We start from the raw sequence: 166664 nt of genomic DNA, 5'->3' as shown, positions 1-166664 counted from the left end.
TCAAGGGCTGCGTATACTACGCTACACCTTTTTATTCGTCAAGATCTTTTTTTTAAAAATTTGATCTTGTTCACCAACTTCATTACCGTCTGCTTTCGCTGACGCCGTGTCAGTGGATGCGCATTATAGAGCCTTAGAAAAATCATGCAAGCGATTATTGCAAATTTATTTCCGTTTGTGTTTTTTTTACACATAACGCTGTGAAAATAAACTAATTCTATACAAATTTTACAAACTTTCTTTAATTTACTATTGATTATATAATTGCTTTTTTTCTATTTCAGTCTAACTTTTTAAGTGGATTTTTTATGCCTTTCACTTTTGCACATCCAGCAATTGTTTTACCTTTTTACAAAAAGCCTAAATTTTTTTCCATGACAACCTTAATTATAGGTAGTATGTCACCTGACTTTGAATATTTTCTTAGAATGAAAATAAAAAGTGATATGAGCCATACTTTATTGGGTATCTTTTATTTTGATCTACCAATAACATTAATGGTTGCTTTTATCTTTCACTTTATTATTCGTAATGAATTGATCAAGAATTTGCCCCATTTTCTTTATAAACGGTTTGCTCATTATCTAAATTTTAATTGGCGTGAATATAGCTACCATCACTGGTTTATTGTCATAACTTCTGCATTAATTGGCGCACTATCCCATTTAGGTTGGGATAGTTTTACCCACTTAACGGGCTTTTTTGTACAACACCTACCTTTTTTACAACAGACAATTTCATTAAAAAATACTAATATTCCTATCTACCAATTACTCCAACATGGAAGTACTTTGATAGGATTTAGTTTAATATGTCTCTTTATTTTCAGATTACCGATCTTGGTTGATAAGACAAATAAAATTAGCTTTCTATATTGGGGGACAGTGTTTTTGATTTTTTTAAGTTGTTTTTCTCTCTTTTTCGCCAATACTATTCATACCTTTGGTCAAAGTGTGGTGAACTTTATTAATGCACTATTTTTGGGGTTAATATTATCACCTCTTATCGTGAAAATTATACGGCATTAATTTTAAATGCCGTATAACAATAGTATTTTTAGAAAATTATGACTCTGCTTTTATTTTATTGGGTAAATCCACCAAGCTGTCAATTACCCAATCAGCTTGCACTAATGCTTCTTCAGTAATGGCATCACCGGTTTTCACCAAAACCGTTTTTTTAACTCCGGCCTTTTTCCCCGACAATAAATCAGACACTCGGTCACCGACCATATAAGAGTTGGCAATATCAATTTTTAACTCTTTCGCTGCTGTTTGTATCATACCGGGATTTGGTTTTCGACATTCACAGTCATCAACCAGAGGATCATGTGGGCAATAATAAACACCATCAATATCAACACCTCGGTCTTGTAGTGACCAATCCATCCATTCTGTTAAGGTATTGAATTGCTCGTCAGTAAATATGTTTCTCGCAATACCAGATTGGTTAGTTGTAATAACAAGTAAAAAACCCATTTCTTTGAGTTCTCGCATTGCATCAATTACACCATCAATAAAGTGGAATTTATCAATAGTGTGTACATAATTGTAATCTATATTAATTGTACCATCTCGATCTAAAAATATAGCAGGCTTCATGTTTAATCATCTTCCTTTTATAGAGGTGTCTATCTAGCTTTATATAGGATATTATCGATTGACATAGATGTCTAGACGTCTTAATATTTATCCATTCCTTTTTATTAGTATATATCATGATAAAACTTGAACACATCTCAAAAAATTTTGAGCACAATAAAACCACTATCCATGCTTTAAAGGACATTTCATTAAATGTTCCTCAAGGTAAAATTTATGGTGTTATTGGCAAGTCAGGCGCAGGTAAAAGCACATTAATACGTTGTGTCAATCTATTAGAAAAACCAACCAGTGGAAAAATATTTTTTGACAACCAAGATATCACCCATTTATCTAATCGAAAATTAATTGAAGTACGCCGAAAGATTAGCATGATTTTTCAGCATTTTAATTTGTTATCATCTAGAACTGTATTCGATAACATTGCTTTTCCACTTGAACTAAATAAAACACCTAAAAAGGTAATCAAGCAAAAAGTAAATGAGCTTATTGAACTTGTAGGTTTAAGTGAAAAGGCTGATGTCTATCCAGCTAATTTATCGGGTGGACAAAAACAACGCGTCGCTATTGCTAGAGCGTTAGCAAGTGATCCTAAAGTATTATTATGTGATGAAGCAACCAGTGCCCTTGACCCTGAAACAACACGTTCTATTTTAGCATTATTAAAAGATATCAACCAAAAACTAGGTTTAACCATTTTATTAATCACTCATGAAATGGATGTTGTTAAACAGATTTGCGACCAAGTAGCAGTTATTAGTAACGGAGAATTAGTTGAACAATCTTCAGTCGGTGAAATGTTTTCGCATGCTAAAACAGATATTGCAAGGCAATTCATTCAATCAACATTACACCTTATTATTCCAGATGATTATTTAGCTAGACTAACACCAGTACATAAAGAAGGACTTAATCCACTTGTTCGTTTGGAATTTTCTGGTGTATCGGTAGATTTACCTTTACTGTCTCAAATAGCTAAAGAATTCGAAGTTGATAGTAATATTATCAGCGCTCAGATGGATTATGCGGGTGGCGTTAAATTTGGTTTGATGTTAACTGAAATGAAAGGAAAACAGAAAAGTACTGCATCAGCAATTGCGTTTCTAGAAAAAAATAATACTAAAGTTGAGGTTTTAGGCTATGTTTGATTTTATTCCTTCATTTAAACCATTTGAATCGATTTTTCGCTATTTAGCTCAACATGGTTTCTGGGAAGATTTTGTTACATTTTGTTCTTCATTTAATGGTTTTAGTGAAGCAATGCTATTCAAAATGGCACAAGCAACCGATGATACTATTTATATGGTGTTGTTATCAGGTTTTTATGGAACGTTAATTGGATTACCATTAGGTATATTGTTGTATGTCACCCGAAAAGGTAACATACTTGAAAATGACATTGTAAATTTTACATTCTCTTTTCTCACAAATATATTTCGAGCAATTCCTTTTATTATATTAATTTTATGGATAAAACCTTTCACAGTAGAAGTAATGGACATTATAACCGGCCAAGCCACCTTTTTAGGTAGACAAGGTGTTATTGTTCCGCTTAGTGTAGGTGTTGCGCCTTTAATTGCAAAAATGATTGAAAATGCTTTACTGGATATTCCTAAAGGTTTAATTGAAGCTGCTCGTTCAATGGGAGCCACACCATTACAGATTATATATAAAGTTCTTATTCCCGAATCTCTACCTATTATTATTAATAGCATGACAATAACACTGATAACATTAACAGGCTATATTGCACTCAGTGGAGCTGTTGGAGCTGGAGGCTTAGGGCAATTGGCTATTCAATATGGCTATAATAGTTACAAACCCGCTATAATGAATACAGTTGTTATTTTATTAGTTATATTAGTATTCCTAATCCAAGCTATTGGCAATAGGATTGTAAGGTATGTTACTCATCATTAATTTTGGAGAAAATTATGTCAATTAAACAGCTAGCACTAGCCACTACTTTGGTAAGTGCATTTTTTTTAACAGGTTGTGATAATAAACAATCATCTGTAACTGATAACAAACCAGCAGAACCAGCAAAAGTAAGTACTATCAAAGTTGGTGTAATTTCAGGTCCTGAACAAGAAGTAGCAGAAGTAGCCAAACAACAAGCTAAAAGCCTTTATAATCTTGATGTTGAACTTGTGATTTTTAATGATTACGTTACTCCAAATCAAGCATTAAATGATGGATTAATTGATATTAACGCTTTTCAACATAAACCATATTTAGATGAACAAATCAAAGAAAGAGGTTATAAATTAACTGTTGTTGGTAACTCATTTGTTTACCCTATTGCAAGTTACTCACACAAATTAAAACCGATTGAGAATAACAGTGAAATTGGGGAAGGTGTAAAAGTAACCTCACCTCGAGGCGAAACGTTCTTTATTCCAGCTAAATCAACAATTGCCATTCCTAATGACCCTACAAATTTAGGTCGTGCATTACTTTTATTACAACATGAAGGTTTAATTACTGTTGATAAGACAAAAGGTTTATTGCCAACTGTACTTGATATCACAAGTAACCCATATGAATATAAAATTATCGAACTAGAAGCTCCGATGCTACCTCGTTCGCTAGATGATTCGCAAGTCGATCTTGCTATTATTAACAATGCATTTGCTGGACAAGCAAATTTAACACCAAGCAAAGATGGTATTTTTGTTGAAGATAAAGAGTCTCCATATGTTAACATTATCGTATCGCGTGAAGCGGATAAAGATAATGAAAATGTAAAAAACTTTGTTAAAGCTTACCAAACTGATGCAGTAGCGCAAAAAGCTGACCAAATTTTTAATGGTGGCGCAATTCGTGGTTGGTAAATTAGCAAGCTATAATTTATTATATTCCGTCGGCATTCGTCGACGGAAATCATTAAAATAATTAAATAAAGAATCAACAATGACATATCAATTTGAACCAATTGGTATCATCCAGTCACCTTATGTTGAAAAATTTGCAGTGCCTCGTCAACCCAATCTGGTCAAAGCTGCTCAAGGTGAACTACATTTACTTACACCATATAACAATCCTATCAGTGTCAAAGGATTAGAACAGTTTTCTCATCTATGGCTTTTATTTCATTTCCACCATATTGAGCCAACCAAGAGGAGATTAACGGTACGTCCACCTCGTTTAGGTGGAAACAAAAGTTTAGGCGTATTTGCAACAAGATCTCCATATAGACCTAATAATATTGGTCTTTCAGTTGTTGAATTAATAGATATTATTGTTGAAAAAAATCAGGTGATTTTAAAGTTAGGGGGATTAGATCTCGTAGATGGCACACCTATAATTGATATAAAACCCTACTTACCTTACTGTGATAGCCATCCTGATGCAAAAGCGGGTTACGCTCAAATGCTTCCAGAACAGAAACTTGAAGTTTCATTCTCAGCTAACGCTAAATTATTTATTGAATCCCAACAAGATTATCCACAACTAACCGAATTAATTGAACAAGTAATATCTCAAGATCCAAGACCAGCTTATAAACAAAAAAACAACCATGAGCAAACTTATGCAATCTCACTATATCATTTTAATATTAAATGGAAGGTGATAGGCTGCTTAGCCGTTATTGAAAATATACATATTATTGAACGGTAATGTTAATTTATTTAAACGATAAATTTACAAAACAATGAGATATGTAATTAAATATTTTTTTTGTAAAAATTCTTTACAAAAGAATTACATAATACCGATAATATAGGTTGGTAAGAGAGCTTAATTCTGCTAAATTAAATGAGGGTTTAATTCCCTATATTTCACTTTGCCACTAAAGTTTTAATAATTTTAGTGGCACCTTTTATTTGCATCAATGATAATTGTTATTTTTCTTATTTCTCAATTCAGCAATATCTATCGCATCAAACAGATAATGTTTTCCACAATAATCACAATGAATGTCAATTTTGCCATCGTCTTCATTAAGAATCTCATCAATTTCCTTGGCTGGTAATGTCATTAAACTATCTTCACAACGTTGTCGTGAACAACCACATTTAAATACAATTTGTTGAGTTTCAAATAAGCGAACTTCTTCTTGATTATAAAGACGATATAAAATTTCATCAGTAGGAAGTTGAAACAACTCTTGGCTAGTGATGGTTTCAGTTAATGTGCTTAGAAGCTCAAATGACTCTTGAGTATTTTCATTTGCAGGTAACACTTGCAATAAAATCCCTGCAGCCATCGGTGTGTTATTATGCACTCCAGTTTTAACGAATAAACGAGTTGGCAGTTGTTCAGACTGCATAAAATAATTTTCAATACAGCCAATTAGCGTTTCTTTTTCTAATCCAACGATGCCTTGATAACGTTCGCCTTTTTTAGGCGTTATGGTAATTACAATGTAACCGTTGCCAACCATCTCCTTAAGAGAAGCATTATCGGCAATTTCACCATTTACTCGCGCAACACCACGTAATTCTTGTAGGTTATTGCCATTTACCACTGCTAATGTTAATGGCCCATCCCCCTGTAATTGCACAGCAATATCACCATCGAATTTCAATGTAGCGGTTAATAAACTGGTGGCTACTAATAATTCACCTAATAAATTCTGTACTGGAATAGGATAATTATGGTTTTCTAAAATAGATTGGTATGTTTTTTCAAGTCGAGTGATTTCCCCTCGAACAGGATGATTATCAAATAAAAACCGATTTAAAGTATCCATATTAATTGCCTTGTTGTCTTTCATATTTAAATTTAATTAATGTGCGCCGCTCTTTTTTATCAGGTCGTCGGTCCGGATGCGGCATGGCTAATGCATTAAGTTTTCTTGCCTGAGCAATATTTTCACGTTTTTCAATGCTCTCTGGGGTTTCTTGGTAAAGATATTCCACTTCTCTTGCGGCTCTACGCTGGTCATTAATGGCTAAAACTCGAATTGTCTTTTGCTCATTACCTTGCCTAAGCACTATCATCGCCCCAACTTCAACTATTTTGCTTGGCTTTGCTCGTTGGCCATTATAATGAACTTTTCCACCTTCAATCATTTCACGAGCAATGGAACGCGTTTTATAAAACCGCGCGGCCCATAACCATTTATCTAATCTGACGAGATGCATTGTTTCCTCGTTTAAGACTTAATACATTTATAACTAATATAAGTATCGTTTTATTAAAATCAATGTTGTGGATGAATTGAATAATCATTGCCACCTGTCGAAAAAATTCCAGATAAACTAAATGGAGCTATCTTACCGCGCAAATCAGCTCGATAATTTAACGACTCTGGAGGATTCTGTACTAACTTCCATCGATTAAGCAGCTCACTTGTGGTACCTTTGCTAATGAGGTGAAATGATTCAAATTCAGAATGCAAAGGATTAATTATTGCAGTTGAGTCAATTATTCCGCCATTAACTAATGCATTAAAACTTAATAATGTGCGATGCTGAAGATCAATATCTACCGACACACTAGGATATTTAATACTTACTTTATTAACTGAAGCATTATTAGCTTTAAGAAATAGTGAGCCCGAATATAACCCAAATTTGTTATCTTCAACTAAGCTCACATTTTTCCCCGAAACATCAAAGTTTGCAATGTTAAAAGGATAATCAGATTTAATACTGGTTAACATACTTTGCAATATGATTAACTGATCAACGTCAACACGATTAAATATATCTGGTAATAACGGTTGTTTTGCTTCATCAGATAATTCATAACTGATGCCTGTCAACAATAACTTATTCAAATGTAATGAATTATTTTTCCAACTACCATCTAAATGAACATCACCGTTATGCCATCGAGCAACTGCTTTTTTGATATCTATTTCATTATCTTTAAAAGACAATTGAAGCAATAAAGAAGAATATATTTGATCAAACCAAACCACATTATCTGCATTAAAAATAAAGGAAGTTTCATTCAGATTCCACTGATTATCATAGCTAATATTGGTTATTTCAAAATTTCCCTTAGCAATAATTAAATTAGGTAATTGAATATTACTGTCTAAAATTAAAAGTTCTTCTAACCTAAACTTTGGAAATTTAGGCAAATACTTATTTAATTCAGTATAATCATCTGGTTGAAAACGGATATTATTTAATCTTAATTGGGCTATATCTAAGCTACCATCGGCTAATACTTTTAATTTACTAACAAAAAAACCATTATCCATATTACCGCCTAAATTGGTGATTGCTGTAACCCCATCACGATAATATCCTTGTAACAATATTTTGTTTATCGGTATCTGATTAAATGATGCTTTTTGTGAAGTGAAATCAAATTGATATGGCTGTTTACTACTTAAATCAAAAGGTTTAATACGGCCATCAACGCCTTTTAAAGAAAGAGAATCTTGCTCATCATTAAACGAAAAATTTATTGTAGAATTATAAAACTTTAATACATTAGCCGAAAAACTAGTAATATCAACACCATTAAATTCACCATCAATCACATTAATATAATTAAAATGATGAAGTTGCCATAAATTTTTCTTATCAAAACCAATAGTTAACTTTCCAATTTTAGTCACTTCTTGCTTATCATTTATTACCAATAAATTATCAATACTTAACTCATAAAAATTAGCTAATGAATGATTTATCTTACCAATTGAAATAGTGTATGTTCCAAGCTTTGATAATTGTTGACTCAGTATTTTTGCTCCATAATTGGTTTGCAAGGCAAAATAACTAACTACAATTAACAACCAGATAATCGAAAAGAGCAAAATTAAACAAGATCGTAACCGTCTCATAAATAAGCAGTATAGTAATAAAAATGGATTAAAATTTATATAACAATACCTGATTTTGGGTAAAATAGCACTTGATTTTAATATAAATGATTTGTTGTTAAACTAGTTTTAACGTTAATATATAGCCAATTATGACTTTAGAATAACATATTCACGGAATTAATCTTCATCCTTTGATTAGGGAGAAAAATTCTTTTTTATTGACCATATAAACAGGAAAAAATCGAGATGAAACAGATCCCAATGACAGTAAGGGGAGCCGAATTATTACGAGCAGAACTTGAAGAACTTAAAAATATAAAAAGACCTCAAATTACTGCTGCTATTGCAGAAGCCAGAGCGCACGGAGATTTAAAAGAAAACGCGGAATATCATGCAGCAAGAGAACAACAAGGTTTTTGTGAAGGTCGTATTCAAGAAATCGAAGGCAAATTATCTCAAGCACAAATTATTGATATTACCAAGGTAAAAAATACTGGACGCATAATTTTTGGTGCCACAGTGACTGTAATTAATATCGATACCGATGAAGAAACAACTTATCGAATTGTTGGCGATGATGAAGCAGATTATAAACAAAATTTAATTTCGGTTAACTCACCTATCGCTCGAGGTCTTATTGGTAAAGAAGATGGTGATACAGTCCAAATCAAAACACCAGGCGGTAATGTAGAATTTGACATTGTTAAAGTTGAGTATATCTAATAAAACTCAACTGCAATAAAAAAACAGGGCTATTGCCCTGTTTTTTATTTGGGTAAAGTAATTTTCTTATCTTCGCTAGGTCTAAATACCGTAAAAATAGATCCGACTTGTTGAACGGGTAATGCATTTGTTTCGCGGATAATAGCTTCACAAATTAATTTTTTCGTTTCACGATCTTCGGCAGCGATTTTAATTTTAATTAACTCATGGAAATTTAGTGCATTTTCGATTTCGGCAAGAACGCCTTCGGTAAATCCATTAGCACCAATCATCACTATCGGTTTTAAATGATGAGCTTCACTTTTTAAGTACTGTTTTTGTTTATTCGATAAATTCATTAATTTTTTATCACATTAAGTTGCAATTTTGCTATTCTACCCTTATATATATTTGTAATCAATTGAAGTAACCTCTATACACTAAGGATTTATTCGCTGTGAGTAACAAAAAACGCTCAGCAAGTTCTACTCGTTGGCTAAATGAACATTTTAAAGATCGCTTTGTACAACAAGCACAAAAAAAAGGCCTACGTTCTAGAGCATGGTTTAAATTAGAAGAAATACAAAAAAGTGACAAACTATTCAAACCAGGAATTACTGTCGTGGATTTAGGGGCAGCACCGGGCGGATGGTCACAATATGTTGCATCACTCATCGGTAATAAGGGACGAATTATTGCTTGTGATTTATTACCGATGGATCCAATAGTTGGCGTTGATTTCTTGCAAGGTGACTTTAGGGATGAAGCCGTATTAAATACCTTACTTGAGCGCGTTGGTGAAGAGAAAGTACAAGTTGTTATGTCAGATATGGCTCCGAATATGAGTGGACAGCCTGCAGTTGATATACCAAGAGCTATGTATTTAGTTGAACTTGCATTAGATATGTGTAAAGACGTTCTTGCACCTAATGGAAGTTTTATTGTAAAAGTATTCCAGGGCGAAGGCTTTGAAGAATATCTAAAAACAGTTAGATCGCTGTTTAAAACAGTCAAAATTCGAAAGCCTGAAGCTTCGCGCGCACGATCTCGAGAAGTATATATTGTAGCAATGGGGATGAAGTAGCCAGCCGTACAATTTTGTAGTACCATACTTGGTTAATTTTAGTCGTAACTGTTAATTTTATGAGAGGTTTTTCTTTTGAACGACATGGTAAAGAATTTACTGATCTGGGGCGTTATCGCGGTAGTATTGTTTGCTGTATTCAACCAATTCAGCGCGTTATCCAATAGCGGTCCTCAAGTCGATTATACCAAATTTAATTCGGATGTAACGAGCGGCAAACTCAAAGAAGTACATATTAATGGTCGCGAAATTGTTGCTACAACTAAAAGTAGTAGTAATTATGTTACTTATATCCCTTACCTTGATGAAAAACTAGTCGATAACTTGGTGCTTAATGATATTGCTGTTTACGGCAGTCCAGATGAAAAACCAAGCTTATTAGTTAGTATCTTGATTTCTTGGTTTCCAATTATCTTATTACTTGGTTTTTGGTTCTTTGTTATGCGCCAAATGCAAGGCGGGGGTAAAGGTGGCCCAATGTCGGTAGGCAAAAGTAAAGCCAAAATGTTAACGCCTGACCAAGTTAAGACTAAATTTACAGATGTAGCAGGCAGTGAAGAAGCTAAACAAGAAGTAACAGAAGTCGTCGATTTTTTACGTGATCCTGGCAAATACCAAAAATTAGGCGGTCGTATTCCTAAGGGGATTTTAATGGTAGGACCTCCGGGTACGGGTAAAACATTATTAGCTAGAGCCATTGCGGGTGAAGCAAACGTGCCTTTCTTTAGTATTTCAGGTTCAGATTTTGTTGAAATGTTTGTCGGCGTTGGCGCATCACGTGTACGTGACCTCTTTGAACAAGCCCGTAAACATTCACCATGTATTATCTTTATTGATGAAATTGATGCTGTTGGTCGAAAACGTGGTGCCGGCTCAATGGGCGGACATGATGAACGCGAACAAACTCTAAACCAAATGTTAGTTGAAATGGATGGCTTTGAAGCTAACAGTGGTATTATCATTATTGCAGCAACAAACCGTGCGGACATTCTCGATCCTGCATTACTTCGTCCGGGTCGTTTTGACCGTCAAGTTCAAATTGATTTACCTGACTTAAAAAGCCGTGAACAAATTCTGGCAGTACATGTACGTAAAGTACCTTTAGGTTCTGATGTTAATCTAGCAGTATTAGCTCGCGGAACACCAAATTATTCCGGTGCTCAATTAGCTAATTTAGTTAACGAAGCTGCGCTATTTGCCGCGCGTCGTAATAAACGTTTAGTCACGATGGATGAGTTTGAAGAAGCCAAAGATAAAATCGATATGGGTACTCAACGTCGTTCGTTATCCATGACAAAAGAGCAATTAACCAATACGGCTTATCATGAAGCGGGACATGCAATCGTAGGTTATTTAATGCCAGATCATGATCCGCTTCATAAAGTAACTATTATTCCTCGAGGAGGGGCATTAGGTGTAGCCTTCTTCTTACCAGAAGGCGATCAAATTAGTCAAAGTCGTACTCAGTTAGAGTCTAAAATATCTACAGCTTATGCGGGAAGAATTGCCGAAGGCCTAATTTATGGTGAAGATAAAATTACCTCAGGTGCATCTAGTGATATACGATACGCTTCTAACATAGCCAGAGCAATGGTTACACAGTGGGGTTTCTCAGATCGTTTACCACCTGCATTATTTGAATATGAAGAATCTTCTTATGGAATCATGAAAAAAATATCTGATGGTACAGCAAAAATTATTGATGAAGAAGTTGATGCAATCCTACAACGAAACTATCAACGAGCTAAAACAACACTAACTGAAAATATTGATATTCTTCATGCAATGAAAGATGCTTTACTGAAATATGAAACAATTGATAAACAACAGATTGATGAACTGATGAATCGCCAGCCAGTCACACCACCAGAAGGCTGGACAGCCAGTGATGAAATAGCAGCTCAAGAAGTTCCGAATGAAGGTACACCACCTGAATCTGATGATTAATCTGTTTTAATTTTTATAACGCGCTACGGCGCGTTTTTTATCGGATAATTTAAATAAATCTAAAATAAAAGTGATTTTCAAAACAGGTAATAAACTTGAATGATTTTGCTATCGTTTAGCTTATAACAAAGCTTAGCGATAACAAAAAGCAGATGACTCAAATAAGGCATAATCATGGAAATTCGTTTCAACAATCAAATTATGGATCTCTCTTTTCCACAGGTAATGGGTATCGTAAACATGACGCCAGATTCTTTTTCTGATGGCGGTAATTATAACAATCTTGATGATGCCATGCGTCGAGTTGATAATATGATACAAGCAGGCGCAACATTTATTGATATAGGGGGCGAATCAACTCGTCCTGGTGCAGCCTTCGTCTCAGTTGAAGAAGAATTAGATAGAGTTGTGCCTTTAGTTGAAAAAGTGGCTCGCTATTTTGATGTTTGGATTTCGGTTGATACCTCTAAGCCTCAAGTTATGACTGAATCAGCAAAAGCAGGAGCACATTTAATTAATGATATCCGAGCATTAACAGAATCTGGAGCAGTCGAAGCCGCAGCTCAAACAGGATTACCGGTTTGCATTATGCATATGCAAGGCGATCCCCAAACTATGCAAAATGCTCCGCATTATCAACAAGACATCTATCAAGAAGTTGATCAATTTTTTGCTCATCATATCAATCGTTGCATAAACGCAGGAATTGAACGAGAAAAAATTATTCTTGATCCGGGTTTTGGGTTTGGTAAAACATTGGCACACAATTATCGATTACTAGCAACACTTGAAAAATTTCATCACTTTCATTTACCGCTATTAGTTGGCATGTCTCGCAAATCCATGATTGGACAAGTATTAAATGTTTCGCCTAAAGAACGTATGTTAGGTAGCGTTTCTTGTGCAGTAATTGCAGCCATGAAAGGTGCGCAGATTATTCGAGTTCATGACGTAAAAGAAACCTTTGATGCACTGCGAATTGTGCAAGCCACTTTAGCTGAACAGGAATAAACGGGGTTTAACTTTAACAAAATAAGCCATTATTTTATTAAAAAGGGAATTTTTAGACAAATACTATAAAAATCCCTTTTTGTTTTATGCTTGAGAATTTTCAATTTTTGGCATCACTGTTTCAAATAATTTTTAAACAATAAAAATACTTAGAAACATCATAAAACCAACATAATTATTATTTTGAAAAGCTTTAAAGCATCGAGTTCTATCACGATCATTGATTAACCATTGTTGATAAATAAACAGTAACGACACAACCAATAATCCACAATAATAAATAAAAGATAAATGATTATTGAGACCAATAATTATCAAGCAAATCAATGTTATTATCTGTAGAATGCCTATCCACAATTTATCATAGTAACCAAACAAAACAGCCGTCGATTTAATGCCAATTTTGATATCATCATTTCGATCAACCATGGCATATTCGGTATCATAAGCAACTGTCCAACAAATATTTGCCAAACACAATAACCAACAGGTTAACGGAAACTGTTCAATTGTGGCCGCATAGACCATTGGAATGCTCCAACTAAATGCAATTCCCAACACTATTTGTGGAAAATAAGTATAACGTTTCATAAACGGATAAATCATCGCAGTTAACAATGCAAAGCCAGCAATCAACCACGACAAAGCGTTTAAAAATAATAGTAGACAAGCGGCCATTAATAATAATATCAATAATGTCCATTTAGCATTCTTTGCTGTTAATTCACCCTGCACTAACGGACGACTTTGAGTTCGCTCTACATGCGCATCAAAATGGCGATCAGCATAATCATTCACAACACAACCGGCGGATCGCATAACAATGACACCTAGCGTAAATATCAAAACCAGTTTTTCAGTTGGATAGGGATCAGCAAGCCATATTGCTGACAAAGTCGGCCAAAGTAGCAGTAAAATGCCGATTGGTTTATCTAACCGCATCAGTTTTATATAAGCTAACATATATCTATCCTCAATTATAATGGGCGGATTATACCTGATCTTGTTAAAGCTGCAATGCGGATAAATACCGTTTTTATTTGATGCTGCTACATGTGTAATCAATCAAGTCAATTTACCTAATATCGTGTCATATCCAAAACGGTTAATCTAACTAAATTGATTAATTGTGGTAATAAAGCGTTACAACAAAAGTAAATACTGCTCTGCCATCACGGCTAATGCCCGATAAAATTGGCTAACTTGATTATGTTTTAATTGATCTAGATAAGCTGATGACCAAGTCATTAAGTGTTCATCAATCAGTTGATTCGCCGCTTGCGTTTTTTGTTTTTCCAGCAATATCGCATAAGCCATTAACATTAAACCAAACTGATCTTCCGGCTCATTCATACCGGTATTAAGCGTTAAACCATGCTGCTGTAAAAATTGACGATAGCGCTCTTGCGATTCCCCCATTAATAGTTTTTCTTGATCTAAATAGACAGATCCCCAAGGCGGGGCCGGCATTTTGCCTTGCCCTTCAAACAATAACGAGAATTGATAATCCAGATCGGCATGGCTGATTTGCGTTGCCAATATCTGGCATTGCTGGCTAATGAGCTCTGGATTTTGCCAATCTGCCAGTTGGTCAATATGCAATAGAGCCTCAAGCAACGGTTCAACGGTTTGACTATTAGGCGGATAATAAAAAAAAGCACCCAGTACTTTTGCTAGGGTAGCACAAGTGAGATTATCAAATTTTTTCTCTTTATTCATTGACGTTACTTGTTGTCGGTCAGTTATATTGTTAATTATAGCGGTATCATCCATAAATTATAAAAGGCAATACGGCCGCAAACTTCAGCAATAAACACGCAAGCAAAGGCAGTAAGATAACTTATTGCATTATGTTTGGAACGGTAAATGTTAAAAGCAACCAATAGTAGTGCCACTATGATTAAAATGCACTCGGCAATCATCCAATTTGCTTGCGCACAAGCCAGCTCCGGGCTTATGGTCATCATTAAATTATAATAGGGAATTTTTAATAATATAATCAATACGCTACCAATGATAAAAGCTGCATTGCCTAAACGATATAACCCAAGCATTGCGCTAGCAATTCCACCCAACGCCAGCATCGCTGTATACATTTGAATTGCGGTATAGTTGGTATCCCATGTTTTCACTGTTGGTAGCATGTAAGTTAAAACAATCGTCCACACAAAAATTAAACTCAATAGGATTAAGATGATGGCTATCAGCTGGTTGATATAGGGAAGGCGATTAATCTTTAAACAAAGCGGTTTAATCAATTTCAGTTTTTGGCTATCCGGATTGAGAGAAAAGTAGTGGATTAATACTGAGGCGAATGTAACGCCAAATACCACACCAAAAGTGAAAATCTCATTACTCATCGGCGAACGTCCAATCCCATAGATCACATTTAACGCCCGCAAAGGATGCCCTAAATGGAATGAGGCAAGCAGCATACCAACAGCCATAAAAACCAGCGCTAACAGATTAATTTTTTGACGAATAATGGGATTAGCTTGTGAACAATTCATTAAGCAAGATAAGCTGCTTAACAGCACCATTCCGGCAGATAATTGCCCAAATACCGTAAAAAAAACCAATGGTAATTCATGCATATTATACCTCCTCCGGATTGAGCACTTTTCCTTGTGTATCGCCTGAGCTTCTAGCCAAAGCATGTGGTTTGATAACAATATTCGGTTTAGTCAACTCTGTATTAGGCAAAGGGGCAATATTACGTTCATCACCATGACGCTCACGTAATTTCCCTATCTCGTCAAAATCTAAAGCACGTTGCGGACAAGATTCGACGCACACAGGCTTTAAGCCTTCGGCTACACGCTCATAACAACCATCGCATTTTGACATAACCCGCTTTTGTTGATCAAACTGTGGCGCACCATATGGACAGCGCATTTCACAATAGCGGCAACCAATACACACATCTTGATTGACAACCACTAAGCCGTCTTGTTGGCGTTTATGCATCGCACCAGTTGGACAACCTTGCACGCAAGTTGGTTGCTCACAATGATTACATGAGATTGACAAATAATAAGTAAAAGTATCATTTTGCCAAATCCCGTCCACTTGTTGCCACGATCCACCACCATACTCATAAACTCGGCGAAAATGCACGCCCAGCGCATTATCTTTTTCGTCTTTACAGCTCAATTGACAGGTTTTACACCCGGTACATTTGGAAGAATCAATAAAGAATCCATATTGCATTTTAATCATCTCCCTTTTTAATTATGATGCCGCTGGCATAGTTGATAATGGTTTGATTTCAACCAAATTAGTATGCTGCGAATTTGACTTCGCTAACACTGACGGGCGCAATGAGGTTAAACGATTAATACAACCACCAATATCAACGCCAGCAGCATTAGTTTTTGCCCATAGCCCTTGAGGTATAGCGATCACGCCCGGTAATATACGAGGCGTTACTTTAGCCGGAATATAAAGCCGACCACGATCATTAAATACTTCAACTAATTGCCCATGCTTAATTTGTCTTTGTTCAGCATCAATTGGGTTAATCCAAACGCTACTGGCAACAGCTTCTCGTAGTTGGGGAAGATTACTATAAGAGGAGTGACAATGCCCTTTAATATGAAATCCAATCATTTGCAGCGGATATTTATCGCGTTTTTGTTGATCTTCGCTCCCTTCAATAGCAGGCAAATAAGCAGGAATTGGGTAGAGTTTATCGTCCGGCTCAATATCCCATTCACCCGCTATTTTTGCCAGCGCTTCTGAATAAATTTCAATTTTGCCAGACGGGGTATTTAATGGCTGATTAATCGGATCATCCCGGAATGCTTTTAAGGCAATTTGCGCATCGCTATCCGCTAACTTACGATCGACAATACCCTTACTGTCAGTGTCAACAAAAGGCGGTAAATCAGGATTTTGCTTGCGCATTCTTTCATAGCTATACGCTATCCACTCATCTTGCGTTCGCCCTTCAGTAAATTTATCTTTAACGCCCATTTTTTCTGATAACTCAGTTAACACATCATAAGACGATCGATTTTCCCAAAGTGGCTTAATAGCCCGTTGCATACGAATAACATAATGGTAAGCGCCGGATGCATAAGAATTATTAATTAAATCGTTACTTTCCACAGATGACACATCCGGTAATAACAGATCGGCATACCGTGCTGATGCGGTCATATGAGTATCCCACACTAAGATAAATTCGCATTGAGATTCATCTTGTAAAATTTGGTGCGTTCGATTGAGATCGGCATGCTGATTACCAATTACATTACTGGCGTAACTCCAGATAAACTTGATACCGACATCCAATTTATCTTTACCAAGTATATAAGCATTTTTTGCGGTCATGCTTTGCGGGGATTCGATTGCTTTAGTCCATAAAAAAAATGGAATACTGGTTTTTATCGGATTTAATAAATTCAGACCCGGAACCGGATAAGTCACGCTTCCGCCCCAAGTACCAATATTGGTGCCCGGTTTACCAAATTGACCAGTGATAATAGGCAATATCATAATTGCTCTTGTAGTATGCTCACCATTTTGCCAACGTTGCGCTCCCCAGCCTTGCGAAATCCATGCTGCTTTAGCGTTAACAATATCTAAGGCAAGTTTACGAATTTGTTTAGCGGGAATACCGGTTTTTTTTGCAGCCCACTCCGGCGTTTTCGGTGTTCTATCATCACCTAAACCTAAAATATAAGATTTATAATCACTAAAAGGGGGTGCGCTATCCGGCAATGAGTCAGCATTCCAACCCACACAATATTGATTAAGCATTGCCTCATCAATTTTATCTTCTTCCAGTAAAGCATAGCCAATTGCAGCAACTAACGCCGCATCGGTACCGGGAATAATCGGGACCCACTCGGCATTATAGCCAACTACACTTTCGCTACGCCTAGGATCGATAATAATCACTCTGGCTTTACTTTGTGCTAACGCATGAAACAGTTCCGTTACTTGCCCACCGCCTGACATTCGCGTTTCAGCAACATTATGTCCAAACATAACAACCAAATCTGAATGTTTAATTTGATCAATGAGCGACTCTTTAGCATTGCCATAAATATAAGGCTTAATAGCAGTTATCTGTCCACTTGAGTAATCGCCATGATAATTTAGATAACCACCGATAGTACTTAAAAACCGTCTACAAGCACTGCGCCCGGCGATATTTGCGCCGGTGGTACCTGTTCCATATTGACAATAAATAGCTTCATTGCCATAACGATTAATGGTGTATTTAAGTTTATCTGCCAATAAAGTTATTGCTTCATCCCAGCTAATACGTTTAAATTTACCTTCACCACGCTTACCTATTCGCACCATAGGGTATTTTAAACGCTCCGGATCGTAAGTTCGCCAGCGTACTGCTCGCCCCCGCAAACATGGGCGAATTTGATGTTGACCGAAGATAGGATCATTAATACCGTCTTCGGATGAGATTTTAGTAATAATATCGTTTTTAACATGGACTTTTAGTGGGCAGCGACTACCGCAATTCACTAAACAGGCGCTGTAGAAAATCTTTTCATCATTAGTGGGATTAGGTATCAATGCTTTATCGTGATTTGTTTCAGATGTTGCATAAGCAAAAGGTAATTGCAAATTATTTGCTAGTGCTGCCACACCACCAATTGCTAGTGATTTTTGCAAAAAATCACGCCGAGTTATTTTGTTTTCTGACTTGCTCATCCTATTCCCTTATTTTTTATTTGGGATGTATTTATCATAATACTATAGATAAGATTATAAAACAGAAAAAAGGCTAAAATCGAAATTAACTTAAAATAAATTAATAAAATAAGAATTATTATCAATTAAAAATTTAATTTGATTTTCATTATCAATTTAATTTCATGCATCTTAAAGAAAGATTGGTATAATATGCCCATTTATTCGAATAAATAGAAAACTTATGTCACAATCCACTTATAATGCTGTTGATATTGAAGTCCTAAAAGGACTCGATCCTGTCCGCCATCGACCAGGCATGTATACTGATACTGCTCGCCCAAATCATTTGGGACAAGAGGTTATTGATAATAGTGTAGATGAAGCTATTGCAGGACATGCCCGCCAAGTTAAAGTTACACTCTATGAAGATAATTCACTTGAGGTTATTGATGACGGGCGAGGTATGCCGGTTGATATTCATCCTGAAGAAGGTGTACCAGCTATTGAACTTTTACTTTGCCGTTTACATGCTGGAGGTAAGTTTTCCAACAAAAATTATCAATTTTCAGGCGGTTTGCATGGTGTGGGTATCTCCGTTGTTAATGCATTATCAAAGCGTGTAGAAGTTACTGTAAATCGTGATGGGCAAGTTTATCAAATCGCTTTTGAAAATGGTGATAAAGTTGAGGATTTACATGTAATAGGTACATGTGGTCGTCGAAATACCGGTACAAAAGTACGTTTTTGGCCTGATGAAAAGTATTTTGATTCACCACGATTTTCTGTACCCCGCTTAACTCATTTACTTAAAGCAAAAGCGGTACTCTGCCCAGGGTTAGAAATCATTTTCAAAGATAAAATTAACAATACTGAACAACGCTGGTGTTATCAGGACGGTCTAAAAGATTATTTAATGGAATCTGTTAGTGGTTATACACTATTACCTGAAGAGCCATTTACTGGTAGTCATACTGGCGAAACAGAAGCAGTCGAATGGGCTTTACTCTGGTTACCAGAAGGTGGGGAACTTTTAACTGAAAGTTACGTTAACTTGATTCCAACTGTACAAGGTGGTACTCATGTTAATGGTTTACGTCAAGGTTTACTTGATGCTATGCGCGAATTTTGCGAGTTCCGTAATTTACTTCCTCGAGGCCTAAAGCTGACCGCCGATGATATTTGGGAACGCTGCGCATATGTGTTATCCGTAAAAATGCAGGAACCTCAATTTGCTGGTCAAACCAAAGAACGCCTTTCATCAAGACAAAGCGCCGCATTCGTTTCGGCAATTGTTAAAGATGCATTCAGTCTTTGGTTAAATCAAAATGTGCAAATTGCAGAATTATTGGCTGAAATGGTCATTTCAAGTGCGCAAAAACGCCTACGAGCATCTAAAAAAGTTATTCGTAAAAAGCTCACAAGTGGTCCTGCTTTACCTGGTAAATTGGCCGATTGTTCTTCACAGGATTTAAGTCGTACTGAACTATTTTTGGTAGAAGGTGATTCTGCAGGTGGTTCAGCCAAACAGGCACGAGATAGAGAATATCAAGCCATAATGCCATTAAAAGGTAAAATTTTAAATACTTGGGAAGTATCATCAGACGAGGTATTAGGCTCACAAGAAATCCACGATATCTCGGTTGCCATAGGTATTGACCCTGATAGTGATGATTTAAGTCAATTGCGCTACGGTAAAATCTGTATTTTAGCTGATGCAGACTCAGATGGATTACATATTGCCACTTTGCTTTGTGCGTTATTCGTTCGTCATTTTCGGGCGATGGTTGAACATGGGCATATCTTTGTTGCTATGCCTCCGCTTTATCGTATTGATTTAGGTAAAGAAGTGCATTATGCCCTTGATGAAGAAGAAAAAGAAGGGATTTTAGATCAACTTAAACGTAAAAAGGGTAAACCGAATGTACAACGTTTTAAAGGTTTAGGAGAAATGAATCCATTACAACTCCGTGAAACAACGATGGATCCTAATACTCGTAGATTAGTTCAGTTATCACTAGATAATGCAGAGGAAACCATGGCATTAATGGATATGCTGCTGGCTAAGAAACGAGCAGAAGATCGCCGAGAATGGTTACAAGAAAAAGGTGACCAAGTTGAACTTGATGTCTAATATACAGAATAATTTAGAGGAACAATAATGAGTGAGATAACTCATGACGGAGTAGAAGTTCAGTCGCTACGTACTTTTACAGAGAGCGCATATTTAAACTACTCAATGTATGTCATTATGGATCGTGCACTGCCGTTTATTGGTGACGGTTTAAAACCTGTGCAACGCCGTATTGTTTATGCCATGTCAGAATTAGGGCTTAATGCTCAGGCTAAATTTAAAAAATCAGCTCGTACTGTAGGTGACGTGTTAGGTAAATACCATCCTCATGGCGATAGTGCCTGTTATGAAGCAATGGTGTTAATGGCACAACCATTCTCTTACCGTTACCCATTAGTAGATGGTCAAGGAAACTGGGGAGCTCCAGATGATCCTAAATCATTTGCGGCTATGCGTTATACCGAATCTCGTCTATCAAAATATGCAGAATTATTATTAGGCGAATTAGGGCAAGGCACTGTTGACTATACGCCAAATTTCGATGGTACCTTACAAGAACCTAAAATGTTGCCAGCTAGATTACCCAATATTTTATTGAATGGTACAACCGGCATTGCTGTTGGTATGGCAACTGATATTCCACCACATAATATTCGTGAAGTAGCAAATGCTGCTATTATGTTAGCAGATAACCCAAAAGCAACACTTAGTGAAGTGATGGCTCACATACAAGGCCCTGACTTTCCAACAGAAGCCGAGATTATTACTGCGCCAGAAGATATTGCTAAAATTTATCAAACTGGACGAGGATCAATCCGCATGCGTGCAGTTTGGAAAAAAGAAGAGGGTGATATTGTTATTACTGATCTTCCTCATCAAGTTTCAGGTGCTAAAATCTTAGAGCAAATTGCTTCGCAAATGCGGGCGAAAAAATTACCATTAATTGAAGATTTACGCGATGAGTCAGACCATGAAAATCCAACCCGTTTAGTAATTGTCCCAAGATCTAATAGAGTGGATTTAGAGCAAGTTATGAATCATCTATTTGCTACCACGGATCTTGAAAAAAGCTATCGCGTCAATATGAATATGATTGGACTTGATAATCGTCCATCAGTTAAAGGATTAGTTGAAATATTAACTGAATGGTTAGAATATCGACGTTTGACGGTAACACGTCGATTAAATTATCGTTTAGATAAAATCCTAAAAAGATTACATATTTTAGATGGCTTATTAATTGCGTTTCTAAATATTGATGAAGTTATTGAAATAATTCGTCATGAAGATGAACCAAAAGAAGAATTAATTAAGCGATTTGCCTTAAGTGAAATACAAGCAGAAGCTATTTTAGAGTTAAAACTTCGTCATTTAGCTAAATTGGAAGAGATGCGTATTAAAGGCGAACAAGCTGATCTTGCTAAAGAACGGGATCAACTACAAGCTCTACTTGCTTCACCAAGAAAACTCAGTAATTTAATCAAAAAAGAATTGCAAGAAGACGCTGAAAAGTATGGCGATGAACGCCGTTCGCCAATCGTTGAGCGAAGTGAAGCTAAAGCGATCACTGAACAAGAATTAACACCTTCTGAACCCGTCACAATTGTATTATCTGAAATGGGATGGGTAAGAGCGGCTAAAGGTCATGACATTGACCCCGTCGGATTAAGTTATAAAGCAGGCGATAGCTTTAAAGCTGCTGCAAAAGGTAAAAGTAACCAGCCAGTTGTCTTTATCGATTCAACTGGGCGAAGTTATGCTATTGAGCCAAATACTTTACCATCAGCTCGAGGACAAGGCGAGCCAATTACCGGTAAATTAGCATTACCAGCAGGTGCAACTATTGAACATGTTTTAATGTCAAACGATGAAGAACAAAAATTCTTACTTGCTTCTAGTGCCGGATACGGTTTTATTTGTCAATTTAGCGATTTAATTGCGCGTAATCGTAACGGTAAAGCAGTAATTAATCTATCTAATAATTCAAATGTACTTGCACCGATTGAGATAGTATCAGAGGAAAGCTTGCTTTTATCAATTAGTCAAGCGGGTAGAATGCTTATCTTCCCGGTGAAAGATTTACCAGAGTTATCTAAAGGTAAAGGAAATAAAATTATCTCATTATCTGCCAGCGATGATAGCCTAGCTTATATGATGCTAATAACGCCTGAAACCTCACTGACGTTGTATGTTGGTAAACGCAAACTTACGCTTTCTTCTACTGATTTACAAAAATTTAGAGCAGAGCGTGCTCGTAAAGGAACATCACTACCGCGTGGATTACAAAAAATCGATCGAATTGAGGTAAACGAATAATATGTCTTTTATCTGGTCCATTATTCTCGGGTTAATACTGAGCTCAGTTTTCAAATCCGGATGGGGATTTATACTTGGTCTATTAATAGGTCCAATGTTGTATCAAGCATTTGGCAATAGATTAAATGAAAAAAGGACACAATCAAACCCAACTTTGTACTTAATTGTTGCTTTTGAAGTATTGGGGCATCTGAGTAAAGCTAAAGGTGTTGTTACCCAAGATGATATTAATCTTGCTCAGCAATTTATGGATCGGCTACAACTTGATGCAGCCGGTCGCCAATTAGCCCAAGAGTCATTTAATCGTGGTAAAGCAAGTGATTACCCACTTCGATCGCGTTTACGAGAACTCTACTTTCAATATCGTTTTAGAAGAAATGTTTTAAATATATTTTGTGAACAATTAATTCAAGCGGCTTTAGTTGATGGTAATTTAGATGAAAAAGAGTCACAAATTTTGTTTATTGTTGCTGAAGAATTCCATATTCCTCGCCAACAAATGGTTATATATATTCAGATGATGATGGGAAGCTTTCATTTCCGTCAAGAATATTATAATAATCAACAAAATAGTCAATATCAACAAAGCAATAATTATGGCAATTATCAAAACAGTTCTCACCAATCAGATTTGCAAAATGCTTATAGAATTTTAGGGATAGATTCATCTGCTGATATTCCTGAAATCAAAAAAGCTTATCGCAGGTTAATGAATGAACATCATCCAGATAAATTAGCATCAAAAGGCTTACCAAAAGAGATGTTAGAGGCAACCAAAAAGCGAGCACAAGAAATTCAAGCTGCTTACGATCTTATAAAAGCATCTCGTGGATTCAAATAGAGATTATTACTATGATGCATTGGCGCTCAATTATAAGAATTATCGGTTTATTAATATCATTATTGTCGATATTTATGTTAATACCGGCACTAGTCGCATTAATATACCGTGATGGTGCTGGTGCAATTTTTGTCCGTTCTTTCTTCGCTGCATTAATTTTAGGAGTATTGTTGTGGTTCCCTAATCGAAATCAGCGTCATGAGTTGAGTACTCGGGAAGGTTTTTTCATTGTTGTATTATTCTGGGTAGTTTTAGGTACTATTGGTGCATTTCCATTTCTTTTTGATAATCATATCAATCTTAATTTAACCACTGCTTTTTTTGAATCTTTTTCTGGGTTAACAACAACAGGCGCTACAACTATTGTTAATTTAGATCATTTACCTAAGGCCCTTTTATTTTATCGTCAATTGCTACAATGGCTTGGGGGAATGGGAATTATCGTACTTGCAGTTGCTATTTTACCATTATTAGGTGTTGGTGGAATGCAGCTCTATCGAGCTGAAATCCCAGGTCCTCAAAAAGATAGTAAAATGCGTCCCCGCATTGCTGAAACGGCAAAAACATTGTGGTCTATTTATATTTTACTTACCACGTTATGCGCAATAAGTTTGTGGTTTGCTGGAATGAATATCTTCGATGCTATTTCGCATAGTTTTTCGACGATATCGATGGGAGGATTCTCAACTCATGACAGCAATTTAGCTTATTTTAATAGTCCAGCAATTAACTATATTGTTACTATTTTCCTAATTTTATCTGGTTGTAATTTTGCACTCCATTTTGCCGCATTAAATGGTATTTCACTTAAAGTTTATTGGCGCGATCAAGAGTTCAGAACGTTTATCTTTATCCTTCTTATTTTAATTGTTATTTGTGCCTTTGTTATCTATTTTTATCAACCACAACGAAATCTTGGTATTGATAAAATCGTGTTACAAGTCGTGTCGGTTTCTGCAACTGTCGGTTTTACCGTCGATGATATTAATACTTGGCCATCCTCATTACCAATCTTTTTATTATGTGCTTCATTTATTGGGGGCTGTGCTGGTTCTACTGGAGGAGGGTTAAAAGTTGTTCGCGTTCTACTATTATTTATGCAAGGTTCACGTGAATTAAAACGTCTTATACACCCGAATGCAATATATACCTTAAAATTGAATAATCGAGTTGTACCGGAACGAATTATTGAGGCAGTATGGGGATTCTTTTCTGCCTATGCATTAGTTTTTTTAATTAGTCTATTTATCATTATGGCGTCTGGAATTGATGCAACTGACTCATTTTATATTGTTGCCTCATCATTGAACAATTTGGGGGTTGGTCTTGGCAGTGTGAGTGATAATTTTGCGCATGTAAGTGATATGGTTAAATGGGTAATGGTTGTGGACATGTTATTTGGACGACTTGAAATATTTACCTTATTGGTTTTATTTACACCAACCTTCTGGCGAAGCTAATTTTCACTTAACAATTTAGTGTTAAACTTGGATTTTTTAGAAAAATGGCTAAAAATATAAATATTTTATTGATTATTTAGTCAATTGCAGACAGAATTACTAAGCAGCATGTGCTGTGTTCATTAGAGGTAATCACCTGACATATGGAATGGATCATGGATCCTACAATTTGGATTGGTTTATCCACTCTAGTTGTACTTGAAATCGTCCTTGGCATTGATAACATTGTTTTTATTGCCATTCTTGCCGAGAAACTTCCGCCACAAGAACGAGATAAAGCACGCATTACTGGTCTTGCTTTTGCATTAATTACACGAATATTGTTATTAATGTTTACTGGTTGGTTAGTTACACTCACTACCCCTCTATTTTCTATATCCGGAATCAGTTTCAATGCTAGGCAATTGATAATGTTGCTTGGTGGTATATTTTTGCTTTTCAAAGCCACAATGGAACTCAATGAACGCTTAGAAGGCGCTTCACATGAAGATGGTAAACCCAAAAAGACTTCACATTTTTGGACTGTTGTCGCTCAAATCGTTGTACTTGATGCCGTATTTTCACTCGACTCAGTAATTACTGCAGTGGGTATGGTTGAACATATTCCAGTAATGATTATTGCTGTTTGTATTGCTATTTGTATCATGATGGTAGCAAGTAAACCATTGGCCTATTTTGTTAACTCCCATCCAACGATTGTTATTTTATGTTTAAGTTTTTTACTTATGATTGGTTTTAGTTTGGTTGCCGAAGGTTTTGGGTTTATTATTCCAAAAGGCTACCTATATGCAGCTATTGGTTTCTCAATTATGATTGAGTTTTTTAATCAATTAGCTATATTCAATCGCCGAAAAGCATTAAACAAAAAACCATTACGTGAACGCACCGCTGAAGCGATTTTACATTTACTCAAAGGCGATGCAGAAGAAGATCCCGAAACTCACAATATTGATGTTGTTTCTGATAATAATAAGAAAACATCAGTATTTAATCATCAAGAATTAAACATGGTCGAGCGAGTGTTAGGATTGGCTCAACGTTCAGTTAGTAGCATCATGACCTCACGATTAAATGTTGATATGGTCAATATAAATGATGATCGTGAGGTGATATTAAAAGAGATATTTGATAATCCTCATTCACGTTTAGTCGTAACGGATAATGCTTCAATTGATGAACCATTAGGCATTATTCAAGTTAATGATCTATTGAAAGATGTTTTACAAGATAAACAGCATATTGATATTAACTCTTTAATAAAGCAGCCATTAATTTTCCCTGAAACGGTATCTTTACTTGTTGCACTGGAACAATTCAAAAAAGCGAAAACCCATTTTGCGTTTGTGGTTGATGAATTTGGTTCAATGCAAGGAGTTGTGTCTGTTACTGACATTATTGAAACCATTGCTGGTGATTTCCCAACTGAAGAAGAGGAAATTGATGCCAAACACGATATTCAATGTATTGATGATAACAGTTGGATTGCTAATGGTTACATCCCTGTAGAAGAATTAGTAAGGTATGTCCCTATACCTATAGATGATAAGCGAGAATACCATACTCTTGCTGGATTGTTGATGGAAAAAGCTCAACATTTACTTAATGTCGGTGAAACAATACAAATTGGCGATTATTTATTTGAAGTTGCCGAAATTGAAAGTCACCGTATTTTAAAAGTGAAAATCACTAAGAATAAATTAGATATATTAAAGAACTAGGTTAGTGATATTCTACCCATTGTTTAGCTCATCTCAGATGAGCTAAACAACTATTTTAGAGGTAAGTTATAAAAATTATCTATCAATTACTAAACGATATTCTTAATATGAATAACGCTTGACCAAAATAAATTACAGGCAATAATAGCGCTGTGTTTTTTCATTTTTTGAGATATGAAGTGATAACTTTGTATCTTTTTTATTTTTACTACAAATCAACTTAGGTAAAAATAAAGGTTATATCGATTACTATCAAACTAAATTGGGCTTTAACTTATGAATTCACTATTCGAAAAAATTTTTCAACTGAAAGAGAAGAAAACCACTATCAGTACAGAGGTTATAGCAGGCTGTACAACTTTTCTAACCATGGTTTATATTATCTTTGTTAACCCTTCTATCTTATCTGTAACTGGCATGGACAAATCAGCAGTTTTTGTTCTAACGTGCGTAGTAACGGCTTTTGCAACTATTTTAATGGGGCTGTTTGCCAATCTACCGATTGCTTTAGCTCCAGCTATGGGACTCAATGTTTTCTTTGCCTATGGAATATGCGGTGCTATGGGCTATTCTTGGCAAGTGGGTATGGGGGCAATATTTTGGGGCTCATTAATCTTTTTTGCATTATCATTATTTAAAGTTCGCCATTGGTTAATTGAACATATTCCGCAATGTTTGCGAGCAGGTATAAGTGCTGGTATTGGACTATTTATTGCTTTTATGGGATTTCAAAATATGGGAATTGTGGTCGCATCACCAGAAACATTACTAACCTTAGGCAATATCTTATCACTTAAAGTATTATTAGGTTCACTAGGATTTTTTATTATAATAATTCTAGCAACTCGTAATTTCCATGCGGCTGTACTAGTTTCAATTCTTGTTGTTACCTTACTTGCACTTTGGCTTGATCCTAATATTAGTTATCAAGGAATTGCATCAGTTCCACCAAGTGTTAGCAGTGTTGTTGGTCATGTCGATCTAGCTGGTTCACTTAATGTGGGTATTATGGGTGTTATTTTTTCAGTTATGATTGTAAGCCTATTTGATTCTTCCGGTACAATTTTAGCTTTAACCGACAAAGCAGGAATTTCTGACGAAAAAGGGCGTTTCCCTAAAATGCGTCAAGCTTTATTAATCGATAGTTTTAGTTCTTCACTTGGTGGTTTATTTGGAACTTCATCAGTACTAACTTATATTGAAAGTTCTGCTGGTATTTCAGTTGGTGGGCGTACAGGTTTAACTGCAGTTGTAGTTGGATTATTATTTTTATTAATGACCTTTTTATCGCCTTTAGCCCATTTAGTTCCACCTTATGCGACATCTGGTGCTTTAATATTTGTTGGAATCTTAATGGTTTCAAGTTTAATGAAAGTTAATTGGTCTGATTTAACTGATGCAACACCAGCATTTATTACCGCATTAATGATGCCTTTCGCTTTTGCTATTACCGAAGGTGTAGCACTTGGTTTTATCTCTTACGTTGTGTTAAAAACATTAACTGGTAAATTTAAAGAATTAAATCTTTGCGTCATTATTTTTGCCCTTCTATTTGCATTAAAATTTATCTTTATCGACCATCATTAATTTTTTTCCCATCGGTTAGTTCCGGTGGGAAAATTTAACTGAAAAATATTATTATTAATTTATTAGTAATAATAAGGTTAAAAATAGCAATTCATAATATTAGATTCTTCCTTAACTAAAGCAAAAACTTGACATTATATCTATTGAGGTCTAGAATCTTGCGACCCAAAACTTATATACATAGGCTTTGGGCTACAGTTATTAATTACGTATCTAAAAAGCAATTTTTAAATTTATTTTAATTAATCAGGAGCTTATTAATGGCAACAATTAATCAGCTGGTACGCAAACCAAGAGCGCTAAAGGAAGCGAAAAGTAACGTTCCTGCCCTTGAAGCATGCCCGCAAAAACGTGGTGTTTGTACACGTGTTTACACCACTACACCTAAAAAACCAAACTCAGCATTACGTAAAGTATGCCGTGTACGTTTAACCAACGGTTTTGAAGTGACTTCTTATATCGGTGGTGAAGGTCATAACTTGCAAGAACATAGCGTGATTTTAATCCGTGGTGGTCGTGTTAAAGATTTACCTGGTGTTCGTTATCACACTGTTCGTGGTGCATTAGACTGCGCAGGTGTTAAGGATCGCAAACAAAGCCGTTCTAAATACGGTGTAAAACGACCTAAAGCTTAATGGAACTCCGTTAAGTAAGGCCAAACTATAATAATTCCATTTAACTCATTTGAGTTTTGGGTAAACCTGAAAATTTATAACATATAAACGGAGTATTCCAATGCCACGTCGTCATGTTGTCGGTCAAAGAAAAATTTTACCTGATCCGAAATTCGGTTCAGATTTGCTGGCGAAATTTGTAAATATTTTAATGATAGATGGTAAAAAATCTATCGCAGAATCAATCGTATATTCAGCTCTTGATAAATTAGCTGAGCGTAGTGGAAAAGACCACTTAGCAGCTTTTGAAGTTGCATTAGATAACGTAAGACCAACTGTAGAAGTTAAGTCTCGTCGCGTTGGTGGTTCTACATACCAAGTTCCTGTTGAAGTGCGTCCAGTTCGTCGTAATGCACTTGCAATGCGTTGGATTGTAGATGCTGCACGTAAACGTGGCGATAAATCAATGGCGTTACGCCTAGCGAATGAACTTATGGATGCTTTTGAAAACAAAGGCACTGCTGTGAAAAAACGCGAAGATGTTCATCGTATGGCTGAAGCTAATAGAGCGTTTGCACACTATCGTTGGTAATCTTTCCACTGATATTAAGTGGCTTGAAATTAGACTGACAGCACATATCTACTGTCAGTCAACCTAAATGATATTTTATTAAGCAAACGATTCTAAATAGAGGATTAATATGGCTCGTACAACCCCTATAGCACGCTACCGTAATATCGGTATCAGTGCACATATTGACGCAGGTAAAACAACAACTACCGAACGTATTTTGTTTTATACTGGTGTAAGTCACAAAATTGGTGAGGTTCATGATGGCGCAGCTACCATGGACTGGATGGAACAAGAACAAGAACGTGGTATTACTATCACTTCAGCAGCGACAACTGCATTCTGGTCAGGTATGGGACAACAATTTGAACCACACCGTATCAATATTATCGACACCCCGGGACACGTTGACTTCACAATCGAAGTTGAACGTTCTATGCGTGTTCTTGATGGTGCAGTAATGGTTTACTGTGCGGTTGGTGGTGTTCAACCTCAATCAGAAACAGTATGGCGCCAAGCTAACAAATATAAAGTTCCTCGTATCGCATTTGTAAACAAAATGGACCGTATGGGTGCTAACTTCTTACGTGTGGTTGAACAAATCAAAACACGTTTAGCGGCAGTGCCTGTTCCATTAGTATTACCAATCGGTGCTGAAGAAGGCTTTACTGGTGTTGTTGATTTACTTAAACGTAAAGCAATTAACTGGAATGATGCTGACCAAGGTACAACCTTTACTTATGAAGATGTGCCAGCTGACATGGTTGAGCAAGTTGAAGAATGGCGTGCAAACTTAATCGAAGCTGCAGCAGAAGCTAACGAAGAGTTAATGGAAAAATACCTAGGTGGTGATGAGTTAACTGAAGAAGAAGTTAAAAAAGCACTACGTGAACGCGTACTTGCTAACGAAATCATCTTGGTAACATGTGGTAGTGCATTTAAAAATAAAGGCGTTCAATTCATGCTTGACGCAGTTATTGAGTATCTACCTGCTCCAACTGATGTCCCTGCGATTAAAGGTGAATTACAAAATGGTGAACCAGCAGAACGTCATTCAAGTGATGATGAACCATTTGCTGCACTTGCATTTAAAATTGCAACTGACCCATTTGTTGGTAACTTAACCTTCTTCCGCGTTTACTCTGGTGTAGTTAACTCTGGTGACTCGGTTCTTAACTCAGTTAAAGATCGTAAAGAACGCTTTGGTCGTATCGTACAGATGCATGCGAACAAACGTGAAGAAATCAAAGAAGTTCGTGCAGGTGACATTGCAGCAGCAATCGGTCTTAAAGATGTCACAACTGGTGATACGCTTTGTGCTGAAAATTCACCAATTATTCTTGAAAGAATGGAATTCCCTGAGCCGGTTATCTCGGTTGCAGTAGAACCTAAAACTAAAGCTGACCAAGAAAAAATGGGTATTGCTTTAGGTCGTTTGGCAAAAGAAGATCCATCATTCCGTGTATGGACTGATGAAGAATCAAACCAAACTATCATTGCTGGTATGGGTGAATTACATCTTGAAATCATCGTAGACCGTATGAAACGTGAATTTAACGTTGAAGCGAATGTCGGTAAACCACAAGTTGCTTACCGTGAAACAATTCGTACAACAGTTAAAGATATCGAAGGTAAACATGCAAAACAATCTGGTGGTCGTGGTCAATACGGTCATGTTGTTATCGACTTGTATCCATTAGAAGCGGGTGGTGCTGGTTACGAATTTGTTAACGAAATCAAAGGTGGGGTAATTCCTGGTGAATTTATTCCAGCTGTTGATAAAGGTATCCAAGAGCAATTGAAATCAGGTCCTTTAGCTGGCTATCCGGTAGTGGATCTTGGTGTGCGTTTACATTTTGGTTCTTACCATGATGTCGACTCATCCGAAATTGCCTTTAAACTTGCCGCATCAATGGCATTTAAAGAAGGCTTCATGAAAGCTAAACCTGTGCTTTTAGAACCAATTATGAAAGTAGAAGTTGAAACCCCTGAAGATTATATGGGTGACGTTATCGGTGACTTAAACCGTCGTCGTGGTATGATCGAAGGTATGGAAGATACTGCAACTGGTAAAACAGTTAAAGCACAAGTTCCACTTTCTGAAATGTTTGGTTATGCGACAGACCTTCGTTCACAAACACAAGGTCGTGCTTCTTACTCTATGGAGTTCTTGAAGTATAACGAAGCACCTTCAAACATCGTAACAGCAATTATTGAAGCTCGTAAAGCGAAATAATTATTTATATAAATAAAGTAACACTTCCCTACAAAATTAGGGAAGTGATTTAATAAAGGAACATTAAGATGTCTAAAGAAAAATTTGAACGTACAAAACCCCACGTTAACGTTGGTACAATCGGCCACGTTGACCATGGTAAAACAACTTTAACAGCAGCTATTACTTCTGTACTTTCTAAAAAATACGGCGGTCAAGCTCGCGCATTCGATCAAATCGATAATGCACCAGAAGAAAAAGCACGTGGTATCACCATCAACACTTCACACGTTGAATACGATACACCAACTCGTCACTACGCACACGTAGACTGCCCAGGCCATGCTGACTATGTTAAAAACATGATCACTGGTGCGGCACAAATGGACGGTGCTATTTTAGTAGTAGCAGCAACTGATGGTCCTATGCCACAAACTCGTGAGCACATCCTTTTAGGTCGTCAAGTAGGTGTTCCTTACATCATCGTATTCTTAAATAAATGCGATATGGTTGATGATGAAGAATTATTAGAATTAGTTGAAATGGAAGTACGTGAACTTCTATCTCAATACGATTTCCCAGGTGATGACACTCCAGTAATTCGTGGTTCAGCGTTAAAAGCGTTAGAAGGCGATGCAGCATGGGAAGAAAAAATTGTTGAATTAGCTGAAGCTTTAGACAGCTATATTCCGGAACCAGAGCGTGATATCGATAAACCATTCCTACTTCCAATTGAAGACGTGTTCTCAATTTCAGGACGTGGTACAGTGGTAACAGGTCGTGTAGAACGTGGTGTAATCAAAGTTGGTGAAGAAGTTGAAATCGTTGGTATCAAACCAACAACAAAAACAACTTGTACTGGCGTTGAAATGTTCCGTAAATTACTAGACGAAGGTCGTGCTGGTGAGAACGTAGGTGTATTACTACGTGGTACAAAACGTGAAGAAATCGAACGTGGTCAAGTATTAGCAAAACCAGGTTCAATCACACCACATACAGATTTTGAATCAGAAGTATATATCCTAAGCAAAGATGAAGGTGGTCGTCATACTCCATTCTTCAAAGGCTACCGTCCACAGTTCTACTTCCGTACAACTGACGTAACTGGTACTATTGAATTACCAGAAGGCGTAGAAATGGTAATGCCAGGTGATAACATCAAAATGACAGTATCATTAATTCACCCAATCGCAATGGCAGACGGCTTACGTTTCGCTATCCGTGAAGGTGGTCGTACTGTTGGTGCTGGTGTTGTTGCTAAAGTTATTAAATAATTTAAGCTTAATCAGCTCAAGAAAAGAAGGTGCCCTATGTGCACCTTTTTTTATTGTTCTCAGTATTAATTAAATAAGTTATAGTCGTTGACCACTTTTTATCCAAACTGCATTTTATTTATTTTTGTCATATTATCGGCATAGATATGGATAAAAATACACTAAAAAAAGCCAAACAAAATGCTATAAAAAATGACCTCAATTATATTGCAGTGTGCAATTGAAAAAATAATAAATTTGGTATAACCACCTCTTAAAAAGAGAATACAATGACTAAACAGCCTTTTTTTGCTATAGTAATCACTATTTTATTTAACGTGGAATAATGAAAAGCTATGGAATCGATACCTAATTGCCCTGTTTGCCAATCAGAACATACTTACAATGATGGCACATTTTATGTTTGCCCTGAATGTGCACATGAATGGGATCCAAATCAAGAAACCTCAACCAATGATGAATTACAAGTTAAAGATAGTAATGGCAATACACTTGTTGATGGTGATGATATTATTTTAATAAAAGATCTAAAATTAAAAGGTTCATCAACTGTTCTCAAAAAAGGGGCTAAAGCTAAAGGCATTCGTCTTGTAGACGGCGATCACGAAATCGATTGTAAGGTTGATGGAATGAAAGTAATGCTGAAAGCTTGTTTTGTTAAAAAAGCGTAATTGTATTAATCAATATTCAACTTTTTATATAAATTAATGAAAAAACATCTTTAGTTAAACCTTTGTTAAAACCATTTAATAACAGAAAATTATTTAATGGTTTTACAATATAAATCAATTCACACACAAATAAAAACATCTACGTTCGTTTAATACTTTTTGAGTATCTTTTAGTAGACAAAATACCTTATATATAATTTACACAATAATGTTGAGTTTTATCTTGATCGAAAATTTTAGCTTGTTTATTACTTATAGCTTTTAACGAAATAGATGATTAATATTTTTCAATCACTTTGAGGAATAGAAAAGTTTTACGATGGGAAGCTGTATAAACATTTACCATATGTAAAGCATTAAAATGCTGCGTAGCAACATTTGAATTGTCCATACTTGACACCTATTTTACATTAGGTGATAAATCATTTTTTGAAGTTTATTTATTATTTCCTCTACAGGTGAAAACGATATATCTAATTCATCAATAAGAACAACAATTGCCTTATTGATAATCTTTAAAACCACTCAACACGGTTATTGATTTTAAAAGTTTTTATTCTTCACTAACATTATTTTTTTCTAAAAAATATGCATTATTCTTTTTCCGTAAGAAAAAACTAGCAAATCTCTCTTAAATATGGTATAAAACGCGCGCAGCTTTTCACATTCATTTTTCAAAAATAATTGTGAAATAAAGCACAAATTTTAAAACTTAATTAACGTTATAACACACACATATCATTACTCTTTTCCGGGGTGCCTTTTACTTTGTGTATAAAGGTCGGATAAAGCGGATATGTGGAGGCATAACCCCAACGTCAAAATGAGGAAATCATGACTACAGTATCAATGCGCGATATGTTACAAGCAGGTGTACACTTTGGACACCAAACTCGTTATTGGAACCCAAAAATGAAACCATTTATTTTTGGTGCACGCAACAAAGTACACATCATCAATCTTGAAAAAACAGTACCTATGTTCAATGAAGCATTAGCTGAATTAAACAAGATTGCTGCGCGTAAAGGTAAAATTTTATTTGTTGGTACAAAACGTGCTGCAAGTGAAGCAATTAAACAAGCAGCTGAAAGCTGTGGACAATATTACGTTAATCACCGCTGGTTAGGTGGTATGTTGACTAACTGGAAAACAGTACGTCAATCAATCAAACGTCTTAAAGATTTAGAAACACAAGCTAATGATGGTACATTTGATAAATTAACCAAAAAAGAAGCACTTATGCGTGCTCGTGAAATGGCTAAATTAGAAAATAGCTTGGGTGGAATTAAAAATATGGGTGGCTTACCCGATGTGATTTTTGTAATTGGTGCAGACCATGAACATATCGCAATCAAAGAAGCTAACAATTTAGGTATTCCAGTCATTGCTGTTGTTGATACTAATTCAGATCCAGATGGTATTGATTACATCGTTCCTGGTAATGATGATGCGATCCGTGCAATACAATTATATGCAAATGCGGTTGCTGAAGCAGTTCGTTCTGGTCGTGAACAAAATCAATCTCCAGTATCTGAAGAAAGCTTTGTTGAAGAAGCTCCAGCAGCAGAGTAATAAACTCAAATATTTTCAGGGTCGATAATATCATCGACCCATTCTAATGAAAATCATCAAAATGGTTAAATAGAGGATTTAAAAATGGCTGAAGTTACCGCTTCTATGGTAAAAGAACTGCGTGAAAGAACTGGCGCAGGTATGATGGAATGTAAGAAAGCATTAGTTGAAGCAAATGGTGATATCGATCTTGCTATCGACAACATGCGTAAATCTGGTCAAGCAAAAGCAGCTAAAAAAGCTGGTCGTGTTGCAGCTGAAGGTGTAATCATTTCAAAAATTTCTGCTGATAAAAAAGTAGGTGTTATTTTAGAAATCAACTGTGAAACTGACTTCGTAGCTAAAGATGCTGGATTCTTAGCATTTAGTGAAAAAGTAGCAACAGCAGCTTTAAATGATCGAATCACTGATCTTGCAACGCTACAAGCAAAATTTGAAGAAGAACGTACTGCACTAGTAGCTAAAATTGGTGAGAATATTGGCATCCGTCGCATTAAAGAAATTGCTGGTGATGTAGTTGGTAGTTATCAACACGGCGCGCGCATTGGCGTTTTAGTTGCAGCTAATAGTGGTTGTGATGAGGAATTAGTTAAACACATTGCAATGCACATTGCAGCAAGCAAACCAGAATATGTTGACCCAAGTGATGTGCCTGCTGATGTAGTTGAACATGAACGTAATATTCAAATCGATATTGCAATGCAATCAGGTAAACCTCGTGAAATCGCAGAAAAAATGGTTGAAGGCCGTATGCGTAAATTCACAGGTGAAGTATCACTTACTGGTCAACCATTTGTAATGGATCCAAGTAAAACAGTTGGTGATTTACTTGCTGAGAAAAAAGCAACAATTGCAACATTTATCCGCTTCGAAGTGGGTGAAGGTATCGAAAAAGTCGAAGTTGACTTTGCCGCCGAGGTTGCTGCGATATCAAAACAATCTTAATTGTTTTTATCGAAACCGCCGTAATGGCGGTTTTGTTTATCTGCAAAATATTTTAAAATGATTGCCAGCTAGTTATTCTAGATTTTTAAGTAATAAAATATAGTGAGATTTCATATGGTAACCCCTTTCTATAAACGTATCCTTCTTAAACTCAGTGGTGAAGCATTACAAGGTGATGAAGGTTTTGGTATTGATCCAACCGTTCTTGATCGTATGGCACAAGAAATTAAAGAACTTATCGACATGGAAGTTCAGGTTGCTGTTGTTATCGGAGGTGGTAACCTATTTCGTGGTGCAGGACTTGCTAAAGCGGGTATGAACCGTGTTGTTGGTGACCATATGGGGATGCTAGCAACAGTTATGAATGGCCTTGCCATGCGTGATGCTTTGCACCGAATTGAAGTTAATGCACGTTTGATGTCGGCAATCCCATTAAACGGAGTTTGCGACGATTATCGCTGGACTGAAGCAATTAGCTTGCTTAAACATGGCAAAGTCGTTATTCTTTCTGCAGGAACAGGCAACCCATTTTTCACAACTGACTCTGCGGCTTGTTTACGTGGTATTGAAATTGAAGCAGATGTCGTTTTAAAAGCAACCAAAGTTGATGGTGTTTATTCTGCCGATCCAGTAAAAAATCCCAATGCTACACTATATAAAACACTTAACTATGAGAAAGTGTTGGACGATGAATTAAAAGTCATGGATTTAGCCGCATTTACATTAGCACGAGATCATAATCTACCAATTTGTGTTTTTAATATGAATAAACCTGGTGCATTACGTCGTGTCATTTTAGGCGAGCAAGAGGGAACATTAATCAATAATCAGACTACAGTGAGCTGTTAGTCTTAATTATTTAAAAAGGTTTTTATTATGCTAAATGAGATTCAAAAAGAAGCGCAAACGCGCATGGAAAAAAGTATTGAAGCATTTCAAAATCATATTTCTAAAGTCAGAACTGGACGTGCTTCACCAAGCTTATTAGACGGTATTATGGTTGAATACTACGGTAGCCCAACACCACTACGTCAATTAGCTAATGTTGTTGCTGAAGATGCAAGAACGCTGGCTATTACGGTATTTGATAAATCATTAACACCAATGATTGAAAAGGCAGTTTTAACCTCTGATTTAGGACTTAATCCTGCTTCAGCAGGGACAGTTATTCGAGTACCTCTACCACCGTTAACTGAAGAACGTCGTCGTGATTTAACTAAAATAGTACGTAATGAAGCAGAACAAGGTCGTGTGTCAATTCGAAATATTCGTCGTGATGCTAACGATCAAATCAAAGCTTTGTTAAAAGATAAAGAAATCTCAGAAGATGATGAACGTAAATCACAAGATTTAATTCAAAAAGCAACAGATGCAGCTATCAAAAAATTAGATGCAGTGCTTGCAGATAAAGAAAAAGAGTTAATGGAATTTTAATCTCTTGGCTAAAAAGCCTAGTTGATACAACTAGGTTTTTTTGGTTTTTACCAATCAACTATCAATCATTTAATAACCGCTGAAAAACACAAAATATTAGTTTTATCAGTAAGCGAATAGATCAAAAATAAAAAATCACTCAATAAAATAAACAGCTATCCTTCTATTTAAGCGATATAAAGTCTAACTGAGTTTATCTACAGTTGCACAATGAAGATAATGCGCTTATGCAAAATTAAAAGGTAAACAATGTATCCGTATTAGCGCATCATTAGCCACTAAAAATAATCAAGTTTGTCAAAATCATGGTTTCCAGTCTGATTTGATTCAATTGTTTAAGTTTATTAAATAGTTTAGTTTTTAATTATCAAAATTTAAGTATATAATGTTACGGAAATAACATTATAGGGCTATATATGTTATTTTTATAACATCATTTACTTAATACTAAAATCATTTACTAGACATTACTAACAAAAATTAAAGGACATCATTATGGATTATGCAAAGTATATTGATCATACTTTACTGGCGATGAATGCCACAGAAGATCAAATACGTAAACTTTGTGAAGAAGCAAAGCAGTATCATTTCTATTCTGTATGTGTTAATTCAGGCTATGTGCCTTTAGTCGCTAGCTTGCTTAAAGGTAGCGATGTAAAGGTTTGTTCAGTCGTTGGCTTTCCTTTAGGTGCTATGCTGACTTCTGCTAAAGCATTTGAGACTGAAATGGCAGTCAAAGCTGGTGCAGAAGAGATCGATATGGTTATCAATGTCGGCTGGCTAAAAAGCAATGATTTAACGGCGGTTAAAGAAGATATTCAAGCAGTATTTAATGCTTGTGGTTCAGTGCCGTTAAAAGTTATTTTAGAAACTTGCTTATTAACTAAAGAAGAAATCGTTACAGTTTGTACAATTTGTAAAGAAATTGGCGTTGCTTTTGTTAAAACTTCAACTGGTTTTAGCTTATCAGGGGCAACAGTTGAAGATGTTAAATTGATGCGCGAAACAGTCGGTGATAAAATGGGTGTCAAAGCATCAGGTGGCATTAGAGATCGTCAAACTGCTGAAAAAATGGTTCAAGCTGGTGCAACACGGTTAGGCGCTAGTGCTGGTATTGCAATTGTATCAGGCGATAAAGCATCATCTAGCGGCTATTAATTCATCCTTTTATAAGCTACTGTATAGTAGCTTATTGCTATTTATGGAATGGCAATGGAAACGCAACCGCAAAAAAGAGTTAATGCACTTATTGAGCAATTAAAAACTACCGATAAAATTCATTTAAAGCAAGCAGCGCAAATGCTTGCTGTTTCTGAAATGACGATTCGTCGAGATCTTAGTAATCAATCTTCATGTTTAGCTGTTTTAGGCGGTTATGTTGTTAACCAAGCACGCCATACCATATCGCAATATTTTGTTTCAGATCAAAAAGATAAACATGTAGATGAAAAGCGTTATATCGGCAAACTAGTTAGCCAATTTGTTGATGAGAACGACACCATTTTTTTTGATTGTGGTACAACCATGCAATTTATCATTGATGAAATTAGTGATGATATTGCCTTTACTGCAATCTGCTATTCACTCAATGCCTTTCTAGCGTTACAAAACAAACCAAAATGTAAAATCATTTTATGTGGTGGGCAATATCAGCTTAATAATGCAATTTTTACCGGCATTAGTTCCCAAAATCCGCTCGATTTTATCTGTCCAAATAAAGCTTTTATTTCGGCAGCGGGTATTGATCTCACTCAAGGTGCAACTTGTTACCATTTTGATGAACTGAATATGAAGCATCAGGCGATGAAAAAATCTAATCAAAATATTTTAATTGCCGATCATACTAAGTTTAATCAAATTAAACCGGCTTTTATTTGTAACCTTGATCAGTTTAATTTGGTGATGACCGATAGAGCGCCGGATTTAGGCTACGTCGCTTACTTTGAAGAAAATAACATTGGTTTAATTTATTAACTATGAAAAATATCGCAATTTTAGGTTCAACAGGATCGATCGGCTGTAGCACGTTAGCCGTCATTCGGCAAAATCCAACTTTATACAAAGCTTATGTGCTAGTAGGTGGCGCTAATGTTGCAAAAATGACAGAGCAGTGTCAGGAGTTTAAACCAAAATATGTTGCTATGGCGAGCAAACAAGCAGCGCAGCAGCTTAAAGCAAGTTTAGCTAACCTAAAATTGAATATAGAAGTACTGAGTGGTGAGCAAGCTATGTGTGATTTAGCACAGCTTCCCGAAGTTAACCAAGTTATGGCTGCAATTGTTGGTGCTGCGGGATTAAGGCCGACTCTTGCTGCAATTAAAAAAGGTAAACGCATTTTACTAGCTAATAAAGAGTCATTAGTCACTTGTGGGCATTTATTTATGCAAGCGGTGAAGCAATATGGCGCCGAGCTACTGCCGGTCGATAGTGAACATAATGCGATCTTTCAAAGTTTACCTACCGCAGTGCAGCATGATCTTGGATTTGCTAATCTGACTGATCATGGTATCGCCAAAATTGTGTTAACCGGATCTGGCGGACCTTTTCGGGAGCTACAGTTAAATCAATTAACTTCAGTCACGCCTGCGCAAGCGACTTTACATCCTAACTGGTCAATGGGTAAAAAGATTTCTGTTGATTCGGCAACGATGATGAATAAAGGCTTGGAATATATTGAAGCTCGTTGGTTGTTTAATGCTAGTTCTGAGCAAATGGAGATTATTGTACATCCTCAATCGATTATTCACTCAATGGTTCGTTATCTAGATGGCAGTATTATTGCAGAATTAGGCGTGCCAGATATGTGTACGCCAATTGCTTATTCAATGTCTTATCCATTACGTATTTCATCCGGTGTACCTGCTTTAGATTTTACTCAAATCTCATCATTAACCTTCAATCAACCCGATTTTATTCGCTATCCATGCTTAAAATTAGCCATTGAGGCTTGTGGTGAAGGGCAAGCGGCAACAACAGCGCTTAACGCTGCCAATGAAGTGGCAGTTGAAGCATTTTTACAGCATAAAATTGGTTTTATGGATATTGCCAAACAGGTTGCAATCACGTTAGATCAACTTAATTTTCCGGAACCTGCCTCTATTGATGATGTGTTCACTATTGATGCATGGGCTAGAGCACAATGTAGCAAACAGATAGTTTAAATGGCATTAAAGTGTTTTATACACTCGGCATGGCGTACCCATGGCAACGACATTTGAAGGGATATCTCGATCTACAATACTGCCTGCTGCAATAACCGTATTATCGCCGATAGTCACATTGGGTAGTACAATTACGTTACCACCAATCCAAACGTTATTACCGATCGTAATCGGTTTGGCAAACTCAAGCCCACTGTTGCGTATTTGGCTATCAAGTGGGTGACCTGAGGTATAAAAACCGCAATTGGGTGCGACAAGGACATTATCTCCGAATGTAATTTTGGCCGCATCAAGCATGATGCAGTTAAAATTAGCAAAAAAATTCTCTCCAATTTCAATATTGTAGCCATAATCACATTGAAAACCGGGCATAATTGTAAATTGCTTCGGTGTTTTACCTAATAGCTTTCTAAAAAGTTGTTGTCGTTTATCCACTGCTGAAGGTGATAGTTGGTTTAACTGAAAGCAGAGATCTTGTGCATAAATTCGCTCTTTTTCAAGCTCATTAATACAAGGATTATAAAGTAAACCTGTTAACATTTTCTCCTTTTCAGTCATTTTACTATCCCATCTGTTTCGCTATTAGTGCAGGATTATCACTAATAAATGATTGTAAAAAACCACTGTCTGGTAATGCCGTTAATGCACCTTTTTTGGTGGTAGCTAGTGCTCCGCATGCGCTGGCTATAGTCATCATACTTTCTAACATTAATTTATCCTCTGGCATACCTGATAAAGCAATACTGCTAAGTAATCCTGCAACAAATGCATCTCCAGCTCCAGTTGTATCAATGCTATTGACATGAAATGAGTCAAAAGTAAAAGTTTTACCTTGCCATAACACAATACTACCATCTCTACCTTTGGTAACTAACTTAAGTGGTGCATTATAATGTTGTTGCAATTTATCGAGTGCTACATGCCAATCTTGGCTCTCAGTTAACCAAAACAACTCTTCATCAGAGAGTTTAAGAATGTCAGCATCATGACAGAATTGAGTGATAATTGTGCGCATTTCATTTTTATCTTGCCACATTTGTTCACGTAAATTGATATCAAAACTAACTAAACCATTTTTATCACTGAGTTTCTCAATAGCTTGTTTGAGCGTTTGTCGACAAGTTGTTCCAACTAATGCTAAAGAACAAAAATGAAGAATATCTTGGTTAAAATCAGGAAGTGCTTGTTCTGACAAAAATTGATCGGCCGAAGGTGAAACAAGAAAGGTAAAACTTCGTTCACCATTTTCACCTAAATCAACAACAACAGTGCTTGTTCTATGCTCCTCATCCTTTTCAAGACTTTGGCAATCAACATGATGCTCACAAAAAGTCTTTTCCATGAAGTAACCAAATGGATCATTACCAACTCTACCAATAAAACCAGAGGGCAGTCCTAACTTAGCAATACCAATAGCTACATTTGCAGGAGCACCTCCAGCACAGGCTCGGTAGTTCATTTCACCAAATGGTAATAAATCAATAACAGCATCACCAAGAGACCATACTTTTGTATTATTCATTTTGTCACTCATATTATTAATAGGTTAAATTTTTGTGTCATTACTATCTCAGCATACTCAAATTAATTCATTAAGCATTGATTAGCTGATGTGTTGATAATCAATATTAACTATAAACTAAATCATTTATAAAAAAAATCATTGTTAACGTTAAAAATATGTGACTATCATCACATATTTTAACGTTTATTTCACTATAAGTTAACGTTAACAAAAAAATTAATGTAGTATGTAATCGTATTAATCTAACTCATGATAAAAGAAGGGAATGTTATGACAAATGCAATTGATAAAGCTAACCAAGCTATAAAAAAATTAGAAAAAGAAATGAATAAGCAATATTATCCTCATTTCCATTTATCACCTCAAGCTGGTTGGATGAATGATCCAAATGGCTTAGTCTATTATAAAGGACAATATCATGCTTTCTATCAACACCATCCTTATAATGAGAATTGGGGACCAATGCACTGGGGACATGCAGTAAGTGATGATCTTATTACATGGCGGAGATTACCAATTGCAATTGCGCCAGATCATGATTATGACAAGAGTGGGTGTTTTTCAGGTTCAGCTGTAGATAATAATGGCGAATTGAGCTTAATTTACACAGGCCATATATGGTTAAATGGTCAAGGTAATGATGAACATATCCGAGAAACTCAATGTCTTGCCACAAGTAAAGATGGTATTAATTTTAAAAAACATGGAACTATACTTACACCAAAAGAAGGGATTATGCATTTTCGTGATCCTAGAGTGTTTAAACAAAATGGTAAATGGTGGATGGTAGTTGGTCAGCGAGAAACCAATGATGTTGGTCAAGTGTTACTTTATCGTTCAACTGATTTAAAAGATTGGAAGTTTGAACAAGTTCTTATCAGTGATATCGATCCGAATGTTTATATGCTTGAATGTCCAGACTTTTTCCCATTAGGAGATAAATGGGTATTAATGTTCTCACCACAAGGTATGCAAGCAAAGGGTTATCAATATCGAAATCGATTCCAATCTGGTTATATCGTTGGAGATTGGCAGCCAGGTAAACCATTTTCAATAATCAAATCATTCCAAGAGATGGACTTTGGTCACGATTTTTATGCGCCACAATCATTCCTCGCAGCAGATGGTCGTCGTATTATGTTTGGTTGGATGGATATGTGGGAATCAAAAATGCCAAGTAAACATGATAAATGGATGGGAGCATTTACTTTACCACGCGAATTAATCCTAGATCGACAAAATAGAGTTCGTAATCGACCAATTAAAGAACTTGTGGCACTTCGCGAAAAACCACAATCATTAACTAATATTGAATTAAATAGTGAATTAAAAAATACCAAAATTGAATCAATTAGTTGTGAAATTAATGTTGAAATTGATTTAGTCAATAGTAATGCTGAACGTTTTGGATTACAACTTGCTGCGACACCAGATGGTAAGCAAGCAACCTTATTGTACATTGATCGGCAAGCTAACCGCATCATTCTAGACCGAAGTCTTTCTGGAATTGACTTAAAAGGTTATCGAAGTGTGCCATTACCAAAAACCAAAAAACTAACATTACATATTTTTGTTGATGCATCATCAGTCGAAGTTTTCATAAATAAAGATTTATATAGCCTCTCAAGCCGTATTTATCCTAAATTACCAGCAAAAAGGTTAATTAACTTATTTGCCGAAAATGGACAAGCAAAAATTACCAAATTAGATAGCTGGCAATTAAAATCAATTTATGAATAATTTATAAAAAAACCACCAACTAAGGTGGTTTTTTCGTTATAAAGATTCTCGTTCTAAATATGGTGATGGTATGTGAGTGATAGTTTTTTTACTTTCACTATTGATTATATGCAGAGCTGCTTTTTGACCTATTTCATAATGTGGTAATTGTACAGTAGTCAGTGAAGGATAAAAAAGTTCACCAGTACCAACCATATTGTCATAACCAAGAACCGCAACATCGTTGGGAATATGAAATCCTTTACCAAGTAAAAATTGATAAGCAACAAAAGCAATTCTATCGTTACCACAAATTAATACATCAAAATCTGGTTTTTTAACACAATGTTTTGCCAAAATTTCTATCGTCATCATATATTCTAGGGAAAGGTTTGCAGGTGACATTAAAGTATGATAACTCTTGATATCGTTTAAATCGTTGCCAGCATCTAACCATGCTTGCTCAGCAGCTTTACGCCTAATTTTACCCGCTAAAGTATTTTCTGATAAATAGATACATAATGGTTTTTTATATCCCTTATTTATTACATTCTGCATCGCTTGATATTGACCAGAATAATCATCAGGGATGTAACAAGCAAGCTGCTCAGAATCACTAATGCAGTTTGCTAATACCACATTTTTACCGAGCAATTTATCTGGCAGTTGAACTTTTCTTAACCCCATTGTTGTATAAATAATACCATTAGGTCGATAAGATAAAAGAGTATTAATCGCATGATCAGCATCTTTATCATCAAATAAATTAACAATAAACGTATTCCAACCATGTTGTTGAGCTGTTTTTTCTATTGCTTGAAGTAATTCAACTGAGAATGGCGTTGTCGCCGTTTCTAATGCCAGCACACCAATAGCATAAGGGCCAGAATTATCTCCTCGAATCTTTCGTGCAGATAAATCCGGCACATAATTAAGCTCCTCAATAGCTTTCTTCACTTTTTTATATGTTTCTTTATTGAGTTTGTCAGGATTATTGATTGCTCGAGAAACCGTCATCAATGAAACTGATGCCAATCTAGCAACATCCTTGAGTGAAGCCATAGTTGAATCCTTTTGCTCACATTAAAAATAATAATAAATTTTAGCTTTGTATGATGATACCACAAATAAAAATGATAAAAAGTGTGAGGAAAGTAACATTTATGATAATTGGTTGTTTCTATTTTATTCCAATTATGACAATAATGTTAACATTAACATGTTAACGTTAAACTTCAACATAAAAAGAGAATGAAAATGAATATAGATATAATACAAAATAGAAATTATTGGTTCTCGTCAGGCTATCTTGTTACCTTTTATGCATCATGGTCACTTTGGTGGTCTTTTTATGCCATTTGGCTCAAAAGCCAAATTGGTTTATCTGGTGAACAATTAGGGGTTGTTTATTCTGCTAACTCTGCTGCAGCCATGTTTTTTATGATTTTTTATGGCATTATCCAAGATAAATTGCAGATAGGTAAAGCGGTAATTACCTTCCAAAGTATTATCATGTTACTTATTGGCCCGTTTTTAATTTATGTCTATGAGCCTTTACTTCGAAATGATTTTATTTTGGGTGTCTGTATTGGTGCCCCAGTCTTAAGTGCTGGTTTTATTTCTGGATGTGCTTTGATTGACTCTTTTATCGAGCGAATTAGTCGTCTATTTGGTTTTGAATTTGGGCCAGCAAGATTCTGGGGATCATTTGGTTATGCTGCTGCAACTTTTGTTGCTGGTATTTTATTTGGCATTAACCCTCACATTAACTTCTGGATGGCATCTGGCGTTGCAGCTATCTATTTCACCATCAATTTAGTTTTTAAACCTAAACAAGAGTCTTTGGCAAACGGTAAAACACAAGCCGTCATGGAAAAACCATCTATCCCTACCATGAGTGAAATTTTTTCACTATTTGGTATGAAAAAGTTTTGGTTATTTGTCTTTTTTATAATCGGTACTAATAGCTTTTATACTATATATGATCAGCAACTATTCCCAAATTTCTATACTAGCTTCTTTGATAAACCAGAAAGTGGCTATCAAGTTTATGGATATTTAAATTCTTTCCAAGTTTTTTTAGAAGCAGCTTGTATGATTTTAGTACCCTATTTTATTAATAAAATTGGTGCAAAAAAAGCTTTACTAGCAGCAGCGTTGGTAATGGTATGCCGAATCTCATTATCTGCAACGTTAGATAATGTTTATCTAATTTCATTAGTTAAACTTTTCCACGCAATTGAAACACCGCTATTTATTCTAGCAGTATTTAAATACGCTGTAGCCAACTTTGATGCGAGACTATCATCCACACTATACTTAGTTGGATTTAACATCTCATCAAATGTAGGTGTTATTGTATTGTCATGGATTGTAGGTAAGTTATTTGATAAAACAGGATATTCAACTACTTTCTATGTACTAGCAGCAATAGTATTTGTCATTTTATTTATTGCAACATTTACTTTAAGTGACAATAAACAAAAAACAGAAAAATAACCATCATTCTTAAATGTTGTAAAAATGGGAACAAATTGTTCCCATTTTATAATATCTATAGAGAAAGCTTGCTTCTATTCTTAGTTTGCGAAACAATATAAATTGTTGAGACTGACGTTTAAATCTATATAGGTACTTGGTGTGAATACAAGCAAAAAAGTGGTTAAACCGGACATGTTATGGCAGACAATCCGAGAAGAAGCATCAAAGCTCGTTGAAAGTGAGCCAATGTTAGCAAGCTATTTCCATGCAACTTTACTTAATCATGAAAATTTAGGTAGTGCATTAAGTTATATTTTAGCTAACAAGCTTGCAACCCAAGTTGTACCGGCAATTGAGATTCGAGAAATTGCTAGACAAGCTTATCAAGCAGATAACAACATAATCAATGCAGCGATTACCGATATACTTGCTGTTTACATTCGAGATCCAGCAACCAATTACTATTCCACACCGCTACTTTATTATAAAGGTTTTCTTTCACTACAAGCTTATCGAATTGCACACTGGCTTTGGAAACAAAACCGTAAATCACTAGCAACTTTTTTACAGAGTCAAATTGCTATTGTATTTGGCGTTGATATCCATCCAGCAGCTAAAATTGGCTGTGGTGTTATGTTTGACCATGCAACAGGGATAGTCATTGGTGAAACCGTAGTTATTGAAAATGATGTTTCTATTTTACAATCAGTGACATTAGGTGGAACCGGAAAAGAAAATGGCGATCGTCATCCTAAAATTCGTGAAGGAGTAATGATTGGTGCGCACTCAACGATTTTAGGAAATATAGAAATAGGTAAAGGAGCAAAAATTGGAGCTGGTTCAGTCGTTTTAGAGCCTGTTCCTGAACATACAACAGTAGCTGGTGTTCCTGCTAAAATTGTTGGTTGTCCTGATTGTGATAAACCAGCTTTAAACATGGATCAAGATATCTAATTTTTGAAAAATGATTCCGTTGTTCAATGACAACGGAATACATAATGTAGTTGAAAATTACGACGGAGAACTAAGATTTACATCCATAGTTGGGTAAGGAATATTAATGCCATTTTCAGTTAGCCCATTTTTAATATTCTCAAGTAATACAGCTTTTACTGGTCCATAATTAGCATTTAACGTCCAGACTAAAACATTAAAATTCATGGATGAAGCATCCAGCAAATCCAAACGTATAATCGGTTCTTTACTCGTTAAAATATTATCAGTTTTATTTACAGCTTCTCTTAATACTTTATAAACTTTCTGAATATCAGAATCATATCCCACATTAACAACTATATCTAAACGTCTTTCTGGCAAACGAGTATAGTTAATAATATTTGCACTAACCACTTGTCCATTTGGAATGACGACCATTTCATTCGTTGGCGTGACAATAGTTGTTGAAAAAATTTGAATCGAATCAATAACACCTTGCTGATTATTAATAATGACTGTTTCACCAACTCTAAATGGGCGAAAGATAATTAAAATGACACCAGCTGCAAAATTAGACAACGAACCTTGCAGAGCTAAACCTACGGCTAAGCCGGCGGCACCAATTACCGCAACAATTGATGCGGTTTGCACACCAAGTTGACCTAACACGGCAACTAGCGTCATAACAATAATGGCATAATAAGATAAAGAACTAACAAATTTAACTACAGTCGGATCGACATGGCGATTAGTTAAAATTCTTCTTAATTGACGAGCAACAAATTTAGCAATTGTTCGACCAATTAAAAAAATAAGAATGGCAAAACAAAAATGAGCAATATAACTGATTACTACGCCATCATATTTCTCAATAAACAACCAAATCTGGTTTACTATATTTTCAAAACTCATGAAATTATCCTCTGTAAAAATAACAGAAATAGTTAATTGAATAATTGCGATTAAATTGGTTTAAACTAACTGTTTTGCTAATAAAGCCCAACGGGTTTCAAAGTTTGTTGTTGGTAGATATTTAAAACCAGAACGGGAATAACGAGCCATCATTCCTTCGCAAAAAGCAAGTAACTGACTAGATAAAATACGTTCATCAGTGGTAAAGGCCACACCTTCACGGATTTTTCTTTCTCGTATAACTTGCTTTATCTGCGTTTCGATACGTTCAAATAATTGACTGATTCGTTCTTGCAATTGGTCTTGCTCAAACATTAACGCATGGCCAGTCATAATCCGAGTCAACCCAGGATTCTTTTCAGAAAAACCAAGGATTAAAGCCAAAATAAGTTGAAGCCGCGTAAATGTTTTTGGTTCATCTTGCAAAATCACATTGATGCGAGAAAGCAAAATGTCTTCAATATAAACGATCAAACTTTCAAACATTTTAGTTTTACTTGGAAAATGCCTATACAATGCCGCTTCAGAAACACCAACAGTTGCAGCTAATTTAGCAGTAGTTATTCGTTGTGTTCCCTCATTGGATTCAAGCATTGTTGCTAATGCTTGAAGTATATCTTCTTTACGATTTTTATTTTTGCTACTCACGATTATTTCTTACCTGAATGCCCAAATCCACCTTCGCCACGCGCTGATTCGATAAAATCATCAACAATATTAAATTCTGCTTGCACGACTGGCACAATAATTAATTGAGCAATACGATCACCTGGCTCAATAACAAATGGGTTTTGACTTCGGTTCCAAAGGGGAACAAACAACTGTCCTTGATAATCGGAATCAATTAAACCGACTAAATTACCAAGGACAATACCATTTTTTGAACCAAGGCCTGAACGAGGTAATACTAATGCAGCTAAACTAGGGTCAGCAATATGCATTGATAATCCGGTTGGGGTTAAGATTGTTTCGCCTGCTTTGATTTCGGTTGTTTTATCAAACATCGCTCTTAAATCAATACCTGCGGAACCTTCAGTTGCGTAAGTTGGCAGTGGAAACTCGTTACCTAAACGTTTATCTAATACTTTTATATCAATTTTTCTTTTCATCATGACTCGCTTTATATCGTGTTATAACTGCTTGAAGTAATTCTTTTGCTAATTCTTGCTTATTGCTTAATGGTAACGTTTGTTCACCATTTTGCCAATAAAGGGTTAATGCGTTTTGATCAGAATTAAAGCCTATTTTCTTGTCAGACACATCATTAGCACAAATCAAATCTAAGTTCTTAGTGGTTAATTTTTTAAGGGCATAAGCCTTTATGTTATTGGTTTCAGCGGCAAAGCCTACAACAAACGGACGTCCTTTCTTTAATGAAGCAATGTTGGCAACAATATCAGGATTTTTAACTAATTTAATAACAAGTTCATCACTATCATCGGTTTTTTTAATTTTTTTCGTGGCAATAGTTTCAGCTCTATAATCAGCAACAGCAGCACAAGAAATAAAAATTGATGATTTTTTAGCAAACTTTAATGCCACATCATACATCTCATTAGCACTTTTTACATTAATGCGATTCACATTATTTGGTGTTGCTAAATTAACTGGACCACTAATTAAGTTTACTGTTGCTCCAATTTCAGCAGCTGCCTGAGCAATAGCATAACCCATTTTACCTGAACTGTAATTACTGATATAGCGTACTGGATCAAGCTCTTCAATGGTTGGGCCCGCAGTAATAGTAATCTCGGTTCCAGCAAGTGTTGACGTTGCTGAAAAATACTTCTCAACATGCTTAACAATAGTTGCAGGTTCAACCATTCGCCCTGGGCCAAAATCACCACAAGCTTGAAAACCATCATCAGGACCCCAAATTAAGGTATTTCGCGAAGCTAATGTCGCTAAGTTCTGTTGAGTTGCAGCAGCTTTATACATCTGTTGGTTCATAGCTGGCGCTATGGCAATTTCAGCTGGTGTTGCAAGACACACTGTTGATAAAAGATCATCAGCAATACCATTTGCCATTTTCGCAATGATATTCGCCGTAGCGGGAGCGATTAATACCAAATCAGCCCATTTAGCTAATTCAATATGACTCATCGATAGTTCAGCAGAAGGGTCAAATAAATCACTTGATACCGTATTACCAGACAATGCTTGCAATGTCATTGGCGTAACAAAATGGCTCGCTGACTCAGTTAATACCACATGTACCTGCGCACCTGCTTTTTTTAGATGGCGGACAAGATCAGGGCATTTGTAAGCAGCAATGCCACCAGTTATCCCTAATAAAATATGTTTACCAGATAGACTCATGATCTCGTTATTCTCCGATCCCAATTAAAGGCGATATATTACCATAATTAAATTAGATAATAAGTAACTCTTTCGCATTGGCAAGCGTTGCATCTGTAATTTTATCCCCACCTAACAACCGAGCAAGTTCATTTAAACGTCCGTTTTCATCTAATCTTTGCATATCTGTCGATGTTTGTTTACCATTCGTTTGCTTACTGACAAAATAGTGCTGATTAGCTTGACCCGCTACCTGTGGTAAATGCGTTACCGTAATGACTTGTGTTGACTCACCAAGTTGCCTTAACAGTTGCCCAACCTTAGCCGCTGTTGGTCCACTAATACCGACATCAATTTCATCAAAAATCAACGCTGGGGTATCCATTTTTTGCGCGGTCAAAACCTGTATGGCTAGTGCGATACGAGACAATTCACCACCAGATGCAACTTTGGCTAATGGCTGCACGACTTGCCCAGCATTAGTACTCACTAAAAAAGAAACTTGGTCTGCGCCATCTTCACTTAATCGATTTTCATCAAATATAACATCTATACTGAATTGACCGTTTGGCATAGATAAATCGTGCATAATAGCCATTACTTTTTTAGCCAACGTTTTACTCACTGTTAATCGTTTTTGATGCAATTTTGCAGCCAGTTCTATCGCAATTTGTTGATACTTTTTGATCTCTTCTTTTAACTGTTCACCTTGTTCATCTTGTTGATTAATATGCTTAAATTCATTAAGTAAATTTTGATGTAACTCAGGTAATGCTTCAGGAGAAACATGATGTTTTCGCGCTAAAGCAATTTGTTTAGACAAGCGTTGTTCAAGTTGCATCACTCTTGCCGGATCGAGCTCTAAGCTCTCACTATAATGGCGTAATTCATAGCTAGCTTCTTTAATTTGAATAGCGGCATCTTCTAACATAGCTAAAACATCATTCAGTGAAGGATCTAATGCGACCAACTCATGAATACTTTGTTTAACACTATTAAGCATGTTGCTGACATTATATTCGTCTGCTTCATCTAATAGCATGATAGATTGTTGGCTAAGATTAATTAGCTGTTCGCTATTGGATAATTTTTTATATTCTTCATCGATTTGTTGATATTCACCTTCAATTGGTGAAAATTCATTTAACTCTTTTAATTGATATTGTAATAACTGAACATGAGCATCACGCTCTTGTTTGGAAGAAAGATATTGTTGATAAGCTTGGCTTGCAGATTTCCATTGTTTATAAGCTTGTTGCATATTCGACAATAGTGTCGGCTCATTCATATAATGATTAAGTAAAATTTGTTGATAATCACTTCGTAATAAACGCTGATGTTCATGTTGGCCATGAATTTGTATTAACATTTGTCCTAAATCTTTTAATTGTGAGATAGGAACAGCACGCCCATTAATAAATGCTTTCGAACGCCCATCTTGATTGATAACTCTTCTTAAAATACATTCATTACCTTCATCAAGTTGATTTTCGGTTAACCAGGAGTATGCTGCTGGAGTATCATCAAGAACAAAACTGGCTGAAATATCAACCCGATCAGCTCCATTACGAATAGCTGAAGCATCAGAACGATTTCCTAAACAAAGCCCTAATGCATCGATCGCAATCGATTTACCTGCGCCTGTTTCACCCGTAATTGCGGTCATCCCTGTTGTAAAATCAACTAACAACTGATCGACGATAGCAAAATTATTAATAGTCAATTGCGTTATCATAATAAATTAATACATAAGGTTGGTTACCATATTGGCAGTATAACAGCAAAAACACTGTAAATAAATACAGTTAATTATTTTTATAAGCATTAATTTTTAAAAAGATAATAATTAATTTACGCTAATGGGAAATAAACATCAGTGATCATCTCTTGTGGTTGAATGTTTAAACCGACATTTACATAATGGAAAATTGGAGGAAAGTTCCCTATCCGCTCGCCACTTTGTGGAAGCCATGTTTCAAGTAAGTAAATAATGGCTTGATTATTTTCTCTAGAGCCAATATCCCTTGCCTTGGCACAACGAAGTTGTGGTATTTTTTTATTGATGATTCCGTAATCATTTGGGGGAATTGTGCAATTTATCGATATTGCAAAATCGACATGATGCTCACTGAGAGGCGTCGTGTTGGGATTGGTATAATGAATACCATAACTTTGATACTTTTGACTATCTAAAAATTGTTTTCTTGTCGCTATTTAATAAATTTTTTAGAGTGTTATTCTCTAATAAAGGGGAATAATAATGTTCAATGACGGCTAATGCAGGAGATTGTACAATTTCTACATTCATAACCTAAATCCATGGAAAACTTATTCGCACTTTTAAGCTATGCTAAAAAAAGGCACTTAATAAATAATTTTTACCAATTATAACAATAACTTTTGTACTCGATTAATTCGGCTTATTGTTCTTTATTCTAAAATTTCTTACGGATATAATTTACAAACTTTTAAACTATAAAGGTATTTTTAAATGTTTGGAAATAAAATAAATCGTCAAATTATTGTTTGGACTACTCTGATTGGTGGATTCATTAGCGCACTGGTTAAATGGGGTTCTGAAGTTAATATGCCTCCTCGTGTTCCTGGGGAAATTTCACCACCTGCGGCACACATTGATGCATGGCTTGGTTGGTTAGGCATTAATTCTCATTCACTTGATTATGTTTACCAAACGGCAATCGTTTCCGGCGCAGTAACACTTTATCACTGGTTATTTAGTTTTGCCTTTGCCTTCGTTTATGTATTTATTGCCTACTTTTGGAATAATATTCGATTATGGTATGGTGCATTTTATGGCATTATCATTACCGTTATGATGCACGGTTTTTTAATTCCGCTATTAGGTTTTCGTCATCCCGCTTATGATCCGGAAGGCACCGTTGGTTGGTTATGGAACCTAAATGGTTATGAACTTTGGAGTGAAATTTTAGGGCATATCTATTGGGGCGTATCAATCGAAATCTGTATGATCGCTGTGCTTGCTCATTTTTCAAGACCAATCCGTGGCGAATGGCGCCAGTAGTTAGTTTATTAATTTTCATCTGTTTCAATCCTTCTGTTGAAAAACAGAGGGATTTTTTTATATCTTTTGATATAGTTAAAAACTATATCTTTTGATAAAAAACTAGAATTATTCAATAACATTTTTTTTTGCTATCTTTTTAACCACTAAAGAAAAGTGCTAAATGCTAAATAAGGAAAAGAAAATGAATACTGCAGTTATTGGATATCCTCGTGTTGGTAAACTTCGTGAGCTTAAATTTGCAACCGAAGCTTATTTTAAAGGTAACAAAACCCAAGCTGAATTATTAAATGAAGCAAAAGCCCTACGTGCTGAACATCTACAACAACAAGCATCACATAAAATTGCTTTAATCTCATCTAATGACTTTTCATTTTATGATGCAGTATTAGATACGGCCTGTTTACTGAATGTTATCCCTAAACGTTATCAAGATTTAGGCTTACCTGAACTCGATCGTTATTTTGCCATGGCGCGTGGTTATCAAGGTGAAAAAGGTGATGTGCGAGCGCTGGCAATGAAAAAATGGTTTAACACTAATTACCACTACTTAGTGCCAGAAATTGAAGATTCACTACAAATAAAACTAGCCAGTACCAAACCTTTTGACGAATATCAAGAAGCCAAAGCATTAGGTATTCAAACCAAACCGGTTGTGATTGGCGCATTAACCTTTTTCAAATTAGCACAGTATTTAGGTAATAAACAGCTAGTTGATTTTAAAGCCGATATTATTAAAGCCTATCAAGAAATTATTCAGAAATTTACTGCACTTGGTGCGCAGTGGATACAAATTGATGAGCCAATTTTAGTGACGGATTTAACTCATGAAGATATCGCTTTATTCAATGAGCTTTATCAGTCAATTTTATCCGTTAAAGGTACAACCAAAGTGGTTTTACAAACTTACTTTGGCGATGTGCGTGATTGTTACCAACAATTAGTGGCGTTACCATTTGACGGTATCGGACTTGATTTTGTTGAAGGTAAACAATCCTTAGCATTACTTGAAAGTCATGGTTTCCCGGCTGATAAAGTGTTATTTGCTGGTGTGGTAAATGGTAAAAATATTTGGAAAAATAATTATAAAAAAACATTGGAATTAGTCGCAAAAATTAAGCAAAAAGCGGCAAACATTGTGATTAATACTTCCTGTTCGTTACTGCATGTACCTTATACATTACAAAACGAAACTAAATTGACGATTCAACAACGAGCTTATTTTGCTTTTGCCCAAGAAAAACTACAAGAGTTAGCTGAACTTGGTGAATTAGTCAAAGACTCGAATTTTGAAAATAGTCCGGCTTACAAAGCAAATCAAACCCTATTTACGCGTGAGCGTGAAGGAGCAAATCAAACGGTACGTCAAAAAGTTTCGGCTTTAAAAGCGTCTGATTTTACCCGTCTACCAGAATTTTCAGTACGTGAAGCAGCACAGAAAAAAGCCTTTAATTTGCCATTATTACCTACAACAACGATTGGTTCATTTCCGCAAACACCTGATGTACGTTTAAACCGTGCAAAATTCAAGAAAGGTGAAATTTGTTTAAATGAATATACCGAGTTTAACAAACAAAAAATTGCAGAATGCATCAAGCTTCAAGAACAGATTGGTATTGATGTGTTAGTTCACGGCGAATTTGAACGTAATGACATGGTTGAGTATTTTGGTGAAAGCTTAAATGGTTTTGTCTTTACTGAAAAAGCATGGGTGCAATCATATGGTACTCGTTGTGTTAAGCCACCAATTGTATGGGGTGATATTTCACGCTCTAAACCAATTACCGTTGAATATTCACAATATGCACAAAGCCTAACTGACAAACCCGTTAAAGGCATGTTAACTGGCCCAGTGACGATCCTTAACTGGTCGTTCCCTCGTGAAGATATTTCACAAAAAGAGTCAGTATTCCAAATTGGTTTAGCAATCAGTGATGAAGTGTTAGATCTTGAAGCGGCCGGCATTAAAGTCATCCAAATTGATGAAGCAGCGTTAAAAGAGAAATTACCATTACGTAAAGCTGATTGGAATAGTGAATATCTTGATTGGGCTATTCCGGCATTTAGATTAGTGCACAGCAAAGTACAAGCTGATACACAAATTCATACACATATGTGTTATAGCGAATTTGCTGACATTATCAAAGATATCGATGCCATGGATGCTGATGTGATTTCATTTGAAGCATCACGTTCTAATCTACAATTGATTGATGTACTTAAAGCCAATAACTTTAAAACTGAAGTTGGACCGGGTGTTTATGATATCCATTCACCACGTGTGCCACCGGTTGCTGAAATCAAAGCAACAATTGAGAAGTTACTGGCAAAAATTGACAAGCAAAAACTTTGGATTAATCCAGATTGTGGTTTAAAAACTCGTGGTGAGAAAGAAGTTGTTGCAAGTTTAGAACATTTAGTTCAAGCAACATTAGAAGTTCGAAAAACGCTTAATTAACAGCGTTAATTAATTTGCTTTACCTTAATTTCCGCCGCCGATTTTGGCGGCGGAAATGTCAGTAAGGATAATAGTAATCACACCAATGGATGATACAGATGAAAACAAATTTACTCTTTAATAAAAAAACCGTGTTCTCTTTTGAAGTTTTTCCCCCTAAAAAAACGTCACCTTTAGAGACAATCTATAGCACATTGCGTGAACTTGGTTACTTCAAACCTGATTTTATCAGTGTTACTTATGGCGCAGGTGGTAGTTTGAATGGTCAAACGACAATTGATATCGCCCACGCTGTCAAACATACTTATGGCATTGAAAGTGTTGCTCATTTGCCAGGAATTAATTTTGATAAAGCAGAAATGCAAAAAATTCTTCATGATCTTAAATGTGCCGGTATCGATAATGTGCTTGCTTTGCGAGGCGATATTAGCCCAACAGTTACACCTAAAGATGATTTTCGCTATGCCAGCGAGCTGGTTTCATTTATTAAAGAAAATGGTGATTTTAATGTGATTGGGGCCTGTTATCCTGAAGGACATCTTGAAGCATCAACGCTAAAACAAGATTTAATACATTTAAAAGAAAAGGTGAGTGCAGGAACAGATCAACTCATATCACAGCTATTTTTTGATAATGACTATTTTTATACTTTCTTAGACAAAGCCCGTGATATGGGAATTAATGTACCAATTGAAGCAGGGATTATGCCGGTAACGAACAAAAACCAAATTGAACGTATGGTATCGATGTGTGGCGTAAATCTACCGAAGAAATTCAAACAGATGATGGAGAAATACGAGCATCACCCTGATGCGTTCCGTGACGCCGGTATTGCTTATGCTATCGATCAGATTGTTGATTTAGTTTCACAAAATGTTGACGGTATCCATTTGTACACCATGAATAATAGCTATATTGCTAGAAGAATTAGTGAAGCTGTATCAACGCTACTGGCTGTACCGAAATCAGAATAGTTTATTATTAAGAATAATTTAGAATAGATTTTTGAGGAATTGGTTGCGGGGGCTGGATTTGAACCAACGACCTTCGGGTTATGAGCCCGACGAGCTACCAAGCTGCTCCACCCCGCGTCAAAGAGGTGGCTATATTATAGTAATAAAATAATAAAGCAATACCTTTTTGCTTAAGCGAGCTAATTTTAAACATTTTTAAACAAATAAATACGGTTTTTTTACTAAAACGTAGGGTGTTTCTGAAACTTCTTGACAAGATTTGCTTGTTTTTTAGTTATAATGATTTAGGTTTGAGTAAAAATTATTCATTTCATTCAAAAAGGAGTATTTATGTCAACTGAGTATCATGGGACATGTTTATGTGGCAAAGTTAAGTTGGTTGTCCCTTTCAAAAACTTACATTTAAGTGCCTGTCACTGTGAAACCTGTCGGAAGTGGAGTGCCGGACCTTTTATGTCATTAATGTATAACGGTGAGCTTACCGTAGAAGGTCAAGACAATATACATCATTATCCTTCATCACAATGGGCTGAAAGAGCATTTTGTCAGCAGTGCGGATCTCACCTTTATTATCATTTAACCGGCACACAAAATTATTATCTTGCTGCCTGGATTTTTAATGATATTAAGAATTTGGATTTTACATCAGAGGTCTTTATTGACAAAAAACCAACTTGTTACGCTTTTGCTAATCCGACGCAGAAACTGACAGAGGCCGATATTTTAGCTATAGTCAATCAAAATTCTAAATAAATACAATTAATTAAATCGTCGACAATTTAAATAAAAATTTACTTATAATTTGGATATAGCAAATAAATAAGATGCAACATTAGTCAATGGCAAGTGATTAAGGTTTATTTAGCGTAAAGTTAATACAAGTGCGAAAAGCCTGCAAATTATCACCATTTTTAAATCAACCTTAGTACTATATTTTAATCGTACTAAGGTTCTTGTTTTGCGCAAATCTGTCAGCCGCTATGTATTTTACAGGCTTACTTTTTAGCCAATATTTATGTATAAAGTGTTTGCAATGAAACAACATATTGTGCTGGATCGCAGTCTAAAGCGGCAGTTGTGGCATAAGCCGCATTCATCGTGGTATCGTAATGAACTTTATATTGAATAGCACTACGGCGTAGGATTTTCGATGCCTCAATAGCAGCCCGTCCAGATGTGGTATTGAGAATATAGCTATATTCGCCATTTTTAATATGGTCATGAATATTGGGGCGCCCTTCATTCTCTTTTTTAACCATTTGGCAGGGTATGCCAGCTTGTTGTAATGCCTTAGCAGTACCAAAAGTAGCATCAATACTAAAGCCATGTGCAATTAATCGTTTAGCGATCGCTAACAAGCGAGTTTTGTCTTGATCACGAACAGATAGCAAAGCTTTTCCTGATTTTTTCATACTTGATAAGCTACCAAGTTGTGCTTTGGCAAAGGCTTCGGCAAAAGTTTTACCAATTCCCATCACTTCACCGGTTGAACGCATTTCAGGCCCCAAAATTGGGTCAACGCCACTAAATTTATTAAACGGTAATACCACCTCTTTTACTGAGTAATAAGGCGGTATGACTTCTTCGGTGATATTTTGTTTAGCAAGTGATTTCCCGGTCATAACTCGTGCAGCGATTTTCGCTAGTGGCAAACCGGTAGCTTTCGACACAAATGGCACGGTGCGAGCGGCTCGAGGGTTGATTTCAATCAAATAAATTTGGTTATCTTTGACGGCAAATTGTCCATTCATAAGCCCTTTTACATTAAGCTCTAACGCTAACTGTTTAGCTTGCTTGCGCAATTGGTCTAAAATTTCCGGGCTTAAAGTATATGTTGGTAATGAACAAGCAGAATCACCCGAGTGAATACCCGCTTGTTCAATATGCTCCATAATACCGCCAATGACGATTTGCTCGCCGTCGGCAATCACATCAATATCAACTTCAATAGCATCATCTAAAAAGTGATCAAGTAGTACTGGAGCATTATTCGATTCACTGACTGCGGTTTTAAAATAACGCCTTAAATCTTGCTCGTTATACACAATTTCCATTGCTCGACCACCAAGCACATAAGACGGTCTGACCACTAATGGATAGCCAATTTGTTCGGCTTTAATCACCGCATCTTCAATATCGGTAACCGTTGCATTAACTGGCTGTTTTAACTTTAACTTATCGACAATCGACTGAAAACGTTTGCGATCTTCAGCTTGATCTATCGCATCTGGCGAGGTACCAATAATCGGTAGCCCAGCGACTTCAAGCGCTCTGGCTAATTTTAATGGTGTTTGCCCGCCGTATTGTACGATTACGCCATTTGGTTTTTCGACGTGAGCAATTTCAAGCACATCTTCCAGTGTGACTGGCTCAAAGTAGAGTCGATCTGAGGTATCATAATCGGTAGATACCGTTTCCGGATTACAGTTAACCATAATTGTTTCATAACCGTCTTCACGGAGCGCCAGCGCTGCATGTACACAACAGTAATCAAACTCAATACCTTGTCCAATTCGATTAGGTCCACCGCCTAATATCATAATCTTAGGGCGAATGAATTGTGGTTTAGCTTCGCACTCTTGTTCATAGGTTGAGTAAAGATAAGCTGTATCGGTCGAGAATTCCGCCGCGCAGGTATCAACTCGTTTATATACAGGATGAATATCGTATTGGTTTCGTCGATCACGAACGTCTTGTTCTTCAACATTCAACAGTTTAGCAATACGTAAATCTGAAAAACCTTTACGCTTAAGTTGCCATAATGATTCTGAATTAAGGCGAGCGAATGATTGCGATTTTAGTTGGTTTTCAAGGCTGATAAGTTCTTCAATTTGCACTAAAAACCAGCGATCGATATTCGTTAATGTGAAAATTTCATCTAAACTAAAGCCGGCTCGAAAAGCGTCAGCAATATACCAAATTCGTTCAGCGCCCGCTTCTTGCAGTTCATAACGTATTTTGCTGAGATTTTTTTCATCATCATAATTGTCAATTTTCGGATCAAAACCACACGCACCGACTTCAAGCCCTCGTAGCGCTTTTTGTAATGATTCTTGAAAAGTCCGCCCAATAGCCATCACTTCACCCACTGATTTCATTTGGGTTGTTAGACGATCATTACACCCGGCAAACTTTTCGAAATTAAAGCGGGGTATTTTTGTCACCACATAGTCGATTGAAGGCTCAAATGACGCTGGCGTTTTACCTCCGGTAATATCATTAGATAGCTCATCAAGGGTATAGCCAACCGCAAGTTTGGCTGCAATTTTTGCGATTGGAAAACCGGTTGCTTTAGATGCTAATGCTGATGAGCGTGATACCCTTGGATTCATTTCAATTACAATCAAGCGTCCGGTTTTAGGATCAACCGAAAATTGTACATTCGAACCACCTGTTTCAACGCCAATTTCACGAAGTACCGCTATCGATGCGTTACGCATGATTTGATACTCTTTATCCGTTAGTGTTTGAGCTGGCGCAACGGTAATGGAATCCCCGGTATGAATGCCCATAGGGTCAACATTTTCAATCGAACAGACAATGATGCAGTTATCATTTTTATCTCGTACCACTTCCATTTCGTACTCTTTCCAACCAATTAATGACTCATCAATGAGGAGTTCATTGGTCGGTGACAGATCAAGTCCTCGGGTACAAATTTCATCAAATTCTTGAGTGTTATAAGCAATCCCGCCACCGGTTCCCCCCATAGTAAAAGAAGGGCGGATAATGCAAGGAAAGCCAACTTGTTCAAGTACGGCATAAGCCTCTTTTAATGAGTGAGCAATGCCGGAACGGGCAGTATCAAGACCAATTTTTTTCATGGCTTGATCAAAACGTTTGCGATCTTCAGCTTTATCAATTGCATCAGCGGTAGCGCCGATCATCTCGACATTAAATTGTTTTAAAATGCCTCTTTTATCCAGTTCTAACGCACAATTGAGCGCTGTTTGTCCGCCCATGGTGGGCAAAATGGCATCGGGTCTTTCTTGTTCAATAATTTTACTCACCGTTGTCCAATCAATCGGCTCAATATAGGTTGCATCAGCCATTTCCGGATCGGTCATAATGGTGGCAGGGTTAGAATTGACTAAAATAACCCGATAACCTTCTTCACGCAGAGCCTTACAAGCTTGAGCGCCGGAATAATCAAATTCACAAGCTTGACCAATAACAATTGGGCCAGCGCCAATAATGAGAATGCTATTAATATCTGTTCGCTTAGGCATGTTATTGCTCCTGCTTATAAATTTTAATTAATTCGATAAAGTGATCAAATAGTGGGGCGGCATCGTGAGGCCCGGGACTCGCTTCGGGGTGGCCTTGAAAGCTAAAAGCCGGTTTTTGATTATGATGAATGCCTTGTAGCGAACCGTCGAACAGTGATTTATGCGTCACACGTAAGTGAGTCGGTAAACTCATTTCATCAACGGCAAAACCATGATTTTGGGCGGTAATCATGACTCGATTATTTTCAAGATCTTTAACCGGATGATTACCACCATGATGTCCAAATTTCATTTTTATGGTTTTTGCACCACAAGCCAACGCTAACAGTTGATGCCCTAAACAGATACCAAATATCGGTATGTCAGTAGTTAAAAACTGTTTAATGGCATCAATGGCATAAGTACAAGGTGCCGGATCACCGGGACCATTTGATAGGAATATACCGTCAGGATTTAATGCTAATACCTCCTGCGCAGAGGTTTTTGCCGGAACAATGGTCAATTTACAACCACGTTCAACTAACATCCGTAAGATATTACGTTTTACGCCAAAATCATAAGCCACAACATGATAAGGCAAGGCGTTTTTTGCTACTGGGTGTTCTTGCTCTCTTGTCCATACACCTTGTGTCCACAAATAGCTTTTTGTACAGGTGACTTTTTGGGCTAAGTCCAGTCCGGATAATCCTTTAAAATCGATCGCCATTTGTTTAGCAGTATCGGCTTTTTCAAGTAAAGTTTCTCTATCGTTTGCGGTGATAATCACGCCATGCTGAGCCCCTTTTTCACGCAAGATTCGAGTTAAACGGCGAGTATCGATATCGGCAATGGCAATAACATTATGCTGTTTTAAATAGCTCGATAAATCGAGCTCATTGCGATAATTGCTGGCTAATAGTGGTAAATCACGAATAATCAGCCCTTTTGCATAAACTTGATTAGATTCAGCATCGGCATTGTTAGTGCCGACATTACCTATATGGGGGTAAGTTAACGTGACCAATTGCTCGCAATAGGAAGGGTCGGTGAGTATTTCTTGATAACCTGTCATTGAGGTATTAAAAACGACCTCACCAACAGTTTCTCCATCAGCACCGATTGATTTACCGATAAATTGTGAACCGTCTTGTAATATAAGGAGGGCATAAGTTTGCATGGCTAAGAGACCTTTTGATTAAATAAACACTATTTATGAATAATAATTCACATAAATGCTTTTTCAGCAACTCATTAATTGGTCATTTTATTACAATTTTTTAAACAAAAAAAGCGTTATTATAAAAAATAATTAAATAATAAAATCTAATTTTTTAGACAATTCAATAACTAAAAAGGACATTTTATAAATTTAAAACGTTTAACTTGAAATTGCATAATTATTCAAATAGAATCGTATCAATATTTACCGCTATCAGGAGCTCAATATGTATGGTTTTTATCAACGTCATTTTTTACGTTTACTCGACTTTACCCCAGCAGAAATTAACCAGCTGATTCAACTTGCTATTGAATTAAAAAAAGCAAAAAAACAAGGTAACGAAAAACAACATTTGGTTGGCAAAAATATTGCCTTAATTTTTGAAAAAGATTCAACCCGTACACGTTGTGCTTTTGAAGTCGGTGCATATGATCAAGGTGCTCAAGTCACCTATTTAGGGCCAAGTGGTAGTCAAATCGGGCATAAAGAGTCGATTGCTGATACAGCTCGAGTACTCGGACGCATGTATGACGGTATTGAGTATCGAGGTTATGGGCAAGATATTGTTGAAACTTTGGCAAAATATGCCGGTGTGCCGGTTTGGAATGGTTTAACGACTGAGGCGCATCCAACGCAAATTTTAGCAGATTTTATGACCATGAAAGAGCATATCGGCGAGCGCCCACTTAATAGCGTTAAATTTGCTTATTTAGGCGATGCTCGTAATAACATGGGCAATTCGTTAATGGAAGGCGCAGCCTTAATGGGTATGGAGATCCGACTAGTGGCACCTAAAGCGTGCCAACCTGAATTAGAGCTTGTTCAAAAGTGCCAAGAGATAGCTAAAACAACAGGCGCTAAAATCGTTTTAACTGAAGATGTCGCTGAAGGTGTGAAAGGTGTTGATTTTCTTTATACCGATGTATGGGTTTCCATGGGCGAACCGAAAGAAGTGTGGGATGAGCGAGTGAAATTATTAACCCCATACCAAGTCAATCAAAATGTAATCAAATTAACAGAGAATCCAAATGTTAAATTTATGCATTGCTTACCGGCTTTCCATGATATGAATACCACAGTAGGTCAACAAATGGCTGCCCAGTATGGTTTGAAAAATGGTTTAGAAGTGACAAATGAAGTCTTTGAATCTAAACATAGCATCGTTTTTGATGAAGCCGAAAATCGCCTGCACACGATCAAAGCAGTAATGGTTGCAACCTTAGCTAAAGACTAATAATATAGCTAAATATTATTAGTGCTGGCTAAAGTTAGCTAAGCAAATTTTTTGCCGACCTCAAGTCGGCATAATTTTATCAACCGATTATCATCAGAATGACGAAACAAGCACGCAATAAAGATTTTAAAAAATACCTAAAACTCACTAATCCAATTCATTTTTTAGCGGTCGGATTAGGCAGTGGGCTATCACCCATTATGCCTGGTACTATGGGATCATTAATGGCGATACCACTGTGGCTTTTATTTTTGGGTTTACAACCTGCTTTATATTGGGTTTTTATTTTAGTGACGTTTGTGTTTGGTTGTTATATTTGCCAAAAAACGTCGGATGATACCCATACTCATGATTCGGGTCATATTGTTTGGGATGAATTTGTCGGTATGTGGATAACGCTGTATTTCATTCCTCAATTTTCAATACTATGGGTGACGATTGCTTTTGTCGCATTTAGATTGTTTGATATGGCCAAACCTTGGCCTATTCGTTGGTTTGATAAGCGTGTGCCGGGCGGTTTTGGTATTATGGTCGACGATGTTATCGCCGCCATATTCTCTTCTTTATCTGTTTATGTATTAATATTTATCATTTAAAGATAGTTTACCTTTAAATGATAATTTTCTTAACATAACGATTAAATTCAAAACATCTTTTGTGACCAACCTAGTTTGCTTGAAAGATTATTAAAATAATCATAATCCTTAGAATGAATTAAATTAAACTCATAATCTGAGCGACGAATAATTACCTCTTGTGTTGGTTTAACAGGCAAGATAATTTGGCTATCGCAAGCAACATTAAGATCCAAAGCTGTTGTTGGAAATTTAAGATGGATAGGATTATCACTCTTAATCACTAATGGTCTGACCGCTAAAGAGTGTGGAAACATTGGTGTGATAATTAACGCATCTAAGTGCGGCGCAAGGATTGGCCCACCAGCTGATAACGAGTAAGCAGTCGATCCTGTGGGCGTTGCAATAATTAAACCATCAGCTCGTTGTGAAAATGCATTGCGCTCATTGATATACACATCATAATCAATCATATGCGCAACAGTATTCGGTGTAACTACAATTTCATTTACAGCAAAACCAGAATTAATTAACCGACCATCACTGTAGATAGACACTTCCAATAAAAACCGAGGATCATCATCATAGTCCCCTTTGATAACAGGAGTTAATTGCTCAATAACATGATCATGGGAAATATCGGTTAAAAAGCCTAAATTACCTCGATTTACTCCAATCACTTTAATTTTATAGTGCGACAATTGACGTGCCGAACGTAGCATATTACCATCACCACCGACAACAATGGCTAAGTCGGCTTGCTCACCAATCGTATCTAAAGTTGCGTATACACTACTAGGAAATTTTATATACTGCGCTAACCGATCTTCAACTAAAACTTGAATACCTAAGTTAACTAGCCAGTCATATAGAACCTGATGAGTTTCAATCGCCTCTAATTTACGTGGAATCCCAACCAAACCAACACATTTAAATGGTATACCCATAAAATATCCTTGTTTTTTTAACTTAAATATAAAGATTTTTTAGTTACCGATTAAAAAACACGATATCATCTTATCGTTAAACTTGTAATAATAAAAATTGCCCCCATAATAACTGTTATTCATTAAGTTTTCGACTAAATTTGGAGTACCGTATGACTGAACAAGAGAATAATATGTCAGAAAATGAAACAAACATTGAAGTCCCAGCTGAGCAAACTACTGAAGAACAAACGCCATCTCAACCAAGTGTTGAAGAGCAGTTAAAGGCCAAAGATACCCGTATTGCTGAACTTGAACAAGCATTAGAAATTGCTAAAAAAAATGAAAGTGAAGCAATGATTCGTGCTCGAGCTGAAATTGATAACGTGCGCAAACGTGTTGAACAAGATGTGGACAAAGCACGTAAATATGCTCTTGAGAAATTCTCAAATGAGCTTTTACCTGTAATTGATAATCTTGAACGCGCATTAGAATCTACAGATAAAAATAATCCAGAACACAAAGCAACTGTAGAAGGATTAGAGTTAACATTAAAATCGTTTTTAGATACGGTCAAAAAATTTGGTATTGAAGTGATAAATACTGCTGATTCACAATTAAACCCTGATCTACATCAAGCGATTAGTATGGTTGAATCACCAGAACATCAATCAGGACAGATCGTCAATACTATCCAAAAAGGCTATACACTCAATGGTCGACTTATCCGACCTGCTATGGTGATTGTAGCTAAATAATGAAAGCTTAAATAAAAAACCGCCAAATTAATGGCGGTTTAATTTATCGATTCTTTTGCTCTTCACGAGCTAGCTTTTTCATCTTTTGCTCAATACGTTGACGCTTTAATGGCGAGAGATAATCGACAAAGAGTTTACCTTTTAAGTGATCCATTTCATGCTGGATACAAATTGCCAATAGTTCATCAGCATCAATTTCATAAGGTTTACCATTACGATCTAATGCCTTGATTTTGATTTTTTCTGATCTTGGAACAAATCCACGGCAGTCAGGTATCGACAAACATCCCTCTTCAATGCCAGTTTCACCTTCTTGGCTTATCACCTCAGGATTGATAATCACATAAAGTTGGCTTCTATCTTCCGACACATCAATCACAATAATCTGCTCATGTACATCTACTTGTGTAGCTGCAAGTCCAATACCATTTTCGGCATACATGGTTTCAGTCATGTTATCGATAATGTTTTGTAGCTCTGGTGTAAAATTAGAGACAGGCTTTGCAATTTTGCGAAGTCGTTCGTCTGGGAAACGTAATACCGGTAAAATAGCCATAAATTCTTCGATCTACTCCTCAATTTTGTATTTTTTCAAATTCGCCTACATTGTAAACATTTATTATGCCTATGAATAGATTTAGTTGACTATTACTAAAATATATCTAATCAATCCTTCTAGATATGGCACTAAGCAACAATGTAGAGGAAAAAGGACTGTAATGAGTAAATATGAGTTTTTGTTACGAATTTCAATGCTTGGTCAGAAAAGAAAGGGATATTTCGAGCAAATTGCTCACTATTTTAGTGCTGGTCTACCTAATAAAATAAGAGATGTATCGCTATTATTGGAAAAAATAGGTTTATCCAAAACTCTCCAAGATCGTTTTTTTGAAACATCTTATCTTCATTTTGAGCCAATACTCGATTGGTTGGCAACACCTTACCCAGCCAAACATTTGATCGCTTATTGTGATTCCGATTATCCAATGTTACTTAAGCAAATTAGTTCACCACCATTATTGTTATTTGTTATGGGTAATAGGCAATTATTACATTCACCACAAATTGCCATGGTTGGTAGCCGTGAATTTAGTGAATATGGTGCACAATGGGGAAGATATTTCGCTGGCGAATTAGCAATTAATGGTTTAACAGTCACTAGCGGATTAGCATTGGGTTTAGACGCTATTTGCCATAGAGGGGCTCTTGAGGTATCAGGAAATACTATAGCTGTTTTAGGTAGTGGATTAGCTCAAATCTCACCACGCTCAAACCTCCGATTGGCAAATGATATTTTGGCACAAAATGGCGCCATCATTTCAGAATTTTATCCATTTGAAAAAGCAAGATCCGAATACTTTCCACGTCGCAATCGTATTATTAGTGGATTAAGTTTAGCAACCTTTGTGGTTGAAGCATCTGAAAAAAGTGGATCACTAATCACTGCTCGTTATGCGCTTGAACAAAATCGCGATGTATTTGCCTTACCGGGTGATATCGATAATCAAAATAGTCATGGAACCCATTATTTAATCAAGCAAGGGGCTTATCTAGTCACTCACCCAACTGATATTTTAGAACACTATAGTGGCTTTTTATCAACAATAAATAGACAAAATAGTGTTGAGAATAAAGAGAGTAATACTGTTTTATATCCTGAAATTTTTGCCGTTATTCGTCATCACCCAATTCCAGTTGATACAATTGCGGCCCTGGTTAATTTACCCATTCCAGAACTCACTATTAAATTATTAGATATGGAGATAGCAGGATTGATTATCACCGTTACTGGTGGTTACATTCGTAATCGGACAAAATAGAAAATTGTATTGCAAAAAAAGTTGAGGAGCGGGGTTTTTGAGCATAAAAAACCGCTGTAAAACCACAGCGGCTTATCAAAATAATAAGTGATTTATTTGTCGTCTACTTCAAGAGCGATTTCAGATAAGATAATGCCGGTATTATCAGCATAAATAAAGTCACCAGAGAAGAAAGTCACACCACCAAAATTAACACGAATATCAATTTCACCAACGCCTTGATCATCTGAGCCAACAGGAATTGCTGCAAGTGCTTGAACACCAATTTCAGCATCAGCAATATAATCAACTTGGCGCACAGCACCATAAACGATGATACCTTCCCATTGGTTTTGCAGTGCAATATCGATTAATTCCGCATCTATCAATGCTCGGCGCACAGAACCACCACCATCAATAACCAATACTTTACCTGCCCCATTGGATTGTAATACTTCGTACAATATACCGTTATCCTCAAAACATTTCACTGTGACGACCTGGCCTGAAAACGAAGCTACACCACCAAAATTACTAAATATCGGTTCTACGACATTAACATCTTCTGGGTAGTAATCACAAAGAATTGATGTTTCAAACTCCATGGTAGAGTCTCCTTTAACTGTAATATTCATTCGATTCTAGTATAACGCTAACATTAAGTAAAACGATATAAATTTAGAATAAACGTGAGCTAGCTCAAAATAATACCCAAACAATAAAGTAAATTAGTTAATAAAGCAAGTTTGACCATTTGTATTAGTAACGGTGCAGCGTCATTAACCGTCTTAAATTTAAACACCGAATTGATATGTTTTATATACAGTGGTAATGTTAATAAAAAAAGTCCGCTCCAAAAAGTATGTAGATTTTTGTAAGCAAATAAACTAAATAGACACAATGATATAATTAATAAAAGTAAGTGATAACAGCAACCGTAAGTTTTACCAATTAGCACAATCAATGTTCGTTTATGATGTTGTTTATCGCTTTCATAATCGCGTAGATTATTAATATTAAGTACTCCAACCGCTAATAATCCACTAGCAATTGCAGGTAAGATGAGTCGTGTCGATAACACTTTAGTCTGTAAGTAATCACTGCCAATTACCCCAACCAGTCCAAAAAAGATAAGGACAGAGAAATCACCTAATCCAATATAACCATAAGGTTTTTTCCCCATCGTATAGGTAATTGCTGCAATGATTGAGCATAATCCTAACAAGACAAAAATCAGAAGTTGTCGATAGTTGTTGCACGCTAAAATAAGTAATGCAAGCCCTGAAGTAATACATAATAAAACGGTAATCCAAAGCGCTATTTTTAGTTGATTAAGCGTGATTAAACCTAATTGTAATCCCCGTTTATGCCCTGTTAAATTTTGTTGGTCACTGCCTTTAATTGCATCACCGTAATCATTAGCCAAATTGGATAAAATTTGTAATAACGATGCGGTAATGATTGATAGTAGCATAATCAATGGGTCAAAAGACCGTTGCCAATATGCTAGCGAATTTCCCATCAAAATAGCCGAAAGCGATAATACTAACGTTTTAGGGCGTAAACTAATAATCCATGGATAATATTTATTGGACATACGTTATTTATTTGAAAAATTTAAGCATTCATCATAACAGCTATTGATTGTATATTCACGTTTTAGCATTAACTAATTGAAGGTTTATTATTAACTTTTTTAGTATTTGAACGCACAAAGTTTTTTATTTTTTTGAAATATCTTCTCATCTTTCCTTCGCGTAGTGCTGCAATAAAAAAGCCTAGCGAACCATATATGACTCCGAGAAATAGAATCATAAATATATTAAATACATTATCTGACAAACCTAACCCCATCTGATTTACACCAGCAATCATATTTGTTGCCCATGTAGATGGTAACATTCGCGATACCGTTTGTACCCATAACGGCATAGCATCAAGAGGCCATATAGTACCGGATAGGTAAAATACGGGGGTAGTCAAAAAGGCTAAGGTTAGGTAAATCATCTCGGTTCGATGTAAACATTCAGTGAGTAATTTACTCAACCCCAACACCGCTAATAATAGCGGAAATGTCATAATAATAATTTCGGGTATGCTTGCTAATTGCCTATAGCCAAGAACCCAAGGCCATAATCCAAAGAGGACTAAAGACAAAAAGAGCCATATTGGTATAAGACCGCATAAACTTCCGAATATAACAATCTTTGGTGGTTTACCTTGGGGCAAGGAGTGCAAGGTGATATTGGTACGCGTTGAGGCAATCAAAAAGGAGTGTTGCAACAACATGACGAGTAATCCAGGAAAAGTTATCGCCGCAAAACTAATCCCGGCATTATAAAGCGGCATCGTTTGCCCTTTTATTGGCGATAAGATGATATTAATCTGCGGATCAGAAAAACCAGCATTGCGCATTACCCGCGTATTATATTCGGTTAATATTTGTTGATATATTCCTCTAATATCAACTTGTATTAGACCATTAGCTAGACGGCTAGAAGCATCACCATAAGCAGGAATTGTCACCTCTTCACCGTTTAAAAGACGTTTTTCGAAATTTCTTGGAATGGTAAATACCGCAAATAATTTACGACTGTTAATATCATCATAAGCTTCTAATGAATTTTCATAAGTAAGCACATCGATTTTAGAGCTAGTATTTAAAGATCGAATCAAACTTCGACTTGTAGCGCTATGATCCTGATCAACAATTGCTACCGGCAAATTGGTGATGGTGCCATTAATATAAACTAAGCTCATTAATGAAACAGAAACTAATAGCAATAACCACATTGGTCGCATTAGCATATAAAAAAACATTTTTATAGCTGAAGATAAAAATAGCTTAAGCATCCAAATATTGCCTCTTACTGTGAATGTAAACGTTTGACTAAACGTTTTCTAACTAACACTGTAATAATTATTGGATAGATCATTAAAATCCCACATGTTTTTAATACAGATAGATAACTGGAATGTCGTAAAAAGAGATCGAATAATTTATTCAGTGCATAAGTTAAAGGCTCAAGTGACGAAATAAATCTTGCTATCCAAGGCATCGACAATTCAGGCACCACTACTCCTGAATAGGTCAACGCAAGCCCCACCAATACCCCAATATAGGTATATGCATCTAATACTGTTTTAGTAAATGTATAAAGCAAAATACCAATACTTTGCGCAGCAATAACATAAAAGAATACCACCAGCATCATAGCAAATGGCGAACCAGATACGCGCGCATCAGAAAATAAAACCAGCATAGCTATTTCAAACATCAATAACATGGTATACCAGATGGTATAAGGAGCTAGTTTACCTAATACAAATGGATAATTAGGCCGAGTCCGTTTAGGTAATCGCGATAAAATATGAATTGTTGTGGTCACTACAAATAATTGTAACAAATGAACTACCGCGGAAAATTGCTGGAAGTACATTGAGTTACCACTGGCATTAAATAACCCATCATAATTGAAATTAACTTGAGAAAGCTTAGGTACGGGCAAACCAATACTGGTTGACATGGTCGTCCGATATTGCGTATTTAATGAAGCAATTAGGCCGGAATAGTCCATAATAGAGTATAAGCCAGCACTATAATATAAAGCATTATAATAAAGCATCGGCGTTGGTTGACGACCAGCTAATACATCGGCTTCAAAATTAGGCGGTATGTAGAGAATGGCGTAGATTTTAGCTTTTTCTAAATCACGTTCAGCCATTTTTAACTGATTATCATAATTAATTAGATTTGCGTGCGCGCCAGCGTTAAGATCCCGAATAATTTCACGAGATAAGGTACTTTTATCTTGATCAACATAACCTACTGGAAGATCAAATAATACACCTCGATAAAATATACTGCTGATGATCACAAAAATAATCAGCGGTAAAATCCACATTAACCAATGGAAAGTAAAACGCTTAAATATAACTGGAATTTCATCGTTAAATGCTTCTTTAAAGCGATGCCAGAAATCTGAAATTAGTTGTCTATTTTCCATAATGTACTCATACCTGCGCGTAAGCCTTCAACAGGTTTAGTTGGATAAAGTCTAATTTCAAAGGTTTTCAAATCGAAATCACCCGTTGCTCGAGTAGCACGTTTAGTTGCATAATCGCCCATTGGTGAAATAAAACGAACTTCCGCTTCAACTTCTTTATTGCCAAGCGCTGGAACTTCCAACTTAACATGGTCACCCTTGTGAATATTAGGCATAATATTCTCACGAATATTAAACACAAAATAAGCTTGTGGTAATCGAATAACTGTTAATAGTGGGCTATTTGCATTAAACAGCTCGCCTACTTCGGCAGGGATTGAACCAACCTCACCATCTACAGGCGCCTTGACTTGCAGATCATCATATTGAATCTGTAATTGTTTAAGTTGCTCTTCAGCCTCTTGCAATTTAGCATTATAGATCTCACGCTGTTCAATACGATCACCGTTTTTCGCTTGATCTAAATTGGCTTGGGCTGACAAAACCTGCTGATGAGCTGCATCACGCGTTTTAAGGGCATTATCTAATATTGATTGAGAAACAAAACCTTTTGCCGAAATGGCTTTATTACGATTGTACTCTTTCGAAGCATTATCATAAGAAACTTTTGCTTGTTCCAATAACGCTTCATAATAGCGAATACTTTCTTCACGAGTACCGTTTTGAGAAAGTTCAACTTGCGCTTTTGCTTGATCTCGCCCAGCTTCGGCAGCTTTAACTTGAGCTAAAAGCTCAGGACTGTCAAGCGTAATTAAGACATCATTTTGTTTAACATCATCGCCACGATTGACATGAATTACTTGCACTCGTCCCTTGGCTTTAGAGGATATGCTGACATTAGGTGCATCAACTTCGCCTTGCAAAATAAGCTGGCTGCTATGAGCACGTATTAAGATCGTCATTGAAATTAAAATAACAATCAATGCAATAACAATAAAAATTTTTTTATTCATAAATTTGTTTTGAGTGACAATTGTAAGATAAGGCCTAAAGAACTAGGATAATTGTATGCAATCAAGAATTAACATACTTCAAAAATGATTACTATATCATACGATATAACGCTTTATTTAAACAATCTAAGCTATATTTCTATGCCCAAATAAGGCTAAACGGGATTATTTACAACTATATTGAATGATATTCTATTTCACCCTTAAATAAATTTCAATAATTGTAAACCTCCATTTTAATAGATTTCATTTATAAATGTTATCAGTCAAAAGAAATAGATAAAAACCTACTTATTTAGTATGATATTTTACAATTGAAATAATAAGGCTTGAAATATGCAAAAAATAATTATTATTGGTGGTGGTGCCGGCGGTTTAGAGCTCGCTACTGACCTAGGTGATAAGTTAGGCAAAACGGACAAAGCTCAAATTACCCTAATTGATAAAAACAGTTATCATTTATGGAAACCATTATTACATGAAGTAGCAACGGGTGTACTTGATGAGCAAGTTGATAATATTTATTATGCATCTCAAGGACAACAACATAATTTCGAATTTACCCAGGGTACCTTTACTGACCTTAATCGGGACCAAAAACAAATCACTATTATCAATCATCAAGATGAATCAGTCGCTATTGATTACGACATTTTAGTTATTGCCATTGGTAGTACTTCTAACGATTTTGGTACACCTGGTGTTAAAGAACATTGTATCTTCTTAGACGATCAAAATGCAGCGATTCGCTTGCGAGAAACCTTAATAAATAAATTCACCAGTTTCTGTTCAATTATCGATAATGATCAAAGCACCGACGAAGATAAAATTCGAATTGCTATCGTAGGCGGTGGTGCAACTGGCGTTGAGTTAGCTTCTGAACTACCACACATGGTGGAAGCATTTGGTGCCTGTGGTCGTAATAAGATGTGTTCCGATCTTTTAGATGTGTCGGTTATTGAAGCAACAGATCGTATTTTACCAGCCCTACCAGAAAAGACTGCGGCAAGTATTACTAAAACACTTGAAAAACAAGGTATCCATGTATTAACCAAGACCATGATTACTAAGGCTGATAGCGATGGATTTTATCCAAAAGAAGGCGATACTATTAAAGCCGACATTATGATCTGGACTGCGGGTGTTAAAGCTCCTGATTATTTAAAGGAAATTGCTGGATTAGAGTCAAGTCGTTCAAATCAATTGGTGGTAAAACCAACATTGCAAACTTCTCGTGATGACAATATTTTTGTTATCGGCGATTGCGCTTACGCAATGCAAGACAATGGCCATGCCTCACCACCTACTGCTCAAGCTGCACATCAAATGGCAAAAATTTGTTACGAAAACATTATCAACATATTAGATAATAAGCCATTAAAATCGTTTAAGTATACCGATAATGGCACAATCATTTCTTTACATGATACCGCGCAAGGTGTGGTTAAAATAGCAGGAAAAAGTGAAATGGGTGTAAAGGGATGGTTTGCGCTAATTATTCATCGATTGTTGTATCGAATGCATCAAGCTAGCTTGTTAGGTATTTTCAAAACGATTCGTTTTGCTCGTGCCAGTAAAGTTATGTACAAAACAAAATCGACATCTATTTTCAGTAATCGGGATTAATGACTGAAACACGCCTAAAAGCTACTTAAAATTTATTTAAGTAGCTATTTTAGCTAATAATTTTATAATATTACCTTGATTTGTTTTTTTAATTATAAAATTATGCGTTTTATTTTAATTATTACATTACTTTTCGCTACTTACACAGCGGCCACAGCAGATTATCAACCACTTGATGGCGATATTATTTTCCAATCTTCTCAATCAAACCAAAGCAAAGCGATTGAGCAAGCAACCAAGTCACCTTATAGTCACATGGGAATAATTTTTATTAAAAATGGAAAACCTTATGTCTTTGAAGCAGCATCTAAAGTGGTCTGTACACCGTTTGATAAATGGGTAAATCGAGGAAAAAATAGAAAATATATAATTAAACGCCTAAAAGATCACACTTTATCACAAAAAGAAATTGCTAATTTAAAACGAGTTGCTCATTCATTTGAAAATAAGCCTTACGATATTTGGTTTGGCTGGGATGATAAGTATATTTATTGCTCAGAACTAGTTTGGAAAATTTATAATAAAGCACTTAACTTGAAAATTGGACAATTACAAAAGATTAAAGATTTTAATCTGTCAGCACCAGCAGTTAAACAAAAACTAACTGAACGTTATGGAGATAAGATCCCTTATCAAGAAACCGTTATTTCACCAGTCGCTATATTCAATTCACCATTATTAATAACGGTAGATCAACATTGGTCGAATTAGATAAGTAACAATCTCTTAATTGGAGCAAAACTCTTACGATACAAATGGTTGATACCGTGTGATTCTATAGCCATTAGGTGATCCTTGGTGGGATATCCTTTATGCTTTGCCAATCCATATTGCGGATACAATTTGTCTAATTCAACCATTTCACGATCACGAGTCACTTTCGCAAGAATCGACGCTGCGCTAATTTCAGCAACAAGTAAATCGCCTTTAACGACGGCTTGTGTTTGAATACCAAATTCAGGGCAACGATTGCCATCCACTAAAACATAATTGGGTTTGATTTTTAAACCAGACACCGCCCGTTGCATAGCCAGCATAGTGGCATGAAGAATATTAAGCTTATCAATCTCATCGACTGATGCTCTTGCAACACTCCACGCTAATGCATTTTGCTTGATAATATCAAATAAAGCTTCACGTTTTTTTTCTGTCAGCTTTTTAGAATCGGTTAATCCCTCAATCGGTTTATTTGGATCTAAAATCACAGCAGCAGTAACAACATCACCACACAGAGGGCCTCGTCCAACTTCGTCAACTCCGGCAATTAATGTGGCATCAGGGTAGGTAAATTCTAACAACAATGTGAATCCTCTAATACATCAAGTACAGCTTGTGCTGCTTGTTCATCTGCATTACAACGAATTTGTTTATGCAAAGCTAAAAATGTCGCTTTTAATTCGGTATTATCACTTTCTAAAAAAAGAAGAACATGATTAGCGATATTTTCTGGTGTACAATCATGTTGTAGCAACTCAGGCACTATTTCTTTACCTGCTAAGATATTTGGTAACGACACATAAGGCGTTTTGATTAACTTTTTAGCCAACCAAAACGTAAAAGCTTTCATTTTGTAACCGACAACCATTGGGCATTTAGCTAACATACATTCAAGAGCAACCGTTCCAGACGCTAAAATTGCCGCATTACTGGCAATCATTGCTTCACGAGCATGACCATCTAATAACTGCACATTAAGTTGTGGTGCGATTTCAGCTTTAATTCGCTCAAACTCTTGTCTCCTTTTCTCATTTGCTAAAGGAACCACAATATGTAAATCAGGAAATTTGTCACGTAGCAATTGAGCCGCCTTTAAAAAAGGCTCAGATAATAACGTCACTTCAGCATGACGGCTGCCAGGTAAAAGTGCTAAGCATTGGCAATCAAGCGGGATACCTAATTGTTGACGCATTGCGGTTTGATCTGGTTCTAAAGGAATGTCATCAGCCATTTTATGACCAATAAAACGACAAGGAACATCAAATTTATCGTAAAAGGCTTTTTCAAAAGGAAGAAAAGCTAAGATAAGATTAGTATTTCGTTTAATCTTAAACACGCGCTTTTGTTTCCAAGCCCAGACTGATGGGCTCACATAATGAATAGTTTTAATACCAGCTTGTTTGAGTTTACCTTCTAATGATAGATTAAAATCAGGCGCATCAATACCAATAAATATATCAGGTTTTAGTTCAATAAGACGTTTAGTGATATCTCGACGAATAGCTAAAATACGACGTAATCGACCTAATACCTCGACAATGCCCATCACAGACAGCTCTTCCATTTCATACCAAGCTTTACAGCCTTCAGCTTGCATTTGTGGTCCAGCAATTCCAACAAATTGAATATTTGGATGGTGTTTTTTGAGAGAACGAATTAAACCTGCACCTAAAATGTCACCAGATGTTTCACCAGCGACAAGTGCTACAGTTAAAGCTTTATCAGTCATTAACGAATAATGCCACGAGTCGAACGAGCAAAAAAGTCAGTAAACAGTTGAACTTCAGGGTACTGTTTAGCTAACGATTCAATTTCAACTTTGGCATCGTCAAGGGTTAACCCATTTCGATAAAGAATTTTGTAAGTATTACGAATAGCTTGTAGTGCTTCTTTACTAAAACCTCTACGTTTCAATCCTTCATAGTTAACGCCATGTGGTGTTGCATGATTGCCTTGTGCAATAACATAAGGAGGAACATCTTGGGCAACACCAGAACAACCACCAACCATTACGTGAGATCCGATAACACAAAATTGATGTACAGCTGTCATACCACCAATAATAACATGATTGTCTAACTGCACATGACCGCCAAGCGTTGCATTATTCGCTAAAATACAATTATTACCAATAATACAATCATGAGCAACGTGTGCATTAATCATGAATAAATTATCACTACCAATACGCGTTAACTCCCCCCCTTGAACAGTGCCGCGATGAATCGTCACACTTTCACGAATCATATTACGATCACCAATTTCAGTGCGAGTTGGTTCTCCACGATATTTTAGATCTTGGTTAACTTCACCGATTGAAGCAAATTGATAGATTTGATTATTTTGACCAATTTTGGTGTGGCCATTAACGACAACATGTGATTTTAAAAAAGTTCCATCACCAATTTCAACATGTTCACCAATATAACAAAAAGGCCCGATTTTGACGTTATCACCAATCTTTGCCCCCTTTTCTATTACTGAACTTGGGTGTATTTCCGTTGCCATAGCAATTCCTTAATACATTTGGGATATTTCAAAATCAATATTATTTACGAGCACACATCATTTCGGCTTCACAAACCAGTTTACCATCAACTGTTGCAACACCATGGAACAATGCAATACCACGACGCTCTTTAATATATTCAACATCAAGTACGATTTGGTCACCTGGTACTACAGGACGTTTAAAACGCGCTTTATCGATTGAAGCAAAATAATAAAGCTGTCCTGGCGATAACTCTTCAATACTTTTAAAAGCTAAAATTCCAGTCGCTTGCGCCATCGCTTCTAAAATTAGTACACCAGGGAAAATCGGTTTATTTGGAAAGTGACCTTGGAAGAATGGTTCATTAAAAGTAACATTTTTAATGGCCTTTAATGTTTTGCCTTTTTCATAACTAAGTACACGATCAACCATTAAAAATGGGTAACGATGAGGCAGTAAACTTATGATTTCTTCAATATCAAGGGTATTAAGTTCGGTAGTCAAAATAGCTATCCTTATACAATATTTACTATAAATTGGATCTATTATAACTGAGGATACCACTTTCACTCAAGGAGTGATTTTTCAGTGTATTTTTACAGTTTTCAATAACAAATAAACCTAATTTTATATAAAAGATGCTTAAAAAATATTTTGTATTATAGTAGATCATATAATACGATTGGTATTTAACTAAATGATCTTTTAACTTGGAGAGTGAAATGAAATCATTTATTAAATTGACATTAATAAGCAGTATTATCATATTAACACTTACAGGCTGTAGTGATTTTCTGAAGTGTTTTTACGGTTTTTAATAACAAATAAGCCTAATTTTATATAAATTAATTAGATAAAAGATACGTAAAAGTTATATTATCCTATAATAGATCATATATAATACCGTGAATATTTAGCTAAAAGATCTTTTAACTTGGAGAGTGAAATGAAATCATTTATTAAAATGACATTGATAAGTAGTGCTATCGTATTAGCACTTGCAGGTTGTGATGATAAAAAAACTACCGAAGAAAACAAAACACCTGCTACTACAACGACAAATGCTACCGAAACAGCACCTGCGCCAGCAGGAAATAAAGCAGAACCTGCTAAAACCGATGATAAAGCTGATTCTCTAAACAATAAAATAAAAATTACCACTGAAGCCCAAAAAGAGTCTTATGCATTAGGTTCTTCATTTGCTAACTACCTAAAATCAAACTTAGAACAAAATGAAGTAAAAGCAGACCAAGAATATCTAATCAGCGGATTTAATGAAACCATGAAAGGTAATTCACAACTTAATCAAGAAGAAGTGAACACAATTCTAGAAGCTTTCGGTAAACGTATCCAAGAAGAAAGCCAAGCGCGTTTTGAAAAGCAAAAAACTGAAAATACCGCGGCTGGTGAAAAATTCCGTGAAGCATTTGCAAAAGAACCTGGAGTAATAAAAACTAAATCAGGTTTATTATATAAAGTTATTCAAGAAGGTACTGGAGCTCACCCAACTGCCAATGATACTGTTATCGTTCACTATGTTGGTACATTAACTGATGGTCGTAAATTCGATAGTTCTTATGACCGAAATGAGCCAGCAACCTTCCCACTTAACGGTGTAATCAAAGGTTGGACTGAAGGAATTCAACTCATTGGTGTTGGCGGTAAAATTAAATTAGTTGTTCCACCAGAATTAGCTTATGAAGATAAAAGCTTGCCAAGCCAAGGTAACAACGCCAATATTACCCCTGCGTCAACTTTAGTTTTTGAAGTTGAATTGCTTGGTATTGATAAAGATAATAACGAAGAAGCTATTCCAACTGCTCAGCCAGTACAAGCACCAAACTAATTTGATGAAACCATTAAGTTACACGCTGGTTATTATGGGTCCTGCTTATGGGACCCAATCTGCTTATTGTGCTTATCAATTTGCTCAAACATTATCTTCAAATACAAATCATTCAATCAATAACATCTTTTTTTATGCTGACGGTGTCTATAACGCTAATCATTTTACTGATCCGGCCAATGATGAATTTGATCTCGTCAAAGCATGGCAAAACTTAGCAAAACAAAACGCTTTAAAGCTGAAGGTTTGCGTGGCAGCAGCACAAAGAAGGGGAATTAGTATAGAAAACCTTGCTGAACATTTTGAACTAACTGGTCTTGGTGAATTGAGTGAGGCAGTAGCAAGTTCTGATCGAGTTCTACAATTTTAAAAAGGTAGATTAGATGAAAAACGTAGCAATTATTATTAGTACTCCACCACACGGCAATGCAAAAGGCCGAGAAGCATTGGATACCGCTTTAGCCTTATCAACATTTAATCATATTTCTGTCTTTTTTATGGGCGATGGTATTTTTCATCTGTTACCTAATCAACATCCAGAAGAGATTTTAATGCGAGATTACATAGCAACCTTTAATATGTTAGAACTTTATGACATTGAAGATGTTTATGTTTGTAAAACAGCTTTAGATGAGCGGAATTTAAGCCAGATTGCCCTCAACATTCCTAACCAACAAATCGAAATTACCCAGTTTCATCAGTTACTTGCGGATCAAGACACTATTTTACGCTTTTAATTAGCTTCAAAAACCCCGCTCCTCAACTTTTTTTATAATTCAATAAACAAAATCTATGCTTGCCAAAGATAATAAAAATCCCCGTGGCTTTTATCATTACTACCACGAGGAGAATATTGATAAAACTTATTTAATAAAATTGATATTAAACTAATTTTTTCATTTTATCGGCAATCTTCTCAGCTTGTTGCCCAACAACAATTTGAACTCCAGTTTTACCTAGTTTTATCACTGCCATTGCACCAAGTGCTTTAGCTGCTTGTTCATCAACCAAATCTGAATCATGAACATTCAAACGTAAACGTGTGATACAAGCATCAATATTAGTTAGATTTTCTTTACCACCAACGATAACTAAATATTGTTCAGCAAGCTTAGAAGTATCACCTACAGTTGGTACATTCTCTTCAGCTGAAGTATCGGTCACATCGTCTTCACGTCCCGGCGTTTTAAGATTGAATTTAACAATAACAAAACGGAACACAATATAATATACAAAGAAAAATACGACACCTTGAAGAATAAGCATATACCAATGTACAGCCAAAGGATTGCGGCTGGATAACAGCATATCGATTAAACCTGCACTAAAGCCAAAGCCAGCTATCCATTGCATGGTTGCAGCGATAAATAGTGAAATTCCAGTTAAAATAGCATGGATCACATAAAGTACAGGTGCTACAAACATAAAAGCAAATTCTAAAGGTTCAGTAACCCCAGTGAAAAATGCTGCAAATGAAGCGGCTAACATGATCGATGCGGTTTTATCTTTATTGCCTTTTTTAGCTGTATGATACATGGCTAATGCTGCACCCGGTAAACCAAACATCATAATTGGGAAAAATCCTGCTTGATAGCGACCGGTAATACCAATGGTTGCTAATCCATCATCAATAGATTTTTGTCCACCAAGGAAAGTTGGTATATCATTGATGCCAGCCACATCAAACCAAAATACCGAGTTAAGTGCGTGGTGTAAGCCGACCGGAATTAACAAACGGTTAAAGAAGCCATAAATACCCGCCCCAATAGAGCCTAAATCTTTAATGTATTTACCAAAAGCAACTAATGCATCATAAATAGATGGCCATATAAAATATAAAACAGCAGAAACTAATAGCATAACGATAGAAACAATAATGGGAACTAACCGTTTACCACTAAAAAAAGCTAACGCTTTATGTAATTCAACAGAACTGAATCGGTTATATAATTCAGCTGCAATAATACCAACTAAAATACCAACAAACTGATTATTAATTTTTTTAAATGCAGGGGAAATTTGTGATTGCCAACCATCAACACTAGTATCAATACCATTAAATAATGCAATAGAACTTGGTGAAAGTAATGTTGTGACAACTAAAAAACCGACTAATCCAGATAATGCAGCTGCACCATCTTTATCTTTAGACATACCATAAGCAACACCTATAGCAAATAGGATTGGCATGTTTTCAATAATTGCACCACCAGATTTTATTAAAAAGGCAGCAATAATACTATTTTGTCCCCAGCCATTTGGATCAATCCAGTAACCTATACCAAGCAATATTGCCGCTGCAGGTAATACTGCCACCGGCACCATTAATGAACGCCCAATGCGTTGTAAATAAGCTAAAATTCCCATAAGTTTTACCTCATATTATTATTTTGGGTTACTTAAAAAATAATGAAATTTCACATCTTTAAGTAAATGTAAGTAAGTCAACTATATTTCACATTATATTATTTTACTTCGCAAATTAAATGTTTGCTTTTTGTGATTTATATCACGATTTATTTTTGATTAATTAGTTTAATATAGTAGAATATGCTCAACATATTTTACGTTAAAAAAAAAGATTTTATTTAATTATATCAGAAGAGGCTGTATCTTATGAGACTTATTCCTTTAGTAAATGCGCAAGAAGTCGGCGCTTGGGTAGCACAGCGCATTGTTAACAAAATTAATCAATTTAAACCGACAGCGGAACGTCCGTTTTTATTAGGTTTACCTACAGGTAGTTCTCCGCTAGTTATGTATCAACAACTCATCAAACAATATCAAGCAGGTAAAGTCAGTTTTAAACACGTTGTTACCTTTAATATGGATGAGTATGTCGGTCTTCCAGAAGATCACCCTCAAAGTTATCACACTTTCATGTATGAAAATTTCTTCAACCATATTGATATTGATAAAAACAATATCCATATATTAAATGGTAATGCACCAGATATCGATCAAGAATGCCGCGAATATGAAGAAAAGATTAAATCTTACGGTAAAATCAATATTTTCGTTGGTGGTGTTGGTCAAGATGGGCATATTGCATTTAACGAACCAGGTTCTTCACTTTGTTCAAGAACTCGAATTAAAACTTTGACTGAAGACACAATTATCGCTAACTCACGCTTCTTTGATAATGATATCAAACAAGTTCCAAAACATGCGTTAACGATCGGTGTTGCAACATTAATGGATGCACAGGAAGTGATCTTATTAGTTTGTGGACACAACAAAAGTTTAGCTTTACAAGCCGGTGTTGAAGGATGCGTTAATCATTTATGGACAGTTACGGCATTACAAATGCATCCAGCATCAATTATTGTTTGTGATGAGCCAAGTACTGATGATCTTAAAGTGAAAACACTAAAATATTTTAAACAAATGGAAGCTGATAACCTTAAAGTGACCGTTTTATAAAGGATAACTCAATGTACGCATTAACAAATTGTCGTATTTACACTGGTTATGAAATTCTTGAAAATCACGCCGTTATTATTGACGGCGATAAGATCGCCAAAGTTTGTAAACAAGAAGAACTACCAGCTAATATCACTACTGAAGATTTACAAAGTGCCATTGTTGCACCGGGTCTTATTGATATTCAAGTCAATGGTTGTGGTGGTGTACAATTTAATGAGACCCTCGATGCGTTAAGTGTCGAGACATTAGAAAAAATGCAAAAAACTAACCTAGTTTATGGTTGTACAAGCTATTTACCAACTTTAATCACATCAACTGATGAATTTATGATTAAAGCAGTAAACGTTATGCGTGAGTATTTGGCTAAACATCCAAATCAGGCATTAGGTTTGCATCTTGAAGGCCCTTACATTAACCCAGAAAAGAAGGGTATTCATAATGTAAATTACATCCGCCAACCTTCACAAAAAATGATCGACTTCCTTTGTGAAAATGCTGATGTCATAAAAATCATTACGTTAGCCCCAGAAAAAGTTGAATCTCACTATATTAAGCAATTAGCTGATGCTGGTATTCATGTTTCTGTCGGTCATTCTAACGGTCATTATGAAGATTGTCGTCGTGGTTTTAATGCTGGTATCCGTTTAGGAACGCATCTATTTAATGCAATGCCTTATATCACTGGACGAGAGCCCGGTATTGTTGGCGCAATTTATGATGAACCCGAAGTTTATGTCGGTATTATTGCTGATGGTCAACACGTAAGTTGGGCTAATATTCGTAATAGTCATAAAATTAAACAAGATCATTTAATTTTGATTACCGATGCTATGTTATTAGCAGGGTCTAATCTAACCTCTGGCGTATTTGCTGATAAAACTATCTATTATAAAGATGGCCGTTGTGTTGATGAAAATGGCACTTTAGGTGGTTCAGCATTAACTATGATTGAAGCAGTTAAAAATGCAGTTGAATATGTTGGTATTGCTTTAGATGAAGCGCTAAGAATGGCAACGCTTTATCCTGCAAAAGCAATTGGTGTTGATAAACAACTTGGTACAATTAGTGAAAGTAAAATTGCGAACTTAGTTATTTTTAATCGTGATTTTTCAAACGTGAAAACGGTTGTTAATGGAGTAATGACCCGCTAGAATGTTAGATAGTTAATGAAAATATTGAGATAAAATATGACCTTTAATTATCTACACCTAGTTGGCAATGCTGAGCTAATCAAACAATTAAATTACGCTATGATTTACCGTTTGATTGTTCAGCAAGCCCCAGTTTCACGGATACAACTCGCCGAAATTAGTCAATTAGCACCAGCCAGTATAACCAAAATTACTCGCCAACTTATTAAAAAAAATTTAATCAAAGAAGTTGATGCACAGCAATCAACTGGTGGGCGTCCGGCTGTGTCAATACAAGCAAAATTTGGTTACTATCAGACCATTGCCATTCAATTAAGTCGTTCCCATGTTACCATTGAACTATATGATCTTGGTGCTAACTGTTTAGTATCTGAAGTTTATCCATTAACCTCGTTTACCCAAGAATCAGCTGAAGAATATTTAATTGCATTAATTGAACAGTTCATAGAGCAAAATAGCAAAAAAATAAAACATCTTGTTGCTATATCAGTGGTATTACCAGGTTTGATTGACTCTGTTCGAGGGATTATTCGTTATACACCTCATATTCAAGTTAAAGCTTGGCCTCTAGCTGATGCTCTTCGTAATAAATTTAACATTTCGATTTTTATTGGCAATGATATTCAAAGTTTAGCTCTAGCCGAAAGTTATTTTGGCTCAACTCAAGATGTTGATGACTCAATTTTGATTCGTGTACATCGCGGTGTGGGATCCGGCGTAATTGTCAATCAGCAACTATTAACAAACCATAATCAAAGTGCTTGTGAAGTTGGACACATCCAAATCGATGCGTTAGGAGAGCGTTGCCATTGTGGAAATTTTGGCTGTTTGGAAAATCGTGTAGTTAATAAAGCAATCGAGTTTCGAGCTAAACAGATGATTGAGCAAGGTTATCCAACTAAATTAAGTTTAGATAACTGTAATATTTCCACTATTTGTAAATATGCGAATCAAGGCGATGAGCTGGCAATTAAGTTAGTCAAAGATGCTGGTGAAAATCTTGGTCGTGCTGTTGCTATGATGGTGAATATTTTTAATCCACAACGAATTGTGTTAGCGGGTGAATTAACTAAATCATCAGAAGTGTTGTTAAATGCGGTAAACAGCGCGTTAAACGCACAAAGTTTAGAAGAGTTGAGAAAAAATCTTACTATCAATTGTTCCTCGCTTAATGACCGTTCGGCAATTGGTGCATTTGCATTAATACAACAAGCGTTATTTAATGGTTCATTATTAATGACATTGTTAGAAAACAACATTACATTATAATGTGCATATATCACAAAAAAAGCCCGGCTACCGGGCTTTTTTTGATTAAGCTAAGATACGAAGCATTCTTCTTAATGGTTCGGCAGCTCCCCATAATAACTGGTCGCCAACAGTAAAGGCTGATAAATAGTCTTTACCCATATTAAGTTTACGTAAACGTCCAACTGGCGTAGTTAATGTACCAGTAACAGCTGCTGGAGTTAGCTCACGCATTGATAAATCACGATCATTAGGGATAACTTTTACCCAATCGTTATGCGCAGCAAGTAATTTTTCAACTTCTGGCACACTGATGTCTTTTTTGAGTTTGATGGTAAATGATTGACTATGACAACGTAATGCTCCAATACGTACACAAAGTCCATCAACAGGAATAATTTGGCTAGTACCTAAAATCTTATTCGTTTCAGCCTGGCCTTTCCATTCTTCTTTACTTTGACCATTATCAAGGGCTTTATCAATCCAAGGGATTAAACTACCCGCTAATGGCACACCAAAATTATCTGTTGGTAAACTACCATCACGCATTTTTTGCGTCACTTTCCGTTCAATATCTAAGATCGAAGAATTAGGGTCTTGTAGCTCTTTAGCTACTTCGGCGTTTAACATGCCCATTTGGGTAAGCAATTCACGCATATGACGCGCACCGCCACCTGAAGCAGCTTGATAAGTTGATACCGATACCCAATCAACTAAGTTTTCAGCAAACAATCCACCAAGCGACATTAACATTAAACTTACGGTACAGTTACCACCAACAAAGGTTTTGATACCTCTATCTAAAGCTGCATGAATATTAACTTTATTGACTGGATCAAGAACAATGATTGCTTCATCTTCCATTCTCAATGTTGATGCCGCATCAATCCAGTAACCTTGCCAGCCAGTTGCACGCAATTTTTTATAAATTTCAGAAGTATAATCACCACCTTGGCAAGTCACTATAATATCTAATGCTTTCAAAGCATCAATATTATCGGCACTTTGTAATGTTCCTGTTTTACCACCAAAGGTAGGGGCAGCTTGACCAGCTTGAGAAGTAGAAAAGAACACAGGATTGATATAATCAAAATCATGCTCTTCAACCATACGTTGCATAAGGACGGAACCAACCATTCCACGCCAACCAACAAAACCAACATTTTTCATATTTTATTTCCAACGGTAGATGTTATATAAAGAAATCTTTATTGACTATTAAAACAAAATATCACCATAAAACAAGTGAGATAAGAATTATTTTTTAAGAGTATTAAAAGATAATAGCGAATTATATAAAACTATCGTTATTTAAATTGCTGGCTAGTTTTTATTGATATTCCTTTTCCAGATAATTTTTCACGATGATAAGTACACCCAAATGACTTATTTGATGATGAGGATTGTCATAAATAATATTAACTCTAATATTAACTATTTTTTAATTATGGTGTTGGCGTGGTTTTCCAAATAAAAAACTCGACTGTATTTAGAAAATTATCAAAAAAATGCCCTTCATATTGATCTGCTACAACTAATACCTGCTGTTTTTGGGTATGGTTTATCTCATTAAGACGAGCGATAAATTTAGCACTTTGCCATGGTGCTACACGTTCATCTTTCAAACCTACCGAAATCATAACCGGTGGATACGTAACATAATCTTTTAAATTTAAATAAGCATCTATTTTAGATAAATCCTTTAACTGTTTTAAGTTTAATGGCGAGCCAAACTCAGCAAAGTTTGCTTTACCAATGGCGATTTTATCTAATCGACTCATATTTAACATACCCACATTAATAGATGCCGCAGCAAAAAGTTCAGGATGTTTAGCTAATGCCATTCCAATTATAATACCACCAGCACTCTCACCGCTGATAACTAGCTTAGATGGTTGAGTAATATTATGATTAATTAAATATTGTGCGCATGTTATAAAGTCATCAACTGAGTTTTGTTTATTAGCTAAGCTACCGCCAATATGCCAATCTTCGCCTAATTCTCCACCTCCTCGAACGTGAGCAATTGCAATTATTCCACCTCTTTCAAGCCAAATTAAACGTGTAGCATCAAAAAAAGCGCGCTGACTTACACCATATGCACCATAGGTAGTTAACCATGTAGGAGCAGTACCATCATATTTGATCCCTTTAGGATGAATAATCGTCATAGGAACAAGTGTTCCATCGTTTGATTTTACCCATTGTTGTTCAGCCTCATAGTTTGCAAACGAAAAAGCACTGGGATTAATCATTTTTGAATCTTGAATTGATCCATTATCGGGGTTATAGGTAAATATTTTCGGGGGAACAGTCCAATTTTGAGCAGTAAATAATATTTCTTTGCGATCAGTATCACTAAAAATGGCTGTTATTTCTTCATTATTTGCAAGAGAAATCGATTTAACATAATGAGGGTCAGTAAAAGGAATAGCAACAAACTTAGGTGTTTCTGACTCATGATAAGCTAAGTAAATAGCATCTTTACTTGCTGCAAATTGGGTCAAATCTCCATTTTGCCATTCCATAATTTTTTCTTCTAATTGGCTATTCTTATTCAAATTCACGCGCGAAATAGTATAACCAGACAACACATTGTATTTAGCTAAATATAACCAATCATCTTTTAGAATAAAATTGGTAACTTTTTGTTTTCTATCGATGATTTTTTGCCAATGAACTTTAGTATTATTAAGATTATCATAATGTGTAAGGTATAAATCGATACTATAACCAGATATAGAAGATGAGATAGACGCAATAGCCCAATTACTAGAAAAAGATAAGGCTATATTTTGATCGGTAACGGGGTCATAACCAGTTATTTGATTTTTACTAAAGATTAAGACATCATCTTTTGTCTTAGTATTTAGATGGTGCAAATATAACTCTTCCGTGCCCGATTTTGGGCTATTTTGTTGATATTTATCATTTCTTTTATAAAAAAAAGATAAATTATCATTTGACCAAATAATGCTTGGATCCGATATGCCAGTTATATGATCATTAAGATGTGATTTAGTTTTTACATTGATAATTTTTATTGATGATATCTCAGCACCATTTTCATAAATGCTATAAGCAATATATTGCCCATCACGTGACGGATAAAAATCATATATACCATAACCAATAGGAGGGTCTATCAACAATTTTTCATTATTGTAGCGATCTCTAACAAAAAGGCGATTATACGGATAATCTGCTGTTTGTTTGAAATAAAAACAATTATCGCCTACATATTGAATATCAGAAATTCTAGGTTCAGAACCAAAATCAGTTAATTGATTAAATCGTTTACTGACAGTTTTTGACCATGGTAATGCATCTAGTATGTTGACGGTTCGTTCAGACTCAGATAATAACCAATTACTGATTAACTGTGGCTGATTTTCCATCCAACGGTATTTATCGTTCGCTTCGATTTTTTTTAACGTTAATTCATTATTAGTTGTACAACAGCAACAAATACTACTTAACAAGAGAATCAATATTATGATAAATGTTTTCTCTTTTAATATAGTCAAATTTACCTACCTATTAATTCTATATATAATTCAAGGCTTAGATAAAAAGGTATAACTAGTAATGAATAAAAGCAAATATAATTTTATTTGAGTTAAAAATATATTTGCCTTATTAAAGTTAAATTAATTAATTGATTATTTATCTGACCAGCTTAAAACTCTTCATCTTCTATTATTGATGACGTCATTGACACCATATTATAGTGCTCAATACTTTGTTGAGCTGTTTGCATTAGTTCTGATAGTAAATCATCTAACGCCATTTGTGTTCTTAGCATAAATGTTGCCAATAACATGGGTATATTCACCCCAGTAACAATTTCTAGATTTGGATAATTGGCCATTAATCTGGTTAGTGTGTTAAAAGGGGTTCCGCCTTTTAAATCCACCAAACACAATATTGCCTCACCTTGTTGAGCAAAGCTTGCTAAATGATTTTCAATCTGCTGTTGAAACTCATCTAACGATTGCCCCATTAAAAAGGGCACTGCTTCACATAAGGTTTGTTTACCACAAATCATCTCGGCACTTACGATCAGACTTTGAGCAGTAGGTCCATGAGTACTGATTAATACCGCAACCATTGTTGCTCTCCTTAATAATCCAAGCAACGATAGTAGCGACGAATAGTCATTGGGTGCCGATTTAAGTGTTCAACGTAAGCATCAATTCGGTTATTTATCGTTCTAAACACAAACGGTGATAAATGACCACGATATTTTTCTGATATACCCGGTAATGGATAGTCTTTGGTATCAATAATGGTGTAGTTACCACAAATTTGTGGTAAGAATTTTGCCACTCTTTCACTTAATGGACGTTGACTATCTTCACCAACATAAACAGTTACAGCTGTATCACGGTCAATCACTTCTAATGTGCCATGGAAAAATTCAGCAGACTCGATCGATTTTGAACGTAGCCAGTGTTGCTCTTCCCAGTAGCACATCGCATGAGAATAAGTTGCACCCCATTGGTTGCCAGCGCCGACAAAATAGTGCATAGCATCGTTATGATGTTTCAATGCGACTTCTTGCCCGAATGCATCAGCTTTTTTCGCCACTTCGACGATATTTTTAGCAAAATGTTGATCCATTTGTTGATAAAATTCATCATAATCAGGGTATTCGCCCGCCAAATACATTAAGCGATCAGCGGCCATAAAGAATTTCAATTGCTCATTCATTGGGTAAGAAATCACATGGTGCGCCATTTTACCTAATGGTGAATCGGCTTTATCTAAAAAGGCTAAAACTGTTGCACCCACATCTTGTTGAATTTTATTAATAGCCTCAACGACCTCTTGGGTTGAGCCTGTAACAGATGAGATGATAATTAAGGTGTCTTTGGTTATACGCTTATTGCCGGTAACCAGATATTCCGCTGCATGTTGAATAAAGGTTTCAATGGCTGATTTTTCTTTCATATGGACAACTGCTTGCATCGATGAAGCGTAAGTTCCGCCAATACCTAACCAGCACACATTACTGTAACCACGGGAGTGAATTTTATCGATAAATTCATTGATTTGTGGACGAAGTGCTAATGCGCCATTCATGCTGTCGAGTTCTTTTTTTTCATCGTATTTTCTCATGCTCTAATCCTCTTAATTTTAGATTTAGTAATTTCATCAAATTCCGGATATGTTGATTTTTCCAGATTGTGACCTTTTAACTGTGATACTTGATAGCTAAGTAAGTGAATAGGAATTGTCATAAACAGCGAAGTTAATCGCTCATCACAACTGATACCTAGACATAAGTCATTTTGTGTTCGGTTGCCTTGTTGATGTGCATAAATTGTTACAACATTTTTCACATACTGATTTAAGAATTTTTTTAAGGAATCGGCTCTTTGCGCCAGTCTTCCTTGCGGTTCAATAAAAATGATTTGATCATCGCTATGCAAACCCAGATAAGGGCCATGCATATACTCTTCGAGCTCTTTACCCAACGCAGTGTTGCGTACGGTTTCGGTAAATTTAGTTTCTCCTTCCCTTGCAACTCCGTAGGTAGCACCGTAACCGATCAATATTACCCGTTGAGCTAGAGTATATTGATCTTCAAGGCGATTAACCCAAGCTTGTGAACGCTCAATGACTTGTGGTAATAATTGGGTAATCGTTTTAATCTGATTCATATAGTCATCAAATTTGGCTTGATTAATGGTTTCGGTTTTTTGCCCAATAATGAGGCTAATTAAGATCAAATCTAAAATAGTGATACTATAACCGGCACTGACATAAGGCATTTCTTCAATCGGCATCCCCATAGATAAAACGTGATTGCTAACTTGATACAAAGGACTTTGTGGATTGCTGGTCAGGCTATATATCGTCTTGTTATGGTGAATAAATTCCTCAACTAAATAAATGGTTGAATAACTCTCTCCACCTTGTGAAATGGCAAAATAGAGTGTATTTGGATCGTTATAGTGCAGGTAATTGGCCGCCATTGAAGGATCTTCAATATAGACAGGAATCTTCAACAGTTCGCTCATTATTGGTCTTGCACCATAAGCAGCATTAGCACTGGAGCCAGTGGCGAAAATGACAATGGCATTAAGCTGTCTTATTTGACTTAAATCGATATGATCGGCAAATAACGTCTTATAATTATCTAAAACAGCTTGATAATATTTCGGCTCTAATGCGACATAATCAGCAATACTTTTCATTGTTAATTCCTCAACTTCCTAATAGCCCAGTCCAGGCACCGAAAATACCAATGGCGGCGATAAGTAGAAGGATCCAATGTGCTTTAACGCCTTTTCTCACCAATACAAACATAAATAGCGTAAAGAGTAACGGTAGGATCTGTGGCACAATGCCGTCAAAAATATCTTGTAAGGATGCCGAATCATCACCGGTACCTATTTTCAATGGCATATTGAGTGTCACCATGGTGGCAACCATTGCCCCGACCACACAGAGCCCGAGTACTGAAGCACCATAGGACAATTTATCCATTAAGCCCGTTTTTTGCACTTTTTCAATAAAGGAAGCGCCAATGTTATAGCCAATTAATAAGCCAAAATATCGTGCTAAAATCGCCGGCACATTAAAGATAAGCAGGAATAACAATGGACCTAAAATATTGCCTTCCAGCGCTAAAGAGGTGCCAATGCCGGTGGCAATAACACGTAATGTCCCCCAGAAAAAAGAGTCACCTAAACCACTCAACGGCCCCATTAACGCAATTTTGACATCATTAATCGAACTTTTATCAAATTCACTATCGGTGGCATTCTGTTCTTCCATAGCAATACAGATGCCTAAAGGGAAAGTAATTAGCCAAGGGGTAACATTATAAAATTCTAAGTGGCGTTGATAGGCATCGGTAAGGTCAACTTGATTATCACTATAAATTTTATCTAAAGCCGGGCGCATGGCATAGGCATAGCCTAAGTTCATTTGCCGTTCATAATTCCATGACCATTCAGCGGTGAAAGAGCGCCAAAAAGTTCGGGTTAATTCTTTATTGGTTATTAATTTAGAATTCTTCGTTTTCATAATCGATCTCCTGTGCACCTAAAACGTTGCCAGTTGTTAGCTTCTGACTGTCTTGCTCTGTTACGCCTTTTTTTCCATTAAATGAGGAGTAACCGGTCAAAATAAGTGCTAGGCAGGCACCAAAAATGGCCACGCCAGTAACAGGCACTTTCATATAAACGGCTAAAGCAAAGCCAAGAACAAAAAAGGTGACATTGGTTTTTTTAATCATAATTTTCATTAACATAGCAAAACCGAACGCCGGTAATAAGCGGTGGCAATACCTAAACCATCGATAATAAAGCGAGGAATCATTTCTAATAAGCCATTGACCGCTGAACTACCGAATAAGTAGGAGAATCCAACCACTAAACCAATTGGCAGATTGATTGAAAAGAAACCACCGAGTATGTTCATTCGATCCATACCTTTGCCGTTGCCTTCGCTGGCGTATTTATCGGCTTTGTGAACAAAGTAAGGAAGAATAAAAAGAAAACATAAATTTTTGACTAATAAAACCAGTGATGCAATTGGAATGCCCAGTGCTAAGGCGATTTCGGTACTTTTCCCAGCGCCAATGGCAAAAGCGGTACCTAAAACACTGCCGGAAATGATTTCCGGTGGAATGGATGCACCGATTGAAAACGATCCGACAAACGCTAATTCTAACGTTGCCCCAATTATAATGCCTTGTGTGATATCACCCATGACTAAACCTGCTAAGGTACAAGTCACTAACGGTCTGGATAACATTGATGAACCTAAAAAGTATTCACCATTTGCTAACATCGCAATCAAAGCTAACAGTAATGCGGTTAATTCGATACTCATTTTGTACCTCTCAACTATTTCTCAAATTTCTGCTTTGATTCACTTGGAATTTGCTGAATGTAGATATCAATACCGTCTTGTTGCAATTTGGTCAGTAAATCTGCTTCAAGATCGGTTAAATTGATGGTTTTAGAGTAGTTTTTTGTGCCTTCACGTGGTTTAGTACCACCTAAATTAAGGCTGGTTATTTTGCCTTGCGTGCCACGGATTAATTTTTCAGCATCTGCTACTGATTCAACGACTATCAGCATTTGATATTTATCAGTTGCGCCTGAGTTTATCGCCTCAATACTGTCATCAATTGATTTCATCACTAATTTTGCATGCTCTGGCTTAGCCAAACGAATCGCAGATTTACGTAGTTCGTCGTTGGCTACAACATCATTAGCAACTAAAATCGTGTTTGCATCCATACTTTCGAACCATGAAACAACAACTTGACCATGCAATAAGCGATGATCAACGCGTAACAATTTAATCATTGGCGTACCTCCTAAGTGAAATCGACCACATATTTGGTATTACTAGCAAACTTATACTCGAGAGCAATCGGTTCGCTATTAGTATCAAAATAGTGATTAGAAATTTTAAATAATGGGTCGTTAATCTGGATTCGAAGTTGTTTAGCGAGCTCGGAGTTGGCCACAATCAGTTGCAAATCTTGTTCTAATTTATCGACTTTTTTCTTGCCTGAATTGATGATTTCGAGCGCAGATAACACTTTGATAATTGAAATTTGAAAATCGGGAAAGTTATTTAATGGCAGGACAAAAATCTCTTTCGTAATACTGTTTTTTGCCACTTCAAGGAAGCTAATGTAATAGATCAGTTCAGCCGGTTTTATTTTTAGTAATTGACTGTAATATGCACCTGCTTGTCTTAAGTAAGCTTCTTTGATTACTTTTTTGTGATTGGGGTAGATGTATGGTTTTATGATACCTGTCATCTCTAAAATATTTTGGGTCGAGAGCGTTGGCGCAACAAACAGACCAACTCCTTTTTTCCTAACCACCATATTTTGATCAACTAATCGATCTATTGCTTTACGGACAGTTGTTCGACTTACATTATAATCTTTTTGCAATTGCCCTTCGGGTGGTAACTCAGCACCAACGCCATATCGTCCGGTATTTATCTGCTCGAGTAATTGAGCGGCAATTTTTTCAAATAGCTTCATTTATGTTTTTCCTCATAATTGAAGATATTTTTGGCCGATAAGTGATACCGAAATCGGTTACCAATCAAATATTGTTCAGTATATTCAAATGGTTGAAAATTATTATCGTAACTATAACTTGATACTTTATAGATAGGTGTTCCTTCGGCAATAGCTAAATACTCTGCTTTATCTTCGGTCGCCGCTTCGTAGGTGATCTCTTCCCGTCCATGGCTTGGTGTAAAATGATAATGCTCTTTAAGGTATTCATAGAGCGAAATGTTATTTAAGTCCTGTTTTTCTAAATCGGTAAATTTTTCTGAAGGGAGATAATTGATTTCATAAGAAAGCGGTATTTTCCCCAAGAGACGTTGTCTGATAATTCTAATTAGTTGCTGGTTAGATCCGAAAAAGGTACGCAATTGTGCAGGCATCTTTATAATTTGATTGGACAATACTTTTATTTCAATTTGAACATTTTCTTCTTTTTGGATCTCTTCACTAAACGAAGACATTTTTAGCATATTGATTTCAAAAACATTGTGTTCCGGGCTATAGTTATCTGCTTGAAACATATAACTTTCCATAGCTAAATCATGCAAGGCTTTCCTGACGGTTGTTCGGCTTACCTTAAAAAATTCGGCAAGTCCTCGCTCAGTCGATTTTTCCGTAATAATTTTAGGATTTGCTCTTATTTGTTCTTCTACATCGGTTTTAGACGCAATATCTCGGTATTCCAAAGATCACTCTCCATTACTGGGCTTTTTTAATTCACAGATATATCTTAAATCACATAATATAGTTCAAAAAATAGATAAAAAAATACATGCTGTCAATTTTAAGTACCAAAAGTGTAAGGGAGATCACAAATTTTATGAGAAATACAATAAAATCAATTAAATGAATATTAATTAGGGTTGACAGTGGGGTAAAATAGCAGCAGATAATGTGTTAAATAAACACTATAAAGCAACTGTTTATATGCTATTGCTGAGAATACAAGCGATAAAGCGGATAATAAAAAAGCCTACTCAATGAGCAGGCTTTTTTATATAAATTGGTCGGCGAGAGAGGATTCGAACCTCCGACCCACTGGTCCCAAACCAGTTGCGCTACCAAGCTGCGCTACTCGCCGTTAGATGTTTCATACTTTGCATAAATGGGGTGGCTAATGGGATTCGAACCCACGACAACTGGAATCACAATCCAGGGCTCTACCAACTGAGCTATAGCCACCATATGAAGTAGGACGAAATATTACGCATAAAAAATAATATTGTCCAGTATATTTTTTAAAAATAATGCTAATTGGTTATATTAAAAGCGCTTAAAGTCTATTCTTTTACCATCAGGGATAACATTAAACTTTATGCGACATAATATCAATTATCTGAGTATCCAATGCTTTCATACTATTACTTGCAATCGCCCCTAGATTATTAATGGTCGTTTCAACACTATCACAAACAATGCCTTCATTACCGGTTACTCGAATCCTATTTAAAGCCATCAATACAGCCTTAAATCCAGATGAAACCGATGTTGACACTTTCATTGCACAACTATTTGATGCACCATCACATATTATTCCTGACAAATCACCAACCATATTGCATATTGCCATATCTACTGGCTCATATTGCTCTTTTCCAAGCAACCATGCCATACCAGCAGCAGCTCCCATTGCAGCCGTTGATGCTGCACAAAGTGCTGATAAAGGTGGGAATTTGCTATGTATATAGATCGCAATAGTATGAGATAAAATTAATGCTCTAGCTAATTGCTCTGGCGTCGCATTTAAATAATCGGCGACAACAACTACCGGCATAGTTGCTGTTATCCCCTGATTACCCGATCCGGAGTTACTCATTGCAGGTAAAGTCGCACCACCCATTCGTGCATCAGATGCTGCTGCGGTGCGAATCATCACTTTGGACAGCAAGTCATCTGCTAACAATCCTGTTTTTGTTTGTTCATACAATGTTGCAGCAATACTTAAACCATATTCTCGCCTTAATCCTTCTTGTGATAAAGCATTGTTTAATTCTGCCGAATGTAAAATAAATTCGATATCATCAAAATTAGCTTGCGTTGCAAACTCATATATCTGTTTGACTGACATATGGTTTATGATCGACTCTTGTTTAGATTCACCTTGTGTTCTTTTATCTGCTTTGAAAATAGTTTCACCATTTTTTTCGATCAAAATTACGTTAGTATGTGAGTTTTCGATGCATACCCTAACATGATCGGTATTCGTATAAATATTGGCTTCAGAATAAATAGCAGTATTATTATCAGCAATTTGTACATTAACTTTATGTTCACTAATTAACGTTTTAGCCTGATTAATTTGTTTTGGTTTAATATTTTTTAATACTTCAAGGCCAGCTTGAGCATCGCCACCTATTGCCCCAATTGCTGCGGCAATAGGTAATCCAACCATACCGGTACCTGGGACAGTAACACCCATGCCGTTTTTCATTAAATTTGGCGAAACAAAAGCCTCAATACGATTAATATTATTTTTATCAATATATTTAGCTGCAACAGCAGCAGCCAAAGCAAGCGAGATAGGCTCAGTACAACCAAGAGCCGGTAAAACTTCGTGTTTCACCAATTGAATTAATTGTTGCCAAGTTAGTTCCATTTATTATCTCCATATAGCTAACAATAAGTACTGAAACCTTCAATTTATAAATAATGCGACTATTTTATTCTATTTAACTTGAAAACTGAATGTACTGCTCACATATTACATAACAAGTTAGTTAAAAAATATTAATGAAACATAGCTTTTATTAATAAATTACATCACTACTAACAGTTCCATATTCAATCGTTTTTTGATTGAAATATACACTATAAAAATAGAGTAAATCTAAATTTCTATACTTAGTTGCATAGTAAATAAATTAATCAGGAATAGTTCAAAATATGTAATATTTTAGTAAATCCACCTGACTTTTTTTTTATTATTGCAATAATGTAACTATCTAAAATTAAATAATAATGGCGACGTATGATAAATATTTTATTAATTGATGATGATGTAGAATTATCACAAATGCTTAGCGAATATTTAACCAATGAAGGTTTTAATATTAAAAGTGTTTATTTGGGTAAAGATGGTATTGATGAAGCGCTTTCAGGTAAATACCGTGTGGCAATTTTAGATGTAATGTTACCTGATATTAATGGAATTGATGTCCTAAAAAGCATTCGTCAACAATGTAATATGCCAGTAATTATGCTAACGGCTAAAGGTGATAATATTGATCGCGTGTTAGGGTTAGAATTAGGTGCTGATGATTACATTCCAAAACCATGTTATCCACGTGAATTATTAGCTAGATTACGAGCGGTTTTACGTCGTTTTGATGAACGTTCGGTTGAATTAGTCGATGATAAAAAATATCACTTTAATGGTTTAACCTTAGATATTCCTCAGCGATTATGCACTTGGAATGGTCAACCTATTGATTTAACGTCTACCGAATTTAACTTATTAGTTTTACTTGTGAAACATAGTGAGCGAGTGGTAACTAAAGAAGAATTATCTGAAATTGGGCTTGGTCGTGCACGAGAGCTTTATGACCGTAGTGTAGATGTCCATATCAGTAATATTCGCCAAAAATTACATCAAGTCGCACAAAATGATGTAACCATTGAAACGATAAGAGCCGTTGGTTACCGTATTCGTTAATGTAGGTTTGACATGAATCGTCGATTATTTTGGAAAATTCTGATTATCTTTTGGATAATCTTTTATCTTACTTTCCAATTAACTTGGATTGCTTTCTCTTATTATATAGAGAATAAAAATCAACGATTCTTAAATCATATGCCAACTAAAGTGGATATGATTGCACAATTACTACATGTTGCTGGTGAAGATGAGACTCTCAATTTTATCGCACATCTCCCCGAACGTGAGCGAGTTTTATTGTCGATAAAATTGGTCTCTCCTCAAAATGATCAAGTCAATATCATCACAGATGAATTAGAATCAACCAGTTATTTATATCAAAGGATGGCGGTTGCGCCAGACGGAACACTTTACTCGGTATCATTTAAAGACGATAAAACAGATCATAGCAATAATAGGAAAACTTTATTCAATATGCCAACTCCCATTGTACTAATGGGGATATGTGTTGGGTTAGTATTCAGCCTTTTTTTAGCATGGAACTTAACCAGACCAATGAAGTTATTAAGGCAAGGGTTTTTTAGAGTTTCTCAAGGCGATCTTTCTGTCCGCCTATTCAAAAAATTAAAACCTCGTCGTGATGAGCTTAGCGAATTAGGTAAAGATTTTGACATGATGGTTGAACAGCTCAATATCTTAATTTCTGATCGCCAAGCACTACTTCATGATGTTTCACACGAACTTAGAACACCACTGGCCCGTTTGCAGCTTGCCATCGGCCTTGCACAGCAAAATAAACAAAACATAGATACTTCATTAGCTAGGATTGAGTTAGAGTCGGAACGCCTAGATCAATTAATAGGTGAAATTTTGAATTATTCACGCGCAGAAATGAATAATCGAACCGATGAATATTTTGACTTAAAAGAGTTAATTGGTGTTGTTGTTAATGATGCTAACTATGAAGCAAATCATCAATCTATTGAAGTAGTATTTAGCATATCATCGATTTCACATTCTATTGTTAAAGGTAATTCAGAACAAATACGACGAGCGATTGAAAATATTATTCGTAATGCTATCCGCTTCTCTAAAGCCGGTCAGACTGTTGAAGTATCGTTAAAAGAAGCAGGAAAATATTTACAAATAGAGGTTAAAGATCGCGGTCCTGGTGTAGATTCAAGTAAATTATCAAGCATTTTTGAACCTTTTGTCCGTATTCAATCAGCACAATTAGGTAAAGGCTATGGGCTAGGCTTGGCGATTGCAAGAAAGACCGTTATTATGCATAACGGTACTATTCAAGCTAATAATCGAGATGGCGGTGGTTTAGTGGTAACAATAAAACTACCTTATTGGCGAAAGCATTAATAACATTCTGAATTAACAGTTAAAACATACTCTTTCACAAGGCTTTCAAGTGTAATTTTATCATAACCAGTAAAATTCAAATTTTTCATAATTGTTTGTGGATTAGTTTCAAGTATCGCCTTATATTCAGCTATATATTGCTTTGCAATTGGTTTATAAGACCAGTGCCACTCTTCTGGTAAATATCCACCCTTTCTTCCTTCATTAAATGGCTGGCAAAAACCATATTTTGGTAAGTTTTCACGAAGCCATTGATACAAAATAATACCCTTTTTATCATTTTTAAAATATTCAGATGACACGCTGGTAATATCAATATCTGTTCCCCAATGATGCCTTGATGTGCCAGGCATTGAAGATAATTTTAAGATTTCTTCGGCAATTTTTTGTGGCACTTTTAACTTAGGTAATAAGGCGTCCCATTTACGTTGCCAAATGCCATTTTGATACGTGTAATTACGTGTTGCACTCACAACTATAAACGGAATATCTGGATAAGATTTTTTAAAATCGTTATAAGCTTTAATTAGCTGCTGAGTGGGCTCTTTTTGAAGATACATGCCTTTTTTATTTACTGGTAATATTGTTGAATCCAGAGCAATAAAATCGCTGTCTTTTTTCTCATCAAATTGGCCTGTAAGTTTATTTAATGGAATTGATTGTGCCATAGCAAATGTTGAACATAAAAGTAGAGTTAAAGTTTGAGTAAAATTGGCAATTGTTTTTATTATTTTTTTCATCATTCAAATTGTAATTAATATTATATTAGCCAGACAAGGTGAAAAACAGTATAATCCTTTCCCTAAAAATTGAAATAGCCATAATGTGTAAAAACGAGGCAATATGTTAACACCAGCTACACAAAAATCGTCTGGCGATTGTTCAGATGTGACAACCAATCAAAACACCACAAATCCAACCAACGAAAAAATTAACTTACTTAACTTCACTAGACAGCAGTTAAGAGAGTTTTTTATTTCCTTAGGGGAAAAACCATTTAGAGCTGATCAAGTGATGAAATGGATCTATCATTTTGGGATAGATGATTTTGATCTGATGACCGACATCAACAAAAAGCTCCGTGAACAACTAAAAAAATTAGCTGAAATTAAAGCACCTAAAATTGCTCTTGAACAGCGATCATCGGATGGTACCATTAAATGGGCGTTAGATGTGGGTAATAATCAGATGATTGAATCGGTTTATATCCCTGAACGTGATCGAGCAACTTTGTGCGTATCATCACAAGTGGGCTGTGCGCTTGAATGTAAATTCTGTTCAACTGCTCAGCAAGGTTTTAATCGCAATTTAACTGTTTCTGAAATTATTGGCCAGGTTTGGCGAGCATCAAATGCGATTGGTGTCACAGGTAAATTAGCCGATCGGCCTATCACGAATGTTGTTATGATGGGTATGGGTGAACCTTTACTTAATTTATCTAACGTTGCACCAGCAATGGAAATCATGTTAGATGATTTTGGTTATGGTTTATCAAAAAGACGTGTCACACTTTCAACCTCTGGCGTAGTACCGGCATTAGATAAATTGGCAGGAATGATTGATGTTGCTTTAGCTATTTCACTTCATGCACCAAATGATGAAATCCGAAGTGAAATAATGCCAATCAACCAAAAATATAATATGGCAATGCTACGTGATTCAATTTTACGTTATCTATCAACATCAAATGCTAATCACGGTAAGGTGACAATTGAATATGTTTTACTCAATCAAATCAATGATAGTGTTGAACATGCGCATGAACTGGCAAAATTCTTAAAAAATGTGCCTAGTAAGATCAATTTAATTCCATGGAATCCATTCCCTGGAGCACCTTATTCTCGTTGTTCAAATACCCGAATTGATCGCTTTATGAAAACATTAATGGGTTATGGATTTACGGTTATTGTTCGTAAAACACGCGGTGATGATATTGATGCGGCTTGCGGGCAACTTGCTGGAGAAGTGGTTGATCGTACTAAACGCACACTGTATAAGAAACAAAACCTTATTCAACAATAAAAAGGAGTTGTGGATGAAAAGCGTATTAATTGCATTAATTAGTATGTTAATACTAGCTGGCTGTCAAACAAATGCTCGTGAAGAATTTGATCCTGAAGCAGCGGCACTCGCTAGAATGCGATTGGGCTTAGGCTACTTAGCTAAAGCCAATGAATCCGAGGATAATGTTAAAGCTGCACATTATAATCTAAAATTAGCCGCTGAGTATTCACCCAATAATCCACAAGTGATGCTGGCAATGGCAATGTTTGATCAGCATGTTGGTGAATATAATGAAGCAGAAATGATCTACAAACGTATTACATTAATGCAACCTGGTAATGGCTTATTTCATGTCCATTATGGCTCCTTTTTATGTGGCAGGAATCGTTATCAAGAAGCCAAAGAACAATTTAGCAAAAGCCTAGAATTTGATCGACACCGCTGGAAAGCCGATACCTACGAGCAATATGGTTATTGTGCGATTCAAAATGGAGATACAAAAACGGCAGATCTTATGTTCAAACAACTTTTTGAATATGATTCAAACCGCCGAAATAATGTAATAAAAACAGCAGAATTTTATAAAAATAAAGGCGATAAAAAGATAGCTAACTATCTATTTTTAATATCAAAAAAATAAATTATAAAAATTAAAATAAAAATCATTAGAAGCAAGAGTAAATATCATGAGTTTTTGGGCTATTTTATTATTAGCATTAGCCATGTCGACTGATGCATTTGCGGTAGCGGTTTGTCGTGGCGTTTCGCTTAAATCAACACCCTTTTTCGGTGCATTAAAAGTAGGCGTTTTATTTGGCTTTATCGAAGCTATTACCCCTATACTAGGCTGGTTTATTGGCTATATTGCACTTCAATATATTGAAAACTGGGATCATTGGATCATTTTTGCCGTCATGCTTTTGTTAGGTCTTAATATGATTTATCATAGTTTTAAAGAAGAAAACGATGAAAATGACGACCAAAAACCCCTCTCCTCAAAATCATTTCTAATATTAGTCCTTACGGCTATTTCAACTAGTATTGATGCTTTTGCAATTGGTGTTGGATTAGCCCTTGCTAGTGTCAACATCTACTTCGCTTCAACAATGATCGGGTTAGCGACTTGTATTATGGTTACCATTGGGTTATTGCTAGGTAAAAAAATTGGTTGTTTAATTGGGAAAAAAGCATCATTTATTGGCGGTATAGTGCTTATCATCATTGGTTCAATAACACTTTACCAGCACTTAACAAGTTAATTTTGAATATTTTATATAATCAATCGCTTTAGGTATAAAAAAACCACTCACATAACGGAGTGGTTTTTATTAGGAGAAACAGCAGAATTACATCATTCCGCCCATTCCACCCATGCCGCCCATACCTGCAGCAGCACCTAAATCAGCTTTATCATCTTTAGGTAGATCAGTAACCATACATTCAGTTGTGATCATAAGACCAGCAACAGATGCAGCATATTGTAATGCGCTACGAGTTACTTTAGTTGGATCTAAGATACCCATTGCGATCATATCGCCGTACTCTTCAGTTGAAGCATTGTAACCATAGTTACCTTTACCACCTTTAACTGCGTTAACAACAACAGATGCTTCTTCACCACAGTTAGTCACGATTTGACGTAATGGCGCTTCCATTGCACGAAGGGCAACTTTAATACCTACGTTTTGATCTTCGTTTGCACCTTTAAGGTCTAAAATTGCAGATGCAGCACGAACTAACGCAACACCACCACCGGCAACCACACCTTCTTCTACCGCTGCGCGAGTTGCATGTAATGCATCTTCAACACGTGCTTTTTTCTCTTTCATTTCAACTTCAGTTGCTGCACCAACTTTAATTACTGCAACACCACCTGCTAATTTAGCTACACGTTCTTGAAGTTTTTCTTTATCGTAATCAGAAGTTGATTCTTCGATTTGTTTACGAATTTGTTCAACACGTGCACTGATTAAAGACTCTTCACCAACACCATCGATGATAGTGGTATTGTCTTTATTGATAACAACACGTTTAGCTTGACCTAGATCTTCTAAAGTTGCTTTTTCAAGCTCTAAACCAATTTCTTCTGAAATTACAGTACCAGCTGTTAAAATAGCGATATCTTGTAACATTGCTTTACGACGGTCACCAAAGCCAGGTGCTTTAACTGCGGCAACTTTAACAATACCACGCATAGTGTTCACAACTAAAGTTGCTAATGCTTCGCCTTCAACATCTTCAGCAATGATTAATAGTGATTTACCTGCTTTAGCAACTGCTTCTAATACTGGTAATAATTCACGGATGTTAGAGATTTTTTTATCCGCTAATAAAATATATGGGCTATCTAATTCAACCGTTGCTGTTTCTGGCTTATTGATGAAATATGGTGATAAATAACCACGATCAAATTGCATACCTTCAACAACATCAAGCTCGTCTTGTAAACCAGTACCATCTTCAACAGTGATAACACCTTCTTTACCCACTTTTTCCATTGCTTGAGCAATTAAAGTACCAACAGTTTCATCTGAGTTAGCAGAGATTGTACCTACTTGAGCAATCGCTTTAGAATCAGCACATGGTGAAGATAATTTTTTAAGCTCTTCAACTGCTGCAACAACTGCTTTATCGATACCACGTTTTAAATCCATTGGATTCATACCCGCAGCAACCGCTTTTAAACCTTCATTAACAATAGCTTGAGCAAGTACTGTTGCGGTAGTTGTACCGTCACCAGCGGCATCGTTTGCTTTTGAAGCCACTTCTTTAACCATTTGTGCTCCCATGTTTTCGAATTTGTCTTCTAATTCGATTTCACGAGCAACTGACACACCATCTTTAGTAATAGTTGGTGCACCGAATGATTTATCTAATACTACGTTACGTCCTTTTGGACCTAAAGTTACTTTAACTGCATCAGCTAATACATTGACGCCTTTAAGCATTTTAACGCGAGCGTCATTACCAAATTTTACATCTTTAGCTGCCATTTTGTATTTCTCCTAAATTCTGTCTATAAATTAAATTATTTGCCAATTACGCTTGAACAATGGCTAAAATATCGCTTTCAGATAAGATAAGCACTTCTTCGTTATCAATTTTTTCTGTTTTAACGCCATATCCTTCATTGAAAATAACGATATCACCAACTTTTACATCTAGTGGTTGAACTTGACCATTTTCTAAAATGCGACCATTACCAACAGCTAAAACTTCACCACGTGTTGATTTACCCGCAGCTGAGCCTGTTAAAACAATACCGCCAGCTGATTTTGACTCTACTTCTTTGCGTTTAATGATCACACGATCATGCAATGGACGAATTTTCATTAGTTATCTCCTAGCACTAATATAAATTAAATAATTATTAACAATAAATCATAAAATTATGATCTATATAATATAGTGAACATTAAATGGGGGTTGTTTTAAATTCTTCAAGAGAATAACATTAAAAAATTTTTTAATTGATTAATTATTAGTCATCTTTACGCTCAAATTCACCCTCAATTACATCATTAAGTTGCGCATTGTTGCTAGAAGAAAATGATCGAACTTTGAAAGGAAATTTTTTAACAATAAAGCGAACAATATAATCTTGAACGCGTGGAATTAACAAAATCCCGCCAAGCATATCGGTTAAAAAACCAGGAATTAGCAATAAAAAACCCGCAAAGAGTAAGGACACACTCTTAATAATTTCATCTTTAGGGCTTTGATTATTAGCGATTTTTTGTTGCATAATACTTAGGTTATTTAAACCCTGCTTTTTAATTAAAGAAAACCCAATAATCGAAGTGGCAATAATACCAATTAAAGCAAGAAAAACACCTATTGAATCAGCAACTTTTATAAAAAAGCTGAGTTCCAAATAAGCATAAATAAAAAAAACAATAAATCCAAAGACTCGCATATAAAATTCCTCTAAGTATAGAGTGATATTATGTCATAATAAGTTACTAATATAGTAATAACTAGTTAAATTTCAACCAAACGACATATATTTTTCAAAATATCTTACAAAAGGGATTGACTGATAATCGGGAATCGTGTTTAATACACCTCCATTGTTGCCCGGATAGCTCAGTCGGTAGAGCAGGGGATTGAAAATCCCCGTGTCCGTGGTTCGATTCCGCGTCCGGGCACCAATTACGAAAAAGGAACACCAGCGAAAGCTGGTTTTTTTGTGTCTGAAATTCCGCTAAATAAATATATTCTCTATCTTTTTTAAGCATTTCCGTTGTATTACCAGTGATAGTTATGATGCTAGATAGCTTGCTTTTATAAATCAATTAAAAAAGTATATGAATTAAGAACTGTCTTGAGCTGATTATAAACTCCAAATAATAGATTTTGTTTGTAATATGATAGTTTGAAAGATTGTGTAACGACGATTTACAATCGTTGTATCGTAATACAATGGCACATCTAAGATCTGCTCAAAGAATATCTGCTTGAATTATTTTTTATACCCAAAATCTCGCCACTCTCATCTTCCTCCACACCTATATATCTATTTTTGTTATAACTAAATGCAAAATAATCGTTTTCGCATCTCACCATAATTTGGTCTAATTATTTCATATTTTTATCATTACTAATCCAATACATTAGTAGCGTAGCATGAGGTGTCGAGTGAAAAATTTACCTCTTTTTCAAAAATTATATAGGCATGGGATCAGCTTAATCTTATTGGCAATTTGCACTTTTATGCATCAAGCGCAAGCAATTGAATTACTTAATGTGTCTTATGATCCCACGCGAGAGCTTTATAAAGCATATAATCAGGCTTTTATCGAGTATTGGCAGCAGCAAACCGGTGAACGGTTGACGATAAATAATTCGCATGGTGGGTCTGGTAAACAGGCACGTTCGGTCATTGATGGTTTGCAGGCTGATGTGGTTACGCTTGCGTTAGCGAGTGATATTGATGCGTTAAACCGTTATCAAACTAACATATCACCTGATTGGCAAGCTAGGTTGCCAAATAATAGTGCGCCTTACCATTCAACTATTGTCTTTTTAGTGCGTAAAGGTAATCCAAAACAGATTTATGATTGGGGTGATCTCATAAAAGATGATGTTGAGGTAATAACACCCAATCCCAAAACCTCGGGTGGGGCTCGTTGGAATTTTTTGGCGGCTTGGGCTTATGCTAAAAGTACCTATGGTAACGATGAACAAGCTCAAGATTTTGTCACCAAATTATATCAACATGTTCCGGTTTTAGACACAGGTGCCAGAGGCGCAACCATTAGCTTTGTACAGAGAGGCTTAGGTGATGTTTTAATTTCTTGGGAAAATGAGGCTTATTTGGCGTTAAGAGAGCAAGGTGGCGATCAATTAGAAATTATTATGCCCTCATTATCCATTTTAGCTGAGCCGACTGTGGCTTTAGTCGATAAAGTTGTTGATAGCAAAGGTACACGTAAGCAAGCGCAAGCTTATTTGGAATACTTATATAGCGATCCGGCACAACATATTATAGCCAAGCATTTTTACCGTCCTGTTAATCCTGACATCCTTAAACAATATGCAGATCAGTTTCCTACCATTAAGTTAGTTACGGTTGATAATGATTTTGGAGGATGGCAAACAGTGCAAAAAAAATTTTTTAGTGATGGGGCCATCTTTGATGCAATTTATGCTGAGATAAACTAATTACTACTTATTCTGGCAATTTTATGTGTGTGCTCACTTAGCTTTGCGGTATAAAGGTGAATGTTATGAAAGTTGCAAGCATTAAACAACAACGGATCATCCCAGGTTTTAGCTTAACGTTAGGTTATACTTTAACCTTTCTTAGTTTGATTGTGCTTATTCCGTTATTAGGTTTATTTCTTTATTCAACAAAGCTGTCTTTTGAGGAGTGGCATCGGTTATTAGTCAGCAAACAGTTTTTATTGGCATTAACTCTTTCATTAAGTACCGCATTTATCAGTGCCGGTTTAAACAGCTTTATTGGTTTATTATTGGCTTGGGTACTGGTGCGTTATCGATTTACAGGACGTAAGATAATGGATATCTGTATTGATATCCCGTTTGCCTTACCAACAGCCGTTGCTGGCATTGCGTTAACCGCAATTTATGCCAAAAACGGGCCAATTGGTCAATGGTTCAGTTTTAAAATTGCTTATACCCCCATTGGCATTACCTTAGCGCTGTTATTTGTTACATTGCCGTTTGTTGTGCGCACTTTACAACCGGTTATGGCTGATTTACCACGTGAACAAGAAGAAGCGGCGAGTTTACTTGGTGCATCGCCTAGGCAAATTTTTATGCATATTATTTTACCTGCCATTTTACCTGCTTGGCTAACGGGGTTTACCCTCGCTTTTGCTCGTGCTATTGGCGAATATGGTTCAGTGGTCTTTATTGCCGGTAATATTCCATTTAAGACCGAAATATTACCGTTATTAATTGTCTCAAAACTTGACCAATATGCTTATGATGCCGCTGCCGCGATTGGCGTAACGATGTTACTGATTGCTTTTGTATTGTTATTAATTATGAACAGTTTACAGCGAAAACTTAACCGTAAGATTAATAAAAACCATTAATATAAGATTATGCAGATATTACAATCAATAACAGAAAAAAAGAGAGTAACCCGTTTACAGCTATTGCTAATCTTATTGGCGGTAATACTGTTTTTCGGACTTTTGTTGTTGCCGCTAGTTGTGGTGCTTGCGCAAGGGCTAGCTAATGGTGTAAATGCATTTTGGCAAGTGATTGTTGAGCCAGATACCTTATCCGCTTTTAAATTAACACTGATTGCCGTTGGTGTGGCAGTGCCATTAAATGTGATATTTGGTGTATGTGCAGCATGGGTCATAACTAAATATCAGTTCAAAGGCAAACAAATATTAGTCACATTAATTGATTTACCGTTCTCGATTTCCCCCATTGTTGCAGGTTTAATCTATGTATTGCTATTTGGCGCACAAAGTGCGTTGTATCCGTTTTTGCAGGCGTGGAATATTCAAATTGTCTATGCGATTCCAGGAATTATCTTAGCAACGATTTTTGTATCCGTTCCTTTTGTGGCAAGAGAACTCATTCCGATAATGGCGCTACAAGGTACTCATGAAGAAGAGGCCGCCAGCGTCCTTGGTGCAAATGGCTGGCAAATTTTTTTCCACATTACTTTACCCAATATTAAATGGGCCTTAATGCATGGTGTTGTTCTTTGCACCGCTCGCTCACTCGGTGAATTTGGCGCGGTATCGGTTGTTTCTGGGCATATTCGTGGTTACACCAATACATTACCGCTTCATGTTGAGATTTTATACAATGAATACAATATTGTTGCCGCATTTAGTGTCGCTATTTTGCTATTAATGATGTCGCTTGCGTTACTCTTGATTCGTCAATGGATTGAAAGGCGCTTAGCCAATGAATGTCATTACGGGAACTAAGAGGTAGATATGAGTATTACACTACACAATATCAATAAAAGTTTTGAACACGTTAATGTCTTAGAAAATATCAATTTCAGCATAAAACAAGGTGAATTAGTTGCACTATTAGGCCCATCTGGTTGTGGAAAAACAACTTTACTGCGCATTATAGCCGGTTTAGAAACTGCCAGTTCAGGGCAAATCTATTTTGCTGATAGGGAAGTAACTAAGCTGAGCGCCAAGCAACGAGATATTGGTTTTGTCTTTCAAAATTATGCGTTATTTCGGCATATGAATGTAGCTGAAAATGTGGCATTTGGACTAAAAATGAAACCAAGATCTGTACGATTAAATAAAACAGCAATTGATGAACGCGTTAATCAATTACTCGAATTAGTGCAACTTGACCATTTTGCCAAACGTTATCCAGACCAACTGTCAGGTGGTCAGCGTCAGCGAGTTGCGTTAGCGCGTGCGTTGGCTTCGAAACCTAATGTGTTGTTGCTTGATGAACCATTTAGTGCTTTAGATGCTAAAGTCCGTAAAGATTTAAGGCGTTGGTTGCGTGATTTTCATCATGAACTCAATGTTACCAGCATCTTTGTTACCCATGATCAAGAAGAAGCACTGGAAGTTGCTGATAGAATAATTTTAATGAATCAAGGTCACATAGAGCAAATAGGTACCCCTGCTGAAGTCTATAAGCAACCAAAAACCGCCTTTGTTGCGCATTTTCTAGGGGATGTTAACCTTTTATATGGTTATATTGAAAATAATACATTAATCATTGGTGATTTTTACAAAGATATGAGGGAACAAGGTACCTGGCCTGATCAGTCTACTATCGCTTATGTTCGACCTCACGAAATCAGTATTGCTAAAATTGCCCGAAAAAATGATATCCAAGGAGAAGTTGTACGTATACATACTGCTGGTCCAACCGTCTTTCTGGAAATTGCTGTAGCCGGACAACCAAAGCATATTGATGTATCTATTAGCTATCGACAATATGAACAACAGCAAGTTGAAATTGGTGATACTGTCTACTGGCAACCTGCACTCGTTAATATTTTTATGCAAGATGAACTATTAGAGTTTATGATTTAAGGAGAATGATTCCTATAAATTAAATCTGATAATCAAGTATTTTGGAATGAGTTTGCTCAATTAATGCATGACTTTTGATATCTTCGAGTGACAACTCTTGATTGCATAATTGAATAAAGCGCCAAATATAATTACGTTGTAATTTATGTCGTTTTAATCCTAGCCATGTAACATGTGATTCAAACAGATGTTTCGCATCCAATTCAACTAAATTGATATCATGATCAGGGTTGTACATTTTATTACCTAAAATACCAATCCCTAAACCTAACTCAACATAAGTTTTAATAACATCAGGCTCCTGAACATTGAGCGAGATATTGGGTGTCAATCCGATAGCTGAAAAGGCTTTATCAATACTTTTACGAGGAAATATTCCTTGACGATAAGTGATGATAGGTAATGTTTGTAACATATCTAACGTCACTTTATCGACTTTAGTCAAAGGGTGATCTTTCGGAGTAACTATAGAGTAATGCCAACGATAAAAAGGGTAAATAGCAAGTGAACTGTTATCCACTCTTTCATTATCAATACCAATATCTGCTTCGCCAGAAAGAAGCTGAGAGATAATTTCACTAGATGATCCCTGATTGATAATGATATGAACTTTAGGAAAAAGCATTCTAAAAGATTTTATAATATTTGGGAGAATATAACGGGCCTGAGAGTGGGTGGTGGCTATCACTAATGAACCTTCATCAGTATTAGAAAAAATGGTTGATAACCGCTTAATATTATTAATTTCATTTAAAATTCGCTCGGCAATAACCACCAATTCTAAACCGGGTTCAGTCATGTTAATCAAGCGCTTACCTTGACGAATAAAAAGATCAATATTCAGCTCTTCTTCTAGCTCTTTGATATGTCGGCTTACACCAGACTGAGATGTGTATAAAGAATTTGCGACTTCGGTTAAATTATAATTACAACGCGCAGCTTCGTGAATAATCCTTAATTGTTGTATATTCATGACGATCTTCCTAGTAAAAATTACTTTATTCCCGTTATATAGTTGTATTATTTATGTGTAAGTTGCTGTATATAATTAATAACTAAAAAGTGAATTATTTAAAAAATTTCAGACCGCCAGCAAGCATAAGCAATATGATGAAACTGGTTATAAGCATTTTGTCTAATTTATAAATTATGCTTATTCGTAATTTTATTAGTAAAATTATGTACTTTGATAAGTAATTTCAGTATAAAAGAACGTATAAAAAAGACAAATATGATAAAGTAATAACCATATGAATTATGGCTATATATGCCTACAGTCAATAAAAATAGTTTAAAATTATCAATCAACAACTTTTATACTTATCTCAATTCGCCTCTTGATAAAAATCGATCGCTGAATTGAGTACCGGTTTCACAACCTCATGACGAATAACAAAATCACCAAATCCTTCTTCTTTATTGCGATGAATGGACCATGCGGCAATAAGTGGTTCGAGTGCTAATAAAATCTCCTCTACATTCACGTTTTCTTTATATAAGCGAGGAATTCGTGTGCCTTCTCGATTACCGCCAAGATATAAATTGTAGCGACCAGGTGCTTTACCCACCATGCCCACTTCCGCCAACATGGCTCTGGCGCAACCGTTAGGGCAACCGGTTACACGCAAAATAATATAATCATTGGATAAGTGATGCTGACTTAACATCTGTTCTATTTTAGTTACAAACGTCGGTAAAAACCGCTCGGCTTCAGCCATAGCAAGTGGGCAAGTTGGGAAAGACACACAGGCCATGGAATATTTACGTTGTAATGTGACAGTATCGTCAAGCAAACCATATTGACGTGCAATTTGTTCAATGGCTGTTTTTTGTTCCTCTGGCACGTTAGCTATAATTAAGTTTTGATTGGCGGTTATACGCAGATCACCTTGATGAATTTTGGCAATTTCTGCAACGCCGGTTTTTAATGGTTTATTGGGATAATCAAGTAACCGACCATTTTCAATAAATAGCGTTAAATGCCAGTTATCATCAATACCTTTATACCAACCAAATTGATCACCTCGTCGACTAAATTTATAAGGTTTACTACTTAGAAATTTACTTCCGGCACGTAGTTCAACCTCTTTTTTGAAGTTTTCCACGCCAACACGTTCAAGCGTATATTTAGTTTTGGCATTTTTTCGATTATTGCGGTTACCCCAATCACGTTGAGTGGTCACAACGGCCTCAGCAAAAGTCAGTACTTTTTCGACAGGAATAAAACCAAAATCATCGGCTTTGCGTGGGTAAGTTGTTTTATCACCATGCGTCATTGCCAAACCACCACCAACTAATACATTAAAACCAATCAGTTCGCCTTTTTCTGCTATTGCTACAAAGCTAAGATCATTAGCATGAACATCCACATCATTAATCGGGGGGATGACAACGGCAGTTTTAAATTTACGCGGTAAATAAGTCGAACTTAAAATTGGCTCACTATCGGGTGTAGAAAGCTTTTCACCATCCAGCCATATTTCAACGTAAGCACGGGTTTTCGGTAAAAGATGTTCTGAGATTTTACTTGCCCAATGATAAGCTTGTTGATGAACTTTTGATTCCACAGGATTTGAAGTACATAAAACGTTACGATTCACATCACCGGCAGTGGCAATCGAATCTAGCCCTATCTTATGCAACAGCTGATGAGCAGACTTAAGGCTGCGTTTAAACAGTCCGTGAAATTGGAAAGTTTGTCGAGTCGTGAGTCGAATACTGCCATATTTTGTTGCTTCAGTAGCAAATTTATCGATAGTCAGCCACTGTTTTGGGGTGATGATACCACCGGGCAGGCGGCAACGTAACATCATGGAGATCAGTGGCTCGAGTTTTTGTTCTGTGCGTTCTTTACGAATATCGCGATCATCTTGCTGATACATGCCATGTAAGCGAATTAGCTGAGAATTATCGCTGTTAAAGCCACCCGTTAAACCGTTATTAAGATCATCAACGATAGTGCCTCGCAAATAATTACTTTCTCGCTTAAATCGTTCAGAATCCGATAAAGGCAGATCAGAGACATCATTTTGTGGCGGTGTTAAATTGACTGTTTGAGTCAGGGTAACTGTTTTAGATTTGCTCATATTACATCACTCGATAAATTAATATTAGTTGTTGTATCTGTTTATCATTAGTAAACATCTCGTTGATAGCGCTTTTGACTTCTTAATTCATCCAAATAACTGATAGCTTGTTCTTGACTATATTGTGCTTGAGTCATCAAAATTTGTTGAAGCGCTAAATCAACCGCTTTTGCCATACGTTTAGCATCCCCACAAACATAGATAAAGGCACCTTCTTGTAGCCATTGCCAAATATCACTGGCTTGAGCAATTAATTTATCTTGTACATAGATTTTCTCAGCTTGATCTCGTGACCAAGCAAGATCGATGCGAGTTAACAGACCTTCTTTAACATAGCTCTGCCATTCCACTTGATAAAGAAAATCGGATATAAAATGTGGATTGCCAAAGAATAACCAATTCTTACCGGTAGCACCTTCACTCGCACGCTGTTGTAAGAACGCCCGAAAGGGGGCAATGCCCGTACCGGCAGCAATCATAATGATTGGTGCATGAGTATCATCAGGTAATCGAAAATTATCATTATGCTCTATAAAAATTTTGACTTGATCTTGATCAGCAATTTGATATGCTAAAAATCCAGATGCGCCGCCCATACGGATCTTATCGTCGACCTGATAACGTACTACATTTACGGTAAGATGAACTTCTGAGCCAACTTCATCTTGCGCAGAAGCAATGGAATAGAAACGCGGAGTAAGAGGCCGAAGCAATCCAACGAAGACCTGTGCCGCTATCTTGCCGCGATAGCGGTTAAGCATATCAACCAGTGGTAATGTTTGACTCATTTCCAATAAGGCTTCTCGATCGCCAATTAAGGTAAGAAGTTCGGGATGTTGAACGGCTTGAGCGTATTTTTCAATAATGATCGGCGTATTTTGAGTCAATTCAACATATTCAGTCAGAACCGTTTTTAAAGCGATCTGTTGTCCATGATGTTCAACTGGCGTTTCACCTGCAAGCTGGGTGATACTTAGTATCTCCTCCACAAGTTCATTACTATTTTGATACCAAACACCTACCGCATCACCAGGTTGATAATGAAGATCCGAATCGGACAGGTCAAGCTCAATATGACGAATATCACGATCTGAATCGCGTGAGGTGATTTTTTGATTAACGTTAACTGCGGCAATAAATGGATTATCGCGGTGATAAAGGCTACTGTTAACGGCTATACTGGTAGAATTTTCTGTTGGCGATTGTGTATTTGATAGTTGTAATTGACTAAGTTTATCAATCACTGCCTGTCGCCAAGAGGTACTTACGGTTTGAAAATCTGTATCAGCATCTACGCGTAGTAGCAGGCGCTGAGCATCTAATTCAGCGAATCGTTGATCAAAGTCTTTAGCGGCTTGACAAAATTTTGGATAAGAAGCGTCACCTAAGCCAAAAACCGCAAACTGTAAATGAGTTAATTTAGGCGCTTTAGCTGCAAACAGATATTTATAGAGTGACAGCGCTTCTTCCGGTGGCTCTCCCTCACCTTGGGTTGAGGTCACCAATATTAATATCTCTTCCTGACTGAGTTTTTTAGCTTTATATTCTCCTGCCGGCAGATGAGTCACCGCAATACCCAAACGTTCAATATCCTGACTTAACTCGTTAGCTACTCGGCGGGCATTACCGGTTTGTGATGCCGATATGATTGTGACTTTTTGCTCCGCTTGTGTCATATTGGAGGGGAGAGTGGTACTCGGTAAAACTTGTTCGACGGAACTTTTTTCCGCCCGTCCCCATAAATAACCCGATAACCAAGCTAGCTGCTTATCGTTGTAATTTTCAATAATTTTTTTTAATTCATCACAATTAAAAGGAAATTGTTGTGTACTCATACGATGACCTTATCTGATAGCGTTTAGCTATCGTTAAATTGCTATTGGCTCGTAACCTTAACGTGCTATGGTAAATCCAACCAACTTAGATTCACTTACCTTTTGTCGGTAAAGCCTAATGTGGTTTATTCTACAAAGATCAAAAAGTTATTTTATGTAAACCGCACTCTCTACCTTGTGGTCCTTTAGTTGGATCGACGTAGTCCATTTCGTTAGGTAAATTATGTTTTTCGATATAATTCTGCATATCTTGACTCGTCCAATCGAGTATTGGGGCGATCTTAAATAAATTGTCCCCTGCTTTTGTTACAATATTGAGTTCTTGCCTTAGCGCAGATTGTTCACGGCGTAGTGCAGTAAACCACAATGTGGGTTTAAGCGTGGACAAAGCACGGTTAAACGGTTCAATTTTAACAATTTGTGTAAACTCGGTGTGTTCCGGAGTATCAAGTTCAGGTAGCCCGCCATATCGCACATTTAAATAAGCGGTCGTCCTTTGTGGAACAAAAATATGTAAATTAAGATTAAGTTGCTTAGTAATTTCATTGGCTACACGATAGGTTGCATTGGTTGCATAACCGTTATCGACCCAAACAACCTTAATATTCGGATCGATTTGGGTAACAAGGTGCAAAAGTACTGCCTCATAAGGGCCAAAATGGGTACTGATAATACTTTTCACTGGAATATCTTGTTGTTTTTTCAGTGCCCATTCAATAATGGTTAACGGTGACTGATTTTGCAATTTTTGGTTAACTTTAGTTAAATCTAGCATGGCTTTTCCCTTTATTGATTTATGGATGATTAACTATTTAGCTGATTACTGATTTACCCATTGATATAACTCAGCAACGACTTCTGGCCGACTAAATGTTTCTGGTATCGGCTCTTTGGCTTGTAAACGCCGTCTGACCTCCGTACCTGAAATAAGAACGCGATCAGCACTATCGTGGGGACAGGTTTTCGTTGATGCCATACCGTCACATTTGTGGCAATAAAATGTCCAGTCAATCTTAATTGGCTTAATGAGTAAATCGTTGTCTTGCAAATGGCTAAAGATCTCTTGTGCAGCAAACGGTGAGTAAAAATCCCCAACCCCAGCATGATCGCGGCCGACGATAAGATGACTACAACCATAATTTTGTCTAAAAAGGGCATGTAGTAACGCCTCTTTCGGCCCAGCATAGCGCATATCTAAAGGGTAACCGGAATGAATAACGGAATCTGGCACAAAGTAATTGTGAATTAAACTATTAATTGCTTTAAGACGAATGTTGGCCGGTACATCGCCGGGTTTTAAGTTACCAAATAATGAATGGATAAGCACACCATCAAAAAGTTCTAACACGGTTTTAACTAAATATTCGTGTGAACGATGCATTGGATTACGAGTTTGAAAGGCCGCTATTTTTTTCCAACCTAATTGATTAAAGCGTTCCCGTGTCTGTTGTGGCGTTAAAGCATATTGACCAAACTGTGCTTTAAAGCCATTATCGTGCAAAACTCGGACTTTACCACCTAAATTAACCGGTGGTTGAGCCATCAGCATTGCAACACCAGGATGGCTTGGATCTGTCGTTGTAAACACCTGATTAGCTTCATATTGTTTATCTGGACGATAAATGCTATCCACATTCAAAATACCGATTATCTGTCCATCTGGTGTTTTTAAGGCGATTTCATCACCTAATTTTAGGGTTTCAGCTTGAGCATCGGTCACCGATACGGTTATGGGAATTGGCCAAAAAACCCCGTTCGCTAAATGCATATTATCGCAAACGCTACGCCAGTCCTCTTCTCGCATAAAGCCATACAGAGGTGTAAAACCCCCGATGCCTAACATTACTAAATCTCCAGTTTCACGACTGGATAAGGTAATTGCTGGTAAATTTTTTGCATATTGTTGCAGGGCTAGCCGTTCATCGTCATTAACCTGTAAAGGTTGTAAACTGTCACTAGCATGAGGCGCGATCAATCCCATAATGATTCCTTACCGATACTTTTATTAAATCTAATTAAAAGCGATTATCGATAAATAAGGAAATATCAATTTTATATACCATTATGCGATTTGTGCATATTCAAAGTTGATGGAAGATGTTATCACTACAATAAGATAAAAGTTATCGGAAGCCCAAAGCTAAAGTGTTATAATTAATTCGCATACATCAAGTTGAACGTATTTAATAAAATAGAAATATTATTAAATTTCTATATATAATTTTTAATCTCTTTTCAGATAACGAATTGTGATGTTGATAGCTTTGTGCTAGTTTTATTATTCATTATTGGTCATACATTCCTCTACCCAAGGTTTACTTATGTCAAATTCATCTGCAAAAAAAGTGGCGTTTGCTGCTTTTATTGGTACTACTATTGAATGGTATGATTTTTATATCTATGCGTTAGCATCGGTATTGATTTTTGGTCAGCTATTTTTTCCTGCTGATAATCAATTCGTGCAGATTTTAGGATCTTTTGCTGCTTTTGCCGTGGGGTTTTTATCCCGTCCTTTAGGTGCTATGTTATTTGGGCATATTGGTGACCGTTTAGGGCGTAAAAAATCACTTATTATCACTTTGCTTTTAATGGGGACGGCGACCACTTTTGTTGGGTTATTACCGTCTTATCAACAAGCAGGTATTTTGGCACCAACGTTATTGGTTGCATTGCGAATTTTACAAGGTGTTGCCGTTGGTGGTGAGTGGGGTGGTGCCGTGTTGATGACGAATGAACATGCGCCGAAAGGGTTGAAAAACTTCTTTTCATCCTTTGCTCAGTGGGGAAGCCCAGCAGGCAATATTTTAGCATTACTGGTTTTTTCTTATATTATTCGTTTACCTGTTAATGAACTGATTGATAGTGGTTATTGGCGTATTCCTTTTTTAGCCAGTGCTATTTTGTTAATTATTGGCATTATTGCTAGAGTGACGTTAACCGAATCGCCGGTTTTTGTTGAAGCATCTAAAAAACAAGCAGACTTAAAGCAAGAGTCAGCACCGATTATTGAAGTATTTAAAAAAGCATTGCCATTATTAATATTAGCGATTGGTGCTAATGTGCTGTCATTTAGCGGTATCTTTTCCAATACCTTAATGATTGGTTATACTACTTTGGTGCTTGGTGTCGAAAAATCAGTGATAGTTGATGCACTGTTTTGGATCGCTATTGTCCATTTTGTTGCTCAACCGTTTATCTCTTATTGGTCAGAAAAATTCTCGGCAACACGCTTTTTGATTTGTACAGCAATGTTGGCAATGGCATCGGTATTCTTGTTATTCCCGATTATAAATTCAGGCACAAAAACCAGTTTTATTATTGGGATTTCGCTAAATGTGATTTGCTACAGCGGCTTTTATGGTGTGATAGCTGGGTATTTGAGCCGTATTTTCCCTGCCAGAATGCGCTATACTGGGTTATCAATGAGTTATCAAGGATGTGCGGCTATTTTTGGTAGCTTAATTCCAATGATAGGTGGTTATGTTATTTATACCTTCAAAAGTTTTTGGTTACCCTTAGCCTTGTTTTATTGCGGTTTAGCACTGATATCCATTATCTGCATCTACTTGTTAAGCAAATATCGTTATTATGATGAATAATAAGGTCAATATATGAAAACCGTTTTATCAATTCAGTCCAATGTTGTTTATGGTTATGCCGGTAATAAAGTGGCGACGCTAGCGATGCAATTACAAGGTGTCGAAGTGATGCCAATACACACCGTTCAGTTATCGAGTAATACGGTTTATCCACATTATGACGGCATTGTGCTGGGCGCTCAGCAAATCACTCGAATCGTCAATAGTTTAGAAAAAATTGGCGTATTGTCATCCATTGACGCCATTATTTCGGGCTATATTGGACTTGCCGAACAAGGTGAAGAAATCCTTGAAGCCGTAAAAAAGATTAAATTTTATAATCCTAATGCAATTTATGTTTGCGATCCGGTTATGGGGGGCGACATCAATAAAGGCAGCTCTCTGCCACAAAATATTATTGATTTCTTCACTAAGCAAGCAATCAAATACGCTGACTATATCACGCCAAATTTATTAGAATTACAGATATTATCGAATCTGGAAATCAAAACCTTTAACGATGTGCTTAACGCCATAAAAACACTGCAAAATAAGCCGATTCAAGCCATATTGGTTAAAAATCTGCTACATGCCGGTAAAACGACGGAATTATTTGAAATGATTTTAGCCACACCATCACAAAGCTATCATCTGGCTCGACCATTATATGATTTTCCACACCGTCCATTGGGCGTGGGCGATTTAATTTGTAGTCTGTTTACTGCCCATTTAGTTAATGGGAAATCCCAATTAACCGCCTTTGAACTCGCTGCGAATGCCGCCAATCACGTTCTCGACATCACCAAACAAAAAAATGTCCAAGAGCTGGCGATTATCGATGCTCAGCACTGGATTAAACAGCCGGATTTGAAGTATCGCGGAACACCGCTAGCATTATAAGGCAATTCAGATCGGTATTATCGCCATTGGTCATAATCATTTTAGCTGCAAAATTTAATAAGTTTATTATTGGCATAGAATATGCATTCCTCAAAATGTTACTGTTAACAATTGAGGAACATCTAAAATGTGGAAAAGACACCCAATATTATTAAGTTTATTGCTTATTAGTCATTTATCTGGCGCTGCTGATATACCGCTATCAGAGACAGGAAAGTACTGTGATACCCCTTCGCGTTGTCTTAACCCGATAACGACCAATATCATGGTAACGTCCCCCAATTATTTAGCGACTCAAGCTGGAATTGATGTATTACATAAAGGAGGCAATGCGGTTGATGCAGCCATTGCCGTAGCCTCAACGCTTGCTGTTGTTTATCCTCAAATGAATACCATTGGTGGCGATAACTTTTGGTTAATCTACAACGCTAAAACCAAAGAACTAAAAGGGCTAAATGCCAGCGGTCGTTCTGGTAGTTTGGCCACAATAGACTATTATAAAAATCAAGGTTTCCATAAAATTCCGTCGCGAGGCTATCTGGCAGCCAATACCGTTCCTGGGGTAGTTTCCGGTTGGGATGAAGCGTACCAATATGCATCTAAAAATATGAAAAATGCACTACCGTGGAACACGTTATTTGCATCAGCAATTGATTATGCCGAAAATGGATTTTCGGTTTCATCTAGCTTAAATTATTGGACAACAATCAATATTGATCCAAAAGACAAAGAGTTTCGGGAGTTACAGCGTTTTTCGGAGTTTAAAAAAGTATTCTTAAAAGACGATGGGCAAGCTTACCAAATTGGCGAAATCCTTAAACAACCCGATTTAGCTAACACATTAAAAACCATAGCAAATAAAGGCGCTAAGGAATTTTATAAGGGTGATATTGCCAAAAATATTGTCAACGATCTGCAAAGCCATGGTGGTGTGTTAACTTTAGATGATTTTGCTAAGCATCGTGCTACATGGGTAGCCCCGATCCATGTTAATTATCGAGAATATACCGCCTATAATCTACCACCCAATACACAAGGTATGGCATCGTTAGAGATTCTAAATATACTCAATAATTTTGATATAAAATCCTTGGGGGAAGGCAGTGCGGATTATTACCATTTAATAATTGAAGCAACAAAACAAGCATTTGCTGATCGAGATAAATACCTTACTGATCCCGATTTTAATCAGATTCCGCTTGATCTCTTATTATCTACCCAACATGGTCAGCAACAAGCAAAACAAATTGATATGCAAAAGGCTCGTGTAGAAATAAAGCCATTAGATCCTAAAGGTGATACCGTTTGGTTTGGTGTTGTTGATGCAGAAGGAAATGCGGTATCTATTATTCAAAGTATTTACCATGATTTTGGTTCCGGCATTGTTGCTAAAGATACAGGAATTTTATTGCAAAATCGTGGTAGTTTTTTCTCGTTAGATCCTAACCATATTAATCGTTTAGAGCCAAATAAACGCACCTTTCATACGTTAAATCCAGCCATGCTTTTAAAAGACAATAAACCTTATCTGGTTTACGGTACCATGGGCGGAGAAGGACAACCCCAAACGCAAGCGGCAATTGTGACACGAATTGTTGATTTTGATATGACACCTCAAGATGCCATTAATGCACCAAGGTGGTTACATGGCCGCACATGGGGTGCATCTTCCAATAATCTTAAAGTGGAAGGGCGCATACCTAACGATGTAATTCATTCCCTCAAATTACGTGGGCATGATGTGCAAATTGTTGATGATTACACCGATACCATGGGTCATGCCGGTGCCATTCTTATCGATACCAATCATCATCTACTAATGGGCGCAACCGACCCGAGAGGGGATGGTTTAGCGGCTGGGTATTGATACTATTTGGGTAATGAATTGATAGCGGTTGAATAAAGTTGCTCAATGCAGAAAAATCCCTTTTAAACTATGACATTATATAATCTTGTTAAGGTTTCCACCGTTAAATGTTAGAAGCCTTAAACGAGATAACGGTATAGACTCCTCAATATTTTTTACAAATTTTAATAAACAATAACTATTGGCTTGGTATTGTTTGCTATAAACAAGTTGTTGTGAGTTTTTTGCTTTATTTATTAATCTCTTTGTCTGATTTATACTTAATCAGTTTTATAATGCTAATAAATTAATCTTACAAATATTAGGAATCTGTAATAAGAAGTTTTATTATTAATTGTCGAGCATGATTCTAGTACAATATTATCATTTAATATGAGAGTTTTTGAATGGAAACCAATTTAATAAAAGCTATTTTATACTTAGTAAAATCGCCAGTATCTCAAATACTGCAAATGAATAGTGGAAGAAATAGAATAAATAATCAAGGTAAAGGACTTGAAGAATTTATTATTGATCTCTTTTGTGGAACTGTTGGTGAAATAGATGAACAACTACGTATTAGAAGGCGAAATGAATTGTTTAGTTATCTAGGGAATCAAAATAATCCGCCTGACGCCATGATATATGCTGGTGATGCGATCGAAATTAAAAAAATTGAAACTACAAATGCTGCTATTGCTTTGAATTCGTCTTATCCAAAAGCGAAATTATTTTCAAATAGTCCAATGCTTGTCAAATCTTGTGTTTCTTGTGAGGATTGGATTGAAAAAGATATGATTTATGCAATAGGTCAGATAAATAATCAGAATTTACTTCATTCCTTATGCTTTGTTTATGGCGTAGATTATGCGGCCAGTTTAGATATTTACGAAAGAATTAAATTAAAAATTAAACAAGGAATTCTAACCATAGAGGGCGTTGAATTTTCTGAAACAAAAGAATTAGGTAGAGTAAATAAAGTCGACCCTTTAGGAATTACAAATTTAAGAATTCGTGGTATGTGGCATATTGATAACCCTATTAAGGTATTTAATTATATTTATGAATCTCAAAAAAGTGCTTCTTTCAACATGATGGCACTAATTAATATTGAAAAATATTTAACATTTAGTGATGAAGATCGCAATGAATTAGAAAAAAATGAAAAAGAATTAGAAAATCTAGTGATAAAAGACGTAAAGATTAAATGTCCAGATAATCCAGCAAAACTTAAAGATGCTAAACTAATCACCTTTTTCTTATAGCCAAAAGAGTCGTATATATGAATATTATTTCTTTATTTTCGGGAGCCGGCGGACTTGATTTAGGTTTCAAAAATGCAGGTTTTCAAATAGTTGTTGCTAACGAATATGATAAATCTATTTGGGAAACTTATGAAAAAAATCACTCTACACCATTAATTAAAGGTGACATTCGAAATATAAACTCAGATATTTTTTTAAAAAATACAAATAAAATTGATGGAATCATTGGCGGTCCACCATGTCAAAGTTGGTCTGAAGCTGGTGCACTAAGGGGAATTAGAGACGAAAGAGGAAAATTATTTTTTGAATTTATTCGACTTTTAGAGGATTTACAACCTAAATTTTTTGTTGCTGAAAATGTTTCTGGGATGATGTCAAAAAGACATTTAGAAGCCGTTCAAAATATAATTTATTTATTTGATCAAGCAGGATTAGGTTATGATGTTTCTATTCAAACATTAAATGCCAGTGATTACGGTGTTCCACAAGACCGAAAACGTGTATTTTATGTTGGTTTTAGGAAAGATCTTGAAGTTAAATTTGAATTTCCAACACCTTTAAAAACAAAAGTATCATTGAAAGATTCTATTTTTGATTTACAAAATTCTGCTGTTCCCGCATTAGAAAAAAATAAATCTCATGGGGATAAATTATCTATACTAAATCATGAATATTTTACGGGTGATTTTTCAACAATCTTTATGTCTCGTAACAGAGTAAGGACATGGGATCAGCAGAGTTTTACTATTCAAGCTGGAGCTCGGCATGCGCCTATCCATCCTCAAGCCCCGATTATGATTAATGTCGGTAAAGATAAATTTCAATTTGTTGAAGGTAAGGAAAAATTATATCGACGATTGTCAGTTAGGGAGTGTGCAAGAATTCAAACTTTTCCTGATGATTTTAAATTTTATTATAACTCACTTGCCGATGCGTATAAAATGATTGGAAATGCTGTACCAGTAAAGTTAGCAGAAGCTGTAGCTAATCAAATTAAAGTATTTTTACGGTAAATAAAAATTTTTCTTAAATTCTGTGTTCTTTTAGTAACAATTCGAAATAACACAGAAAATAAGAATCTTTATCAAAAATTAATTTATTTATGTAATCCTCTCCACTGCCTTCACCGTTATCCCCAAATCTTAGCAAATTCATCAACCGAAACTCCTTTTCCAACAATGCATTAATCAATATTTTCTTTTCAGACTTTGCTCTAACTTGCCCATAAGATTAGTACTGCGAAAGCTAATATAGGGTTTAGGAGTGATGATTAGGTGGTCGATTAGGTCGATGTTTAAAATACGACCGACTGGAATTAGGCGATCAGTAATATCTTTATCCGCTTCGGATAGTGGAGGATGATACTGGGATTTTATTGCAAAATCGTGGTAGTTTTTTCTCGTTAGATCCTAACCATATTAATCGTTTAGAGCCAAATAAACGCACCTTTCATACGTTAAATCCAGCCATGCTTTTAAAAGATAATAAACCTTATCTGATTTATGGCACCATGGGCGGAGAAGGACAACCACAAACGCAAGCGGCAATTGTGACACGAATTGTTGATTTTGGCATGACACCACAAGATGCCATTAATGCACCAAGATGGTTACATGGCCGCACATGGGGTGTATCTTCCAATAATCTTAAAGTTGAAGGGCGCATACCTAACGATGTAATTCATTCCCTCAAATTACGTGGGCATGATGTGCAAATTGTTGATGATTACACCGATACCATGGGTCATGCCGGTGCCATTCTTATCGATACTAATCATCATCTACTAATGGGCGCAACCGACCCGAGAGGGGATGGTTTAGCGGCTGGGTATTGATACTATTTGGGTAATGAATTGATAGCGGTTAAATAAAGTTTCTCAATGCAGAAAAATCCCTTTTAAACTAAATAATTATATAATCTTGTTAAGGTTTCCACCGTTAAATGTTGGAAACCTTAAACCGGATAACGGTATAGACTCCTCAATAATTTTTACAGAATTTAATTTTAATAAGCAATAACTATTGGCTTGATATTATTTGCTATAAACAAGTTGTTGTGAGTATTTTTGCTGATTTAGCCGACGCTTGTGCAAACAAAGTATTTTTTAAAACCGCATCAAGCCAAATCAATGCGGTTGTTGTATAAAAATTACACCTTAAACGTAATCCACGGTTTAAGTTTAACCACTGTTTGAATCAAACCGGCGTTTTGTTGTGCTTCAATTACAGGTGTGATCGGTTTATAGGCGGTAGGGGCCTCTTCACGTAGCCGTTCTTCTTTTAAGGTAATACATTGCCATGGCAAATTAACCTTATCATATTCGACTTTTTTGCTACGCATTGCTTGTCGTCTTTCTGCTCGACCTGCACCGTGTGAGCAAGACCATAACCAATCAGCATTACCTTTTCCTACTGCCACATAAGAGTGATCACCCATCGAACCTGGGATTAAAGCTATCTGACCAGCATAAGCCGGCGTCGCTCCTTTACGATGAATATTCATCTCTTGTTCAGGCAAAATGATATTGTGCGAAATGTCGACCACGAGTTGACTATCATCTTGATGAAAAATAGTTGAAAGCGATTTACGTATCAATTCGGTAATCACAATTCGATTAATCCAAGCATAACGCGCGGCAACGCCCATAGCGTGTAAATAGGCTTGTGCATGGCTATCTGTTAAACCAAACAATCCTGATTTTGGTTGTTTTTCATTAGTCGGCCATAAAGCTTTTGCTCTATCTTGCCAACGCTGACCAATGTAAAAACCAACATCACGCGATCCGGTGTGAATCATGACGACGATACTATTTTTTTCAAGACCTAATTGATAAGCTAAATGCCGATCGATAATATCATCAACAATTTGTAACTCGACAAAATGGTTGCCAGATCCGACTGTACCTAAACTCGCTGGGCGAATAATATCGCGCTTTTCAAAAAAGGCTTCAGGCGCATACTGACTATCTGCCTTAATTAAGTGATTACCCGATATTTTATTAAGCTCTGCGTGTAACCGTTCATAATTAACGGAATTCCACAAACCTTGCTGCGGTAACGCCGATAACCATGCTGAAAGACCTTGATCGAATAATGCTTCAAAAGATTGCGGCGTAACAGGTACATCACGCTCATCTTGCAATAACACACGTTTTAATTGTGCAATAATTGTCGATTTTTGTTCACACACCTGATCAAAGCTTAAACCCGTGGTAAAAAGCCGCATACCGCAATTAATATCGGTACCAATTGCTGCCGGAATAACTAAATCCTGTGTAGTTGCAACAATACTACCAACAGGCGCAACCGCACCCGGATGAAAATCAGGTGTAGCACGAGCCATGCAAACTTTCCCTACACTATTAGGGACGTTCACTGATGCAAAGTTCAGAAGCTGCTCTACTGCTTTTTGCTCTAAAGGCAATGGACTCGGTAACAAAATCTGAGCAGAAGTATTTTCTTTATTTAAAGTATAAATATCATTATTAAAATGACTTTCAATCCCAAGACGGGACAAACGTTTTTGTAAACGGGAAAATGTAGACATAATAGCCACCTAGAAAACAATAAAAAAGCGTCTCCTCAAATTGAGAAGATAATTACTGTTTTCCTGCAGCAGCACTATTCAGGAAAGCGGATGAATTCTATACGCTGATTATTTATTTGTAAAGGACAAAATTGATATAGTAAGCCTGATAAATTTATTTTTATGACTCGCTCATTTGCTTTAAAATAGCAAACTCACCGATAAATTGATGAAGTTTATTTAAATGTTAAAAGGTGTTATTGATGGTCAACCTTGGCAGATTGATATTCAAAAGTAGCAGATCATTTTGGGTGATGATTTGTATTTTTCAATCCAAATATTGGGAAGGTTTTCCTATGCTTCTGAAACTTGGCTTTGGGCTTAGGCAAGTGTTAACACACTATTTGCTTGCTAAAGATTAGCACGTGACTTTGAATGACGGTTCGAAGCTAATTGCAGTAAAAAAACATCAAATCACTGCTGAATCTGATCATTTATCGCAATGAGTTAAACTCAATGGCTAGAGGGCTCACTCGTGCTAATTCAAAGTAAAATAGACAAATACGGTGATTAAATGGACAAAAAAGCAAAAAAGATTTTGTTTCAAACCTATTGGAAAAATGGCTGGAAGGAAAGAAAGGAGATAAAAACAGAGCCGAACGACTTCGCGTATGCGAAAGAAAAAGGATTAATGTTTGATCCCATTACCATATCACACGATGATTGTGTCAATAAAATCATAAACATCGTCTCCACAATCACACTTGAACACGTTGCCAAAGCATTTTTGAGCAGCTTATCAACGCGACGACTTGATTGGCGCTCAGGTATTGCATCATACTTTATCGCCAAATTAATGACAGCGCATCAATATACGCCAGTCGTGTCTGGTCAATCTTATCAAGATGGCCAAATGAGTCATTCATCCTATACGTGTCAGGTCTGCCGAGATCTCAAATATGGCATGATAGGTAATGAAAACTACGTCAAAGCAGATTTAAATATCTTAAACTTTGAACGAATAAAGTGGGGGGGAGTGCGTCATGGTGATTTACTTTATACCTACTTTGATCTCATGCAATTCACTAAACAGACAATCTCTGAACCGACCAAAGATGATATAGCTATTTTAAAAGGGATATTAGCCATTATTGCATCCTGTCAGCAAGATGATTACCCGGGTTCACTGAGTGATAAACTGACGGATGTACCTAACTTTAAATCCAATCAGGATGAACGTAACACCGTTATTGAAATTTTGGCTTGTGTGGGGATTTTACAACCCGCTTCTTATGAACGCCCAACAAGGGGAAAACACGATTGGGTATATGCCACTTATTGGCGTGGTCAGGATAAATACAATCAACAAATGGTGAAGCAATTATTTGGTCTTTAATGCATGATCTCTAATTTGCTCTAGGGGCTGTTAACCTCATCCCAACTCAGCCCACCAAATATTTTTTCAGCCTGTCGGCATCATTACTCTTCTGTTTTTTCGTTCTCGAAACTGCAAAAAGCTCTATTTTACAATAACTGGTCAAAGCAGATAGTTTCTGCTCCTGTTCACATTGTGTTTTGAATGATAAACCCAACAGCGACGAGAAACAGATTTACCATTAAAGATCAAATCAAAGCAACGGCACATGTCGAATGTCGAAAAGATGCTAATGTGATTAATGAAATCCTCGATTTTTATTTAATCTTTACTACTATCAACTTTAAATTGCCAAACTTACTAAGCGTCGTAATTGCATTAGTTTTCTCTTCAATAAGATTCTTACAGATCCTCCCTTTAGGTTATTGCAATGGGGTTCGCCTTGAAAGCCGCCGTGCAATATTGAAGTTCAGGTGTTCAGGCGAACGAAGGTTTCCAACGAAACCCTCCGGCTCCCCGTTCCACTGCGCGTGGGGTGTAAGGGCAAAAGTTTAGTCTAATGTTTATTAATTCGACTACTTTGTTGTTCTTTAGTTGGATCATGAGGTTGGCATTTTCCATATATTGTTGATTTAAATATTTTTCCACGATTATCAATGAGTTCGCCAATCATAACATAGGGTGCACCAACTGGATATTTGATGTGATCGTGATGTTTAGTGTAATGGTCAAAATCGATTGTAATGATCGCGCTTTTCAAGCATTGCGAATTGATATCTTTAGCATTCAATAAGCGGTAAAGTTTAGAATTATATTTAGATACGATTGGTTGAAAATATGCCGTGTCTGGTTTAACAACCTGATTTAGTAAATCGAACTTTAATGAGAAAATATGGTTTGTTTTTGCAAATTGATACAATATACCTAAAGCCCAGTAACCTTGAAAGTCATTATTCCGGCTATTAAAGCTACTCGTTATTCCTCGTATTACATCAATAAGCTCTTTGTGCTTGGACATATTTAATTGGTTTCAGTTTTGATTAAAAATTTAAAGTAATCTATTGGAATAGGTAAGCGATAATGCCGACAAGCGGTTAGTATTATCGGGTTAATTCCATATTTTATAGCACTAAGCTCTTTAAAATAAGGTTCACTATCGCAAACATTCAAAACATCCGCCAAAAATTGCTCAGGATCTTGTTTAATGTTTAAAGAGCTTAAAGAACTACCATGAAGATCTTCATTAGTATAAAATAAATCTTCAGATGTTGAATCAGGATACCATAGTTGAAAATTACAATGTTGTATTATCAAGTTTTTGATGTCCTGAATATCTTTATATACGTCTTTTAGATCAAATAAAGAAGCAAATAAAGCAATATAGGGATATAAAATACTGCTAGCTGTTGCTTCTTTTCTATATTCATCACTCATATTTTTAGGGTGTCTGATGAGTTTTTCATAATCTTTAAATATACAAGGGTATATAAGATGTTGACCTAGTTGAAATCCAATGGATTTTGTCATTCCAGATAACCAAGTGTGAATAAATTGTTTTGTGTCAGGCAAACTTACAAGAAAAAGCACCGCTAATGAAATATCAATGGCTTGCTCATCTAAACATGGTGAGTACAATATTTGATTGTTGCTGATAAAAAGAATAATTGCATCTTTATAGTAATGTAGTTTTTGAATTAAACTTTGTCCAAAATCACCATCACGTTCCTCTAAAGATAATTTAGTAAATATAAAACTATTCCAAAAGCCGTATAATGCTAATCTTCCTAATATATCAAATAATTTTAGGTTTATATCTATTGGGCAAATTGATTTTATTGCTTTTGATAACCCATAATATTTATTAACGTGAGGAAGAATTTTTGTATCTAAAAAAGTATTATTGATATTTAAGGTTAACATCCAATAGAACTGAAATAACTCTAAAATACCACTAACTTTCTTATTTTTTTTCTTTATATTGTAATATTTTTTTATTTTATCCCATAGAATAAGTAAAGACTGTTCACTACTTAGGCATGCACTTTCAAGATTATTTTTACTTTTAGACCAAGATATTAAAATACCTAAACAAAGATATAACTGCCTGACTGCTTTTAGACATTCGTCATCATTTTTGAACTTTTTATTAATTAATAAATGAGTTAGACGAGAAAAATATTGTTGGGAAGATTCGGGTATATCGATCATTGCTAGAGACTTTCTCAAAAGGCTTTGACATTCATTTGGAAGCAATTGCTCTCTTAAGAAGTGCTTTTCAATTAATGAAGATAAAACTTCACCATTCCATTCAGAAAAAGTGATATTTTCTTCTTGATATTTATCTTCGTAGCTTGTGACATCAACCCTAACATCCTCTTGCAAATCACCACCAAAACATAAACAAATTTCAATCTGTTTATCCTTATATTTAGGAGGGAGATGACAACGAATATAAGTCTCGCGAATTTGATCTAGGGAGGGTCTTAAATCATTTTTATTTCCACTATTCCAGTCCTGATTGCTTAGATTTCCTGCTTTAATGGAAAATAAATAGACTTTTGGCTTTTCCTTTCCTATTTTACCGTATGCAGCAACATCAACGCCATATTGTTTATTCCCTCTTCCGGGCTTGGAAAAAACAGTTAAGCCCATTTGAGATAATAGATTTGGGACTAAAACATCAAGTTCATCTCTTTCGTTTAAGGTTTTTAAATATTCTCGAATAATTAATTTCATAAGATATATTCCTGTACTCGAAAGGTAAACAAAAGATATTCTAAACTACTATTATCAACAACACTTTGTAATGGTAATTCGGATGAGTAGCTATATTTTTGCATAGGTGTTTTTTGAAGAGCTTTGCTTCCACCATTTATACCACCACAATAATAAAGAGAATTATTTCCATACAAATTTATAACTGTTGGTATTGCTTCTCCAAACAATGAGTTTTTACGAACATTCTCATTTATTTGATCATTTATATCACATCGATATTTATGGTATTTCTCTTTTTGGGGCAAACTTGGATGAAGTTCAGAAATAGTTTCTTCAATCTCATTAATTTTTAAAAAATCTTTATATTTTTCTACTAAATTAGAGGTGATTTTTTTTATTTTGGGTGTAAATGATTTTCTATGTTCATCAATGAAATCTTGGAAAGTATTTGGATAGTTAAGAACTACAGTGCTAAAAAGCAAGTTAATAATTTTATCTTTTTCTTTTTTATTTTGAACAATGTCTAATAATGTCAATATAAAACTGATTATTGATGTTGGAGAAAAAAATAACCAACCACAAACTTTCTGAGCAAGGAATAAACAAATGTTTTTTTTGTTCAAATCCAAAAAAAAGGTATCGACAGTTATTGTTTTATCATCTTTATGCCGATGATTAATAATATCAGAACAATTTCTTTGTAATATATATTCAGATGATAGTAACCATTTTGTGATTAGATAATTAGAAAGCTTTTCTGATTCTGAAATTGAATACAAAGTTGATTCAAAAGATGTTAACAAGAATTTATTTCGATCTTTTATTAACAAATTTTCTAGTAAAAAACATGCTTTGATGACATTAGATTCAAAAAGTTTTTTTATGCTTAGATCAATTCTTGTGAGACACTTCTCTAAATTTAAAAGATCTAGCTTAATGATCTGATCTACAATTTTATTGGTTAAATAGTTGGGAATATTTTTGATATTAAAAATAAGGCCTGCTGTTATTTGTATTACATTATCATCTTGTTTTAACCAAATTTTATCCGCTAAATTAGTTATTATTTTTTCTTTATTTAGGAAATGAACACTTATTATTACAAGCAAATAAAGAATATTACCATGTATTGAACTGTTATCATTTTGATCAATTATCTGTTCTACTTTTTTTAGAATCTGATTAATATCTTTATCTTCAATATTACCAATGAAAGATAATTGGGATAATGTAAACAATAGTTGCTGTTTTATTGAAATATCTATTTTAGGATCTGTAATAATATTTATTAAATTAGTAATTCGATAATTAAAGGTATTTATATCAAATGTGCTTACAGATGTTGAGAGTAAACTACCAAATTCATCCAAATTGGCTAAGACTAAATTAAAAAATTGTTCAGCCTTATTTTGATCTTCACTACATAATCGCCGAATAGCCATAGTTTGTTCAATAATTAGTGAGCATTTCATTAATGTAAGGAGATCAATATCTAACTCCATTAATAAATTATCTAACCAAATATTTAAACAATATAATTGATGACGTTTATTGGTAAAACTGTCTTTATTGTAGTTTAATATTGCATCAATAATATTGATTTTTCCTGAACTATGTAGATCTTTAATAATTAATATCAGTTTTGACTCATCTGAAAGTTTTTTAATCAATAGATCTGCAATTGTAACTAATAAACAATTATCTTGTTGCGCAAGTAAAAGTTCATTTTTTATTGAATCCATATGGATACCATTATTCATATAAAATAGATAACTTAATGATTATAATACTTCAAAAAAATAAAAATTTTGAATATTTACTAAACAAAATTTAAGCGTTTTTACTAACAACCCTCTCCCCCCTTCACCGTTATCCCCAAAATCTTAGCAATATCTTCAACCGAAACACCTTTTTACAACAAAGCAGTAATCAATATTTTCTTTTCAGTCTCAGCTTTTACTTTTATTTCTTTCGCTTTCTGTTGAGCTGTTTTTGTTTTATCCCTTTCAACCGCCAACTTCTCTTTAGCAATCAACTTTTCTTCCTTACGGATGCGTTCAACCACTTGATAAGTTGGGACGTATTTTAGGCTTTGTTCTAACTCGTCCATAAGTTTGGTACTGCGGAAGCTGATATAGGATTTTGGGGTGATGATTAGGTGGTCGATTAGATCGATATTTAGAATACGTCCAACTTGAATGAGGCGATCGGTGATATCTTTATCGGCATCCGACGGCGTCAGCGATCCTGATGGATGGTTGTGAACTAATATCACGCGTGAGGCGTTTTTCATCACCGCAACACGAAATACATTCATCGGTTCAACGTCGACCGATTTATAACTGCCAAGCGCAATCAGTTCGATATACAGGATATAACCAGCTTGATTCATCCCAATCATCCAAAGATGTTCTTTCTCTTGGTCGATTTGGTTATCACGCAATAACACACGTTGCATAATGCTGTACACATCATCTGTGCCTTCAATATAGCGTTTGTCATGCTTAGTCAGTTTAATATCCATCGTATCACCTTGTAAAATCAGTTAAAAAATAATATAGCATATTCTGTTTAGGCTGGGCAGTTGTTAATTAAACAATTCCAAAAGTTTACTTTTTAGGTTATAGTGTTTGTGAAAATTTTTGAGGAGTCTATACCGTTATAAGGAGCGTAATGATGTATCATGCAATTTTACCGAGTAAGCAACAGCCTGCTGCAGAGCGATTTTTGCATCAGTTGCCCAAGTTAGTTGCAGCAAGTCCTTTATGCCAGCGCCTTAAACCTACATCATTGCTGATTGATATTGCTGCGTATACCTTAACGGCTCAGCCCCACAGTTTTATTGCTGCTCAATTCAACCTATCACCACGAGCAGCTCGTAGGCGGGATAATGTTATTCGACAATTGCTGGAACAGCATGAGCCTGACCTTTATCAAGCGGTATTAGACCTTGAGCAAACCACCCCTGACCAGGTCAGTCAGCAAGCGCAAGCATTTAAATCATGGCTTAAAGATTTGCTCAGTACAACCGTCATGCCTTGCGATTATTGCGAATCACCTCTGACGGTTCGTATTGGTCACCGCCTTAATTTTCGTTGCCGAAGCTGTCGACGTACGTTTAATCCGCTCAAAAAATATCAATTAAATCATTTATCTCATTGCGAACTGTGGTTGCCTTTTGTTGACTTATTACTACAAGGTGAAACCCTTAAAACCGCTAATCAGCAATTAGGGATTAACTCCAATACCGCCGCTAAATGGAAGTCCTGTTTTCTGTGGATAATCGAAAAGCAAGGGTTTTCCATATTGGCGAATTATTGCCGAGTAAAGCGACGCCAACGTTATCGGCAAATTTGGTTAGATGTTAAAGCCGGAGCAACATTTTTACCCACCGTTGGCTCTCGTTTTAGGCATAAATCACATTTTTGATTTATATCTCTGTAAAAAAGATTGAGGAGTCTATACCGTTTCAATAAGCACGTTAAATGATTTCTCTTTAAAATCGCGATTATAGAATTTTAACTGCTGTTTTTGCTTTCTACATCCTATAGTCGATATATTAACCAAGATTCATTCAAATAAATCAGCTATATCAATTTAAAATCAAGTTAGCTACTTTATTCAAGACAAAGCCAATTATCTATCTAATACTACTGTTTTCTACCCTTAATTATGTTGTAGTTAGACGGATAAAAGTATGGATAAAGAGATAGATTCGCCACCGCACCCAATTAAACGTAAAAAGAAGCTGATTATATTAACGCTATTATTTCTTTTTTTTTCTTTGGCTTATGGCGTTTATTGGTTTATGTTTAGTCGATTTAATCAATCAACTGATAATGCTTATGTTATGGGTAATCAGGTCCCGGTTGATGCGCAAGTAAATGGTGGAATATTGACGATTAATGTCGATAATAACGATTTTATTCAACAAAATGATGTGATAGCAACGATTGATGCAGTTGATGCAGAAAATGAATTTGGTTATGCCAAAAATGCGTTAATCAAAGCGATTAGAGAGTTGCATCAAATTCAGATCACAAATGAGAAACTTTCAGCCAGCATTCAGTTAAAACAAGTCACCTTAGACAAGCTTAAGCAAGATCTTGAACGCCGGGAGAATCTTTGGTCACGAAAGGTTATTTCAAAAGAAGAGATTATTCATGCAAGGCAAGATGTCGATTTTGCTATTAATGATTTAAAGATATCTCAGCATGAATTAGCCATTAATAATGCGCTACTAATGAAAACGCCATTATTAGAACAACCAAGTATTCAGCAAGCAATTTTTAAATTAAAACAAGCTTGGCTTAACTTAAAGCGAACCAAAATCACCGCACCTGTAACTGGGTATGTCGCGAGGCGAAGTGTCCAAGTTGGTACACAAGTGACTAAAGGTGAGCGTTTAATGGTTATTGTTCCATTAGATCAAGTATGGGTAGAAGCAAATTTTAAAGAGGTACAGTTAAACGATATTCGTATCGGTCAGTCAGTTACCTTAGAAAGTGATTACTATGGTGAAAAAGTTGAGTATAAAGGAAAGATAAGTGGTATTGCGATGGGAACCGGTGGCGCTTTTTCTTTGCTACCTGCACAAAATGCGACAGGAAATTGGATCAAAGTGATTCAACGTTTACCGGTACGGATTGAATTAGACAAAGCGCAACTTAAACAATTTCCATTACGTATAGGCTTATCAATGAATGTTAATGTGGATACGCATGATACGTCAGGTAAGCTTTTAACCGATATTCCAGCGAAGACGATAAAATATCAAACGGATTCACTTTCTTTTGATGAAACTGAATTTGAGCAGCTCGTTGAGGATATTGTAAAAACCAATTTCTACGCTACGCAGATTATTCAATGAATCAAAGTAAAGCGTCCTCATTGCCTTTAACTGGCATCAGATTTATCTTACTAATTATTTTATTAGCGGTAATCGCGTTTTTACAGATTTTGGATTTAACAATTACTAATGTGGCGTTATCAACCATTACGGGTAATCTTGGTGCTTCAAATTCGCAAGGAACGTGGGTTATCACCTCTTTTGCCGTTGCTAATGCTATTTCGATCCCCTTAACGGGATGGTTAGCTCAGCGTTTTGGTGAAGTGAAATTATTTACTTATTCTATCTTATTTTTCGTAGTCACCTCTTGGCTTTGTGGTATTTCAAATAGTTTAGCAATGCTGATTTTTTCAAGATTATTGCAAGGTATGGTTTCTGGACCAATCATCCCTCTATCGCAAAGCTTGCTATTAGCGTATTGCCCGCCGGCCAAAAAAAATATGTCATTAGCCATATGGTCAATGACAATTATTATTGCGCCAATCTGTGGTCCAATTCTAGGTGGTTGGATTAGTGATAATTATTTTTGGGGATGGATCTTTTTAATCAATATTCCTTTCGGGATCATCATTTGGTTTGGTGTTCACCTTTTATTAAAAGATCGTGAAACGGCTACCAGCAAATTACCCATTGATAGGATTGGATTAGTTTTATTTATAGCTGGCGTGGGATGTTTACAACTGGTATTAGATAGAGGAAAAGAGCTTGATTGGTTTAATTCTAATCAGATTATTATTCTTTCTGTATTAGCTGTTGTTTTTATTAGTTATTTTATTATTTGGGAACAAACAACAGATTATCCAATTATTGATTTATCCGTTTTTAAATCCCGAAATTTTACCATTGGCACAATTTGTATCAGTTTGGCATTTTTACTCCATATTGGCACGCTGGTTATTCAACCACAATTATTACAACGTGTGTTTGGTTATACTGCAACTTACGCCGGTTTAGTGTTGGCGCCAATTGGTTTGGTTCCTATTTTTCTTGCGCCAATAATTGGCCGATTTGCTTCAAATGTTGATATGCGTAAAGTGGTGACGTTTAGCTTTATTGTGTTTGCACTCTGTTTTTTTTGGCGAGCATATACATTTGAATCAAACATGACTTTTGCTGATGCAGCATGGCCGCAGTTTTATCAAGGTTTTGCGATAGCGTGTTTTATTATGCCCTTAAATATTATTATTTTATCTGATATTCCCATTCATAAATTAGCAATTGCCGGCAGTATTTTTAACTTTTTTAGAACGTTGTCGACATCAGTTGGTACCTCGTTAACCGCTACTTTATGGGAGCGTCGTGAAGTGATTCATCATAGTCAATTGACTGATATAATTTATCAAAATTCCCAAACATTAAATTACACTTATCAACAATTCAATCAACTAGATTTATCTAACATGCAAGTATCAGCTATGCTGGCACAACAGATTACCAATCAAGGTTTATTAATTGGCATTAATGAAATTTTTTGGCTATATGGTATGATATTTTTAGGTTTAATTGGTATAGTATGGTTAGCAAAATCTTCAGTGAAGGTTAATTGATACTTGGCTAATTAAATCAACGTGATTTTTATTTTGTGGCAGGAGTAAAGTATCAATCAGTGGTATAGTATTCAGATATAAAATAAGCAGGAGAGCGGATTTTGCATATTGATTCAGTGATTCAATTAGATGAACAAGACTCAGCAACTTTGTACTTTCTCCATAACGTTAATACCGATTTTCATCGCCATCCTTGTTTACAATTAACGATATCACTAAACGATATTTTTTTAAGTTTAGAAACAGAAGATAAAAAGTATCGTGAATTTGGTTTTATTATTCGTTCAAATCTGTCACATAAATTAAATACAACTTGCGCTATCAATTTTTTACTCGAACCCGACGCGCCTTATTTTCATTTGTTGTCACATTTTACCGAAAACGATCCTATTTATCGTTTATCGCGTGAAGAAGCCTCAATACTGGCACAATATTTTATACATACTATTGAAAATAAACAGGTATTCGATATCGAGCATATTGTTAATCTATTATATCGCCCTAATACCAGTTGTCTTTGTCGGCAAGATAGTCGCATAGTTAAAGCGACCTCAATAATTTCGTTATTGCCGGTAAAACAGATATCCTCAAAAGAAATTGCTGATAAAATTTATTTATCCGAAAGTCGTTTTTTACATCTATTTCGAGAAAATCTAGGTATCAATTTCCGAGGCTACCTGTTATGGAAAAGATTGCGTGATGTTATTAACACGCTTGACGCATCGGCAACATTAACAACTTTAGCTAATGATATGGGCTTTGCCGATTCAGCTCACTTTAGCCGAACTTGTGTTGCAAGTTTCGGATTAAGACCCTCAGAGCTGAAACGAGCGTTAATTTATAATCAAAAATTGCCAAACAATAAACATGGTAAACATATTTATTGTTTGCAAAAGCCAGCAGAAAAGTAACTCACTATACCCAGCTGAACCATTCAATTCTGCGTTAATTTTAGTATGTTAAAAATTGCTAATTATTTTCGTGCAACAAATACGTTGCTTCATAAGGCTGTAATACCATTTCACCTTCAAACTCTGTTTGATTTGAGTAATTACTTAACAATTTTTGCCAAGAACTATTTTCTAATGCTTTAGGTATTTGCCATTTAACCCTATTTTCGGTCAGATTGGCTATCACAAGTAACGTTTGATTATTCCAATGTCTGACATAGCACCAGCAATCAGCATTATCAGGCGTTAGATCTTGATAGTCACCGAAAATAAAAATCGGGTATGTTTTGCGTATTTTGATTAAAGTTTGATAGCAATAGAAGATTGAATTGGGATCATCAAGCGCTGCCTTAACGTTGATTTTCGGGTAATTGTTTGCCACCTCAATCCAAGGTTTACCTTGACTAAATCCGGCGTTGGCGGTGTTGTCCCATTGCATTGGCGTTCGGCTATTGTCTCGGGATTTACTGGCAAGAATCGCTAACATATCAGACTCTGACATCCCTTCGGCAATTTTTTCTTGATAGATGTTAAGACTTTCCACATCTTTATATTGCGAAATATCGGTAAAATGGGGATTGGTCATCCCGATCTCTTCACCTTGATAAAGATACGGCGTGCCTTGTAGCCCATAAAGAATCATTGCCAGCATTTTGGCCGATTCGCTATGGTATTGATCTTCATTACCTAAACGTGACACAATGCGGGGTTGATCGTGATTACACCAGAAAATCGCATTCCATGCTTTACCGTGCATACCCACTTGCCAATAGCCAAGTATCTTTTTGAGTTCAAGTAAATCGGGTTTAGCCAGCGTCCATTTTTCCCCATTTGGATAATCAATCTTTAAATGATGAAAATTAAACGTCATGGTCAACTCTTTGCCATCCAATGCGGCATATTTTTGACAGTTTTCAAGCGTAGTGGACGACATTTCACCCACGGTTTTTAAACCATTAGGTTGAAAAACATCTCGACTTAACTCTTGTAAAAATTCGTGTATTTTCGGGCCATCCGTATAATATTTTCGTCCGTCACCTTGTACGTCATCCGGAAAGTCTTGCTGTTTAGAAACCAAATTGATCACATCCAACCTTAATGCATCAACCCCTTTATCCGCCCAAAATTGACAGACGTTTTTAATCTCTTGGCGGACGGTTGGATTTTCCCAATTGAGATCGGCTTGCTGCTTTGCAAACAGGTGTAAATAGTATTGTCCTGATTGCTCATGCCACTGCCAGGCTTTGCCGCCAAATTTAGATCGCCAATTGTTGGGTTCTGATCCGTCAGCTTTGGCGTCTTTCCAAATATAAAACGATCGAAATGGGCTGGTTTTATCTAAGGCCGATTTAAACCATGGATGCTCTGTTGAAGTGTGGTTAAATACCATATCCATCATAATCCGGATATCACGTTCATGCGCCTGCTTCACCAATAATTCAAAGTTATGCATCGTGCCATAAGCCGGATCGATATCATAATAATCTGATACATCATAGCCATTATCAACTTGCGGAGAAGGATAAATTGGCGTTAACCAAATCGCACTAATGCCCAGATTTTTCAGATAATCTAATCGGCTGATAATGCCTAATAAATCCCCCGTTGAACCCGCGCCACTGGCTTGAAAGCTTTTGGGATAGATTTGATAGATAGTACCATTTTGCCACCACGGGATATCTATTTTATTCATTGCTTACTCTTTATTTTTAATCAGTAAAATTAAATTCACATAAAATGGGTGAATTACTATTTATAATCATTATTGGATATTTAGTGTGCCTTTTTTCTGTTTTATTTTATAAACAATGATGGTTAATGCGATCGGAACAATAATCGCTACTAGCATTGCTAAGGCATAAATTGACCAATAAACTGGTTTTATTGATAAGATACCAGGCAATCCTCCCACACCGATACCATTAGATAATACACCATATAAACCACAGATTAAGCCAGCACTAGCTGCACCAACCATGGCACAGAACATTGGGAATTTATAGCGTAAGTTAATACCGTACATAGCTGGCTCAGTAACACCTAGATAGCCGGATATAGCAGCAGGAATGGAAACTTCGCGCTCATTATGTTTTCGACTGATCAAAATGATGCCAACAACGGCTGAAGCTTGAGCAATATTGGATAAAGCAATGATTGGCCAAATCGGTGTGCCGCCCATACTTTCTGTCATCTGCATATCGATAGCTAATGTAGTATGGTGAATTCCAGTAATAACCAAAGGTGCATAAAAGAATCCAAAAATTGCCGAACCAATGAAGGCATAATCACCAGTCATTAAGTATTTAACCACATAAGCAATACCATTGCCTAACATTCGTCCGATTGGCCCTAAAAGAAAATGTGCAAGGACGACGGCTAATAGGAGTGATACGATTGGTACAATCACTAAAGTTAGGTAATTAGGGACAATTCTACGTAATCGAGTTTCGATCCATCCCAATGCCAAACCAGCAAAAATAGATGGAATCACTTGTGCTTGATAGCCGACTTTTTGAATCGTAAACCAACCAAAATCCCACACGTCAGGAACGATTTTCCCTAGATTATAAGCATTCATCAGTTGTGGAGAAACCAGTGTTATGCCTAAAACAATCCCTAACACAGGAGAACCGCCCATTTTTTTGACTGTAGACCAGCAAATAGCCACCGGTAAAAAGTGGAAAATCGCTTCACACGGTAACCAAAGGAAACTATGTATAGGTACCAACCAAGTATACGTGTCAGTAAGCGGTTTATCGTTAATAGTTGGCATTTCACCAATTACATTACGCAAGCCGAGTAATAAACCACCCGCAATCATTGCAGGTAATAATGGTACAAAAATTTCAGCTAAATTTGAGATTAACCGTTCAAACCATGACATATTTTGTTTAGCTGCGGCTTTTGTTTGCTCTTTGGTCGCTTCGTCAATATTTAATTGTTCAATCAATAATTTGTAATAACTATCAACATCCGTTCCAATAATAACCTGAAACTGCCCGGCATTATTAAAGCATCCTTTGACAAAAGACAATCCTTCAATCGCTTCAACATTGGCTAATTTGGGATTAGCAAGCGCAAACCTTAATCTTGTCAAACAATGGGTAACACTAGCAATGTTTTCTTTTCCTCCAACAAGTTCAATCAATTGCATAATTGATTTTGTTGAAATTTTAGGTGCTTTTGCCATTGTTAAGTCTCCTTATTTTCAATTTAAGCCAAAATTTTTTAATTATTTTGACTCTAATTTGGTAACAATTAAGCATAAATTGAATTATTATTTAAATAAATGGGAACGTTCCCTTTTTGTGATAAACCTCACAATTTTAGGCAATATATCACTCAAAAATAGTTAAATGAGTATTTGGGAAGGAACCGTAATAATTTTAGGTTTTGCTCCACTTTGTAGTATTTGCAATAACTCGTTTGCAGCATAAGTACCAGCTTTATCAAAACCAAGATCGACAGTAATCGTTTTGGTAAACAAAAATTTAAGCAGCTCACTACTACCAATGCTAATAACAACAATATTATTGATATTTTTTTCAGATAAGAACTTATTTAGGCCTAAAGCAATTGAATCGGTAGCACAAATGATTGCTGTTGGTGAATCAACCAATACTGACTCGGCAAGCTCATAACCAGAATAATAGCTTAATTTGCCAAGCACCGCATTTGGCTTAAGTTTATGAGTATGACAAAAATTAGTGTACGCTTGGTAGCGTAATTCACCAGTAGTCTGATCTTGTTTAGTAATACCAATATAGCCAATTTTTTTATGCTTTTGATATAAATAGGTTAATGCTTTGTTTACCGCCCCTACATCATCATAACAAATGCAAGTATAATCAGAAAAAGGCCTAGCAATAACCACACATTTATCTTGCCAAAATGTCAGTCGAGAGCTATTCAATCCTGTAAAAGCAAAAATTACTACACCGTCAGCTTGCTTTTCTTTTAACATTGTCAGGTGTTCTTCGACTTTTTGCGGGCTAAATTGGCTCTCAATAATAATCGGATCATACCCATTTGCATAAAAAACAGGCAACATGTTTCGAACTGCATGATTTTCGGATATGGAATCAAGGCGAGTAACAATTATACCAATCACTTTATTACCATAACCACGCATTGCTCTAGCTGATTTGGATGGGGTAAATTGATATTGTTCAACAATTGCCATCACTTTGTTACGTGTCGATTCCTTCACCATTGGGTCGTGATTAATAACTCGCGAAACAGTGGATTTACTTACCCCGCTCAATTTGGCAATATCTTTAATGGTTAAATTCGGTGATGGCTTATTCATAATCAATTTTTAGAATGAAAATCAATTAAATCATAGTAATATAGTTTTAACAAAATGGCGATAGGGTGGCTTGTAAGTTAATATCAAAATTATTAACTATTGCTTATTCTTCATTTATAATTGGATTGAGATTTGACAGAGGAATAAAACAGAATCAACAAAGCATTAATAACCTCACATAGACAATTAATTATGAAAAAATCATATTTACTTTTAGGTTACACGCTATATTTTTTGAGTTTATCTGGCTATGCGTCTAGTGATGATACGAAGACTACAACAGAACAATTCAGATCCGCATTATTATGTCAGTCAAAACCTTTTGCCATAGAAGATAAAAAGATCATTGCTGAACTTGCAAAACAAAAAATTACTATAAAAAAACATGATAGTATAAATGAAATCGAATACTATTTTGAGCAACCTATCAAAGTTAAGAATGTATGGGTTAATATGATTCGTTATGAAAGCGATAATTTTGTCACATCTTTTTATGCTAAAGCCAAAGGTGATATGTACAAGTTCGCTAAATTGATTGAGGTTAACCCTATATTACGCAGCTGTGAAGAACCCATTCCTTTGGATGATACCGACATATTCCGAAAGGAAATTACCCCTATTACTGACAATAACCTTTACCCAGATACAATCATTATTGGTCAGGATAAAGACTCAAAGCCGGATGAATTTTATTTCATTTGTTCTAAATTTGAGGCTAATTAGCCATAATTTTCTGCTTAATGAAAATCATGCTATTAGTTTACTAACATTATTTATGTATAAATAGAAAAATTATTTTATAAATAAAACCTATTTATTAGCACTTTGTTTTGATTTATAAGCACTTCCCCACGCTAACATAGCATCATGCACTTGTTTTAAACTTTGCCCGACATCGGTCAATGTGTATTCCACTTTAGGTGATACTTAATAATAAACTTTACGATTGAATGCATCAATTCATTCTAATGGTGTCGAATCTTGATGTAGATTGCTTATGTACTTTGAGCTAATAAAGACAGTAAACAATCCTTAATTTTCAAGTTTTCTTGTCTTAAATCAATAGTAGAAAAATTTAATTGATGTCCTTGAATTAGGGTATGTTCATTTATTGATTCATCCACTGTTGGATAAAGTAACATACCTGATGCTGAAAACGATAAAGGGTCTCCAATTTTTTCTTGGCTTCTTACATAAGCGTAGAGCTGATATAAATGATCTGTTATAAACGAACGGCTTGATTTTTTAAAAATAGATGTACATTTAGTATCAACAATTAAGCGGTAATTAGCTTTACTATTTTCTAGAATTAGATCAGTTATCATTATGGGCATAAACTTATCAATATTGACTGTTGATTGTTTACATTGCCATGTAAATCTTTTACCAGATATTATTTGCCAATCATTTGGATTAAGATTGGCACGACAAAAACCGATTACTGCTCTTTCAAACAATGATCTCAACCAAGCATCTGTTTTTTCTAATTTATTGACAGTTTCTAACCCTAGTAATTCAGTTGGAATTGACAAACTATGAATTAAATGTGAGACAGAAACTAAAAGATTATCTTGTAGATTGGATCTATTGTAATGATCAATTATTGGGTTGTAATTTTTGGATCGACCTATTTTCAACTCTTTAAAACGATTCGTTATTTTTTTACATTTTTCAATTAAATGGTTATTTTTTAGTTGATTTAATAGAACATAGGCCGCACTATGAATATATTGGTTTTTGGGAGTATTAATCGTTAAATTACCATAAAAACATTGAACTCTTCCCTTTTCTAATAATAATTTGCGCGAAGTATTTAGATAATCAATTTTTCCTCTAACTCTGGTTAAAATTTCCTTTTTAGGTTGATAGCCGTTGGACAATGAATAACGTAATCGTTTATCAACTGCCTTACAATAAAGTTCGGCAGCTAATTCAACAATTTTTTCAGGATTATCTTCAAATTCAATTTTTTGTTGTGTATCAAGCTCTTTATAATAATCAGACGCATAGAGTAAAAGTAACCATATGTTCTTAATAGGTATTTTCCCTACAGTAGTATTCACTGATAGTCTTGATTTATTATTCATTTAAATTATTATCTGCAATTGTGATTAATCTTATCGCATCGTTAAGTTTACCTTTTTCATCAAACCAATATTCTTCTAATAAAGGTTTGATTTCAGAATCAATAATATCTCTATACCACATTGATGCATCCGATATTACTTGGTGATGAGTTAAATAACTATGACCAATAGCAAAAGCACTGCCCAACATTCTTTCTTCACTAATAAAGTTATTTAAAGCATTAATACAATTTTTTATTCTTTCTAGTATTTCTAGCGGAAGTTTCGTTTTTTCATGCATGTAATTTAACCATTTTTCACCAAAATTAGGTGCTAAGGTGAAAAATGCAAAGCGTCGACGTAGTGCAAAATCGACTATAGCTAATGATCTATCAGCTATATTCATCGTACCAATGACATATAAATTATCAGGAATAAATATTCCGTTTTCATGTTCACGACGATAGGTTAATTCTAATGCTTCACTTGGCGTTCGTTTATCCGCTTCAAGTAGTGTTAGCATTTCACCAAAAATTTGTGCCGGATTTCCTCGATTAATTTCCTCAATCACCATGACATATTTAGATTGTGTATCATTGCGTGCTTGATTAATAATTTCCAAAAATGGACCATCTATCAGTGCTAGCTTGCCATCACTGGCAGGTCGAAAACCTCGAATAAAATCTTCATAAGACATATTCGGATGAAATTGTATTGCTCGAATATTATTTGAATCTTTATATCCAATCACAATATTAGCTAATCTTTTAGCAAGCCAAGTTTTACCTGTACCAGGAGGGCCTTGTAAAATGATATTTTTTCTCATTTTTAAGCTTGTTAACATTTGTTGTAATTGTTGTTCGTCAACAAAACAACCTTCTTGAATTAAATCATTTAAGGTATAAGGCTGCTTAACTAATAATTGCTCAACGATATCATCATCACTTTCAATAAATTCTTCATTTTGTTCATCAATATTATCGCTGCGTAATCGATATTTTCCATTTCCCAAAAATTGTAAGAAATCTTTATCTCTTAATCTTTGTAGTGTATTGCTGACCGATTCTCCTATTACACTATTATTAGGAAATTCTTCTTCAAGTTGTTCTCGATATTTATTAAGAAACTCTTTACGTTGAAAAACATCAGTTCCATTTTTTTGACAAAGTTCTCTAATTAATTGTAATAATTTAATTTGCCATTGATTATTTGATATTGAACCTTCATTATTCGATTTTCGATTTTTATATTTGCGTAATGCCGTTAAATAGAGTTCAGGCAAAGAATGAATAGGGAAGTAATCTTCGGTAAATCTCACCGCCAAATCATCAAGTAACTTAAGATAATCATTACCATTAAAATGTTCTTCAGAAAACAGTTTATCTTTTATCAAACCTAAGTCATCGGTAATATAACTTTTGGAAAATTTATCTAATACCACATAAGCATTTGGGCGAATCCAAAATAAACCATTGGTTAATTGCCATGAGCAATAAGGTTGTGACATAACCAAGTCAAATTTTTGTTTAAACTCATCTTGAGAGTTTTCATCAGAATTAGAAAAATTCAATGCAACGGCATAAAAATCCCATAAATTATCAATTTCTTGTTGTTGATTTTCGGAGTTAGTAAAAAACCAAGAAAGTTGATTATTAAGTAATGGAATACCCTCAAAAGAGTTAGGAATAGATTCTTCAATTTTAAGAAATTCAGCCCACTTCTTAGCGATTTCTTTCCTTGTCACTTCTTTGATATGTCGATTAAATGTTCCTAATGCGGTAAAAGGACAAATATCCTGTAAACCTTTATCGAGTAAATAGGAGAGATTAAACTCTGTTGCTAGCTGATTAATAAACTTCATTAGTGATGAACGTTTACTTTTGTCTTGATAAATTAATAGATTATTGGCGATGGCTTCATAAAAAGGGATCCATTTAAATAATTGGGGATGTGTATCGCGTGCATTCTCATCGCCGTAGCGTGATTTCCAATACGGCGCATTCCTAAAATAATCAATATCTTGTGGCTTATCATAAAATGTGAAGTTAATTAGTTGCTCTGAAAGCCAATGATCATCCTTCACTCCCCAAACAGTTGCTATATTTGTGAAGAAATACCACTTTTTAGATAAGTTAGTTTCCTGCCAATCAATTTCTAATAACTTCCCATCATCATGATTATGAGTTACGGTACCGATAGCTTTTATTTCCATTACCGAAACAGCTAGACCTTTATTATCAAAAGGTAAATTTTTTTTTAAATTATAAGTGGATTTGATTGCGACACGATCTCCAACATTAATACTACGTACAGTATTTAAATGTTTATTATCATAACCATTTTCCCAAATACCTAATTTAACAAAACGTTCTGTTTGGTCTTTACTACCATTAAATTTAGCACCTAAAAACCAATATGTTCTTATTGATTCCAATATTTTATCCTTTCAAATATTTAGACGATCTATAGCAAAGTTGAAATTAGAAAAAAGTTTACTTAAATTTAGATAAAGTAGTGAACAAATATATTTAAATATGTGATAAAAGTCTAATTTACAAAAAAATTCAAAATAATTATTAACACCCTAAATAAAAACAATCATCATACACTACATAAAAAATTAACGTTTTTTCAAATAAAACCTATTTACTAGCACTTTGTTTTGATTTATAAGCACTTCCCCACGCTAACATAGCATCATGCACTTGTTTTAAACTTTGCCCGACATCGGTCAATGTGTATTCCACTTTAGGTGGTACTTGGGCATAGACTTTTCGGCTGATTAAGCCGTTTTTTTCCATTGTTCTTAAATGTTGAGTTAAGACTTTTTGAGATATACCGTTTAGTGATTTTTTTAATTCTCCAAAGCGTTTTGTACCTGTTAATAAATCACGAACGATTAAGACTTTCCATTTATCACCCATTAACATAAGGGTAATTTCGACAGGGCAAGGAGGTAAAATTCCGTTGAGTGACATTAGTTAAAAATCCTTTAAATTCAATATCAGTATCATTTTGGTAACTATATTACTTCTTGGTACCTACTTTACAATAGATACTTAGAATATTAACCTAAAAATATCAAATTGTTAAAAGATTTTTCCAATTTAAAACCTGAATCAAACAATACTTATAAATTAATAAAGGAGTAAAAAATGAAAATTGCGGTTATTGGTGCTAGTGGTAAGTCAGGTAGTCTGATAGTTAAAGAAGCAATTGCGCGTGGACATGATGTAACGGCGATTGTTCGTAATCCCAACGCTCATGTTGACCCTAAGGTAAAAATTCTAGTTAAAGATCTGTTTGATCTAACTTATGAAGATTTGAAACCTTTTGATGTCATTATTGATGCTTTTGCAGCATGGACGCCAGAAACCCTTCCACAACATCAAACTAGCTTAAAACACTTAACTGATATTTTAAGCGGTAAACCTAATCGTTTATTAGTTGTAGGCGGTGCAGGTAGTTTATATGTCAATCCTGAGCATACTATTCGTTTAGTTGACTCTCCGGATTTCCCAGATGAATTTAAACCATTAGCCAATAACATGGCAAAAGCTTTAGATCAATTAAGAACTTGTAATGATGTAAATTGGACCTATCTAAGCCCAGCAATTGAGTTTATTGCTGATGGTCCAAGAACTGGTCATTATATTGTTGGTGGCGAGCAAATTTTGGTTAATAGCCAAGGAAAAAGTCAAATCAGCTATGCTGATTATGCAATCGCGATGATTGATGAAGCGGAGAATGCAAAACACATTAAACAACGTTTTACTGTAGCTACTAAATAATATTTTCAAGACCTTACATTAATAGCGATACCTAAAAGGTTTACTTTAATGTAAGGCACATAATCAAATCATTCCAATGTTTTATTCGATTTTCCTATCTAATCACCCAAAATGATGCAAAAAAATTAACCAAACTCATTTAAATGGATCATTTTAGTGCAACTACACTTAAAGAAAACCAAATCATGTCAGTTATGACTTACTTTTTGATTTTGTGGCACGTTTATTGCATAAATATAAAGATTATTATGAAAATTTGATAAAACAAATAATACTGATAATATGAATTAGTATATGTCTAATTTGTAATCAATTCAGTTGGGAAAATTATTATGCAGTACGATCTCATTATTAAAAATGGTTTTGTCATTCTCGAATCTGGCGAAATTTATACCGATATTGCAATAAAAAATGGCAAAATTGCAGCAATTGGCCCTAATTTAGTGCAAGCCAATGAAATTATTGATGCTAATGGCTTGATTGTTAGTCCTGGAATGGTTGATATTCATGTTCATATTAGTGAACCAGGTGGTGTTCGTCATGAGTGGGAAGGCTATATCACAGGAACAAAAGCATGTGCAAAAGGTGGCGTAACAACCTTTGTTGAAATGCCTCTTAACCAACTCCCTGCCACTACTAGTGGCGAAACTCTTCGTACCAAATATGCTGCTGGTGAGGGAAAACTTTATGTCGATGTAGCTTCTTATGGTGGATTAGTTCCTTATAACCTGACCAATAATGGTATTGCAGAACAAGTCGAAGAAGGTGTCGCGGCATTTAAATGTTTTATGGCAACCTGTGGTGATCCAAACCTTGACGGTGATTTTGCCAATGTAAATGATTACGCATTATGGGAAGGAATGCGCCAAATTGCTAAAACCGGTAAAGTGCTAGCTATCCATGCAGAAAATGCCGCAATTACTGATATTTTAGGACAACAAGCTAAAGCACGAGGCGAAAGTAAATTATCACAATATGTAGCAACCCGTCCGGCATTTACTGAAGTTGAAGCAATTCGACGAGCAATCTTTTTCGCTAAACAAACTGGGTGCCCGATTCATATATGCCATGTCGCTTGTCCAGAAGGAGTTGAAGAGGTTATCAAAGCACGCCAAGAAGGCATTAATGTGACGTGCGAAACCTGTATCCATTACCTCTATTTTACTACAGACCAATTGGATGCTATTGGACCAATTGCAAAATGTTCACCACCAATCCGTGATCAGCAAGCTCAAGAAGGATTATGGAAATATCTATTTGCTGGCCACATCATCACTGCGGTGTCTGACCATTCACCATGTACTTACGATTTAAAAGACAAAGCCAATGCCTTTGATGCTTGGGGCGGAATTTCTGGTGTTCAAAATAATGTGGATATTATGTTTGATGAAGCCGTACAAAAACGGGGGATGTCATTAAAACAATTTGCCGATATCATCGCTAAAAACCCTGCTGAAAGATACAACTTACCAACTAAAGGCTCAATTCAAGTAGGTAAAGATGCTGACATCATCTTTATTAAACCTCATTCTAGCTATGTATTAAAAGAGCAAGATCTCGAATATCGTAATAAATTTAGTCCTTATGTAGGACGACAAATTGGTGCACAAGTTGTTCAAACATTATTACGAGGCAAAACTATTTATCAAATTAATGCCGGTATTAATTCAACACCAAGAGGTGAATTTATTCGGCGTTAATAATGGAATTGAAACGACAGAAATAAGTAGGGAAGGAAAGTCATGAAGAATAATACAGCACAATCACCAAATACATCGATGCAGATTGATAGTTCTTTATTACCCAAATCTAGCAAAGATCGAACTATGAATCCTTTAGCCTATTCTTTTATGTGGATTGGCGATGGTATGAATTTGGGTAATATGACCTTAGGTGCAAGCTTAGTTGTAGCTGGTGTTGCCACCATGAATATTTTCCAAACTTTTGCCGCAACGTTAATTGCAATATTGATTATTACGACAATTTTTGTTTTTAATGATCGCTTAGGATATCGCACAGGTATTCCTTATGTGGTACAACTTCGCATGTCATTTGGTATAAAAGGCGCTATTATTTCTTCATTACTCCGTGGTATTCCTGCTATTGTTTGGTATGGATTTCAAAGTTGGATAGGTGCAACTGCGCTCAATGAAATTATTAGAATATTATCTAATGGTGATTTTAATAATATATTTATCTGTTTTCTTATTTTACAATTTTTCCAAATCGCTTTGTCGCTTTATGGATTCCATGCAATAAAATGGGTAGAAACGTTAATTTCAATTGTTATTCTTTGTGCGTTAATTTATGTCTTTATTATATTACTCAATAATCATCAAGAAATTATTATAGACAAATGGGTAAATACCGAAGGAACTTGGGGATTACCATTCTGCGGCTTCATTATGATGTTCTTAGGTAATTACGCTGCAATTTTTCTTAGTGCAGCTGATTACTCACGAGAACTAAAAGCTGGTTTTAGTGATAGAAAAAGGGGGCTCCTCTATTTTCTACCAATTTTTGTTGCTTACGGTTTTATTATTACTATTGGTGTGATGTTAGCTTCAGTCACAGGTAACTCTAATCCAGTTAAAGCATTTGCGATTGTAGTAAATAATCCATATATCACCATCGTGGTATCATCCTTTATTGTATTAGGCACCATTGCTGTAAATATCGTTGCTAATATCATCCCACCAGCTTACGTAATTACGCTATTAACAAAAGCTAAATATAAAGTAGCAGTAACCATTACAGGATTATTAGCTATTGCTTCTTTTCCTTGGGTTCTTGTTCAGGATACCTCAGCAAAAGGATTAGGCTTATTTATTCTAATTTACTCCGCATTTTTGGGACCAATTGTGGCAATTTTGTTGGTGGAATACTATCTGTTACGTCGCCAAAAAATTGATGTAAATACACTATATGATAACAACGGTCAATTTGCTGGATTTAACCCCGCTGCTATTCTAGCGATGCTTATTGGATCAGCAGCTGCATTTTATGAAGTGAGCTTAACATGGATTGTCGGCTTTGTTGTTGGTGGTATAAGTTATATATTGCTCACCAAATTCTCATTTAAAAACTCACCTTTCAAAAAAGGGACAATATTTGAAAAAAAATAGATTAAATGACGATCAATATTGTGCAGTAAATTTATCATAATTCACTGCCAATTTGATATGTCACTTGGATCTTTCGGTTATCAGGTATTTCTAAATTAGATAACACGGCTAATTGAGGAAAATTAGGTCTTAAAAACTGGGAGAGCATAGCTCTTAATGTGTGATTAACCAATAAAACAGGCGGCGCTCCCATTGCATCTTGCTGATTTAATGCTTGTTTGAGTTGTTGAAGAATATGTTCTGCTAGTCCCGGTTCAACATTACTAGTATTTTGCAAAGCTTGCAGTAATATTCTTTCTAAATCAATATTTAATCCAATTACTCTTATCGGTTCCGTCCCAGGAAACCATTGTTGGGTAATCACACGCCCTAGCGCTATTCTAACAATACTGAGTAAATGATAGGCATCATTTTGATTTGGTGCCTGTTCACAAATCGTCTCAATAATTGTGCGCATATCACGAATCGACACTTTTTCAGAAAGTAAGTTTTGTAGAATTTTATGAAAAGTAGTTAAAGGCACTACGTCAGGAATAAAATCTTCGACTAATTTAGGAATATCCTGCTTTATTCGATCCAATAATTCTTGTGTCTCTAATCGTCCCAATAAATCACTGGCAAATTGATGTAACAAATGATTGAAATGGGTGGCAATCATGGTACTAGTATCAACAACAGTGTAACCCAATATTTGTGCATTTTCTTTGTCATTTTCATCTATCCAAACAGCAGGTAAACCAAAAGCCGGCTCAATAGTTTCAATGCCTTCGATAGTTTCGGTTACTGTGCCGGGGTTGATCGCTAACCATTTATTATTCATTATTTCGCCTTGACCAATTTCACCACCTTTTATAAAAATTTTATATTGATAAGGTGATAACGAGAGATTATCGCGAATATGAACTTGAGGCGGTAAAAAGCCTAATGTTTGCGCAAACTTTTTACGCAAACTACGAATTCGACCAAGTAATTCACCATTTTGGTTTTGATCAACCATAGGAATGAGCCCGTATCCAACTTCCATCGCTAAGATATCTTCAATATTGACATCAGACCATGAAGCGTCAACATTTGTTGGCGCTACAACACTTTTTGGTGGAGTAGCAACTGTTTTTTCAACTTTCTTTTGTTTGGTTAACCACCAAGAAATTACTGATAATACCGCAGTAAACATTAAAAATACTAAATTTGGCATCCCTGGAATAAGTCCAAGCAAACCAATAACAACCGCAGTTAATATTAATACTTGAGGATTATTAAATAACTGTTTGAGCATTTGATCGCTAATGTTTTCTTGTGAGGTAACCCGAGTCACAATTACACCCGCAGCGGTAGAAATAATCAGTGAGGGAATTTGTGCAACTAGACCATCACCAATAGTCAATAATACATAGGTTTTACTCGCATCTGAAAATGTCATACCATGCTGCATTACCCCAACTAATAATCCACCAACAATGGTTATGGCCATAATTAGTAATCCAGCGATGGCGTCACCACGTACAAACTTACTCGCACCATCCATTGAGCCATAAAAATCGGCTTCCTGTGTAACTTCTGCGCGCCGTGCTTTGGCTTCATCTTCACCAATTAATCCAGCATTGAGATCAGCATCAATTGCCATCTGTTTACCCGGCATACCATCCAACGCAAAGCGAGCACCAACTTCAGCTATCCTACCAGCACCTTTAGTGATTACCATGAAGTTGATAATCACTAAAATAATAAAGACAACAATACCAATAGCGAAATTACCGCCCACTAAAAAATGTCCAAAAGCCTCAATAACTCTACCTGCTGCATCACTACCAGTATGACCTTTTAACAGTACAACCCGAGTTGAAGCAACATTTAGAGATAGTCGTAATAACGTTGCAAAAAGCAGAACTGTAGGAAACGCTGCAAAATCTAAAACCCGCTTAGTAAACAAGGCAACAATCAAAATTATAATTGATAATGCAATATTAAAAGTAAAAAACAGATCCAATATAAATGCAGGTAAAGGTAATACCATCATTGAAAGAATCAATAAAATAAGCATTGGCCCTGTTAAAATTCGATAGTGACCACTTTTTGATAGATTTACTGATAATAAATTGGCTAATTTTGATTTCATCATAGAGATTTACTTTTACTCATTCACGGATAAAGATTCAGGGATCGGTATATTCGTTGGTTTTTGAGGCTTATCACCACCATGTTTATGCCAACGTTTTAATTGATAAACCCAGGCTAAAATTTGCGCAACGGCAGCATAGAGTTCGGCTGGAATGGTTTGTCCTATTTCACCATAGCGATATAAAGCCCGAGCAAGAGGAGGAGCCTCTAATTGTGGAATGCGGTGCTCTTGGGCAATTTCTTTAATTTTGATAGCGATATTGTCGGTACCTTTAGCTATCAGTTTAGGGGCAGACATAGTTTTATCATCATATTGTAGTGCAACAGCATAATGAGTTGGGTTAGTGATAATAACATTGGCTTTTGGTACATCTTTCATCATTCGACGTCTTGCTATTGCTTGTTGCATCTGGCGAATGCGGCCTTTAATTTGTGGATTACCTTCTTGCTCCTTGAACTCGTCTTTAATCTCTTGTTTAGACATTCTTAATTTTTTTAAATTACTCCAGATTTGATAAAAAATATCAAATCCAACCATAGGAATTAAAGCTAAAATAGTTAATATTCCTGAATAAATAAGCAGTTGCATAACGTTAGATAATGCACTATTTAAATACATATTTGGCAGCGAAAGCATATTTGGAAATTGATTGATTAGAAACAATGTCACGGCAAAACCGATTAAAACAACTTTAAGCAGGCTTTTAAATAACTCTGAAAAAATTCGAATACTAAACATTCTTTTAAATCCGCTAATCGGATTCAATTTACCAAAATTGGGTTTAATTGATTGCAAACTAAAAAGTAAACCACCAACTCCCATAGGTGCAATGATGGCAATAATGACTAATCCGAAAAAAATAGGTAAAATCGACCAAAATCCAGCAGTTAATAAATTAATTAAATTGAAAATAATTTGTTTATCATCATCTGTTCGGTATGCAACCAACATAGCGTGTTGAATAATTGTTTTTAAATTAGCAACAAAATGACTGCCCATCATCCAAAATAATAGGATACTAACCAACAAAATAATTAACGATGTTAACTCGCGAGATCGTGGGATTTGTCCCTTTTCCTTGGCCTTTTTTAATTTGCTATCGGTGGGTTGTTCGCTTTTATCTAGATCACTATCATCAGCCATATCTTAATTAAATCAATTTTATTGCCTAATTACCGTTTACAGCACAGTATGAACGCAACTTGATAAAGTTATTGGCTTAATAAGACCCTAATTTAATAGTTATTTATCTCGTTTACCGTAAAACAACTTCAAAATGATTAAACTTTAGCGCGTTTAGATGAAATAGTTTCTGGTTGTTGATAACCATTATGGGTATAAACAGCAGGATTATTCATGCTTTTCAAATAATCTATTGAATGTTGCGTTACGTTCATTCGATTTTGAATAAGCACTCCGTTTTCCCGATTGATTTGAGCTAATCGCTGAGTCATTTTTGTGATAGCTTGCCATTTTAATGCTAACTCTTGTTTTTCACTATAAGGTGATTGAATATTGCATTGCTGACTAACTTTTAGTCTTTTTTCATCAAGTAATTTTAACTCAATAAGTAATTGGCTTTTTTGGTTTATAATCTCACTCAATTGATTTACTGAATTATTTTTAAATAATATTTGTTGTTCAGCTTCTAAAATATCTGACAGGGCTTGTAACATAACTGTTACATTATTAAAAATGTTATCTAATTCTAACATGACGACATTCCTTCAAAATCAATTAGATTTCAATATTTTCGAAAGTTTGCTTAATAATTTCATCGGCAATTTTATTTGGATTGATCACTAATCTACCTTCAGTAATGGCCTGTTTTATCTTTTCAATTTTACTAATATCGATATCATTTTCAGTTGAATGCAACATTGTTATAGTATTTTGGCTTAACTTAACATTTAACGTTAAGTTACTTGAGTTTTGCACAGATGCATTAGTTTTTTTATTTTGCTCATTTATACGATTAAGTACCCCTGATACGGCGGTAACCATTTTTGTTGCATCTATACTCATAAAATTCCTTCAATTAACGTTGAGGTTTATAGGGGAGGTTTAATCTAATTATCGGCAAAAATCAGAAAATCATTAATTTTATTTGTTTAAAATTGTGATACCTTTTTCTGTAACAACACCCTGAACAATATTGCCTGTATTAAGTTTGATATTTATTAATTCACCCAAAGCACCATTGCTTAGTGTTTTGCCATTAGCAGCAATTGAATAACCCTCACCATTAACAATTACTTTTACAGTTTGACCTGCTTTAACATGCCAATTTTTCTGTAACATTGAATTTTTAATTGGCTCACCATTATTAATATTTCTTAAAGCAATATGATTGATAACCTCTGATTTATTCAAAATTACAGCAGGTGGTAATTTATCTAACCGCCCAGATTGCATTTTCACTTGCTGCTCTGTCATTAATGTTCCTGCACTTATCGGCTGATTCGCCATAACATAACTCCCAGTAACAGCAACATAAACTTGAATATATTTAGTGATATTTTCACATTTAGCAGTGATGGTTAAATTACCCCAATGCTTATTTTTATTTAAAATCGCAAATGTTGGTGAATCACAATTTAACTGAGGTTTCAAAGTGAGGTAATCAATAGCAATATTATCAATATTAGCTTCGCTAATTTGTTGATAGATTAGATCGCTAATCTGTTTTTCCATTGAGTTAGCCAAAGCTATTTTTGAGCTACACAACACACCTAAAAGGCTTAGATATTTTATAAACTGAGACATATTTGTTCACAACATTATTGGTAACTAAATTTTACTTTATCAGCTTATTTATTGAATGTTGAAATAAGGGCAATTTTTATCGTTATTTATACGATGATTTTTTTTTGATTTGCTTAAAATTCTCTACATAAAAAAAGATGAGATGATTTTATGCTAAATAAATTAGATACTTTTGTTAACTTTCATCAACAAGCATTAAGTGTTCGTGAAAAACGACAAAATATACTTGCGACCAATATTGCCAATAGTGATACGCCTAATTATCAAGCTAGAGATATTGATTTTAATATTGAATTAAAAAAAGCTATCAATAATCAACATACGCTTAATAATATAAAGCTTAATATAACATCAGCAAAGCATATCCAAACCAACACTATCCGCTCAGCAGATTATCAACTTCTGTATCGCATTCCTTATCAATCATCTGCTGATGGTAATACTGTTGAAATGGATCAAGAAAGAACAGCTTTTATGGATAACAGTATCCATTATCAAAGTAATTTAACATTTTTAGGTGAACAATTTAAAAATGTAGTATCCGTATTACAGCAAGGATAACCATTATGAGCTTCTCTATTTTTTCTATCTCTGGTTCTGCATTAATGGCACAAACTCAACGAATGAATGTTAGTGCGAGTAATTTAGCAAATGCTGATAGTGTTACAAGTACTTCAGGTCAAGCTTATCGAGCTAAACAAGTTATTTTCCGAGTCGATGATAATAATTATCCCAATAGCGTAGCTGGAGTAAAAGTATCTGAGGTCATCGAAGACCCATCACCAATGAATTTAGTCTATGATCCTAAGCACCCTTTAGCTGATGAGAAAGGTTACATTCAAAAACCTAATGTAGATGTAGTGGCAGAGATGGTCAATACCATTTCAGCATCTCGTAGCTACCAAGCAAATGTGGAAGTCATTAATACCGTAAAAAGCTTAATGCTTAAAACACTTACCTTAGGGCAATAAAGGGGCTTAATTCATGGGTATTTCGAATGTACCAGTTTCAGAATCGTCAAATATGGCTAGTCCACAAGCAGTGAGGAAAGGTTCATCTGATGGTAATTCTAGTCAGGAATTACAAGATAACTTTTTAACATTACTTATTGCCCAAATGAAGAATCAAGATCCAACTAATCCAATGGATAATAGTCAGTTAACCTCTCAATTGGCGCAAATTAATACGCTAGCAGGAATTGAACGACTTAATACAACGTTAGGTATGGTTTCAGGGCAGATTGACGATAGTTTATCAGTCAGCGCGAGCAATATGATTGGTAAAGGCGTTATGGTTCCTGGTAATAAAATATTAGTCGCAACTTCAGAAATAGATGGTTCAAAAAGTGATAAAGAGACCATTACTACGCCGTTTGGTTTTGAACTTATGCGTGATGCTGATTCGGTTGTTATCACCATAAAAGATGAAAATGGTAATGTTGTACGAGAAGTCGATCTTGGATCCATCCCTGCTGGTGTCAGCTCTTTTACTTGGGATGGAGAACTTAACGATGGAACTTTAGCTCCAGATGGTAGCTACACGTTTTCAGTTAATGCTACTTACGAGGGGCAAAAAGTCACATCAACACCATTAGCTTACTCTGTTGTTTACGGAGTAATTAATAGCAAAGTTAATAATAAAGTATTACTTGATTTAGGGATACTTGGTTCAATTAGTATTGACGAAGTGCGTCAAATTCTTTAAAGGGGAATAAGTTTATATGGGATTTTCTCAAGCAATCAGTGGTATGAATGCCGCTTCTAAACAATTAGATGTTATTGGTAATAATATTGCCAATTCTGCAACAGTTGGCTTTAAAAGTGCTAGTATTTCATTTGCTGATATCTATGCCGGTTCAAAAGTAGGGATGGGTGTTAAAGTTGCTGCTGTTATGCAAAATTTTAATGACGGCACAACAACTTCAACCAACAACAGTTTAGATGTAGCGATTTCAGGTAATGGATTTTTCAGATTAGTTGATAGTAGTGGACAAATCTACTATACCCGTAATGGTCAGTTTCAATTAGATGCTGAACGTAATATCGTATCTGCTGACGGTTTCAATTTGACTGGTTATCTTGCGACAGGTACTCCACCACAAATTCAACAAGGTTCAGCACCGGGTCCATTAAAAATTTCACAAGAAATGTTAAATGCATCAGCAACCAATAAAGCTGCTTTGCAAACAAATCTAAATTCAAATAGTAAAGTTCCTGAAAAACAACCCATTAATGCAACAGATGCTGACACATTCAATTATTCAACCACTATCACCACTTATGATTCATTAGGTAATCAACGTAATGTTCAGCTTTTTTATGTAAAAACAGCAGATAATCAATGGGATGTTCATTACCTTGATAGTAGCGATCCTAATGCAACTCTACAAGCATTAGGAAAAATGGAATTTGATTCATCAGGCAAATTAATCAGTGATCCAGAAATGACTATCAATATTAATGGCATAAATGGATCAGAAGATAATAGCTTTACATTGTCACTTGCAAACAGTACTCAACAAAATATGGGTAAAGAAGCCGGTAGCATAAAAACCCCTATCGTTGATGGCTACGCAGCAGGTGATTTAGTTGGCTATAGTATTAACAATGATGGCACTATTTATGGTGTTTATTCTAACCAACAAACCATGTTATTAGGTCAAATTGCCATGGCTGATTTTGCCAATGTTAATGGATTAGAGTCAGCAGGGAATAATAACTGGCGTTCAACACTAAATTCTGGTGGTGAAGTATTAGGCTCAGCCAATACTGGTACTTTTGGATCATTAGCCAGTGGTGCCGTTGAATCATCCAATGTCGATATGAGCCAAGAATTAGTTAATATGATTGTTGCCCAACGTAATTATCAATCTAATTCTCAAACCATTAAGACGCAAGATCAAATTCTTAATACATTAGTTAATTTAAGATAATTTAAGGAACATGTATGGATCGCGTTATTTATACTGCCATGTCTGGCGCTAGCCAAACGTTAAATCAACAATCCATAACCAGTCATAACTTAGCTAATGTATCAACAGCAGGCTTTCGTGCTCAATTAACGGCAATGAAAGCCGTTCCTATTGTGGGTAATAGTATGCCAACAAGGACCATGGTTGCAGCAACCACGCCTAGCTATGATTCAACAATGGGTGCATTTAATTACACTGGGCGAGATTTAGACGTTGCTTTATCTGAAGATGATTGGCTAGCTGTACAGTTAGCTGATGGTAGTGAAGCATATACTCGTAATGGTGCGATTCAAATTGATGAAAATGGCACGCTTAATATCCAAGGTCATCCATTACTTGGTGATAATGGCGTATTAACAGTTCCTCAGCGTTCACAGGTTAGTATCAGTGCCGACGGAACTTTATCAGCGTTAGGTGCAGGTGATAAACGCACAACCATTGCTCAAGTTGGAAAAATAAAGAAAGTTCACCTTGAACCTAATGAGTTGGTACGTGGCGATGACGGTTTTTTTCATGCAACACCTGTTAACAATCGTGGTGCAATATTACAAGATAATCCTAACGCAAAACTGATGTCTGGAGTATTAGAAGGCAGTAATGTAAATCCTGTTACTGCAATGGTGAATTTGATTAGCCATTCTCGTCAATTTGAAATGCAGATGAAGCAAATTACTACAGCTGATGAAAATGCACAAAGAGCCAATCAAATATTATCGTTAACATAATTAAAATAGGAAAAAGCAATGATTAAATCATTATGGATTGCAAAAACTGGGCTAACTGCACAACAAATGAATATGGATATAATTTCCAATAATTTAGCCAACGTTAGTACTGGTGGTTTTAAACGCCAACGTGCTGTTTTTGAAGATCTGTTATATCAAACTATTCGCCAACCTGGCGCCCAATCATCTGAACAAACAACACTACCTTCTGGATTACAAATTGGTACCGGTGTTAGGCCTGTAGCTACCGAACGAATCCATAGCCAAGGAAATTTAGAATTAACTGATAATAGCAGTGATATCGCTATTAATGGACAAGGTTTTTTCCAAGTTCTGATGCCTGATGGAACGCTAGCTTATACTCGAAGTGGTGCTTTTCAAGTTAACCAAAATGGTCAATTAGTTACGGCTGCTGGTTACGAAATTCAACCAACCATCAACATTCCATCAAATGCGATAAAAATGACCGTGGCACGGGATGGTATTGTTAGTGTGACGTTAGCCAATCAATCAACTCAAGTGCAAGTTGGTCAATTAACATTACATACTTTTATTAATGACACTGGGTTAGAAAGTGTTGGGGAAAATCTCTATTTAGAAACCGAAAGCTCTGGTGCTCCAACTGAAAATACACCGGGATTAAATGGTGCTGGATTGCTGTATCAAGGTTATATCGAAACCTCTAACGTAAATGTTGCAGAAGAGTTAGTTAACATGATTCAAGTACAACGTGCTTACGAAATTAACAGTAAAGCAATATCAGCGTCTGACCAAATGTTGCAACGTTTAAATCAGTTATAAAACTATGATAATGAGATATCTTTATATTTTAGTAATGATGTTATTAGTTGGTTGTAGCCAATTACCTAAAAAAGCATTAGTTGAAGGGCAAACCAGTATTGTTCCTCAAATGCCAGAAATTGTTAATTCAAGTGGCTCAATATATCAAGCATCACAACCAAGTAGTTTTGGCTATCAACCAATGTTTGAAGATCGTAGACCTCGCAATATTGGTGATGTATTAACTATTGTATTACAAGAAAATGTGAGTGCGAGTAAAAGTTCATCTATTAATGCTGGTCGTAATGGTGGGGTAAATTTAGGTGTAAAAACTGTTCCTCACTTTTTAGATGGATTAGTTGGTCGAGGCAAAGTAGATACTGATATCTCAGGCAGTAACGATTTTAAAGGTTCTGGTGGCGCTAATGCAAAAAATACATTTAGTGGAACCATCACCGTCACCGTTCAAGATGTCATGATTAATGGCAATTTAAAAGTAATTGGTGAAAAACAAATTGCAATAAATCAGGGAACAGAATTTATTCGATTTTCAGGCGTTGTTAACCCAAGGACAATAAGTGGTAACAATACCGTTATTTCAACTCAAGTTGCCGATGCTCGCATTGAATATGTAGGTAATGGCTACATTGATGAAGCTCAAACTATGGGTTGGTTACAACGCCTGTTTTTTAATCTTTCACCATTTTAATGAATCTGATTATGCTTAATATATTACGAACTTTTATTATTTTAATAATGATAGTGGGCACACCCTATAGTTATGCCGAACGAATAAGGGATTTAGTAACTATTCAAGGCGTGCGTGAAAACGCCTTAGTAGGCTATGGAATTGTTGTTGGGCTAGATGGTACTGGAGACCAAACTTCACAAACACCATTTACCATTCAAAGTATAACCAACATGCTTTCGCAATTAGGTATTACCGTACCTTCTGGTAGTAACATGCAATTAAAGAATGTTGCTGCGGTAATGGTTACTGCTAAATTACCATCTTATGCACGAGTTGGGCAACAAATTGATGTTGTTGTCTCTTCATTAGGTAATGCCAAAAGCCTTCGCGGTGGCACATTGATTATGACGCCATTGAAAGGTGCCGACAATCAAGTTTATGCCATTGCTCAAGGTAATCTTTTTGTTGGTGGTATGGGCGCAAGCAGCAAAGGCAGTAGTGTAACAGTTAATCAAATGGCTGGTGCAACTATCCCGAGTGGAGCGACAATTGAGAGGGAATTAACAACCCGCTTAGATGAAAAAAGTTCCATTCACTTACACCTTAACCATTTTGACTTTACGATGGCATCAAAAATCGCTGAAGCAATTAACAAGGTACAAAAAAATATCGCAGTTGCTTTAGATGGTATGACGGTTAAATTGAACATGCCACAAGATAGTCAGGCAAGAGTTAAATTATTATCGAAGATTCAAAACCTACAAATTAGCGCTTCACCAATTTCAGCAAAAGTTGTCATAAATACGCGCACTGGCGTGGTGGTGATGAATCAAAAAGTTCAATTAGACAATTGTGCCGTTGCTCATGGTAATTTATCTGTGGTGGTCAATAACAAATTAAAAGTTAGTCAGCCTAATACTCCGTTAGCCGGAGGACAAACCGCAGTTGTACCTGATGATGAGATCAGCATCGAACAAGATGGCGGTGCATTACATAATTTAGCTTCTGGCGCTGATTTAAACCGAGTAATTAACTCACTTAATTTATTAGGCGCAAATCCAACAGAATTAATGTCGATACTTGAGGCATTAAAAACCGCAGGTTGTTTACACGCTGCATTAGAAACGATTTAAAGCATAATTATTATGAAAAACCTAGTTAATCAGTCTATTAATCGCTTTGCTTATGATTTTTCGAGCATTGGCCAATTAAGGCGTAACGCTGTTAGTGGATCAAGTGAAAGTGTCAAGCAAGTTGCCGATCAGTTTGAAACACTATTCGTCAATATGATGATGCAATCTATGCGAAAAGCCGTTCCTAATGGTGGATTATTTAATCAACCTGCAATGCAGTTATTTACCTCAATGTTTGATCAGCAAATCGCTCAACAGGCTGCCGGTAAAGGATTAGGTCTTGCCAATATTATTGCCAAACAATTAAATAATCAGCCAAATAGATCTATTACCCCACAATCTCAGGCTAATAATATAGAATTAGCACAATCTTTATTTAGTGATTCAAATTCATCGCCTGCGGCATTAGGTCAAATGCTTTACCAGCAAACGAATAAATTAACGAATACTAACGTCAAACCATTAACGTCAGCAGTTAATGATTCTGATAAAGACCATATCACGCAATTTATAGTTGAGTGGTTTGAACCCGCTAAAAAGGCATCCAAAATGTCAGGTATTCCTTATGAGGTTATCATTGCACAAGCGGCCTTAGAAACAGGTTGGGGTAAAAAGCAGATAAAAACAGCCGACAATCAACCAAGTCATAACTATTTTGGCATAAAAGCGACATCATCATGGAAAGGCAATTCAACTCGGTTAACAACACGAGAATTTTTAAATAACAATATGGTTAAGATTCAAGATGAATTTAGAGTTTATAAAAGTAAACAACATGCATTAACAGATTATCTTGATTTACTTACCAAAAGCCCACGTTATCGTGCCGTTGTTAACGCACCTGATGCAAGAACCGCAGCCAAAGCACTGCAAGATGCACACTATGCAACCGATCCTAACTATAGCGAAAAGTTAATTCAAATTATTAGTCGAATTGAAGAAATTGCTAGAAATACACCGCAAAAATCAATATCAGGTTTTAGACAAATTGCCTTTAAATAATAACTAAATAAATTAACTAAATTTTAATGAAGTTAATAAATAGGAGGCATAAGCCTCCTGTTTATTAACGATTTAAATAAGTGATGACAGAAAGTTATTTCATTTGAAATAAGGACATATTTTGCATATTCATAAAAGTATATTGAGCTGCTTGTAAATTCGCCTGTAACATCACATAATCTGCAATGGCTTCATACCAATCAACATCTTCAATTTGGCTAATTTGTGTCTGAAAATCAATGTCCAAGGTTTTACCTAGTGCAGTTAATCGTTCAACTTCCGCCAACACATTACCACCTGCAGCCCTAACTGTTGAGATATTTTCAAACGAATTATCAACGCCTTGACTAGCTTTCGATAAACCTTCTCTGAATTGCGTAATCGCATCAGGGTCATTATCATCTAAACCGATTTGCAGTACTTCTAATGCATAGTCAATGCTAGCAAAAACATCACTTTCCACAGAACTATTGGCGCCTGACATAAAAATCTGATCACCAGTAAAACTTAATGACACTTCACGCGTATCATCAATAAAAATATTAATCGTTGTAGAACCACCGACATAATTAACTTTACCAGATTCATCCACAACAAAAGGAGGTGTATCATTTTTATTTCCAGCAAAGATATAATTGCCATTAGTGTCTTTAGCATTAGCTAACGAAACTAATTGATCTTTTAATCCTTGTAATTTATTGGCTAAGTCACGTCTATTTTCATCGTTTAACGTCTCATTACCCGCATAAACTAGTGTCTCTTGAATTGATTGGATAACAGTATTCGCTTCTTTTAGTACTGTATCTTGGCGACTTAACGAGTTATTAACACTTTCACGAGCTGATTGATACTGAGTATTTCTTGATTGAGCCTGTTTTAAAATTAATGCTTGCGATGACCCCATAGGATCATCAGAAGGTGATAAGATTTTTTTACCGGTTGCTAAATGCAATCCTGATTTTTGCCATTTACTGTTGGTATTTAAAATACTCGTTAAATTTTTTTGATACATTGCATTAGTACTAACACGCATATTTAAACCCTTCTATTATTTAGCTAAACCTAAAATGGTATCGAATATTGTGGTTGCCGCATCAATAATCTTTGCATTAGCTTGGTAATACTGCATATAAACCTGCATAGAGATATATTCTTCTTCAATATTAACGCCTGATATTGATTGATTTTGCTCATAAATTTCTTGAGTAATATTATGACTAGATTGCGCTGAAATTTTAGCTGTCTGTGTTTCACTTCCCACATAACTAACTAAGGCGTTATAAGCACTATTTAACGTTTTAGTGCCATTAATTAATTTTTCATTTTGGATATCAAGCAATTTAGCTACATTACGATTATCGCCATTACCATTTTCATCATCATTAATACCTGTTGCTAGTTTGTTGACATCCTTAACTAGTAGCTGGAGTGATGATGCTACATCTGCAACAGGTTTAAGTAAGATACTATCACCCGCTACTGGATCACCATTTATTTCAATAGATAATCCATCAAACAATAATTTACCATCTTCAACTTGTGGGGTAATTTGCTTGTTATCAGATAATCTGGTTACGATCCAATCGTTACCATTAAACTCAATTTTATAATCAGATGCTTTGACGTCTGTCACTGAGTTATAGTTAATTTTAGCAGTGGCATTACCTTGATTTTGGGCGTTAGCAATACTAGTTGGGCTATGATAATCAAATAATTTCTGACCTGGTTCGCCATTAATATCAACCCCTGACATGTGTACTTCATTAAATCGTTCTGCTAGATTTAACGCAATTAAACCTAATTGGTTGCGAGCTTCTAGGAGTGGTCCATCACGAAAAGCTAATAATCCATTTAATCGGCCTGATGCGATATTTTGACTTGATAGTTCTTGAGTCGCACCAGAATTATGAGTGTAAATAATTGTATTTAAAGCAGGATCATCTTTAGACGGCTGTACAGATAACTGAGTTGCCGATGACCCTTGCACTAAACTTAAACCATTAGGTAGTGAAATATTGTATTGTCCATTTTGCTCAGTAACAGTGATGCCTATCATCTCGCTTAATTCATTAACCAGTTGATCGCGTTCATCAAGCAATGCATTCGGCTCATGACCACCACTTACTGCCTGTAATCTTGCTATTTTTTGGTTAAGATCAGCAATTTGTTGGGTATAAGAGTTAATGGTATCAACATTATTAACAATTTCAGTATTGATATTGGCAATCTGATTTTTTAAATTCAATTCCGTTTTATTAAACTGACTGACTAACGAGCTAAGATCATTTATTACTGTTTGTTTGGAAGCGGCATCACCCGCATTTGAAGAAAGTTTATTTAAACTTGCAAACAGACTATTTAGTTGCGAGGAAATACTATTATCATTCTCCGCTAATAAATTATCGACTTTTGACAATTCATTGTAATAAGCCTTTATAGAGCCATTTTGTGATTGAGATTGACGTAATTGGCCAACCACAAAACTATTATATGCCCGATTAACTGATGATACAGATACACCGTTACCAACAAAACCATAATTATATTTAGTGCCATTTGCTTGTTGCAAAATTTGTTGTTGACGATTGTAACCAACGGTATGCGCATTACTGATATTATTGCTTATAACATTAAGCATATTTTGCGCAGCATTTAATCCACTAATACCGGTATTCATCAATGAATTTGACATAAAAGCTCCTAAATATATTTAGTCAATAATCAAATTATTAACTTAAAGGGTTATTCTTATATCGGATAAAAAAGATAAAACTTTAGTTATTTTTAGAAAATAATTGAAATTTAATTTTTTAACAGGCTTAACCTGTGTAATTCCAATGCTATTGTTCAGATTTAGTTGCTTGTTTTAAAAAATCTATTCCCGTCATTGTATTTTCATCTTCAATATATTTTTGAGCTGACTTATTCAAAATTAAAATACTAATACGACGATTAGCATCTTTACTATAATTAGGATTGTTTAAACCTACCGTATCAGCTAAACCAATAATTCGAATAATTTTGCTTGAATCTAATCCAGCAGCGATAAGTTCTCGTCTTGACGAATTTGCTCTATCAGCAGATAACTCCCAGTTACTATAACCTCTATCACCTGTTATATATTGACGCTCATCAGTATGCCCTGATAAGGTCATTTTATTGGGTAAATCGTTTATTATTGGTGCTAGAGCGTGAAGAATTTCTTGCATATTAGGATGAATAACTGCACTACCAACATCAAACATTGGTTTATCATCAGTTGCTAAAATCTGAATTCTTAACCCCATTTCAGTTAGTTCAACAATAAGATTAGCCGCTAATTTTTGCAGTCGAGGATCAAGTTCAAACGCCTCATAAATTTTACGAGCAGTTTCGATCAATTGATTTCTTTCAACTATATTGGGATCTATTGGTTGTTCATTTATTATGCTCTGTTGCTCTTCGCCCAAACT

The 166664-nt window shown here is 35.7% G+C and carries 150 protein-coding genes, 4 tRNA genes and 3 pseudogenes (1 of these 157 only partly in view); 80 read left to right on the top strand and 77 right to left on the bottom strand.

Annotated features, from left to right (window positions below):
- Positions 1 to 308: 308 nt before the first annotated feature.
- Positions 309 to 1028 (top strand): DUF4184 family protein, encoded by a 720-nt coding sequence (locus tag J3U09_RS09320; RefSeq protein WP_220225383.1) that lies wholly within the window; start codon positions 309 to 311, stop codon positions 1026 to 1028.
- Between the two features lie 36 nt (positions 1029 to 1064).
- On the opposite strand, the gene gmhB is transcribed toward J3U09_RS09320, so the two are convergent.
- Positions 1065 to 1601, bottom strand: coding sequence for a D-glycero-beta-D-manno-heptose 1,7-bisphosphate 7-phosphatase (gene gmhB, locus J3U09_RS09315; RefSeq protein WP_220225384.1), 537 nt, complete (start codon positions 1599 to 1601; stop codon positions 1065 to 1067).
- Between the two features lie 116 nt (positions 1602 to 1717).
- Between gmhB and metN the strand changes: the two genes are divergently transcribed.
- From metN to tsaA, 4 genes are all read left to right on the top strand, one after another.
- Positions 1718 to 2749 (top strand): methionine ABC transporter ATP-binding protein MetN, encoded by a 1032-nt coding sequence (gene metN, locus J3U09_RS09310; RefSeq protein WP_267357986.1) that lies wholly within the window; start codon positions 1718 to 1720, stop codon positions 2747 to 2749.
- A gap of 112 nt (positions 2750 to 2861) precedes the next feature.
- Positions 2862 to 3521, top strand: a complete 660-nt coding sequence (locus tag J3U09_RS09305; protein WP_065562822.1) for a methionine ABC transporter permease — start codon at positions 2862 to 2864, stop codon at positions 3519 to 3521.
- Between the two features lie 14 nt (positions 3522 to 3535).
- Entirely contained in the window at positions 3536 to 4435 is a 900-nt protein-coding gene (locus tag J3U09_RS09300; protein WP_267357984.1) for a MetQ/NlpA family lipoprotein, read from the top strand.
- A 79-nt stretch (positions 4436 to 4514) separates the two neighbouring features.
- Positions 4515 to 5222: a tRNA (N6-threonylcarbamoyladenosine(37)-N6)-methyltransferase TrmO gene (tsaA, locus tag J3U09_RS09295; RefSeq protein WP_065562815.1), complete on the top strand. Its 708-nt coding sequence runs from the start codon at positions 4515 to 4517 to the stop codon at positions 5220 to 5222.
- 211 nt (positions 5223 to 5433) lie between these two features.
- Here the strand turns inward: tsaA and hslO are convergent, their stop codons facing one another.
- Genes hslO through J3U09_RS09280 form a run of 3 tightly spaced genes read right to left on the bottom strand, consistent with a single transcriptional unit; the run spans position 5434 to position 8349 of the window.
- Entirely contained in the window at positions 5434 to 6297 is an 864-nt protein-coding gene (hslO, locus tag J3U09_RS09290; protein WP_218058424.1) for an Hsp33 family molecular chaperone HslO, read from the bottom strand.
- A 1-nt stretch (position 6298) separates the two neighbouring features.
- Positions 6299 to 6691, bottom strand: a complete 393-nt coding sequence (gene hslR / locus J3U09_RS09285) for a ribosome-associated heat shock protein Hsp15 (protein WP_220225386.1) — start codon at positions 6689 to 6691, stop codon at positions 6299 to 6301.
- A 59-nt stretch (positions 6692 to 6750) separates the two neighbouring features.
- Entirely contained in the window at positions 6751 to 8349 is a 1599-nt protein-coding gene (locus J3U09_RS09280; protein ID WP_267357983.1) for a hypothetical protein, read from the bottom strand.
- A gap of 228 nt (positions 8350 to 8577) precedes the next feature.
- Between J3U09_RS09280 and greA the strand changes: the two genes are divergently transcribed.
- Entirely contained in the window at positions 8578 to 9054 is a 477-nt protein-coding gene (gene greA, locus J3U09_RS09275) for a transcription elongation factor GreA (protein WP_065562811.1), read from the top strand.
- 44 nt (positions 9055 to 9098) lie between these two features.
- Here greA and yhbY read toward each other — a convergent pair whose 3' ends face one another.
- A complete protein-coding gene (yhbY, locus tag J3U09_RS09270) occupies positions 9099 to 9392 on the bottom strand; it encodes a ribosome assembly RNA-binding protein YhbY (protein WP_065562810.1) in 294 nt (97 codons plus the stop codon).
- 98 nt (positions 9393 to 9490) lie between these two features.
- Between yhbY and rlmE the strand changes: the two genes are divergently transcribed.
- From rlmE to folP, 3 genes and pseudogenes are all read left to right on the top strand, one after another.
- The gene (gene rlmE, locus J3U09_RS09265) at positions 9491 to 10117 is read left to right on the top strand and encodes a 23S rRNA (uridine(2552)-2'-O)-methyltransferase RlmE (protein WP_065562809.1); all 627 of its coding nucleotides are present in this window, start codon (positions 9491 to 9493) and stop codon (positions 10115 to 10117) included.
- Positions 10118 to 10192: 75 nt separating this feature from the next.
- Positions 10193 to 12046: pseudogene (gene ftsH / locus J3U09_RS09260) on the top strand (ATP-dependent zinc metalloprotease FtsH); the annotation flags it as partial.
- Positions 12047 to 12238: 192 nt separating this feature from the next.
- Positions 12239 to 13075, top strand: coding sequence for a dihydropteroate synthase (gene folP / locus J3U09_RS09255; RefSeq protein ID WP_065562807.1), 837 nt, complete (start codon positions 12239 to 12241; stop codon positions 13073 to 13075).
- Between the two features lie 132 nt (positions 13076 to 13207).
- Here the strand turns inward: folP and ubiA are convergent, their stop codons facing one another.
- From ubiA to J3U09_RS09230, 5 genes are all read right to left on the bottom strand, one after another.
- Positions 13208 to 14038, bottom strand: a complete 831-nt coding sequence (ubiA, locus tag J3U09_RS09250; RefSeq protein WP_065733716.1) for a 4-hydroxybenzoate octaprenyltransferase — start codon at positions 14036 to 14038, stop codon at positions 13208 to 13210.
- Positions 14039 to 14218: 180 nt separating this feature from the next.
- On the bottom strand, positions 14219 to 14794 hold the full coding sequence (locus J3U09_RS09245; RefSeq protein WP_267357982.1) for a TorD/DmsD family molecular chaperone: 576 nt from the start codon (positions 14792 to 14794) through the stop codon (positions 14219 to 14221).
- Positions 14795 to 14829: 35 nt separating this feature from the next.
- The gene (locus J3U09_RS09240; protein ID WP_267357981.1) at positions 14830 to 15669 is read right to left on the bottom strand and encodes a dimethyl sulfoxide reductase anchor subunit family protein; all 840 of its coding nucleotides are present in this window, start codon (positions 15667 to 15669) and stop codon (positions 14830 to 14832) included.
- A 1-nt stretch (position 15670) separates the two neighbouring features.
- On the bottom strand, positions 15671 to 16285 hold the full coding sequence (locus tag J3U09_RS09235; RefSeq protein WP_416379920.1) for a DMSO/selenate family reductase complex B subunit: 615 nt from the start codon (positions 16283 to 16285) through the stop codon (positions 15671 to 15673).
- A gap of 21 nt (positions 16286 to 16306) precedes the next feature.
- Positions 16307 to 18757: a DMSO/selenate family reductase complex A subunit gene (locus tag J3U09_RS09230; protein ID WP_267357978.1), complete on the bottom strand. Its 2451-nt coding sequence runs from the start codon at positions 18755 to 18757 to the stop codon at positions 16307 to 16309.
- Between the two features lie 223 nt (positions 18758 to 18980).
- Between J3U09_RS09230 and parE the strand changes: the two genes are divergently transcribed.
- From parE to ispC, 18 genes are all read left to right on the top strand, one after another.
- Positions 18981 to 20870, top strand: a complete 1890-nt coding sequence (parE, locus tag J3U09_RS09225; RefSeq protein ID WP_065733711.1) for a DNA topoisomerase IV subunit B — start codon at positions 18981 to 18983, stop codon at positions 20868 to 20870.
- 27 nt (positions 20871 to 20897) lie between these two features.
- The gene (gene parC, locus J3U09_RS09220) at positions 20898 to 23126 is read left to right on the top strand and encodes a DNA topoisomerase IV subunit A (protein WP_220225393.1); all 2229 of its coding nucleotides are present in this window, start codon (positions 20898 to 20900) and stop codon (positions 23124 to 23126) included.
- 1 nt (position 23127) lies between these two features.
- Positions 23128 to 23967 (top strand): co-chaperone DjlA, encoded by an 840-nt coding sequence (gene djlA / locus J3U09_RS09215; RefSeq protein WP_267357976.1) that lies wholly within the window; start codon positions 23128 to 23130, stop codon positions 23965 to 23967.
- 14 nt (positions 23968 to 23981) lie between these two features.
- Entirely contained in the window at positions 23982 to 25427 is a 1446-nt protein-coding gene (locus J3U09_RS09210) for a TrkH family potassium uptake protein (protein ID WP_065733732.1), read from the top strand.
- 143 nt (positions 25428 to 25570) lie between these two features.
- Positions 25571 to 27145: a TerC family protein gene (locus J3U09_RS09205; RefSeq protein WP_065562799.1), complete on the top strand. Its 1575-nt coding sequence runs from the start codon at positions 25571 to 25573 to the stop codon at positions 27143 to 27145.
- 276 nt (positions 27146 to 27421) lie between these two features.
- Complete coding sequence (locus J3U09_RS09200) at positions 27422 to 28732, top strand: NCS2 family permease (protein ID WP_065562798.1); 1311 nt, start codon at positions 27422 to 27424, stop codon at positions 28730 to 28732.
- A gap of 260 nt (positions 28733 to 28992) precedes the next feature.
- Positions 28993 to 29367 carry a 30S ribosomal protein S12 gene (rpsL, locus tag J3U09_RS09195; protein ID WP_034883792.1) on the top strand — a complete coding sequence of 125 codons (375 nt, stop codon included), beginning with the start codon at positions 28993 to 28995 and terminating at the stop codon, positions 29365 to 29367.
- Between the two features lie 100 nt (positions 29368 to 29467).
- Positions 29468 to 29938 (top strand): 30S ribosomal protein S7, encoded by a 471-nt coding sequence (gene rpsG, locus J3U09_RS09190; RefSeq protein ID WP_034883788.1) that lies wholly within the window; start codon positions 29468 to 29470, stop codon positions 29936 to 29938.
- A 109-nt stretch (positions 29939 to 30047) separates the two neighbouring features.
- Positions 30048 to 32153, top strand: coding sequence for an elongation factor G (fusA, locus tag J3U09_RS09185; RefSeq protein WP_065562791.1), 2106 nt, complete (start codon positions 30048 to 30050; stop codon positions 32151 to 32153).
- A 68-nt stretch (positions 32154 to 32221) separates the two neighbouring features.
- Entirely contained in the window at positions 32222 to 33406 is a 1185-nt protein-coding gene (gene tuf, locus J3U09_RS09180; RefSeq protein ID WP_065733704.1) for an elongation factor Tu, read from the top strand.
- Between the two features lie 335 nt (positions 33407 to 33741).
- Positions 33742 to 34077 carry a zinc ribbon domain-containing protein YjdM gene (locus tag J3U09_RS09175; RefSeq protein ID WP_267357974.1) on the top strand — a complete coding sequence of 112 codons (336 nt, stop codon included), beginning with the start codon at positions 33742 to 33744 and terminating at the stop codon, positions 34075 to 34077.
- Between the two features lie 834 nt (positions 34078 to 34911).
- Positions 34912 to 35649, top strand: a complete 738-nt coding sequence (gene rpsB, locus J3U09_RS09170; RefSeq protein WP_034882419.1) for a 30S ribosomal protein S2 — start codon at positions 34912 to 34914, stop codon at positions 35647 to 35649.
- 84 nt (positions 35650 to 35733) lie between these two features.
- Entirely contained in the window at positions 35734 to 36594 is an 861-nt protein-coding gene (gene tsf, locus J3U09_RS09165) for a translation elongation factor Ts (protein WP_267332236.1), read from the top strand.
- Between the two features lie 114 nt (positions 36595 to 36708).
- A complete protein-coding gene (gene pyrH, locus J3U09_RS09160) occupies positions 36709 to 37443 on the top strand; it encodes a UMP kinase (RefSeq protein ID WP_065562695.1) in 735 nt (244 codons plus the stop codon).
- A 27-nt stretch (positions 37444 to 37470) separates the two neighbouring features.
- On the top strand, positions 37471 to 38028 hold the full coding sequence (gene frr, locus J3U09_RS09155) for a ribosome recycling factor (protein ID WP_065562696.1): 558 nt from the start codon (positions 37471 to 37473) through the stop codon (positions 38026 to 38028).
- Between the two features lie 495 nt (positions 38029 to 38523).
- Entirely contained in the window at positions 38524 to 39189 is a 666-nt protein-coding gene (gene deoC / locus J3U09_RS09150) for a deoxyribose-phosphate aldolase (RefSeq protein WP_065562697.1), read from the top strand.
- 54 nt (positions 39190 to 39243) lie between these two features.
- Positions 39244 to 40005: a DNA-binding transcriptional repressor DeoR gene (deoR, locus tag J3U09_RS09145; protein WP_267357972.1), complete on the top strand. Its 762-nt coding sequence runs from the start codon at positions 39244 to 39246 to the stop codon at positions 40003 to 40005.
- A gap of 2 nt (positions 40006 to 40007) precedes the next feature.
- Entirely contained in the window at positions 40008 to 41192 is a 1185-nt protein-coding gene (gene ispC, locus J3U09_RS09140; RefSeq protein ID WP_267357971.1) for a 1-deoxy-D-xylulose-5-phosphate reductoisomerase, read from the top strand.
- Between the two features lie 6 nt (positions 41193 to 41198).
- On the opposite strand, the gene J3U09_RS09135 is transcribed toward ispC, so the two are convergent.
- Both J3U09_RS09135 and J3U09_RS09130 read right to left on the bottom strand, forming a co-directional pair.
- Positions 41199 to 41750 carry a sugar O-acetyltransferase gene (locus J3U09_RS09135; protein ID WP_065562700.1) on the bottom strand — a complete coding sequence of 184 codons (552 nt, stop codon included), beginning with the start codon at positions 41748 to 41750 and terminating at the stop codon, positions 41199 to 41201.
- Positions 41751 to 41754: 4 nt separating this feature from the next.
- Positions 41755 to 42714: an aminoimidazole riboside kinase gene (locus tag J3U09_RS09130; protein WP_267357969.1), complete on the bottom strand. Its 960-nt coding sequence runs from the start codon at positions 42712 to 42714 to the stop codon at positions 41755 to 41757.
- A 273-nt stretch (positions 42715 to 42987) separates the two neighbouring features.
- On the opposite strand from J3U09_RS09130, the gene J3U09_RS09125 reads away from it, so the two are divergent.
- Positions 42988 to 44457 (top strand): glycoside hydrolase family 32 protein, encoded by a 1470-nt coding sequence (locus J3U09_RS09125; protein WP_267357967.1) that lies wholly within the window; start codon positions 42988 to 42990, stop codon positions 44455 to 44457.
- A 36-nt stretch (positions 44458 to 44493) separates the two neighbouring features.
- Here the strand turns inward: J3U09_RS09125 and J3U09_RS09120 are convergent, their stop codons facing one another.
- Entirely contained in the window at positions 44494 to 45498 is a 1005-nt protein-coding gene (locus J3U09_RS09120) for a LacI family DNA-binding transcriptional regulator (protein ID WP_065733694.1), read from the bottom strand.
- 195 nt (positions 45499 to 45693) lie between these two features.
- Here J3U09_RS09120 and J3U09_RS09115 point away from each other — a divergent pair, with 195 nt between their 5' ends.
- The gene (locus tag J3U09_RS09115) at positions 45694 to 46935 is read left to right on the top strand and encodes an oligosaccharide MFS transporter (protein WP_267357965.1); all 1242 of its coding nucleotides are present in this window, start codon (positions 45694 to 45696) and stop codon (positions 46933 to 46935) included.
- A 174-nt stretch (positions 46936 to 47109) separates the two neighbouring features.
- The gene (cysE, locus tag J3U09_RS09110; RefSeq protein ID WP_065562771.1) at positions 47110 to 47871 is read left to right on the top strand and encodes a serine O-acetyltransferase; all 762 of its coding nucleotides are present in this window, start codon (positions 47110 to 47112) and stop codon (positions 47869 to 47871) included.
- Between the two features lie 57 nt (positions 47872 to 47928).
- On the opposite strand, the gene J3U09_RS09105 is transcribed toward cysE, so the two are convergent.
- From J3U09_RS09105 to J3U09_RS11005, 6 genes are all read right to left on the bottom strand, one after another.
- Positions 47929 to 48765, bottom strand: coding sequence for a mechanosensitive ion channel domain-containing protein (locus tag J3U09_RS09105; RefSeq protein WP_065562705.1), 837 nt, complete (start codon positions 48763 to 48765; stop codon positions 47929 to 47931).
- A gap of 60 nt (positions 48766 to 48825) precedes the next feature.
- Complete coding sequence (gene slmA, locus J3U09_RS09100) at positions 48826 to 49413, bottom strand: nucleoid occlusion factor SlmA (protein WP_255305725.1); 588 nt, start codon at positions 49411 to 49413, stop codon at positions 48826 to 48828.
- Between the two features lie 2 nt (positions 49414 to 49415).
- Positions 49416 to 49874 (bottom strand): dUTP diphosphatase, encoded by a 459-nt coding sequence (gene dut, locus J3U09_RS09095; RefSeq protein ID WP_065733692.1) that lies wholly within the window; start codon positions 49872 to 49874, stop codon positions 49416 to 49418.
- Positions 49858 to 51087 carry a bifunctional phosphopantothenoylcysteine decarboxylase/phosphopantothenate--cysteine ligase CoaBC gene (gene coaBC / locus J3U09_RS09090; protein ID WP_416380064.1) on the bottom strand — a complete coding sequence of 410 codons (1230 nt, stop codon included), beginning with the start codon at positions 51085 to 51087 and terminating at the stop codon, positions 49858 to 49860. The genes dut and coaBC overlap by 17 nt, the downstream gene beginning before the upstream one ends.
- A 49-nt stretch (positions 51088 to 51136) precedes the next feature.
- Entirely contained in the window at positions 51137 to 52798 is a 1662-nt protein-coding gene (gene recN, locus J3U09_RS09085; protein ID WP_267357962.1) for a DNA repair protein RecN, read from the bottom strand.
- A 116-nt stretch (positions 52799 to 52914) separates the two neighbouring features.
- Positions 52915 to 53277, bottom strand: a complete 363-nt coding sequence (locus J3U09_RS11005) for an AraC family transcriptional regulator (protein ID WP_416380063.1) — start codon at positions 53275 to 53277, stop codon at positions 52915 to 52917.
- Positions 53278 to 53554: 277 nt separating this feature from the next.
- On the opposite strand from J3U09_RS11005, the gene J3U09_RS09080 reads away from it, so the two are divergent.
- The 3 genes from J3U09_RS09080 to metF all read left to right on the top strand — a co-directional run bounded on the left by J3U09_RS09080 (position 53555) and on the right by metF (position 57538).
- Positions 53555 to 54106: a YagU family protein gene (locus J3U09_RS09080; RefSeq protein ID WP_065733689.1), complete on the top strand. Its 552-nt coding sequence runs from the start codon at positions 53555 to 53557 to the stop codon at positions 54104 to 54106.
- A gap of 184 nt (positions 54107 to 54290) precedes the next feature.
- Positions 54291 to 56564, top strand: a complete 2274-nt coding sequence (gene metE / locus J3U09_RS09075) for a 5-methyltetrahydropteroyltriglutamate--homocysteine S-methyltransferase (protein ID WP_267353802.1) — start codon at positions 54291 to 54293, stop codon at positions 56562 to 56564.
- A gap of 98 nt (positions 56565 to 56662) precedes the next feature.
- Positions 56663 to 57538, top strand: coding sequence for a methylenetetrahydrofolate reductase [NAD(P)H] (gene metF, locus J3U09_RS09070; protein WP_065562711.1), 876 nt, complete (start codon positions 56663 to 56665; stop codon positions 57536 to 57538).
- Between the two features lie 40 nt (positions 57539 to 57578).
- Here the strand turns inward: metF and J3U09_RS09065 are convergent.
- Positions 57579 to 57655, bottom strand: a tRNA-Met gene (locus J3U09_RS09065).
- A gap of 213 nt (positions 57656 to 57868) precedes the next feature.
- Between J3U09_RS09065 and J3U09_RS09060 the strand changes: the two genes are divergently transcribed.
- Entirely contained in the window at positions 57869 to 58291 is a 423-nt protein-coding gene (locus tag J3U09_RS09060) for a GFA family protein (RefSeq protein WP_267353801.1), read from the top strand.
- Positions 58292 to 58551: 260 nt separating this feature from the next.
- Here J3U09_RS09060 and carB read toward each other — a convergent pair whose 3' ends face one another.
- Positions 58552 to 61767: a carbamoyl-phosphate synthase large subunit gene (gene carB, locus J3U09_RS09055; RefSeq protein WP_267357961.1), complete on the bottom strand. Its 3216-nt coding sequence runs from the start codon at positions 61765 to 61767 to the stop codon at positions 58552 to 58554.
- A gap of 1 nt (position 61768) precedes the next feature.
- The gene (gene carA / locus J3U09_RS09050; protein ID WP_267357959.1) at positions 61769 to 62923 is read right to left on the bottom strand and encodes a glutamine-hydrolyzing carbamoyl-phosphate synthase small subunit; all 1155 of its coding nucleotides are present in this window, start codon (positions 62921 to 62923) and stop codon (positions 61769 to 61771) included.
- 268 nt (positions 62924 to 63191) lie between these two features.
- Here carA and argF point away from each other — a divergent pair, with 268 nt between their 5' ends.
- Positions 63192 to 64199 (top strand): ornithine carbamoyltransferase, encoded by a 1008-nt coding sequence (gene argF / locus J3U09_RS09045; RefSeq protein WP_267353798.1) that lies wholly within the window; start codon positions 63192 to 63194, stop codon positions 64197 to 64199.
- Between the two features lie 98 nt (positions 64200 to 64297).
- Entirely contained in the window at positions 64298 to 64795 is a 498-nt protein-coding gene (locus J3U09_RS09040) for a phosphatidylglycerophosphatase A (protein ID WP_267357957.1), read from the top strand.
- A gap of 47 nt (positions 64796 to 64842) precedes the next feature.
- On the opposite strand, the gene nadK is transcribed toward J3U09_RS09040, so the two are convergent.
- Entirely contained in the window at positions 64843 to 65721 is an 879-nt protein-coding gene (gene nadK, locus J3U09_RS09035) for an NAD(+) kinase (protein WP_065733678.1), read from the bottom strand.
- A gap of 152 nt (positions 65722 to 65873) precedes the next feature.
- On the opposite strand from nadK, the gene grpE reads away from it, so the two are divergent.
- Positions 65874 to 66458, top strand: coding sequence for a nucleotide exchange factor GrpE (gene grpE / locus J3U09_RS09030; RefSeq protein ID WP_065562718.1), 585 nt, complete (start codon positions 65874 to 65876; stop codon positions 66456 to 66458).
- Between the two features lie 43 nt (positions 66459 to 66501).
- Here the strand turns inward: grpE and def are convergent, their stop codons facing one another.
- Complete coding sequence (gene def, locus J3U09_RS09025; protein ID WP_065562719.1) at positions 66502 to 67014, bottom strand: peptide deformylase; 513 nt, start codon at positions 67012 to 67014, stop codon at positions 66502 to 66504.
- A gap of 163 nt (positions 67015 to 67177) precedes the next feature.
- Between def and dprA the strand changes: the two genes are divergently transcribed.
- Positions 67178 to 68278, top strand: coding sequence for a DNA-processing protein DprA (gene dprA, locus J3U09_RS09020; RefSeq protein ID WP_267357955.1), 1101 nt, complete (start codon positions 67178 to 67180; stop codon positions 68276 to 68278).
- Positions 68279 to 68370: 92 nt separating this feature from the next.
- On the opposite strand, the gene rraA is transcribed toward dprA, so the two are convergent.
- From rraA to J3U09_RS08995, 5 genes are all read right to left on the bottom strand, one after another.
- Complete coding sequence (gene rraA / locus J3U09_RS09015) at positions 68371 to 68862, bottom strand: ribonuclease E activity regulator RraA (RefSeq protein WP_220225416.1); 492 nt, start codon at positions 68860 to 68862, stop codon at positions 68371 to 68373.
- Positions 68863 to 68951: 89 nt separating this feature from the next.
- Positions 68952 to 69854 (bottom strand): 1,4-dihydroxy-2-naphthoate polyprenyltransferase, encoded by a 903-nt coding sequence (locus J3U09_RS09010; protein WP_267357953.1) that lies wholly within the window; start codon positions 69852 to 69854, stop codon positions 68952 to 68954.
- A gap of 68 nt (positions 69855 to 69922) precedes the next feature.
- Positions 69923 to 71110 (bottom strand): ABC transporter permease, encoded by a 1188-nt coding sequence (locus tag J3U09_RS09005; RefSeq protein ID WP_220225418.1) that lies wholly within the window; start codon positions 71108 to 71110, stop codon positions 69923 to 69925.
- 14 nt (positions 71111 to 71124) lie between these two features.
- Positions 71125 to 72264, bottom strand: a complete 1140-nt coding sequence (locus J3U09_RS09000; RefSeq protein ID WP_267357951.1) for an ABC transporter permease — start codon at positions 72262 to 72264, stop codon at positions 71125 to 71127.
- The gene (locus tag J3U09_RS08995; protein ID WP_065562724.1) at positions 72246 to 73217 is read right to left on the bottom strand and encodes an HlyD family secretion protein; all 972 of its coding nucleotides are present in this window, start codon (positions 73215 to 73217) and stop codon (positions 72246 to 72248) included. Before J3U09_RS08995 ends, J3U09_RS09000 begins: the two co-directional genes overlap by 19 nt.
- Before the next feature lie 336 nt (positions 73218 to 73553).
- On the opposite strand from J3U09_RS08995, the gene J3U09_RS08990 reads away from it, so the two are divergent.
- Positions 73554 to 74843, top strand: a complete 1290-nt coding sequence (locus tag J3U09_RS08990) for an NAD(P)/FAD-dependent oxidoreductase (RefSeq protein ID WP_267357949.1) — start codon at positions 73554 to 73556, stop codon at positions 74841 to 74843.
- Between the two features lie 102 nt (positions 74844 to 74945).
- Positions 74946 to 75554 carry a YiiX family permuted papain-like enzyme gene (locus J3U09_RS08985; RefSeq protein ID WP_267357947.1) on the top strand — a complete coding sequence of 203 codons (609 nt, stop codon included), beginning with the start codon at positions 74946 to 74948 and terminating at the stop codon, positions 75552 to 75554.
- On the opposite strand, the gene rnhB is transcribed toward J3U09_RS08985, so the two are convergent.
- From rnhB to fabZ, 4 genes are read right to left on the bottom strand one after another with little or no spacing between them, the layout of a single operon-like run.
- Positions 75551 to 76141 (bottom strand): ribonuclease HII, encoded by a 591-nt coding sequence (gene rnhB / locus J3U09_RS08980; RefSeq protein WP_065733672.1) that lies wholly within the window; start codon positions 76139 to 76141, stop codon positions 75551 to 75553. The genes J3U09_RS08985 and rnhB overlap by 4 nt on opposite strands.
- Positions 76135 to 77289 carry a lipid-A-disaccharide synthase gene (gene lpxB / locus J3U09_RS08975; RefSeq protein WP_267357946.1) on the bottom strand — a complete coding sequence of 385 codons (1155 nt, stop codon included), beginning with the start codon at positions 77287 to 77289 and terminating at the stop codon, positions 76135 to 76137. The genes rnhB and lpxB overlap by 7 nt, the downstream gene beginning before the upstream one ends.
- Positions 77289 to 78068 (bottom strand): acyl-ACP--UDP-N-acetylglucosamine O-acyltransferase, encoded by a 780-nt coding sequence (lpxA, locus tag J3U09_RS08970; RefSeq protein ID WP_065562729.1) that lies wholly within the window; start codon positions 78066 to 78068, stop codon positions 77289 to 77291. Before lpxA ends, lpxB begins: the two co-directional genes overlap by 1 nt.
- Positions 78069 to 78108: 40 nt before the next feature.
- The gene (fabZ, locus tag J3U09_RS08965) at positions 78109 to 78555 is read right to left on the bottom strand and encodes a 3-hydroxyacyl-ACP dehydratase FabZ (protein ID WP_034882348.1); all 447 of its coding nucleotides are present in this window, start codon (positions 78553 to 78555) and stop codon (positions 78109 to 78111) included.
- 442 nt (positions 78556 to 78997) lie between these two features.
- Here fabZ and fkpA point away from each other — a divergent pair, with 442 nt between their 5' ends.
- The 3 genes from fkpA to tusC are packed head-to-tail and all read left to right on the top strand — an operon-like array spanning position 78998 to position 80634.
- Entirely contained in the window at positions 78998 to 79897 is a 900-nt protein-coding gene (gene fkpA / locus J3U09_RS08960; RefSeq protein WP_267357945.1) for an FKBP-type peptidyl-prolyl cis-trans isomerase, read from the top strand.
- Between the two features lie 4 nt (positions 79898 to 79901).
- Positions 79902 to 80267: a sulfurtransferase complex subunit TusD gene (gene tusD, locus J3U09_RS08955; RefSeq protein WP_267357993.1), complete on the top strand. Its 366-nt coding sequence runs from the start codon at positions 79902 to 79904 to the stop codon at positions 80265 to 80267.
- A gap of 13 nt (positions 80268 to 80280) precedes the next feature.
- Positions 80281 to 80634 (top strand): sulfurtransferase complex subunit TusC, encoded by a 354-nt coding sequence (gene tusC, locus J3U09_RS08950; RefSeq protein WP_267357943.1) that lies wholly within the window; start codon positions 80281 to 80283, stop codon positions 80632 to 80634.
- Between the two features lie 145 nt (positions 80635 to 80779).
- Here the strand turns inward: tusC and nagE are convergent, their stop codons facing one another.
- Positions 80780 to 82264 (bottom strand): N-acetylglucosamine-specific PTS transporter subunit IIBC, encoded by a 1485-nt coding sequence (gene nagE, locus J3U09_RS08945; protein ID WP_065562733.1) that lies wholly within the window; start codon positions 82262 to 82264, stop codon positions 80780 to 80782.
- Between the two features lie 249 nt (positions 82265 to 82513).
- Between nagE and nagB the strand changes: the two genes are divergently transcribed.
- From nagB to J3U09_RS08930, 3 genes are read left to right on the top strand one after another with little or no spacing between them, the layout of a single operon-like run.
- Positions 82514 to 83320, top strand: coding sequence for a glucosamine-6-phosphate deaminase (nagB, locus tag J3U09_RS08940; protein ID WP_065562734.1), 807 nt, complete (start codon positions 82514 to 82516; stop codon positions 83318 to 83320).
- An 11-nt stretch (positions 83321 to 83331) separates the two neighbouring features.
- Entirely contained in the window at positions 83332 to 84474 is a 1143-nt protein-coding gene (nagA, locus tag J3U09_RS08935) for an N-acetylglucosamine-6-phosphate deacetylase (protein WP_267357941.1), read from the top strand.
- Positions 84475 to 84510: 36 nt separating this feature from the next.
- On the top strand, positions 84511 to 85743 hold the full coding sequence (locus tag J3U09_RS08930) for an ROK family protein (protein WP_267330803.1): 1233 nt from the start codon (positions 84511 to 84513) through the stop codon (positions 85741 to 85743).
- Between the two features lie 45 nt (positions 85744 to 85788).
- On the opposite strand, the gene asd is transcribed toward J3U09_RS08930, so the two are convergent.
- The 13 genes and pseudogenes from asd to J3U09_RS08865 form a co-directional block, all read right to left on the bottom strand.
- A complete protein-coding gene (asd, locus tag J3U09_RS08925) occupies positions 85789 to 86892 on the bottom strand; it encodes an aspartate-semialdehyde dehydrogenase (protein ID WP_267357939.1) in 1104 nt (367 codons plus the stop codon).
- A gap of 275 nt (positions 86893 to 87167) precedes the next feature.
- Positions 87168 to 89249, bottom strand: a complete 2082-nt coding sequence (locus J3U09_RS08920; RefSeq protein WP_267357937.1) for a prolyl oligopeptidase family serine peptidase — start codon at positions 89247 to 89249, stop codon at positions 87168 to 87170.
- Between the two features lie 152 nt (positions 89250 to 89401).
- Entirely contained in the window at positions 89402 to 89833 is a 432-nt protein-coding gene (locus J3U09_RS08915; RefSeq protein WP_065733663.1) for a PTS sugar transporter subunit IIA, read from the bottom strand.
- A gap of 11 nt (positions 89834 to 89844) precedes the next feature.
- Positions 89845 to 90843, bottom strand: coding sequence for an SIS domain-containing protein (locus J3U09_RS08910; protein WP_065562740.1), 999 nt, complete (start codon positions 90841 to 90843; stop codon positions 89845 to 89847).
- A complete protein-coding gene (locus J3U09_RS08905; RefSeq protein WP_267357935.1) occupies positions 90840 to 91925 on the bottom strand; it encodes an SIS domain-containing protein in 1086 nt (361 codons plus the stop codon). Before J3U09_RS08905 ends, J3U09_RS08910 begins: the two co-directional genes overlap by 4 nt.
- 10 nt (positions 91926 to 91935) lie before the next feature.
- Complete coding sequence (locus J3U09_RS08900; RefSeq protein ID WP_065562742.1) at positions 91936 to 92760, bottom strand: PTS system mannose/fructose/sorbose family transporter subunit IID; 825 nt, start codon at positions 92758 to 92760, stop codon at positions 91936 to 91938.
- Positions 92741 to 93570: pseudogene (locus tag J3U09_RS08895) on the bottom strand (PTS mannose/fructose/sorbose/N-acetylgalactosamine transporter subunit IIC). The gene J3U09_RS08900 and the pseudogene J3U09_RS08895 overlap by 20 nt, the downstream one beginning before the upstream one ends.
- Positions 93571 to 93584: 14 nt before the next feature.
- Positions 93585 to 94052, bottom strand: coding sequence for a PTS sugar transporter subunit IIB (locus J3U09_RS08890; RefSeq protein ID WP_065562744.1), 468 nt, complete (start codon positions 94050 to 94052; stop codon positions 93585 to 93587).
- An 11-nt stretch (positions 94053 to 94063) separates the two neighbouring features.
- Positions 94064 to 94747 carry a GntR family transcriptional regulator gene (locus tag J3U09_RS08885; protein WP_065562745.1) on the bottom strand — a complete coding sequence of 228 codons (684 nt, stop codon included), beginning with the start codon at positions 94745 to 94747 and terminating at the stop codon, positions 94064 to 94066.
- Positions 94744 to 95466 carry a GntR family transcriptional regulator gene (locus J3U09_RS08880; RefSeq protein WP_081299500.1) on the bottom strand — a complete coding sequence of 241 codons (723 nt, stop codon included), beginning with the start codon at positions 95464 to 95466 and terminating at the stop codon, positions 94744 to 94746. Before J3U09_RS08880 ends, J3U09_RS08885 begins: the two co-directional genes overlap by 4 nt.
- A 318-nt stretch (positions 95467 to 95784) precedes the next feature.
- Positions 95785 to 95861 (bottom strand) — tRNA-Pro (locus J3U09_RS08875).
- A gap of 25 nt (positions 95862 to 95886) precedes the next feature.
- Positions 95887 to 95962, bottom strand: a tRNA-His gene (locus tag J3U09_RS08870).
- A gap of 124 nt (positions 95963 to 96086) precedes the next feature.
- Positions 96087 to 97376: a serine dehydratase subunit alpha family protein gene (locus J3U09_RS08865; RefSeq protein ID WP_267332211.1), complete on the bottom strand. Its 1290-nt coding sequence runs from the start codon at positions 97374 to 97376 to the stop codon at positions 96087 to 96089.
- A 375-nt stretch (positions 97377 to 97751) separates the two neighbouring features.
- On the opposite strand from J3U09_RS08865, the gene J3U09_RS08860 reads away from it, so the two are divergent.
- A complete protein-coding gene (locus tag J3U09_RS08860) occupies positions 97752 to 98432 on the top strand; it encodes a response regulator transcription factor (protein ID WP_065562775.1) in 681 nt (226 codons plus the stop codon).
- 12 nt (positions 98433 to 98444) lie between these two features.
- The gene (locus tag J3U09_RS08855) at positions 98445 to 99746 is read left to right on the top strand and encodes an ATP-binding protein (protein ID WP_065562747.1); all 1302 of its coding nucleotides are present in this window, start codon (positions 98445 to 98447) and stop codon (positions 99744 to 99746) included.
- Here the strand turns inward: J3U09_RS08855 and J3U09_RS08850 are convergent.
- Complete coding sequence (locus tag J3U09_RS08850; protein WP_081299501.1) at positions 99743 to 100489, bottom strand: M15 family metallopeptidase; 747 nt, start codon at positions 100487 to 100489, stop codon at positions 99743 to 99745. The two genes, J3U09_RS08855 and J3U09_RS08850, sit on opposite strands and share 4 nt — an antisense overlap.
- A 100-nt stretch (positions 100490 to 100589) precedes the next feature.
- On the opposite strand from J3U09_RS08850, the gene J3U09_RS08845 reads away from it, so the two are divergent.
- Genes J3U09_RS08845 through J3U09_RS08835 form a run of 3 tightly spaced genes read left to right on the top strand, consistent with a single transcriptional unit; the run spans position 100590 to position 103009 of the window.
- The gene (locus tag J3U09_RS08845; RefSeq protein ID WP_081303311.1) at positions 100590 to 101768 is read left to right on the top strand and encodes a bifunctional tRNA (adenosine(37)-C2)-methyltransferase TrmG/ribosomal RNA large subunit methyltransferase RlmN; all 1179 of its coding nucleotides are present in this window, start codon (positions 100590 to 100592) and stop codon (positions 101766 to 101768) included.
- Between the two features lie 13 nt (positions 101769 to 101781).
- The gene (locus tag J3U09_RS08840) at positions 101782 to 102390 is read left to right on the top strand and encodes a hypothetical protein (RefSeq protein ID WP_065562749.1); all 609 of its coding nucleotides are present in this window, start codon (positions 101782 to 101784) and stop codon (positions 102388 to 102390) included.
- 46 nt (positions 102391 to 102436) lie between these two features.
- Positions 102437 to 103009: a manganese efflux pump MntP family protein gene (locus tag J3U09_RS08835; protein ID WP_267330808.1), complete on the top strand. Its 573-nt coding sequence runs from the start codon at positions 102437 to 102439 to the stop codon at positions 103007 to 103009.
- Positions 103010 to 103096: 87 nt separating this feature from the next.
- Here J3U09_RS08835 and groL read toward each other — a convergent pair whose 3' ends face one another.
- From groL to J3U09_RS08820, 3 genes are all read right to left on the bottom strand, one after another.
- Entirely contained in the window at positions 103097 to 104743 is a 1647-nt protein-coding gene (gene groL, locus J3U09_RS08830; protein WP_065562751.1) for a chaperonin GroEL, read from the bottom strand.
- A 46-nt stretch (positions 104744 to 104789) separates the two neighbouring features.
- Positions 104790 to 105083, bottom strand: coding sequence for a co-chaperone GroES (locus J3U09_RS08825; protein WP_034915350.1), 294 nt, complete (start codon positions 105081 to 105083; stop codon positions 104790 to 104792).
- Between the two features lie 148 nt (positions 105084 to 105231).
- The gene (locus J3U09_RS08820) at positions 105232 to 105666 is read right to left on the bottom strand and encodes an FxsA family protein (RefSeq protein ID WP_065562752.1); all 435 of its coding nucleotides are present in this window, start codon (positions 105664 to 105666) and stop codon (positions 105232 to 105234) included.
- Between the two features lie 159 nt (positions 105667 to 105825).
- Here J3U09_RS08820 and J3U09_RS08815 point away from each other — a divergent pair.
- From J3U09_RS08815 to J3U09_RS08795, 5 genes are all read left to right on the top strand, one after another.
- A tRNA-Phe gene (locus J3U09_RS08815) sits at positions 105826 to 105901 on the top strand.
- Between the two features lie 529 nt (positions 105902 to 106430).
- On the top strand, positions 106431 to 107414 hold the full coding sequence (locus J3U09_RS08810; protein ID WP_267357991.1) for a sulfate ABC transporter substrate-binding protein: 984 nt from the start codon (positions 106431 to 106433) through the stop codon (positions 107412 to 107414).
- An 80-nt stretch (positions 107415 to 107494) separates the two neighbouring features.
- Positions 107495 to 108313: a sulfate ABC transporter permease subunit CysT gene (gene cysT / locus J3U09_RS08805; protein WP_416380062.1), complete on the top strand. Its 819-nt coding sequence runs from the start codon at positions 107495 to 107497 to the stop codon at positions 108311 to 108313.
- A gap of 9 nt (positions 108314 to 108322) precedes the next feature.
- Positions 108323 to 109171 (top strand): sulfate ABC transporter permease subunit CysW, encoded by an 849-nt coding sequence (gene cysW / locus J3U09_RS08800; RefSeq protein ID WP_267357930.1) that lies wholly within the window; start codon positions 108323 to 108325, stop codon positions 109169 to 109171.
- A gap of 9 nt (positions 109172 to 109180) precedes the next feature.
- A complete protein-coding gene (locus J3U09_RS08795; protein ID WP_267357928.1) occupies positions 109181 to 110260 on the top strand; it encodes a sulfate/molybdate ABC transporter ATP-binding protein in 1080 nt (359 codons plus the stop codon).
- A 19-nt stretch (positions 110261 to 110279) separates the two neighbouring features.
- Here J3U09_RS08795 and J3U09_RS08790 read toward each other — a convergent pair whose 3' ends face one another.
- The 5 genes from J3U09_RS08790 to sat form a co-directional block, all read right to left on the bottom strand.
- The gene (locus tag J3U09_RS08790; RefSeq protein WP_065562756.1) at positions 110280 to 111233 is read right to left on the bottom strand and encodes a LysR substrate-binding domain-containing protein; all 954 of its coding nucleotides are present in this window, start codon (positions 111231 to 111233) and stop codon (positions 110280 to 110282) included.
- A gap of 352 nt (positions 111234 to 111585) precedes the next feature.
- Positions 111586 to 113346, bottom strand: a complete 1761-nt coding sequence (cysI, locus tag J3U09_RS08785) for an assimilatory sulfite reductase (NADPH) hemoprotein subunit (RefSeq protein WP_267357926.1) — start codon at positions 113344 to 113346, stop codon at positions 111586 to 111588.
- A gap of 47 nt (positions 113347 to 113393) precedes the next feature.
- Positions 113394 to 115181: an assimilatory sulfite reductase (NADPH) flavoprotein subunit gene (locus J3U09_RS08780; RefSeq protein WP_267357924.1), complete on the bottom strand. Its 1788-nt coding sequence runs from the start codon at positions 115179 to 115181 to the stop codon at positions 113394 to 113396.
- 139 nt (positions 115182 to 115320) lie between these two features.
- Positions 115321 to 115956 (bottom strand): phosphoadenosine phosphosulfate reductase family protein, encoded by a 636-nt coding sequence (locus tag J3U09_RS08775; protein WP_065562758.1) that lies wholly within the window; start codon positions 115954 to 115956, stop codon positions 115321 to 115323.
- A 45-nt stretch (positions 115957 to 116001) separates the two neighbouring features.
- Positions 116002 to 117162 (bottom strand): sulfate adenylyltransferase, encoded by a 1161-nt coding sequence (gene sat / locus J3U09_RS08770; RefSeq protein ID WP_267357923.1) that lies wholly within the window; start codon positions 117160 to 117162, stop codon positions 116002 to 116004.
- A 340-nt stretch (positions 117163 to 117502) separates the two neighbouring features.
- On the opposite strand from sat, the gene J3U09_RS08765 reads away from it, so the two are divergent.
- From J3U09_RS08765 to J3U09_RS08745, 5 genes are all read left to right on the top strand, one after another.
- Positions 117503 to 118780 (top strand): MFS transporter, encoded by a 1278-nt coding sequence (locus tag J3U09_RS08765; protein ID WP_267357922.1) that lies wholly within the window; start codon positions 117503 to 117505, stop codon positions 118778 to 118780.
- Between the two features lie 12 nt (positions 118781 to 118792).
- A complete protein-coding gene (pdxY, locus tag J3U09_RS08760) occupies positions 118793 to 119659 on the top strand; it encodes a pyridoxal kinase PdxY (RefSeq protein WP_267357921.1) in 867 nt (288 codons plus the stop codon).
- Between the two features lie 265 nt (positions 119660 to 119924).
- Positions 119925 to 121526, top strand: coding sequence for a gamma-glutamyltransferase (gene ggt / locus J3U09_RS08755; RefSeq protein WP_416380061.1), 1602 nt, complete (start codon positions 119925 to 119927; stop codon positions 121524 to 121526).
- Positions 121527 to 121912: 386 nt separating this feature from the next.
- The gene (locus J3U09_RS08750) at positions 121913 to 122770 is read left to right on the top strand and encodes an NgoPII family restriction endonuclease (protein ID WP_065562763.1); all 858 of its coding nucleotides are present in this window, start codon (positions 121913 to 121915) and stop codon (positions 122768 to 122770) included.
- 17 nt (positions 122771 to 122787) lie between these two features.
- Positions 122788 to 123783, top strand: a complete 996-nt coding sequence (locus J3U09_RS08745) for a DNA cytosine methyltransferase (RefSeq protein WP_065562764.1) — start codon at positions 122788 to 122790, stop codon at positions 123781 to 123783.
- 174 nt (positions 123784 to 123957) lie between these two features.
- Here the strand turns inward: J3U09_RS08745 and J3U09_RS11000 are convergent, their stop codons facing one another.
- Entirely contained in the window at positions 123958 to 124071 is a 114-nt protein-coding gene (locus J3U09_RS11000; RefSeq protein ID WP_416380060.1) for a hypothetical protein, read from the bottom strand.
- Positions 124072 to 124118: 47 nt separating this feature from the next.
- On the opposite strand from J3U09_RS11000, the pseudogene J3U09_RS08740 reads away from it, so the two are divergent.
- A pseudogene (locus J3U09_RS08740) lies at positions 124119 to 124604 on the top strand (gamma-glutamyltransferase); the annotation flags it as partial.
- A gap of 314 nt (positions 124605 to 124918) precedes the next feature.
- On the opposite strand, the gene J3U09_RS08735 reads toward J3U09_RS08740, so the two are convergent.
- Entirely contained in the window at positions 124919 to 126316 is a 1398-nt protein-coding gene (locus J3U09_RS08735) for an RtcB family protein (RefSeq protein WP_267357916.1), read from the bottom strand.
- A 553-nt stretch (positions 126317 to 126869) separates the two neighbouring features.
- On the opposite strand from J3U09_RS08735, the gene J3U09_RS08730 reads away from it, so the two are divergent.
- Complete coding sequence (locus J3U09_RS08730) at positions 126870 to 127691, top strand: hypothetical protein (RefSeq protein WP_267357915.1); 822 nt, start codon at positions 126870 to 126872, stop codon at positions 127689 to 127691.
- A 535-nt stretch (positions 127692 to 128226) separates the two neighbouring features.
- Here J3U09_RS08730 and J3U09_RS08725 read toward each other — a convergent pair.
- From J3U09_RS08725 to J3U09_RS08710, 4 genes are all read right to left on the bottom strand, one after another.
- Complete coding sequence (locus J3U09_RS08725; protein ID WP_267357914.1) at positions 128227 to 128688, bottom strand: hypothetical protein; 462 nt, start codon at positions 128686 to 128688, stop codon at positions 128227 to 128229.
- Between the two features lie 2 nt (positions 128689 to 128690).
- Entirely contained in the window at positions 128691 to 130406 is a 1716-nt protein-coding gene (locus J3U09_RS08720; RefSeq protein ID WP_267357913.1) for a hypothetical protein, read from the bottom strand.
- On the bottom strand, positions 130403 to 132130 hold the full coding sequence (locus J3U09_RS08715; RefSeq protein WP_267357912.1) for a hypothetical protein: 1728 nt from the start codon (positions 132128 to 132130) through the stop codon (positions 130403 to 130405). Before J3U09_RS08715 ends, J3U09_RS08720 begins: the two co-directional genes overlap by 4 nt.
- Before the next feature lie 170 nt (positions 132131 to 132300).
- A complete protein-coding gene (locus J3U09_RS08710) occupies positions 132301 to 132858 on the bottom strand; it encodes a JAB domain-containing protein (protein WP_267357911.1) in 558 nt (185 codons plus the stop codon).
- Between the two features lie 203 nt (positions 132859 to 133061).
- On the opposite strand from J3U09_RS08710, the gene J3U09_RS08705 reads away from it, so the two are divergent.
- From J3U09_RS08705 to J3U09_RS08690, 4 genes are all read left to right on the top strand, one after another.
- On the top strand, positions 133062 to 133817 hold the full coding sequence (locus J3U09_RS08705; RefSeq protein ID WP_267357910.1) for a hypothetical protein: 756 nt from the start codon (positions 133062 to 133064) through the stop codon (positions 133815 to 133817).
- Between the two features lie 268 nt (positions 133818 to 134085).
- A complete protein-coding gene (locus J3U09_RS08700; protein WP_267357908.1) occupies positions 134086 to 135258 on the top strand; it encodes an HlyD family efflux transporter periplasmic adaptor subunit in 1173 nt (390 codons plus the stop codon).
- A complete protein-coding gene (locus J3U09_RS08695; protein ID WP_220680117.1) occupies positions 135255 to 136784 on the top strand; it encodes a DHA2 family efflux MFS transporter permease subunit in 1530 nt (509 codons plus the stop codon). Before J3U09_RS08700 ends, J3U09_RS08695 begins: the two co-directional genes overlap by 4 nt.
- A gap of 101 nt (positions 136785 to 136885) precedes the next feature.
- On the top strand, positions 136886 to 137695 hold the full coding sequence (locus J3U09_RS08690) for an AraC family transcriptional regulator (RefSeq protein WP_267357906.1): 810 nt from the start codon (positions 136886 to 136888) through the stop codon (positions 137693 to 137695).
- Positions 137696 to 137753: 58 nt separating this feature from the next.
- Here J3U09_RS08690 and treC read toward each other — a convergent pair whose 3' ends face one another.
- The 3 genes from treC to treR all read right to left on the bottom strand — a co-directional run bounded on the left by treC (position 137754) and on the right by treR (position 142043).
- The gene (treC, locus tag J3U09_RS08685) at positions 137754 to 139427 is read right to left on the bottom strand and encodes an alpha,alpha-phosphotrehalase (protein ID WP_267357904.1); all 1674 of its coding nucleotides are present in this window, start codon (positions 139425 to 139427) and stop codon (positions 137754 to 137756) included.
- A 69-nt stretch (positions 139428 to 139496) separates the two neighbouring features.
- On the bottom strand, positions 139497 to 140924 hold the full coding sequence (treB, locus tag J3U09_RS08680; RefSeq protein ID WP_267342378.1) for a PTS trehalose transporter subunit IIBC: 1428 nt from the start codon (positions 140922 to 140924) through the stop codon (positions 139497 to 139499).
- Positions 140925 to 141086: 162 nt separating this feature from the next.
- Positions 141087 to 142043 carry a trehalose operon repressor TreR gene (treR, locus tag J3U09_RS08675; protein ID WP_065733630.1) on the bottom strand — a complete coding sequence of 319 codons (957 nt, stop codon included), beginning with the start codon at positions 142041 to 142043 and terminating at the stop codon, positions 141087 to 141089.
- A gap of 192 nt (positions 142044 to 142235) precedes the next feature.
- Between treR and J3U09_RS08670 the strand changes: the two genes are divergently transcribed.
- Positions 142236 to 142766 (top strand): hypothetical protein, encoded by a 531-nt coding sequence (locus J3U09_RS08670; RefSeq protein WP_267357902.1) that lies wholly within the window; start codon positions 142236 to 142238, stop codon positions 142764 to 142766.
- 87 nt (positions 142767 to 142853) lie between these two features.
- Here J3U09_RS08670 and J3U09_RS08665 read toward each other — a convergent pair whose 3' ends face one another.
- From J3U09_RS08665 to J3U09_RS08650, 4 genes are all read right to left on the bottom strand, one after another.
- On the bottom strand, positions 142854 to 142958 hold the full coding sequence (locus J3U09_RS08665; RefSeq protein ID WP_267357900.1) for a winged helix-turn-helix transcriptional regulator: 105 nt from the start codon (positions 142956 to 142958) through the stop codon (positions 142854 to 142856).
- 80 nt (positions 142959 to 143038) lie between these two features.
- The gene (locus J3U09_RS08660) at positions 143039 to 144130 is read right to left on the bottom strand and encodes a 5-methylcytosine restriction system specificity protein McrC (RefSeq protein ID WP_267357898.1); all 1092 of its coding nucleotides are present in this window, start codon (positions 144128 to 144130) and stop codon (positions 143039 to 143041) included.
- Positions 144123 to 146543: an AAA family ATPase gene (locus tag J3U09_RS08655; RefSeq protein ID WP_267357896.1), complete on the bottom strand. Its 2421-nt coding sequence runs from the start codon at positions 146541 to 146543 to the stop codon at positions 144123 to 144125. The genes J3U09_RS08660 and J3U09_RS08655 overlap by 8 nt, the downstream gene beginning before the upstream one ends.
- Positions 146544 to 146751: 208 nt before the next feature.
- Entirely contained in the window at positions 146752 to 147087 is a 336-nt protein-coding gene (locus J3U09_RS08650; protein ID WP_267357894.1) for a winged helix-turn-helix transcriptional regulator, read from the bottom strand.
- A 177-nt stretch (positions 147088 to 147264) separates the two neighbouring features.
- Between J3U09_RS08650 and J3U09_RS08645 the strand changes: the two genes are divergently transcribed.
- The 3 genes from J3U09_RS08645 to J3U09_RS08635 all read left to right on the top strand — a co-directional run bounded on the left by J3U09_RS08645 (position 147265) and on the right by J3U09_RS08635 (position 151025).
- Positions 147265 to 147900: an NAD(P)-dependent oxidoreductase gene (locus tag J3U09_RS08645; protein WP_267357892.1), complete on the top strand. Its 636-nt coding sequence runs from the start codon at positions 147265 to 147267 to the stop codon at positions 147898 to 147900.
- A gap of 332 nt (positions 147901 to 148232) precedes the next feature.
- Positions 148233 to 149600 (top strand): allantoinase AllB, encoded by a 1368-nt coding sequence (allB, locus tag J3U09_RS08640; protein ID WP_267357890.1) that lies wholly within the window; start codon positions 148233 to 148235, stop codon positions 149598 to 149600.
- Positions 149601 to 149642: 42 nt separating this feature from the next.
- Complete coding sequence (locus J3U09_RS08635) at positions 149643 to 151025, top strand: NCS1 family transporter (RefSeq protein WP_220225460.1); 1383 nt, start codon at positions 149643 to 149645, stop codon at positions 151023 to 151025.
- Between the two features lie 34 nt (positions 151026 to 151059).
- Here the strand turns inward: J3U09_RS08635 and flhA are convergent, their stop codons facing one another.
- The 5 genes from flhA to flgA form a co-directional block, all read right to left on the bottom strand.
- Entirely contained in the window at positions 151060 to 153141 is a 2082-nt protein-coding gene (flhA, locus tag J3U09_RS08630) for a flagellar biosynthesis protein FlhA (protein ID WP_416380059.1), read from the bottom strand.
- A gap of 15 nt (positions 153142 to 153156) precedes the next feature.
- Positions 153157 to 154287, bottom strand: a complete 1131-nt coding sequence (gene flhB / locus J3U09_RS08625; protein ID WP_267330837.1) for a flagellar biosynthesis protein FlhB — start codon at positions 154285 to 154287, stop codon at positions 153157 to 153159.
- Positions 154288 to 154424: 137 nt separating this feature from the next.
- Complete coding sequence (locus J3U09_RS08620; protein ID WP_065562519.1) at positions 154425 to 154859, bottom strand: flagella synthesis protein FlgN; 435 nt, start codon at positions 154857 to 154859, stop codon at positions 154425 to 154427.
- A gap of 22 nt (positions 154860 to 154881) precedes the next feature.
- Positions 154882 to 155169, bottom strand: coding sequence for a flagellar biosynthesis anti-sigma factor FlgM (gene flgM, locus J3U09_RS08615; RefSeq protein WP_267357886.1), 288 nt, complete (start codon positions 155167 to 155169; stop codon positions 154882 to 154884).
- A 78-nt stretch (positions 155170 to 155247) separates the two neighbouring features.
- Entirely contained in the window at positions 155248 to 155910 is a 663-nt protein-coding gene (gene flgA / locus J3U09_RS08610; protein WP_267357884.1) for a flagellar basal body P-ring formation chaperone FlgA, read from the bottom strand.
- 150 nt (positions 155911 to 156060) lie between these two features.
- Between flgA and flgB the strand changes: the two genes are divergently transcribed.
- The 9 genes from flgB to flgJ are packed head-to-tail and all read left to right on the top strand — an operon-like array spanning position 156061 to position 163212.
- Positions 156061 to 156471 (top strand): flagellar basal body rod protein FlgB, encoded by a 411-nt coding sequence (flgB, locus tag J3U09_RS08605; RefSeq protein ID WP_267357882.1) that lies wholly within the window; start codon positions 156061 to 156063, stop codon positions 156469 to 156471.
- Positions 156472 to 156473: 2 nt separating this feature from the next.
- Positions 156474 to 156881 carry a flagellar basal body rod protein FlgC gene (gene flgC, locus J3U09_RS08600; protein ID WP_416380058.1) on the top strand — a complete coding sequence of 136 codons (408 nt, stop codon included), beginning with the start codon at positions 156474 to 156476 and terminating at the stop codon, positions 156879 to 156881.
- Between the two features lie 52 nt (positions 156882 to 156933).
- Positions 156934 to 157614 (top strand): flagellar hook assembly protein FlgD, encoded by a 681-nt coding sequence (gene flgD / locus J3U09_RS08595; RefSeq protein ID WP_416380057.1) that lies wholly within the window; start codon positions 156934 to 156936, stop codon positions 157612 to 157614.
- A gap of 16 nt (positions 157615 to 157630) precedes the next feature.
- A complete protein-coding gene (gene flgE / locus J3U09_RS08590) occupies positions 157631 to 158842 on the top strand; it encodes a flagellar hook protein FlgE (RefSeq protein ID WP_267357876.1) in 1212 nt (403 codons plus the stop codon).
- A gap of 14 nt (positions 158843 to 158856) precedes the next feature.
- Positions 158857 to 159606 (top strand): flagellar basal body rod protein FlgF, encoded by a 750-nt coding sequence (locus J3U09_RS08585; protein ID WP_267357874.1) that lies wholly within the window; start codon positions 158857 to 158859, stop codon positions 159604 to 159606.
- 18 nt (positions 159607 to 159624) lie between these two features.
- The gene (gene flgG, locus J3U09_RS08580) at positions 159625 to 160407 is read left to right on the top strand and encodes a flagellar basal-body rod protein FlgG (RefSeq protein WP_065562527.1); all 783 of its coding nucleotides are present in this window, start codon (positions 159625 to 159627) and stop codon (positions 160405 to 160407) included.
- 10 nt (positions 160408 to 160417) lie between these two features.
- Complete coding sequence (locus tag J3U09_RS08575) at positions 160418 to 161095, top strand: flagellar basal body L-ring protein FlgH (protein WP_081299484.1); 678 nt, start codon at positions 160418 to 160420, stop codon at positions 161093 to 161095.
- A gap of 11 nt (positions 161096 to 161106) precedes the next feature.
- A complete protein-coding gene (locus tag J3U09_RS08570) occupies positions 161107 to 162210 on the top strand; it encodes a flagellar basal body P-ring protein FlgI (protein WP_267357872.1) in 1104 nt (367 codons plus the stop codon).
- Positions 162211 to 162222: 12 nt separating this feature from the next.
- A complete protein-coding gene (flgJ, locus tag J3U09_RS08565) occupies positions 162223 to 163212 on the top strand; it encodes a flagellar assembly peptidoglycan hydrolase FlgJ (protein ID WP_267357870.1) in 990 nt (329 codons plus the stop codon).
- A gap of 94 nt (positions 163213 to 163306) precedes the next feature.
- Here flgJ and flgL read toward each other — a convergent pair whose 3' ends face one another.
- From flgL to motB, 3 genes are all read right to left on the bottom strand, one after another.
- Positions 163307 to 164245 carry a flagellar hook-associated protein FlgL gene (gene flgL, locus J3U09_RS08560; protein ID WP_065562531.1) on the bottom strand — a complete coding sequence of 313 codons (939 nt, stop codon included), beginning with the start codon at positions 164243 to 164245 and terminating at the stop codon, positions 163307 to 163309.
- A 15-nt stretch (positions 164246 to 164260) separates the two neighbouring features.
- Positions 164261 to 165904, bottom strand: coding sequence for a flagellar hook-associated protein FlgK (gene flgK / locus J3U09_RS08555; RefSeq protein ID WP_267357869.1), 1644 nt, complete (start codon positions 165902 to 165904; stop codon positions 164261 to 164263).
- A 148-nt stretch (positions 165905 to 166052) separates the two neighbouring features.
- Positions 166053 to 166664, bottom strand: partial view of a flagellar motor protein MotB gene (gene motB / locus J3U09_RS08550; RefSeq protein ID WP_267357867.1) — the 3' portion only. The gene runs 276 nt beyond the window's last position; only the last 612 of its 888 coding nucleotides appear in the window; the start codon falls outside the window, past its right edge — the gene reads right to left on this strand; the stop codon is at positions 166053 to 166055.

The organism is Gilliamella sp. B2889, assembly GCF_026536885.1.
Taxonomy (GTDB): domain Bacteria; phylum Pseudomonadota; class Gammaproteobacteria; order Enterobacterales; family Orbaceae; genus Gilliamella; species Gilliamella apicola_E.
Note: the sequence above shows the minus strand (reverse complement) of the source record. Positions and strands in the feature narration are given on the sequence as shown.

Bases quoted from the DNA above. Each gene is read 5' to 3' on its own strand.
- J3U09_RS09320 (WP_220225383.1), top strand. From the start codon at position 309: ATGCCTTTCACTTTTGCACATCCAGCAATTGTTTTACCTTTTTACAAA.
- gmhB (WP_220225384.1), bottom strand. From the start codon at position 1,601: ATGAAGCCTGCTATATTTTTAGATCGAGATGGTACAATTAATATAGAT.
- metN (WP_267357986.1), top strand. From the start codon at position 1,718: ATGATAAAACTTGAACACATCTCAAAAAATTTTGAGCACAATAAAACC.
- J3U09_RS09305 (WP_065562822.1), top strand. From the start codon at position 2,862: ATGCTATTCAAAATGGCACAAGCAACCGATGATACTATTTATATGGTG.
- J3U09_RS09300 (WP_267357984.1), top strand. From the start codon at position 3,536: ATGTCAATTAAACAGCTAGCACTAGCCACTACTTTGGTAAGTGCATTT.
- tsaA (WP_065562815.1), top strand. From the start codon at position 4,515: ATGACATATCAATTTGAACCAATTGGTATCATCCAGTCACCTTATGTT.
- hslO (WP_218058424.1), bottom strand. From the start codon at position 6,297: ATGGATACTTTAAATCGGTTTTTATTTGATAATCATCCTGTTCGAGGG.
- hslR (WP_220225386.1), bottom strand. From the start codon at position 6,691: ATGCATCTCGTCAGATTAGATAAATGGTTATGGGCCGCGCGGTTTTAT.
- J3U09_RS09280 (WP_267357983.1), bottom strand. From the start codon at position 8,349: ATGAGACGGTTACGATCTTGTTTAATTTTGCTCTTTTCGATTATCTGG.
- greA (WP_065562811.1), top strand. From the start codon at position 8,578: ATGAAACAGATCCCAATGACAGTAAGGGGAGCCGAATTATTACGAGCA.
- yhbY (WP_065562810.1), bottom strand. From the start codon at position 9,392: ATGAATTTATCGAATAAACAAAAACAGTACTTAAAAAGTGAAGCTCAT.
- folP (WP_065562807.1), top strand. From the start codon at position 12,239: ATGGAAATTCGTTTCAACAATCAAATTATGGATCTCTCTTTTCCACAG.
- ubiA (WP_065733716.1), bottom strand. From the start codon at position 14,038: ATGTTAGCTTATATAAAACTGATGCGGTTAGATAAACCAATCGGCATT.
- J3U09_RS09245 (WP_267357982.1), bottom strand. From the start codon at position 14,794: ATGAATAAAGAGAAAAAATTTGATAATCTCACTTGTGCTACCCTAGCA.
- J3U09_RS09240 (WP_267357981.1), bottom strand. From the start codon at position 15,669: ATGCATGAATTACCATTGGTTTTTTTTACGGTATTTGGGCAATTATCT.
- J3U09_RS09235 (WP_416379920.1), bottom strand. From the start codon at position 16,285: ATGCAATATGGATTCTTTATTGATTCTTCCAAATGTACCGGGTGTAAA.
- J3U09_RS09230 (WP_267357978.1), bottom strand. From the start codon at position 18,757: ATGAGCAAGTCAGAAAACAAAATAACTCGGCGTGATTTTTTGCAAAAA.
- parE (WP_065733711.1), top strand. From the start codon at position 18,981: ATGTCACAATCCACTTATAATGCTGTTGATATTGAAGTCCTAAAAGGA.
- parC (WP_220225393.1), top strand. From the start codon at position 20,898: ATGAGTGAGATAACTCATGACGGAGTAGAAGTTCAGTCGCTACGTACT.
- djlA (WP_267357976.1), top strand. From the start codon at position 23,128: ATGTCTTTTATCTGGTCCATTATTCTCGGGTTAATACTGAGCTCAGTT.
- J3U09_RS09210 (WP_065733732.1), top strand. From the start codon at position 23,982: ATGCATTGGCGCTCAATTATAAGAATTATCGGTTTATTAATATCATTA.
- J3U09_RS09205 (WP_065562799.1), top strand. From the start codon at position 25,571: ATGGAATGGATCATGGATCCTACAATTTGGATTGGTTTATCCACTCTA.
- J3U09_RS09200 (WP_065562798.1), top strand. From the start codon at position 27,422: ATGAATTCACTATTCGAAAAAATTTTTCAACTGAAAGAGAAGAAAACC.
- rpsL (WP_034883792.1), top strand. From the start codon at position 28,993: ATGGCAACAATTAATCAGCTGGTACGCAAACCAAGAGCGCTAAAGGAA.
- rpsG (WP_034883788.1), top strand. From the start codon at position 29,468: ATGCCACGTCGTCATGTTGTCGGTCAAAGAAAAATTTTACCTGATCCG.
- fusA (WP_065562791.1), top strand. From the start codon at position 30,048: ATGGCTCGTACAACCCCTATAGCACGCTACCGTAATATCGGTATCAGT.
- tuf (WP_065733704.1), top strand. From the start codon at position 32,222: ATGTCTAAAGAAAAATTTGAACGTACAAAACCCCACGTTAACGTTGGT.
- J3U09_RS09175 (WP_267357974.1), top strand. From the start codon at position 33,742: ATGGAATCGATACCTAATTGCCCTGTTTGCCAATCAGAACATACTTAC.
- rpsB (WP_034882419.1), top strand. From the start codon at position 34,912: ATGACTACAGTATCAATGCGCGATATGTTACAAGCAGGTGTACACTTT.
- tsf (WP_267332236.1), top strand. From the start codon at position 35,734: ATGGCTGAAGTTACCGCTTCTATGGTAAAAGAACTGCGTGAAAGAACT.
- pyrH (WP_065562695.1), top strand. From the start codon at position 36,709: ATGGTAACCCCTTTCTATAAACGTATCCTTCTTAAACTCAGTGGTGAA.
- frr (WP_065562696.1), top strand. From the start codon at position 37,471: ATGCTAAATGAGATTCAAAAAGAAGCGCAAACGCGCATGGAAAAAAGT.
- deoC (WP_065562697.1), top strand. From the start codon at position 38,524: ATGGATTATGCAAAGTATATTGATCATACTTTACTGGCGATGAATGCC.
- deoR (WP_267357972.1), top strand. From the start codon at position 39,244: ATGGAAACGCAACCGCAAAAAAGAGTTAATGCACTTATTGAGCAATTA.
- ispC (WP_267357971.1), top strand. From the start codon at position 40,008: ATGAAAAATATCGCAATTTTAGGTTCAACAGGATCGATCGGCTGTAGC.
- J3U09_RS09135 (WP_065562700.1), bottom strand. From the start codon at position 41,750: ATGACTGAAAAGGAGAAAATGTTAACAGGTTTACTTTATAATCCTTGT.
- J3U09_RS09130 (WP_267357969.1), bottom strand. From the start codon at position 42,714: ATGAATAATACAAAAGTATGGTCTCTTGGTGATGCTGTTATTGATTTA.
- J3U09_RS09125 (WP_267357967.1), top strand. From the start codon at position 42,988: ATGACAAATGCAATTGATAAAGCTAACCAAGCTATAAAAAAATTAGAA.
- J3U09_RS09120 (WP_065733694.1), bottom strand. From the start codon at position 45,498: ATGGCTTCACTCAAGGATGTTGCTAGATTGGCATCAGTTTCATTGATG.
- J3U09_RS09115 (WP_267357965.1), top strand. From the start codon at position 45,694: ATGAATATAGATATAATACAAAATAGAAATTATTGGTTCTCGTCAGGC.
- cysE (WP_065562771.1), top strand. From the start codon at position 47,110: ATGTTATGGCAGACAATCCGAGAAGAAGCATCAAAGCTCGTTGAAAGT.
- J3U09_RS09105 (WP_065562705.1), bottom strand. From the start codon at position 48,765: ATGAGTTTTGAAAATATAGTAAACCAGATTTGGTTGTTTATTGAGAAA.
- dut (WP_065733692.1), bottom strand. From the start codon at position 49,874: ATGAAAAGAAAAATTGATATAAAAGTATTAGATAAACGTTTAGGTAAC.
- recN (WP_267357962.1), bottom strand. From the start codon at position 52,798: ATGATAACGCAATTGACTATTAATAATTTTGCTATCGTCGATCAGTTG.
- J3U09_RS09080 (WP_065733689.1), top strand. From the start codon at position 53,555: ATGTTTGGAAATAAAATAAATCGTCAAATTATTGTTTGGACTACTCTG.
- metE (WP_267353802.1), top strand. From the start codon at position 54,291: ATGAATACTGCAGTTATTGGATATCCTCGTGTTGGTAAACTTCGTGAG.
- metF (WP_065562711.1), top strand. From the start codon at position 56,663: ATGAAAACAAATTTACTCTTTAATAAAAAAACCGTGTTCTCTTTTGAA.
- J3U09_RS09060 (WP_267353801.1), top strand. From the start codon at position 57,869: ATGTCAACTGAGTATCATGGGACATGTTTATGTGGCAAAGTTAAGTTG.
- carB (WP_267357961.1), bottom strand. From the start codon at position 61,767: ATGCCTAAGCGAACAGATATTAATAGCATTCTCATTATTGGCGCTGGC.
- carA (WP_267357959.1), bottom strand. From the start codon at position 62,923: ATGCAAACTTATGCCCTCCTTATATTACAAGACGGTTCACAATTTATC.
- argF (WP_267353798.1), top strand. From the start codon at position 63,192: ATGTATGGTTTTTATCAACGTCATTTTTTACGTTTACTCGACTTTACC.
- J3U09_RS09040 (WP_267357957.1), top strand. From the start codon at position 64,298: ATGACGAAACAAGCACGCAATAAAGATTTTAAAAAATACCTAAAACTC.
- nadK (WP_065733678.1), bottom strand. From the start codon at position 65,721: ATGGGTATACCATTTAAATGTGTTGGTTTGGTTGGGATTCCACGTAAA.
- grpE (WP_065562718.1), top strand. From the start codon at position 65,874: ATGACTGAACAAGAGAATAATATGTCAGAAAATGAAACAAACATTGAA.
- def (WP_065562719.1), bottom strand. From the start codon at position 67,014: ATGGCTATTTTACCGGTATTACGTTTCCCAGACGAACGACTTCGCAAA.
- dprA (WP_267357955.1), top strand. From the start codon at position 67,178: ATGAGTAAATATGAGTTTTTGTTACGAATTTCAATGCTTGGTCAGAAA.
- rraA (WP_220225416.1), bottom strand. From the start codon at position 68,862: ATGGAGTTTGAAACATCAATTCTTTGTGATTACTACCCAGAAGATGTT.
- J3U09_RS09010 (WP_267357953.1), bottom strand. From the start codon at position 69,854: ATGTCCAATAAATATTATCCATGGATTATTAGTTTACGCCCTAAAACG.
- J3U09_RS09005 (WP_220225418.1), bottom strand. From the start codon at position 71,110: ATGCTTAAGCTATTTTTATCTTCAGCTATAAAAATGTTTTTTTATATG.
- J3U09_RS09000 (WP_267357951.1), bottom strand. From the start codon at position 72,264: ATGGAAAATAGACAACTAATTTCAGATTTCTGGCATCGCTTTAAAGAA.
- J3U09_RS08995 (WP_065562724.1), bottom strand. From the start codon at position 73,217: ATGAATAAAAAAATTTTTATTGTTATTGCATTGATTGTTATTTTAATT.
- J3U09_RS08990 (WP_267357949.1), top strand. From the start codon at position 73,554: ATGCAAAAAATAATTATTATTGGTGGTGGTGCCGGCGGTTTAGAGCTC.
- J3U09_RS08985 (WP_267357947.1), top strand. From the start codon at position 74,946: ATGCGTTTTATTTTAATTATTACATTACTTTTCGCTACTTACACAGCG.
- lpxB (WP_267357946.1), bottom strand. From the start codon at position 77,289: ATGACTGATAAAGCTTTAACTGTAGCACTTGTCGCTGGTGAAACATCT.
- lpxA (WP_065562729.1), bottom strand. From the start codon at position 78,068: ATGGCAACGGAAATACACCCAAGTTCAGTAATAGAAAAGGGGGCAAAG.
- fkpA (WP_267357945.1), top strand. From the start codon at position 78,998: ATGAAATCATTTATTAAAATGACATTGATAAGTAGTGCTATCGTATTA.
- tusD (WP_267357993.1), top strand. From the start codon at position 79,902: ATGAAACCATTAAGTTACACGCTGGTTATTATGGGTCCTGCTTATGGG.
- tusC (WP_267357943.1), top strand. From the start codon at position 80,281: ATGAAAAACGTAGCAATTATTATTAGTACTCCACCACACGGCAATGCA.
- nagE (WP_065562733.1), bottom strand. From the start codon at position 82,264: ATGGGAATTTTAGCTTATTTACAACGCATTGGGCGTTCATTAATGGTG.
- nagB (WP_065562734.1), top strand. From the start codon at position 82,514: ATGAGACTTATTCCTTTAGTAAATGCGCAAGAAGTCGGCGCTTGGGTA.
- nagA (WP_267357941.1), top strand. From the start codon at position 83,332: ATGTACGCATTAACAAATTGTCGTATTTACACTGGTTATGAAATTCTT.
- J3U09_RS08930 (WP_267330803.1), top strand. From the start codon at position 84,511: ATGACCTTTAATTATCTACACCTAGTTGGCAATGCTGAGCTAATCAAA.
- asd (WP_267357939.1), bottom strand. From the start codon at position 86,892: ATGAAAAATGTTGGTTTTGTTGGTTGGCGTGGAATGGTTGGTTCCGTC.
- J3U09_RS08915 (WP_065733663.1), bottom strand. From the start codon at position 89,833: ATGGTTGCGGTATTAATCAGTACTCATGGACCTACTGCTCAAAGTCTG.
- J3U09_RS08910 (WP_065562740.1), bottom strand. From the start codon at position 90,843: ATGAGAAAATACGATGAAAAAAAAGAACTCGACAGCATGAATGGCGCA.
- J3U09_RS08905 (WP_267357935.1), bottom strand. From the start codon at position 91,925: ATGAAAAGTATTGCTGATTATGTCGCATTAGAGCCGAAATATTATCAA.
- J3U09_RS08900 (WP_065562742.1), bottom strand. From the start codon at position 92,760: ATGAAAACGAAGAATTCTAAATTAATAACCAATAAAGAATTAACCCGA.
- J3U09_RS08890 (WP_065562744.1), bottom strand. From the start codon at position 94,052: ATGATTAAATTGTTACGCGTTGATCATCGCTTATTGCATGGTCAAGTT.
- J3U09_RS08885 (WP_065562745.1), bottom strand. From the start codon at position 94,747: ATGAAGCTATTTGAAAAAATTGCCGCTCAATTACTCGAGCAGATAAAT.
- J3U09_RS08865 (WP_267332211.1), bottom strand. From the start codon at position 97,376: ATGGAACTAACTTGGCAACAATTAATTCAATTGGTGAAACACGAAGTT.
- J3U09_RS08855 (WP_065562747.1), top strand. From the start codon at position 98,445: ATGAATCGTCGATTATTTTGGAAAATTCTGATTATCTTTTGGATAATC.
- J3U09_RS08850 (WP_081299501.1), bottom strand. From the start codon at position 100,489: ATGATGAAAAAAATAATAAAAACAATTGCCAATTTTACTCAAACTTTA.
- J3U09_RS08845 (WP_081303311.1), top strand. From the start codon at position 100,590: ATGTTAACACCAGCTACACAAAAATCGTCTGGCGATTGTTCAGATGTG.
- J3U09_RS08840 (WP_065562749.1), top strand. From the start codon at position 101,782: ATGAAAAGCGTATTAATTGCATTAATTAGTATGTTAATACTAGCTGGC.
- J3U09_RS08835 (WP_267330808.1), top strand. From the start codon at position 102,437: ATGAGTTTTTGGGCTATTTTATTATTAGCATTAGCCATGTCGACTGAT.
- groL (WP_065562751.1), bottom strand. From the start codon at position 104,743: ATGGCAGCTAAAGATGTAAAATTTGGTAATGACGCTCGCGTTAAAATG.
- J3U09_RS08825 (WP_034915350.1), bottom strand. From the start codon at position 105,083: ATGAAAATTCGTCCATTGCATGATCGTGTGATCATTAAACGCAAAGAA.
- J3U09_RS08820 (WP_065562752.1), bottom strand. From the start codon at position 105,666: ATGCGAGTCTTTGGATTTATTGTTTTTTTTATTTATGCTTATTTGGAA.
- cysW (WP_267357930.1), top strand. From the start codon at position 108,323: ATGCAGATATTACAATCAATAACAGAAAAAAAGAGAGTAACCCGTTTA.
- J3U09_RS08795 (WP_267357928.1), top strand. From the start codon at position 109,181: ATGAGTATTACACTACACAATATCAATAAAAGTTTTGAACACGTTAAT.
- J3U09_RS08790 (WP_065562756.1), bottom strand. From the start codon at position 111,233: ATGAATATACAACAATTAAGGATTATTCACGAAGCTGCGCGTTGTAAT.
- cysI (WP_267357926.1), bottom strand. From the start codon at position 113,346: ATGAGCAAATCTAAAACAGTTACCCTGACTCAAACAGTCAATTTAACA.
- J3U09_RS08780 (WP_267357924.1), bottom strand. From the start codon at position 115,181: ATGAGTACACAACAATTTCCTTTTAATTGTGATGAATTAAAAAAAATT.
- J3U09_RS08775 (WP_065562758.1), bottom strand. From the start codon at position 115,956: ATGCTAGATTTAACTAAAGTTAACCAAAAATTGCAAAATCAGTCACCG.
- sat (WP_267357923.1), bottom strand. From the start codon at position 117,162: ATGGGATTGATCGCGCCTCATGCTAGTGACAGTTTACAACCTTTACAG.
- J3U09_RS08765 (WP_267357922.1), top strand. From the start codon at position 117,503: ATGTCAAATTCATCTGCAAAAAAAGTGGCGTTTGCTGCTTTTATTGGT.
- pdxY (WP_267357921.1), top strand. From the start codon at position 118,793: ATGAAAACCGTTTTATCAATTCAGTCCAATGTTGTTTATGGTTATGCC.
- ggt (WP_416380061.1), top strand. From the start codon at position 119,925: ATGGTAACGTCCCCCAATTATTTAGCGACTCAAGCTGGAATTGATGTA.
- J3U09_RS08750 (WP_065562763.1), top strand. From the start codon at position 121,913: ATGGAAACCAATTTAATAAAAGCTATTTTATACTTAGTAAAATCGCCA.
- J3U09_RS08745 (WP_065562764.1), top strand. From the start codon at position 122,788: ATGAATATTATTTCTTTATTTTCGGGAGCCGGCGGACTTGATTTAGGT.
- J3U09_RS08735 (WP_267357916.1), bottom strand. From the start codon at position 126,316: ATGTCTACATTTTCCCGTTTACAAAAACGTTTGTCCCGTCTTGGGATT.
- J3U09_RS08730 (WP_267357915.1), top strand. From the start codon at position 126,870: ATGGACAAAAAAGCAAAAAAGATTTTGTTTCAAACCTATTGGAAAAAT.
- J3U09_RS08725 (WP_267357914.1), bottom strand. From the start codon at position 128,688: ATGTCCAAGCACAAAGAGCTTATTGATGTAATACGAGGAATAACGAGT.
- J3U09_RS08720 (WP_267357913.1), bottom strand. From the start codon at position 130,406: ATGAAATTAATTATTCGAGAATATTTAAAAACCTTAAACGAAAGAGAT.
- J3U09_RS08715 (WP_267357912.1), bottom strand. From the start codon at position 132,130: ATGGATTCAATAAAAAATGAACTTTTACTTGCGCAACAAGATAATTGT.
- J3U09_RS08705 (WP_267357910.1), top strand. From the start codon at position 133,062: ATGATGTATCATGCAATTTTACCGAGTAAGCAACAGCCTGCTGCAGAG.
- J3U09_RS08700 (WP_267357908.1), top strand. From the start codon at position 134,086: ATGGATAAAGAGATAGATTCGCCACCGCACCCAATTAAACGTAAAAAG.
- J3U09_RS08695 (WP_220680117.1), top strand. From the start codon at position 135,255: ATGAATCAAAGTAAAGCGTCCTCATTGCCTTTAACTGGCATCAGATTT.
- treC (WP_267357904.1), bottom strand. From the start codon at position 139,427: ATGAATAAAATAGATATCCCGTGGTGGCAAAATGGTACTATCTATCAA.
- treB (WP_267342378.1), bottom strand. From the start codon at position 140,924: ATGGCAAAAGCACCTAAAATTTCAACAAAATCAATTATGCAATTGATT.
- treR (WP_065733630.1), bottom strand. From the start codon at position 142,043: ATGAATAAGCCATCACCGAATTTAACCATTAAAGATATTGCCAAATTG.
- J3U09_RS08670 (WP_267357902.1), top strand. From the start codon at position 142,236: ATGAAAAAATCATATTTACTTTTAGGTTACACGCTATATTTTTTGAGT.
- J3U09_RS08660 (WP_267357898.1), bottom strand. From the start codon at position 144,130: ATGAATAATAAATCAAGACTATCAGTGAATACTACTGTAGGGAAAATA.
- J3U09_RS08650 (WP_267357894.1), bottom strand. From the start codon at position 147,087: ATGTCACTCAACGGAATTTTACCTCCTTGCCCTGTCGAAATTACCCTT.
- J3U09_RS08645 (WP_267357892.1), top strand. From the start codon at position 147,265: ATGAAAATTGCGGTTATTGGTGCTAGTGGTAAGTCAGGTAGTCTGATA.
- allB (WP_267357890.1), top strand. From the start codon at position 148,233: ATGCAGTACGATCTCATTATTAAAAATGGTTTTGTCATTCTCGAATCT.
- J3U09_RS08635 (WP_220225460.1), top strand. From the start codon at position 149,643: ATGAAGAATAATACAGCACAATCACCAAATACATCGATGCAGATTGAT.
- flhA (WP_416380059.1), bottom strand. From the start codon at position 153,141: ATGAAATCAAAATTAGCCAATTTATTATCAGTAAATCTATCAAAAAGT.
- flhB (WP_267330837.1), bottom strand. From the start codon at position 154,287: ATGGCTGATGATAGTGATCTAGATAAAAGCGAACAACCCACCGATAGC.
- J3U09_RS08620 (WP_065562519.1), bottom strand. From the start codon at position 154,859: ATGTTAGAATTAGATAACATTTTTAATAATGTAACAGTTATGTTACAA.
- flgM (WP_267357886.1), bottom strand. From the start codon at position 155,169: ATGAGTATAGATGCAACAAAAATGGTTACCGCCGTATCAGGGGTACTT.
- flgA (WP_267357884.1), bottom strand. From the start codon at position 155,910: ATGTCTCAGTTTATAAAATATCTAAGCCTTTTAGGTGTGTTGTGTAGC.
- flgB (WP_267357882.1), top strand. From the start codon at position 156,061: ATGCTAAATAAATTAGATACTTTTGTTAACTTTCATCAACAAGCATTA.
- flgD (WP_416380057.1), top strand. From the start codon at position 156,934: ATGGCTAGTCCACAAGCAGTGAGGAAAGGTTCATCTGATGGTAATTCT.
- flgE (WP_267357876.1), top strand. From the start codon at position 157,631: ATGGGATTTTCTCAAGCAATCAGTGGTATGAATGCCGCTTCTAAACAA.
- J3U09_RS08585 (WP_267357874.1), top strand. From the start codon at position 158,857: ATGGATCGCGTTATTTATACTGCCATGTCTGGCGCTAGCCAAACGTTA.
- flgG (WP_065562527.1), top strand. From the start codon at position 159,625: ATGATTAAATCATTATGGATTGCAAAAACTGGGCTAACTGCACAACAA.
- J3U09_RS08575 (WP_081299484.1), top strand. From the start codon at position 160,418: ATGAGATATCTTTATATTTTAGTAATGATGTTATTAGTTGGTTGTAGC.
- J3U09_RS08570 (WP_267357872.1), top strand. From the start codon at position 161,107: ATGCTTAATATATTACGAACTTTTATTATTTTAATAATGATAGTGGGC.
- flgJ (WP_267357870.1), top strand. From the start codon at position 162,223: ATGAAAAACCTAGTTAATCAGTCTATTAATCGCTTTGCTTATGATTTT.
- flgL (WP_065562531.1), bottom strand. From the start codon at position 164,245: ATGCGTGTTAGTACTAATGCAATGTATCAAAAAAATTTAACGAGTATT.
- flgK (WP_267357869.1), bottom strand. From the start codon at position 165,904: ATGTCAAATTCATTGATGAATACCGGTATTAGTGGATTAAATGCTGCG.